Source organism: Mycobacteroides franklinii (assembly GCF_002013895.1).
Lineage (GTDB): Bacteria > Actinomycetota > Actinomycetes > Mycobacteriales > Mycobacteriaceae > Mycobacterium > Mycobacterium franklinii.
Genome location: NZ_MAFQ01000006.1, coordinates 1 through 230,686, shown reverse-complemented (window position 1 = coordinate 230,686; position 230,686 = coordinate 1). Strand labels below are relative to the sequence as shown.

Genomic DNA, 230,686 nt, shown 5'->3' with positions numbered 1-230,686 from the left:
CACCCTGAAAGCCTTTACGACGGGGCCGACCGCCACCGTCGGGGACCTGACGGTGGTCGGCGAGCGCGATCTGCACAAGGTCGAGATCACCACGGCTGCTTTGGTTCTGCTCATCCTCCTGATCGTCTATCGCAATCCGGTGACGATGATGCTTCCCCTCATCGTGGTGGGCGTCTCGCTGGGTATCGCGCAGGCCGCCGTCGGGGGATTGGCGCAGCTGGGTCTGAGCATCTCGAATCAGACACTGACGTTCATGACCGCGATGATGATGGGCGCGGGGGTGGACTATGCGGTCTTCCTCATCAGCCGATATCACGAATACCTCAAGCAGGGCATGGATTCAGACAGTGCGGTGGCCGCCGCACTGGAATCCATCGGCAAGGTGGTCGCGGCTTCGGCGGCGACGGTGGCGGTGACCTTCCTCGGCATGGGATTCACCAAGCTGGGCATTCTGTCCACCGTCGGCCCGGCCCTGAGCGTGTCCATCCTGATCGCGTTCGTGGCATCGGTGACCTTCCTGCCCGCGGTGTTGGTCCTGGTGGGGCGCCGAGGCTGGGTGAAGCCGCGAAAGGCCTACGCCAACAAGATCTGGCACCGGTCGGGCATCAACATCGTCAAACGGCCCGGTGCGCACCTGGCGGTCAGCTTGGTCATCCTGATCATCCTGGCCACCTGCGGTGCCATGGTGAAATTCGGATACGACGACCGCAAGAACCTGCCACCGTGGGCCGACAGCAACCAGGGCTACGCCGCGATCGAGAAGCACTTTCCGGTCAATTCGACACTGCCGCAGTACCTGTACATCAAGTCGTCGCATGATCTGCGTACGCCACGGGGGTTGGCCGACCTTGAGCAGATGGCTGCGCGGGTGAGTCAGGTACCCGGTGTCGACAAGGTGCGTGGCATCACGCGCCCCACGGGCGAACCGCTCGAGGAGGCCAAGCTGTCGTACCAGGCCGGTGAGGTCGGCGGGAAGCTGGGTGATGCCTCGAATCTGATCGACGCCAGGGCCGCGGACTTGAACAAACTCGCGGCGGGCGGACACACCTTGGCGGACAAGCTCGGTCAGGTCCGCGATTCGGTGAAGAACTCGTTGGGTACCGCGCGTGCACTGGTCGAGGTACTGGCCCAGCTGCGCGGCAGCGGCAGGACCGGCACCCTGGCCGACCTGGACTCCGTCGACAAGCTGGTCACCAGCATGCATTCCCTCGGCGATGCCATCGAGGCCAACGCCCAGAGCGCCAGTGAGGTGTACGGCTGGATCGAGCCCGTCGCGCGCGTGCTGGTGGGCAACCCGGCCTGCGAGATGGACCCCGGGTGCCGCTCCTCGCGAGACGAGATGAACAAGTTCCTGGAGACCAAACAAGATGGCACCAGGGACAAGATCGTCGAACTCGGCCGTGAGCTGAAGTCGGTCGACAACGACAAACAGATCAGCTCGACCATCTCCCGGCTGCGGACCGCCCTGAATTCCATTGACACGAATCTGCGCCGGTTGGGCCTGTCCGACTCCTACGGCATCCAGCAGAAGTTCGCCGAGGTCCTCACCGGGGTCAATTCGTTGGCCGACGGCAGCGCCCAGTTGGCCGAGGGCGTACAGATGCTGGTGGATCAGACCAAACAGATGGGCGGCCAGCTGGGCGATGCCTCGACGCTGCTGGTGGCCGCCAAGCGCGACGCGGCACCCGGATCGATGTCGGGCTTTTACATCCCGCAGCAGGTGCTTACCCAGGATTCCTTCAAAACCGCTGCCGCGGCCTTCGTTTCGGCCGACGGGCACGCGGTGCGCTACCTGGTGCAGAGCAACCTGAATCCGTTCAGTCCCGAGGCGATGGATCAGGTGCGTGCCATCCAGGACGCGGCCCGGAGCGCGCAACCCAACACCACGCTCTCGGATGCGGCCATCTCGATGGCCGGGCTATCGGCGATGTACAACGACATCAGGAACTACTACAACCACGACCTGCGCTTCATCATCGTGCTGACGGTGATCGTGGTGCTGCTCATTCTCGTCGCGCTGCTGCGGGCCATCGTGGCGCCGCTGTATCTCATTGGTTCGGTGATCATTTCGTACGCCTCGGCGGTCGGTATCGGGGTGATCGCGTTCCAATTCATCGGTGGTCAGCCGCTGAGCTGGAGTGTGCCCGGAATGGCCTTCATCGTGCTGGTCGCGGTGGGTGCCGACTACAACCTGCTGTTCATCTCGCGCATCCGCGACGAGTCGCCGGATGGCATTCGCTCAGGCGTCATCAAGACAGTCAAGTCCACCGGTGGCGTGATCACCTCTGCCGGAGTCATTTTCGCCGCGTCGATGTTCGGCCTGTTGATCGGCAATCTGCAGTCGATGGTCGAGGCGGGCTTCATCATCGGCATGGGCCTGTTGCTGGACACCTTCCTGGTGCGCACCATCACCATTCCCGCCCTGGTGGTGCTGTGCGGGCAGGCCAACTGGTGGCCCGCACAGATCGTGGAACCCTGGTTCCGCCAACGATTCTCGCGTTCGAAGACCGATGGCAACCAGGAGCCGGTGCCCGGCGACGCGGATGAAGCTAGCTGCGACGAGCCGTCTCTCGAAGAGGAGCCGACGGACGCTTCCCGCGAAGTCGTGCTCGTAGGCCGTCGATGATGACCTGCAAGCCGTCCTCGAAGTCGGCATCGAAGTCCGGATCATAGAGTTCGGCGAACGCCTCGGTGATCGTCGGGTATTTGTGCAGGTCGATCTTGGCGAGCAGATTCTCCTCGGTGTACGGGTTGGGCCCGGGATACTCCGAGCCGTCGCGGGCCTGCTGCTCGATGGTGAAAGCGATTGTGTAGTGATAAATCACGGGCGATAGCCGGGCGGCCTCACGTACGGTGAACCCGGCCGCGGTCATGGTGTCCAGGAGAGGTTCGAGCACCTCCCCGCCGTTGGCCACGAACGTGCCCGCCAGGATCCGGGCACCCTGGTGATATCGCAGCATCGCCTGCCGCATGGCGCGGGCTCCGTTGGCCAGGAAGACATCCCACGGTGCGGAGGTCTGGTCGAAGGCTTCGTGGGCATCGCGCATGATCTCCTCGCCCATGAGGTCGATGAGCTCGCGCCGGTTCTTCACGTGCCAGTAGAGAGCCGGGGCCTGCACGCCGAGCGAGGCGGCGAGCGCGCGCATGGTGAGTCCGTCACTGCCCTTCTGGTCCAACAGGGCCAGGCCGGCGCGTGCGATCGTCTCTCGATTCAAAATCACGTTGACACCTTAACAATATTAAAGCCATTATGTAACCAATATCGATAACGGTGTTAAGGAGTGTTATGACTGAGCATGCAGTTGTTATCGCGGGCGGCGGCCCGACCGGGCTCATGTTGGCCGGTGAGCTGGCGCTGGCCGGTATCGACGTCGCGGTCCTGGAGCGGCGCGGCAGTCACGAGGAAGTGGGATCTCGTGCGGCCGGGATGCACTCGCGCACCATCGAAGTCTTCGATCAGCGCGGGATCGCCGAGAGGTTCCTTGCGCAGGGGCAGACCATGCAGGGCACCCACTTCTCAGGCATTTTCATGAGCATCGAGGACTTCCCGACGCGTCATCCGTATGCGCTGGGCCTGCTCCAGCACTACACCGAGAAGACGTTGGCCGCCTGGATTGGCGAGCTCGGGGTCCCCATCTATTACGACGACGAGGTCGTTGGCTTCAGCCAGGATGACGGCGGCGTGGATATCGAGCGTGCCGGCGGCCGCATCATGCGCGGCCAGTACCTCGTCGGATGCGACGGCGGGCGCAGCACCATCCGTAAGACGGCGGGGATCGGCTTTCCCGGTCACGACCCGTCCTGCTCGGCGCTGTTGATCGACGCCGAAATCACCGAGCAGCCACTCGAGTTCGGCCTGCTACGCAAACCCGGACAGGCCTTCCTCGCGATTTTGCCCTTCGAGGAGGGATGGTGCCGCCTGGTCTTCAGCACCGACCTGGATCGGCTCGGTACCGAACCCACCCTGGACGAGGCGAAGGAAGCACTCATCGCCATCGCGGGAACAGACTTCGGGCTGCACAGTCCACGCTGGATGTCGCGCTTCTCCGATATGACGCGCCAGGCCGACAGGTACCGCGATCGGCGGGTGTTCCTCGCCGGGGATTCCGCGCATATCCACTTCCCGTTCGGTGGCCAGGGACTGAACACCGGCGTCCAGGACGCGGTGAATCTGGGGTGGAAGCTTGCCTCGGTCATCAAGGGGGAGGCCCCGGACTCGCTGTTGGATACCTATCAGGTGGAGCGTCATCCGGTGGCGGCGCGGGTACTGCACAACACCATGGCCCAAACACCGTTGTCCGACGCCGGTCCGCGGATAGACGCGCTGCGTGACATCATGGCCGATCTGCTGGCCATGGACGAGCCGCGCAAGCGCATCGCCGGCATGATGAGCGCCCTGGACATCCATTACGAACTGGGTGAGGGACATCCCTTGCTGGGACGCCGGATGCCCGACCTCGATGTGGTGACCGCTGACGGGCCGGTGCGGATCTACGAACACCTCCATGCCGCGCGCCCCGTGCTGTTCGACTTCGGGGATTCACAGAGTCTGAACGTCGACGGATGGACGGATCGGGTACACCTTGTCGACGCCAAATATTCAGGCACGTGGGAACTTCCGGTATTGGGCGAAGTGACAGCACCAGATGCGGTGCTGGTACGGCCCGATGGATATGTGGCCTGGGTGGGCGAGGGCTCCGATGCGGGGCTGCGGGACGCACTGACCCGATGGGTGGGATCACCCGCTCCGGCGTAATGTGGCCCAGGTGGCCGAGACACTGGAGTTCGGAGTCTTTATCCCGCAAGGCTGGCGCCTGGATTTGGTCGGCATCGCACCCAAGCGTCAATGGGAGGTGATGCGCGATCTCGTGCACTACGCGGAGAGTGGTCCCTGGGACTCGGTGTGGGTCTACGACCACTTTCACACCGTGCCCGTGCCCACCGATGAAGCGACCCATGAGGCGTGGACACTGATGTCGGCCTTCGCCGCCGTGACCTCACGGATCAAACTGGGGCAGATGTGTACGGCGATGGGATATCGAAACCCGGTGTACCTGGCCAAGATTGCCGCCACCGTGGATATCATTTCCGGCGGACGTACCCAGATGGGTATCGGCGGCGGCTGGTATGAGCATGAGTGGCGCGCATACGGCTACGGGTTCCCGGGTGCCGCGGAACGTCTGGGTAGGCTACGTGAGGGTGTGCGCATCATGCGTGACGCCTGGCGGGACGGACGGGTGAGCCTGGACGGCACCTACTATCAGGTGGACGATGCCATCGTGGCGCCTAAGCCCTTGCAGTCCAAGGGAATTCCACTGTGGATCGCCGGTGGCGGCGAGAAGGTGACCTTGCGGATCGCCGCGCGTTACGCGCAGTACACCAACTTCGGGCAGACTGCCGAGGAATTCGAGCACAAGTCGAAAGTGCTTGCGGCCCACTGCAAGGACATCGGCACAGATTTCGATGCGATTGTCCGCAGCGCCAACATCAATGTTGTGATCGGGGCCGACGATGCCGAGGTTGCCGATCGGCTGGCGGCCATCAAGGCGCGGCTGATCCCGGTCATCGGCGAGGACGTCGCCGAGGCCACGGTGGGGAATCTGGCGACGAGCGCCGGAACCCCGGCGCAGATTGCCGAGCGCCTGGCCGAGTTCCGCAAGCTGGGGCTGGGCTATGCGATCTGCAACTTCCCGGAGGCGGCCTACGACCGTTCCGGTATCGACTTGTTCACGCGCGAGGTCATTGGGGTCTAACCCCATTGTTTACGCCCTAACCGATACCGTAAGTTACGGGAATGCCTTCGCTTGACGCAGTCGATGAAGCCTTCCTGTCCAGCGCTCCCGTGCGGGCGAGTCACACCATCTCCGTGCCGGTGTCCGCCGACACGGTATGGCGTGAACTGACCAACGACACCACGTTGCGGTGGCTGGCACCGGGCATCAGAGTCGTGTGGGGTAGCCCCCGCACCGGGGTCGGCGCGGTCCGCAAGATCGGGCCCGCGGTGGGCCCCAAGGTGAATGAGCACTACTTCCTCTGGGAAGAAGGCAGGCGAAAGGCGTTCTACGTCACCAGCATGCCGGTGCCGGTGCCGGGCCTGCGAGCCTTCGCCGAGGATTATGTGGTGACCCCGACCGATCGTGGCGCCGACTTCACCTGGGCGTGGGCGATCGACGGTACGGGCCCCATCAGCAAGGCCACCCCGGCGGTCAGTGCGATCGTCGGTTTCTCGATGAAGCGTACCCAGGCTTACTTCGACAAGATCGCCGCGGCGGGCGCGTAGCCCGAGCGCCCGTACAGTGGGGCTGTGCGCGGTACGGCCCTTCTGCTGTCGTTGATTGTGCTGGCGGCTGGTTGTGCTCCGGCCCGCCAGGCGATAGACGCCGCCTCGACCAATCCGTGTGATGTGGGCCAGTACTGGACGCGTTACTACAACAACACCGATCATTCCGGCACCGCGGTGCTGGCCCGGTGCGAGTACTCGGTCGGAGGAAACTTCGCGGGCTCTCCCGCGCCGGGCGTGAAGACCGACGGATTCTCGATCGACTCCGTCGGCTCATTGCGGTTCCCAGTGACGGGCCAGTACAACATCGCCTCGATGAGCGGTGGTGTCGTGACGCGGGTATGGCTCGATGACGAGCAGATCTTCGATCACGCGGATACCCGCGACTGGGGCACCGACCTCGCCACCCGCACGGTCGAGGCCGGCGTACACACAGTGCGAGTCAGCTACTCCAGCACGAGCGGCCCTGCGGTAGAAGAGTTCTCGGTGTCCCAGGCCGCGCCCGGCCCGCCGTCGACCAACGGCAACTTCTTCGCGGCCAACTCATTCCTGAACCAGCCCATCGAGCCCAACCCGGCGGTTGACCCGCGCTCGCCGAATTGGATTGCGGCGCTGCAACATCACCCTGATGTCAAGGGAATCGACGTCAACGAGGACATCTGGACCTCGGCCGTGTATCACGCTCCCGCGGGCACTCCCACCCGAACCGTCGCCATTCGTAACAGCGGAAAGTCGATCGACGTTCCATACCTGCCGCACTACCTGCCCACCCAGGACTCCGACGCTCATATCGCGATCATTGACGACACCAACGGATGCGAATACGAGTTCCAGTCCTTCAAACCCGAATCCATGTCGGCGATCGCCCAGGCCACCTATCGGGTGGACACCGGATCGGGAGGGCACGTCAGCGGGCCCGCGCATTCGGGTGGCGAGCTGTCGTATCTGGCCGGGCTGATCACACCGGAGGATGTGCAGGCGGGTGTGATCAACCATGCGCTACGTTTCGCCATCCCGATCAATTCGCCCACCTATGTGTACCCAGGAACTCGCTCGGACGGCACGGTCCCCGGCGGGGTGCCGGAGGGCATCCGGATTCAGCTCGACCCCTCGCTCGATCTGCGCACGCTCAAGCTGAGCCCGTTTCAGCAGATGGTCGCGGCGGCGTTACAGAAGTACGGGGCGTTTGACGCCGACGTCGCCAAGACCTTCACGCTGACGGCGCGCAGCGTGATCGACGGCACCCGGTACTCGACGCACATCGACGATCTGCCGCGGGAACTGATCGGGCACCTGCGGTTCCTGACGCCGACGATCAGTTCTACCGATGTGCAGCTGGACACCGCCGCGGAAGGCGTCTGCAGGCAGCAGCACCGCTAGGGCGCTAACCGATCGTCGGTCCCAGCAGATCGTCCGCGTCGGTGATCCGGTAGCCATAGCCCTGTTCGGCCAGGAACCGCTGCCGGTGTGCGGCGTACTCGGCGTCGAGGGTGTCGCGGGAAACCACCGAATAGAAGTAGGCCTGCCCGCCGTCGGCCTTGGGGCGTAGCAGCCGCCCAAGGCGTTGCGCTTCCTCTTGGCGTGAGCCAAACGTGCCCGAAACCTGTACGGCCACTGATGCTTCCGGCAGATCAATGGAGAAGTTGGCTACCTTGGACACCACCAGTGTGCCGATCTCGCCTTTGCGGAACGCGTCGAAAAGAGCCTCGCGTTCGGCGTTCTTGGTGGAGCCCTGGATCACCGGGGCATCCAGCTGGGCTCCCAGTTCATCCAGCTGATCCAGGTATGCGCCGATCACCAACGTCGGCGCCCCGGGATGACGGGCCAAGATCGACTTCACCACGTTGATCTTCGTGTGGGCCGTGGAGCAGAGCTTGTAGCGCTCGTCGGCCTCTGCGGTCGCGTAGATCATCCGCTCGTTGTCGGTGAGCGTGACGCGCACCTCGATGCATTCGGCGGGTGCGATCCAGCCTTGTGCCTCAATGTCTTTCCATGGTGCGTCATAGCGCTTGGGGCCGATGAGGCTGAACACGTCGCCCTCACGGCCGTCCTCCCGGATAAGGGTGGCGGTAAGGCCGAGGCGGCGCCGCGACTGCAGGTCCGCGGTCATCCGGAATACCGGAGCGGGCAGCAGGTGCACCTCGTCGTAGACGATCAGGCCCCAGTCCCGGCTGTCGAACAGCTCCAGATGGCGGTACTCGCCCTTGGTGCGCCGGGTAATCACCTGATAGGTGGCGATGGTGACCGGACGAATCTCCTTGCGCTCGCCCGAGTATTCGCCGATCTCGTCCTCGGTCAACGACGTGCGCGCGATGAGCTCACGTTTCCACTGTCGTCCGGCGACGGTGTTGGTGACCAGGATGAGAGTGGTCGCCTGCGCCTTGGCCATCGCGGCGGCACCCACCAGCGTCTTGCCGGCGCCGCAGGGCAGCACCACCACACCGGAGCCGCCGGCCCAGAAGGAGTCAGCCGCCATCTGCTGATAGTCGCGCAGCTCCCAGCCGTCCTGCGCCAGGGTGATCGGGTGGGCCTCGCCGTCCACGTATCCCGCGAGATCCTCGGCGGGCCAGCCGATTTTGAGCAACATCTGCTTGATGCGGCCGCGCTCGCTGGGGTGCACCTGGATGGTGTCGTCATCGATGCGGGTGCCGAACATGGGGGCGATCTTCTTGTGCCGCAGCACCTCTTCGAGCACGGCGCGGTCCAGGCTCACCAGGGTGAGGCCGTGCGCCGGGTGCTTGATCAGCTGCAGGCGCCCGTAGCGGGCCATGGTGTCCACGATGTCCACCAGCAGCGGTTGCGGCACCGCGTAGCGGGAGAAGGTGACGAGTGCGTCGACAACTTGTTCGGCATCGTGTCCGGCGGCACGGGCGTTCCACAGCGCCAGCGGGGTGATGCGGTAGGTGTGCACATGCTCGGGTGCGCGTTCTAGCTCGGCGAACGGAGCGATAGCCTGGCGCGCCGCGTCTGCCTGGTCGTGGTCGACCTCCAGCAGCACGGTCTTATCGGACTGGACGATCAGCGGTCCATCGGTCATTCGGTCCAGGATAGTGACCCCCGGCGACATAGCGGATGTCGAGCGTCCTTGCTAGATTGCTGCGGTGACGACACCACAAGACCGCAGCACCCTGGCGGAGATTTGGCAGCGGCGGTTCGCGTTTTATGACCAGTACGCGGCGGCGCCGTCGAAGGCGGAGGCCAACGCATTCTTCCGGTCGGTGCCTTTCGGCGCTCGGATGCGGCTGACCAGCAACTTCTTGGCCTTCTTTTTCGGTCCGATCTACTTCTTCGTGAAGGGCATGTGGCGCAAGGGTCTGGTCCTGCTGGGGATAACCCTCAGTCTCGGTGTTGTCATGCAGCTCGTCGGAGCCTCGGACGGTGTAGTGCGCGGAGTCTCCATCGGATTTGCTGCCGCCTTCATGACCATCGCCAACCAGGCCTACTACCTGCACTGGGTTCGCGGCAGTGAGTCATGGAACCCATTCGAAGGTGTCCGCTGACGGGCTAACCGGCCCGCTTGCTCACCGGATCAGCCCGGGGGCGAGACAGCGGTGATGCGGTGAATCGCGAAATCCCGGATCCGCCCGGCAGCGGTGTCAAAGGCCGACAGCTGCCCGCCTCGCACGCTGATCGGATTGACCACCCGCGAGGATGCCACCCCGGCCGGGTCCACGTATCCGATCAACACGCTGGTCTGCGCCTTGGCGGACTGCTGCAGCAGCGCCACGGCGTGCGAGGGCTCGATGCGAATCCCATCGTGATCGCCCGCCGCGCGCAATGCCTTGACGACCGCCGCGGCGGCGGGCTCGCTGAGCACCGGCGGCGTCCAACCCATCCGATGTGGTTGCGGAGTCACCCGCGCCCGGTGTGCCCGCAGCTCCACGATTGTGCCGGTGGCATCCTCGGCGGCGGGGGCGAAGCCCGCCGAACGCAGCCTGGCCACCAGCTCGGCCAACGGGGCCAGCGAGACCGCCACGGTAGGGGCCAGTAGTCGCAGACTCAGATCCTCGGCCAGCGCCGACGCCATCACCTGCGCCAGCAGGGCCACGTCGTCACAGCGCAGGAACGAGGTCGCCACCCCGGCCCGAAGTTGCCCATGCCGGCGCGCGACGTCGTCGACGAGATACGTCAAAGACTGGGGGACAGGAGTTTTCGACCTGGATCCGAAGAAGCTGTGCAGGCCGGTGGCGGTGCGCCCGGAGTCCAGGGCCCGCCGGATGCTGGCCTCGCTGACCCGAAAGACACTGGCAGCCCCCGCCGACTCGAGCTGCGCCACCGCGGCCAGATCCAGTTCCACCTCACGCGTGAGCGGCCCGGGCGCGACGACGGTGAGATCGGCCTGCACCAGGAAATGGTCGATGGGAGCGGGCAGCGCCTTCTCCATCGCGGCCAGCGTCGCCGCCTCATCGCCCGTGCTGTCCAGGAAGGTGCGGATAGGCGTCGTCAGCGCACCACGTCCGATCACCCCCAACGTCGTCGCCTCGAACAGCAGTGCCGTCACCGGTTCGGTTCCCAGCCGGGCACCCCAACGCGGACGACGCCAGCGCATCATTCGGGACGCCTCCTCGGGCCGCAATCCCTGCCCGGGTTGCAGCGCACCGAGGACTTCCAGAAGCAGCTTTCGATCATGGGGAGCCGCCGTCGAACGCAGTGAATCTGAAAGGGCCGCAATCGGTTTGTCATCGCTGGTGCGCTTGCCGATGAGATCGGGGCGAGCCGCGAGCATCAGCCATGCCGACATCAACCGGAGCCAGCGGGCAGCGGTCGGCACCTCGGCGAACCGGTCGGCCTGCACGGTCGGTGCCCAATGCCAGCCTTCGGCATCGGTCTCGATATCGGGGTCACCGACAGCGATCAGCTCCGCGGCGGCCAGCACCTCCAGCAGCAGACCTATCCGGCTGTCATCGATGCCCGTCGCCTTCGCCAGCCGCTTGACCTCGCGCACGCCCAGGCCACCGCTGCGTAGCTGCGGCGCGGGGTTGACGCTCAGCTCTTCGAGCAGCAGGCCCACCTCGCGCAGCAGGTCCAGGGCCGCGCCGGCGGCGGCCGCGTCGGCCTCGGCCTGGGTGGCCGACGTCGTCTCCACGGCCGGAGGCTGCAGCCGATCGGGCTCCTCGCCGCGGAGAAGCTGTGCCACGAAGCGCGGCAGCAGCACCGTCTCGTCATCGACGCGCTGCAGTAGTCCGGCTGTCAGCAGCCGCTGCACCGGACGGTCCGGTGGGGCGTCCGGAGCGGCGTCCCGGGTGCGGCCGATGGGAGACCCGGTCAGGAGAGCCCCCAGCAGCTCCATGCCGCGTTCGTCGGTCGCCTCCAAGGCTGCGCGCGCCGCATCGTAGGAATCAGGTGTCTGCTCGCTGATCACCTGCCCGACCACCCACGGGAGGCCGAACCGGGTCTCGCCCGCCAGATGCAGCTCGCCTTCCCCCCACACCAGCGCCAGCTCGCGCAGCCGGTCCAGGGTGGCGCGAACCTGCAGCTCGGTGGCACGGCCGTCGACCTGAGCGAGCACATTCGCCAGGGACGTGCCGGTGACATCCGCACGCGCCACCAACAGCGCATCCAGCACCGCCAGGGCCAAAAAGTCCAGGTTGTCGGTGGCCGCACGCACCGACTGGCGCGACAGCGCCCGGCCCGCCAGAGCCGCCAGTGAACCCGGAGGGGGCGAGGCCAAATCGGGCCGCAGCCGAACCAGCTGTACCAACTGTTCATCTGGCAAGCGGCGTAACCACGCCGCCAAACCAGCCAACGCCGCATCGTCACTCATCGATCACCAGCGTAGAGGCGGGTTGGGTTCGCCGTCGGCCTCTCGGCCTGCCACAATGGCTGCGTGGCTGACAAAGAGCAATATGTCGACAACGGCTGGCCCGCGCACGTGGACGGCGAGCACGCCGTCTCCGAACTGGCGGCCGACCGCACCGGAGCGCTTTCACCCTTCGGCGACCTCGAGTTCCCCGTGGCGTCCGTGCCCTACGTTCACCCCGTCACCGTCATCAACAAGTAGAGCGGTGCCCGAGAGTCTTCGCGCAAGCGGCTCATCCGAGCCCGACGGTCTCTCGCATATCGACGAGCACGGTTCTGCGCACATGGTCGACGTGTCGGCCAAACAGGCCACCGCGCGCGAGGCCGTCGCAGCGGGACGCTTCGTCACCACCCCGGACGTGATCGAACTATTGACCGGGACCGCCGCAGGCACCCTGCCCAAGGGTGATGCCATTGCCACCGCCCGGCTGGCCGCCATCATGGCCGCCAAACGCACCAGCGAACTCATCCCGCTGTGCCATCAGGTACCGCTCACCGGCATCGACGTCGACTTCGATATCGCCGACAGCCACATCGACATCACCGCCGTCGCCCGCACCAATGACCGCACCGGGGTCGAGATGGAGGCGCTGACCGCGGTGACGGTCGCCGGGCTGACATTGCACGACATGGTCAAGGCCGTCGATCCCGCCTCGCGCATCGACGATGTCAGGGTGCTGCGCAAAGAGGGCGGCAAGACCGGAACATGGACCCGGCCCTGAGATCTGCGCGGGTGATCGTGGCGTCCACTCGGGCGGCCACCGGTCAATATCCCGACAAGACCGGGCCCGTCATCGCCGAATGGCTTGGTACACGCGGCTTCCGGGTGGAAGAACCGATCGTCGTGCCCGATGGTGACGCGGTGGGAGACGCGATACGTTCCGCGCTCGGGGTGTCGCTCGTCATCACCACCGGCGGCACCGGGCTCTCGCCCACCGATGCCACCCCCGAACAGACCGCCGCGCTACTGGACTATCAGATCCCCGGCTTGGCCGATGCCATCAGACGCTCCGGGCTGCCCGCCGTACCCACCAGCATCCTGTCCCGCGGCGTCTGCGGGGTCGCCGGAGGCACCCTGGTGGTCAACCTGCCCGGCTCCACCGGCGGGGTGCGCGACGGGCTCGAGGTGCTCGGCGGCGTGCTCGACCACGCCCTGGACCAGATAGGCGGGGGTGATCACGGATGAGCGCCAGCGTCACTCGTGCGCTGCTGACCGCGGAACCCATCTCGCTGATCGAGCACGAACGGCTCGTCGATCACGAATCCGCTGGGGCCACAGTCGGATTCGTGGGCAATGTGCGCGACCACGACGGCGGCAAGACGGTGCTGCGGCTGGAGTACTCGGCGCATCCGTCCGCAGCGCAGGTGCTCGCCGATGTCGTGGAAGGCATCGCGGCGCAGGCAGACGGTGTGCGCGCCGTCGCGGTGAGTCATCGCATCGGTGAATTGGCGGTCGGGGAGGCGGCCTTCGTGGTGGCGGTGAGCGCCGACCATCGTCGGCAGGCATTCACCACCTGTCAGCGCCTCGTCGACGACGTGAAGGCTGCGCTGCCGGTGTGGAAACACCAGTTCTTCGCCGATGGCAGCGACGAGTGGGTGGGCTCGGCCTGAAAAATCCGGGCTCCGATTGGGGTCTGATACCTAAAAACCCAGATCATCGGACTGTCACCGCGGTGGGTACATTAGCTTCGATAGTTCATGAGCATTCCTGTGCGCCGCCACGACGCAGCGCCCGCGCCGCGGACCTTCGCGCACCCGGGCATGCGCCCGGCGCGCCCGAGCGATGACCCCTTCCATGTTCCGCCGGACGGCTTCGAGGACACGACGCCGGGAACGGTCCTGCATGCCCGTCCCGTGGACATCGGATTCCTGGGGCGCTTGCGCCAGCGGGTGACGGCATGGCAGCTGCTGTACCGAACCACGGATCCGGATGGTGCCCCTGAAGTCTCGACCACCACCGTGCTGGTGCCGGCCGACCATGAGCCCCGGTCTCCCCGCCTGTTGGCATATCAGTGTGCGATCAACTCCAGTGAGCGATCTTGCTTTCCGTCGTACTGCCTGCTGCAGGGTGCGCGCGGCCCGTTCAGCAACCCGCAGCTCGAATTGCTGTTGATGGCGGCCGCGTTGCGTCAGGGATGGATCGTGAATGTCGCCGACCATGGAGGGCAGCCTGGGCGTTATGTCGTTGCGCGCCAACCCGGTTATCACGTACTCGACAGCCTGCGGGCCACCCTGCGATTTGGAGAACTACGACTACCGGCCAACACGCCCATCGGGCTGTGGGGCTATTCCGGTGGTGGGCTTGCCAGTTCGTGGACGGCGGAGATGGCGCCGAACTATGCCCCCGAACTCAACATTGTCGCGGCGGCACTGGGTTCACCGGCCTCGGACCCCAGCAAGATCTTGGAACGGGCCGACGGGGGACTGTTCGCCGGGCTGGGTATTGCCGCGATCTCTGCCCTGCGCGGAAGCTATCCCGCGCTGGATTCGGTTCTCACGGCGCACCTTACGCCGCAGGGCGAAAAGATCATGACCACCGTGCGTGGGCTATCGACGGGTCAGGCTGTCGGACGATACGCGATGCGCCGTCTCGATCGCTATGTGGACCGGCCCATCGCCGAACTCATGGCACTGCCCGGCCTCACCGCCATGAGTGAGGACCTGCGGTTGGGTAAGGTGGCGCCAACCTGCCCGGTCTACGTCTATACCGCGGTGCGCGACCAGCTCGTCGGCATCGACGAGGTGGACCGCCAGGTGAGCTTCTACGCGACGCACGGCACCGATGTCACATATCGGCGCGATCAGCTCAGTGAGCATCTCTCGCTGGTGGTGCTGGGGGCACCCGCGGCCCTGCGCTGGCTGGCGCAGCGCCTGGAAGGCATGGAACCCGAATCCGGTACGTGCACTGTGAGATCCATGCTGGCGTCCACTCCCGCGCTGTGGACCATCGCGCTGATGTCGGGGGCGGCGGCCCGCGTGCTCTCGGGCCGCCTGCTCTAAACCGCTACTACGCCCGTGCGGCGATCACCGTGTACACCGGGATGTGCAGCAGCGGATCGTTGACATCGCGCTCCAGCCGGTCCAGCACGGCCGGGTCGCCGCGATAGGAGCTGCGAATCGCGGCGAGGAATTCGTCCTTTGGTGCGTTCATCGTGGTCAGGTTGATCTGGCGCACCGACCATCCGTTGGTGTGTAGCGCCTGCTCGATCTCTTCGGCCCGCATCCCGTTCTGGAACGGTGTAGGCACGCCGTGCACCCCGCCCTGCGCGAAACACCAGATGTACCAACGTGCTCCGGACCGGGTGGCACGGTGCAGGGCACTCGCGTACTTCACGTGGCCCTCGTCGTCGAAGCAGTGGTAGACACCGCTGTCGATCACGGTGTCGAACTTTCCCTCCCAGCCATCAAGCTTGGTCGCATCGGCAACGTGGAAGTCGACGGCAACGCCGGCCGCGGCCGCCCGGCCCTTGGCCTGTTCGATCGCCGAGGGGGCAAAATCCAACCCAGTGACGTTAAATCCTTGCTGGGCAAGGTAGATGGCATTGTCCCCGAGGCCGCAGCCGATATCCAGGACGTCACCGCGGACCGCGCCGAGCAAGGCCAGCTCCTTGATGCGGGGTTTGGCGTCCTTGGAGTCCCACGGAACAGTGGGGCCGCCCTCGTGGAGGCTCTCCCGATAGAGATCTTCGAAGATGTTCTGTGTAGGTGCGCTCATGGCGTCTAGCCCCTTTCCGCGACGATGTTGAAGAACGGCATGTGGATCATGTCGTCGTCGAGCTGCTGAAGACGCTCGAAGGTCTGCTGTGCTTGTGCCGCCACCCCGGGCTGCGCAAAGCGCTCGCGCATGTCGGCGGGCATCTGCTCGGGATCGATACCGGCCAGCGCGGCGCCGACAAACGCTGCTCTGGAGCCGAGATATGTTGTCCTGCCGAAGTATTGGATGTTCCAATGAGCCTCGGCCAGTACGCTCCTGATCTCCTCGGGATCTTGTACGCCGAACGGCATCGTGATGCCGTTCACCGAGCCATCGCCGAAGCAGGCGATGAACCACCGCGCTCCCGGTCGGGTGGCGCGGTGCAGGGCGTTCGCGTACTGCTGATGCCCCTCGTGGTCAAAACAGTGATACACCGCGCTGTCGATCACGGTGTCGAACCTTGCGTCCCAGCCGTCGAGCTTGGTGGCGTCGGCAACCTCAAGGTTCACGCTGACGCCCGCCGCGGCGGCGCGTTGCTTCGCCTGGTGGATGGCCGAGGGGGAGAAGTCCAGTCCGGTGACCGACAGGCCTCGCTGCGTGAGATAGATCGAGTTTTCGCCGAGGCCGCAGCCGATATCCAAGATCTCACCGTGCAGCGCGCCGTAGGCGGCCAGCTCCTTGATGCGTGGTTGTGCGTCCTTGATATCCCACGGGACACCTGCGGTGGGGGCGCCCTCGAACATGGGTTTGCCGTTGTAGACCGCTTCGAATGTTTCTTGGCTTGGTACCTCTGGAGGCGTGGCCGATGCCGTCATGGTCACCAAGGTACGCCTCGAATCTGGCACGTCAACCCCCTTGACAAAGGCTCGGTTCGGTCACCGAAAGGATTACCCCACAACGACAATCGCCCCGGCCATGAGGGCCGGGGCGATTGACGAGATGCGTGTGTTAGCGCTGTGCCAGAGCGAGGATCGCGTCGCTGGCCTTGACATCCTGCGTCTGCATCGCGAAGACGATGTCCTTGAGGTAGGACACTCCGCGGCTGTCGCCGGGCGCCACGTCGGTGGTGCCGGGAGGCAGGTTGTTCGGGTCGGGCAGGTGCCGGACGACGCCCGCGATTGCCTCGGGGCTCGTCGGGATGCCGTTAGAGGCAACCGGACCGGCATCGAATGCTGCCTTGCCGGCGGCGAACCCGATGTCTGCTGTGTCCGGCACACCCGCGGGAAGCGGGATGTCGGCCGCAGCAGGCGCGGGCGCCGGGGCGGGCTCGGGGGCCGGGGCGGGCTCGGCGGGGGCCGGGCCGGACTGGAACTCGTACGGCAGCACCTGGTCGTCGGCGGCGGGGGCTTCGGGAGCCGGAGCCGCGTCGGGAGCCGGAGTCCCGTCGACGACGGGAGCCTCCGGTGCGGGAGCGGCGATCAGCTCGGGCGCGGGAGCCTCATCCGCCGGGGCGGGTTCGGGCTCGGGCGCCGGTGCGGGGCCGGACTGGAAGTCGACATCCTGGGCCTCGGGAGCCGGAGCCTCCGCGGGGGCGGGCGCTTCGTCGATGGCCGGAGCCTCGGGGGCCTCGGCGACGATCTGCTCATCGCCCTCGGCAGCGGGCTCGGGAGCCGGTGCGGGCTCGGCGGCCTGCGATTCGTGGTGCGAGGCCTGGGTGATGTTGGCCGCGGGAGCGGTGCGGGGGGTGGAACCGGAAAGGCCACGGCCGCAGACCGGCCAGGCGCCACGGCCCTGCCCTGCGAGCACCTTTTCGGCGACCGCGATCTGCTGGTCCTTGGTGGCCAGGTGAGCGGACGGGGCGTACTGACCGCCACCGCTGTTGATCCAGGTGCTGGGCGAGAACTGCAGTCCGCCCTGGTACCCGTTACCGGTGTTGATGGCCCAGTTGCCGCCCGACTCGCAGCGTGCGACCTGATCCCATTCGCCGTCGGTGGCTGCTGCAGCCGTCGCGGCCATCATCAGGCCTCCGCCGACAAGACCTGCGCCTGCTACCGCGACCTTGGCCGCCTTGGCGCCAGCCTTGCTGGGCTTACTGTGCCGTCCGCTCATATATCCGTCGTGTTCCTCTCTGTGACGCACCTGCGAGGTCAGCTGTCGGGTTCGAACGAGAGGTCGCTCGGCCCGGTTGCCCGGGCTTCACCCCAAGAACCATCAAGGTTCGTGCTGGAGATCGGGTGGATCTCCGGCGGATGGGTCCCCCGCCTCCGTCCCTTGGTTTACCGACGAGGTGCCATACCCGAGGGACGGAGCTCGGTGCGCGGGTATGGACTTCGGATGACGGTACGTGTCGATGCGCGTCCCGTCATGTTGGACATTTCACGGTGTTTCGTCCACAGCTGGGTGCGTTTATTCCCGGCGGGGGTGGGGTCTGTGCAGGTTATTGCGTGACTCCACCGCCCCGTGTCCACGCCGTGATCTTGCTGTGACCTTTTGAGATGTGTCGTAGATCACGAAATTATTCGACGATACTTATATACAACTCTCAGAGAAGCCTTAGAGCTTCCTTAAGAAGTGGATGGGCCAGCGGACTTCTATCCACCAGCGAACGGAGGAAGAACGTCCACGACAGAGCCGGATTCGGGCTGGTTGGAGCGGTCGCGCACCGCCACGCCGTCATAGAGAAAGGAACAACGCGCCAATACGCGTTCCAGTTCCGGCCCCTTCGCCGCCAAATGACGCGTCAAATCGTCGAATGATGCCCCTGGGGGGAGCTCGACGGACTCCTCCTGGAGCCCGGCCGCGGCCGCGGCGGCGGCGAAGTACCGAATACGGATACTCACCTAACCGCCGATCGCGCTCATGGGGCGGTCCGGTTGCAGGAAGGACGGGTCGTTGATGCCGTGGCCCGGCTTCTTGCCCCACATGGCCGCCCGCCATGCCGATGCCACGGTGGCGTCGTCGGCCCCCGAGCGCAGCAGACCCCGCAGATCGGTCTCGGTGGTGGCGAACAGGCAATTGCGCACCTGCCCGTCGGCCGTCAGCCGGGTGCGGTCGCAATCCCCACAGAACGGCCGGGACACCGACGCGATGATTCCGACCGTCGCGGGACCGCCGTTCACCAGCCAGCGTTGCGCTGGGGCGCTGCCTCGGGGTGCCGGGTCCTCGCTCAGTGAGAACTCCCGGCTGAGTGCCGCGTGGATCTCGTCGGCGGTCACCATGCGGTCCCTGTTCCAGTTGTGCCCGGCATCCAACGGCATCTGCTCGATGATGCGCAGCTCATACCCGTGGTCGAGGCTGAAATGAAGCAGTGCGACGGCATCCTCTTTGTATTGCTCGGGTGTCAGCACCGCGTTGATCTTGATGGGTGACAGTCCGACGGAACGTGCGGCATCCAGGCCCCTGAGAACATCGGATAGCCGATCACGGCGAGTGATCGCGGCGAAGCGATCCGTGTCCAACGTATCCAGTGACACGTTGATGCGGTTCAGCCCGGCGTCGCGCAGCGCGGCGGCCTTGCGGTCCAGACCGATGCCGTTGGTGGTGAGCGCGATGTCCGGCCGCGGTGACAGGGTCGCGACCTGGGCGACGAGCCACTCCAGGTCCTTGAAAATCAGCGGCTCCCCGCCGGTGAACCGGACGCTGTCGATCCCCAACTCGGTTACCGCGATACCGATGAGCCGGATGTATTCATCGGTGGTGAGCAGCGTCTCGCTGCGCAACCAGTCCAGTCCCTCCGCAGGCATGCAGTACGTGCAGCGCAGATTGCACCGGTCGGTCAAAGACACCCGTAAGTCGGTCGCGATGCGGCCGAATGAATCGATCAACGGGGTCATAAGTCCAGCGTAGCGACCACTTGCGCGAGCCGAGTAGGATGACCAGTCACCGCGTCCTATTTGGGGCGCGTTAATCATGTGAGGTGAGTGCAGTGCCAACCGGCAAGGTCAAGTGGTACGACGCCGAGAAGGGCTTCGGCTTCCTGTCGCAGGAGGACGGCGAGGACGTGTACGTCCGGTCCTCGGCGCTGCCTGCTGGCGTTGAGGGGCTCAAGGCCGGACAGAAGGTCGAGTTCGGCATGGCCGCCGGCCGTCGTGGGCCGCAGGCGCTGAGCGTCAAGTTGATCGACGCACCGCCGTCGGTGCAGAAGACGCGCCGCGAAAGCAGTGGGCCGGTCAATCACAAGCACACCACTGACGAACTGCACGGAATGATCGAGGACATGATCACTCTGCTGGAGGGCACAGTGCAGACCGAGCTGCGCAAGGGGCGCTACCCCGACCGCAAGATCGCCCGCAAGGTGTCCGAGGTTGTGCGCGCCGTCGCCAGCGAGTTGGACGCCTGACCTGACATCCGTCCGCGCCGAGGATGTGATGGCGGCGCTTGACGCTGCCGGTAATTCCGATCGCGCCGAGAAGTCGGCGCGGTTCTTCAAGACCGGGCCCGGCGAGTACGGCGAGGGCGACGTCTTTGTGGGCGTATCCGTACCCGATCAACGCACGCTCGCGCGGCAGTTCCGTGGCATCGGACGTGATGAGGTGGCACGGCTGCTCGCCAGCGATGTGCATGAGCACCGATTGACCGCGCTCGTCTTGGCGGTCTGGGAGTTCGCGCACGCCACCGGCGTCGAGCGCGACGCCTGGGTGGGCATGTATCTGGAGCAGGTTCGTGCCGGCCGGGTGAACAACTGGGACCTTGTCGATTCCTCGGCGGAACAGATTGTGGGCGAGTGGCTTGTCGGCCAAAGCTATTCGCCGCTACTGGAGCTGGCCGCCGACGATGATCTGTGGCGCAGGCGGGTGGGCATCATCGGTACGTTCGCGTTCATCAGGCGCGGAGATGCGGAGCCGCTCCTCGCCGTGGCCCCATTGGTGATCGAGGACCGTCGTGACCTCATTCAGAAGGCTTACGGCTGGATGCTCCGCGAGGCCGGAAAGCGCTGTGGCACCGAGGTTCTTCTCGGATATCTGGACGAGCATGCAGCGGCCATGGGCCGCACCGCACTCAGCTACGCCACCGAACATCTGGACGCCGAGGTGCGCGCGAAGTATCGCGCGCGGCGTTAGTCCTTCCAGACGGTCGCGACCGACCAGACGGCGTGGGTGACCTCCAACAGGTCACCCGTCTCGGTCTGAACCACCGTGGGGAGCTTGATCTCCAGCCCCAGTAGTCGCCGTCCGTCGCCGTCGACCGTGGGGATCGTCACGGCGGTCCGGTGGTCGCGGTACACGCTCGACTCGGCCCGCTTGTGGTCGGCATCGCCCGCCGGCGCGTAGATCCTGGACAGCATCCACGGCGCCTTGGCGATCCGGCCGTCAACCGAAAGCTGCACGGGCTCATGAGCATTGACGGCCAGTTCGACGGTATGCCCGAGTGGGTCGCACTGATCCAACTTGTTCTTGTCGCAGTACTGATAGGGCGCGGCGTGGATCGCGGTGCCATGGGTGAAAGCGCTGATCTCGGGCCGTTCATCCTTATAGCCGTGCAGCTGCCAGGCGATGAACCCGACCATGGCGGCAGCAGTCAGCACCAGGACAACGGCCAGCGCCGTCAGTTTCGCTTTCACGCGTGTACCTTGCCACCTTCTTGTTCGGCCATCACCGGGCGGTTACCGCCCAGGCCCGGAATCAAGGAGGCGCCGCGGAAGCTGGCCAGCGTCTGCGCCAGGCCGAGAATGAGCACCGCCGAGATCACCGTGAAACCCACCCACAGATCGGTGTAGATCATCACGCCGATCGCACCGCCGAGCACCCAGGACAGCTGCAGCAGGGCCTCGGACCGCCCGAACGCCGATGCGCGGGATTCCTCGGGCAGGTCGTCCTGCAACGACGCGTCCAGGGATGCCTTCGCGATGGCGCTGACTCCCGATGTCACGAGTGTCGCGAACACCACCACCGCCAGGACGCCGGCGATGGCCGCTGCTAGCGCCACCACCGTCACCGCGCTGGCGCAGCGCACCACGAGCAGGGCGGGACGGCCGAGCTTGAGCCGGGCGCTGGTGGCATTGCCGGCGAAGTTCCCGATACCCGCGGCGGCGCCGATCATGCCGAGCATGGCGAGCTGTTGGAATCCGTGTGCGTCATGGGATTTGGCGACGAACGCCGGGTACAGGGTGAGGAACCCCACCATCACCTTGATGGTGCCGTTGCCCCACAGGGCGGTGATGATGTTGCGGCCCAGCGGCTGACGGACCTTGTCCTGCTGCTTGTGGGAGCGCCGCAGCAGCACGGTGGGATGTTCGCCGTCGTCGCCGTGATAGCCAAAGGTGGTAGGCACCTCACCGGCGGTTACCTCGACCCACTTCGGGATGCGCATGGATGCCCAGGCGCCGACGGCCGCGGCCGCCATCACGACGAAAAGCGCTCCGGGTAAATGGAACAGCCGAGTGAATGCGAGCTCGAAGGCTCCGGCGATCGCGCCGCCCACGATCGTGCCGCCGACCAAGCCGAAGGTGGTGAGCCGCGAATTGACTCGAACAAGGTCGATGGTGGGTGGCAGCACACGCGGCGTGACGGCGCTACGCAACACGCCAAAGGACTTGGACAGCACCAGCATTGACAGCGCGCACGGATACAGAACCCAGGGTGGGAAGCCGCCGCTGGCGCCGTCATAGTTGGCGACCATGATGATGGCGAGCGCGATGCGCAGCCCGAACGAGGCCGCCAGCGCGGCCCGGCGCCCGTGTTGCAGGCGATCCAGTGCGGGGCCGATCAGTGGGGCGATGACGGCGAACGGCGCGATCGTGATCAGCAGATACAGCGCCACCTTGCTCTTGGATTCGGCGGTGGCAGCGGCGAAGAAGAGTGTGTTGGCCAGGGCCACCGCCATCGCGGCGTCCACCGCGAAGTTGGCCATGACCGGATAGGTGAGGGCGGTCAGGCCCGACTTGTCGGCACCGTCGGCCGTCGCGGCCTTGTGGAACAGCCCGTACATCCGGGAACCCATCTCGCGGCTGCGCATTGCGGCGACCCGGGTGACCGTCAGCTTCTGAGGGTTGTCCTGCTCGGGCGGGGGTTGTCGGCGTACTCGCTCACGACGTTCGTCGCCGAGCGGCGGCAGGTAGCGGTTCGATGAGCCCGTCGGATAGTTGGCCATACCCGGGTGGGAATTGGCGTCGCGCGAATCCTGGTTAGGGCGCCGAGATGGGGAGTCGCTACTGCCGTGGCGGTTCCCGAACCGCGCGTAGTCGTCCCGCACGCATCGATTGTCCCTCACGGTGAGAGGATGGTCAGCGATGGACATCACTATCTCCGGCCGCGACGCCCTGTACACCTGTATCGAGCAGGCACGTACGGCCATTGTCGAGTTCAGTGGGGAGACCGTGGGCAAGTACCTCGGGGCCTCCTCCGAGTACAGCGATCTACATGCGTTGACCCACCGTTTCGAGGCCGAGCTGCCTGGGTACCGCGGTTGGCACTGGGAGGTGGTGATGGCCGCACCGCCCGGCGCCACCGTCGCGACCGTCAGCGAAGTCGTGCTCGTGCCGGGCAGCGAGGCGCTGCGTGCCCCGAACTGGATTCCGTGGGACGAGCGAATCCGCCCGGGCGATTTGAGCCCCGGCGACCTGCTCGCGCCGCCGCCCAATGACCCCCGGCTGGTGCCTGGGTATACCGACAGCGGAGACGCGCAGGTCACCGAGACAGCTGGTGAGATCGGGCTGGGGCGTAAGCAGGTGCTGAGCCTGACCGGGCGCATCGATGCCGCACAGCGGTGGTTTGACGGCGACTGGGGGCCCGATACGGAGATGGCGCGTGCCACCCGCCGGGTGTGTCGGTCCTGCGGTTTCTACCTGCCGCTGGCCGGATCGCTGGGCGTCGCCTTCGGCGTGTGCGCGAACTCGATGTCGGCCGACGGACACGTCGTGCACATCGAGTACGGCTGCGGCGCTCATTCCGATACGCCACAGCCGGTCAACTCGGCCATGCCGTTGTACGAGCCCTTCGACGACGGCGTGCTGGATCTGGCTGACTGATCGCCATCGAGTGCGAGCCGCACGCGGAAATCTGCGAAGAAATCCGCGTCACGCTCGCACTCGGCGTAGGGCTTAGACGCCTTCCGCGGCGGCCTTGATCTTGGACAGTGAGGTCCGCATGCCTTCGAGCAGCACCTCGTCGAACACCTCGGTGCCGCCGAACATCAGGTTCTGCAGGTTGGTGGAGATGGCCGACCGCTTCTCGCCCAGCACACGGCGCTCGGTCACCCGGGTGCCGCCGGCGGCGGTGGGCTCCAGGTCGTAGCTCCACTCGCTCAGGTTGTCCTTGACGTGCCAGGCCAGGCGCCTGTTGGGCTCGACGGCGGTCAGCACGGCGCGGGTCGGCCACACCTTCCAGCCCTTGCGGTTGTAGTTGATGACGTTGGTGCCTGCCTGCACGGGGCCGCGCACGAACATCTTGCGGGTCTGCGGGCTCCATCGCGGCATGTTCTCGAGGTCGGAGATCAAACCCCACACCTTGTCCACGGGCGCATTGATCTCGACGGCAGTTTCCAGCAATGACGCGTTGGGCATGGGATGGCTCCTCTTTTTCCAGGGTGGTGTTGCGGGTTTCGGCTACAGGCCGGTTTGCGCGCCGCGTGAACCGCGCCGCGCCGCCCGTACCTGCAACAGGACGATGGTGGTGCCCAGCGCGCCAGTACCGAGTCCGGCGAGCGTGACGGGACGCCAGCTTTCGAACGCGGGGATGGTGAAGGCAAGAACGTTGGCAATCAGCCACAGCACGGTGCCTGCGACGACGACCGGCCACGGATTGAGCAATGCGGCCGGCAGCGGGGGAGGTTGGGGCGCGGGGGTGTCCACTAGATGCGGAGCATACGCGGGCGACGACACCGGGCGATGGCTTAGTCGGCTCAGTCGCTGTGAAAGCCCTGGACGTGCCGTAAGGTTTGGGCCGTGAGCGACCCCGACGCCCGGTTGGCCAGCGATCTGTCGCTTGTTGTGATCAGACTGGCCCGGCATCTGCGGTTTCGCCGTGCGGACTCCCCCGTCTCGTTGACGCAGCTGTCGGCGTTGGCCACATTGCTGAACGAGGGTGCGATGACCCCGGGTGCACTGGCCGCACGCGAGCGCGTGCAACCGCCGTCGATGACACGGGTGATTGCTTCGTTGGCCGAGCTCGGGCTGGTGGAGCGCTCGGCACATCCGACCGACGGACGCCAGGTGGTCGTCTCGTTGTCGGAGGCCGGAGCGGACATTGTGCAGGCCGATCGCAGCGCCCGCGAGGAATGGCTGCGCGAGCACCTGACGGATTTCACCCCGGATCAACGAGCGATCCTGCGGCAGGCAACCGACCTGTTGTCGGCACTGGTCAATGAAAACGGTTAGCTGACAACCTCGTTAGTCTCTAAAATAAACTCCCGTGGCTGACCGCGGCGGGATATTCGTATCGCTGCGCACACGTAACTATCGGTTGTGGATCAGCGGCCAGATGGTGTCGCTCGTCGGCACCTGGATGCAGCGGGTGGCGCAAGACTGGCTGGTGCTGGACCTCTCCCATGGCAATGCTTTCCTGCTCGGCGTGGTGATGGCCCTGCAATTCGGGCCGACGCTGCTGCTCTCGGTCTGGGGCGGGATGCTCGCTGACCGTTACGACAAGCGGCGGATGCTCATGGTCACCCAGGCGCTGATGGCGCTGTTCGCGTTGACCGTGGGGCTGCTACAGGTCACCGGACTGGTTCGGATCTGGCATGTGATGGTGGTGGCCTTTGCGATGGGATGTGCCGCGGCGATCGAAGCACCCACCCGCCAGTCCTTCACCATCGAGATGGTGGGCCCGGAACACCTACCCAACGCGGTCGGGCTCAATTCGATGGTGTTCAACCTCGCAGGCATCATCGGGCCGGCGATCTCCGGCGTGCTGATAGGTCTGGTCGGCACCGGTTGGGTCTTCCTGCTGAACTTCGTCAGCTTCATCGGTGTGGGAATCGCGCTGTGGCGCATGCGACCAGACGAGCTGCACCAGAGCGATCCTGTGCCTGCGGCGAAGGGGCAACTACGCCAGGGCTTCTCCTATGTGTGGCACCGGCGCGACCTGTTCATGATCATGCTGACGGTGTGCTTGGTCTCGACCTTCGGGCTGAACTTTTCGTTGACACTCGCGGTGCTGGCCCGGGAGACCTTCGGACGGGGCGCGGAGTCGTACGGGCTGCTGTCCACGGCCCTTGCCACCGGCACGCTGCTCGGTGCCACCCTCGCGGCCCGCCGCACCAAGAAGGTGCGTATGACGTTGTTCTACGGCGCGGCAATGGCTTTTGGAGTTTCCGAGGCGATTGTGAGTGTGATGCCCACCTATCTGTCGGTGGCGCTCGCCCTTGTCCCGGCGGGCCTGCTGGCGCTGACGTTCACCACGTCGGCGATGAATATCATTCAGTTGTCCGTGGATTCGCAGCTGCGGGGAAGGGTGATGGGCATCTATATGGTGGCGTTCCTGGGCGGGACTCCGCTGGGCAGTCCGCTGGTGGGTTGGTTGGCAGATCTTCACGGCGGCCGTATGCCGCTGTTGATCGGTGGGTTGGTGTCGTTGGCCGCGGGTCTGGCGTGCGCGGTGTATTTACGCCGGCATCCGTGTCCGGTTGTCGCCGAAGAGGTTCTGGAAGGCAGCGGTGTTGTCCCACCCGCTCCCGCCGCAACCCCGGTATGCGAACCGACCCCGCTGGGCAGGCGGGCCTAGATGTTGGTCATCGACGTCGACAACGCCGACGATCCGCGTTTGGACAGCTTCCGCGATCTCAACAGCGTGGACCGCCGGCCCGACCTGCCCAGTGGCAAGGGTCTGGTGATCGCCGAGGGTGTGTTGGTGGCGCAGCGCATGCTGGCCTCGCGCTTCCAGCCCTTCGCGCTCCTGGGTACCGATCGCCGCCTGGCCGAGTTGGCAGTCGATCTCAAACCGGTTGACGTTCCGTACTACCGGGCCAGCGCCGAAGTCATGGCGGAAGTCGTTGGCTTCCATCTCAATCGTGGGGTGCTCGCGGCGTCGCGTCGCCCCGAGGAGCTGTCGGCGGCCGAACTGATACAGAGCGCTCGCACCGTAGCGGTGCTCGAGGGCGTCAACGATCACGAGAATCTGGGTTCGATCTTCCGTAACGCTGCCGGAATGGGGGTCGATGCCGTCCTTTTCGGCAGCGGCTGCGCCGACCCCCTCTATCGCAGGGCGGTACGGGTGTCCATGGGGCATGCGTTGCTGGTGCCCTTCGCGCGTCTTCCGGAATGGCCGAAGTCGTTGTATAGGCTGCGGGACAACGGATTCCGGTTGCTGGCCATGACTCCAGCCGGAGACTCGCAGGCCCTGGCGGATGCGATCCCGTCATTGCGGGACGAGAAGGTGGCGCTGATGGTGGGCGCCGAGGGGCCGGGGCTGACCGATGTCGCGTTGCGTGCCAGCGATGTGCGCGTGCGCATCCCCATGGCCAATGGCACCGACTCGTTGAACGTCGCCACCGCCGCGGCGTTGGCGTTCTATGAGCGCGCTAGGCTCGCGCCATGACCGATTCCGACACCCCGTGGGTAGAGGGCATCGTCTCGTCGATGTGTGTGGCCGTCGTGGTCGCCGTGGGTGTGGTGGTGCTGAGTCTTGGCCTGGTCCATGTGCATCCGCTGTGGGCTATTCTGCTCAACGTCGTTGCCGTGGGCGGTCTTTCGCCAACATTATGGAGCTGGCGGGAGCGCCCGGTGTTGCGATGGTTTGTGCTGGGCATCGCGATCGGCGTGGCCGGCGGGTGGGTGGCCGCAGTGGTGACCGCGCTGATCACCTAGCGCGCGGCGCTGCTAGTTCTGACCACTGGAACGAACGCCCAGCAGCACGTCTTCCCACGTGGGTACGGCCGGCTTGTTCCGCCGTGTGCGGCGCGGCGCGGGAGCCGGCGGGTTGTCGGCGCTTTCCTCGACCACTACCTGCTCCGGCTCGGGTAGCGGCGCGGGGCGTTCGGTGAACAACTCGGGCGCGGGCTCCGGCAGCAGTGGAGCGACCGCCGCGACGGGGCGCAGGCTGCGGGTGAACGTCGGATCGATCAACTCTCGTGCGGAATCGTCGAGCGCCGTCACCGTGCCGCCATGGGCCCCCGGAGTAAACCGGAAGTGCGCCTTGTTGTCCGACCGGCCCGCACGCCATTGCAGCTGAACCGTCCAGCGGCCGTCCTCGACCTTCCAGGCGTCCCATTCGATGGCATCGGGGTCAAGTCCGCGTCCGAACATTGCGCCGGCGACGGTATCGGCCAGCGTGCTGACGGCGGGGCCGTCGTTGCGGACGGGGTGTGCCGCCGAGGCCATCTCGGCCGCGCGCTGGCGTTCCAGCAACACAGGATGGGCGAAACGTTCGATTCGCGAGACATCGGCTCCGGCGGCGGCAGCGACTTGTTGGACGGTGGCGCCGGCGCGGATGCGGGCCTGAATTTCCCGGGGTCGCAACGAGCTCTCCATTTCGATCTGGATCTGCCCCAGGCGAGACAGATCGCCCCGCGCGGCTGCACGGAGTTTGTCGTCGGCGTCGATCGCGAATCTGTCGGTGCCGTTGGCGTCCTGGCAGATCACCCGCTTGCCGTCGGCTGACAGGCCGATGACTTTCAGTTCGCGCATGTTGACCTCCTCGCCCTGGACTGGATAACCCAGTTCTTCGCGACCTTAGTGCAGGTAGAGGGCCGTTCCCTGGTGACACGCGGGGGTAGGTCCTACTTGCTTTTATGGGTAGTTCGCGCTATGTGACGTATGTGGCAGATGTTGTTTGCCGTCAGGGGCACGTGACGTCGACCTGGAACGGTTGGATCATGCCGCCCGTTCCCTGGTCGGCGCTTCCCCACACGGTGCCCTTGACGGTGTAGTGCTTACCGTCTTGGGTGAGGCTGGCCCTCTCGCCGTCTTTTTTGAGTAGTTCGTAGTACATGAATTTGCGGCCGTTGACCTCGCCCAGGTTGACGGTCTCGAGTACGGGTGGCTCTCCCGTGAGAGTCAGCCCGCGAGCATCGGGGTCCTTCACGACGCTGATGAAGGTTCTTTGCTCATACGTGTCGCATCTGACGGGTGCCCCGGCTACCACAGCCAGGGCACCGACCATCATCGTCGCGGTGCCGCCTTCCGGCTTGCTGGACTGTCCGGGCTTGGCAGGACTGGTGGCGGTATCGGTGATCTTCGTGATCCGCGTGCTTGTGGCGCAGCCGGACTGGGTGGCGGCCAACATGGCCACGCCGACGACGATGGCCCGCATTCGTTTCATGGTGTCCCCCTTGGTGTCCCGATACAGACTAGCCGGGCAACACGGCGGTGCTGCCCGGCTAGATCGTGAATGCTTGCGGCTATGGGCAGGTGACCTCGATTTCGAAGGGCTTGTTGGAAGGCTGCATCGGGTTGGCCATGTCCACGGCGATGGCGGTGCCTTCGATGTGGTACATCTTGCCGTCCTTGGTTGCCTTCGCGCTGGCGCCGGGAGTGCCCGCGGAGAATGCCAGGGACTGCCCGTTGAGGCTGCCCAGGCCCGCAGACTTCACTGTCGGAGAATCGCCGTCCGTCACCACCGCGCCAAAGCCCTGGGCTCCGCTGCCGATGACGATGTTGACATTGCCGTTGGAGGCCTGGCAGACGACCGCGCCCTCGATCTTCTGTTCCTTGCCGTCGATGACGACCTTCGCGGTGCTGTTGGTTGCTACCGCACCGGCGCCGTTGCTCACGGTGGTGCCCTTGGTCTCGGACTTATCCTTATCGCTCGAACAGCCGACCAGACCTGCGGCGATAATCGCCGCGCCGCCAATGGCGACCACAAGCCCACGCTTCATAGCGTTCTCCTTATATGTGATGGGGGTGGAGCCGAACAGGACAAAGTATGGGGCGGCACAGGGGTGCGGTACGCGGAACGCGGGTATACCTACGTACCCAGATTTGAGATATCGATGCCCGCCCACAGCAGGGCAATCAGTGTCACTGCCGCAGTGGTCAGTGCGATGGGCTTGCCGCCGCGGCGCCATTGCCCGCGTCCGAGTGAGAAGTGACGCACTGTGCTGATCACGACGATGCCGAGCACTATGGCGGTCGCGATCAAAGACGCTCCCATGGCCTGTGTGTTGATGAGGGTGTGTGTCATGAACACGGCGGCAGTTCCCGCGGCAGTCAATCCGGTGCGGCGCCAGGCCAGCGCGGTGCGTTCGACGGCGTGCGTCGCGCTGGCGGCGTTCATCGATAGAAGACCGCAACGGAGGCAAGGATGGCGATCAGGCCGACGCTGACGGCGACCAGTGGTACCAGCAGCGTGCCAGTCAGCGGTTGGGCGTGGTCCATCCTGTCCTTGACATCACGCCAGCGCACATAGGCGCCGATCGAGACCACCACCGCGAGAGCCAAGCACGAGGCCGCGAGCGCGTGCCGGACACCTGCGTGATGGAACGGCTGCACCAGGGTCTGTACCGCTACGCCACCGGCAAGCAGGCCTAGTGCCGTGCGGATCCATGACAGGAAGGTGCGCTCGTTGGCGAGCGTGAATCGGTAGTCGATCTCCTGATCCTCAGGGGGTTCCGTCACTCCGCCCAACTTACCGAGCGCGGCGCGGGCGCTGGGGCCGTTCGAAATCTGCCATATCTATCAAAATAGAAACGACAGTTATGAATTTAATAGTTATGATGGTCGCATGGAAATTTTGGCTTTGGGCGGCGCGGGTGCCATGGGCGCGGTAGCCGTACGCACCGCGCTCGACATACCGGGTGTTGAGAAGATTGTTGTTGCCGATCGGGACCTCGGTACGGCCCAGGATCTGGTGCGCAGGCTGAGCGGGGGACGCGTCGCACTCGGTGCGCTCGAGGTTGATGTCACGGACGAGGCGGCGTTGCGAGCGGCGCTGGAGCCGGTTGATCTTGTGCTGAATACCGTGGGGCCGTATTTCCGCTTCGGGTTGACGGTGCTGCGCGCCGCGATCGAGACCGATACGCACTATCTCGATATCTGCGATGACTGGGAACCGACGTTGCAGATGCTCCAACTCGATGAGGAGGCGCGTGAGCGCGAGGTATGTGCGGTGATCGGTATGGGCGCCAGCCCGGGCATCAGTAACCTGCTGGCCGCCGTCGCCGCGTCGGAACTCGATGCGGTCCACGACGTCTACACGGCGTGGCCGGTGGATGTGGGCGGCAGCGGTGAGGACACCGAAGGGAAGTCCCAACTGCTGGGCCCCGACGGCCGGCCCACCGCCGCGGCGGTGCATTGGATGGAGCAGGCCAGTGGCACGATCACCGGCGTGGGCGGCGGACGGCTCGTCGAGACGCGCCCGCTGAGTGCGGTGTCGTTGGAATTGCCTGCAGGGCAACGGGGCACCGCCTACTCGATAGGTCATCCGGAGCCGATCACGTTGCAGCGCACCCTGAAACCGAGTGGTAGTGCGTTGAATCTGATGGTCATCAAACCCTGGACGGTGGCATATCTCGACACGTTGCGCCGTGATATGGATGCGGGCCTGCTCACCAGGGAAGAGGCGGCGCAGGCCTTCGCGGTGCCCGGATTGCGGCGCACGGTGCGCTCGGGGTTCAAGGCGCTTCGTCTACGAGGGCCGGGTTCGCTTCCACCGTTCTTCGCTGCGGTCACGGGCGAGCGGCACGGAGATCTGCGTACCGTGCTCGCACGGATGAATCTCGATGGGCCGCAGTCACACCCGATCAGAAATGCGCTACGCGACATGGCGTGCATCACCGGCGTGCCGCTAGCACTGGGCATGGCACAGGTGATTGACGGGTCGGCGCGCCGCCCGGGAGTGCATCCCCCCGAGGCGGTCATCGAGCCCGGGCGCTTCTTCGCCGGCCTCGGGGTGGCACTGGGGTGCGCCGACGGGATCTCGCCGTACCTGGTTGAGCAGAAACTGCTGCCATGATTCGACCGCGGCGGTACCGAACGTAGGATGATTGAACACAATTCGCATGGTGACGCTTCGTGAGGTGAATGTTTTGGACATCCAACACATCCTGAACTCCGACGTCTCCACCCGGACCGTGGTCGAAAGCATGATTCGTGAAGACGCGACGATTGCCGCCGGCGAGCTCTACGACGTCGCCAACATCCTTGGTATGAGCGACCAGCAGGTCCGCCTGTGTGTCAAACGTCTTGTCGCAGAGGGTCGTTTCACCCAAGAAGGGCGGGGGCGCAAGGCAATCCTGCATGCCACCGGAGCGACGAGGAGCACCCTCGAACCGGATCTGGAATTCGTGCGCTACATGTACCAACAGGATCGCGGACTTGCCCCGTGGGATGACCGGTGGCACCTTGTCGCGTTCGCCGTACCCGAATCCGCTCGCCCGGCCCGCGACGCGATGCGTGAAGCGATCGTGCGGTTGGGCGGCGCGTCAATCCAGGGTGGTCTCTATGTGTGCGCCAACCCCTGGGAGTCCCGGATCGACGTGGCCGCGCACCAGTTCGGTGTGAGCGAACATGTCACGACGTTCACCACGACCGACCTCGCGCTCGGCGGCCAGTCCGGCGCGCGTGAACTGGCCCAGCGGCTGTGGCCGATCGATACGATCGCCGAGCGCCACCGCGGGCTACTGGCGGTGGCCGACGGGATCCTTCGCGCGCTACGCGGCGCATCGCGGACCGAACTACTGACCCTGGCCATCGCACTGGCGGCGGAGTTCACGCAGGCGGTCGAGTTCGACCCGTTACTGCCACCGCAGTTGCTCCCACAACCGTGGGCGGGTGCGGCCGCCCGGGCTGCGGTCGCCGCGTGCTGGGCTGAGCTTGCCAAAACTGAAGCTGACCAACCCATTCGGCTGTTCCGCTGGTACAGCGATGCCATTCGGCAGATCATCTGAAGGGATCGGTACGCAGCATCCGCGCCAGCGTCGCGCTGCCCAGCAAGGCGCCCAAAATTGTCAGCGCGAACCAGAACCATCCCCATGACGGTGGTAGCGGAAAGAGTGCAAACAGCGTCAACACGTACGCCCCGATGGTGAGGCGAAGGCGCAGAACGTCGTTGAAGCTCGCGAGCGTCACTGCGGCGCCGATACGGCGCGCGGTCAATAGGTTGGCGGCGAGCATGGCGAGCAGAAACATCAGGCCGAGTAACTGCGCCCACAGCGGCGGGCCGCCCGCCCAAGGAGTGGAGAAGGGCGCCGTTGCCGCCGCGAGAGTGACCGCACCGGCTGCTTCGCAGAACGCCAGTCGCCGTGTCATGCGCCGTTTGCTCATCGTGGTCAGCGCACTGGTTGTCCCGCAACGTAGTTTTGCAAGTTGTCCAAATAGCCTGGGGCATAGAGCGAACGCGGGCTGAACATCGCGATCAGTGTCGAGCGCCACGTCTGGTCGTTGTCGAGATCTGCCTTCACGATGCTGTGCGATGCGTGCGGGTACCGCTGCACCGTCAACTGCCGCGGCGCCAGTATCCGGCGGTAGACCCGCTCGGTCTCGTTGACGTCGACGTTGAGATCTTCATCGCCCAGCGCCAGCAGGACCGGCACCTTGACCTGAGGCAGGGCGTCGGTGACGTCCGACAGGTAGTTCTTGCGGACGAAGTTCCAGCGATCCGCAGACATAGGATCCGAATCCTTTTGGGCTGCAAGATACTGATCGTAGGTCCCGTTGTCGCGCAGCGGTTTCAACGTCGCGTTGTGATGGTCCAGGGCCACGGCGATCTCGGATTGCGAGGCGCCTCGGTGCCGCATCTCGGCCAGCATGTTGAATTCGCTCTGCCGCAGCCAATTCACCGCCGCACCGACGAGGATGACGAATTGCAGATCGGGCCGATGCGCCGCGACGTCGGGCACCACCCATCCTCCTTGGCTGATACCCCACATCCCGATGCGGCGAGGGTCGATATCGGTACGGGTGCGAGCCCAGTCGATTGCGGCCTCGGCTTCGGCGGCACGGTTGTGCATGCTTTGATCCAGCCAATTGCCCGCAGCACCTTCGATTCCGGGCTTGTTCCACGACAATGAGGCGTATCCGGCCTTCGCGAACGACTCCCAGATCGGTTTATAGAAGTCGTCTCTCGTTGCATTGGCGGGTCCGTCCCCGTGCACGAACACCACCAGACCGAAAGGGCCGTTGCCGTGTTTGGGCAGCGCCAGGGTGGCGTGGAGCGGTTGCACCGAGCCGGGGATCGTCAACCGTTCTTCTCTGATCGCGAAGTCATTGGCGTAGATGACCCAGCCGCCGGTGCCGAGGACCAGTGCGATCACACAGGCGGCGGCGATGAGCAGGGGCCGCTCGCTCCACCGCGGATAGAAACTATCGAACACAAAACGATCGTATCAGTAGTGATAGATACTGGGCCGGGTGCTGGGATTGCCGATTCTCAGGCGAGATCTGTGCTGGGCCGAAGGCCGCGTCAATCGCCGCCGCAAGGTGCGCGCCCCACCTCGGGATAACCGTTCACAGGAAACTCGCAGCGGCAACCCAGTGACAACAGAGTCGAAACAAGCATTGTGAGTGTCGTGACCAGTGTGATGCAGCCGATCGACACAGCGACGGCACCGACCGCAATCCGCGCGACGACCCTCGACATCGTGATTCCCGTGTACAACGAGGAGAACGACCTCGAGCCATGTGTGCGCCGGCTACACGCATTCCTGGCCAGCGAAGTTCCGTACTCATCGCGGATCACCATCGCCGACAACGCCAGCATCGACGGCACGCTGCAGATTGCACATCGGCTGTCCGAGGAGCTCGACGGGGTCGAGGTGCTGCACCTGGAGGAGAAGGGCCGGGGACGTGCATTGGCCGCGGCCTGGCTCTCCTCGGATGCCGAGGTGGTCGCCTACTGCGACGTGGATCTGTCCACCGACCTCAATGCGCTCATGCCGCTTGTCGCGCCGCTGATCTCCGGACATTCGGATGTCGCGTACGGCTCACGGCTCAATCGCAACTCCCGTGTGGTCCGCGGCCCCAAGCGTGAGTTCATCTCACGCACCTACAACCTGATCTTGCACGCCTCGCTGCAGGTCCGTTTCTCCGACGCTCAATGTGGGTTCAAGGCAATCCGCACCGACGTGGCGCGCCAACTGCTGCCGTTGGTCGAAGACAAGGAATGGTTCTTCGACACCGAGCTGCTGGTGCTCGCCGAACGGGTAGGCCTGCGTATCCACGAGGTGCCCGTCGATTGGGTCGATGACCCGGACAGCCGGGTCGACATCGTCGACACCGTCCGCAAGGATCTGCTGGGAATCTGGCGGTTGGGCCGCGCCCTCATGTTGGGCACCCTGCCGTTGGAGGAGCTCCGGCACAGTCTGGGCCGCGAACCGCTCGTGGAGGGCGTGCCGCCCGGTATGGTCGGCCAGCTGGTGCGGTTCGGGATCATCGGTGTGGCAAGCACATTGGCCTACGCGATCCTGTTCTTGGTGCTGCACGGCATGGTCGGTGACCAGGTGGCCAACTTCCTGTCGCTGCTCATCACCGCGGTGCTGAACACCTCCGCCAATCGCATCTTCACCTTCGGGGTGCGCGGGCGGCGCAATGTCGCCAAGCATCAGTTCCAGGGGCTTGTCATCTTCGGGATAGGGCTGGCGCTGACCAGCGGGTCCCTCGTCGCGATGCATCACCTGGTCCCGGACGCCTCCAAACACGTGTTGCTGATCGTGCTGACCATCGCCAACCTCGTTGCCACACTGGTCCGATTCGTCGGGCTGCGTTGGGTATTCCGAAACTCGCATAGCCGATGACCGCTTCGATGACGGCTCGCGGGTTCGCCCGCGAGCCGCTTTCGGTGACTCTGCTGTTGGTGGGCACGGCCATCGCATACCTGGTCAATCTCAGCTCCAACGGCTGGGCCAACTCGTTCTATTCGGCTGCGGTCCAGGCAGGTTCGGTGTCATGGAAGGCCGGATTCTTCGGATCCTCGGACGCCGCGAACTCGATCACCGTCGACAAGCCACCGGCCTCGCTGTGGCTCATGGAACTGTCGGTCCGTGTCTTCGGGCTGAGCAGCTGGAGCATCTTGGTGCCGCAGGTGCTGCTCGGTGTGGCATCCGTCGGCCTGCTCTATGTGATCATTCGCCGATACTTCGGGCACGGTGCCGGTCTGCTGGCCGGACTGGTACTCGCGGTGACGCCGGTGGCCGTGTTGATGTTCCGATTCAACAACCCGGATGCCCTGTTGGTGTTCCTGATGATCGCCGCCGTGTGGGCGATGATGCGCGCCATCGACGACGGACGCACCAGGTGGCTGCTGCTCATTGGCGTCTTTGTCGGTTTGGGGTTCCTGACCAAGCAGCTGCAGGTCCTACTGGTCATCCCGCCCATCGCGCTGACCTACCTGATCGCCGGCCCGGTCGGCGTTGGCAAGCGGTTGACGCAGCTCGCCGGATCGGCAGCGGCAGCAGTGGTTTCGGCGGGATGGTGGATCGCCGCGGTCGAGCTGTGGCCACCGGGTTCGCGCCCGTGGATCGGCGGATCGCCCGACAACTCGATTCTCGAGCTCACCCTGGGCTACAACGGACTGGGCCGCATCAACGGCAACGAGACGGGCAGCGCCTCGGGCCCGCGCGAGGGAATGTACGGTTTCGGCGGCCGCTTCGGCAGCGAGCCCGGAATCGGCAGGCTGTTCCAGCCCGCGCTCGGTGGCCAGATCGCCTGGTTGCTGCCCACAGCACTGTTCCTCGCTGTGTTAGGAATAGTGCTGTTACGTAAAAACTCTCGCACCGATGCGCGGCGTGCGGTGCTCACTGTCTTCGGGTTGTGGGTGCTCACCACCGGGGGCGTGTTCAGCTACATGCAGGGCATCTTCCACCCCTATTACTCAATGGCGTTGACGCCCGCCGTCGCCGCACTCGTCGGCGCGGGCTCGGCACTGGCTTGGAGTGAACGTGGAAAACCTTGGGTGCGCGCCTGCGTCGCGACCGCTCTGGTGCTCACCGTGGCGATGGCGTGGCTGTTGCTGGGGCGGTCGCCGGAGTTCCTGCCGTGGCTGCGCTGGTTGATCGTGGCCCTGGGTGTATTCGCGCTCATCGGACTGGTGCTCACGAGGTACCCCATTGCTGCTGTTGCCGCCGTGCTGGTCGTGGCACTGGCGGGACCGGTCGCATACTCCGTACAGACCATTGCCACCCCGCACAGCGGGGCGCTTCCCTCCGCCGGACCCGAGGTGAAGGGCGGCGGCTTCCCGGAGTTCCCGGATATGCCCGAGCGCAAGCATCGACCCGAATTCGAACCTGGGTCCAAGCGCGGTGGCAGTCTGCTGGACGGGAGTGACCCCGGCCCGAATATCGTTGCTGCCCTGCAGGACAACGCTGATCGCTACACCTGGGTGGCTGCGGCGATCGGCTCGAACCAAGCGTCGGGATATCAGCTGGCCACGCGTCGGCCGGTGATGCCCATCGGTGGGTTCAACGGAACCGACCCGTCACCGACATTGGCGCAATTCCAGCAGTACGTGGCGGACGGACAGATCCACTACTTCTTAGATGGGGAGCGCGGCGGCCATGCCGGCGAGGGGTTCGGCGCCCCGGGCAGCGAGACCTCGAAGTCCATTCAGGAGTGGGTGGAGCGCACCTTCACCAAGCAGACCGTCGACGATGTCGATGTCTACGACCTGACGGTGCGGTAGTCCCCCGTCGAGTGGGAACCTGACGCGGCGTTAGTGCCTTTTCCGGGCGAGGTTCCCACTCGAGCCGAGGAGCATTGAGTCAGAGGCGCTCGACGACCCAGTCGACGCACTGCGTCAGCTTGGAGATGTCCTCGGGGTCGATGGCCGCGAACATGGCCACCCGCAGCTGGTTGCGGCCCAGCTTGCGGTACGGCTCGGTGTCCACAACACCATTGGCGCGCAATACCTTCGCGACAGCGGCGGCGTCCACGTCGTCGTTGAAGTCGATGGTGCCCACCACCTGCGAACGCTGCGCCGGGTCCGCCACGAAGGGCGTCGTGTACGGGGTCGCTTCGGCCCAGGAGTACAGCCGTGATGCCGAGTCGGCGGTCCGCTTGGTGGCCCAGTCCAGGCCCCCATTGCTCAGCAGCCAGTCGATCTGATCGGCCAGCAGCAGCAACGTCCCGATGGCGGGGGTGTTGTACGTCTGGTTCTTGAGACTGTTCTCCACCGCGATGGGCAGCGACAGAATGTCGGGCACCCAGCGTCCACTGCCGCCGATCTCCGCCACTCGTTCCAGGGCAGCGGGGCTCATCACGGACAGCCACAGTCCGCCGTCGCCGGCGAAGTTCTTCTGTGGCGCGAAGTAGTACGCGTCCACCTCGGACAGATCCACCGGCAGGCCGCCCGCACCGGAGGTCGCGTCGATCAGCACCAGCGCGTTCTCCGAACCGGCGGGACGCTGCACCGGCACCATGACACCGGTCGACGTCTCGTTGTGGGCCCACGCGATCACATCGGCGGACGGGTCCGACACGGGGACGGGGGCGCTACCCGCATCTGCGACCACCGTGATGGGGTCACCGACGAACGGGTTCTTGGCCACGCAGGAGGCGAACTTGGCGCTGAACTCGCCGAAGGTCAGGTGCAGCGACTTCTCGCGGATGAGGCCGAACGCGGCCGCATCCCAGAACAGGGTCGAGCCGCCGTTGCCAAGGATCACCTCGTAGCCGTCGGGAGCGGAGAACAGCTCCTTGAGGCCCTCGCGAACGCGACCCACGAGGTTCTTGACCGGCGCTTGCCGGTGCGAGGTACCGAAGAGGGAAGCGCCGGCGGACACGAGTGATTGCAGCTGTTCGGGCCGCACTTTGGAGGGGCCACAGCCGAAACGTCCGTCGGCGGGGAGCAGGTCAGCGGGGATGGTCAATTCAGCCACGACTACCAGCCTAAACGGTGGCCCAATGAGACCTGCCTCACATAAAACAAAGCCCGCAGGTAACGTCACATGGGACGTTTCGTCCCAAACCTAGATAGGGCCTTCTCGCCCTGTTTACACTCGCCCAGAGCTTGTAGACTTCCAAGTAGCCCCGGAACGTAAAAGTTTGCAGGTCCGTTACCTAATCAAAGGAGATTGGCATGTCGCTCCGCGAGAAGTTGCGCGCAAAGAAGGAAGTGCGTGGCGATGCCAAGTACGTCCAGGTGCTGGAGACCCTGTCGCACGGATCGACGAACCGGAATTTCGACCCGTTCATCGATATCGACTGGGACGCGCCTGAATACGCCGTCATCCCCAATGACCCGCGCTGGGTGCTTCCGCACCGCACCGATCCCTTCGGCCGGCACCCCTGGTACCAGGCGCAGTCGCTGGAGAAGCAGATCGAGATCGGTATGTGGCGCCAGGCCAACGTCGCCAAGGTGGGCCTGCACTTCGAGAGCATCCTGATCCGCGGCCTGATCCAGTACGCCTTCAGCGTGCCCAACGGATCCCCGGAGTTCCGTTACCTGAACCACGAGTCCATCGAAGAGTGCAACCACACCCTGATGTTCCAGGAGATGGTGAACCGCCTCGGTGTCGACGTGCCCGGAATGCCGCGCCTGCTGCGCTGGCTGTCGCCGTTCGTCCCGCTGGCCGCCACGCCCTTCCCGGAGATGTTCTTCGTGGGCGTCCTTGCCGGCGAGGAGCCGATCGATCACACCCAGAAGAATGTGCTGCGCGAGGGTGACAACCTGCACCCGATCATGAAGCGCGTCATGGAGATCCACGTGGCCGAGGAAGCCCGGCACATCTCCTTCGCGCACGAGTACCTGCGCAAGCGTGTCCCGAGCATGCACTGGCTCAACCGCTTCGTGCTGTCCATCGCCACCCCCATCACCATGCGGGTGCTGATGGGCGCGATCATGACACCGCCGCGTAGCTTCGCCAAGAAGTTCGACATCCCGCAGGACGTGATGAAGGAGATCTTCTGGAAGAGTCCGGCCTCGCGCCAGACCATGAGCGAGGTCTTCTCCGACGTTCGGATGCTGTGCCGTGAGGTTGGCATGATGAACCCGGTCGCCAAGCTGGTGTGGAGACTGCTGCACATCGATGGCCGTGCAGCCCGCTACCGCAGCGAGCCGCAGCGCGGTCCGCTGGTGAACTACTCGGCCCCCGAAGCCGCGGTGTCTGATTCACACAGCGCTGTTCCCGCCTGATGCCACACGTCGTTACCCAGGCGTGCTGTAACGAGGGGTCGTGCGTTTACGCGTGCCCGGTCAACTGCATTCACCCCACGCCTGACGAACCCGATTTCCTCAAGGCGGAGATGCTGCACATCGACGCCTCCTCGTGCGTCGACTGTGGTGCTTGCGTCGCTGCCTGCCCGGTCGATGCCATCAAGCCGGACTCGGTCCTCAAGGAAGAGCAGTTGCCCTTCCTGCGGATCAACTCCGAGTTTTATCCGCGTGAAATCCCTCGCGCCAGTTTGGCTCCGGTCATTCAGGCGCCGCCGGTGCGTGAGACCGGCCGGGCGCTGAAGGTGGCGATCGTGGGCTCCGGTCCGGCTGCCATGTACGCCGCCGACGAGCTGCTGACCCAGCCGAACGTGAAGGTCAACATGTTCGAAAGACTGCCCGCCCCATACGGTTTGGTGCGTGCCGGGGTGGCCCCCGACCACCAGCAGACCAAGCGGGTGACCAAGCTCTTCGACACGATGGCCGCACAGCCCAATTTCGAGTTCTACTTGAACGTCGAGGTGGGCAAGGACATCAGCCACGAGGAACTACTGGCGCATCACCATGCGGTGATCTACTCCGTCGGCGCCTCCTCGGATCGTCGCCTGGACATCCCGGGGATCGAGCTGCCGGGAAGTGCCACCGCCACCCAGGTGGTCGCGTGGATCAACGCGCACCCCGACTACAGCGATTTCCGGGTCGACCTCGACCACGAACGCGCCGTCGTCATCGGCAACGGAAACGTGGCGCTCGACGTCGCGCGGGTACTCACCGGAAACACCGATCGTCTTGCGCGCACTGATATTTCGGATACCGCGTTGACTGCGCTGCGCAACAGCAAGTTGCGCGAGGTGGTCATCGTCGGCCGCCGCGGCCCCGAGCACTCGGCGTTCACCCTGCCCGAGCTCCTCGGGCTCGTCGGACTGCCCGACATGACGGTCGTCATCGACCAAGAGACGGCAGACCTCGTTGATCAAGCGCTGCAGACACATCTGGAACCGCTGACCCGGCAGAAGCTGGAGGTGCTCAGCACCTGCCCGCGTGAGGCGCGGGAACCGGGCGGTAAGACCATTCGGTTCGCCTACAACCGCACCCCGGCCAAGGTGTTGGGCGAGGGCCGCGTGGAAGGTGTCGAGTTCGAACACGGCGATGTGTCCGACACCATCAAGGCGGGGCTGTTTCTCACCTCGATCGGCTATCGCGGTGTCCCGATGCCGGACGTGCCGTTCGACAACGAGCGCGGGACCATCCCGAACGAGCAAGGACGCGTGACAGATTCATCCACCGGTAGGGCACACCCCGGCACCTACGTGGCTGGGTGGATCAAGCGCGGTCCGACCGGATTCATCGGAACCAACAAGTCGTGCTCTCAGCAGACCGTGACCTCGCTGGTCGAGGATTACAACAACGGGCTGCTCGCCGATCCGGCGCAACGATTGTCGGGCCTGGCCAGGCTGATCCAGCGACGTCAGCCGACGATCATCGATCACGAAGGCTGGCTGGCCATCGACCGCGCGGAAATCGCGCGCGGCAAGGGTGAGGGCCGTCCCCGTGACAAGTTTGTCTCGGTGCCCGAGATGCTGCGCGTCGCCGCGAATGCCCCGCAACCACCGTTGTGGCGCAAGGCGATTCGCGGGTCCGTGCTGGAAGACCTGCTCCGGTAGGGCTTACTCGCCGCCGCTGGCCACGTACTTCTTGAGCTCTTCGGGGTCGACCACCTTGACGGGCTGCCCCAAGGACCACTGGTGGCCGAACGGGTCTTTGATGACGCCGAAGCGGTCGCCCCAGAACTGGTCTTCGAGCGGCATCTCGATGGTCGCTCCGGCATCGACCGCGCGCTGGAACCAGTCATCGACGTTGGGCACCGTCAGATGGATGGTGACGGGGGTGCCGCCGAGGGCGGTGGGCGTGCTGGACTTGCCGTCGTTGTATTCGGGGAAGTCGTCGTTCATCATGATCGTCGTGCCGTTGATCTTGACGGCGGCATGCATCACCTTGCCGTCAGGAGTCTCCAGCAGGCCGAGTTCCTCGGCGCCAAAGGCGTTCTTGTAGAACTCGATGGCCGCGCGTGAGTCCTCGACGATGATGTACGGGGAAACGGAGGGTGCTACGGGAGGTACTTCGGAGGTCATATGACCCACCCAACCACCTCACGCAGGGTGACGCCAGGCGTTCGGGTACTTACGCGCCGACGCGAGCGTGCAGCAGACCATATCCGTCGACGGATTCGATGGTGCGCGGACCCGGGCCGACATACAGCGCGGCCGGACGCACCAGCTTGCCGAGTCGCTTCTGCTCCATGATGTGTGCGCTCCACCCCGCGGTGCGGGCGCAGGTGAACATCGCGGGCATCATCCGGGTCGGCACCTGGGCGAAGTCGAGAATGACGGCGGCCCAGAACTCGACATTGGTCTCGATGATGCGGTCGGGACGGCGTTCCCGCAGCTCGGCAAGGGCAGCCTGCTCGAGGGCGGCTGCTACCTCGTAGCGGGCGGCCCCGAGTCGTTTGGCGGTGCTGCGCAGCACGCGCGCACGCGGGTCCTCGGCACGGTACACCCGGTGTCCGAAGCCCATGAGCTTCTCGCGGCGGTCCAGGATGCCCTTGATGACACCACGGGGGTCACCTGTCTTCTCGGCTTGCTCGATCATCGGCAGCACGCGGGCGGGTGCGCCGCCGTGCAGTGGACCGCTCATCGCACCGACCGCGCCGGAGAGTGCGGCAGCCGCGTCGGCACCGGTGGACGCGATGACACGGGCGGTGAACGTCGAGGCATTCATGCCGTGCTCGGCGGCCGAAACCCAGTACGCATCGATGGCCTCGACATGCTTGGGATCGGGATCACCCTGCCAGCGGGTCATGAAACGCGATGTGACGGTTGAACATTCGTCGATAATCTGCTGCGGAACGGCGGGCTGGGAGTTGCCCCGCGCCGACTGCGCGACGTAGGAGAGCGCCATGACCGAGGCGCGCGCAAGCTGGTGTCGCGCGAGGGAGTCCTCGGTGTCCAGTAGCGGCTCAAAGCCCCAGATGGGTGCCAGCATGGCGAGCCCGGCCTGTACGTCCACGCGGACGTCCCCGGTGTGTACCGGGATGGGGAATGGCTCGGCCGGTGGGAGACCCTGGCCGAACTTGCCATCGACCAACAGTGCCCACACATCACCGAAGGTCACCCGCTGGGCGACCAGGTCCTTGATGTCGACACCGCGGTAGCGCAGTGAACCGCCGTCCTTGTCGGGCTCGGCTATTTCGGTGGCGAAGGCGGTCACGCCTTCCAGTCCAGGTGCGAAATCCGCTGGTAGCGGCGCTGCAACCGTCATGATTCTCGACTCCCTACCTGTGGGTAACAACTCGGTAAAGGCGATTCTTGCACTCGCAAATAAGGCCAGTTCTTAGTCAGGTCGGTGTCTCTTAGATGCGGCGATGGGGGTCGCCTGTAGCGTGATTTTCGTGACCGAATGGCTGCGCTCTGACTACCGCCCCGGAGAGAAGGACGGCAGTGGTGATCTGGACGCCGACTGGCTCGCCGACGGCTGGCTTCCCTTGTTGCACAAGTGGTTTGACCTCGCGGTGGCCTCTGGCATCCCCGAACCGAATGCGATGGTGCTCGCCACCGTCGACAACGGCCGGCCGGTAACGCGCACAGTGCTGTGCAAGGGGTTCGACCCGGCGGGTGTGACGTTCTTCTCAAACTACGACTCCGCCAAGGGGCGCCAGCTCGACGAGGCGCCGTACGCCAGCGTCACCTTCCCCTGGTACGCGCTGGGGCGCCAGGTGCATGTGCGCGGCCGGGTGACCAAAGTCGATCCGGCGCAGACCGCCGACTACTGGGCCAAGCGGCCGCGCGGTTCACAGCTGGGGGCGTGGGCCTCACAGCAGTCCGCGCCCATCGAGTCCCGAGCGGCGTTGTTGGCCCAGCTCGATGACATCACCCAGCGGTTCGCCGATCTGGATCAGATACCGGTGCCCCCGCAATGGGGCGGATACGTGATCGCCCCCGAGAATGTCGAGTTCTGGCAGGGCCGGGAGAACCGTGTGCACAACCGGATCGTCGTCGCTGACGGTCGGGTGCAGCGGTTGCAGCCCTGACAACCATGTGGATCACACTGCTCGTGATGGCCATCGCCGTCAGCTTCGAACCCTTCCGTCTGGGCATGACGGTGCTGATGCTGAATCGTCCGCGCCCCCTGCTGCAGCTGTTCGCGTTCCTATCCGGTGGGTTCGTGATGGGAATGGCCGTGGGTCTGGTGGTGCTGTTCGCCTTCCGGAACGTATCGACCGGGTCGGCTCATTTCACGTTGCCTCGGGTGCAGGTCGGCATCGGGGTGGCGGCGCTTCTGGTCGCCGCCTTGTTGGCCTCCCGGCTACGTGGACCGGCCCCCAACGCACAGCTGGACAAGGTCTCCGCACGCATTCAGGCGATCGCGACGGGTGGCTCGCTCTGGGTGGCAGCCGTCGCGGGACTGGGGATCGCGCTGCCGTCGGTGGACTTCCTGGCCGCACTGGCAGTGATCGTGGCCTCGGGTTCCCCGGCGGCCACGCAGGTCACCGCGCTGCTGATGTTCAACGTCATCGCTTTTGCGCTGGTGGAGATTCCCTTCCTCGCGCACGCCGTGGCGCCGGAGCGGACCGGCGAGGCGATGGAGAGGCTCAACAGCTGGATACAGTCCAACCGCCGCCGCAATATCGCGCTGGTGCTAGCCGTGGTCGGATGCGTGTTGCTCGCGGTCGGCCTGGCCGGTATCTGACACCCGAAGGTCAGGCAACACCCACCGGAGAGTCCGCATCCAATCGGGTGAACTCGTTCTGGACGTACTGCTCGACACACGAGCGCCGCCGGATCTTGCCGCTGGTCGTGGTGGGCAGCGACCCCGGTGGCACGAGAACGATATCCCCGACATTCACGCCGTGGGCGTTCGAAATCGCCGAGGTGATCTCGCTCTTGACGGCCTCGATATCGGAATCGCCGCGCGTCTTGAGCTCGATGATGGTGACCAGCTTTTCGGTGCTGTCGAACGGCACCGATATCGCGGCGACGCGGCCGCGGCTGATCTCCTGAACCGTTGCCTCGATGTCTTCAGGGTAGTAATTACGCCCGCGGATGATCAGCAGATCCTTGATGCGGCCGACGATGAACAGCTCACCCTCGGAGACGAAGCCGAGGTCACCGGTTCGCAGCCACGGGCCGTCCGGAGTACCGGACGACGGGTCGACGATCTTCGCCCCGAAGCAGCGCTGCTCCTCGGGGGACTTGCGCCAGTAGCCGGAGGCGACGTTTTCACCGTGCACCCAGATCTCGCCCACCACGTCCGGCAGGCACTCCCGGTGGGTGTCGCTGTCGATGATCCGAAGGATGGGGGATCGCGGCGCATGGTATTTGATCAGCGCCGTGCCGGCCCCGGCCGCGCAACGCCGCACGCGGCCCGCGGAGAGCTCCTCGACGTCGAAGTGGGCTGCGGGCTCCGATTCGCTCCAGGTCCCGGAGGCCACGAACACCGTCGCCTCCGCCAGCCCGTAGGAGGGACGCATCATGGAGTCCCGGAAATTGAAGTGGGCGAACCGATCGACGAAGCGTTGCAAGGTGGCCTGCTCGACCCGCTCGGCGCCGCTGATGATGCCGAGGACCCCACCAAGGTCAAGCCCTGCCAGGTCGGCGTCTGTTGTCTTGCGGGCCGCCATATCGAAGGCAAAGTTGGGCGCCGACGACCAGGCGTGTGGATTCGTGGCCAGCGCCCGTACCCAGCGGGACGGTTTTTCCAGGAAGGCCAGTGGGCTGGTCAAGTCGGCCCGATAGCCGCCCAGGATGGGGGCGCAGACACCCAGCACCAAGCCCATGTCGTGATAGAAGGGCAGCCAGGACACGATGGTGGCTGTCGACGGGATCGTGGAGCCGGTGTCCACGAAGAAGCTGCGCATCAACTGCTCGAAGTTCACCTGAAGGTTGCGGTGCGAGAGCATCACGCCGGTGGGTGTGCGGGTGGAACCCGAGCTGTACTGCAGGTACGCGATATTGGGCATATCGCCCGGTGCGATGCTGGGTCCGGCGTCGAGGTCGAGGCGTAGGGCGTCGATTTCGAGGATCTTCGGGGCGATGTCGAGGCGCGACTGGTCGACGTAGTCACCGACGTCTTCAGCGACTGCCGATGTGGTGAGCACCACGGACGGTGACGTGTCATCGAAGACGGCACTGACCCGGTCAAAGCTCGAACCGCGATGCGGTAGAGGCAGCGGCACCGCGATCAGCCCGGCCTGCATGGAGCCGAGGAACGCCAGGATGTATTCGAGGCTTTGTGGAGCCAGGATCAGTGCCCTGTCGCCGGGCGACGCGTGCTGGCTGAGCTCGCGGGCCACGTTGAAAGTGCGGCGCGACAGCTGCGACCAGGTCAGGCTCTCGGCGACACCAGCCGGGTTGTTGGTGTAGTCGGTGAACGTGAAGGCGATGTCGTCCGGGCGCAGGCTGGCACGGCCGTGCAGCATCGACAGGATGGATGACTGGGTTGAAGGTGTCATATTTTTGTCCAAGTCATGCGGTGCTTAATTGGGAGGGGTCTGGCGGGTGCCGTTGCCCAGAACGGCCAGAGCGCCGCTGGTTATCTGGGAAATCGGATCGGATCCGCCACCGAATGTCGCCTGCGAGGCGGGCGCCGTGACCTTCGCAGGGTCGAAGCCCTGCGTCGGGTCGACCGTGATCGGCGCCGTTGCCGGATCGTCGTTGCGCGAATAGCCGGCGTCCACGCGCGGCTGCAGGATCGCGTCCAGCCTGTTCAGTGTTTCCTCGGGCACCCCGAGATACTTGAAGCCCAGCACCAGGGGAAGGTGCTGCTCGGGGATGAAATAGGTCGTCGTCGACCCTCCCCGGGAGTTGAACTCTGTCCTGATGTTCCGCGCCGGAACCATTTTCGGGTTGGTGAAGGCAATCGCGGTGTGACCGGTGGCCAGACCCGCGATGGCGTTGGCGACCGCGAACAGGTTGTCCGGCCGGTCCGGCCAGTCGGCGATGCTGTCGTACGCGGAGATGAACTGGTCGGTGTGGTACTGGCTGTCCACCCGGGCCGGTACCGGATAGTCCATGAACGGCACCACGGAGCCGGGAGCGAAGTTCTGGGTCAAGAAGCTTTCGCTGAAGGGGCTCTTCGCGATCGGGTCACCGAACGTCGCGAAGGTCAGTGAATCCGGAGACGGTGCGGTGGGATCCGTCGCCAGCGCATTCTTGACCGCGTTGAGTACCAGCGCGCCCTCGGACAACCCCATCGCCGTGCCAGGACCGCCGGTACGCACGGCGTTTTCGAGATTGGGTTCCCCGATGTCGATCGACTCGCCGATGCTGGGACCGTCCAGACCCAAGCCGGGCAGGATTTTCTCACCGATCGGACCGATGCCGGGGAAGAAACGTTCCAGGGTGTGGCCCTGAACCTGTCCCGCGGGGTACCAGATATTGGCCCGCTTCATGTTGGGGAACCAGTCCTTGCCGGTCATCCGGATGTACTCGTCATACGGGATGCCGAGCACATGCGCACCGCCCAGGGCGTACGCGGTCCGGTCCGGCGACGATGGGGCGGCCAGGACCGTCCCATCCGGTGTGACCATCGGGATGGGCGGGCCGGGAACCTGCTGGTCGTCGGCCATCGCGGACGGGATGCCAAGACATCCTGTTACGCAGGCAACTACCAGTACTGCGGCGCCTGCGAGGAGGTCTTTCATCCGTGCTCCTGACTCAACTTCGTTTTCAGTCTCACATACATAACGGGTGCTTGCTAAACCGTCGGCGTGGCGGCCTGGGGTTTAGCCGACGCTTTCGGACGTGCGCTGACCTGCGACGGCCACCAGTTGGCCTTGCCTACCAGTGCCGCGATGGCCGGCACCGTGATGGTCCGGACCACGAAGGTGTCCAGCAGAATTCCCACGCCGATCACGAAGCCGCCCTGGACCACGATTCCAATGCTAGAGAAGAGCAAGCCGCCCACCGACGCAGCGAAGATCAGTCCGGCCGCCGTGATGACGCCGCCTGTCGAATTCAGGGCGCGGATGATGCCGTAGCGCACACTGCTCGCCGACTCGTCCCGCATTCGCGACACGAACAGCATGTTGTAGTCGGCGCCCACCGCGACCAGCACCACGAAGGCCAACGGCGGCACGGTCCAATGCAATGGCTCGCCGAGCAGGAACTGGAATGTCAGCACCCCGATGCCGATGGCCGCGAAGTACGACAGCACCACGGAACCGACGAGATACAGCGGAGCGACGATCGCGCGCAGCAACACCATCAATGTCAGTAGAACGACAATGAGCGTCGCCGCGATGATGAACTGGATGTCGTGCTGGTAGTAGTCACGCGTGTCGCGCAGCGCGGTGGGGAACCCGCCCATCGATATCGTGGCGTCGGCCAGTGTGGTGTTGGGCTGGGCGCCCTTGGCCACGTCACTGATCACGTTGACCTGGTCCATCGCCTCGGGGCTGAACGGGTTGAGCTTCGTCTGGACCAGGTATCGCACGGAGTGGCCGTCCGGTGAGATGAACGCGTGGGCTGCCCGTTGGAAGTCCGGATTATTCAGCACCTCGGCGGGAATGTTGAAGCCCGCCTGTGAGGGGTCCGCGGCGTTGGTCTTCATCGTCAACAGGAAGTTCGACGCTTGGTTGAGGCCGTTGACGATCACCTTGATCTGCCCGACGAGCTGATCCACGCCGCCGGCCACCTGCTGGCTGCCACCGGCCAGACGGTCGGCGCCCTGCCGTAACTGGTTGAGTCCTGCCTGTGGGCCACCCGGTTTGTCCAGGCCCATGGCATGAAGGCCGTTGACCACACTCAGCAGCGAGGCGTTCAGTTTGGTCACCGTCGTGGAGAGGGTCGCCTTGTTGCCTGAGGAGTTGCCGAGCTGACGCGCGAGCCGCTCGATCTCGTCGAGGCGACCGCTGTTGCGCTCGCCGACAAGACGTTCGAACTGGCCACGGGTGTTGCTGCACGAGGTGTCGGCGTCGCAGACCGGGTTGCCCTGGAGTGCTGCCAGCACCGGGTTGATCCAGCCGAACATGTCCTTCGCGGCGGAGAAGTTCCATCCCATGTCGTTGGCCAGTGCGTTGATCTCGTCGACGAGTTTGGCGGCGTTGTCCACGTTCCGCACCAGCTCGTCGCCGCCGGACTTGGTCTTCAGCGAGTTCGACGCCTCGAGCAGACTTTGCAGACCGGGGGTGATCTTGTTGAGCTGATTGCGCAGATCGGTAAGGCTGCCGGCCAGGGTGTTCGCACCGGACGTGAGTCGATTGAGGTCACTGCTGCGTTGGTTGATCTGGTTGGAGCCGTCGGCCAGCCTGGTGCCGACAAGTCCGGCCTGATACGTGGCCCGGAACTCGGGCGGTACCTCGCCGAGCGGGCGAGTGACCCCGCTGACCAGGCCCACGTCGGGCAGCTGAGCGATGCGCGAGGCCATCTGTTCCAGGTCGGCGAGGGCCTGCGGGGTGCGCAGGTCACGCGGCGACTGAATGAGGATGTATTCGGGTATCGATTGGCTGAGGGGGAAGTGGCGTTCCAGCGCGGCGTATCCGACCGAGCTCGGTGCCGAGGGCGAGACGGCCTTGCGGTCGTCGTAGTTGTAGCGCGCGAGCAGCGCGCAGCTGCCCAGCAGAGCCAACACCAGCACGCTGGCCACCAGATGCGGAATGGGCCGACGGACGATGCGGATACCCGACCGCCGCCAGAACTGGGCCGTCAGTTCGCGCCGCGGCTTGACCCAGCCGCGGGGTCCGGCGAGCACGAGGATTGCGGGCAGCAGAGTCAGGCCGGACAGGTATGCGACGCCGATGCCGATCGCCGACGAGATCCCGACGGTCTGGAAGACGCCCATCTTGGCGAAGCTCAAGAGTAGGAAGGTGATACCGACCGTGGTGGCGGATGCGGTGATCACCTTTCCGATCGACATCATCGCGGCCCTGACCGCCTGGTCATAGGTCTTACCCGACCGCAGATAGTCGTGATAGCGACTGATGAGGAAGACCGCGTAGTCCGTGCCGGCGCCGGCCAAGATCGCGCTCAGGAACACGATGGATTGGTTCGAGACGCCCGCGCCCGTCAGCTGCGAGTATGCCGCCACCACGGACTGCGCGATGACCAGCGAGGAGCCGATGGTCACCAGCGGAAGCATCATCGTCAGTGCGCTGCGATAGACCAGTAGCAGCACCGCGAGCACCAGGACGGCGATCGCGAGCTCGATCGGTAGGCGATCCTGCTGGCCGGCGACGGTGAGGTCGGCGACGGTGGCCGCGGGACCGGTGATGTGCACGGAGGTCGGACTGCCGTCGAGGCTGTGCTGAATGAGGCTCGTCACCCGGTTGTACGAGTCGAAGGCCTTGGGTGTGCCCAGCTCGCCCGCGAGGCCGACCGGCAGAACCCAGGTCTTGTTGTCCTGACTCGTCAGGAACTTTCGTAGCTCGGGCGTGCCGATGAAGTCCTGTACGGACACGACGCTGGTTAGGTCGTGCCGCAGCGCGTCGACCACCTTGCGGTAGGCCGCGGAGTCGTCGGGCCCCAGGCCGTTCTCGTTGATGAATACGACCAGCAGCAGGTCGTCGTTGCTCGATTCGTGGAACGCCTCGGTCATCTTCTTGGCCGTGACACTCGATGGTGCGTCGGCGGGCAAGATGGCCAGCGGATGCTTCTCCGCCATTTCGGTCAGTGAGGGGAAGGTCAGCGGCAGGGCTATCGCCAGCGCAACCCAAGCGCCGATCACCGCCCATGGCCATCGCACCACGAGATCGGCTAGCCGCCGCATATGTTCCTCACCATCACTCTGATGTCGCCAAGCTACGCGACGCGTCCCCAGTGGCCGGTGTCAGCGACGCGCACGCACACCGACTTCATTGCCTCCATGTAGCGCAGGGCTGACTTTTCGGCGATCGGATTGTCGGGATGCATGATCGCCATCGCCGTGCCCTCGCCGTACCGGAATATGTAGATGGTCAGCTGGTAGGAGAACCGGCCGTCCGGGTATATCCCGATGTTGTTGGCCAGGCCCAGCTCGCCCGCCGCGAGGATCGCGTTGAGCGGCGCGGCGCCACCGTGGAAGAAGTTCGACACCGGAAAGTTCGGCTGCGGCCATTTCAACCACGGCGCCAGTTCCAGCACCCGGTAGTACGGCACTCGGGCCATGTCCAGGCTGGAATCGAAAGCGGTCTGCGCTGCGTAGGCGGCGTCGTTGAATGAGGTTGCCGCGATCGGGACGGTGATCGGGATCAGCCCGGTAAACCAGCCTTGCGTCATGAAGTTGTCGCTAGCTGTGCGGGAATCTCTCGGGGTCAGCCCGTAATACGTGAGCGCCCCGGTGAATTCGTGCTCGACCAGACCCAGGCAGGCGAACAACCCGCCGACAAATCGTGCGCCGGCTGCCGAACAGGCGGAGTCGTAGCGATCCGTCTGCTCCGGGTCCAGCAGGAGCAATGAGGTCATGGTGCTGTTGGTGGACTCCGACGGGTTACCCAGCGGAAGCGGGAACTCGGGGAAGGTTCCGTTGTTGTTCTCGGCAAAGTCGACCCACGCCTGTACGCCCGGCGAGTCCAGGGTCAACGCCGACGTGAATTCCCTTTCGCGAGTACAGAAGTCATCGAAGCTGCCGGCATCGGGAAGCGTGAGGGGCTGGCCACCTCCGCTCAACGCGGAGTACATTCCGTTGGCTTCCATCATGGTGGTGCCGATCAACGTCGCGTCGCCGTGCACGTGATCCATGGCGGCGAAGAACGTGAAGTGGTTCTCGCTCTGGATGATTCCAAAGGTGAAGCACCCCCATTCCAGTGGACTCGGTATGTCGATGACATGACTACGTATCTCATCGACAGACATATGCCCTTGCGTTACAGGCGCGAATTCGATCTCACCGGGATCGCCGATGGAGTGCCTGATGAACTCTCCATCGTCGGTGCGCTCGAACCAGCTGCGGAAGGTGTCATGCCGGCGCAGATAGGTGTTCAGGGCATGGTCCATAGCGGCGATGTCACAATTCCCAGGAACGTCACAGCTGGCGATGATCTGGCGGGAAAAGTTCTGTCCGGCGGTGTTGCGTTCGTAGTAATTACGAAGATGCTGGGTCTGCATGTAGCTGACTGGCACCGAACTCACAGGAGCCTGCCGGGCTTTCTCGGCGGCTGTCGGGGTGGGGTGCCAGGAGGTGACCGAGCCCGGACTCAACGTCCATTCATCAAGTGCCCCAACCGTTATCGTGCCAATGCGCAAAACGCCGTCCCTCTCGCTCGGCCGGCCCCGCTCCGGCATGTCTCATCGCTGGCCCAACATACCCTCGGTTTGGCGGCATGGTCGCCAGTCAACCGAACCCCGGAAACCCCATGCGCCACATGGCATACCGGTAATAACTAGAACTGACTGTCCTAGGAACTATGAAATTTGGGAACAACAGTGCGCACGATACTTGTTCGGCTAGAGTCGCGTTCGCACCCGTCGATGTCCCGAGTCACATGCTCGCCCGAAGACGTCGAGGACCACTCTCTCACCCGCCGACGCAAGGAGGCCACAGCATGCAATCCGCTGATACACCGATCGAATCAACCCCACGCTTTGCCATCATCGGTTATGCGGCACGCTTTCCCGGGGCTGCGGACGCGGACGAATTTTGGGATGTGTTGCGAGAGGGCCGGGACGCGATATCCGAAGTGCCCGCCGACCGGTGGGATGCCGACGAATTCTTCGATCCGGAGCCGGGTGCTCCCGGCAAGGTCGTCACCCGGCGCGCCGGGTTCGTCGACGATGTGACGGGATTTGACGCGCCGTTCTTCGGTATGTCGACGCGTGAGGTCAGGCTGATGGATCCGCAGCACCGGCTTTTGCTGGAGACTGCGTGGCGCGCGGTGGAGCATTCCGGAATCGCCCCAACGGATTTGGCTGAGACTAATAGCGGTGTATTCGTCGGCCTGGCTACTCACGACTACCTTGGGATGGCGTCCGACGAGCTGACGTATCCCGAGATCGAGGCCTATATGGCCATCGGTACATCGAATGCCGCGGCGGCTGGCCGGATCAGCTACCGGCTGGGGCTGCAGGGTCCGTCGGTTGCCGTCGATACTGCGTGCAGCTCGTCGCTGGTAGCAATTCATCAAGCGTGCCAAGCACTTCAGCTCGGCGAGTGCGATCTTGCGCTGGCGGGTGGGGCGAATGTCCTGCTGACACCGGCGACGATGATCACCTTCTCGCACGCGCACATGCTCGCGCCCGACGGTAAGTGCAAGACCTTCGACGCGGCAGCCGATGGCTACGTGCGCGGCGAGGGTTCCGGCGTCATCGTCATCAAGCGACTTGAGGATGCCATCCGTGACGGCGATCGGATCCGCGCCGTTATTCGCGGCAGTGCGATTAACCAGGATGGCGCATCGGGCGGGTTGACGGTGCCCAACGGCATTGCTCAGCAGCGTGTTATCGCCGATGCGCTCAAGCGTGCGGGTGTCACACCAAGCGAGGTCGGATACCTGGAGGCGCACGGCACGGGGACATCGCTGGGCGACCCGATCGAAGCGCAGGCCGCCGGCGCTGCGTACGGCATCGGCCGCGAGGCGAACGATCCGCTGTTGATCGGTTCGGCGAAAACGAACATCGGGCATCTGGAGGCGGCCGCGGGTATCGCGGGTGTCATCAAGGTCATCCTGTCGCTCGAGAACGAGCTACTGCCGCAACACCGCAACTTCGAGAACCCGTCGCCGCACATCCCGTGGGACCGGCTGCCGGTGGAGATCGTCAAGGAGGCCACTCCCTGGGAACGCAACGGGCGGCCACGTATCGCGGGTGTCAGCTCGTTCGGATTCGCCGGCACCAACGCGCACGTCATCCTGGAAGAAGCTCCGGCCGCGACTCCGGAATCTGTCGATGCGCCCGCCGTCACCGGCGGTCGGAAATACAGCATCCTGCCGCTTTCGGCACGTACGCCCGCGGCGTTGGTGCAGATCGCTGATCGATACCGCAACTGGTTGAGCGAGCACCCCGAGGCCACGTTGGCCGATCTGTGCCTCACCGCCGGAGTGGGACGAGCGCATTTGGAGCACCGCGCCGCGTTGGTGGTGAATTCGCGCGAAGCCGCCGTCGAGTTGCTCGGTGCCGTCGCAGACGATCGCCCCGCGCCCGGGTTGGGGCGTGGAGAATCGCATGACACGCCGAAGACGGCCTGGCTGTTCACCGGTCAGGGTAGCCAGTACCCCGGCATGGCCCGAGAGTTGTACGACACCGAGCCCGTATTCGCTGAAACTGTGGATCGGTGCGCCGCTGCCGTGGCCGACGTTCTCGAAAAGCCTTTGCTGGATGTTATTTTCGATACGGATGGACCCGAGGCCGAGGAGACGTTGCGGCAGACGTCATACGCCCAGCCCGCCTTGTTCGCAGTGGAGATGGGTCTGGCCCGGCTCTGGCAGTCGTGGGGATTCGAGCCCGACGTGGTGCTGGGGCACAGCGTCGGCCAGTATTCGGCGGCCTGTGTTGCGGACGTGTTCAGTCTCGAGGACGGTGCGCGGCTGATCGCCGAGCGCGGCCGACTGTTCGGCAGCTTGCCTGCGGGTGGCCGGATGGCCGCGGTGTTCACCGACGCCGTACGCGCCGAGAGCCTGACGGACGAGTTTCCCAGTCTGTCGGTAGCTGCCTACAACGGTGCTAACACCGTATTGTCGGGTCCTGCACAGGATTTGGAGAAGGCGGTGGCGCGCCTGGTGGCCGACGGTATCCGCTGCGATTTTCTGGAGACCAGTCACGCGTTCCACTCGGCACTGCTGGACCCGATCCTGGACGAGTTCGAGTCCTACGCGAGTCAGTTCAATTACAAGACCCCGCAACGGATTCTGATCGACAATCGGACCGGCACCGCGCTGGGTAGAAGCGTGAAACTCGATGGCGCCTACTGGCGTCGCCACGCGCGTCAGCCGGTGGAATTCGCCAAGAGTGTGCGCACGCTCGCCGACATGAACTGCAAGGTGCTGCTCGAGATCGGCCCGCAGCCGGTGCTCACCGCAGCAGCCCTGCGCGCATGGCCGGACCCGGCCACCGCTCCGCGGGCGATCGCATCCCTGCGCCGGAACACCGCGGACCACCGGCAGATCACCGAGGCTGCCGCCGACGCGTACGTGTTGGGCTACCTGCCCAAATTCGGCGCCTTCCAGCATGGGCACGCACAAAAGCTCGACCTACCCACCTATCCGTTCGAGCATCGCCAGTACTGGTATCGCGACAATCGGGATAGCCCCAATCAGCAACAGAACACCAGTGGTCCGCGCACCCAAGCCGTCCGGCTGCTCGAGGACGGGAAGATCGAGGAACTCGCGAACCTACTCGGCGGAGCCGGTGGCGACCAGCAGACCCTGACTGTGCTGACAAAGCTTGCGGCACAACATAACCAGCAGCGAAACACCCAGTCCATCGCGGACGACCGCTACCAATTCCGCTGGGAGAAGTCGCCGACACCGCTGTCCGGTTCGGAAGCGGCCGGCAGCGTCACCTGGCTCCTGGTCGGCGATGCGGCGGGCGCGGCTCAGCGGTTGGCCGACGTGCTGAGCGCGCGCGGACAGCAGCACCAGACCCTCGCATTGCCGGTATCGGACGCCGACGAGGCGCAGCTGGTGGAGGCGCTGCGCGCGGCGGCATCGGGTGCCTCGGAGCAGGGGCAGACGCTACGCATTGTGCATGTCGCGGCCCTGGATGGCGGCAAGGCAAGTTCTTCGACGCAGTCCTTGCTGCGGATCCAGCACCAGATTCTGAACGGAACACGGCGGCTCTTCCGCGGCGCGGCTGCCGCGGAACTGCGCGCGCCCATCTGGGTGGTTACCCAGGGTGCGCAGCGCACCACCGACACGGACACCGTGGCTCCGGAGCAGACTGCGCTGTGGGGATTCGGTCGCGCTGCGGCACTGGAACTTCCGCAGGTATGGGGCGGACTCGCCGACCTGTCCGATGCCAGTGCCGACGAATGGTCGCAGTTCATCAGCCGGGTCTCCGTATCGGGCGACGCGGCCGCCAGGGAAGACCAGATCGCACTGCGCGGTCAAGGGGTCTACGTTCCCCGACTGGTTCGGCGGGAGGAAGCGCCAAGCGGCAAGCCGCTGGAAGTGCGCAGCGATGCAACATATTTGGTTACCGGCGGGCTGGGCTCTATCGGGCTTGAGATCGCCGGGTACCTGGCCGGTCGTGGTGCCAAGCATCTGGTGCTGACGAGCCGGCGCGAGCCCAGTGAGTCCGCGCAGCAGCGCATCGACGCCCTCGGCGCCCAGCACGGCTGCGATGTCCGGGTCGTCACCGCCGATGTCGCCGACGCGCACGATGTCGCACGTCTGTTGGCGGGTGTGCAGGCCGAGCTGCCGCCATTGGCGGGCATCGTTCACGCTGCGGGCGAGATCGGCACCACCCCGCTGAGCGACCTCGATGGTCCATCTCAGCAAGCCGAACTGGACCGCGTCTTCGCCGGTAAGGTTTGGGGCGCTTGGCATTTGAGTGAAGCCGCGGCTGGCCTGAAGCTTGACTTCTTCATCAACACCTCCTCCATCGCCTCGGTGTGGGGTGGTTACGGTCAGACCGCCTACAGCGCGGCGAATGCCTTCCTCGACGGGCTGGCCTGGCGTCTGCGCGAGCAGGGTATCGCCGGAACCAGCGTCAACTTCGGTCCCTGGTCGGCGGGCATGGCTGACGCGGAATCCCGTGCGCGACTGGAGCAGCGCGGGATTAAGACGTTGTCGCCTGCCGATGCACTGGCCGGTCTGGCCGACATCGTGGCGGCTTCTTCATCGAACGGTGGGGCACAGGGTGTCGTTGCGCGTATCGACTGGGCCCGCTTCCTGCCGCTCTACCAGCAGGCGGGGAGGCGAGCATTCCTGGCCGAGTTGGAGCGAGAGGTACCGTCGCATCTCGCTGCGTCGGCCACGGGTACGCAGTCGGGCACGACGCAGTTGGTCGAGCGACTCACGAACGCTCCCGTTCAGCAGCGCAAGAAGCTGCTGACCGACTACTTGCGTGACTCGGTCGCCGAGGTGACTCGCGTGGACGTGTCCGAGATCCGCGAGGACGCGGGATTCTTCGACCTCGGCATGGATTCGCTGATGGCCGTCGAACTGCGGCGTCGCATGGAACAGGGTGTGGGCAAGGAGATTCCGGTCACCCTGGTGATGGATCATCCCCGCATCTCCGATGTTGCCGACTATCTGCTCGGTGACGTGCTCGGCCTCAATGAGCAGGCCAAGTCGGCGCCGCAACGGACGGCAGCGACAACACGCACCGACGAGCCGATCGCGATCGTCGCGGTGTCCTGCCGGTTCCCCGGTGCACCCGATCCGGAGGCCTTCTGGGAGGTGCTGTCCGGCGGCGTCGATGTGATCAGGGAAGTCCCCGAGGACCGCTTCGATATCGACGAGTTCTACGACCCGGATCCGGAGGTCGCCGGTAAGACGTACACGCGTTTCGGCGGATTCCTCGACGGCATCGACGGATTCGATCCGGAGTTCTTCGGCATCTCCCCACGTGAAGCAGTCTGGATCGAGCCGCAGCAGCGACTGATGCTCGAAACCGTATGGGAGGGCCTGGAAAGAGCCGGATACGCGCCGGCCGCATTGCGCGGCAGCCGAACCGGCATCTTCGCCGGGGTGGGCGCCAACGAATACGCCCACCTGCTCTCGTCGGAATCGATCGACAAGATCGAGCCCTACTTCATCACCGGCAACGCACTCAACGCGATCTCCGGGCGCGTTGCCTTCGCGATGGGATTCGAGGGACCGGCGGTCGCGGTCGATACCGCGTGCAGCTCGGCGTTGGTTGCCGTGCATCAGGCCGTCCAGGCCCTGCATTCCGGTGATTGCGATTTGGCGCTGGCCGGCGGTGTGAACGTGCTGTTGAGTCCGGTGACGACCATCGCCGCTTCACGCGCCAGGATGTTGTCGCCCGTCGGGCGCTGCAAGACCTTTGACTCCTCCGCCGACGGCTACGTGCGTAGCGAAGGCTGCGGAATTCTGGTGCTCAAGCGATTGAGCGATGCCGAGCGCGATGGCGACCGGGTCCTCGCGGTGATTCCTGGCAGCGCGGTGAACCAGGACGGTGCGTCCAGTGGGTTGACCGTTCCCAATGGTGGTGCGCAGCAACGGCTCATCGGTACCGTGCTGGCGCGCGCCGGTCTGGTTGGCGGCGATGTCGACTACCTCGAGGCGCATGGAACAGGCACCCCGCTGGGTGATCCGATTGAGGTGCAGGCGGCCGCGGCAGCGTATGGCGGTTCGCGCGATGCGGACCGGCCGCTGCTGATGGGGTCGGTGAAATCCAATATCGGTCACACCGAATCGGCCTCCGGCGCAGCAGGCCTCATCAAGGTGGTGCTGTCACTGCAGAACGGGGTGCTGCCGCAGAGCCTGCACTTCGACAATCCGTCGCCGCACATCCCGTGGGAGTCGCTGCCCGTGCGGGTGGTGGACAAGGCGATTCCGTGGGAAGCGGCCGGCAGGCCGCGGCGCGCCGGGGTGAGTTCCTTCGGATTCACCGGTACCAACGCGCACGTACTTATCGAGGAGGCACCGCAGCCGCAGGCAGCGTTGCTCGAGGGTGACGCCGACACCACGGACGTGCCGGAATCTCAGGCCGCCCAGGTGGGCGTGCTCCCGCTGTCCGCACGGTCACCGGAGGCACTCCTGGCGGTGGCGCAGCGTTACGAGTCCTGGCTGACGGCCAATCCGGATGTCGACCTCGCCGATGTCTGCCTTACCGCCGGACGCGGTCGGTCGCACTTCGAACATCGCGCCGCGCTGGTCGTGGATTCGGTACAGGCCGCGCGTGAGGGGCTGGCAGAGCTGGTCCAGAACCGTCTGCGCCCGGGTGTCGTTCGTGGTGAGCACACGAACCACCCGACAACCGCATGGCTGTTCACCGGGCAAGGCAGTCAGTACCCCGGCATGGCGCGTGAGTTGTTCGACGCAGAACCGGTTTTCGCCGAGACCGTGACGCGGTGCGCGGAAGCAGTCAAGGACATCGTGGACCGTCCGCTGCTCGAGGTCATGTTCGCCACCGATCGCGAGACCGGCGGCGAAGCAGGGAAGGTGTTGCGGCACACGTCGTTCGCGCAGCCCGCGATCTTCGCCGTCGAGATGGGCCTGGCCCGGCTGTGGCAGTCATGGGGCATTGAGCCCGATGTGGTGCTGGGGCACAGCGTCGGCCAGTACGCGGCCGCATGCGTGGCCGGAGTGTTCAGCATCGAGGACGGCGCGCGACTGATGGCCGAGCGCGGCCGGTTGTTCGGCAGCCTGCCCGCGGGTGGGCGCATGGTGGCGGTGTTCAGCGACGCCAAGCACGTCGAGCAGGTCGCCGGCGAGTTCCCGCACGTGTCGGTCGGTGCCTACAACGGACCGAACACCGTGCTCTCGGGTCCGGGCGAGGACCTGGAGCAGGCGGTCGCCCGATTCCAGGAAGAGGGGATTCGCTGCACGTGGCTGGAGACCAGTCATGCCTTCCACTCGGAGTTGTTGGACCCGGTCCTCGACGAATTCGAGTCGTACGCGGGGCAGGTGCAGTTCGCCACCCCGACGCTGCCGCTGGTGTGCAACCGCACGGGTGCGGTGCTGACGGCGCAGACCCCGATCGACGCTCAGTACTGGCGTCGGCATTCCCGCCAGCCGGTGCAGTTCGCGGAAAGCGTGCGCACCGTCGCCGCGCTGGGATGCTCGGTGTTGATGGAGATCGGCCCGCAGCCGGTGCTGACCGGTGCCGCGGTGCAGGTCTGGCCGGAGCACCTGGCCGCTCCGCGGGCAATTGTGTCGCTGCGCAAGGGTGTTGACGACCGCCGTCAGATCGCCGAAGCGCTTGGGTCGGCATATGTCGGCGGCCATCGACCCAATTTCGCCGCGCTGCAACATCGGCCCCGCCGGACGTTGGAATTGCCGACCTATCCATTCCAGCGCCGCCGCTTCTGGCCGAAGTCGTCCGGTTCCGCCATCGAAGGCGGGGGCGGAGCATCTGCCGGCATCCTCGGCAGAGGCGAGGACCTCGCGTCCGGCGATTCCGTGTACATCAGCCGGTTGTCGGTCAGGTCGCAGCCGTGGCTGTCCGACCACGTCATCTACGGCACCGTCGTCGTCCCCGGCGCGACCTATGCCGCGATGGCCCTGGCCGCGGTCGGCACTCCGGCACGGGCCAAGGATGTGTTCTTCTACGAGCCGATCATCTTGCCGGAGAAGAGCTCTCGTGAGGTGCAGTTGACACTGCATCCGCTGGAGGATGGCAGCGGGTCCACATTCCAGGTGCACAGCCGTCCCTACGGTGAACGCGATGTCGACTGGTCGCTGAACGCCGAAGGCACCGTCGTCACCGGGATCAGTGAAGACGCAGAGCCGACGTCTGAGACTGCTGAGCCGGTAGAGCCGGTTGATGCGGCCATCGAGCGCATGGAACGCATGCGTCCGATGGAGCTCTTCGAGATCTTTGCCGATCTGGAATTGGCTTGGGGCCCAACCTGGTCTGGTTCTCTGAAGTCGTTGTGGCTCGGTGAGGGCGAGGCGATCGGCGATGTCCTCGTCGGCGAAGAGCTCGCCGAGCAGCTGGGTTCCGAGCCGATGCACCCGGTCCTGATGGACCTGTGCACCGGTGTCGCCTTCCCGGCATTCCCCGCCCTGCTCGCCGCCGAGCAGGGAGTCAACGATCTGTTCCTGCCGCTGCGGTACGGACAGGTGACGTTGAAGGAGAAGATGCCTCGGCGCTTCTACTGCCGGGCACGCTGGCACGAGAGCCCACTGGACAGCGAGACGCAGGTCTTCGATCTGGATTATCTGGATCGCGATGGCCGTCACCTGGGCGGGATTCGCGAGTTCACCGTCAAGCGTGCGCCGCGCGAGGCGCTGCTGCGCGGGCTCGGTGGCGATGCCACGCGTCTGCTGTACACCCTTGGCTGGCATGAGGTTCCGGTTCCGCCTTCTGTAGAAGGCATAGTCGAAGCCGAAAATGCAAGCGGCACCTGGCTGATCGCCGGGTTCGACGAGCTTGCCGCCAAGGTGCCGGGCTGCATCCCGTTTGACCGCACGACCGATTCGGAACTGCTCGGGCAGGTGCTGGAACAGGCCAAGGGGCGCGGTGTGCCGTTCTCCGGTGTCGTCTGGCGCGCGGCCGGACCGAGTGCGCAGGAGTCGACGGCCGATGCCGCCGCTCGCCTCGAAACGGAGATCGCCAACCTGCTCAGTGCCGTGCACACGGTGCAGAACGGTTCCCAAAACGGCGTGAAGCTCCCGGATGGTCTCTGGATCGTCACCGAGCGGGCCGTGGCCACCGAGTCCGGCGAGCCGGTCGATCCGGTGCAGGCGTCGCTGTGGGGATTCGGGCGCACCACGATCAACGAGGAACCGGCGCTGCGCGCCAGGCTCGTCGACGGTGACGGCTCACCCGAGGCCGTGCAGGCGCTGGTGAATCTGTTGGTCACTCCCGGACACGAGCCGGCGGAGCCGGAAATCGCTGTGCGGCAGGGCAAGCTGCTCGCTTCCCGATTGCTGCCGTGGTCGCGCACCGGGCATCTGACGGTGCCGCGCGGTAGCGATTACGTGCTGGCGCCCACCGAACGCGGTGCCATCGACAACCTGCGGATCACCGAAAAGGAAGTCCCGGCGCCGGACGAGGGCTACGTGCAGGTGCGGGTAGAGGCCGCGGGCCTCAACTTCCGTGACGTGCTCAACGTGCTGGGTCTGTACCCGGGTGACCCCGGACCTATCGGTGGTGACTTCGCCGGTATCGTCACGCAATTGGGCGAGGGTGCCACCGGAGTCGAAGTGGGCCAGCGGGTCTACGGCTCCATGCAGGGTGCCTTCGGCAGCCGGTTCAACGTGCCGGCCCAGTTCCTGGCACCGATTCCGGACGGGATCAGTGGGGTCGAGGCCGCCACGATTCCCGCCGCCGCACTGACGGTGCGGCTGTCATTCGACTGGGCGCAGCTCAAGCCGGGCGACAAGGTGCTGATCCACGCTGCCAGCGGTGGCGTCGGGCTGGCGGCCATCCAGATGGCCCAACAGTTCGGGGCCGAGGTGTTCGCCACGGCCAGCACCTTCAAGCGGGCGACCCTGCGCAAGCTCGGTGTCAAGTACGTCTACGATTCGCGCACAACCGATTTCGCCGATCAGATCCTGGCGGACACCGACGGTGCCGGTGTGGACGTGGTGCTCAACAGCCTGACCAGTGAGGGCTTCATCGAGGCGACGCTGCGAGCCACCGGCAAGAACGGCCGTTTCGCCGAGATCGCCAAGCGCGATATCTGGACTGCGGAGCAGATGGCGCAGGCTCGACCCGATATCGCCTACGAGATCGTCGCGTTGGACACGGTGATGTTCCAAGAGCCGGACCGCATCCGCACCTTGCTCACCGAGGTGTCGGAGGGGCTGGCCAAGGGGGAGTGGACACCACTGCCTGCCGAGATCTACCCGCTGACGGAGGCTAGAGCGGCGTTCCGGCGCATGCAGCAGGCCCGGCATATCGGCAAGATCGTCTGCCAGATGCCGAATCCGCTTGCACCGCGGCCGGATCGGACCTACCTGATCACCGGTGGTCTCGGTGCGATCGGTCTGCACACGGCGGGCTATCTGGCTCAGCTCGGTGCCGGTGACATCGTGTTGACCAGCAGGCGCGCGCCAGATACCGACGCGCAGCGGGTGATCGAGGAGATCACCGAGCGTTCCAAGACCCGCATCCACGTCTTCACCGCCGATGTCGGTGAGGAGTCCGAGGTTGCCACGCTGCTGGAGCGGATCCGCGCCGAGCTGCCACCGCTGGCCGGTGTCGCGCATTTGGCCGGTGTGCTCGATGATGCGCTACTGGGTCAGCAGAGCGTGGAGCGGTTCCGGACGACGTTGGCGCCCAAGGCCTTCGGTGCCGAGTATCTGGATCGGTTGACCAAGGGCGACGAGCTGGACTTCTTCATCGTCTCCTCCTCGGTGTCCAGTCTGTTCGGTTCACCCGGTCAGTCCAACTACGCGACCGCCAATGCACTGCTCGACGGCCTCATCGCGCAGCGACGGGCGCAAGGTCTGCCGGCCACGGGTATCAACTTCGGTCCCTGGGGTCAGGGCGGGATGGCCTCCTCGGAGGCGGCGACCGCGAACATCAGTGCGCAGGGTCTGATTCTGCTGGATCCGTCGGCGGCGCTCGCGGCACTTGCCGAGGTGATCGCGAACGGAACCGGTCAGGCCACCATCCTCAAGGCGAACTGGCAGCGGGCCGCCAAGGTGCTGGGCAGTTCTCGCCCGCCGATCCTGGACTTGGTGTTGCCGAGTGCCGTCGGCGAGGTGACCGGCGACAGCGAGCTGCTCAAGCAGCTGATGGAGATCCCGGTGCCGCAACGAGCCGGTTTCGTGACCGAGTTCCTTCAGCGTGAGGTGCAGAACTTCCTGCGCCTGGCGCAGCCGCCGGCCGCGACGAGTCGGTTCCTGGATCTGGGCACGGACTCGCTGATGGCGATCGAACTGCGCAACCGTCTGCACAGCCAGTTCGGCGGCAAGTTCACCATCAACGCGACGGCGGTTTTCGACTACCCGACCATCGGAGGGCTCGCCGAGTACCTCGTGGGTCAGCTGCCCGACGCGGAATCCGAGGCGGCGCCGCAGGAGGCACAACCCGCTGCGGAGTCCGCCGGGGCTGAGTCGGACGCGGCTGCGCCGGATGCCACACCCGAGCCATCTGACGCAGTATCCGAGGCGAAGGAGTGAACCGGCGGTGCCCCGGGTAAGTTAGCTACCCGGGGCACCGCGGGTGCCTGACAAGCCGGTAACGAGTGGAGCGGGTGCGGTCTGAGACGTTTTTTCGCAGACATCACGCCTCTTCGGAATGCTGATTTCCGCCGTCTCTGGCTGGCCGGAGTGGTCACGGTCATCGGTGCGGGGCTGACCCTTTTCGCGGTGCCCGTGCAGATCTACGCGCTCACCCAGAGCTCGGCATACGTCGGACTGACGGGTGTTTTCGGACTGGTGCCGTTGGTGATCTTCGGCCTGTGGGGCGGCGCGCTTGCCGACCGGATGGATCGGCGGACCCTGCTGATCATCACCGCGACCGGGCTGGGCGTCTCCTCGGTGCTGTTGTGGCTGCAGGCCGCGTTGTCGGTGAACAACGTGTGGGTGGTGTTGTGCCTGTTGTCGGTGCAGCAGGGGTTTTTCGCGGTCAATTCGCCGACCCGTGCCGCGGCGATTCCGCGCATGCTTCCGCTCGATCAGCTGCCGGCGGCGAATGCGCTCAATATGACGGTGCAGCAGTTCGGCTTCATCGCGGGGCCGCTGCTGGCGGGGGTGCTGCTCAAGTGGGTGGACCTGTCCACGCTGTACCTGATCGACGCGATCGCCTGCGTGGCGCCGATCTGGGCGACGATACGGCTGCACAAGATGCCGCCGACGGGTGTGTCAAAGGATCTGCGCGCCAACGCCTCCGGCCTTCAGGACGTGCTGGAGGGCTTCCGGTATCTGGCAGGGCACAAGATCGTGCTGATGTCGTTTGTGGTGGATCTCATCGCCATGATCTTCGGGATGCCACGCATCCTGTTCCCGCAGATCGCGCACGAGGGATTCGGCGATCCCCCCGACGGGGGCACCGTGATCGCGTTGTTGTCGGCGGCGATATCGGTGGGTGCGGTGATCGGCGGGGTGTTCTCCGGCTGGTTCCACCGGATCGATCGTCAGGGCTTCGCGGTGGTGATCAGCATCGTGGTGTGGGGGTTGGCGATGGTGGGTTTCGGCCTCACCGCGCACGCGCCGCTGCTGTGGCTGTCGTTGCTTTTCCTGGTGATCGGCGGCATCGCGGACATGGTCTCGGCGGCCTTCCGCACGACGATCCTGCAATCGGTAGCGACCGATGATGTGCGGGGCAGGCTTCAGGGTGTGTTCACGGTGGTGGTGGCCGGGGGACCGCGGGTGGCGGACTTTGCGCACGGCGCCGCCGCAGCTGCCGTGGGGACGACCGCGGCCGCTGCCGGTGGTGGCGCCCTCGTAGTGGTCGGGGTGATCGTCGCGGCGCTGCTGGTGCCGGTGTTCGTGCGGTTCCGGACTTCCGCTGAAGCGCAGCTCGACCCGCAATAGATTTACGGCATGGATACCCCGACGGTCGAGGACCTCCGACGGTTTCCGCGGGAACAGCAGCTTGCTGTCGGTCGCGGACTGCGTGAGCGCATGCCACGTCGCAGCCTCGCGGAAATTCCGGACGGGCCGCAGCGAGATCCGATCGCGGTGCTCGCCGCACAGAACCGATCCAGGATCGCCTCCCTGGTGCCGGTTCGGCGGCAACGCATGTCCGAGTCGCCGTTGGCGTTCTATCGCGGGGCCGCCGCGGTGATGGCGGCCGATCTGGCGCACACGGCGACCACCGGCGTCCACATCCAGATCTGCGGTGACGCACACATCTCCAACTTCGGGCTCTTCGCCGCTCGTGACCGCTTGCTGTTGTTCGACGTGAACGACTTCGACGAGACGGCTGTCGGTCCGTGGGAGTGGGATGTCAAACGTCTGGTGACCAGTGTGGCGATCCTCGGTGATGACCTCGGCATGCCGAAGGACGTGGTGCGTTCGGCGGCCGTCAAGACCGCGACGGCCTACCGCAATCGCATGAATGAGCTGGCGCAGCTTTCGACCCTCGAGCGCTTCTACCTCAAGACGACAGCCGACGAGGTGATGGAGCTGGCCGCGCGCCTGTCCAAGAGCGCGTCGCGGCTGGCCACCGAGACGGTGTCGAAGGCCACCAAGAACACATCGCGACGGGCGCTGAAGAAGCTGACCTTCACCACCGTCGACGGCCACCACCGGATCGTCGAGCAGGAAGACATCGCGGTGCACGTCCCGGAGGTGGGCCTGTCGGAGGCCGCCGCCATGGTCGGCGATTACTTCGGCTCGGTCCCCGAGGATGTGGTGTCGGTCCTGGCCTGCCATCAGTTCGAGGACGCCGTGGTGCGGGTGGTCGGCGTGGGAAGTGTGGGCACCCGTTGCTATCTGGCGTTGCTCACCGATGCCGACGGCGGTCCGCTGTTTCTGCAGCTCAAGGAGGCGTCTGCCTCGGTGGTCGAGGCGTACTTCCCGCAGGAGCTGAAGCTGGAGCCCGGGCGCCGGGTGGTGGCCGGTCAGCGCATCATGCAGGCCAGCGGTGATCCCTTTTTGGGCTACGTGTCCTCGCAGACGCGTGGCAGTTTTTACGTCCGACAGTTCCGTGACATGAAGGGCTCGGTGGATATCGGCAGCCTGACCGACCCTGACGACCTTCTGCTCTATGGGTCGTTGTGCGCGATCGCGCTGGCGCGCGCGCACGCTCAGTCGGGTGTGCCGGGAGTGGTGGCCGGGTACCTCGGCGCGGGATCGGATCCCAATGCCGCGGATACGGCGTTCGCGGATTTCGCCGAGGCCTACGCGCGGCGCAATCGCGTCGATCACGAGCGACTGCTCGCGGCCACGGATGAGGAGTGGCTGCCCAAATCCTGATGTCCTAATTTGTGGGATACCCGACCTGGACGCCATTGCCCAGCGGGCGAACACTGGGAGATGTGACGCGCTCGGTGGTGATCCTGGGATTTCCGGGAGTGCAGGCCCTCGATCTGGTGGGGCCTTACGAGGTGTTCGCGCAGGCGTCGGACTTCGTGACCGGGAAACCCGGTTACGAGATATCCCTGGTGTCGGCCGGGGGCACACCGGTCAGCACCGGCTCGGGCCTCGGATTGATCACCGGTCCATTGCCGGATGCCTCTGCGGGATGCGACACCTTGCTGCTACCCGGCGGCGGCGGGGTCGCGGCCGCGCGGCGAGACGCTGCTCTCGTGGCGTGGATTCGCGCCACCGCGCGGTCCGCGCGCCGGGTGGTGAGCGTATGCAACGGCGCGTTCCTGGCCGCCCAGGCCGGCTTGCTCGATGGATGCCGGGCGACCACACATTGGGCGATGGCTGAGACGCTCGCGACCGAGTTTCCCAGCATCACCGTGGATCCCGACCCGATTTTCCTGCGCAGCTCGGAGAAGGTGTGGACGGCGGCGGGTGTCACCGCGGGTATCGATCTGGCGCTGGCATTGGTCGAGGACGACTACGGCGCGGATGTGGCGCAGGCTGTGGCGCGCATGCTCGTCCTGTATCTGCGCCGTCCCGGTGGACAGTCGCAATTCGCGGCACCGGTGTGGATGCCGCGGGCCAAGCGGATGCCGATCCGGGACGTGCAGGAGGCCATCGAGGCGGCGCCCGGTGGGTCGCACCGAGTGCCCGAGCTGGCCCGGCTGGCCGCGATGAGCCCGCGGCATTTCACCCGGGTTTTCACCGCGGAGGTTGGCGAGGCGCCATCGGCTTATGTGGAGCGCGTCCGGTCCGAGGCCGCGCGCCGCCAGCTCGAGGAGACCGACGACACCATGGTGGTGATCGCGGACCGCTGCGGATTTGGATCGGCGGAATCCTTGCGCCGCAACTTCGTTCGACGCATGGGCGTATCGCCCGACCAGTATCGCAAGACCTTCCAACGAACCGAAAGGGTTTCCTTATGACTTCCCGCAAGACTTCCCGCATGACACAGATCGCGATCGTGCTGTACCCGGATTTCACCGCACTGGATTTCATCGGCCCGTATGAGGTCTTGCGTTTCATGCCCGGTGCCGAGGTGCGGTTCGTGTGGCACAAGCCGGGGCCCATCACCGCCGATTCGGGCGTGCTCGTCATCGGTGCCACGCATTCGTTCGACGAGACTCCCGCGCCCGATGTCGTCCTGGTGCCTGGAGGGCCGGGAACGACGATGGCCGCGCGCGATGAGGAACTGCTGGAGTGGTTGCGCCGGGTGCATCCCACGGCGACCTGGACCACCTCGGTGTGCAGCGGTTCGCTGGTGCTGGCGGCGGCGGGTCTGCTCGAGGGGCAACGGGCCACCTCGCACTGGTCGACATTGCCGGCGCTCAAGGCGTTCGGTGCGACTCCGGTCGGTGACGAGCGCATCGTGCGCACCGGTCATGCGGGCGTGGTCACCGCGGCCGGGGTGTCCGCGGGTATCGATCTGGGCCTGTGGCTGGCCGGGCAGATCGCGGGGGAGGAGGAGGCCAAAGCGATTCAGCTGAGTATCGAGTACGACCCGCAGCCGCCATTCGACTCGGGACACATGTCCAAAGCGAGCGCGGTGACCAAGGCCAGGGCGACAGCTTCCCTGGCCAAAGACACGTTCCGGCCGACGGTGATGGCCTCCGCGGCGCTGCTGGCCTGGGACCGTGCGCTCGACGCTGTGCGCACCAGGGGCGAGGGCCGGCGGCTGTTTGGTCTGCGTTCTCGACCCTGACCAGGCGCCGCATAGAGGGAGCGACTACCTTCTCTATGAACGTTCTCATGGAGCCGCTGAACCTCAGAAGGGATGCCTGTGGCCGACAACAACGATTTCGCTACTCTCCAGTACCCCGGAGGCGAAACCAAGCTGGACATCGTCCGCGCGACAGAAGGCTCTGATGGCTTCGCGCTGGGCAAGCTGCTGGCTGATACCGGTTACACCACCTTCGATGCAGGCTTCGTCAATACCGCCTCGACGAAGAGCGCCATCACCTACATCGACGGCGACGCCGGCATCCTGCGCTATCGCGGTTATCCGATCGAGCAGCTGGCCGACAAGTCCACCTTCATCGAGGTGAGCTACCTGCTCATCTACGGCGAGCTGCCCACACCGCAGCAGCTGGAGGACTTCACCACCAAGATCCAGCGCCACACGTTGCTGCACGAGGACCTGAAGCGATTCTTCGATGGTTTCCCGCGCAACGCGCACCCCATGCCGGTGCTGTCCAGTGCCGCGAACGCGCTCAGCGCCTACTACCAGGACTCGCTGGACCCGCATGACGACGCACAGGTCGAGCTGTCCACGATCCGCTTGCTGGCGAAGCTGCCGACGATTGCGGCCTACGCCTACAAGAAGTCGGTGGGGCAGCCGTTCCTGTACCCGGACAACACGCTGACGCTTGTTGAGAACTTCCTGCGGATGACCTTTGGTCTGCCCGCCGAGCCGTACGAGGTGGACCCGGAGATCGTGCGGGCGCTCGACATGCTGCTGATCCTGCATGCCGATCACGAGCAGAACTGCTCCACCTCGACGGTGCGGTTGGTCGGTTCCTCTGACGCCAACCTGTTCACCTCCGTGTCCGGCGGCATCAACGCACTGTGGGGCCCGCTGCACGGCGGCGCCAATCAGGCGGTGCTGGAGATGCTGGAGCGCATCCGCTCCGAGGGCGGCGACACCCACGACTTCGTTCGGCGGGTCAAGAACCGCGAAGACGGTGTCAAGCTCATGGGCTTCGGGCACCGCGTCTACAAGAACTACGACCCGCGTGCCCGGATCTGTAAGGAACAGGCCGACAAGATCCTCGGCAAGCTCGGCGGCGACGACCAGCTGCTCGAGATCGCCAAGGCGCTCGAGGAAGCCGCGCTCACCGACGATTACTTCGTCGAGCGCAAGCTGTACCCGAACGTCGACTTCTACACCGGTCTGATCTACCGGGCCATCGGCTTCCCGACACGCATGTTCACTGTGCTGTTCGCGTTGGGCCGCCTGCCCGGCTGGATCGCGCACTGGCGTGAAATGCATTCGGAGCCCGGCAAGATCGGCCGCCCGCGGCAGATCTACACCGGCTACGGCGAGCGTCAGTACCCCTGATCCCCTTGATCTCTGCCGACCGCACGTCGGCTGACATCTGACAGTGTGATGTAAATCAGTTTGCATCGCTAACAGTTGTAGTTTCACAATGGTTGTGTGGAAGCGACCGTCGGTGCATTGAGCGAGCGCCGCAAGATCGTGATCTTGGGGTCTTGCTGCCTGAGTCTGCTCATCGTGTCGATGGACTCCACCATCGTGAACGTGGCGCTGCCGACCATTCGGTCCGATTTCGGTGCCACCACTTCTCAGCTGCAATGGGTCATCGACATCTATACCCTTGGCCTGGCCTCGCTGCTGATGCTCTCGGGCGCTGCGGGGGATCGCCTCGGGCGCCGCAAGGTCTTCCACATCGGTCTTTCGATCTTCGCGATCGGCTCGCTGCTCTGCAGCCTGGCCCCCACTGTCGGGTTGCTCATCGCCGCGCGCCTGCTGCAGGCGGTGGGCGGCTCGATGCTGAACCCGGTTGCGCTATCGATCATTTCGCAGGTGTTTACCGGCCGCGTGGAACGCGCTAGGGCGCTTGGGTTTTGGGGCGCCGTCGTCGGGATATCGATGGCGTTGGGCCCGATAGTCGGTGGACTGCTGATCGAATGGGTGGGCTGGCGCGCCGTCTTCTGGATCAATCTGCCGGTATGTGTGCTCGCCTTCACGCTGACGGCGATCTTTGTGCCGGAGAGCAAGTCGGCCACCATGCGTGACATCGACCCGGTGGGGCAGGCGCTGGCGGTGCTCTTCCTGTTCGGCATCGTGTTCGCCCTCATCGAAGGACCGTCGCTGGGATGGGCGACGCCCCGCCTGCTCGCCGTCCTGGTTGTCGCACTGTCGGCATTCGCGGTGTTCCTCAGATACGAATCCCGGCGGCGACACCCCTTCATCGACCTGCGCTTCTTCCGGAGCATCCCGTTCGCTTCGGCCACTCTCACGGCGATATGTGCCTGCATGGCGTGGAGTGCTTTCCTGTTCACGATGTCGCTGTACCTGCAGGGGCAGCGACACTTCTCCGCGATGCACACGGGGTTGGTCTATCTCCCGATCGCCGTTGGGGCACTGGTGTTCTCACCCATCTCGGGCCGCCTGGTGGGCCGGTTCGGTGCGAGGCCCTCACTGTTGGTGGCGGGTACCTTGTTCTTCACCGCGTCGATGCTCCTGACCCGAGTCTCGGTGACCACGCCCATCTGGGAGCTCCTGCTGACGTTCGCTATTTTCGGCGCCGGGTTCGCCATGGTGAATGCGCCGATCACCAATGCCGCCGTCAGCGGTATGCCGCTGGACCGTGCGGGCGCGGCCTCCGCGGTCACGTCCACGAGCCGCCAGATCGGGGTGAGTATCGGTGTGGCGCTCTGCGGTTCGATCGGTGCACCTGCGCTGTGGTTCATGTGCGCCGGGCTGGGACTGCTCATCGCTACCCTGGGTATGGTGTCCACTTCGCCCGCCGCGGTACGGTCTGCCCAACGCCTCGCGCCGCTCATCGAGGGCACCCCAACGCGGGAGGTTTGTCGTGTCGGATAGACCGCTCGCGGACGAGGTGTGGCGCGCCATGGCCAGCCTGGTGCTCGACAATCGTGACAGCTGGCGACGGACGGTGGTCGAGGAGACCGGACTTCCCTTCAGTAGGGTGCGCATTCTGAGAAGGCTTGTCCGGCAGTCCATGACGATGAAGGGGATTGCCGAGGCCACATCGCTGGACGCCCCGGCGGCCACGGTGGCGGTGAGTGATCTGGAACAGCGCGGGTTGGTGGTGCGCCGCGTCGACCCGGACAACCGCCGGTGCAAGCGGGTGTCGTTGACCGACGAGGGCCGGCAGCTCATGGCTGTCATCGCCGACCTCGACGATCCGGCGCCGACCGCACTGACCATGCTCGACGAGACGGAGCTGCGGTCTCTGCACGTCATCCTGCAGAAGGTGACCGGCGCACGCCCCTGAAGGGCGGCTAGCGTGCCTCCAGCACCGCCATGGCGGCATGCAAGCCGCCCAGGCCGGATACCCCGCCGCCTCGGCGAGAACCTGATCCGCACAGCAGAATTCGATCGTGTGCGGTGGCCACGCCCCAGCGCTGTGCGGCAGTCTCCAACGGTTCGTCATCCTCGGCGAACGGCCATTGCAGCCCGCCGTGGAAGATATTGCCTGCGGTCATCCCGAGGGCATTTTCCAGGTCGATGGTGGTCTTGGTCTCTATACACGGCCGACCGTGCACGTCGGTGGCCACTACGTCGGTGATCGGCTCGGCCAGAACGGAATTCAGCGATCCGAGCACCGCATCCTGGAGCTGTTCGCCGGTGGCAGCGAGTCCGTGCGGCGTGTGCAAGCCGAAGACGGTCAACGTCTGAGCCCCGGACGCGCGCAGCTGCGGCGACAGGATGCTCGGGTCCGCCAAGGAATGACAGTAGATCTCGCAGGGCAGCGGATCAGGGATCTGCCCACTGAATGCCTGCCGGTAGGCATTTTCCAGCTGGGTGTACGTCTCGTTGATGTGGAAAGTGCCGCCGAAAGCCTGTTCGGGCGTGACATTTTCATCACGCAGCCGGGGCAGCCGCTTCAGTAGAAGGTTCACCTTGACCTGTGCGCCCGGCTGTCCTGCGGGTGGGGTTTCCCCAAGTAGGTTGGCCAACACGGCGGGGCTGACACCGCTGAGAACGCGGCCGCCCGCCACCGTGTGCTCCTCACCGCCGGTGCCATACCGCACCTCGCCGTCGGGGGAGATCGATAAAACTTCTGCCCCGGTGCGCAATTCGGCGCCGTGTCGTCGTGCGGACGCTTCTAGCGAGCCGGTCACGGCACCCATGCCGCCGATCGGGACATCCCAGGGATTCATTTGGTGATACAGGAAGCAGATGTTCTGTTGCAGCGACGGGTCGTCGGCGCTCGCGAAGGTTCCGATGAGCGCGTCGGTGAGCAGCACCCCGCGCTGCAGATCATCGGGAGTGGCGCTGCGGATCACCTCGCCGATCGGCGCTTCAACCAGCTGCTCCCAGGCGCCGGCGCGGATATCGCTGCGCCGCTGCAGCGGCTTCAGCATCGAATCCCACATCGGCCGGGTGACCGAATCGCACAGGGCCCCGAACTCGGCGAAATCATGTGTGCTGGCCAGAAATCCGCTCCGGCCGCCGTCGGCGGGATCCGGTGTGTAAGACGCGTACTTGCGCCGCGCCAGCCGAATGTCCAGGCCCAGGTCGTCGATGATCTGCCGGGGCATGAGGCTTACCAGATACGAGTATCTGGATAGTCGGGCGTCGACGCCCTCGAAGGCGGGCGCCGAGATCGCCGCACCGCCCAGCACGTCGAGCCGCTCCAACAACAGCACGCGTTGGCCGACGCGGGCCAGGTATGCGGCGGCGGTCAGCGCGTTGTGACCCCCGCCGACGATCACCGTGTCAAACCGATCAGATTGCGTGACGCCCATGGAAGGACTGTACGTCCTGTGCGTGATCAGTCGATGCCTTTCAGAACGTCGTCGAGCTCGGTGCAGAACCAGTCCACGTCTGACCGTGAGAACACCAGCGGGGGACGGACTTTCAGTACATTTCCATCCTGCCCGCAGACCGATATCAGCACCCGCCGGTTCCGCAGCTCGTTCACGATATGTAGCGCACCGGCTCGATCGGGGGTGCGGGCGGCCGGGTCGGCGACGACCTCCACCCCGGTATACAGTCCGGTACCCCGGATATCGCCGAGCCTGACGTGGCGTGAGGCCAAAGACCGTAACTCGGTGCGCAGCAGTGCGCCGACTTCCGCGGCATGCAACTGCAGCTTCTCATCCTCGATCACATCCAAGACGGCAGAGGCCGCAGCCATGGAGACGGGATTTCCTCCGAAGGTGTTGAAATACGGCACATCCTGCGAGAACGCGGTGAGGACCTCGGAGGTGGCCGCCAGCGCCGAAACCGGAATGCCGTTGGCCATCGGTTTACCCAAGGTGACCATGTCGGGCACCACGCCGTGGCGCAGGAATCCCCACATGGCATCGCCGGTGCGGCCAAAGCCGGGCTGCACCTCGTCGGCGATCAGTACCCCGCCTGCCTTGCGCACCACCTCGGCTGTCGGCTCCAGTACCGAAGCGTCGGGATAGATTCCGTCCGAGGAGAAGATCGTGTCGACCACCAGGCAGCTGAATCCGTAGCCCGCGGAGCACAGTTCATCAATGGCCCGCGATACTTCGGCGGCGAAGCGGTCCGCCAGCTGGCCCGGCGGAGTCCGATAACTGTCGGGGGCAGGCACGGTGCGCACGTGCGGGCCCAGCGAGTTCCCGCCGAGCGACGGGGAGATGGCGGTGACCGCGGCGGTGTTCCCGTGGTAGGCATCGCTGGTCACGATGATTCCCTTTTGCCCCGTGTACATCTGGGCCACGCGTAGCGCCAGGTCGTTGGCCTCGGAACCGGTGCACGCGTACATCACCTGGTCGATGGAGTCGGGCATGGTGGCAAGGAGACGTTCCGAGTAGCCGACAATGCCCTCGTGTAGATACCGGGTGTGCGTGTTGAGGGTGGACATCTGCCGGGTGACCGCGTCGACGACGTGGGGATGGCAGTGGCCCACGCTCGCCACGTTGTTGTAGGCGTCCAGATAGCGATTGCCTTCGGCATCGAACAGATAGCTGCCCTGCCCGCGCACCAGGTGTACGGGCCGCTCGTAGAACAGCCGATAGGAGGGGCCGAGTACCCGTTCCCGCGCCGTGATCAGTGTTTCGGTGGCCGGGTCATCGTGTTCTCCTGTGTAGCTGTTCGAATCCATGATGTTGGAAAAGCTCATCGTTCGTGTGCCTCCTCGAGCACGGTTCTGCCTAGGTCGTTGTAGCGATCGGGTGCGGTGTATTTGAGCGCGAGCGCCAGGGCGATACCCCCGATTCCGGCGGCTCCGACCACCCAGGGAATCGACGAGAAGATCCAGTCGCTGGCTGCGGTACCGGCAGCGAACGAGGCGTGCTTGGCCAGTAGGTAGACGACGTAGACCATGCCCAGTCCGCCCAGTAGCGGTGCCACCAGTGTGCGGAACCAGTGTGCGGTTTCGGGGTGATTGCGCTGCACGTGGAAATATGAGATCACCGCGAAAGCGGTGAGCGCCTGGACGATCAGGATCGCGGTCGTGCCCAGCAGCGCCATCAGTCCATACAGCCCGGTGTACGGATCGCGGTGGGTGAGCGCGAAGAAGAGCACAACCACGGTGGCGAATGCGGTTTGGACGAAGCCCGCCACATGTGGTGAGCCGTGGGCCGAATGGGTGGCTCCGATGGTCCGGCGCATCCCGGGTATCACGTTTTCGCGTCCGATGGCGTACAGGTAGCGCGCGGCGCAGTTGTGGAAGGCCATGCCGCAGGCGAACGATCCCGTCATCAGGAGCACCTTGAACAGGGTGACTGCCCATATCCCGAGGTGGCTACGGACCGGACCGAAGAAGATGTCACCGGCGGTCGACGAATCTTGTGCCAGCGCCACGGCATTGTCGGGTCCGGTACCCACGATGGCGAGCCAGGAGACAAGGACGTAGAAGAGGCCCACGCCGACAACTGAGGTCACGATCGCTATGGGGATGATCTTTTTGGGGTTCTTGGACTCCTCGGCGTACATGGCGCTGGATTCGAATCCGACCCAGGACCAGAATGCGAAGAAGAGTCCCACGCCGGCCGAACCCGCGACCGCAAGGGGACCCGCCGGGCCGTGCACCACTCCGCTGAGATCGTGAAAGCCGTTGAGCGGGTTGAGCGATCCCCAGGACCAGCCCTGCGGCCCGCCCCCGGTGAACAGCACCGAGAGCGCCAGTAGTGACAGCATCAGAATTTCGGTCACCAGGAAGACGCCCAGTACCCTCGCCGCCAGGTTGAGATCGAAGTAGGTGAGCACCGCGTTGGTGGCCAGCATGGCCAGCGCGAAGACGATCCATGGAACGTCCTGGTGGAAGAAATTGTGGAAGAGGTCGTTGGCGAAGAACGAGAAGATTCCCACCAGGGAGGCCTCGAAAACCATGTAGGCCAAGGTGATCAGGAATCCTGAGCCAAGACCGACGATGCGGCCCAGGCCGTGCGATATGTATCCGTAGAACGCGCCGGTGGCGACGATGTGTCTGGACATCGCCGCGTAGCCGATGGCGAAGAGTGTCAGCACGATCGTGGCCACCAGATACCCGGCGGGGGCGTACGCGCCGTTGCCAAATCCCACCGCCATGGGCACATTGCCGACCATCGCGGTGATCGGTGCGGCGGTGGCGACCGCCATGAACAGCACCCCGATGAGGCCGACGGCATTGGGTTTGAGCCGCTGCATGCTGCCCGGCTCGGATGCGGTGGTGATGGGTGGGTCGATGGTGTCGCTCACGGAAGATCCCTTCTCCGTATTTGGTCTGGTTTTGTCTGGTTCTCCGCGGCCGACGAAGCCTGGGGATCAGGTCGACGGTGCTGTTTTGGTGCGACGCGGTCATTTATACCTGGCCGTGTGCCCTGGTTGAAAGGGAATCAGGGAAATCGCCCCGATTGGTTTCGGTGATGTTTCGTTCTGGGTCGATTGCGGTTCGTTGACATTAAATGGTCCGATTTGGTCCGCTTGGCGGCTCGTTGTGGTGCACACTCGACCCATGCCGGGATTACCGTCGAACCACAGCGCGTTCGCGCAAGCCGCCCTCGCGAGTTATGGCCGCGATCCGGATACGTCGCTGCGGCTGTTGAGTCTTTCCGAGAACGCCACCTATCTGGTGGACGATCAGCGGCCCATGGTGCTGCGGGTGCACCGGCCCGGGTACCACTCGCTGCCCGCCATCCGCTCCGAGCTGGCGTGGATGCACGCGTTACGCACCGAGACTCCGGTCGTCACGCCGGAACTCGTGCGGGCGCGGGACGGATCGGATGTGATCCCCGTCCGCGTCGACGGGGCCACGTTGCATGTCGATGCCATGGGTTATGTCCCGGGTTGTACCGCCGAGGAAACTTCCGGCGTGGTCGGATACGGGAATCTCGGCCAACTGACCGCGCACATGCACGACCATGTCCAGCGCTGGCGTGTGCCGGCGGAGTTCACCCGGTTTCGTTGGGACCTGGACTCGATGTTCGGCCCGCAGGCGCGTTGGGGTGACTGGCGGCAGGCCCCCGGCATGACCGACAGGGACCGCATTGCCGTCGACGCCGCGGTGGGGGACATAACCCGACGGCTTGATGAATATGGTTACACCCCAGATCGATTCGGACTGATACACGCTGACATGCGACTGTCCAACTTGATGGTCGACCCGGGCCGTCCGGGATCGGACATCACGGTCATCGACTTCGACGACTGCGGGTGGTCCTGGTTTATGGCCGATCTCGGCGCCGTGGTGTCCTGGGTGGAAGACACCCCCGAGGCTGAGGCTGCCGTCGCGGATTGGCTCGACGGTTATCGACGAGTGCGCCGGCTGTCCGACGACCATCTGGGCATGATCCCGGTTTTTGTGATGTTGCGCCGCGTCATGCTCACCGCCTGGATTGCCTCGCATGCCGATGCCGATGCGGCGATGAGGGTCAGCGACGGGTTCGGTGCGCGCACCGCCCGCCTGGCGGAACGGTATCTCGGCGACCAAACATGGTTGCGGGAAGCAATTTTCGGACGTCGAGTCGGCTGAGCCGGCAGGAGAGGGAATGTGATGTTTGATCTGTCCACCAGGTCTGTGTTGGTGACCGGCGGGAGCAAGGGTATTGGCCGCGGTATCGCCACGGTGTTCGCGCGGGCCGGGGCAAATGTGGCGGTTTCCGCCCGGTCCTCCGATGAGATCAGCTCAGTGGCGGCGGAATTGGACCAGCTCGGCAGTGGCAACGTCATTGGTGTTCGGTTGGACGTGTCCGACCCGGGCTCGTGTGCGGATGCCGTGCGGATCGTCGTCGACGCGTTCGGCGGCCTGGATGTGCTGTGTGCCAATGCGGGAATTTTCCCGGAGGCGCGGTTGGACTCGATGACGCCCGAGCAGCTCTCCGAGGTGCTCGATATCAATGTCAAGGGCACCGTGTACTCGGTGCAGGCCTGCCTGGACCCGTTGACGGCCTCTGGTAGGGGCCGCGTAGTGCTCACCTCGTCCATCACCGGACCCGTCACGGGTTATCCGGGTTGGTCGCACTATGGCGCGTCGAAGGCAGCGCAGTTGGGTTTCATGCGGACTGCTGCTATCGAACTGGCGCCGCGGCGGGTGACGGTGAACGCGATCCTGCCCGGCAACATCCTCACCGAGGGGCTGGTGGATATGGGCGAGGAATACATCGCGGGGATGGCGCGCTCGATTCCGCTGGGCACGTTGGGCAGCCCCATTGATATCGGGCACCTGGCGGCGTTCCTGGCCAGCGATGAGGCCGCATACATCACCGGGCAGGCCATCGTGGTCGACGGCGGGCAGGTATTGCCCGAATCGCCGGAGGCGGTTAACCCGTAGGTGCGCTTGCGGCGATACTGAGCAGATGGAGGAGTCGGAGGGCGGCCCGGTAGCCGAGGATGTGCGGCGTCGAATCCTGTCCATGCTTGCCCAGGGCACGCTGCACCCGGGCTCGCGGTTGGGGTCCGAGCGCGAGATGGCCGAGCGGTTCGCGGTATCGCGTGCGACAGTGCGCAGTGCGTTGGTGCCATTGAGTCGGGCCGGCATCCTGGAGCGTCAAACCGGCCGTGGCGGGGGCACCTTCGTGCGGGCCGATGTGGTGCAACGCAATGTCGCCGAGCTGGTGGGACTGCCGACCAGGCTGCACATCGGTGGCCACACCAGCGACACTCGGGTGCTCAGTACCTCCCGGCGACCTGCCACCGCGGCCGAGGGGTCCGCTCTTGAAATCGGTGATGAGGCAGAAGTTTTCGACGTGCGGCGGCTTCGTTATGCCGACGGAGTACCGCTCTCGGTCGATACCGCGTGTTTTGCCGCCGAACTGGTGCCCGACTTGCTGGAGCAACCGCTCGGCGGATCCCTGTACGAACTGTGCCAGGTGCGCTACGGATTGACGGCGGACTCCTCGACCGAGACGATCGAAGTGGTGAGTGCCAATCCGCGCGAGGCCGAATGGCTCGACGTGCCTCATCGCAGGCCCCTGTTGGCGATCACCCGGGTAACCCGCAACACCGACGGCAGGCCTTTCGAATACAGCTATGACCTGTTCCGGGCTGATCGGGTACGCCTGACTGCCACCATGACATCGGCCGTGGCACAGGAAACCCGTGGTGTGGATGGCAAGGTCGAACGTGTGGTGAGCAGGCTGGCGGCTCACCGGCGGCCGGACGATACGCTGCTGGCATGACGAAACCAGAGATCGATTTCCAGCCCGGTCCAGCGCCCACCGAACTGGTCATCAAGGACATCACCGTCGGCGACGGTGCCGAGGCCACACCCGGATCGGTGGTCGACGTGCATTACGTCGGTGTCGAATTCGAGAGCGGCGAGGAATTCGACAGCTCGTGGAACCGCGGTGAGTCCATCGAGTTCCCGCTCCAGGCGCTCATCCAGGGTTGGCAGGACGGTATCCCCGGCATGAAGGTCGGCGGACGTCGTCAGCTCACAGTGCCGCCGGCTCAGGCCTACGGCGAGGCCGGTGCCGGACACCAGTTGTCGGGCAAGACGCTGGTGTTCGTGATCGACCTGCTGGGCGCTCGCTAGGAACTAATGCCCGGGGAGGCGCAGCACCAGTCTTGCGCCTCCCAATGGGCTGGACTCCAAAGCGGCAGTGCCACCGTGGAGTTCGGCCTGCTGTGCCACCAGCGCCAGCCCCAGGCCAGAGCCGGAGTGCGAGGCGGTGGAGCCGCGCGAGAAGCGCTCGAACACCTGGACACGCTCGGCCTCGGGGATGCCGCTGCCGTCGTCGTCGACCGCGATTTCCACCCCGTGCACGGTGCTGGTGGCCGAGAGCTGAATCTTGTTCGCGCCACCGTGTTTCACGGCGTTCTTGATCGCATTGTCGATCACCAGCCGTAGACCGGCGGGCAACCCGAGCATCAGGATCGTGGATGACGGCACCAGGGAAATCTCGAGATTCGGGTAACTGCGATCCGCGTCGTGGGCGGCGCGGTCCAGCAGTTCGGTGATATCGACGGGCACGTGGTCGTCCTCGGTGGTGAGCTGGCCCTGTGCCAGCCGTTCCAGCGCGGAAAGTGTTGCCTCGACCCGGCTTTGGGTGCGTATGGTCTCGTCGAGGATCTCGGTGCGTTGATCGGCGCTGAGATTGAGGGTGGACAGCACCTCGAGGTTGGTTCGCATCGCGGTGAGCGGGGTCCGCAGTTCGTGCGAGGCGACGGCCGCGAAATCACGTGCGGATTCCAGTGCGGCCTTGGTCTTTTCTTGCTCGGTGTTGATGCGTTCGAGCATTCCCTCGACGGCCTCGGAGATCTCGACCGCCTCACGCACACCGCGGACGTTCACGTCATCGGGGTTGGATTGCGCGTTGATCAGGCGGGCCTGCTGCGCCAGCAGCCGGAACGGGCTCACCACGATAAGCGAGATGACCCAGCCGACGATCACGGTGCCGACCAGCACGCCGCCGCAGATCGCCAAGATGCGCAGGTGATACCGGTCGATCTGCCGCTGCGTCTCCGCGACGGGGGCGCCGACGGCAACGGGGATGTTGCCCGGGGCGACGAATGACCGGACGCGGTACTCGACGCCGTTGATCTTGGTGTTGGCGTAACCGGTTTCCAGGAGTGGAAGCTCGGTATCGGTCGGGATGGATTTGGTGATTCCGGCGACGCGCGCGGTGAGCACCAGACCGTCGGGGCTGTCGAGCTTCTGATCGGAGCTGATCACCGAATTCAGCAGGTTCGAGACGGCACCGAGGCTGGACACCGAGTCGAGCCGCCGATCCAGCTGGCTGTACTGGTCTTCCTCGACGCCCAGCCACACCCAGGTGCCCAGCGTGACCACAAGCACCATCACGCCCAGCGCGGCGATGGCGACCAGGGTGCGCAGCGAGAAGATCCGCATGGGTTTCTCCAGCAGCCGGTAGGACAGATCGGTGATCCGTTGGCTGCGGTGCTTACTGGGGCGGCCCATGACTGGTTGGTTTTCGCGCAAGCTGCTCATCCGTCGTTACTGCGAACGCAGCACGAACCCGACACCGCGGACGGTATGCAGCAGGCGAGGCGCGCCACTGGTTTCCAGCTTGCGGCGCAGATAGCCGATGAACACGTCGACGACGTTGGTGTCGGCGGCGAAGTCGTAGCCCCACACCAGCTCGAGCAGCTGGGCGCGGGACAACACCGCGGTCTTGTGTTCGGCGAGCACGGCCAGCAGATCGAACTCGCGCTTGGTGAGATCGACCTCGACACCGTTGATGCGGGCACGCCTGCCCGGAATCTCAACCTCAAGCGGGCCGACGGTGATGGTTTCGGTGGATGAGGTGGCCACCGCGCCGCGGCGGCGCAGCAGCGCCTTCACCCGGGCTACCAGCTCGGCGAGCACGAACGGCTTGGTGAGGTAGTCGTCGGCGCCGGCCTCCAAACCGGCCACGCGATCGTCGACGGAGGTGCGCGCCGACAGCACGCAGACCGGCACGTCGTTGTCCATGGCCCGCAGCGCGGTCACCACACTGACACCGTCGAGTACGGGCATGTTGATATCGAGCACGATCGCGTCCGGACGATGTTCGGTGGCGCAGCGCAGCGCCTCGGCGCCGTCACTGGCGGTATTCACCTCGAAACCGGAGAGGCGCAAGCCGCGTTCCAGCGAGGCGAGCACGTCGGCGTCGTCGTCCACCACCAGTACGCGCGGGGAGCCTTGGCCATCAACCATGCCTGCCATCTTGCCCGATGAGTGTCCCCAGAGGTGGGATGCCGTCACAGCTTGGTGCGCCAGACGCGACTTCCTTGCGGCGAGGCTACGAAGCCTGTTTCCTCGCCGCCCCCGGCGCTGTAGCTGATGACACTCTTACAGGCGGTGAGCCCGTCCTGGCCCACCACGCAGCTGGTGGTGGTCTGCCTGCCGGTGGTGGTCAATGAGTGCATGGGCGGCAGTATCGGTGCGTTCTTGTTCACGTCAGGCGGCAGAAATCCCCAACGCTTGAAATCGGTGCCGGACACCACGTTGACCCCGGCGGGCACCGCGGGGAGGTTGCCGTAGCACCAGAATGCGGCGGTGCCGGTGATGTCGGGTTGCATTCGGCACAGCAGACCGTTGGGTGTGCGGAATTCGGTGACGGTGCCCTGCTTGTACGACGCGGGGGAGTCCGCCTGATAGGTAGACAGGTCTGGAAAATCGGGGGCGTCCGCAACCGCGGCGGGTGCCAGACACAGCGAACCGACAAGGGCCCCGGCCGCCGTCGTGAGATATCTGCGCATCCTCACAAGATCCCACTTCCATTGGGGGACAACACAAATCCGTACTGCCGGGCACCATCGTCGCTGCGATACCTGCAGGCTGTCATGCCGGCGCCGTCGACCGCGCAGGTGATGTTCAGTGCCGTGATGTAGTGCATGGGGGGTAGCAACACACCCGAAAGCTCACGTGAGCTGGCGTACGGCGCGCTGAACTCGACCACCGCATTCTTGGAGGATGTCGCGAAGTCCTCGGCGGGGATGGTTGCCGCCAGTACGTGGTCGACTCCCTCGGGTACCGCCGGAAGCGCCCCATGACACCCGAACTGCAACGGGCGGTAGTGCGGCTCGGTGATTTCGCAGTGCAGTCCGTCGGGGGTGTCGAAGACGTAGAGGCTGCCCACGGTCTGCTGCGCGTAATCGGGAGCGTTTACCTGGGTGTAGCTACCAAGGTCGGGGAAGCCGACGGGCGCCGCGGCAGCCGTTGGCGCCCACGAGGGCAACATTGCTACAAGAATCGCGGCGATCCGCAACGCGTGATGCTGCACCCGAACTCCTCACGGTTGACCGGCTTGGTCACAAACGTTAGCTGTACTGTGCGCGCTGGGCGGTCCGTACAATCAGATCTCATGTGGATGGGCAGAGTTATGGCAGGTTGCGTCGCGATATCGGCCGCAGTCATGGGTGGTCTCGCCGGTGCGACCGTGGCGCACGCCGATCCGGCCTTCCCCGATTTGAGCGGCTTCGCCGTGGTGCCGCCCGACGGATTTTTCGTCACCAACGAGAACTCTTCGGTCCGGTCGATCCACTTCTCCACCCCCGACGGAATCGGCTGCATGTTCCGCGCCTCCCCGAACATGACGCCCACCTCGCGTCAACGCCTCAGCTGCGATGGCGCGGTTCCCGGGATTCCCGGGGACGCCCCGAACGCCCCGAATGTGCCCGGTATCGGTGGAGCGAGCGCGAATGTGCCCGGACTGGGCGGCGTGAACATCCCTGGTGTTGGCACGTGTCCGATGGGCACCGTCGCGCAGAAGGGTGACGGCGCCTTCGAGATCAGCAAGGGCGCGTGGTCCTGTGGCACCAAACCCGAGGCACCGCAGCTCAACGTCGGACAGAAGCTCACGTACGGGAACGTCACGTGTGCCGTCGGCGCAGGCAGCGTCACCGCGTGCCAGGTGACGACGGGGGATCAGAAGCACGGCTTCGTGCTGCAGCCCTCGGGAAGCACGTCCTTCTAGGTAGCACTAGGAAGCACGCTCGTCCAGATAGTTCATCAGCTCGACGACGGCGGCACGGGATGCCCGGTTGGCGCCGATGGTGCTCGCCGATGAGCCGTATCCCAGCAGATGGATGGCGGGTTGCCCCGCGACCTGCGTGAGCAGCCTACCGGTCATGGTGATGCCGCCCCGATCGTTGCGCAGATGCAGCGGTGCCAGGTGATCCAGCGCGTGCCGAAACCCGGTGCACCACAGGATCACGTCGACATCCATGGAGCTGCCGTCGGGCCAGGCGACCCCGGTCGGGGTGATCCGGCTGAACATGGGGCGCCGCGCCAGCACCCCGTGCTGCGCGGCCGCGGCGATTTCCGGTGTCCACGGCAGCCCCGTCGCCGAGACCACCGACCGCTGAGGTTCACCCCGCCGCGATCGCTCATCGACGCCCGCCACCGCCGCCCGCAGCCGATCGACGGTGAGATCTGTGACGAACACCGGCTCGCGCCGAGTGACCCAGGAGGTCGTGACGGACGCGATTCCGGCGATCTCGATGAGCAGCTGCACGGCCGAGATCCCGCCACCCACCACGAGCACGTGCTGGCCGGCGAATTCCTCGGGTCGCTGGTAGTCGTGGGTGTGCAGTTGACGTCCCCGGAAGGTGCCGGCACCGGGCACGAACGGCACGAACGGCTTGTCCCAGGTGCCCGTCGCGTTGATCAGTCCGTCGACCGTGAACTCGCCCGCGGAGGTGTCGAGGGAAAACCCGCCCGTCGCGAGCCGCGCCGCCTGTACGTGCACGGGCCGGCGGACATCGAGGGCATAGCGCTGCTCGTACTCGCCGAAGTATTGGGGCATGGCGGTTGAGGCCTTGATGGTGCCCGTCTCGTCGAAGGGCAGCCCGGGCAGCTGATAGATGCGGTTGGTGTTGTCGAGGGTCAACGTTGGCCAGCGGAATTGCCATGCCCCGCCCGGGCGGGGGGAATGATCCAGGATGACGAATCCCTGGCCGGGCGTATCGGCGGGGTACCGCGGGCTCAGCGGCTCCAAACCGCGCCGCCGTAGGAAGTATCCCGCCGCGATCCCGGCCTGCCCGCCACCAATCACGGCGACGGTAGTCATGGGCGCCATATTAGGGTGGTTGCCATGATCGGTGTAACTAGCGACGGTCCCGTCACCACCATTGAGCTGCAGCGCCCAGAACGGCGTAATGCGGTGACCTACGAGTTGGCGCTCGCCTTCGCCGAGGAGGTCCGCAAGGCCGCCGAAACGGCGCGCGTCATCGTCGTCACCGGGCAGGGCACCTCGTTCTGCGCGGGTGCCGACCTGTCCAGTGGCGCTCCTGATCCCGATAAGTTCGCCGACGCCTGGCAGCACTCGATCAAGAGCATCGACGCCGCCGACATTCCGGTCATCGCCGCTGTCAACGGCCCCGCGATCGGTGCCGGTGTCATGTTGGCGATGGTGGCCGACCTGCGTGTGGTCTCCGAGACCGCGCGCTTCCAGTTCCCGGTCGCCAAATACGGTATCGCCCTGGATAACTGGAGTATCCGCCGGCTGTCCTCGTTGGTCGGCTACGGACGCGCACGTGGCATGCTGCTGGCTGCCGAGCCGCTCGACGCGCAGGCCGCCTTCCAAACCGGCATGGCCAACCGCATCGGAGAGCTTGCCGACGCGCAGGCGTGGGCGGCCGAGCTGGCCGGGTTCGCGCCGCTGGCACTCAAGCATGCCAAGCGGGTGCTCAACGACGACGGTGCGTTCGAGGACCAGCTGCCCGAGCACAAGGTGCTGTTCGACAAGGCGTGGAGCAGCCAAGACATCATCGAGGCTCAGGTCGCGCGAATTCAGAAGCGTCCCCCGAACTTCCAGGGAGCCTGAGCGTGCGGGCGCTCTGGGTTGGCGCCGGCGCAGCTCTTGCGTCGACGTGGTTCGGGCGCGCCCTGCGTGACGTCCCGCGAACGCTGGGCGCCAGCAAGGAGCGCATCGCCGAGGTTGCGCAGGGGTCACCGCAATACCGTGGTGGTTCCTTCCATAACGCCGAACCGGCACGGCAGTTTTCGCCTGATGCCGAGGCCACCACGGTGGTGTGGGATGTGATCACGCGGCGTAGCGCGGGTGCACCTAAAGGCCAAGTGCCGCTTGTGATCCCTGAACTTGGCGGTCCGCCTGCCGACTTGGCCGCCACCTGGTTCGGGCATTCCAGTGTGCTCGTGGAGGTCGACGGGTATCGGGTGCTCACCGATCCGGTGTGGAGCGACAGGTGCTCGCCCTCTCGAGTCGTCGGGCCGCATCGTCAGCATCCCGTCCCGGTGGAGCTGTCGGCATTACCGGCGCTGGACGCCGTGGTCATCAGTCACGACCATTACGACCATCTCGATATGGACTCCATTATCGCGCTGACCCGGAGCCAGAACGCGGTGTTCGTGGTGCCGCTCGGGGTAGGCGCGCACCTGCGCAGCTGGGGCGTCTCACCGGCGCGGGTCATCGAGCTCGACTGGGACCAGAGCCATCAGCTCGGAAAGCTCACGCTCACCTGCACGCAGGCCCGACATTTCTCCGGCAGGTCGCTGTCTCGCAACACCACGCTGTGGGCATCTTGGTCCATCGCCGGACCGAAACATAAGGTCTTTTTCGGTGGCGACACCGGATACACCAAGGCATTCAAGGTCATTGGCGACACTTACGGACCCTTTGATCTGACCCTGTTGCCGGTCGGTGCCTACAACACCTCGTGGGCCGATATCCACATGAACCCCGAAGAGGCGGTCCAGACCCACCAGGACTTGAACAGTCTGGCTTCCGATAAATCCGCCCCACTCCTGCCGATCCACTGGGCGACGTTCAACCTGGCCCTGCATCCGTGGGCCGAGCCGATCGAGCGGTTGCTCACCGCCGCTGACGAGCAGGGCGTCACCGTCGTGGCGCCCAAGCCCGGGCAACGGGCCGATATGCGGCAGCCCGTTGCCCCCGACGGCTGGTGGCGTTTTACCTAAGGCTTGTGTGCTTGGAGCAGGAACGCGGGCTGCTTGTTGCGGCCCTTCTCGTCCTTGTGGAACGCCGGCATCTCGAAGTTGGCGCCCGGTATCACTTCGGGGATGTTGGAGTGGATGAACGCGGGGCTCAGGTCGTCGATCACCCAGTAGGGCTCGACCGCCGCGCGCAACTCGTCTTCGGTAACGGCGTTGGGGCCGATCCCCGGCGGGAAGGCGCCGACCGCGAAGACCAACACGTAGTAGGACGCATCCGGGGCGGCCGCGCGTGAGATCGACCGCAGGTAGGCCTCGCGGGCCTCGACGGGGATCGAGTGGAACAACGTGCTGTCGACGATGGTGTTGAAGCGCCCGTCGTAGCCGGAGAAGTCGGTGATATCGGCGACCTCGAAGCTGGCGTTGGTCAGTCCACGCTCCGCTGCCGCGGCGCGGGCGGCCTCGATGGCGGTGGGGGACAGGTCGAGCCCGACGGTCGTGTGCCCCAGCGCCGCCAGCCGCAGCGAGGTTTCGGCGTGCCCGCAGCCGACGTCGAGAACCGTGCCATGGAACTTGTCGGCGTCGATCAGCGCGGCGAGTTCGGGCTGGGGCTCGCCGATGTTCCAGGGCGGTTCGCCCTGGAAGAGCTCGCCTTTGCCTTGATAGGTGGCGTCCCAATCCGGGAGTTCATGCGATGTCATACCAACTGACATTACCCGCGTTCAAAGGGAACGGGACGTGACCATCGGGTCAAATAATTGTGCGGAGTTGCCACTCGGTGGCCATGGCCGGCGGTCACCGGTCGCTACTGTGCAGGGGTGGCAACGATGGAGGAAGTGACGTCCGAGGGCCTGACAGCCGCCGAGGTCGCTGAGCGCGTAGCGCAGGGGAAGACCAATGACGTCCCGTCCCGCGCGGCACGCAGCGTGTCGGACATCGTGCGGGCCAACGTGTTCACCCGAATCAACGCGATTCTTGGGGTGCTGCTCATCATCGTGCTGTCGACCGGCTCGATCATCAACGGCGCATTTGGTCTGTTGATCGTCGCCAACAGCGCCGTCGGCATCATCCAGGAGCTCCGCGCCAAACAGACACTCGACAAGCTCGCGATTGTCGGTCAGACCCGGCCCCTGGTGCGGCGCGATGGTGTGGCGACGGCACTGGCCCCCAACGATGTGGTCCTCGACGACATCATCGAGCTCGGGCCGGGCGACCAGATTGTCGTGGACGGCGAGGTCATCGAGGAGGCCGCCCTCGAGATCGATGAGTCGCTGCTTACCGGTGAGGCCGACGCCATCGACAAGACCGTTGGTTCCCAGGTGCTTTCGGGCAGTTTCGTGGTATCCGGAAGTGGTGCGTACCGCGCCACCAAGGTGGGGCGGGAGGCCTATGCGGCCAAGCTCGCCGAGGAGGCCTCCAAGTTCACCCTGGTGCACTCGGAGCTGCGCAACGGCATCAACAGGATCCTGCAATTCATCACGTACCTGCTGCTGCCCGCGGGAGCGCTGATCATCTACACCCAGCTGTTCACCACCGACGACAGCTGGCAGGAGTCGGTGCTGCGCATGGTGGGCGCCCTGGTCCCGATGGTGCCCGAGGGCTTGGTGCTGATGACGTCAATCGCCTTTGCGGTCGGTGTGATTCGGCTCGGACGGCGCCAATGCCTGGTGCAGGAGCTGCCCGCGATCGAGGGGCTGGCCCGGGTCGACACGGTGTGCGCGGACAAGACCGGGACCCTCACCGAGAACGGGATGCGGCTCTCGGATGTGCGCATCGCCGGCGGCGGTGATGACGAGGACGCACTGGCGGTGCTGGCTCAGCTCGCGGCCGATGACCCGCGGCCCAATGCGAGCATCGCCGCCATCGCGGAGGCATATGACACCCCGCCGGGCTGGAAAACGACTGCGATCGCCCCATTTTCGTCGGCCAAGAAGTGGAGCGGCGCCTCGTACGGGGAACACGGTAACTGGGTGATCGGAGCGCCCGATGTGCTTCTGGACCCTGCCGACCCCATCGCCACCACCGCCGAGGAGATCGGGTCCCGGGGTCTGCGGGTACTGCTGCTGGCCGCGGCGGAGCTACCGGTTGACGAGGCCCACGCGCCCGGAGCCGTGACGCCGCGCGCATTGGTGGTGCTGGAGCAGAAGATTCGCCCCGATGCTCGCGAGACGCTGGATTACTTTGCTTCCCAGCATGTCTCGATCAAGGTGATCTCGGGTGACAACGCGGTGTCGGTGAGTGCGGTGGCCCAGACACTGGGGCTCTCCGGCGCCGCCGTGGACGCGCGCACCCTGCCCACCGATACCGACAAGCTGGCCGACACTTTGGCCGATGCGACCACCTTTGGCCGGGTGCGTCCCGACCAAAAGCGGGCGATGGTCAAGGCTCTGCAATCGCATGGCCACACCGTCGCGATGACCGGTGACGGCGTCAACGATGTGCTGGCGCTCAAGGACGCCGATATCGGTGTCGCGATGGGTGCGGGCAGCTCGGCCTCGCGGGCAGTGGCTCAGATTGTGTTGTTGGACAACAAGTTCGCCACACTGCCCTACGTTGTCGCCGAGGGGCGGCGCGTCATCGGAAACATCGAGCGGGTCTCCAACCTGTTTCTCACCAAGACGGTGTACTCGGTACTGCTGGCGCTGACGGTGGGGCTCGCAGGGCTGGGCTCGAAGATCTTCCACTACGGTGCGGTGCCGTTCCCGTTCCAGCCGATCCACGTCACCATCGCGGCGTGGTTCACCATCGGCATCCCGGCGTTCATCCTGTCGTTGGCGCCGAACAACGAACGTGCACAGACAGGATTCGTGCGCCGCGTGATGCTGTCCGCGATCCCGTCGGGTCTGACGGTGGGCATCGCGACCTTCCTGTCGTACCTGTTGGCGCGCCACATCCTGCACGTCACCGGCAATAGCACGCAGGCCTCCACCGCAGCGCTGCTCACCGAGCTGGTGGCGGCGGTGTGGGTGCTTGCGGTGGTGGCCCGTCCTTACCAGTGGTGGCGGGTGGTGTTGGTGGCGCTCTCGGGCCTGGGCTATGCGGTGATCTTCGCGATTCCGCTGGCACGGAAGGCCTTCATGCTCGACCCGAGCAATCTGGCGGTCACCGGTCCCGCACTGGGCATCGGTATCGCGGCGGCCGCGGTGATCGAGGCGTTGTGGTGGCTGCAGGGCAAGTGGTCTGGTCAGCCCCGCCACTTCTGGGCCACCGGAGACGACTGATTTCTAGAAGCTGAACCGCATGATCCTGCCGATGTCGCGCAGGGCGGGGATGTGGGAGATGACCCTCATCTGGATGCGGCCTGACAGTGGCAGGTGTTCCTCGCCTGCCACATCGGTACTGCGCAGGTCGTTGATGCAGCGCAGGCCGGGGTGTAGGGCCTCGATCTGGCCGGGGTCGTCGATACCCCAATGCAAGGTGGCCCCCGCGTTGCGTACGGCCGGCACCAGCTTCTGCAGCTTGATCCCGATGCTGCCGTAGCAGTCGAAGGCCAATTGCCCGCTGGGGAACCGACCGGTGATGCGCCGGATCAGAGATCGCCCCTCGGCCTCGGTCAGGTACATCGTCAAGCCCTCGAACACCGCCAGCGTGGGACGATCGGCCGGGATGGTTTCCAGCCATGCGTCGTCGGTGACCGAGCTGGCGATCATCCGATAATCGCCACCGCGATCGGGGAGCAGCGCGTGCCGCAGAGCGATCACATCGGGGTAGTCGACGTCGACCCAGCGCACCGTGTCGGGTGGGTTGATCCGGAAGACGCGGGTGTCCAGTCCGCAGGCCAGGTGCAGCACCGTCGCCTCGCGGTGAGCAGCGAGAAAATCCGAGGTCCAGTCGTCGAGTTGGCGGGCACGTAATGCCACACCGATCGCCTGGGTGCCTTTGATCTTGGTTTTGGAGAAGTCGTAGTCGATGCGGGCAACGGCCATGGCTGCGTAGTGGTCATGAAGAACCGAATTGGGGGATTTGGCGTCCTGCGCCCGGCCGTACAAGGTGGCCAGCATCGTCTCCGGGGCGCCGGTCAGCGTGATTTTCACTGGGTCCGTCACTCGATCCAACATACGCCGCCATCTCGTACTACAGTTGCGCCGTCCCACACGAAGGAGAACAAGCTCATGGCTGATTTCAAGGGCCTCATCGACAAGCTCAAGAGCCTGTTGGCGGGCAACAAAGACAAGGTCAACCAGGCCGTTGACAAGGTCGGCGACGCGATCGACTCCAAGACCGGCGGTAAGTACTCCGCAGTGGTCGACAAGGTTCAGGACGCCGCCAAGGGCGCGGTCGACAAGATCAACCCGGCCGAAGGCTCCGAATCCCCTAAGGACGGCGACGCTCAGTAACCGACTGGCGCCGCTGCTGGCGGCGCTGGTGTTGGTCACGGCGGGCTGTGCGCAGGTTGAGGCGGAAGGTGTTGCACCGCAGCCTCCTTCGCCACCGCCGGGTGAAGTGCTATCCGATGCGCCGCTGTCGCTGGCCCCGGATCTTGATGCCATCGCCGATGGTCATCTCATCCGCTACATGTCGACCTCGGGTGCCACCGGCACGCCCACCGAGGTGACCGGTGTCGTGTTCTCGCCGAAAGGTGAACCACCGCAGACGGGTTGGCCCATCGTCTCGGTGGGTCACGGCACCACGGGCCTGGACGACGCATGTGCGGTTTCCCGCGCGCCTGATCTGCGGGGCTACATCTGGTTGGTGCGCAACCTCACCAAGCGCGGCTGGGTGGTGGCCATCACGGACTATGAGGGGCTGGGTGTTCCGGGCCCACATCCATATCTGGAACCGAGGTCGGAGGGGTTCAACGTCATCGACGCGGCGCGTGCCGCGGTATCGCTGATTCCCGGGGCCTCTACGAAGTGGGCGGCCATCGGCGCCTCCCAGGGTGGTCAGGCAACCTGGGCCGCTGCCGAGCTCGCGGGTGATTACGCCTCCGAACTGGAGTTCGTCGGGGCGGCCAATCTGTCGCCGGCTGCCGATCTGACTGATATGGCGACTCATGTCGGCGATGGTCGATATGACTGGAGCCAGCTCTCGATGATGCCCACCCTGCTGACGGGGTTGTCGGTCACCGTCCCGGAGCTGAAACCGGAGAATTTTCTGCACGGTTCCTTCCAGGACAATCCGCACGACAAGGCGCTACTGCTGGGATGTCACAACGGGCTGGATCCCGCGCGAGCCGCGGCGATAGGTAGGTTGCGCGCCAAGGATTTTCATGGCACCGCCCCGGAAGACGCCATCATTTTCGCGGCCGCGTTGAGGCGGATCGCGCTGCCACTGGGCCCGGCCTCCGGACCGATGTTCGTGTACGCGGGTGGAGCCGACAGGCTCATCGACGCACGGTGGATCCATGCGGCGGTGCGACGGGCCTGCGCGTTGGGCGACACGGTTCAGGAGGTGGTGTCGCCGGGTAAGGGGCACGTGGACCCCGAGGGGGAGCGGCTCGGGGTGCAATGGATTGCCGACCGGTTTGCCGGGCTCCCGGCGCCCAGTAACTGCTAGCTGTCCGTTCGTTTCGCTCCGGTATCGTCTGCGCACGTGGCAGCCAAACTGAATTCCTCCATCGATGTGCCCCTCTCTCCCGAGGAGGCATGGAAGCACGCCTCGGATCTGCGGCGTTTCGATGAATGGCTGAGCGTTCACACGGCATGGCGCAGCGCGTTGCCCGAGACCCTGGAAAAGGGCACGGTGATCGACTCGATCGTGTGCGTGAAGGGCATGTACAACCGGGTCAAATGGACGTTGCAGAAGTACGACCCGCCGACCGGCCTCTTCTTGGATGGGCAGGGCAGGGGCGGTGTCAAGGTCAAGCTCAGGGTGACGATCACCCCCAAGGGGGCTGGTTCGGTCGTGGACTTCAGTCTGCACCTGGGCGGACCCGCGATGTTCGGTCCGATCGGCGCGGTGGTGGCCGCCGCACTGCGCAGCGATATCGATGCCTCACTGTCGAAATTCGTTCAAGTTTTTGCTTCTGTGTCCTAGCCGTCGTTTTTCGCGGTCTACCTGCGAAAATGTAAGCGACGGTTTGTGATTGGCTGAGTATCGAGTTCGTGTCGGTGGTTGGCAGGCTCCCGAATAAGGAGCAATATGGATATATGTCAATCACACGGAAGATCATCGGAACGGTGTTCGCTGCCGGTGCTGGCGCGGCTATTATCGCTGCCTCGCCTGCCACCGTGATGACCACCGGGGTGCCGACAACCACGTCCAACCAGGTCGTTCTTGCCGATCCCGGCGGCTCGGGCGGCGGTGACGCGGGTGGCGGCGGCGGTTGCTACAACGGCGTGTGCGGCGGATGGAATCCAGGCCAGGGTGGCTGGGGTCACGGCTGCTACAACGGCGTCTGCGGCGGCTGGGACGGCCAGCGCGGCTGGGGTAACTGAGCCGCTCAGAGCACGAATCAGTCCGCGAGCGGCGTGAGTGCCTGAGCCAGGGCGTCATAGGCGTCGCGGCGGGCTGATCCGCTGCCGAGTAGGTGGTCCGGCAGGATCACTTCATCGACGCCGTCCTGCGCCCATGGTGCGATCTGCTCCGCGATACGTTCCGCGGTGCCGTACAACACCGGAATCGGTGATGCTGCAGCAGTTTCCGCGGCGCGGGCCTCGGACTGCGGGCCATCGGTGACGATGATGCGGGCCTGGGTGGAACGCCAAATGGTCGCCGGATCGCGGCCGACTTTCTCCGCGGCGGCGTCCAGACGGGCGGCGACTTCGTGGAAGGTGCCGGGCGCGGACCACTGATTCCATTCCTGGGCATACCGGGCGGTCAGGCCGAGCATCCGCGGCTGAGTCGCGCCGATCAGGATGGGCAGCGGCTGCTGCAGCGGCTTGGGTTCGCAAATGCCCTCTGTCAGCTGGTAGTGCTCGCCGTCCACTGTGCTGACTTGTTCGTTGAGTAGCCCGGTAATCACCTGCAGCCCTTCGGCAAATCGATCGACTCGCGGTCCGGGCTTGCCGAGTTCGAGCCCGTAGCGCCGGTGCTCGTTCTCCTGCCAGCCTGCGCCCAGCCCGAGCGTGAAGCGACCCTGACTCACGTGGTCGACGGTGGCTGCCCAGTTGGCAAGCACCGCTGGATGCCGGAAGGTCATCGACAGCACCAAGGGGGCCAGCCGGATTCGTGAGGTAGCCGCGGCGAGCGCTGCGAAGATCGCGGTGGCCTCGTGGAAATCGGTGCGCTGCTCGGCAGTGTCGTCATGCGACATGAAGTGGTCGGCGGCGTAGAAGGCGCGCCAGGTCCCGTTGTCGGCGTATTGGGCGATATCGAGCAGATCTGCCCAGGACTGGTTGGTTTGTGCCCATATCGAGAAGCGCATGACTCCGATCCTAGGGTCAGCGCACATATCGCCGTTATGGCGTACTACCCTCGCAGTGGTGGAGGAGCAACCAAGGGGTAGGCGGGCAGAGGTAGTCGCTGCCGCCATTGAAGTGGCGGGCACCATGGGTGTTGGCGGTCTCACCTATCGCTCGGTAGATGCGGCCGCTAATGTACCGAGCGGGACGACCTCGAACCATTTCCGTACGCGTGATGCTCTGCTGCTGGGTGTCATTGTCGAGATCGAGAAGCTCCGCCGGGCCTTTTGGCGGGCACTTGTCACCGAGGTCAATCCGACCACTATCTCCGACCTTGTCGGTATTGGCGCCGCCTACGCCAACGGTGCTGTCGGGGTGATGAGCACCCGGGTGCGGGCGTACATGGCACTTCTGATGGAAGGCTGGAGCCATCCCGAATTGCGGGAGCCGTTGCAGCGGGGCAGGGATGCGCAGATTCCCCGCACACTGCAGCTGATGCGCAAGGTGAACCCGAAAACTCCCGAGCTACATGCGGAGATTTTCCAGGACTACCTCACCGGCATCATCTACCAGCAGCTCGCCAACCCGGCGTCAGACTTCAATCCGCGCCCGGGGGTCGAGGCGCTGATCACCGCGCTGCTACTGCCCCTGGAGCCGCGGGCAGCGCAGCAATAGGGTTCTCGCGCCAGTCGGTGTCGGTGACAATCCGCCGCGAAATACGTTCCAGCGCTGCCTGAATCTGTTCCCGATCTGCGCGGTCTTCGAAATCTGGTGTACGGGAAAGTCTTTCGATCAAATACTGGTTGATTGCTTCGCTGATCTTGTCGACTTCCTCTCGGCCCGTGTCGGTGAGCCAGATGTGGTCGTCGGTGCGCAACGCGTGACCGTTTTCGACGAGTTGGTTGAAGGCGGGGTCGATGACCTCTGCCGGTATGCGGTACCACTGTGCGATTCGGGACACCTCGGCTGAACCCGTAGCTCGTAGAAAACGGTTGGCTTGCACCAGGGCCCACAGCGGGGCGATGGGCATGGCGACACCTGCCTGCTCACGCAGCTTGTGCAGGCCCACGTGCGGGAATCCGCGCATGGCGTTGCTGATCGCGATTTCCAACAGCTTGTCCGGGGAGATGTTGTTGGGCATGCCGAAACCCTCGCCGAGGTCGGTGGCCAGTGATGAGTCCGTCCCGCGGAGGGGGACTTCCTTGAGGAACAGCGCGAGCACGAACCCGATGACGGCAACCGGTGCGGCACAAAGGAATACCATGTCCAATGAATCGGCATAGGCGTGGATGACGGGCAGTGCCGCCTCATGAGGCAGTGCGTGCAGCGCCTGCGGCGATTGAGTGGCCTCGGGCGAGGCGTTCACCGGGCTCAGTTCGCGCGCCAGGAAGTTCGAGAACAACGAGCCGAATATGGCCGCACCGAAGGAGCTGCCGATGGTGCGGAAGAACGTCACCCCGGATGTTGCGACTCCCAGATCGTCGAACCGGGCCGTGTTCTGCACGATGAGCGTGAGCACCTGCATCGAGGCGCCGATGCCCACGCCCAGGATGAGCAGGTACAGCGACTGCAGGATGAATGGCGTCGAGGCGTCCATCCTGGATAGCAAGACCAGCGCGATGGCCATGGTGGCGGTGCCGGCCACCGGGTAGCGCTTGTACTTGCCCGTGCGCCCCACCAGGGTGCCGGTAGCGGTGGACGTGATGAGCATGCCCGCCACCATGGGCAGCGTGCGCATGCCCGACACGGTGGCCGAGACGCCGTTGACGAACTGCATGAACGTCGGCAGATAGGTCATCACCCCGAGCATGGCGAAGCCGACGACGAAGCTCAGCACGCAGCAGATGGTGAAGACCGGGTCGCGGAACAGTCGCGGCGGCAGAATCGGTTCGGACGCTCGGGATTCCACCCAGACGAACAGGACGATGGCGGCGATCGAGCCGACGAACAGTCCGATGATCATCGGTGAGGACCACGGATAGGTGGTGCCGCCCCAGCTGGTCGCCAGCGTGAGTGCCGAGGCCCCCAACCCGATGAGGACGATGCCCCAGTAGTCGATGACGGGGCGTGCGGCTTTGGCCAGTGCCGGGATGGCTCCAGCAGCCACCGCGATCACCACCACCGAGATGGGCAGATTGATGTAGAAGGCCCAGCGCCAGCCCAGATGGTCGGTGAACAGTCCGCCCAGCAGCGGGCCGATCACGGTGGTCACTCCGAAGACCGCACCCAGCATGCCCTGATAGCGGCCGCGTTCGCGCATGGGGATGATCTCGCCGATGAGGGCCGTCGCCGTCACCATGAGCCCGCCGGAACCGAGGCCCTGGATCGCGCGCGCACCGACCAACATCGCCATCGATCCGGCCATGCCGCAGAGCAGCGATCCGGCAGCGAAGATGACGATGCAGGTCATGAAGATGGTTCGCCGTCCGAAGAGGTCACCGAACTTGCCCATCACCGCGGTGGCCACCGTGGAGGCCAGTAGGTAGCTGGTGACCACCCATGACTGGTGTCCGGCATCTCCGAGGTCGGCGACGACGGTCGGTAGGGCGGTGGCGACAATGGTGCTGTCCAGTGCGGCGAGCAACATTCCCAGCACCACGGCGACAAAGACGAGATTGCGGCGCTGGAGGCTGATCATGGAACTCGCAGCTTCCTGATCGACTGTCGTGGGCTCAGGTGACTGCTTGTGGCTTTCGGCTGGCATGACTTACCCATGCTAAAGGTATATGGATTCGCGCATCATGAACTCACGTTGCCGGCACACGAACGGACAGGAGCCCGATGACGAGCGAACGCCTTCCCACGGACCAATTTCCCGGATTTCTGGGGATCAAGTCCGTGTCGTATGCGGACGGCACGGTGACCGCTCAGCTCCCGATCCGTCCAGAGCACTTCGCCCCGAACGGGTTCGTGCATGCCGCCGCCGTCGTGGGGCTCGCGGACACGTTGTGCGGCTACGGGTGCTTGGCTTCCTTGCCGGAGGGGGCGACCGGATTCACCACCGTCGAGCTGAAGACGAACTTCCTGGGCGCCGCGCGCGACGGCACGCTCACCGGAACCGCGGTCGCGGTCCATCGCGGACGTTCCACGCAGCTGTGGGATGCGACGGTGACGTCCGATGACGGGCGCACTGTGGCGCTGTTCCGGTGCACCCAACTGGTGCTTTGGCCGCGGGGCTGATGGTCGGTGTTCCCGCTTCTGACCTGGGTGTAACGTACGTCACAGAGCTCACATCGATGATCGACAGGAGCAGGTAATGACGAAGCACGCGGCACCCGGAACTGAGGGCAGTGCAGTCACTTTCGCGCCCCGGTACGAGAACTTCATCGGCGGGGAATGGGTGGCCCCAGCGGAGGGGCAGTACTTCGACAACACCTCACCGATCGACGGCAAGGTGTTCACGCAGGTCGCTCGCGGTACGGCTCCGGACATCGAGAAGGCCCTGGATGCCGCACACGCCGCGGCCGAGGCATGGGGCAACACCTCACCGGCCGAACGGTCGAACACCCTGCTGAGGATTGCCGACCGGATCGAGCAGAACATCGAGCGGCTCGCGGTCGCCGAAACCTGGGATAACGGTAAGCCGATCCGGGAAAGCCTCAATGCGGATATCCCGCTGGCAATCGATCATTTCCGTTATTTCGCCGGGGTGCTCCGCGCCCAGGAAGGATCGATCTCCGAAATCGACCACGACACCGTCGCCTACCACTTCCACGAGCCGCTCGGCGTTGTGGGACAGATCATCCCGTGGAACTTTCCGCTGCTGATGGCCGTCTGGAAGCTGGCGCCGGCGCTGGCGGCGGGCAACTGTGTGGTGCTCAAGCCCGCCGAGCAGACACCCGCCTCGATCCTGGTGCTGATGGAACTGATCGCCGATCTGCTCCCGCCGGGAATCATCAATGTGGTCAATGGTTTTGGTGTGGAGGCGGGTAAGCCGTTGGCCTCCAGCCCGCGGATCGCCAAGATCGCGTTCACCGGTGAGACCACCACCGGACGCCTCATCATGCAGTACGCGACCGAGAACATCATTCCCGTCACCTTGGAACTCGGCGGTAAGAGCCCCAACATCTTCATGCCCGACGTGATGGCCGCCGACGACGCCTTTCTGGACAAGGCGCTTGAGGGTTTCACCATGTTCGCACTCAATCAGGGCGAGGTGTGCACCTGTCCCTCGCGTGCGCTGGTGCACTCGTCCATCTACGACGAGTTCGTCGCCCGTGCGATCGCGCGGGTGGAGGCCATCGTGGGCGGCGACCCGCTCGACGAGGACACCATGATCGGTGCGCAGGCGAGCAACGACCAATACGAAAAGATCCTGTCCTACATCGATATTGGTCGGCAAGAGGGTGCGCAGGTGCTCACCGGCGGAGACGCCCGGAAGGTCGCCGAGTATCCCAATGGTGCCTACATTCAGCCGACGGTGTTCGCGGGCGCCAACAACATGCGGATCTTCCAGGAGGAGATCTTCGGGCCGGTGTTGTCCGTGGCGAAGTTCGACTCATTGGACGAGGCGTTGAAGATCGCCAACGACACCCTGTACGGCCTTGGTGCCGGGGTGTGGTCGCGCGATATGACCAACGCCTATCGGCTTGGTCGCGGTATCAAGGCGGGGCGGGTATGGACCAACTGCTACCACCAGTACCCGGCGCACGCGGCGTTCGGCGGCTACAAGAAGTCCGGCATCGGGCGTGAAAACCACAAGATGATGCTCGATCACTACCAACAGACCAAGAACCTCTTGGTGAGTTACTCGCCCAATGCCGCGGGGTTCTTCTGATGCGGCTTCGCTCTAACAAGGCCAGACCCTGATCAATCGCGTGGAACTGACCCCGGCGGCCGCGGAGCTGTTGGCTTCGCTGGTGGGTAAACACGGTCCTGTGATGTTCCACCAGTCCGGCGGCTGCTGTGACGGCAGCGCGCCAATGTGTTACCCGCGCGGGGAGTTCCGGGTGGGCGCAGCCGATGTGCTGCTTGGCGAAGTTAGCGGGGACACTCCGTTCTGGATGAGCGCCGACCAGTTCGAGTACTGGTCACATACACATCTCACCATAGATGTGGTGCCTGGTCGTGGGTCCGGCTTTTCGCTGGAGGCGCCCGAGGGAGTGCGGTTTCTGATCCGGTCGCGGTTGTTCACCGATGACGAGGTGCTGGCGCTGGCAGATCGGCCGGTGCGGACCGGCGCCGACGGCTGAGCCCGCCGTGCGGCTTTCGTGTTGAGCCCGGGCAGGGGAGGTAGTAGTTTGCTCTTGTCGGAGTCGGTCTGGTTGGCCGTGGGGAGTGTTGTTGATGCACGTCGGTATTCGAGCTACCGCGGTTGCCGCGGTGTGCAGTCTTTGCGTAGGCGCAGGCGTGGACCTGCGATCCGCTCGGCCGGTCCTTCCCGTAACACCCACGGCCACAACACGTTCCGTGACGAACCGCGCGGTCTCTCTCACGGCGTTCTCTGATCTGCTGTCTGCGGCCACGCCGCAGAATGATGCTGCACCACAATCGAATTCGGCGGCTGGTGGGGTAGTGACCAGCAGTGACCTCATTGGCACCGTCGCCAAGCTCCTCGCGACACCAAATCTCACGTGGGCCGGCGTGGCTCCGGAGAGCAACCCTGTCGCCGCTGCTGCCGATCCTCCGGTAGACCAGCCCGTCGATCCTCCGGTAGACCAGCCCACAAGTCCGCCTGCTGCCGACGATCCGGCGCCACCTACCAATTTCCCGGGGCCACGTCCGACATTTGGCACTCCGTCCTACTTCGCGCAGTTGGCCTTTGCGGTGTTCCACGTTGTGGCATTGCCGATCACGGTGCCTGTGCAGTTCTTCCTCGGCAGCGCCGAGGGCGTGCCGACGGTGATTGCCGCGGCCATCAATGATCTGTCAGGCCTGTTGGGGCAGATACCAGGCCTGTCGCCGCAGCAACCCGCGGCATCGCAGCTGCAGGAGAAGGCTGCGGCGGCTTCCGCGGAGGTTTCTTCGCCGCTGCAGAAGTTGGCGGCAACGGAGACCGACCCGCCGACCACTCCCGAGCCGGATCCCCTGCCGACCAACTTCCCGGGGCCGCGGCCAGCGTTTGGCACTCCGTCCTACTTCGCGCAGTTGGCATTTGCGGTACTGCACGTGCTCGCCCTGCCGATCACGGTGCCGGTGCAAGCGATCATCGGTAAGGCCGAGGGTGTGCCGTCGGTGATCGTCGCGGCGCTCAATGACTTGTCGAGTCTGCTGGGACAGGTGCCGAAGCCGTCGGTACCCGCGCCCGACACCAAGACAACGCCGGAGGACTCCGCCTCACAGCAGGCCGATAAGGCTGCCACCAAGGTGGATTCCGCATCCGAGAAGTCTGCGGCCGTCAAGCCCGAAGCGGATGCGAAGAGCTCGAAGATCGAGCGCAACGAGCACGAGCGCAAGACGACGGACAAGGCGTCCGATAAGACCTCCGATACGCCCTCGGATAAGACTGCCGAGACACCCAAGACCGAGCATGAGACCAAGCCCGCCGAGGTGCCCGCCGAAGCGCCGAAGGCGGATCCGACGAAAGTTGTGGAACCGAAGGTAGATCCGGCGAAGGCTGTCGAGCCCAAGGTTGATCCGACCAAGGTCGCCGAGCCCAAGGTAGATCCGGCGAAGGCCGTCGAGGCCACAAAACCCGAGCCTGGGAAACTCGCCGATGCCAAACCGGAGACGAAACCGCAACCGGCTAAGCCGGAATCCGCGGGGCCGGTGAAGGTCACCCGCGACAGCCTGAAGTCGACGCCCGGTGAGACCGGTACTACCGGAGGCGCCAAGAAGACCGAAGGGTCCAAGGGAGCCGAGACGGACAGCAAGGCCCCCGCGACATCCACGGACACCAAGGTGCATGAAGGACTGAAGTCCTCCGCGGGCACCAAGACCGACAAGCCGGCGGACAAGCCATCGACAGAGAAGTCGTCGACCGACAAGGGCGCATCCTCATCGGAGGGGAGTTCGCATTCCTCCGAAGGGAAGTCACACACCTCCGAAGGAAAGTCGCACTCCGGCTCTAAGGACTGAGGCTCTAAGGACTGACGATGATGGTCAGGGTGTCGTCGTCGCGCTCGATATGAAGTCCCGCGCGACGGGCGACAGTGGCCACCGCCGCGGCATCGTTGGGTTCGGCCCGGCTTCCGGCGAGAATACGTGCCAGTTTTCCCTTGTGAGCCTTGTTGAAATGGGTGATTACTGTGCGACGACCACCGGGATGCTCGGTGAGGCAGTCCACGGTGACCGCGTGGGGTAACCGCCCCAATCCGGCATAGGAACCCGATCGCAGGTCGACCACCAGTTCGTCGGCCGCCAGCTCAGCGAGCGCAGGTTCCAGGACCGGCCTCCAGCGCGCGGCCAATGTCGGCTTTCCGGGCAGCTTGGATGACGCCGACAGTCGATAGGCGGGAACCGGGTCGTCGGCGCGCAACAGCCCGAACAGCGCGGAGCCCACGGCGAGGCGCTCGCGCGCACGGGTCGCGGAGGCGCCGCGCAGCGATGTCACATCCAGGGCGTCGTACAGCACACCCGTGTACCGCTGCAAGGCAGGCATGGTGGGGGAGACACGCAGTTCGGCGTTGCGCTGGATCTCGGCGTCCTGGGATGCCGAGATGCCCAGCGCCTTCCTGCACGCGCCGGGGTCGGCGGCGAGGGCGATGAGCTCGTCGACAAGTGCTTCGCGTACCGGGTTCAGCGACGGCGTGGCCAGCTCGTCCAGGCGCAGGGGTGCGCCATTCCCGCCTTCGTGTTTGGTCTCCGAGGGTGGCAGCAGCACGATCACGCCAGAGACCGTAGCGAACTGGCTTCCCGCTGGTCGCGGAGAGGTGGCCAAACCGCGCGCGATGAGTTTTCACGTCGTCGGCGGTCGGTACCTATGAATGCACCTTCCAGTTTCAAGGAGACCTCATGCCCACTCGTGAAGAAACCCCACTCGGAGCTCCGGCGTGGATCGACCTCGCCTCATCGGACCTTGAGAAGTCGAAGGCGTTCTATGGCGCGCTGTTCGGCTGGACCCTGCAGGAGGCCGGCCCCGAGTACGGCGGATATGTCAACGCGCATAAGGACGGTAAGGCCGTCGCGGGAATGATCGCCAACAACCCCGAATGGAATGCCCCCGACGCATGGACGACCTACTTCGCCACCGCCGACATCAACGTCACCCTGCAAAAGGCTGTGGACAACGCCGGCACCAACTGTCTACCCCCCATGGAAGTTCCGCAGCTCGGATACATGGGACTCTTCGGAGATCCCTCGGGCGCCGTAGTAGGGCTATGGCAACCGTTGGCCCACAAGGGTTTCCAACGTGTCGGGGAGGCTGGTGCACCGGTGTGGCATGAACTGAACACCCGTGAATACGACAAGGCCGTCGACTTCTACACCAAGGTGCTGGGGTGGAACACCAAGGTAGAAGGCGATTCCGCCAATTTTCGGTATGCGTGCGCTCAGCACGACGGTGAGCCCATCGCGGGTGTCAACGACGCGACGGTCGGTCAGTGGGCGCTCCCCGAGGGTGTGCCCGCGCATTGGGCCGTGTACTTCGGCACCAACGACACCGATGCCAGCGTCGCCAAGGTCACCGAGCTTGGCGGTGTGGTGCTGACCCCTGCGCAGGACACCCCATATGGCCGGATGGCGCTGGTGCAAGACACCACCGGCGGCACTTTCTGGCTGTGCTCTGTCTCCTGATTCCGGCTGGGGCATCCCGTCTTCGTTACAGATCCTCGAAGGTCGGGATGCCCCACTCCTCGTGCCCGCCCCCGTGCAAGAGGGTGGCGCGGGTAACCGATCGGGTACCGAACCTGTCGCGTAGCTCGTCCAGTGTGCTGTCGAGTACCAGCGCATGCTGTTCCGAATCCGCAAACGGCAGCTCTAATTGCGCTGCGCCGCAAGGGTCAAAATTGGAGACGGAGAACCCGATGAGGGTGATGCCCTGTTCGTCGATGAGCGGAGCGGCCTCCTCGACAAGCTGGCGGGCCACCGCCAGGAGACGTTCGGTGGACGTTGTGGGCCGAGACACGGTATGCGAGCGTGTCGCGCGGGTGTAGTCGTGAAACCGTAGCCGGAGAACCACTGTTCGGCAGCTACGGCCCGTGTCACGCATGCGGCGGGCGATACGTTCGATGAGTTGTGTTGCGATGACGTCGATCTCACCGGGGGTGCGGCGGTGACGGCCGAGAGCGCACTGGGCGCCGATGGAGCGCCGTCGCCGTCCCCCCTGAACCCGGCGTGGATCCACATTATGTGCAAGGCAATGTAATTGGTGGCCCATGGCGCGGCCCACCATCGACGCCAGGGTGGACTCGCCAAGATCAGCGACATCTGCGACGGTACGGATTCCGTACACCCGGAGTTTCTCGGCCGTAACGGTGCCGACACCCCACAGCGCCTGCACCGGCAGTGGGCGCAGGAACGACAGCTCCTCGTGTGGCTCCACCACCAGCAGTCCGTCGGGCTTGCCCTGGCGGCTTGCGACCTTGGCCAGGAATTTGGTGCGGGCGACGCCGACGGTGATCGGCAACCCGGTGCGTCGCCGTACCTCGATGCGCAATGTCGCCGCGATATCGCGCGGAGTTCCCGAAATTCGTTGCAGACCGGAGACGTCCAGGAATGCTTCGTCGATGGACAACGGTTCGACCAGGGGTGTGGTGTCCCGGAAGACCTCGAACACCGACTTGCTCGCGGCGCTGTAGGCGTCGAAACGCGGCGGCACCACGACGGCGTGTGGGCATAGCCGCAGTGCCTGCCTACCCCCCATGGCGGTACGCACCCCGAGATGCTTAGCTTCGTAGCTGGCGGCCAGTACGACGCCGCCTCCAACGATCACCGGGCGGCCGCGCAGCGCCGGTTCGTCGCGTTGCTCGACGGAGGCGTAGAACGAGTCCAGATCCGCGTGCAGGATGCTGGCTCTCCCGGTCATGAACAGATGCTCGCACCGGGGTCCGACAGTCATATCGGGTTGATTTACCCAACCCCCAGTTGATTCGAAGAATCGCAGGGCAATCCTTGGTGGACCCTGGGCGATATTTGATTTACGGCTAGGAAAACTATCGAATCCGTGGTCGGCGGCATGGTGCAGTGTGCCCTACGTTTATTCCGAGTTCTCCAGGTTCCTTCCAGCCTGTCCACATTCTTTGCCCAGAAGGGGTGGTTCACGTGCGCGTTCGTCTTCGTGCCACGGTTGCCGCGACGGTTTGCAGTGTCTGCATAGCCGCGACGGCTTCTGTTCCTACGATCCAAGCTCCGATCGCCAGTCCGGAGCAACACAAGACCGTGTCGACCCAGGCCTATGTCCTGACGTCGAACGACGGCACGCTGGCTCCGGCCAGCGTTGGCTCGCTGGCCACGTTGCCGGGCGTGGCAGGCCCGGCGGCAACGCCGTTGGCCGCCGCCGCTACGCCGGCGCCGAGTCTGTTCACGGCGATTCAGCCGGTTTTCACGGTGTTGGGTGGGGCGTTGACGCTGCCGTTCAACATTCCGTTCTGGTTCATCACGGGCCAGTTGAACGCCGCCGCGAACCAGACGGCCATCAACAACTTCGTGACGGCTATCGGTCAGCTGCCCGGTGTGCCGGCCGCGGTGCTGTCCTACCTGGCGGGTATTCCGTCGCAGACGCTGCCGACGATCCCGTCGATTCCGGGGTTGACGTCCGCAGCGGCCACTACGCCGACGGTGAAGACGGCCGCGTTGGCCACTCCTGCCGCGGCGACGCCGGCGCCGAGTTTGTTCACGGCGATTCAGCCGGTTTTCACGGTGTTGGGTGGGGCGTTGACGCTGCCGTTCAACATTCCGTTCTGGTTTGTCACGGGGCAGTTGAACGCTGCCGCGAACCAGGCGGCCATTAACAACTTCGTGACGGCTATCGGTCAGCTGCCCGGTGTGCCGGCCGCGGTGCTGTCGTATCTGCAGGGCATCACATCGCAGACGTTGCCGACGATCCCGTCGATTCCGGGGTTGACGTCCGCAGCGGCCACTACGCCGACGGTGAAGACGGCCGCGTTGGCCACTCCTGCGGCCGCAGCCGCTACGCCGCCGAGTTTGTTCACGGCGATTCAGCCGGTTTTCACGGTGTTGGGTGGGGCGTTGACGCTGCCGTTCAACGTTCCCTTCTGGTACGCGACAGGTCAGTTGAACTCTGCCGCGAACCAGGCGGCCATTAACAACTTCGTGACGGCTATCGGTCAGCTGCCCGGTGTGCCGGCCGCGGTGCTGTCGTATCTGCAGGGCATCACATCGCAGACAGCGCCGACCATCCCGACCATTCCGGGTCTCTCGTCCCTGGTTACGCCGTCGGCATCGTTGATCTCGCCAACGTCGAAGCTGACCGCCAACGCTGTGACGCTTCAGGCCGACGCCGCGAAGACTGAGGTCACCAAGGACGCCGCAAAGACCGGCACCGTCGAGGACGCGGCGAAAACTGCGACCCCCGCGGAGCAGGTCAAGGTGGCGACTCCGGCAGAACCCGCCAAGCCTGTCGAGGCGGCCACTCCGGCAGAGCCAGTCAAGGTGACGGCTCCGGCGGATCCCGCCAAGCCCGCAACCTCGGCCGATCCAGTCAAGGTGGCGACTCCGGCCGATCCGGCCAAGTCCGCGACCCCGGCAGAAGCTGCCAAGCCGGCGACTCCGGCCGAAGCCGCGACCCCGGCCGAGCCCGCGAAGGCTGCGACTCCCGCTGACGCGGCCAAGCCCGCAGACGCCGCGAAGCCGGCGGATGCTGCCAAGCCCGCAGAGCCGAAGGTGAACCTGCCGAAGGTCAAGCTGCCCACTCCGGTCACCAAGATCGGAGAGGTCAGCGGTGGGGTCACGCCGAAGGCCGATGACTCGGCGAAGGCGGACAAGAGCGAGAAGGCTGACGCCAAGGCTGCCACGCCGAAGAAGTCTGAAAATGAGTCTTCAACTGCGAAGAAGCCCGAAAGCGCCGCACCGTCCAACGCCAAGCCGGAGTCCGGATCGAGCTCGTCGTCGAGCGACTCGCACTCCGGTGCGTCGAACGGCTCATCCAGCGGTTCCTCCAGCGGTTCCTCCAGCGGTTCTTCGGGCGGTTCCTCGAGTGGTTCGTCGCACAGCGACTCGCACAAGGCATCGTGAATTAGTCCCCGGTAGCAAGCACAAAGGTCCCCGCGCCCGACACGGCGCGGGGACCTGCTTGTAAGCGGCACTGACATAAGTCAACATCATTGACATGGAAATCGACGGCACCGCGAGCTTGGGGTACTTGCTGACCCGTACCGCGACATCACTTCGGGGCAAGGTCGCGGCCCGCTTGGAGCCGAGCGGCCTCAGCCTGCCCGAGTACATCTGCATGCAGATCTTGCGTACCTACCCCGGCATGTCCAACTCCGAACTGGCCAGGCAAGCGATGGTTACCCGGCAGGCGATGAACGCGGTGCTGCACCGGCTGGAGGAAGAGGGCCTCATCAGCCGTCCGGAGAATGCGGACCACGGCCGGTCGCTGCCCGCCCGTCTGACCCGGCGCGGTAGCGCCCAGCTGGATAAGGCGGCAGAGGCGGTCACCGCGGGCGAGAACGAGGTCATGGAGAAATTGACGGCCGACGAGCGGCGCGCGTTGAAGGCCATGCTGGCCAAGTGTGTTCCGAGTCAACTGCCATGAGACGGGTCGGATGGCTGATCGCGTTCACCGGCTTGGTGATGGCGTTCAGCGTCTGGCTTCCGTGGCTGCGAACCTCGGCCAGCGGTGGGGGTAGGGCCAACGCGATCGGCGGTGCCACCGGATCGGTGGTTCTTCCGTCGGGATTCGGTGCGGGACAGATGATCTTGCTGGTTTCCGCACTGTTGGTGGTGGCCGGATGCATGGTGGGGCAGCACATCCTGCACCGCATCGCACCCGTCGCCGCCGGTGTGTCGGCGCTCGCGCTGATGGGGCTGGAACTGCTGTACTACCGCACCAACATCAAGCCACCGATCGTGACCGGGTACGGCTTCTGGGTCGCGATCTCGGCGTCGGCTATCGCCGTCGCGCTGGCCATCGTGGCGCTGTTGTCGCGACCCCAGTTCGGGGGTACTCGCCCACGAGGCTCATCCCAATCCGGCAAGTAGCAGCGGCACGATCGAGCTGTACATGCCGTTCTTGATGGTGCCCAGTGTGTCGCGGTTCTTACCTACCAGCGGCTCGACGAATCCCTTTGCGGTACCGAGCACCTCGGTCTCGGGCACGGCTGCCTCGACGATCAGCAGTCGGACGCAGTCGTCACCGCCGTAGCGCTGACCGCTCGGCATGGTGGCCGACGCGGCCTGCGGGGTCATCCGGCCCTGACACAAAGCGGCCATGCCCGGCGTGAAGGGCAGCCCGACGTTCACCTCGGGTAGGCAGAAGAACCCGCGGTCGGCACGCATCACCCGATAGTCGCAGCTGAGGGCGACCATGGCCCCGGCGCCGTAGGCGTGTCCATTGACGGCGGCCACGGTGGGCACCGGCAGCGTGAGCAGCCGCACGAAGATCTTCTGAACCTCGGTGATGTACCAGCCGAGCTTGTCGGGGTTGGCACCCAGATATTCGACGTCCAGCCCGTTGGAGAAGAACTTTCCGCTACCGGTCACGATGAGAGCGGTGGGTTCTTCGTCGGCCAGCACCTCATCGATCCGTGCGTTGACCTCGTCGATGAAGGGCAGGGTGAACCGGTTCTCGTCGGTACCGAGCGTAAGAGTGGCGATGGCGCCGTCGCGTGTGAGAACTGCAGACATGTTGTTACCTCAACTGTTCGAGAGCTGTCGCTACTTGCTCGGGGATGGGGACAGGTGTGCGGGCATCGGAGTCCACGTAGACATGGACGAATCGGCCCAGAGCGCGGGGGGTCTCCTCGACAACGCCGTCGACGACCTTGAATACCGCGAGTGTGTAGATGACGCTGCTGCGGCCGCGGTGCTTCAGGGCCAGGCCAATGGACAGCTCATCGGGAAAGGACACCTCTGCCAAGTACTTGCACGAGGTTTCGGCCACGACGCCGATGGCGGGCAGATCGCGAATATCGCATCCGGCGGCCTCCATCAGCCAGCCGTTGACGGCGGTATCGAACCAGGCGTAGTAGACGACGTTGTTGACGTGCCCATAGACATCGTTATCGGCCCAACGGGTTTGATGCCGACGGTGTACCGGGAAGTCGGCCTTGGTGGGGATGGCCGGCTGTTCGGGTTTGGTCACGCCGTCACCGTGCCCGGCCGCAGAATCTGGCGCACGGCGTGGCCGTCGGCGAGCGCATCGAGCGCGATGTTGATATCGCCCAGCGGCAGGTCATCAGACTTGAGCTTTTCCACCGGCAGCCGGCCCGCCCGCCACAAAGCCAGCATGGCCGGGATGTCCTGCTGCGGCTGTGCCGATCCCATGTACGAGCCCAGGATGCTGCGGCCCTCGGCGACAATATTCAATGCGGGCAGGGTGATTCGTGCGTCGGGGTGTGGCAGGCCCACCGAGACGGTGCCGCCGCCGCGGCCGGTGAGCGCGTACGCCTGCTCCAGTACGGCGGCCGAGCCGACCACTTCGAACACCCAGTCGTGACCGCCGGGGGCCTCGTCGGGTGCGCAGGCGCTGGTGGCGCCGAGTTCAAGGGCCAGTTCGCGTTTGGCGGGCACCGGGTCGATGGCCAGTACCTCACCCGCGCCGGCGGCGGCCGCCGACATCACGACGGCCAGCCCGACGCCACCCAATCCGAAGACCGCGACCGAGTCGCCCGGGCGCACGGAGGCGGTGTGGGTGACCGCTCCGAAACCGGTCAGCATGGCGCAGCCAAAGAGGGCCGCCGTGTCCAGGGGAACGTTTTTGTCGATGACGACCACCGAATTACGGTCCACCACAGCATGATCGGCGAAACCTGAGACGCCCAGGTGGTGACGTACCTCGGTGCCGTCCAGATCGTGCAGGCGGGTGCCGCCGCGGATCAGGTCGCCGAGACCGTTCGCCGCCGCGGCGTCCGGGCACAGCGCGGGCCGACCCGAGGAGCAGTATCGGCAGGCACCGCAGCTCGGCACATAGACCAGCACCACGTGATCGCCGGGGGAGACGTCGCGAACACCGGGGCCCACTGCGGCGATGACACCGGCCGCCTCGTGGCCGAGTGCCATGGGCACCGGGCGAATCCGGTTCCCATCGACCACCGACAGATCCGAGTGACACAGCCCCGCGGCCTCGATCCGGACCAGTACCTCGCCGGGGCCCGGCGGGTCGAGTTCCAGTTCAACGACTTTCAGCGGCTGAGTGTCTCGGTACGGCCTTTCGATCGGTGCTGCGTGCAGCACCGCACTACGAATTCGCACAGACCCCTCCGTAAATCGCATTGAGCCAGACGTGGAGCAGCGTATCGACCACCTTGTCGTCGTCGACCGCGGGCTGCTGCCCGGTGAAGGTGGCTCGCATCATCGCCTGGTTGATGAGGTTGAGTGCGATGGCGATATCGCGCGCGGCAATCGTCGTCGGCGCGGCGCCGCGGGTGCGTTCGGCCTCGATGCCCAGTGTCGTGTTGGAGACCCAGTTCTCTGTCACCTCGGACCAGCGTTGATCCAGCTCAGGGCTTGTTCCTTGCATGCTGGACAACGCGACGGTGAGGGCCCGGTGGGAGCCGAAGGCGTCAAAGTAGGCCTTGATCACGGCACGCCAGTACTCGGCCGGGCTTGTCATGGCGGCCGGGTTGATGCCGGCGACGTTGGCGTCGGCCTCTTCGATGATCCGCTCGGCCAACGTCAGCAGTACGGCCTCTTTGGAGGAGAAATAGAAGTAGAACGTGGGACGCGAGATGCCGGCTCCACGCGCCAGATCATCGACGGAGATATCCGTCAGTGGGCGTTGCCCGAGCAGTTCCTCGGTGTTGGTCAGGATGGCCTGTATCCGCTCGTCCCCGGAGGGACGCGTGGTTTTGCGGCCTCTCGTTGCCGGTTTTGTCACGTCTACCTGCGCATTCTATAAAGTTATCGACATACTGTTGACTTTCTCGACACTGCGTCGATAGCCTAGCTCTCATGACCGAACATGTCGACATTGTCATCGTGGGCGCCGGAATCTCGGGGATCGGCATGGCCTGCCATGTTGCCCGCGACCTGCCGGGCAAGGACGTCGTGGTGCTGGAGGCGCGCGAGCGTATCGGCGGTACCTGGGATCTGTTCCGTTACCCGGGCATCCGTTCCGACTCTGACATGTTCACCCTGGGCTTCAACTTCCGTCCGTGGACGAGCACCAAGGGCATCGCCGACGGAACCTCCATTCGCGAGTACGTCACCGACACCGCCCGCGAGTTCGGCGTGGACAAGAAGATCCGGTTCGGTCACAAGGTCGTCGGCGCCGAGTGGTCTTCCGAGCAGGGGCTCTGGACGGTTCGGGCAGAGCATGAGGGCGAGATCGTCGAGTTCACCACGCGGTTCTTCCTCGCGTGCACCGGCTACTACAACTACGACAAAGGCTTTACGCCGGAGTTCGAGGGTGTCGAGGACTTCACCGGCCAGGTGATCCATCCACAGCATTGGCCCGAGGACCTGGACTACGCCGGCAAGAAGGTCGTTGTGATCGGCAGTGGGGCGACAGCCATGACGCTGGTTCCCGCGATGGCCGGAACCGCGGGGCACGTCACCATGCTGCAGCGTTCTCCCACCTACGTGGTGTCGCTGCCCTCTACCGACGCGCTTGCCGTGGCGCTGCAGGGCAAGCTGCCCGCATCGATCGCGTACCCGATCGTGAAGTGGAAGAACCAGATGGTCAGCTTCATCAGCTACCAGACCAGCCGCCGCGACCCGGAGCGGATGAAGGGGATTCTGCGTGCGCTGTTGAAGCGTCAGCTGCCCGATTTCGACCTGGACAAGCACTTCACCCCGAAGTACAACCCGTGGGATCAGCGGTTGTGCGTCGTGCCGGATTCGGATCTGTTCCGCGCCCTACGCAAGGGCACTGCCTCCATAGCCACCGACCGCATCGCGCGGTTCACGCCCAAGGGCATCCTGCTGGAGTCGGGTGAGGAACTCGAGGCCGATATCATCGTGACCGCAACGGGTTTGAATGTTCAGCTGGCCGGTGGGCTCAAGCCTGTGGTGGACGGTGTGCAGGTGAACCCCGCGGATTCGGTGAGCTACAAGGGTTTGATGCTGACCGGTCTGCCGAACTTCATCTTCACCTTCGGGTACACCAACGCCTCATGGACCCTGCGTGCTGATCTGGTGTCGCAGTACGCCTGCCGCCTGCTCAAGTACATGGACAAAGAGGGCCAGACGGTCGTGTGGCCGGTCGAGCCCCCGACCAGCGAGCGACTGCCGTTCTTGGAGGACTTGGTCTCCGGGTATGTCACCCGCGCGGAGAGTGCGGTGCCGCACCAGGTGCCGCTGGCTCCATGGCGCTCGTACCAGAACTACTTCCGTGAGCTGCCCGTGCTCAAGTACGGGAAGGTCGCCGACAAGGGCGTGCGTTTCAGCCGCGGAGCGGCAGGGTCGGCGATACCCGGCCCGGTGACGTCTTCGCACGAAGCGCCCGTTGCAGTAGGCAGATAAATATCTGGAGAATGGCCGGGTGCACTCAGCACCCGGCCATTTTTCATTGGTGGACAAGGCTTTCAGGGATCTCGCGGATCTCACATCGCCGACTCGAGATCGTGCGCGCTGTAGTGATTGGAGAGTTCTGTGACGCAGCCGAACAGGCGTCAGATTATTGCTGGCGTGTCCGCTGCAGCGTTGGCGGTGGCCGCCGGCAGTATGGTCGCCTGCTCGTCCTCGGGCGATGTGCGTGAGTCCGGTGAGGGTGATCAGACGCCGTCGTTGCCGGCGGGCCTCAAAAATGACCTGATGAGACTGACCGAGTCGAAACATGTTCTGGGGTGCAGTGTTTCGGCAGTCACTCGTGAGCGCACGGTGTATGCCGATGGGTGGGGAGTGGCGAGAGCAGGGCAACCGATGACGGCACTGAGCACCATCAACATCGGGTCGGTAAGTAAGACGATTACGGCGACGGCCGTGCTGCAGTTGGTGGCGGCGGGGCGCATCGGCCTCGATACTGATGTGAATGATGTTCTGGCGGAGAGCAAAGCCTACGGCCCGAGGAGTGTGCGCAGCCCGTATTACCCGGATATCCCGATTACCATCCGGCACTTGCTGGCTCACCTGACGCCGCTGACCACCGGTCCGGAATTGGGTCCGTATGGATACGCTCCGCGCACTGGCCCCGCTCCAGATTCGGGTGAGCTAGGTCGATGGCTCCATGACTTTCTCACGCCGGCACCGCGTGGGTGGACGTACAACCGTGAAGAGAACTTCACGAAATCGAAGCCCGGACAGGTGCATATGTACTCCGACATCGGATTTGATGTGGCAGGTTTTCTCGTACATGCGGTGACGGGCCAGCCCTTCGCCGATTACTGCCGCGAGCATGTTTTACGGCCGGCAGGAATGGTCAATTCTGATTTCGACCGTGACCGCATCCCGGACGGGCGGCGGGCGTATCCACATGCCTGGTTTGAGAATGGCGTGAAGAAGGGCATGTGGCTCGACTACCGCAACCTGATACCTGCGGGAATCGCCGATGACTACACGGGTCATGCCGAATACTCGCCGTACGCAAGCTGTCTTACGCCCGATGGCGGTCTGCGATCCAACTCGCTTGACTTGGCGCGATGGGCCCGCCTGTGGCTGGGCGGCGGCGTGCTGGACGGTGTAGAGGTGCTTCCGCGCGTTCAGGCGTCGGCGGCATTGGCGGACCAGGTCTCTCCAGAAATCATGGCGTCGTCGGAGGCTCCGCTGCCGTTCATTTCTCAGGGGTACGCCTGGCACAGACTGCGTGGGGACGCTGATGGGCAGTGGCAACATGCCGGCAGCGAGGTGGGTACCGCTTCGTACGTCAAGATCGACACGGTACGTGGCGTGGGAGCGGCCATTGTGATGAACACCGAGGTGGCGATCGACGCTGATCCACGGCCCCAGATGCTGAAACAGCTGATGGATGCTGCTGCGTCGCACTGATTGCATTATGCAGGTAATTGCCTGCATAATGATGGCGTGTCCCCGTCCGATCCAGATCCTGCTCTTGAGGATGTCTTCAAGGCTCTCGCCGATTCCACTCGGCGTGCGCTGCTGGATCGGCTGCATGAACACAACGGTCAGACCCTGAGCCAGTTATGCGACGGCGTCGGAATGGCGCGACAGTCGGTGACTCAACACCTGGGTGTACTCGAATCTGCCAACCTGATCAGCACCGTGCGGCGCGGCCGGGAGAAGCTGCACTATCTCAATCCGGTTCCGCTGCATGAGATTCAGGAACGGTGGATCGACAAGTTCGAGCGCCCGCGGCTGCGGGCGCTCAGTGCGATCAAGCGGCGAGCTGAGGAGTCAAACATGTCTCAACCAACTTTCGTCTACACCACCTACATCAACAGCACTCCGGAGAAGGTCTGGCAGGCCATCACGGATCCCGAGCTCAGTGGCCAGTATTGGGGACATGCGAATGTTTCTGACTGGCAACAGGGTTCACGTTGGGAGCATCGGCGAGTGGATGGCTCCGGCATCGCCGATGTGGTGGGCACGGTGGTGGAGGCAGATCCGCCACGCAAACTGGTGACAACGTGGGCCGACCCGGCGGGCGGTGCCGACGGCGCGATCTCCACCGTCACCTTCCTGATTCAGCCGTACCAGGACATCGTGCGGCTGACCGTCACGCATGCCGATCTCGCGAGCCCCACCGAGTACGCGCAGGCCAGCGGGGGATGGGCGGCGGTACTGTCAAACCTCAAGTCCTTCTTAGAGACTGGCGCCCCGCTGCCCACGGAGCCGTGGGCCCAGCCCAGCTGATCTCTACCCGCCCACCGAGATCGGTCCGGTCGCATCTTCGGTCCCGGAGGGTTTCGCCCCAAACGGTCTCGGCATGGGGCGAGTGCGGATGTTGATGGGCCACCAGAACCAGCGGCCCAGCATGGTGGCTATCGCCGGTGTGAGGAACGATCGCACCACCAGGGTGTCGAAGAGCAGCCCCAGGCCGATGGTGGTACCGATCTGGCCGAGAACACGCAGATCGCTGAAGACGAAGGAGGACATCGTCACCGCGAACACCAGTCCGGCGGCAGTGACGACCCCACCGGTGCCGGCGATGGCTCGGATGATGCCCGTCTTCAGTCCGGCGCTGGTTTCTTCCTTGAATCGGGAGATCAATAGCAGGTTGTAGTCGGCCCCGACCGCCAGCAGGATGATCACCGCCAGCGGGAAGATGACCCAATACAGCGGAATTCCGAAGATGTACTGCCACACCACCACTGACATCCCGAATGATGCCGCCAGTGACAGTGCCACCGTCCCCACGATCACCAGCGCGGCGACCAGACTGCGCGTCAGGAACATCATGATGAGCAGGATGAGGCCCAGTGAGGCCAGCGCGGCCATCAGCAGGTCGTATTTCTGCCCGTCGGCAATGTCCTTGTATGCCGAGGCCGTTCCGGCCACGTAGATCTTGGCGTCGGCCAGCGGAGTGGCCTTGACGGCATCGAAGGCCGCTTCCTTGATCGCGTCGATGTGCGCGATTCCTTCGGAGGTCTGCGGATCTCCCTGGTGGGTGATGATCATCCGCGCGGCCTTGCCGTCCGGGGACATGAAGAGCTTCATGCCGCGTTTGAACGCGGGATTGTCGAACGCCTCCGGAGGCAGATAGAAGGAGTCATCGTTCTTGGCGTCATCGAAGGCCTTGCCCAATTCCGTTGCGGTGCGGGTGGACTCTTCGTTCTGGGTATTGGTGCCGTTGTTGATCGCGTAGTTGGACAGGGTCAGGTCGCGGTTCTTCTCCTGGATGGAGATCTGCGGCGGTATCAGGTCCACAAGTTTGGGCTGTAACGCGTCGAGCTTGTTGAGGCTTCCGGTGACGGTTTGGAGTGCATCGACGAGTTCGTCGATACCGTCCAGGGCGTCGAAGACGGATCGCAGCGCCGCGCAGAAGGGGATGTCGAAGCAGTGCGGTTCCCAGTAGAAGTAGTTGCGTATGGGCCGGAACTGATCGTCGAAATTGGCGATCTTGTCTCGCAGGTCCTGCGCTACCGCCACGGTCTGCTGGAACCCCTCGGTTTGTTCGTGCGTGATGGCCGCGCTTTGTTTCTGCAGTGCGAGTTGCTGTTTCAGCACACCGATGGTCTGCGTCATCTGATCGGCCTGTTGTGTGAGATACAGGGCCTGGTTCTGCTGCTGAGAGAGGTTCATCAACTGGCTGGCGCTTGATGCGCTTATTTGAAATGGAATGGAAGAGTGGGTTATTGGTGTACCGAGGGGTCGGGTGATCGATTGGACCAGAGCCACGCCGCGGGCGTGGAGAACGGACTTGGCCACGCGTTCCAGCAGGACCATGCCCGCGGGATTGCGCATGTCGAAATCGGCTTCGATCATGAGAAGTTCGGGGTTCAGCCGAGCGACGGAGAAATGACGTTCGGCCGCGGCATATCCCACGTTGGACGGAACCGAGCTCGGCATGTAGATGCGGCCGTCGTAGGTGGTCTTGTACCCCGGTAGGGCGAGCAGTCCGACGAGCGTCGCGATGCACGAGACGACGAGAATCGGCCCGGGCCAGCGCACAATCGCCGTGCCGATCCGGCGCCATCCACGAGTCCGCATGGCGCGCTTGGGCTCCATCAGGCCGAAGTGTCCGGCGATCACCAGTACGGCGGGGGCCAGGGTCAGCGCCGCGGTCAGCGTCACCAGCACCCCGAGAGCAGCAGGTACACCAAGGGTTTGGAAGTAGGGCAGTCGCGTGAACGATAGGCAGAACAATGCGCCCGCGACGGTCAGACCCGAGCCGATGATGACGTGAGCGGTCGACTTGTACATCGTCTGGTAAGCGGCCAGACGATCCTCACCGGCCGCACGAGCCTCCTGATAGCGGCCGACGAAAAATATCGCGTAGTCAGTACCTGCCGCGATGGCGAGCATGGTCAAGAGATTCGTCGCATAGGTGGACAGACCTATCAAGCCCGTATGGCCCAGTGCCGCAACGATTCCACGCGCGGCAGAGAGCTCCACCATGACCGTGACCAGCACCAATAGTGTGGTGCCGAGTGAGCGGTAGACGATCAGCAGCATGATTGCGATCACCGCGAAGGTGATGATGGTGACCTGGGCGGCGCCCGCGTTGCCTACCTCGAACTGATCGGTGATGGTGGGGGCCTCACCGGATACGTAGGCCTTGATCCCGTCGGGAGCGGGTGTGTCGGCGATGATGCGGCGCACGGCGTCGACGGACTCGTTGGATAGCGCCTCGCCCTGGTTTCCGGCGACATAGACCTGCACGTATGCGGCCTTGCCGTCCTTGCTTTGTGAACCGCCCGCCGTGATCGGATCGCCCCAGTAGTCGGCGACGTGCTGCACGTGTTCACGGTCATCGTTCAGCCGCTGCACCAAGGTGTTGTAGAACTGATGGGCCTCGGCGCCAAGGGGTTTGTCGCCTTCCAGCACCACCATCGCCGAGCTGTCGGAGTCGAACTCGTTGAACACCTTGCCGATATGTCTCATCGCCAATGTCGAGGGTGCGTCGGCGGCGTTCAGCGGCGCCGATCTTTCCTCACCAACCACTTCCAGCTGGGGGACGGTCGCATTGGTGACCGCCGCGATCGCTACCCATAACAAGACGATCGGTATGGCGAGCCGGCGGATGATCGTGGCCGCTCGCGAATCCTGGGTGTGATCGGCACTCATGCGGACTTGTCCAGGCAGGTGGTGTAGCCGTTCACGATGGTGACGGTCCTTTCGTCCTTGACGATGCCGTCGACGGTGATGCGGCAGCCGGTTGTGTCGCCGGTGCCTTGCGCGCGCAGATCGGCGAAGAGTGTGGGGTCGTTGGTAACCAGCTCGTGTGACCACGGCAGCGGGGCGTTGTCGACGCGGTGGGGTTGCGCCATCTCGTCGAGGAAGTTGATGGTCGCGGTGCTCCCGTTCGTGCCAAAGACTTCAAGGAGAACGCGTTTGGGGTTGTAGTTGGTGTTCTCCATGGCTTCGTTGCCGGGGCGGGACAGCTCGATATTCGAACCGAAGACACCGTGTAGCCGCGTAACCCCGAACGCCACCACCGCCACCACGACCGCGGCGACGACGAGCGTCCACCACCGTTTCAGGAGATTCCAGAACCAGCCTTGCACCTGCGCCCACGCCCTCTCGATAGTCCGCGGCACGACTCCTGCAGAACGGTACGGTACCGTACTCTGATGAGTAGTGCAGTGTCAACGGGGTTGACTAAGGGCGGCAAGGGGCAACGGGCGTCTCAGTGGACTCCGCGTGAGGCCGAGTTGCTGGCGGTCACTTTGCGTCTGCTGCAGGAGCACGGATACGACCGCCTGTCGGTCGACCAAGTCGCCGCGGAGTCGAAGGCGAGTAAGGCCACGATCTATCGGCGGTGGCCATCGAAGGCGGAGCTGGTGTTGGCGGCGTTCATCGAGGGAATGCGCGCGCAGTTGGTTCGACCGAACACCGGCTCACTCCGTGAAGACTTGATGCAAATCGGGACCAACGCGCTGGCAGATGTGCGGCGCAATACGCCCATCATGCGCGGTCTGCTGAACGAGATCGAGCGAAGTCCCGCCTTGACCAAGGCATTTCGGACAAAGTTTGTTGATCAGCGCAAGTCGTTGATTGACGACGTGCTTGCCGCTGCTGTCGAGCGAGGAGAGATCGATGCGGCTGCCATCAACGAGGAACTCTGGGATCTGTTGCCCGGGTACCTCGTGTTCCGCTCGTTACTGCCAGTGAGGTCGCCGACAGCCGAAACCGTCCGGACGCTCGTGAACGAAGTCATCATGCCCAGCCTGACCCGGGAGCTCTAGAGTTCCGATATCGCGTTGTGGTGGGGGTGTCCATTCGGTGGTGCCGTCTTTGCGTTTTCGGGTGGTCCAGCCGTGGCCTAGGAGGCGGTGGTGTGGTCGGCAGGCGAAGGTGAGGTTGTCGATGTCGGTGGGTCCGCCCTGGGCCCATTCGGTGAGGTGGTGGACCTCGCAGAGATATCCGGGCACCGAACATCCGGGGTGGGTGCAGCCACGATCGCGGGCGTGCAACACGATCCGCTGATCCGGTGAAGCGATCCGTTTGGCGCGACCGAGATACAGGGGGCGGCCGTTGTCGTCGAAGATCGACAGGTAGTGGTGAGCATGCGATGCCGCACGAATGAAGTCCGGCATGGGCAGGCGGGTGTCGGCACCGGTGACGGCGATACCGGCTGCTGATTCCAGTTCTTTGAGTGTGGTGGTGACGATGACGGTGACCGGTAGGCCGTGGTGTGAACCCAGGTTCCCGGAGGCCAATGTTGAGCGCAGGCACGCGCGCAGTGCGTCGTGGTTGCGTTGCGCCGAGGTGCGGGTGTCGTGTTCGGCAGCTTCCGGTGACGGCTCACCATCCACGAGCGGTGTTTGATCGGCCGGGTTGCACATGCCCGGTGCGGCCAGTTTCGTAAACACCGCATCCAGATACGCCCGGGTCTCCGGATCCAACAAACCCGAAATCGGGGACATGCCGTCAAAGCCTTGTTGCCCGATGCTCACCCCGCGGCGTCGCGCCCGATCCACATCGCAGAATTCCCTGTCCGGATTCAGCAGAGCCATCATGCGGTCGGCGCCGGTGCGCAACTGTTCGGGCCGAAACTGGGAAGCCATGACGGCGAGTTGTTGTTCGGCAGCCTCGCGGGTCGGGGCATCGACCACCACCGGCAACCGGTCAAAGAACTGCCGAATGATCCGCACGTGTTCCTCGCCGATATCGCCGCGCCCCAACGCCTCGGCAGTCCGGGGCAGTACAGGCGCCAACACCTCACCGGTCAACGCGCGCCGCGGCGCCAACTGCTGCGCATCGGCGACCCGGCGCCGCGCCGCACCCTTACCGATATGCAGCCGCCGCGACAACACATCCGCAAACAACGTGCCCCCAAGCTCCACCGGAGACGCCTCACCCGTCACCATGGGAACCAAACACACACCGCGGCCAGACAATCGGCGCTGCACAACCTCCAGGCGCGCCAACACCGTCAACGCCTCAGCGGCCGTGAGCGCATCGACCGAATCAGCGCAGAAGGCATCAACCGCCGCCTCCAACACCTCAATCGAACTCATGTTCGAATAATAACGACACTCACCGACAACTAGCTGGGTGATGTTGCTCCAGAAACCCTTGTGACAGAAGAGATTTATGAGACGGGCGCTGCGCCCGGAACTGGCGGCCGGTGTCTACCTGTAGGTTGAACTCGTGGACGCGACGATTTACCACAACCCCAGATGCACAAAGTCCCGTCAGGCGTTGACACGTCTTGAAGAAGCGGGTGCCAACGTCACTGTCGTGAAATACCTCGATGACGTGCCCACCAAGGTCCAGCTGAAAAAGCTGATCAAGGACGCGGGCCTAACGGTGCGGGAGGCGGTGCGCACTGGTGAGGCCGAGTACAAGGATTTGAGCCTCGCCGACGCATCCGATGACGCCTTACTCGAGGCAATGGTCGCGCACCCTCGTTTGATTCAGCGTCCATTTGTGGTGACCGCCAAGGGCACTCGAATGGCGCGCCCGACCGAAGCGGTCGACGAGATCCTCTAGCCCGGTCCGGCCAGGACGGCTTGCGCGATCTTGCGGAACGCCGCGACAAGACGCCCTCGATCGTCAGCACGTGTGGCCAAGACCACGTGACTCGGCTCTATCCCGTCAAGTGGGATGGCCACGATATCGGGGCGAATCGTGTTGCCGTGCACGCCCGCCGACAAGGAAATGGCCTGGCCCGACGCAATGACCTCGAACTTGTCCTCCAGGGCGTCGATGACGGGTCCATCGGGTGCGAGACTGCCGTCGGGTCGCGGCTCCACGCGCCAGTAGGCACTCCATGACGGGTCGGCGTCGCGTATCCGTGGCATCGGTTCGTTGGCGATATCGGCCAAGATCAATGAGTCGCGTTGGGCCAGAGGATGATCCGACGGCAGAAGTACGACCCGTGGCTCGTCGTACAAGATCGTGACATGCAACTGGTCGGTGGGAAACGGTAGCCGTGCCACCACGGCGTCGACTCGATGGTCCAGCAGCGCCGTCCGTGCTTCGTCCCATTTCAGATGTGTCGCACGGACTTCGGCATCTGGATGCTTCTGGCGCATCTGCAGCACGGCGGGTGTCACGATGAGCCCCATCGAATATCCGACGGTGAGGTGGCTGGGCTGTGCGGCAGCCCGTGCATGCGCAGCGGCCTGATCTGCTGATCGAAGCAGTGCCTTCGCCTTGGGCAGGAACGCCTCTCCGGCTTCGGTCAGTTTGGTGCCCTGTGGGGTGCGATCGAGCAGCCGAACACCGAGCTGTTGTTCCAGCCTGCTGACCTGCCGGCTCAACGATGGCTGCGCGACGCGCAGCTCGGTGGCGGCCCGGCCGAAGTGCCGGTGCTCGGCCACCGCGGTGAAATACCGGACCAGACGCAGATCCAGGTCTAGCGGGGCGGTGTCTGCCATGCCCAGATGGTATGCCTATCGGAAGTGCCGAAACTGAAAATCACCACAGTGAAATGCAGTGATGCCTGATTGGTATTGCTTGATGAGTAATCGGTCTTGGACGTGAGGTTGCGGCGTGCGCAGGCTTGGAGAGCATCCACTACCGAGATTTTCAGGAGTACATCATGCGCGTATTCGTCACCGGCGCCAGCGGCTTTGTCGGTTCGGCCGTCGTTCGTGAACTCATCGATTCCGGCCATCAGGTGACCGGTCTGGCCCGCTCCGACTCGTCGGCCGCCAAACTCGCTGCTGCCGGAGCGCAGGTGCATCGCGGTTCCCTCGGCGATCTCGACAGCCTCCGGGCCGGTGCTGCCGCTGCCGACGGCGTTGCGCACCTGGCCTTCGTGCACGACTTCGAGAACTACGTCGAGGCGGCCAACATTGATAGGACTGCCATCGCAGCGATCGGCGAGGTGCTTGCGGGGACCGAGCGGCCGTTCGTCGTCACCTCTGGCCTGGCAGGGTTTGGGTTGGGCCGTCCGCTGACGGAGGAAGACGCCGCGGCGCGGGAATCCCCGCGAGTATCCGAGGAGGCGCTGGTCCTTGCCGACCGCGGCGTGCGGGTCTCGGCCGTGCGACTGGCGCCTTCGGTGCACGGGGAGGGGGACCACGGGTTCGTGCCACGTCTCATCGAAGTCGCCCGCACCAAGGGTATTTCGGCGTATCCCGGCGACGGGTCCAACAGGTGGCCCGCCGTGCATCGCCTGGATGCCGCTCAGCTGTTCCGCCTTGCCCTGGAAAACGCCCCGGCGGGTGCGCGGTTGCACGGCGTCGCCGAGGGCGGCATCCCGGTGCGCGATATTGCCGAAGTCATCGGGCGCCACCTGGGGCTGCCGGTCGAATCTGTGCCCGTCGAGCAGGCATTTGACCATTTCGGTTGGCTGGGTGGGTTTTTCGCCTTGGATCTGCCGGCGTCAAGCGCGCTCACCCAAGAACGCCTGGACTGGCATCCGGTGCACCCCGGGCTCATCGCAGACCTGGAGAAGGGGCATTACTTCGATGAGTGATGCCATCAGGTCGGCGCGCCGAGCGCTGGGATCTGTCGGTGCGTTCCTGCCCGCGCCGTTCACCAGCATGCCGTCCGCAGGTGAGCAGCGAGCGGCGGCGGTGCGGATGGAAGCCGCCGGTTATCGCACGGTATGGGTCAACGAACCTGTGGGCGGCAAGGACGCATTGGTGCAGGCAGGCATTCTGCTCGCCGCCACCGAGCACCTGACGATTGCCACGGGGATCGCCAATGTCTGGGCGCGTGCGGCGGTGACCGCGCACGGTGGTGCCGCGATGCTCACGCAGGCCTACCCTAATCGGTTCGTGCTCGGCCTTGGCCCGGGCTACCCGGCACAAGCGGAACTGGTTGGGCGCCAGTTCGATAGTGCGATCGGCGTGATGCGGGACTATCTCGCTCGCATGGACGAGCCGAATCCGATACCTGCCGTCGACGTGAGGTATCCCCGGATCATTGCGGCCAATGGCCCAAAGATGATCGCGCTGGCTCGTGATGCCGCTGATGGGGCGATGCCTGCGGGGCGGCCTCCGGAATTCACTGCACAGACGAGGCGGGCACTGGGTCCCGACAAGCTGCTGGTGGTGGGGATGGACGTGATCGCAGCTGAGGATGGTGCTGATACCAAAAACCTTGCCCGCAAGACGGTGTCGATCAGGCTGGAGTTGCCGGGTGTTCGGGACGGGTTGAAACGTCTGGGATATACCGATGAAGATCTCTCGGGCATGGGCGACCGATTGGTTAGTGACCTTGTCGGCTATGGATCGCCTGCGGACGTCGCGGCGCTTGTGGACAGGCATCTTCGGGCGGGCGCCGATCACGTGGTGTTGATGCCGGGTGATACCGGGCTGGACATGGGTGTTCGTCATTTTGAGCGGCTCGCACCCGCGGTACTGTCCTGATTCCGAGCACATCTGGCACGTAGCGGCCGGTTCCGCGGGCTCCAGGTTGGCACGATAGGGCTCGTGGTGCCCCGCCTGCCCACCAGCGCGGCGGCGGCCACTCCGGCGGCGACACCGATCACCGTGTCAAGGCCGCGGTACAGAATGAGCGTGAACGGGTCTGTGGGGTCGGCCAATTCGGTCATCAGCATGACCAGCGGCGTGAAGAAGCCGACGGCCAGCGCGTAGTGACGGGCCATGAACAGTTCGGTGGGGAACAGTAGCGCTATCACCAGTGTGCCGATGGCTACTGACGGAAGCCCCAGTGCCAGAAGAACTCCGGTGAGTATCAGGCCCGCCAGGGTGCCCGCGGTCCGATGTCCGGCCCGCGCCAGCACCCGCGCGATATCGCGATCCGACGGCCGTCCGCTGTCGATGGCCCCCAGCGGCACCGCTGCGGCGGCCATCGCCCAGTTGGCATGATCGAATCCGAGGAGCAGCCCCGCTCCGCCGGCCGCGGATACCGCGAGCGCGTATCGCAACGCATGTGTGCCCGCATCAGGCGGGAGGCGGCTCCGCCGTTCGGCCGGCATCTCGCTGGGCGATCCGATGAGACCAATCAACACCGATAGCAATGCCGTTCCCGCGCACAGCCCGATGGCACTCTGCGGGGTCACCAGCCCAGCCGGAACGGTGGCGGTAGCACCGATCGCGAAGAGGAAGAAGAACGGTCCGGCGGGTCGCAGGCGCAACGCATCGGCGACCACCGACCCGGCCGTGGCGAATGCCACCTCAACGGTGACCAACATCCAGGTACGAGCGTGCAGTGACGAAAGCATCACTCCGAGGGCGACTCCCGCGCAGAGCAGGATGCCCGCCTGGACCTGGTGACGGGTGCGGCGCCAACGGGATTCACCGCGGCCATAGACGCCGGTGAATGAGCCGAAGACGATGTACACCAGCAGCTCGGGCCGGCCCACGGCAAGCAGAAGCGCACCGGGCAGCGCCAGACCCGCCGCCACGCGGAGCGCATGCCAGTGGTCCTGTCGGTCCGGCCGGGCACCCGCCCGCGTCCTCGCGGATGCGTCCACGGGTGTTCTCCCAACCTCTGCTGGCGATGATTCGTCCCAGTGTGTGGGCCCGGCGGCGTGGCTGTCCAAGAGACATTGCCGCTGAGTCGATAGGCGGCGCCGATCGCTAGTGGTAGAACGAGTTATGCAGTTCCGACAGCTTGAGTACTTCGTGGCGCTCGCGCGGGAACGTCACTTCGCGCGAGCGGCATCTGCGTGCTACGTCTCGCAACCCGCGCTGTCGGAGGCGATCCGCAAGCTCGAACACGAGCTGGGTGTTCCGTTGGTACTGCGCGGCTCGAACTTTGAGGGCCTGACTCCGGAGGGGGACCGGCTGGTTCTCTGGGCGAGAAGGATTCTCGCGGATCGTGACGCATTGGAGCATGAGGTGACCGCGCTGCGCAGTGGCCTCACCGGTGAATTGCGGCTCGGTGTGGTGCCCGGTGCGGCCACGCGAGTCGCACTGATGGCCGACGCATTTTGCGCCGAGCACCCGTTGGTGCGCGTGCGGATCGAGTCCAGCCTGCGGTCCGCGGAGATCCTGGACCGTATCCGCCGGTTCGAGCTGGACGCGGGTGTGGTCTACGACGACGGGTTGCAGACCGACGGGCTGGAGCTGACCCGCCTGTACGGGGAACGCTATGTACTGGTGGCGGGGGAGGGGTTGTTGCGTGATGCTCCGGACCCTATCGACTGGTCGGAGGCCTTGAGTCTTCCGATGTGCTTGCTGCACAAGGGTATGCGTGACCGCGACCGCATCGACGAGGCGGCCGCCGAGCATGGGCTGACAGTCTCGCCGCGTCTGGAGGCCGATTCGGTGGCGACGCTGCTGGCCCTCGTCGGTACGGGCCGCTGGGCGGCGATTGTCGCGAGGACCTGGTTCGCCACCGCGGCGCCGCCTGCCGGTACCCGAACCGTGGAGCTGCAGGCGCCGACGCTCGGCTCGCCGGTGGCCCTGGTACGTGCCGCGGGTGAGCCCGCATCACTGCTGGCCCGTGCGCTGGCACAGACGGTAGCACCGCTCGACCAGCCCTGATCGGCCGCGCCTATCGGGCGGTCGGAACTTGGTCTTGGACACGCCACCACCTCGCGCCGGAAACTGAGAATGCGTCGACAAGGCGCATCGGATGGCTGAAAAGTCATTTGTATCAACAGAACTGGCGGCCAGAACGACCGCCGCAGAGGAGTGGTCATGGCAAAGATCTTGTGTGTGCTCTACCCCGACCCGGTGACGGGCTATCCGCCCGTCTACGCCCGGGACTCGATCCCCGTTATCGGCGACTACCCGGACGGACAGACCCTGCCGACTCCGTCAGCCATCGACTTCACCTCCGGAGAGCTGCTGGGCTGCGTATCCGGTGAGCTCGGACTGCGCCGCTACGTGGAGGCGCAGGGCCATGAGTTGGTGGTCACCTCCGATAAGGACGGACCTGACTCGGTGTTCGAGAAGGAACTGCCGGACACCGATGTCGTTATCTCCCAGCCTTTCTGGCCCGCGTATCTCAGTGCGGAGCGAATTGCCAAGGCGCCGAAGCTCAAGCTGGCGTTGACGGCAGGCATCGGCTCGGACCATGTCGACCTGGATGCCGCCATCAAGGCCGGGATCACCGTCGCCGAGGTGACCTATTGCAACAGCATCAGTGTCGCCGAGCATGCCGTCATGCAGATTCTGGCCTTGGTGCGTAACTACCTGCCCGCGCATCAGTGGGTGGTCGACGGTGGCTGGAACATCGCCGACAGCGTCGAGCGTGCCTATGACCTCGAGGGATTCGATGTCGGCATCATCGCGGCCGGTCGCATCGGGCAGGCGGTGATGCGCAGGCTCAAGCCATTTGGCGTGCGGCTGCACTACTTTGACACCCGCCGGTTGCCCACCGAAGTGGAGCAGGAGCTGGGCCTGACCTATCACCCCGACGTGCACTCACTGGTCAGCTCTGTCGACATCGTCGACATCCACGCCCCGCTGCATCCGCAGACCTACCATCTGTTCGATGCGAACCTGATCAATTCCATGCGTCGCGGCTCGTACATCGTGAACACCGCGCGTGCCGAGATCACGGTCCGCGACGCGGTGGTCGACGCCCTGCGCAGTGGTCAGCTCGCCGGCTACGCCGGTGATGTCTGGTACCCGCAGCCGCCGGCGCCGGATCACCCGTGGCGCACCATGCCCAACGAGGCGATGACTCCGCACGTTTCCGGCACCACGCTGTCCGCGCAGGCCCGGTATGCGGCCGGTACCCGGGAAATTCTCGAAGACTTCTTCGAGCGGCGGCCCATCCGGGATGAGTACCTGATCGTCGAGGGAGGGCAGCTGGCGGGCACGGGCGCCAAGTCCTACACCTCCGACGGCTCGGCCAGCCCCGGCGCAGGCACTTAGGACCTTAGGGTCGTCGGCATTACGTCGGTTGAGCAATTGGCATGGATCGTGGGGGTCCTGGCACTGATTGGCAGTGTCAGGACCGCCCCAGGCTGGCAGCATCGCCTTCATGAGCCACAACGCAGCATTGCGCAAAGCAGCAGCAGGGTTTTATGCAGGTATCGGAATCTTCGCCCTCGTCAAACCCGCCCTGGTGCCGCGGATGTTTGGCGGCACCGCACCGACCAGTGAGTCCCGCACCGAGATTCGCGCCGTGTACGGCGGTATCCCGTTGGCCTTCGCCCTGGCCCTGGCGCAGGCAGGGGGCGACAGCGCGCGATCCGCCGGGCTGCGTGCCTCCGTCCGGTACGCCAGCTACGGCATGGGGCTGACGCGGTTGCTGTCGGGCGGGCTTGAACGACGGGTGCGGCCCTGGCCCACAGGGTTTTTCGCGGCGCTGGAGCTGGCCGCGGGCGCGGCACTTTACGAATCTGGTACCCGCGTAAACGGGCAACTGACTCGCGAGTAAGCTCGCCGCCATGTCCAATGGTCTTCGCGCAGGCGACTCATCCGCGACCCCACCTGCCAAGCGTCGCGCCGTCATCGTCGCGGGCGCGCGCACCCCGTTCGTTCGTGCCTTCGGCGACTTCACCCGCATCGACACCATCGCGCTCGCCGATGAAGCGGTGCGCGGTCTACTCGACAACACCAAGCTCTCCTCTACCGAGATCGAGGCCATCGTGTGGGGCGGGGTGATCCTGCCCGCGGGCGCGCCGAACGTCGCACGTGAGATCGCGCTGGACCTGAAGCTCGGCCACGGTGTCGAGGGGCACACCGTCACCCGCGCGTGCGCCTCTGGTCTGCAGGCCATCACCACGGCGGCCGCCGCAATCGAACGCGGCGAGTATGACGTCATGATCGCCGGCGGCTCCGACTCCACCTCCAATGCCGGGGTCAACCTGCCGCAGAAGCTCATTCACGCCGCGGCCCCGTTGGCCCTGGGTAAGCCCAAGCCGAAGGATTACCTCGACGCCGCGCTGAGCCTGGCACCGTTCACCGGACTGCTGCCGCGCCGCCCCAAGATCGAGGAGCGCACCACCGGTGAGGTGATGGGGGAATCGGCCGACAAGATGGCCAAGATTCACGGCATCACCCGTGAGGCGCAGGACGAGTTCGCCGTCCGTTCGCACCATCGCGCGGCCGCGGCCATCAAGTCGGGACGTTTCGACCGGGAAGTGGTGCCGGTCAACGGTGTTACGCGCGACGGCCTGGTCCGCGAGAACACCAGCGTCGAGAAGCTTGCGAAGCTCGCTCCCGTCTTCAACCGCGACGGCACCGTCACCGCGGGCAACGCCAGCCCGCTTACCGACGGGGCGGCCGCCGTACTGCTGATGAGTGAAGAGAAGGCGCGGGCACTCGGCCTGAAGCCGTTGGCCGCGTTCCGCTCGTGGAGCTACGTGAGCGTCGATCCGGCCGACGAGGTTTTGATCGGGCCGGCGATCTCGATGCCCCGCGCGCTGGAGAAGGCCGGACTTTCGCTCGCAGACGTCGATTACATCGACATTCATGAAGCCTTTGCCGCACAGACCCTTTCGGTGCTGGAGGCGCTGGGCTCCAAGAAGTGGGCGGCCGACCGGCTCGGGCGCTCCGAGGCGGTGGGCACACCCGATATCGACAAGGTCAACGTGCATGGCGGTTCGGTGTCGATCGGTCACCCATTCGGTGCCACCGGTGCTCGCATGGTCACCACCATGGCCAACGAGCTGGCGCTCACGGGAAAAAGCACCGCGCTGCTGGGGATCTGCGCGGCCGGCGGGCATGGGGCCAGCGCCGTGCTGGAGCGCGTGGACTAGCCAAACGAAAAATGCCCGCCTACAAGTGTTGTCGCTCGTAGGCGGGCATTTTTCGTTGCGTTTCTAGCCGCCGTATCCGGGACGCAGGATCGAGGCGACGGCGCCGATCGGGATATGCGCCTCCACGGTGCCGCCATCCATTGACCACACCTGTGCTCCGGGGGAATAGTCGATCGGATAGTCATGTGCCACGGGGTAATCCGGCATGTAGATGACCAGCTCGTCCGGCGTGAGCGCCCACGCCTTGTACCCGCCGGAGTACACCTTGTCGGGTGTCCAGCGCTCCGGGACGAACGGATAGGTTCCGGGGCTGTGGGCCCAGGCGGCACGGTCGAAACCTTCCAGCAGGTAAGGCTCGGCCAGCGGTGTGATGGCATCCAGCCCCAGACCGGGCTTCAAGATGTCCACCAGCTGCAGCCGCTTACCGCTGGACATGTCCCAGGTGAAGGTTCGGTACGCATTGTTGGTCTGCGGTCCGTTGGCGTGGTAATCCTCGTGGAACACCACGGACATGGCACTGCCGTGATGGAACACCTGGAAGTTCTCTTCGCCATAGCTGTCCTGAATCATGTCAGCGCCCTTGGCTTTCCAGTTGTTGTACAGGTTCCGCAGATAGTCTCGGATGGTCGGGCCTGTAGTCCCGTTGTCGACCAGATCGCCGGGGATGGCGACCTTGATATCGCGATCTGCCTTGCGCGGCGACGAGATCACCGTGTGGCAGTACAGCCCGTCGAAATTGCCGCCGAGGTCGCCGCAGAAGGACTGCGCCGACGCCGCCGCAGAAGGTGCGCTGCTGATGGCTAACGCAGCCACCGCCGCCCCGGCAACCCCTCGGGCTACTCGCCTGGCGAAGAGCTTAGAAATCCGCATGATTACCTTTCCGGCGGTTTACAGGTACTCCAGCTTGCTCGCTAGCCAACGGCCATCGATCTTTTCCATGGTGATCTTCATCCGGCTCTTGTCGACACGCGGATCGGGCCGCTGGGTGTTGGTGATGCTCTGATCCACCATCATCAGCAGCACCACCTTGTCCGTGGACTTGAACTGGATCGCCGAGTTCACCACCTTGCCATGCGAGGAAGCTTTGTTATCGAGCAGCAATTGCCGCAGCTGCACGCTGGCCGGAGTGAAATCCTTCTTCAGATCGCCGGTCGCTCCGTTGAGAATCTTTCGGAAGCTCTCGTCGATATCGTTGCTGTCGATGCTCGTGAGGGTCTCGGTGTACGGGATGGCGACAGACAGAGCCTGTTCGCCCGCCGCATCGATCTGATGCTGTTGCCAGACCTTCCAACCGAAGATGCCCGAGAACACGAGCGCGCCGACCAGGACCGCCGCGATGGCGCCGAAGGCGGCGTAGCGAATCCACGACGGCCGTTCGGCGGAGTCCTTGTCGTCCTCATCGCCGGGCGCTGCCGAATCAGACTCAGCATCGGCATCAGCGCTCGATTCGGTGTCCTCGCCGGCCTCCGAATCGGTCTCCGCAGCAGAGTCGACGGCCTCTTTTTCGTCGGCAGTGTCCGTGTCGGCGTCGTTCGTGGAGTCGACGTCTTCTTTGGTCATGGTGACCACGGTAGTAGCTCCTTGAATCTGATTCGCAGGTCAGGCATCAATGTGGGGGTTCGATCGGCAATGTCGGTCCACCATATGGGGTCGGTATCTGGAATCGCCCCTTCGGTGTCGGATCGGCCTTTTTACCCATATCGGCTCCCATGGGCGGCCCGGCGGTGTCGTCCCCTGCTGGTCGCGGCGCATTCTTGGCACCGCGAATCAGGACTGCCGGGTCCTCGTCCGCACAGTAGTTCGCGTACAGGAACGGCTCGGGGTAGTCGGCAGCCGATAGTGGCAACCGTGGCGTCGGGTAGTCGCACACGTAGCGCGGGTACAGATCCGCGGTGGCCCAGATACCGCCGTCATGCATGATGCTCATCAGAGCGTCGAACACCGAAGCCCGATAGTTGGGGAACAGGGCATTGAGGGCGGGAACGCGCAGGTAGAGCAGTTTGGAAGCGGTCGCCAGACTCGCCAGCAGCGTCACCATGGTGTCCGAGTTATCCGCGAACAGATTGTCCACGGCATGGAATGTCTTGGGCGTCTGGTCGACGAGGGTGCGATAGCCGTTCTGCATCTTCTCGACAGCCCGTAGTGTGCGGCCCAACTCATTGGCGGTGGCCTTGATGCCGGAGTTCTTGTCGGCGGCCAGGGTCAGCACCACGCGACTGGTCTTGAGCAAGCTGGTGGTCTCCGGTAGCACCGAGTCCAGGGTGCTCAGCAGGAACGTGCCACCGTCGATGATCTCGGTGAGCTTGCGCGGCCCCTCCTTGCTCAGGCTCAGTTCCTTCTTGATGAGCTCGAGCTTCTTCGGGTCCACCTGCGCCAGCAGACCATCCGCATCGGCCAACAGCTTGGCCAGCGTGACCGGAACCTGCACACCTTGAGAGATGACGGCGCCGTCCTTGAGGAACGGGCCTTGATCCGAGACACCTTCGAAGTTGATGTACTGCTCGCCGGCGGGCGAGAGACCGGTGACGCGTACCTTCGCCGAGACCGGGATCTTGTACTTGGACTGAATCTCGGCGACCGCATCCACGCCCTGCTGGGTGATGTCCAGCGACTGCACGGTGCCGATCTTGACGCCGCGCAGCGCGACATCCTGATTGGGCAGCAGACCACCGGATTCCGGGAGCTGCACCTTGACGCGATAGGTGCCGGAGAACGGGCTGACGCGCAAGGCGCCGACCGTCAGATAGCCGATCGCGACCAGCAGCACGGTTGCCAGCGCGATGCCGGAGAGCACCATCTTGTTGCGATGCGCGGCGCGAACGCTGCCGACGAGGCCGTTGGCGATGGCGTTGATCACTGGCCCATCACCTCCGGTCCGGGGGCGGGCCCCGGCGCCGGTGCCGGGGCAGGTGTCGATGTCGGGGCGGGAACCGCACCGGGGGCAGGAGCCGACGCGGGGACGGCCTGCCCGGGGGGCGGCGGCACCGGCGGTGGGCCGGGAACGCGCTCGATCACACCGGGTTCGGTCGGGCTCGGCCGCATCGGGACGTCATCGCCGTACACGCCCTTGCCCACGACACGTTCTTGCAGGCGCCACAGCGTGTACTTGAACGAGCCGACCAGCTGGGCCCAGTTGTAGCGCTTGGGCCCGTGTGAGCCGACATCGCCCTTGAACCCGGCATCCGGGATTGAACCCAGCACCAGCCGGTCGATGCTGACGCGCACCGAAATCGCGTTGCTCGGTGTGGATTTGACGAGTGTGGTGATCTGCCGGTTCAGATTGTTGATATCGACCGTCGGGTCCTGCGCGATGTCGTTCCACGCCTTGGCAACCGTGTTCGCATCCTTGATGAGGCTGTGCCCGCTGGTGTCGGTGCCCGCTATCGACGGGAACTTCTGCAACTGCTTGGTGGTGGCGCCGATCTGGAGAACCAGCTGCGAAAGCTGCGCGGTGTTGGCGGCAAGCGCCTCGGTGGCCGGGTCGGCCTCCTTCACGATGTCCGTCAGCGCCTGGTTCTTGGTGTCGAGCTGATCGGCCAGGCGAGAGGTCTGCGTGAGAGCCTCCGAGATTTGCGCCGATCGCGTATTCAATGTTCCCAGTAGCCGATTGGAGTCCTTGATCAGATCACCGAACGCCTGGCCCTGATCGCCGGTTGCCTTACCGAAACCGTTGATGACGTTGGTCAGGTTGCGCACCGCTCCTCCGTTGGAGACGATCGCGGCCGAGCTGAGCACGGATTCCACGGTCGCCGCGGCCATCGTCGAATCCAGGCCGATGGTGTCGCCCTCCCTGAGGATGGGCGAATCCGACGTCGCGCCCGCCGGGGGACGAATCGACACGAAGACGTCGCCGAGTGGTGTCGCGGAACGCAGTTCGGCTGTGCTGCCCTTGGGAAGCCGGACTCCGTCCAGAATGCGCAGCGTGGTGATGGCGGTGTAGTTGCTCACCCGCATGTCGTCGACCTGGCCGATATCGGCACCGGCCAGCTTCACCTTGGCGTTGTTCGGGAGGTTCAGGATGTTCTCGAACAGTGCCGTCAGGTGATAGCCACCGGTTCCGACACCCGGGGCAGGCAGCGGTAGGTCGCCCAGACCGTTGGTTGAACACCCGGACAGAGCGGTGCCCGTTACCAGCGCCGCCATGCCCAGTGCTGCCATTCGCTTACGTGTAGCCATCACTTTTGCCCCATCGCCGCGAGCCCGTCGAGCACGTAGGTCAGGCCGAAGTCGGGACCGTAGTCCTGCAATGTGCCTGTGCTGCATCCCAGTTGGCGCAGGCCCATCATGTTGCAGATCTCCTTGGCGGTCTGACTCTCGAAGAGCAGCTTGTCGGTGAGGAACCGGGCGCGTAGCGACCCGTTGTCCTGATCGATGATGTTGTAGAGGTTCTCCACGGCCAGCGGCGCGATGTCGATGGTTTCGGAGAGTTCACGCTGGTTGTCCGCGACGGTCTTCAACGCGGTGTTGCCGTTGAGGATCGCGGCCTTGATGTGATCGCGGTTGGCGTCCAGGATATCGCCGGCCTGCCGCACCAGATCGTTGAGCTTGCGCCCGGTGTTGCCCGTGCCGAGCGCTTCGTCGTCGATGACGCTGCTGAGTTGGTGGATGGTCGTGGAGAACTCGCGCAGCTTCCCGTCGTTGGCGGCCGCGGCGTCGAACAGCGAGCTGACGTTCTTGATGATGGTGGTCATCTGCTCGCGGGTGGTGACGCCGCCTTCTGAGCTGAGTCGCAGTGCCTTTGACAACTCGTCAAGCCCCGACTTGATCTTGTCGCCGTTACCGTCCGCGACTCCGGCGGCCGCGTTGATGATGTCGCTGACGGGACCCTGTCCGTTGCCGTCGCCCTTGAGCGATACCGACAACTTGTCGAGCATGCCGAGCACGCGGTCGAACTCGACCGGCGTCTTCGTCTTGTCCAGGCCGATGGTGTCGCCGTCCTGGAGCGTGGGCCCACCGCGATAGGGAGGCGTCAGCTCGACTTGGCGGTCGGTCAGGATCGAGGTGGACAGCGTGACGGCCTGTACGTCGACCGGCACCTTGACGTCCTTGTCGACCGTGAACTGGACATCGACATATCCCGATTGCGGCGTGATCTTGGTGATCTTGCCGACCGGCATGCCCAGTACCGCAACAACATTCGACTCGTAAAGCCCGGAGGCGTTGTCGAACTGGGCGGTCAGCGTGATGTGGTCCAACTGCGACTTCACGTAGTACGCTCCCGCGCCCACAATCGCCGCGGCCACGACCGCGATGGCGGCGATGACGGCGACTGCCTTGCCTTTTCCGGCGCCCTTGCTGTTCATCACTTGCAGTCCTTGAAGTACTGGATCATGCCGAATTGCTTGGCACGCCCGCTGATTGCGCACATCCAGGAGTCGACGGCGAGGCCGTTGGGCGCGTTGAACTCGATGGCGTTGCCGGTGCCGGTGGCGTTGGTGACGCCGCGCAGCGCTACCGGAGCGACCTGCAGGATGTTGCGCAACAGGTCGTCGTGCTGACCGAGCATGTCGGTAAGCTGATGCAGCGTCTTGAGCATGTCGTCAAGCTGTGGCCGGTCCTTGATGACGATCTTGCTGAGCTGCTGGACCAAGTTGGTCAGCGACTGCATCATCGCGTGGAATGTGCCACGGCGCACCACGAACTCACCGATCAGGCTCTGCCCCTGGTTGATCAAGGTTCCGATGCCCTGTTGCTGGCGGTGCAGCGTGTTGGTCACCTTCTCGCTGCTCTTCAGCAGCGTGCCGAGCTGATCGCGCCGCTCGGCGATGATCTGCGAAAGGGTCTGAATGTTCTGCATGGCCTGCGGAACCACCTCGGGCAGCCCGTCGAGCTGCTTGCCCAGAATGCTCAACGACTGCGCCACCTTGTCGAAATCGACCTGATCGAAGGTGTTCGTCACATCCTTGAGGGTCGCCTGCAGGTCGTAGGGGACCTCCGTGTGGGCCAGGTCAATGGTCTTGTTGGGCAACGATCCCGGGCCCTCCGGGCGCAGGTCCAGGTACCGGGAACCCAGGATGGTGGTCACCCGGATAGCGGCCTTGGAGTCCTTGCCGAGTTTCACGTCATCGCTGACGGACAGCTTGGCCTCGACGTGATCGCCAACCAGCTTCATGCTGCTGACGGTCCCCATCGGAATACCCGCCACTGTGATGGGCTGACCCGCGCGCAGCGACGCCGCCTGCGCGAATTCGGCGGTGTACGTGGTGTAGCCGAAACCGATGGCCTTCACCAACAGCATCCCGCCCACCAAGGCGCCGATCACCGCAATAGCGATGAACCCAAGCCAGGTCTTGTTGTAGGTCTCGACCGGCCGGTTCTTGATCCGTTGCCATCTCGATTGCTCAGCCATCAGCCAGATTCCTGCATCGTGGGGTGTGCTGGGTGACGTTGCCAGGGGTCGCCGCGTTGACGATGATCGGCACCACGTCGTTGAGGCCCGGCATGAAGCCGGTGATGTTCAGATCGCAGATGTAGGCGTTGCCGTAGGCGCCATCACCGGTGATGCGGGCCAGGCTCTTGAGGAGCAGCGGCAGGTTTCCACCGAGGAACGCCAGCTTCGGTTCGATCTGGACCATGTGCTTGGCGAAGCCCGGTTGGCGAGTGATGAGCTCATCAAGGGACGGATAGACCTCGTCGGTGATCTTCGATACGCGGCGCAGGGTCTGCGCCAGCGAGCCCACCGACTCGACCAGTTCCGGTCGCCGAGAATCGAAGTCCGACACCACTTTCCGGGTGTTGGTGATGGCCTTGTCGAGGCTGTCGTTCTGCTGGGCCAGGTTGCCTGTCACGGTGCTCAGGCTGGTGATCACGTTTCCCAGCACCTGGTCGCGGCCCGCAAAAGTCTTTGTCAGCGTTGACGTTTGGTCGACCAGTGCGGTGATCGAGGCTTGATCGCCCTGCAGGGACTGAATAACACCCTTGGTGAGGTTGTCGGCCTGCTCAGGAGAAAGCGTGCTGAACAGCGGCTCGTAGCCGTTGAGCAGCGTTGTCACGTCGAAGGACGGATCGGTGCGCTCCAGCGGAATCGTCGATCCGGCGGGAAGCACGTTGGTGTCACCCGTCTTACCCAGCGACAGGCCCAAGTACCGCTGGCCCACGATGTTTTGGTACGTCACCGATGCGAGGGTGTTGCCGAAGAGCTTCTGGTCGTTCTGGACGACGAAGTTCACCTTGGCCTGGTTGTTGTTGACCAGCTCGATCTTCTCGACGCGGCCGACGCGCACACCGGCCATGCGAACGTCGTCGCCGTCGCGCAAGCCGTAGACGTCGGTGAAAATCGCCGAGTAGGACGTGGTGCCGCCCGAGACATCACGGCGCAGTGTGGCGTACACCAGCCACGTCAACGCCAGCGCGAGCACCATAAAGGCGGTCAGCGCGATCAACGGACCACGGAACTTCATTGGGATCCTTCCTTCGCGAGCGAGACCGTGGTGCCTCGCACAACCGGGCCGAGCAGCAGCTGCGTGGAGGAGCTGGCCGGCTTATCGGTAATGACACTGAGCTGGGCGCGTTCGGTCAGGCTGCCGACCGGGCCTACCGTCCCGCCGAACGATGCCGGTGCAATCGGTGCACCGCCGCCGTCACGTGCACCCGGCGCAACGGGTGCGGCAGGGAGCGGTGGTGGCGGAGATGGCGGCGGCTCCAGCAGGTCGGGGTCCGCGGTGCCAGGAACGCGAGGTGACGGATTTGGCTGCCACGGCGGCAGCGGTGGGTTCGGGTCCGTCAGATTCGGTCCACCCGGGGGCACGACATAGGGGGGACCGACCGCGATCAGGTTCCCGTCGGGGCCGACCACGGTTCCGCGTGGCGGCTGCAGGTCCGGCGGCACCTTGTAGTTCTGCGGCAGCAGTGTTTCGGGCAGGTCGGGCCGCACTACGAGTTCGGGCGCGGTGAAGCAGCTGGGCCCCTTGAGGTCGCCGTACCGGGGGCAGTCCGCCCGCGTGTAGGTGGAGCCGGGCGTCAGCGACAGGCTCACGCGCATGTTGCCGGTGTCGACATCGGACTTCCATGGCTCGTCGAACCATTTCTGGCTCATCTGGGTCAGCTTCTGGAAGATCATCTGGAACTTGGGTGCGTTGTTCGCGAAGGTGCCGATGACGGGCGTGATGTCGGTAGTGATGCCGATCAGCTGATCGGTGTGGTTGTCGAAGGCTTGCCGGGTGGTACCCACCGTGGTGAGACCGCCGTTGATCAGGCTGGTCAGCTGCTCGCGCTTCTCGACGAAGGTCTGCATCGGTATGACGGCCTGGTGCAGCGAGTCGATCAGCTCGGGGGCGGTCTGCTTGAGGCCCTCGGTGGCGTCGAGCAGAGCCTTGACCGTGGAGGGACCGGTATCGGTCACCACGATGTCGTTGAGCTGGGCGATCAGACGGTTCAACTGTGCGCCGCCGGTGAGCAGCTTGACCCGCCGGTTGTCGGTGGCGGCGCCCAGGGCCGCCAGGATGCCGGTGGAATGGTCATCGCGGCCACGGCCGGTCGCGGTGAGCACATCACGCAGCTTGCTCACCGTCGTCTGGAACAGCACAGTCGGCAGCTGGGTGTCCTCGGCGATATGCGCGCCCGGGCGAATGGGAGCGCCTGGGCCGCGATCCACCAACTGCACCGAAGAGACGGCGAATACGTTGCTGGGGACCACGCGTGCGGTGGCGGTGCCGGGAATGGATTTCGCGTACTGCGGCTTGAGGTTGATGTGCACGAAGTTGGGCTGACCGTTGGAGGCGGGCGTAACGCCGTCCACCTCACCGACGAGAACGCCGTGGTACTTCACATCGGATTTCTGCGGCAGTCCGTCGCCGACGTTGTTCAGGTCGGCAACCACCCGGATGAAGTCGTTGAGACGGCCCGTGGACTTCAACAACATGAGTCCGGTGATCAGGGAGGCCACCACGATCATGATGACGCCGGTGCCCAGAAGAAGTTTCTCGGATGGTCCGCGGCCGTCTGTCTCAAAGGAATTCGCCGCCATTTAGCCGCCCAACCTCGCTCCTGCGTCGACGCTCCACAGCGCCATGGTGAGCAGCATGTTGACGATGATGACCAGGGTGATGGCGGCGCGCATCGCGTGCCCGGCAGCAACGCCCACACCTTCGGGACCACCACTGGCGTAGAAGCCGTAGTAGCACTGGATGGTGGAGGCAAGCCAGACGAAGATGACGGCCTTGATGACGGAGTAGAAGATGTCGATACCGCTGACGCCGATACCGAAGTAGTGCAGGTATGAGCCGATGGATCCGCCGCTCATGATGCCCACCATGATCTGGCAGGAAAGGTAGCTGACAGCCAGGCAGGCGACGTAGAGCGGAATGGTGACGACGGTGGCCGCCATCAGTCGGGTGGTCACCAGGTAGGGGATGGGACGAATCGCGATGGAGTCCATGGCGTCGATCTCTTCGGAGATGCGCATGGCGCCGAGCTGGGCGGTGAAGCGGCAGCCGGCCTGGGTGGCGAACGCGATCGCGGCCATGATCGGGGCCAGCTCGCGGGTGTTCACCAGTGAGGAGATGTGATGCCGGTCGCCGGGCCGAGTCCCAGCAGGTCCAGGAAGTTGTAACCCTCGATGGCCACCAATCCACCGGCGATGATGCCGAGGACGATCATGACGCCGGCGGTGCCGCCGCCGACCACCAGGGAACCGTTGCCCCAGGCGATATCGGACAGGTGCCGCAGGAACTCTTTCCAATAATGGCGGAACACGATGGGGACGCCGGCGATGGCGCGGAAGAAGAAGGCGACCATGTGGCCCAGCCGGGTGATCGGCTTCTGGGCCCTGTTGTAGATGCCGACGAACGGTCGCGCAATCGGGGGTACATAAGTTGATGCGGTCATGTCACAGCCCCGTCCGCGGGAACATCATGATGTAGAGCTGACTGATGGCGAGGTTCACCGTCATCAGCAGCAGGATCGATTCGACGACGGCCGCGTTCACCGAGTTGGCGACGCCGATAGGGCCGCCCTTGGTGGACAAGCCCTTCTGGCAGGCGACCACCGCCACGATCGCGCCGTAGATGACAGCCTTGATGAGAGCCAGGATCATGTCGCCGGGGGTCGCGAAGGCGGAGAAGGTAGTGACGAAGCTGCCGGGGGCACCGTTCTGCCAATACACATTGAAGAGGTATGCGCCGAGGAAGCCGACGAAGCAGACGACGCCGGTGAGTGCGATACCGATCATGATGGCGGCGGCGAAGCGGGGGACGACGAGCCGCCGGATCACCGAGACACCCATGACCTCCATGGCATCGGTCTCTTCACGCATGGTCCGTGAGCCGAGGTCGGCCGTGATGGCCGAACCCACCGCCGCGGACATCAGTAGGGCGGCCACGAGGGAGGCGGCCTGCCGGATGATCGCGATGCCGCTGGCGGCGCCGGCCAATGAGGTCGCACCGACCTGGCCCGCGAGCAGTGCGAACTGGATGGAGAGTGTGACACCGATGGGCAGGGTCACCAGGATGACGGGGATGACGGCGGTGCCGGCCTGGAAGGCGCCCTGCCTGACGAACTCCTGCCACTGGAACTGTCCGGTGAACAGATCGACGAAGAACCATTGGATGGTGCGAACCCCGAGCATGAACTGCTCGCCCACGGTCTTGAGGGATTCAAGAGGGTGGCGTTTGATGTACCCAGTCGTCCAGTTCTGGATCGCCGCGACGCCATCAGTGGTGGCGCGGCGCTCGTCTTGTGTAGTCATCGCAGGTGACCCACACAGACGCAGCTCGAAGGGGTTGCGGCTACGGCGATCAATACAGCTCCCTGTGTGACCTGGAACACAAATCCCAGCAATCTACGAGTACGTCTCGGCCATCATGGGCTATTCGGTTCCTGGATGCATGCGAAACGCCAAAATGGATTCACCTGTGAACGTAAATTGACGGTCGTCTACTGGGCTTGTAGTACCCCACTGTCCTGGTGGTTCGGGTGTTTGCCTCGGCCGTCAGGTTGCTCGACGTAAACGCTTGTTGACGCTTGTAGCAAACTTTCATCAACCACTTTGCGTGAGTATGCCCGCTGCTCAGGCTGGATGTAGCGACCGAGGCAAGTTTGGGCACGCAGTGTTACCAAACAAATCGCAGCTAGACACGATTTTCAAATGATGACTATGAGCTGGGTCACACGCTTACAGTGCTGCTCAAGTTTCTGGATTCCCTCAAAGGAGAGGTTGCGGTCTTGTCCAAGCGTCATCGAAAGTCATCCAAAAAGGTCGTCGTCCAACGCACTGTGACTGCAGCTGGGGCAGTCGCCGCGACCGCCAGCTTGGCTTTTATCGGCCCGACCGCGCAAGCCGCTGCGGCGGCGCCGGACTACAAGGGCGCGGCCACCGACTATAAGAACGCGCTCAATAACTACTTATCCGGAACCAATGCGATCGGCGCGGCCGCCGGTGGCGTCTGGAATCCCATCGGCCAAGGCTCCGGGGGGCTGCTGCCGACGTTTGGGACGGGCCTGACTCACTCGAATTTGACCGCGATCGCCGATCTTCCCGGTGTTCTACGGAATCTCGCGAGCACGCCGTTGCCGACGGCGGTGCCGGGGGTCATTCCGGCGATCAAGATCCCGGGGCAGGGGTTTGTGAACCTTCCGCTGCCCACCACTATTCCGGGCGCGAACCTGCTCAATGGTCTTGCCAACGCTCTGGACGGTGTGTTCAACAACCCGATCATCGGACCCATCGTCGACAAGCTCCCGCCCTTGAGCGACATCGTGGACGGGCTGATCGCGGAACAGGACAAGTTCACGGCCGGCTACAACTGGCCACTGCTACAGGCCAGTGGTCTGACGACCATCACGAACACCTTTGTGCAGACGCCCAGTGGGCTCAATATCAAGATCCCGGCCGCGCTGGACCCCTTGGGCATCCTGCCTGATTCCGTCCGGATCTTGCCCGACGGCACCTTGCCCAACGTCACGGCCTGGGTCCCGATGGGGGCCGGGAACTACACGTTCCCGTTGGGAATGGAGACGGGGTGGTGGGCCACTGCGCCCACCCTGGTCGTCGACGGCGGCGCCGTGAACGTTCCGCAGACCGTGCTGTCCATCCCGATGTGGGCCAACGGCATCACGGCGCCCCTGGGGCTTGGTCAGGCCGGTCAGTTCAGCGCACATGTGTTGATCCCTACGCAGAACGGTATCTATTCACCGATAGGCACCACGCTGTCGAACTTCTCGATTCCAGGGCTCGGTCTCGGCATGACGAATCTCAACGTGACGACCGGAAACTACCTCGGTACCAACGGATTCAATGTCAACAACGGGCAGAACGTGATGGTGTTGCAGACCCCGTTCAGCGGGGCGCTCCCGGTGCCGCTCGTCTATTCCTTGGGCGGATTCAACTTCGGGACCGAGGGCGCGGGCTTCACGTTGCCATCCCTTTTCGGCGTAGGTCTCATGCCGACCTTCCAGATCGGAACGGCGCCGGGAGCCAACACATCTCTCGGCATCATCCCGCCGAACCTGATTCCGACGGGCGCTATCGTGCCCACTCAGCTGATCACCGTCTCCGGCCTGATCAGCACCGCACTCGGGATCCCCGACCCCACAGTGGAACTGGCCAAGGCGCTCACCCCGTTGTACAAGGGTCTGGTCACTCCCGCCCTGACACCGATTTCCGACCTGCTCACCCAGCAATACGGAAACCTGTTCAACGGGGCGGCGTCGAATACCTTGCAAGCCTCCAAGTTCTACAAGGACGTGATGACGCAGCTTGGCAGCCTGGTCGGTTCCGCGCCCGCGCCGGCCTCATCCCCGGCACCGAATGCCTTGGTAGCGGCGGACGCACCCGCAGCGGCGGCCAAACAGATCGAGTCTCCCGCGCCTGCGGCGAAGGACTCAGGCAGCCCCGCGGCACCCGAGGTCAAGCAGCTTGAGGCCGCGAAGCTGGATCTCACGTCCAACCTCGTCACGGCCAGGGAAAAGGCCGTCGAGAAGGCCACGCCTGCAGCACTTTCCGTATCGGTGCCCGCGGCTGCGGAATCGGCGACGGCGCCGGCCGGCGAGCCCGCGACTCAACCCGCTTCCGGTCCCGTGAAGGACGTCGTCAAGGAAGATCCCAAGACCGACGCGAAGGCTGACGCCAAGACCGACACCAAAGAGAATGACAAGCCGACCAAGCCCGTGGTGAAGGAGAAGCTGCAGGACAAGGTCGACAGGGCCAACCAGTCACTCAAGAAGCAGGTCACCGACACCATCAAGAACACCGGCGGTGTTGTCACGTCGACTGTCACCAACACGGCCGAATCCGTCACCTCAACGCAGACCGACGGTGTTAAATCGCCGGCGGCCACTGATACGGCCAAGGATGCCAAGACCAAGCAGGACAATGACTCCGGTAAACATCACGACGATGGCTCGGCCGGTGCCTCGAACAAGGTGAAGGTCAAGGTCAATACACCCAGCGAGTCGGGCGGTAAGCACCGTGCGGCCGAGGCATCCGGTGGTGGCTCGGAAGGCTCGGGCTCGCACGCCGGGTCCGGTGCGAGCGGAGGAAAACACTCGGCCGGCGACTAGGTGCGCACCGCTCCCAGTACGGTATCGGCGATCCGAGAACGGAACGCCTCGGGCGAAAATTCGCATGCGTGCGCCCGGATGGCGCTGGTGTCGTAGTCGGCCGGGTTGAGCTCGCGCATCAGCGCGGCCAACTGCTCCACGACGGCGTCATCCGGGCCCGCCTGCATGTGCTCACCGGTAACTCCCGGATCTACCGTATCCAGGGCACCGCCCTCGCCCAGTGCCAGAACCGGTGTCCCGCAAGCCATTGCCTCGACGGGGACAATCCCGAAGTCCTCCACGCCCGGCATCAGCAGGGCGCGACACCGTCGGTACATATCGAGGAGTACCTCGTCGGACGCGGCGCCCAGGAACGTGGTCTCCGGTCCCGCGATGTCCTCGAGGTGATCGCGGAATCGTCCTTCTCCCAACACCACCAGGCGGCAGTTGGCCCGTTGGGCGGCCCGGATCGCCAGGTCCGCGCGCTTGTACGGGACCAGCCTGCCCGCGCACAGGTAGAAGTCCTCGCGCGGGATAGAGGGATCGGGGGAGAAGCGGTCGATGCGAACGGGTGGGCTGATCACCGTCGATGGCAGCCCCCACCAATCGCGAATCCTCTCGGCCACGGCGTGCGAGTTGGCGATGACGTGCGACAGGTGCGGCGCCGCGCGCAATTCTCCGCGGCGCGCGATCTTTCCCAATGCGGACAGGGCGATTCGGCCCGCTCGACTTGCCATCTCGTGGTTGCGGAAGGTGCGATCCCATGCCCAGCGGGCCGGGCTGTGTACGTATGCGACGACGGGAGCTTCGGTGGCCAACGCCGCCTGGGTCGCGAACGAGTGATGACTGATCAGCACCGCGTCAACGTCGTTGCCGAGCGGGAGTTTCCGCAGGGCGCTGGGCACCAGGGGTAGCAGTGGTGCATGCGATCTGCGCCCGGTGAGGGCGTATGCCTCGTCCAGCCAGGTCCCGGAGATGGGTTCGTGCAGTCCGTCTTCGGTCCGCCCCGCTGCCTGCAGCACCTGCTGGCGGCAACGTGGCTCGGTGATGGGCGCGTAGACCCTGGCCTCCGGCCACGTCTTCATGAACTCGGCGACCACCAGTTCGGAGCCACCGAACTCGGTGAAGCGTTCGTGGACAATCGCGATACGCGAGGCGTTCAATGTGCGCTCCTCAGCATCCGGGGGTCAGGAAGGCCTTCACGTAGCTGCCCGACTGGCGGATGAACATCCACGTCCAGAAGGCAACGCCGGAAGGCGCGGGACTGGCGACCATGGTGAGTTCCCCGTCGAAGCATTTTCCGACGATGTACCGGGACCGCGAAACATGCGGTGTGAAGGTGATGACGATGATGTGGTGCCAGCCGAGTTCCTGTGCCTTGGCGCGTATCTCTTGCGCCTCACCCTGGGTGGTCCAGGGGTCCGGGATAAAGCAGCTGACCGTGAATGTGAAATGCCCCTTGCAGTACTTGTCCATGTTGCGGTCGTTCGCGCCGGTCGACTGTGAGATCAACAGATACGGCGCGTACCCGCGCTTGGCCAGGTCCAATCCGACATCGAAACGCTCGTAGGGAGTGCCGCCCAGTACAACGATGGCATCGGCCGGGCGTAGCGGATCGGTCTGCGGATGCATGTACACCCGCCATCCGACGGTTATGAAACCCGCCAGCAGCACGGTAACGGTGATACAGGCCAGGAGGATTCGCCGGCGTCGCCGTGGTGCGCGATCCGGTGTGGGTGCCTCGATATCGTCGACCGGTGTCTCCTTCGCATCACTGAAGTTCATCGATGATCTCCCTGGCCCGGTCGACGTATCGGTGCGATTCCCGTGTCACCCGTATATGGCCCGCCTCGGCGATCTTGGCCGCCTGTGCGGGATGGCACGCACACCAATCCAGAATCTCGCGAAGCTCGGCCTCGTCGGAGAAGAGCAGGCATTCTGTCCCCTCATGGAGAAGCTCACCGTGTTCATCGGTGCGTTCGCCGACGAACAGCCCTCCGCACGCGGGTATTTCGAAGGTCCGACAGGTGTGGGTATCCCGGTTGTCGGAGTTGAGTAGGACCAGGTTCGCGGTCACCGATGCGACGGTGGTGGCGAAATGGTCGCCGTATACGGCGCCACCGATCGTGGCGCCGGTGGTCCGCAGCGCGGGCATGCGTCGCCAACCCGGACCGCGCACCAACAGGTTCTCTCCGTGCTCGCTACCGAGCCGGGTGATCAAGGCCGATCGGTCCGGGCGCCGGGCTCCGATGAATCCCACCAGGTATTGCTGCGCAACTCGTTTGGCGCACGGGCGATGCCACGCCGGGTCATAGGCGCTCAGTACGAACTTCACCCGGCGTGCGCCACGGTTCAGCAGCTCGGGCACATTGTGGCGTTTGGTGGTGACCACCAGGTCCCACCCGCTCTCGTGGGCCAGGTACTCGGGTGTGGTGTTGTACGGGTTCCCGACATCATCCGGGCTGTAGTGCACGCGGACCGCTGCCGGTACCTGGAGCAGGCGAGCCTGGTCCAGGTGGATCGACTTGAACCCAAACAGCATGTCGGGGGCAAAGTCTCGTGCGATGCGTTCGATCTGTGCATGCGCCGAGTCCTGCAGCCAGGGTGCGCGCCGGCGCATTCCCTTCGAGTACAACCATGCCGGTGACAACCTGGTGGGCAAGGTGACTCGGGTGGTGTCGACGACGACGACCTCATGACCGGCCTGCCGGAATCCGTCGGCCATCGACCGTGCGTTGCTGCCTACCCAGTCGTCTCCCACAAAAAGGATCTTCATCGCGGAACCCCTTCGTGCGCGGTATCGGCCTCCGGCACCTCACCCTGCTCGCGTCCGGACAAGTGCCGTACCCGTGCCAAATACCACAGCGCCACACAGAATTCGGCCGCAATGACTCCGCCGATCAGGGCCCACACCGAATGGGTCCACGAGGCGGTGATCAACCCTGCCACCGATGCCGTGGTGCCCACCACCGAGGCGATGAGAACGCCATGCGTGTCCTGGCGCACGGGGAGGAGCGCGGTACTGATGTAGGAGCTGATCGTGCTCGCCGGCAGGATGAGAAGTTCGGCACGCAGGAGGCCGACGGCTCCGAGGAACTCGCTGCCGAAGATGATGTGCACGATGGGCGCGGCCAGCACCCATAACAGCGCTGCGGCAAGGACGGCCACCGCGACGGCGCCCCGTAATCCTTGAAAACCACTGCGCCAGAAGTGCTCATGGCCGCTGCGCTTCGCCATTCGGGGCAGCAGCACCAATCCGATCATGTCCAGTAGTGACTGCATCGCTCTGACCAGACGGTCGCTCGCCGAGAACAGACCCAGCGATACGGCGTCGAGCATGGCGGAGTAGATGGCCGGCGCCCCTTGGCCGTACCCGGTAGTGAGGAGCCGGGACGTCACAATCGGCCAGCTGGTGCGCAGGATCTGGCCGGGTGCGTACGGACGACACAGTGGCCCGTATGTTCGCAGGCTGTCCCACCAGGTTCCCGCCACCGTCAAGATCGAAGAGCCCAGTAGACACAGGATTGCCGTGGATGCGTGGGGCGAGTGTGGGAGCAGCACGATGAGCAGAACCAGATAGGTGATGCGTCCCGAACCCTGATATACCGCCGAGGCGACAAACCGGCCCTGCCCGATCAGGAGCCAGTCATCGGACGTGGCCCAAAGCCCACCGGCGAAGAGCCCCAACAGAATCATGTGAACGTACGGAGGCATCCCGGCGACCCAGCCGATACCGAATGCGGCACCGAGCACTCCGAGAGTCATCAGCCTCAGGGTCAGGTAGTCGGTGCGCACCTGCTGAAATTCGGCAGGTGTGTTGCGTAGCTCGGGCACCCGCGCGGCGAGAAATGGCGTCATGCCCAGATCGACGACGATGGAGCCGAAGAAGTACGCGGCCATTCCGACCGCCAACAACCCCATTCCCGCCGGGCCCAGTACCCGCGCGAGCAGCGGCACCGTCGCGAAGGTGACCAGGTACTGCCCGTACTTTCCGAAGACGACTGCCCCGAAATCTCTGGCCAACCGCATTGCCCGGGGCAGCGTCGCGCTACTTCGAGGTTCCTTAGACACTGCGCTCCGCCAGCGATGTGGTGGAGCGCCGGGCCAGGACATCGGAAAGGAACGACGCCACGGTCAGCGCCGAGTCGGCGATATCGAAGCGGCGCGCCCGTATCTGTCCTGCTTGTGCCAAGCGGATTCGAAGATCCCGGTCTGCGATGAGACGATCGAGGGCATCGGTCAGTTGGTCGGTGTCACCGGCATCGACCAGCAGCCCATGCACACCGGATTCGATGGTCTCGGCGGGGCCGCCGGGCCGGGTCGCGATGACGGCGCAGCCCGCACGCAGCCCTTCCACGACGACCTGGCCGAAGGGTTCGGCGATCACGGAGCAGTGCACGAGGATGTCGGAGATGGACAGGATATCCGTGGGGTCGTCGAGATGTCCGGTGAAGGTCACGGGCAGCTGCAGCTCGCTCGCCAGGTCTTCCAGTTCGGTTCGGAACGGCTCCTCGCCGAAGAATGTGCCACCGACCAGATACGTGCGCTGGGGCCGGACCTTGGTGTTGGCCAGGGCGCGAAGGAACACGTCCTGTCCCTTCCACGGTGTGAGCCTGCCGACGACGGCGATGACGGTCTCCGTGGCGGGCCGCTGCGGCGCATGCTGCGTATCGGGGGTCTGTTGGAAATCGAGTCCCGGGTAGGCGACCACGCCCGGTAGGCGGCCAGGTCGAAGCGAGCTCTCGGTGGACCTGCTGTTGGCGATGTATCCGTCGGCGACGAACTTGCCGAGCGTACGGAGAAGGAATGCCAGTGTGGCACCGAAGTATTCGGCCGATATCCGGTCGTGCACATGCCAAATCACGGGGATTCGGGCACGTTTTGCTGCGACGGCGGACATGATGAGCGCCTTTGTGCTGCCCGCGACGAGTACATCGGCTCCGTGCTCGCGTACCGCGGCGCCGAGGGCCCACCCGACGCGAATCAGCGCGAGAGCGCCGACCAGCCGGCGCAACCATCCGGAGCTTCGGATGGTGACGCTCCTGCTATCGAAGCTGTTGGCCAACAACGACGTTGGTATGCCCTGGGACTTCATGGCGCCGACCATCGGACCGTCTTCGGTGTAGATTACCGACGGTTCGAGCGTGCGGCCGGTGGGCGCGGTACGCAGCGCGGACACCAGTCGCAAGGTGGCCAGCTCCGCACCGGAGGGCGCCGCGGTATGGGCAACGAACATTGCCTGGATCATGCGCTCAGCTCCGAGTACACGGCGTGGTGACGCTGCGCGGCCGCGGCCCAGGAGAACGATTCGGCATGTTGGCGGCATCGCTGCGGATCGGGGAGCGCGCCGTCAAGTGCCGAGATGAGTCGTGCGGCAAGCGCTTCGGCATTATCGGCGGGCACAATCAGGGAGGAGTCCAGGCCGCGCACCGCATCGGGGAGCCCCCCACAGTCGGTGACGACGGCAGGTCGGCCGGTGGCCAGGGATTCGAGTGCGATCAATCCGAAGCCTTCAAGAGCCACCGACGGCACCACGGTGAAATCCGCGAGTGTGTAGAGCTGGGTGAGGGTCAGGTCGTCGACACGTCCGGCGAACTGGATGCTGTCGTCCAAACCGGCTGCCGACACCTGGGCCCTCAGATCTGTCTCGGCGGTGCCGGTGCCGACGATCATCAGGCAGGCATCCGGATGTGCGGAAACGACCGACGGCCACGACTCGATGAGACGGTGAATGCCCATGCGGTGTTCGAGCCTGCGTACGCACAGCACCGTTCGTCTCCCGGTGGGGGCGTCCAACCGCGGAAGTAGGCCGAATCTGACTAGGTCGACGCCGGGCGGGATGACCTCGATGCGGTCGGCGGAGATGCGGTAGTCCTCGATCAAGACGTCTCGGAACCGATCCGATAGCACGATCATCCGCTCGGCCCCGGCGTACCGAAGACGCTCGACGACGTACTTGGCGCGTGAGCGCAGGGCTCCGGCTCCGGCGAATCTGCTCTCGGCCGCCCACGGTCCGTGGAAGTGCACGACCAACCGGTTGCGGGTGCGCCAGCCGGCGGCCGATGGTCCGTACAGGCAGAAGTGCCGGTCGAGGATGGCGGGTCGCTGTAGGCCCGATCGGTCGTTGAATGCGGTGAGGACTCGCGACCGGGTCGATCCACCGGGGGAGCCCCAGGACCATCCCCCGTCGGACGGGACCCCGAATGCCGCGGCCGATAGTTCGATGTCGTCCCGGTGCCGCAACGCCGCGAACAGATCAGTGAAGTACCTGTTCAGGCCTCCGGGCAGCGAAGAGAACCACTCTGCCCCTGTCATATGCACTCTGATGGGTGCCATGTCAGGCTCCCGCCCTGTTGCTGACGTCTTTTGCTGATAGCGGCATGTGGTGCACCGTCCCGACGTTGAGCGTCAACCCCCGTCGCGGCTCCGTTCGCCGCGCTGTGGTTTCTGCTCTGGGGTCTTGGCCCCGCGTCTGATGTTTGTCCATTGTTCAACCCACCCCGCCCGGATGAGCGGCCGAGGGCTTGGTGTCGGCCGGTGTGTACTCATATGCGCCATAGCGGGTCGTATTCCATATTACGAGTAGCGCAATGCTACTCACGGGCGAAATACGGGGCGTAATTCTGTTTTATGCACGCCAGATCATGCCGCCCGCAAGCCGACCCGTACTCAGAGTGCAGCACCTAGCGGGCATCCGCAACCGGAGCAGGTGTGGTCCTGGCTATGAACAAACCGGTTTCCGCTGACACAGCTTTTGCCCGCAACGACGACCATGATCCACCTGCAACGACGCTATGGATGACCGCCGTGGGTGGATCATGGTTTGCCACCGATCGAGCTCAGCTGGTAATGTTACCTTAATGTTATTAGCCAGTGAGCGATACGTGATTGGCTCGGTTATTAGCAAACCGCTGCGGGAACCGATGTTTATTAGATGATTCTTATTTACCTCCAATGAAATTTTCATCGTTCCCCCGAATGGACGTGATCCCCATCACGTGGCAATATTTGAATCCCTATGGAAACGTAAGCACGTAAATAGGTCGGGTTCTATTGCCGAAATCGTCCATACGAATCACCGATATGAACGAACAGGTGAAGTGCACTCATGGTTATTAAGAGCGTGGTTAGCGACGGAATTCAACGGAGAGTAGAAAAGCGCCCAGGTGGGCTCTTCTACTTGCATCGACGGTGGGCGCCTGCGGCTGATTTGGTGGCCATCGGCCTCACGTCGCTGGTGTCCTACCAGCTTGCGCATCATCTGCTGTCCGGGCGCCAGGATCTCGGTCGTTGGTACATGGCGACTGATCTGATTATTGCCGTCGTGTGGTTTGCGGCGTTGTCGCTGCACACCGTGGGGCCGGGCAAGGCGTTACGGGCGGTGCTCCAGGAATGGCAGACGGTTGTGGGCGTCACGTTCCAGCTCTTCACCATCGTTCTACTCACCTACCTGATTTCGCGCATCGAGCTGATCGACATCCGGCACCTCGTCATCGAGATACCGCTCGGACTGCTCGGCATCATCGCTGCCCGGCACGTGCTACGCCGTCTATGGGGCTCGGAGGCTCGCACCTCGGTGCTGTTGGCCGGTGATCACGACGCCGTTCGGGAGATGGTCACCGCGTTCCGTCGTCACAGGGACAGCGGGTTCGAGGTTGTCGGCGCATGCACGCCGGCGGTCGACGCACGGCTGGGCGCAACGGCGATCGAGGTGGGGAATCATCACGTTCCCGTCGTCGGCGATGACCGGAACGTGATCGAAGCAGCGCAGCGCACCTCGGCGCAGATCGTCGCCGTCGCGATGACTGACGACCTTGGGCGGAAGGAACTTGCCGTTCTCGCCTCCGATCTCGGAGCTCTGGGAATCGAGCTCGCCGTCTCCCCGGGACACGTGGACGAGAACGTTGTCGCCACTGCGGATCGGGGCCTGGAGCGGGTTCACATGCTGGAGATGCTGGCCCCGGGATACCGGCGTGCGCGGTCCATGTCGAAGGAAGCCTTCGACATGGTGTTCGCCACTGTTGCCATCCTGGCTGTAGCACCGGTGATGATCGCGATTGCCGCAGCCATCAAACTCACCAGCACGGGCCCGGTGTTCTACGTGTCCGAGCGAATTGGGTTGGACGGTGTGCCTTTTCGGATGATCAAGTTCCGCAGCATGTTCACGGGCGCTGATCTTCAGACCGCGGGAATGATCGACTCGGCCGGGAGCACGCCCGTCTTCTTCAAGGCGAAAGACGACCCACGGATCACCCCGGTGGGGGCGTTCCTGCGGAAGTACAGCCTCGATGAGCTACCTCAGTTCTTCAACGTGCTGTTCGGTGACATGAGTGTCGTCGGGCCGCGGCCTCAGGTGCAGCGCGAGGTCGACGCCTACGACGACACCATGCGGCGGCGTCTTCTGGTGAAGCCGGGTGTCACCGGCCAATGGCAGGTCAGCGGACGCAACGATTTGTCGGTCGACGAGTCCATTCGGCACGACATCTCCTACGTCGACAACTGGTCGATGGGGCTTGATATCCGCATCATTTCGCGGACCGTGGGTGCGGTGGTACGTAGCGAGGGAGCGTACTGACGTTCGGCCGGTGTCAGATCAGGCCGTGGACCCGCGTGGTGTACGGGCGCGTTTGACTTCATAAAGCTTGAAATCGGCTTGCCGGGTGAGGGATTCGAAGCTGAAATCCACCGCGTCGGTGGATGACCAGGCGATGCCCACGCTGAGCGCGACGCCGGGCGCGTTTGCGTCCAGCGGCGCATTGCGAATCCGCGCGTTGACCTCGGAGATATCGTCGGGGTTGTCCACGAACGCGACGACCATGAACTCGTCACCGCCGATGCGCGCGGCGATGTCGTCGCGGTGGGTGTGGGCGAACAGATTGTCCGCGATGGCTTGTAGCGTCCTATCGCCGGCTTCATGGCCGTAGGCGTCATTGAGTTCTTTGAATCTGTCGACATCGGCGACCATCACGACAACGGTCGTGGGATTCGCCCGCTTGTTGAGCAGGTACTCGAAGATGGCTTGCACGCCCCTGCGGTTCAGCAGACCGGTGAGCGGATCTCGGTTGGCGGCAGAAACGGCGGCTCGAATCGAGCGTCTGCCTCCTTCGATCACCGCCTGGATGAAGATCGGCAGCATCACCACAGTGGTGAACACCGGTGCGTTGTAGAGGAATTGATCGAGGAAGGTCGCCGCGCCGGTGTGCACGTTCCACAGCGTGATCGAGCTGAGCACAGCCAAAGCGAAGATGCAGTGCACGGCCAGCACGCGCCAGCCCAGCAGGAATGCGGCGAACACGCCGATCATGCTCATGTAGAGGACCGGCGCGAGCCGCATCATCGGGCCGGCATACGACCAGCCGGAGACCGCGAATGAGAGGTCTGCCCAGATGACGAAGAGAATCGCCCAGCGTCTGCTCGGCCACGGTCGGACCATCCAACACGCGCCTATGAGGAATGAGACCGCGATGAGCGATTGGTGGATTGTGCGTCCGGCGCCCTGCGGACCCAGCGGATGCATGTTGACGATCGTTCCCAGGGGAAGAATTGACATGCACAGCAACCCGATGGTGATCTTCAAATGCCGCAGGTTTTGGGGGCCGAGTGCGCCGGTGACGAACCGATACTCCTGGTCCGGGGTCCGTCGGCGTCGTCGCCTGAGTCGTCGGTTGCTGGACACGGGCTGAGTATGGGACATCACCGGGTGCGTGTTTCTGGGTTCTAGAGGCTTGGAGTCTTCCGGATTTGGAAACAGTCCTGCCGGCGGCCTGCACGTTAAATGTGCCCTCGGCAGGATTCGAACCTGCGACACCGGCTTTAGGAGAGCCGTGCTCTATCCCCTGAGCTACGAGGGCGGGGGACCGGTCAGTTTAATGGCCTGAAATCCGGTCAGATATCGAGGTGACACTCTACTCGGTCTGTGTGCATGGGCGACATCGCCCGGGGGTCGGGGAATGGCCAGTCTTGAGGGGCTTCTTAATGCCTGGCCAGCAACTGGCGCGCACAGTTGCACGCCAGCTGGACAGTGTTTCGGTTGGCTCGTGAGAATCGCGGGCGGCCCAGCAGTTAGGTCAAGAAGCTGTGTTCGACCCAGATCGCTTGAGTGGGCTCAATGTTTGAGGTTGTCTAGTCGCTGGATTGCGGTTTTTGTCGGCGTATGGCGCTGCATGCCAGGATGTTCCGGGCGAGCATGAAGCCGGTCATGAAGAGGTGCTGCCGGTCTGCGGTGTGGGCGATCAATCTTCAACTTGCGAAGCAATCGATCGTTCTGGCCAGTTTTGTCGACCTTCGTGCAGATTAGAGACGTGGGGCGTTGATTCTGGGTGCTCAGTGAATTGTGCGGCCCAATCTGGATCATTGAGTACCGCGCCCTCTGCTTCCAGCCATGCTGGGTCGTGACCTTCTATGCTGGCGCCGGTTAGATTGGTGTTATCCAAAGAAGCGCCCCTAAGGAGCGCTCCGCGCAGGTCTGCACCGGCCAGATTAGCGTTGTCGAGGACGACCTCGAGCAGGGTGGCCCAGCGAAGGTCCGCGCCGCGTAGATCGGCCATTTCAAACGTGGATCGTCGTGCATAAACGTGTGCGAGATCGGCTTTGATGAGAACCGATTTGGAGAAATTGGCCAGTTCCAGATCCGCCTGCCGGAGGATCACTTCTGCCAGGTTGGCTCTAGAGAAGTTGACCCCGGACAGCTGCGCACGCGTGAGGTCTACTTTCGCAAGATAGACGCGGTAGAGGTGAGTGTCGATCCAGTGGTCCCATTGTGGGCGGCCGCTAGGCGACGTCCATTTCGGGGGTGCGGGGAAGGTCAGGTCAGGGGAGCGTTGGCGCGCAAGGGAAGTCGGCCACCAAGGCAGAAAACGGCCGATCCATACTGGAAGTCGTCTGAGGAGAGCACGCGCAGGCTGCCCCTCGTCCGGCACAGGGGCAGGGATATCGAATTCCTCCGACCTTTCAAGCCGATCTGTCCACCACGTTGAACGCTCTGCCAGCTCCAGCACAATGGTTTTGCGGACCTCTGTCTCGGCGGCATCGTAGCTGAGATCGTCGGGCCTGACCCGCAGGTAGGACCGCAACAGATCGGCGACCATTTGCCCTTCACGGTTTTTGCTCTGGGTGATCCAGTCATCGGCCAGTGCCAGCAATGCGAACACGCCCGCGAGCCGTATTGCGGCCGAAGTATCTGCTCCTAATTGTGTTGCGGCAGTGGTGTACCGCTCGTGCTGGTTATCTTGGCGGTTAGCTGCGTGTTGGGTCGTAAAATGTTCGCCGGTTTGGCGACGGACTAGAGCGGAGCTGACGAACGTGATGATGGCGGCGACTGCCACCGTCAGACCCGCGAACAGTGTGGCCACGGGCTGTGTTAGCCAGTCCATATATGTCTCCGTTCCTGCCAGGGCCGCTCTCGTGCCAGTACTTGCAGAAGCAACCTTATTTCGTGGGCAATGTGCAGCAGCTCTCTTGCTTCAAGTATGGGGCTCTGCATCAGCGTTCAGCGGATGCCAGAGGGTGCACGCTTGGTGCTGGAGTCAGCCCCGGCGTGCTGGCTTAAGCGGGTCTGCCTGGATGAGCCAGTTGATGTCGGCGCCTGAGTCGGCAAGCTCTTGGATGAACGTTTGGTCGGGTCGTTCTGAACAGAATCGTAGTTGGAGGCCTCCGGTTATGCGATTGTCCTTGTGCACGAGTTCAATCCAACAACCGTTGGGGATTCCAGCGCCGCGGCCGCAGTTGCACCAGCGGGAGACTTCCTTCAATGGAAGCCCAAAGGCCGATTCGGTGAGCAGGCTCAGGAAGATGTCGTGGTCGACGTCTATGTCGGCGTGGCGGTTCATCTCGATTTTCCATTTACCGTCTGCGGTCCAACCTCTGACCACGTACGCCCTTCCGATTAGGTGGAACAGCCCGACTCGGCGCAGTAACCCGGATCCGAGCCACGGCATCATTTTTCGGTGCGTGCCTATGGAAGCTCGCTCATGGGATGTGAGGTGACCGCTGTACCACAGCGGGGTGCTTTCGTTTGTGGCGCTGACGGTGTCATGCCAGCGGGCAAGCCATCGTCGCCAGCCTGTTCGGGTGAACAGCGTTATGCGTGCGTTGGTGCCGGCTAGTCCTATCGTCAGTGCGCGGCCTGACACTGCGAAGATACGCAGCCCCGGCACGCCATATACCTCTCCGTCGGCGTAGCGTATGGGAAACAAGTTGTGGGCTGTAGAGGTGAACAAGGGATCGTCGTTGGCTCCCGATTTTGGTGTATCGACGTGTACCGCAAGTCGGCACTGGGGCAAGGCCCGGACGTGTGAAACACCCAGCGGGTGTGGATGAAATGATGGGAAACTCATCAATCGGTGCAGTACGAGAGATTCCAATAAGGCTTGGTCCGGGCCGGCGTCGGGAATAAATGGATGTGATCCCTGGGCCGTTGGATTTCTCCAAGAGCGGTGAGATTCTCCTGTGTACAGTTCCCGGGTCAGCCGAGCGGTGAAAAAATCCTTCATGACAACCCCTTTCGCGCGTCTTGCCACCTAAGACGTCTCAAGGTCATGTCGGATACATCGATACAGCGGACAACTGGATGATGGAGATACAGATCTCTCCTTGATTCCCCTACGGTGCTGACTTGGGTGGCGCAGCACCGAGAATCGGCCACCATCTGGCCATGCGGTCGAGCATGCCTGTAGTCCACCGCGATTGCAAGCCCCGGCATTGATACGGGCCGTCGCTGGGCCGGCTTGCTCTTAGGTATGGGTCTGTATGTGCTATCCCGATCTGGGGGCGACCGGCTTGTCGGTCGCGATCTTTACGCTCGCCCAATGCGCTTAAAATCTCATGCACCGCTACGCGGTATTCAAATTGCCACTGTTTTCCCGCGCTTCGGCAAAGAGCGCGTCGTGACGAGCCACAACGCTAAACGACCAAGTCGAAGCAGTCGGAGTAACTGGGCCTTGGCCTGTGGCAGGGAAGGCATGACCAGGAGATGCCGGCTCTTGAGCTCTTGTGTCAATGGTAATGACCGCGAGGTATTTCACCGCCTTGCTCCTGGAGATGTTGGGCTGAGGCTCCCGGAAACCAGTGCCGCCGACGAGCGTGGAGGCACAGTTTCGGCAGAGGGGGGAACTGGTCTTCACCGCGGGGCATGTCGGAAGTTGGTCGAGGTATGACGCGCTGGATAGCGTTAGTCGAAACTGCTCCTGCCGGCCGGTGGTGGCCATGGGACAAAAAGAGTGAGGTTAGATTGTCTCCCCCAGTGGCTGTTCCAGTCTCGGCGGCCGTGGGTGACAAGGTGGTGCTTTGGCGCGGCCAGTTCGGCGGGGGAGTTGTCGCGATTGGATCAATCATTGACGAGTTGCCGGTGGAGAGCCGTCGAGGGGCGCTGCGGCGGATTCTGGAGGGAAATCAGGGCGCTGGCGAACATGTATACCGACGGTGCGCGCTCAGATACGACTTCTACGGTTTGAGTACACCCTTGACGACAGCATATTTGCGGTCCAGTGGCCTACAGATGCTGATTGCCCAGGTCCCCGGCGGAGGCGAAATTGACGGCGAAGAATCAGGTGCGGTCGAGCTCGACATGGACGACTCGTTATGGGCTCGGCTGACCGAGCTGGCTGAAGGAGCGCCCGAGCCAACGGAATGGCCTACCGCCTGGCACATCAATCCTGGCGAGATCGTGCGGTCCCGCAGGGAACTGCACGCGGTATACGGCGGTAACACCCGGGCGCGGATTGCACCCAGCGGTAAGACCCCTAACGTCATGATGTTCGTCGATCCAGATTCGGCTCCTATCAGGGAGGCAAGTGCGCAGATAAGCCGAGAAGCTGGAACGATACATGTGTTGGGCAATGCGGAGTACGACAGCCGACTTACTGGCGAGAACCTCATCGCGCTTGGCCATGTCAACAGGGGGCTGGCGTTGCGAGTCTTTGAGCTGCAGCACCAAGGATATCGGTATCTTGGGGAATTCACTGCCGCGCAGAAGGATCCCGTGCAGCGGTGGGTTGTCAGTCAAAGGGACTCCAGGTATGCCGGCACTTTGAACGCCACCACTCCCGTTCTGCGGCTGCAACCAATTGCAGGTCGAGCGCTCTCCGGCGCGGAGGACTCCAAATCGGCTCCGACCATCCGGTTGTCGCTTAAACACACTGTGACTGTTGCTCGGACTGAGAACGAACCCAAACCTGATGATGGGGGACCTGGCATCGATGATGAGACCGCCATGATCCACAGATTGCATGCATTTCTGAAGCGCGACACCGACGCTGTTAGCGCCGTGTCCGCTCTGGGTGACGCACAGAGCATGGCTGCTCTCATTCAACTGGCGCGGCGACAACGAGATCTGGCCGAGCTACGGTCGATTATCGACTCGCCCGACAGTCTTGAGGCCGATTTGCAGAAGCTGGTGCAGGGTATGCCCTGGCTGTTCGGCGGGGAGTTCCTTTCCCGGAGCGCCCGGCGAAACCTGACGACTCGGGACCAACTCGACATGTCGCTCATCCGCCCGGACGGGTCGATACATGGAGTCGAACTTAAGAAAGCTAACATCGAGAACCTCATCCGTCGGCGCGGCTCCTACTTCGTTGTCGGTGCGCAGGTGAATTATGCTGTGGGACAGGCATTCAACTATCTAGCCAGCCTTGATGAGCAACGTGACCGCATACTGAGTGATTTCAACATCGACTGTCGGCGAGCATCGATAACCGTCGTTGTAGGTCATTCGTCTTTCGTTTCGGCAGACTGCGATCGCAAACAGATACTCGAAACGATCCGTACTTACAACAGCCATCTGACGCGAGTATCGGTCGTCATGTACGACTCGCTCATCGATAACGCTGAACGCGCTTTGGCGTTGGGACAAGATTGCCAATATGGGTAGATTCGAGTGGCTATAGTCTTGCGATCTGGCCGGTTCTGGGCCATGCTTGACTGCGAGGCTGGAAATGGCGGCCGATTCCTGGTGTTGAGCCACCTAAGTCAATACCACAGGGGAATCAAGAAGACCTGAGTCTTCCCATTAACAGTTCGATCGTATCGGTTGCCCGACATCACTTGACGGCATCTTAGGTGGCAAGATGCTTGAAAGAGGTTGTCATGAATGGCTTTTCCAATACTCCGCGAGATCGTGGGATGTACACGGGCGAGTCGTCCCGCTACTTACGTAATCCGAATTCTCCCCGTTCAGGCGCGTCTATCCCTGCGGCGAGCCCCGATCAAGAGCTGCTGGAAGCCCTTGTAATGCAAGGCATCTTGGCTGGTCAAGGCTTTCTCGCACACCCACTGGGTGTCTCTCACGTACGGATCCTGCCGGCAGGCCGGCTGGCGGTACACCTTGATCCGCCCGAACGGGCCAAGCGCGTCAACCCCGTCGATGAACAAATGGCCCTGAACCTTTTCCCCCGCCGAGATCGAAACGAACTGGTGGGCGGAGTGCCGGGTCTACGGGTCGTTGCGATGCAACATACCGCCATGACAATTGGGTTAGCCGGCACCAGCGCGCGCCTAACTCTAGTTGCACACTCTGGGTGGACGAGATGGCTCGCACGCATGAAACAGGAGGCGGTTGCACTAAGAACACATCCACTGTGGGAAGAGCGCGAAATGACTGTCGCGGAACAGGACTGGATCCAACCGTGGACACGGCGATCGGCGTGGATCGGCTCGGGGCTGCTACGCAGAATCGGGCTACTTCATAGTGTCGCAAACACCTACTGGGTCAAAGGCCGGCCGATGGGCGACCTTTGGAAGATCGAAATGTTCACCCACCCAGGCGTCAATCTGAATCACGAAGACCTGGTGAACCGGCTTACCGATCCGCAACTCGGACTGCCATTGAAGCAGAAATACTGCTCATGCAGCTGCAGCCACAACCTACGATACTCACCGGGATGCACGGTGGAGCTAGCTCATCGCGTAGATCCCCGCGCCGGAGGACTCCAGTTACGGCTCTACGTGTCGCCACTGGGTAGAGACTGGGGGCCACGCCTAGCTGACGCGGGTGCGCGGTCTTCATGGTTGGAACGAATTGGCCTACGGTGAAAGTCGATTGCCCCACGTCCGATGCATCTGATCGGTGACGATGTAGTTCCCAGCGAAGGAAGCTGATTGGACGAGCTGCAGACATCACGATCGGGGATCAGGGTTTCTGCGGATTTCGGTGCCAGATTCCATTGGTTTGCGACCGCGGCAGGATGTTTCGATCTGCATGTGGGGAAGTAGATGGTGGTGCGCGGCGCCGGGCAGGTGCATATCGTCTAACGGATGTTTGGCGTTTGGGTTGTGGAACACGTCCATTCCTTCGATCCATGTCTCGGGGTTGCCTTCGGCGATTACTTCTTCGAACGGGATGGGTGTCGAGGAATCAGGATTGGGGTCCCAGAGGGTTCCGCTTCGTACCAAGGTGATGCCGTCGACACCAAACCCTGCGCCGACGCCCATGCGGTTGAACTTGTTCAATGTGCCTGCGTTGTTGAACAGTACGGCGCTGATGTTCTCGGCGTCTGGAAGTGAGAAGAAACCTGACGGTACGACCTTGTCTTCCCACCTGTGGTCTTCGATGGGGCTTGATTCGATAATCAACCGGTTGGCGCTGTCGCGCCGTGGTGTTTGTGTGATGCCGTACAAGTACATTGGCAATGCCGGGAAGCTATACCGCATCGACAACGGGGCGTGGAAATCCTGGATCGCGAGCGCCAGTGGTTTCCCGGCCGCCGCGGGTTTGGTCCAATATTTTTTCGCGAGCTTGCTAGTGAGCGGGCCCGCGTATCTGATGGGGAGATAGTGCCTGACGTAGGAGGCCGGGTCCTCACAGATGTGGAGTGTAGTGAGAGGGTCGGGTTTCCCTGCTGCACGCACCGTCGGGTTGATTGTTGTTGCTTCTAGAGCGAATTCCCCACGGATCCCTCTGGCGAGTAGATCGGGTGCAGGCTTGGGGCGTTCGACCTGACACCCGGCTTCAGACAGGGCGGCGAACAGGTACAGCTCCCAGAGTCTCGCGTCGAAGCCAGTGGTCTGGAACTGCTCGACAAAGTTACCGTCGGCATCGTCGTACGAGCGCATCATTTGCCCGATGATTGCTCGGGCCGCGGCGAAGTCGTCACCTGACGCCAGCCGCTGGAAGCGCAGATTCAGCTTCTCATCAGGGACCCGGGGAGCGAAGAAATCAATGGCGTCGCCAGACTCGTCGCCCTGGATTCGCAACACGTCAAGTGCGGGCAACATCTGCTGGACACGTCCGGTGAGGTTGGCGGTCGCCAGCTCCGCTTTTTCGTAAGGGCCGTCCTCGCCGATCGAACGAAAGCGCCCTAAGGCGTCGCGTGCGAAGATCGTCGTCAAAAAATCACCGTCTACATCAACCACAACCGTCGCGAGCACACAACCGTCGGCGGACTCGAACCACGCCAGCTCCTGAAACAAAAGTGGTGCCGCAGGATGTCGGCAGTAGGAAGCGAACGCGTTCCAGCGTTGGCGAGTGATTCGGCGCATGTGACTTGGCCCCCGTTTGATGATCTCTCAGATCTGAGCTATCTGGCAGGAGACTATCTCGTGTAATGCGGGGGTTGCGGGTTCAAGTCCCGCAGGCGGCTCTCTTTCCCTCGCTGGGTGGCTCTAACCAACTCAACGATTGCCCAGGGCCGGGGTTCGGACGATCGGTTAGGTATCGTCTAACGCGTGTCCTAGCGGCCGGCCGCTTTGGCAGCAGACTCGATCCAGGCACCCATGTTTGAATGCCCGCCATCCGTGTTCCAGCGATGGAGCGGGTATTTCGCAGGCAGAGGATTCTCTCCCGCGTCATCGGTATCGCCGTTGCGGTCCCCAATTTTCTCGATGCGTACGCCAAGAAGTCCGTTACCGCGGGCCATGCTGCGCTGGATTTCATAGTTCACGTACGGGCGGGAAGCGGTGTACTGGCCTACGAGGACGACGGTCACGCTGGTGTTGATCAGTGCTGAGTCGATCATCGCTTTGATCGCTGCGTCGCCCTTCTTCTTCGCTTCCTCCCATAGGGACGCGTCGAAGTATCCAGCTGCTTCTCGGCTTTGTGTAACCCAGCTGTTGCGGACAACGTTGGCCCGCCAGATGTCACGCTCGTAATGGAAGCTGAAAAACACCCGTCGAGCCGCGCTGCTCACCTCTCATTTGTTGGGTAACCAGAAACTACGTTGACCTCGCAACGTCTCGTACTAGCTCGCGAGCGATCGCTGGATAGACGTTTCCGCTCGCCAGGAGTTCATGCAACGAGGATTGTGCGCTAGCTGATTCGGCCAGCCACCGTGCTTCACCTCCTGGAAAGCCGAATGCGTACATAGGGCGCTTAGATCGCAGTTCGGCGAACAATGCATACTCCGTAGGGATGCCTTTCATGCCACCGACGAATACGGCTGCGGCAGGCCGCGTCTCGTTGAGCATCTGGCGGCGCATAATGTCCAGGCTTACGGGTGCATGCGCTGGGTCAGCGGCTTCGTCTTTGGCCGCTGGCGTCCGAATAATCGTGCCGATTCCGTCGGCCTCGAAGCGTCGGGTTGCCTCGGGAAGGATGTCATCGAACACCGCAGACTGATAGACAACAACCTGGGGCGTATCACTTGATTCAAGTTCCGCTGCGACATACAGGAGCAGTGGCGCGATCGTCGGATGAGCTGCGGTGACTAGGGACCCCCCGGCGCTCAGCACTGCGCGAGCGACAGCCACAACAGCATCGGTGATTTCCAGGGCATCAAAGGCGCCGTCCCACCGAGCAGGATCAGGGATGCTTGCCGAGAGAAAGACTGGCTTGTCTGCAAGTGGTTGCGCGCTCACCATTGCGCCCCAATTGCGTTGTCTGGGACAAGGTCGAGGCCTCTGCCGTCGGTAATCCACTTCAGATGCCCACAGGCCGGCTCTCGCAACTGGCGGGCGGCATGAACCAACAGTGCGTTAGCGTTAGCGTCGATAGCGGAACGCGTTTCGTCCAGGCGCTGGAGGTCTTGAGCGCTTGGAAGTCTCGGCGTTACACTAACAATTGATCGTCCTTTCGCTGCCGAGACGTCAAGAGACCAGTCTTTCAAGGGAATACATGACGCTCCGGCGGCGCGTGCTGCGTCTTCGACATTACATACGAGCATTCGCCTTCTCCTGGCTATACCGTGAGCATGTGCTTTCTCGACCTCGCGGATGATTCTGTCCAGTCCGTCTGGTTTAAGAATTTCGTAGCCGTGGTCGTCTGTTGTGACCTCGTCGGGCGCAAGCTGTATTCGCGGAATCCCAGCGCTCCCAGGGATATTCTTAGGTTCTCCTGGCCATTGAAGGATCAATGTGCCCATAGTGTGGCTGAGGGCATAGTCGACCTCGTCGAAGACCCACTCAGAGAGGTGAGCGAGCGGGGTTTCAAGTATCAGGAGGAATGCGTAGCTTTCGAGGGCGTCAGCGATGTGTGCTTGAACGTCGGCACCCTTGGGTATTGCAAACCGGTCGATGAAGGGTACGAATCGGTGACGGGTTAGCGCATCGTGAAGTTGCTCTGCTGCACCGAGGCCGTCTTCGCGTTTGTGGCTGAGAAAGACTCGACGATCTCGATCCTCAATGCCGAGTTCTTCAAGAAGTAGCTGAGCCAGGCGGTGCTCTGGTTCGTTACCGGACCATTCAAATCCGTTGAACCGTGAGAGTTCGTCGGGTACGAGTGATTGGAACTGCCCTAGGTTGTCCACCACTGGGATCGTGACGCGACCTTTCGAGGTCGCTTCTTTGGTCGCGGCAGCAAGTTTTGGACTACTTGCTGCCGCGGGGCCGATCAATGCGACAGCAACCGACGGCGCGAGGGGAGTAGGTGTTGATTCGGTGACGTCGACTACTACAGACCTGTGCATGCCGATCGCATGTAACTCGCTAGCGACAGCCGATCGGAGCTCGGTAAGCCAGTCGTCGCGGTCGACGTGCAGCACCTGGATCTCGTAAGTCACAGACAATGCGCGATCCTTCCTTGGTTTCCCAACGGCCGTACCACCGCACTAACGTTCCTTAAGGGCATGAGTTCGTTGTCCGGAGCGCTCGGCTGTTGTCCACGAGATAGCTCTTTGAATTGCGATCGCCGAACGAACTTTCGATGTGTCCTCGTATGGTTGTGGCCGAGTCTGGGTACATCATGTAGCGGACGTAGGATGCAGCCTGGTTGCCTTCAACCCAGTTGTCTTTCACCCGAGCCGGGAGTGTGGCGCTGTTATTTCTCGATGGCAAGGGATACACAAGCAAACCACTACGCTTGTTGATCGGATCGTTGCGGAGTGAGGAAGAGATTTCCCAATCGACAAAACGTCGGCCCCAAGTGCACTGGCCGAGGAGCACGATTGTGACCGTTGAATCGGACAAGTAAAGCTCGCGTATGCGCCGCTTAATGTAGTCATCGTCGTCACTGTCGATGAAATCGTCTTCGACCGTCACACCCACTGACCTCGGTATGAATTCTGAACCAAAGTCATCCAGGAACTGTTCAACCTCGGGCAGATCGTCAACATGGTACGAGACGAAACACTTGTGACGACTCGGATCCTTCTTGCGCGCCGAGGCTAGTTCAGCCGTGTGCTGAACACGGAGCATGCGCTCCTTGGCTGACGCTCGATACCCACCCGGCATTGACAACTCCCCCACCTCTCCTGTTTGGCACGCCAACGTCACGTTGTTCGGTTGCCTCGCAGCAATGTTCGACAAAGTCGACCGACTGTCCGCCTCTTGGGCCTACAACCAAGCATTCTGCACCACAGCGCTGGTGGTTGCACCAAGTTCGCACCGCATTATCCGCCGCCGGATGGATCTCCCAGCTTCACCCGCGCCGCCCGTTGATGCGCGCCACGTTCTTGGGTGCGGGGTTTTGCAGGTTGATCGCCTCGTGAACGAGTCGCGAGTTGGTTGCCTCCAAAGTGGAGATGCGTTCCCGAAGTTCTTTGTTTTCGTCGAGTGCCGCCACCAGCCGAGTTCTACCCGTCCTACTTCGAGAAGGTGAATGGCTCGTTCAGCGGCGACATCCTGGGAGTATGTCGTCCGATAAGCGCAGCGCTACGGGTCGTCGGCGCCTGGCCATCGCCAGAGGGACAGCTTGAGCGATTGATCCAGGCACTGGAGTCGGCAGCTGAAGATCAGGATCGCGATCCCGATGAGCGAGGCAAGCTATGAAACGCTGCTACCTGGTTGGGGTCGTTCGCTTCTCAGGTCGCCATCGGCGCCCTGGGTGGCGTCGGCGGAAATCTCCTGAGCTGAACACTTCTTAGTGAGCTTTCTTACAGCATTGAACCTATGGAAATCGGGGCGGAGTTGATTTACCGGGCTGCGGGGCAACCGGCGCCTGACCCCGTCGCGCTGGCGAGTGCATCGGCCCCCACGTGGGGATACGACGACTCTGGGGATGCCGAAAGTGTGGCGGGCGTAGTGCCCGACGACTTCGTTCCTCCTCCGCCCGACGTTCCCGTCGACCCCGACGCCGACTGGCGACAACCGTTTGACCCTCCGCTGACGCCGAACCTGGAAGACCTCGGCTACTACGACTCCTCCTGGGGACAGCTCTACGGCTACGACCCCGGCAACTGGTACAACTTCGACCTTGGCGGCTTCAATATCTATGGTTTCGACTTCCTCGGCTATGACCGCTGGGGTTACGACCACTGGGGCTACAACTGGAGCGGTCGCAACTGGGCCGGCTACGACCGTGACGGTTGGGATCGTGACGGCCGCAACGAATGGGGGCAGCGCCGCGGCTGGCCGGGCGACCCACGCAATCAAGATTGGTACAACGACCATCATCGGTACGAGCAGTATTACCAGTGGAAGTTCCAGAACGACGATCCGGTGTACCAACGCACCCAGTGGAACCAGGCGCACGGAGTCAACCCAGACCAGTATCGAGACTGGAACATGAACCGGGATTGGCATAATCCGCGCAACCGCGACTGGGCGCCCTCGGCCACCACGGTGATCAACGACGTCAATGCGAGGGTATCCGCCCCGGTAGTGAACCCGAAAACATCACTGGCACAATTCATCTCCAACGATAAGGCCGCGAGCTCCTCCGGGGCCACTGATGAAGGACCTTGCGAGCAAGTCCACTCGGAACTTCACCAAGGAACTGACCGCCCAGACCACCACTCCTATCAAGGCGCTAACCTCGACGCGGGGGCAGCAATCGGCTGCGCTTACGAACCGCCAAAATGGCTTTGCACCACCGGCTTTGGCGGCAGCAGCACCTGCTGACCCTCCGTCCAAGGTGTCGCCGAGTTTCATCGTGCCCAAAGTTGCGCCTGTGCCCGCAGTCGACAAGCCCGGACAAAAGCCGGGGTTGGTGCCGCGCAACGTCGGGCCGGGAGTAAACCTGAACCCATCCCCGGGCAAGGGGGTGATCCCACCCGGTTCCTTGGCGCCGGAGGACAAACCGCGGCCAGCCGCTCCGCCTAATTCCGTGGTAGATCCTCCGGCTCGGCAGGATGCGCCGCCCCGGCGTGCCGTGCCGGCACCACCTGCGCAGGATGCTCAGCCTCCTAAGGTTCCAGCGCACGAGGCACCGGCACCGCAGGCGCCGGCTCAACAGAAGTCGCCGGTACACGAGGCTCCGCAACAACGGGCCGCTCCGGCACCACGGCCAGCTCCTGAACCGCGACCTGCACCCGAATCACGGCCCGCTCCTGAATCGCGACCTGCACCCGAATCACGGCCCGCTCCTGAATCGCGACCTGAGCCGGCACCACGGCCAGCTCCTGAACCGCGGCCTGCGCCGGCCCCGAACTTCTCGGCTCCGGGCGGCGGAAACAGTCGCTGGCCTTAAGGGTCCGCGTGGCAAGTCCCTCCTGCCTGAGTCCGATGCTTTCCCATCTGAGATCGGGGAGAGGGGCGACGAGAGCTTGCGATGATCAAAGGTGCTGAATAGATCTGTGAGGCCTGGCTAATCGATTGATTCTTCGGCCGCGGCCCTCTTGGAGACCTCGATGTGGTAACCGTGGAGCACGGTGATGATCATCGAAATCGACACCACGCCTTCGGCAATGAAGAATGCCGCGAAATCGATCAGCGAGCCGATCGGTGGATCGCCGGGCACCGCATTGCGCAGCGGGATGAGTGCGAAAAGCAATGTACCGAGGAAACCAAGCCCGGACCAGAACAACCCGAGCTTGCCACTGCCGACGTACCAGGCGGCGATGAGGGCCGCGACAGTCAGACACCACATGAACGCCATGATGAAGACCGCGAACACGAGGGTGCTCGTCGAGCGCGCGACCGTGGCGGTAGAGACGAACACTGATTGGGGCGGGGTGATGGTCTTGGTCTCGCCATTTTGATGATGAACCTGAATCGATTCTTCCTGCTTCGGGGCTACCTTGAAGAAGGCGTCGATGTTGTTGAACACGACACGGACGGGAACCTCACGCCGAGTGGGGCCGTCACCGATGTGTACACGGAAGACGAAGTTCGACGTGTAACTGTCAAAGGGATAGTCGGTGAACATGCCGTCGCGCAAGGCAAATTGGACCGACACATACTCAGGACGTTCGTTCGCCTTGGCCACCACTGTCGGGTTCGTGACAGCGTTACTGACTAAGGTTGCGTCTTCCTTCAGGTTGTGGTGCTCGTCCACCAATGCTCCCTCGCCGCGCACCTCCAGCTGCGCGCTGATCCGTGCTGTGGCCGGATCCACCTTCTGGATCAGCACGGAGATGTTGACGCGGTCCGGATTGCTTGTCTCCCCAAGAACAGTCGCGCGGTCGCCCCGGTCACGTTCCCACCAATACAACGAAACGCTCATGCACGTAACTACCACCACGAGTATCCCCAAACCAACCAGTCTGGGCACGCTCGGCAGGCGCAACGAACCGATCGTAGGCGTCGACATATGGCACCTTTCCGCAGGTATCTCATCCGTTGATGGCACGGGCGTCGCCTAGGAAGCCCCGCCGGAGCTACTTCGACAGCGTTGTCGGCTGTGCTCCGAAATCGGCTGCGACGAAGAGTGTGCAGCTCGCCGCTCGATGTTAGCGCCGGATCCGACATCGCCTGCGCCGCACGCTGTCCGGGGATGTCGGATCAAGCCGTACTGTGTCGGACCCGGAGAAGCACTGCGCCTTCGGGACTTGATCAGGCGCAGTGCGTGTCCGGTACTGGTGTCGGCGCGCTATAGGCAACGCCACGGGTGGAGCAGGTCGCGGACCGGGCCACCACAGGGGCCCCAGCCGCCGTCGCGCCATCCCGGACCACGCCAACCGGGGCCACCCCAGCCGCCGCCATGGCCGCCCCAGCCGCCGTGACCCCAGCGGGTGGGTACGGCAGTGAACTCGTCAGAGATCGGCACCCTATCGTTGCCTAGGGCAGTGACAGCAGTTGCACTGGAAATGGATTGTGTTTCTTGACTATTGGTCGCCGCGGAGGCGACTCCGGGAAATGCCAGTGTGCCGGCACAAGCGGCGGCCACGGCCGCCAACACAACTCGACCGCGCACTGATTGTGGCTTCGTCATCGACGGTCCTCTCTCAGTAAGTTTTACTACCTAAAGATATGACCGGAATGATGGGGTTTCCTGGGTGATTCCCTGCGCGGTAGCTGTGAATGCCGATACCACAAGGGATTTAGCGGGTACGGCGAGTATCCAGCTCGGAGCATCGAGAGGGTGAGCTAGCGCGAAATGCGAGCGCTCGAAGCTGGGAAAAATTCAGGAAACTACTGGCGGGGACTGTGGTCGACGGCGCTGTGGTCGACGGCGCTGTGGGTGTGGACCTAGCTCACCCTCTCGATGCGGTGATTGGTGCTCATCGGCCCCGTAAGGGAGCCGGTGCGGCATCCATTAACGGTGGCACTATGCAATAGTTGTACTATGCCATTCTGGTTGTGGAACTGCTTCTGGACTCATGGCGCACGATGCGCGGACGTGAGCCATGCGGGTAACTGGGCGCGACCATCGGAACCAATAGTGACGTTGCGGTACTCGAACCCGTCGGGGAGGAGGCGTGGCACATTGACCCAGGCGCGCGCTCGTCGCACCTCGTCGACGACCAGATGTGCCCCGATGATCTCGCGCAGTTCGTCTTCGGTGAAGGCGCGCGGTCCGAAACCGATTTCCGGAGGAAATGCTTCAGTTGCGAAGACGAGCGCAAAGAATTTTCCTCCCGGTGCCAGTGCGCGTGTCGCGGTTCGAATATAACCATCGCGCGACTCTCGCGGCAGACTGTGAAAGACAAGCCCGTCGATGACGGTATTGAAATAGTTGGAGTATCCGGTGTCGGCGGTGAGGTCGGCCGTCGCGAATTCAACATCCAATTCGAGTTTTTCCGCAGTTTTTTTCGCTTTGTCGATTGCGCTGGCGGATAGATCGAGACCCACCACCTCGTAGCCCAAACTGGCTAGGGCCAATGCGGTGACCCCCACGCCGCAGCCGGAATCAAGAATCGGCCCGTCGAACCTTCCTTGGCGTTGTAGAGCTGCAAACTCTGGCTGCATCTCCCCGATGTTCCAGCCCGGATCCCCGGGAGCGTACGAAGCCTCACCGCGGTACAACTCGTCCCAATCCACTGCGTTTACGTTGAAAGTTGGCATAAAACAAAGTTTAGGTAGTCCATCTAGTGCTAGGCAACGGAGATGCTTTTAATCGGCATAATTTTAATGTGTTTCTCAGGCGATTATCTGCGCCACCTTGAGGAGATCTGAAGAGAAGCTGTCAATACCCTGAATTTACATCGCAAATTCGCATACATTCAGAGGTTTTGGTGCATAAATTAGTTGCGGATTTTCATTTATGTAACGACATCGGAACGGTCGATATCGTGGCTGTGGTACGAATGAGGTCCTTGCGTGACGGGGCGCACCTGGCATGAGGATTTCGGTGCATTTTCGGCCGCGGTCCACGTGGCGCGGGCAGGATCTGGGCTTCGGTCGGCCTGGGGAGGGCGCACTGCTCGCACGGGCGTTCCTTTTATTTGCGAACAAGATAGGCGTGGGTCACAAGGCCTGTTGCTAACGGTTCTCTTCGTCGGCACGTAACTCCGCCTGCGTTCCACGGTGACTGTGCAGGCCGTGGTCGCTACCTGCGCGGCGCGCGCAAATCATAGCGCTATGCAACAGTTGCTAGGAGGTAGGGTAATGCCCGCTGTGGTCGCCGTAGATTCGGAAGGGAAGTCAGTGTGACCGTTGACGACGTCGATCGTGATGAATCGCTTGATGCGCTCGCGGATTCACTGCTGGTGGCTTCGCGGTTGCTCTTGGCGGTCTCCGCGCGGTCGATCGCCCAGGTTGACGAGACCATCACGTTTCCTCAGTTCCGCACGCTGGTGATCTTGTTCAACGAGGGGCCAGTCAACTTGGCAACGCTGGCGCAGTTACTGGGGGTACAACCGTCGACCACTGGGCGGATGGTGGATCGATTGGTGGGCGCGGGCTTGATCAATCGTCATCCACATCCGCGGTCACGCCGGGAATTGGTGGCCGAACTGACCGCTCATGGTGAGGGCGTGGTGCGGGAGGTCATGGCCCAGCGCCGCGCCGAGATCGCCCGGATCGCCGCTCGGATGCCGGCACGGGAACGTCGTGGCCTGGTACGCGCCTTGGACGCGTTCACCACGGCCGGCGGCGAGTCCGCCGGGCCCGCAGACCTGTAGGAACCCGATGCGTCATTACTGTGGGCAGCTGTCGTTGATTCACGGGTGGCTGCCGATCGTCGTCCAGCTCGGCACGGCAGCGGTGCTGTTCTATGCGGTGCGTGGGCCGCGCCGGCGGATCCGCATCCTTCCTGGACTGGCCCTCGGCGCGGTACTGACATGCGCCGCGTATTGGTATCTGGACTCGCTCGGTGTCGCGGGCGATCCGGCACCGCCCTGGTTGTGGCTGTGGATCGCGGGTATCGGGCTGGCCGCCGGGCTGACGTTGGTGGACTGGCGTAGCGCTCGATGGCGGCGGCGAGTGTTGAACGTCGTCGCGGTGCCACTGTGTGTGGTGTGTGCCGGACTGTCCATGAATGCGTGGATCGGTTACCTGCCCACGGCGCATTCGGCCTGGGCGCGGCTCACGCAGGCTCCGGTACCTGGGCAGGTCGATCGCGGCACCATCCTGGCCATGCAGATCGCCGGTGTGCAGCCGCCCGCGGGTGTCATTACGCCGGTGGCGATTCCGGCCGATGCGTCAGGTTTCCGGCACCGGACCGAACTGGTGTATCTGCCGCCCGCATGGTTTGGCCGCAACCCCGCGCCGCGGCTTCCCGCTGTGTTGATGATCGGATCGGCACTGAACACCCCGGCGGACTGGGTGTGGGCCGGTCATGCCGCACAGGCCGCCGACGACTTCGCCGCACAACACGACGGGTTCGCGCCGGTACTGGTATTCGCCGATGCCACAGGGGCATTCAATAATGACACCGAATGCGTCAATGGTAAACGCGGGAATGCCGCTGATCATCTCGTCAAAGATGTTGTGCCGTACATGGTGTCCAACTTCCGGGTGAGCGATGACAGGAGCCACTGGGGTGTCGCGGGCTGGTCGATGGGAGGTACCTGCGCCCTGGACTTGACGGTCGTGCACCCAGAGACCTTCAGCGCCTTCGTTGACATTGCCGGAGATGCCAGCCCCAATACCGGCGATCGAACACACACGATTGCCACCTTGTTCGGTGGTGACGCAGACGCGTGGTCGCGATTTGATCCGGCGACGGTGATCAGCCACCACGGTCGGTACGGCTCGGTCGCCGGATGGTTCGACATCCCCGGCGGCAGGGGGCACCGGCTGCTGACGGCCGCCGGGATCGGGTCGGTGAGCGACAGTCCGCACGACGGTCTTGCGAACCCCGAAGGGCAGGATGTCGCGGCCAATTCGCTCTGTGGGCTGGCCAGTGCACACGGTATTCGTTGCGCGGTTTCGTCGCAGCCCGGGCGACATGACTGGCCGTTCGCCGCGCAGGCGTTCGATGCCGCATTGCCCTGGTTGGCAGGCCGTCTTGGTGTGCCCCAGACACCACGGATTCCATTGCCCGGCTTGACGGCGGAGCTGAGCACGCCCGCAGCGACCGCCGTCCGGGCAGCGGGTAGGTAGTGGTGCCCGATCACCCAAACGGGCAGGTACCGGTGGGCCGCTCCGGAGCGGCAAAGCTGTCGAGACGATAGCCGTGATAGAAGTTGGCCAGGCGCTCGTTGCGTCGCGTCAACGAGCGGGCAAGTTTGTCGTACTTGCGTTGCGCGGTGCGTGAGCCGTCGAGCCCCGAGCGGGCCTCGGTGAGGCGAATGTTGTTATACAGCATGGGTTCTACGAGTATTCGTTCCGGCGCGACGCGCCATACCAACTGCAGTAGCCGGGTATACAACGCGAACTCCAGCTGGTGCCGGGGCTTGAGCTCGAACCCGATCATCTCGCGTATCTCCGGGTGCATCGCCTTGGCTGAGCAGACCTGAATCACCCGGCCGGCGATCGGGCGAATCGCCAGCCAAAGGGGCAACAGGGCCGGGCGAACCGCGGCGGGCAGCAGCAGTGTGGGCAGTGGCAGCCGCATCAAACCGGCGAACTGGTCACGTAGAAAACCATTGGACTGCAACCTGTTTTCCACCATGTCGTCGTAGTAGTCGACGAATGCGGAATATGTCGGCGGGAATTTCCCTTTGGCGCTAGGCAATTCGAGGTCACTGAGCAGGTACCGCTGATACTGATATGCGGCCTCCTTCTCGATCGGGGTCAAGGTGTATCCCGTGCAGTGCGGAAAGGACTCCATAGTGGCGTTGATGGCGCTGGCGGCGATCCATATCCAGAGCTCGGGATCCAATGCGCTGTAACGAATTCCCTCATATTCGCCGACTCCGGTACCCCGCACCGCGCGGTGTTGCTCTTTGAGCCACCGCGCGGTGTCGGCTCGTTGCTCGCGGTCGCCGGCGAAGACTGATATCGCGCTTAGCGCGCTTCGGATGCCGCGGTCAGTGAAGTTCTCCCGAAACCGCCCCGACCGGTCCACGGAAGCGGCCACCGGCACCAAGGCCACCTCGTCGAACAACACTCCGCCGAAGACGCCGACGAGGGGGCTGCCCAGGTGCTTGCGGAACTCGGCCATGACGCGCGGGCGGGCCCCGTCTACGCGTAGGAGGGCAAGGCCGTCCTCCTGGGGATCTGTATCCAGTTCACCGTCGTGTTCGGTGTCGAGCGGCAGTACATGCGTCATTGCATCCTCCGTCAATGTTAGGAACTGAGCTTGAATCTAACATTGCAACATCGGGTTGGGAAGTACCGCTGCGTGAGAGACTGAGCTGTGTCTGCAGATCCGGATCCGACCGGCGAGCGCATCCTCGATGCCGCGCTGCAGGCCATGCTCAGCTTCGGTATTCGTCGGGCGACGGTCGACGAGATCGCACGGCGCGCGGGTGTATCGCATATGACGGTGTATCGCCGCTGGTCCAACAAGACGGAACTTGTCCTCGCCGTCCTCATGCGTGAGGCGCAGACGATGTTCTCTGCCATCGACCGGGAAATCTCCGCGCTGGACAGCCCCGAGGACAAGCTCGTGGCGGGCTTCACCGGGATTTATTGGTATGTGCACACGCATCCCCTGATGCAGCGCGCGGTGGAGACGGATCCAGAGTCGGTGCTACCGATCATGACGACCGGAGCGGGCCCCGCCTTGGATATGGCGACAACGTATCTGGCGGGTCACGTGAGTCGCAGCGCCGGTGATCTTGTTGATGACTCGTACGGGGTTGCCGAAGTGTTTGTGCGCCTGACACATTCGCTGATCCTTGCGCCTAGCCCGCGGCGAGAGCTCGCCACCAGGGAAGATGCCGAGCAGTACGCTCGCCGGTACATCTTGCCCATCGCGCGGGCCCTGGTCCCGGAGCCCAGCACGGCGGTCCGTTAGCGGCACGCCGGTCACTATGCGTGCTTTTGGCCGGTGGGCGACCAGGCCAAGTAATCTTGTGCATTGACCATGGTCGGGGAGATACGACTAGACATTGGGGGTAGTGGATGGATCCGGATATCGGAGCGGGCTCGCCGGCGTCCGAGGACTCGTCTGACGCCGCGGATACCGCGCCGCTACCAGTTCTCAATGCGCTTCCCGGCATGTTGTCCGAACCCGGTCCGTTCGCTCCGTCGGAGCAGGACTTCGGCCAGCCTCCGTTCCTTGAGCAGCAGGCAACTCCCGATCTGTACGCGGGCAGCCACGGGGTACCGCCGTCCGCGCCGTATATGCAGTGGCCCAGCCACGATCTCTTCGGTGATGCCGCGCCGATCTCGCAGCCGGTGAAGTCGCCGCCCACGGTCGACTTCTCATCGTGGGAAGACAAGCCCGAAAGAAGCAAGCGGCCGTTGATGATTGGCGGTGCTGTACTTGCCGCAGTGGTAGTCGTCGGCGGCGTTGTCGCAGTCTTTGCGAGCCGGGGCGGAGACGACACTCCCGCGGAGCCCACAGCGGCCCCGCCGACGACCACGGTGTCCAGCAGGGACGCCGATGCGGAGACCCGCTTGCTTTCCATGCTCCCGACGGGATACGCGGCCGCCGCGTGCAAGGCCGTTGAACCCGCCAATGAGGCAGTCGCGCAAATAAAATGCGGACGAAGCGAAGACCCGGACGGCCCCCTAGAGGCGAGCTACTCACTGGTCAAAGACAAGTCCGCGCTCGCCGCCGGATTGAGCCGCCTGACGAAACGTAATGCGGTGGTGGTGTGCCCCGGCCGGATCCAGTCGCCGGGACCGTGGCGTCGCAACGCCACGCCTGATCAGGTCAGCGGCACGGTGTTCTGTGGCTCCAACCAGGGCCACCCGGTGGTCGCGTGGACCGACGAGGACCGACTTCTACTCAGCGAGACGCGCTCGGGTGCGAGCGGTCCGACTCTGGACCAGCTGTACGCCTGGTGGTCGTCGCACTCATAACAAAAACCGCCGGCCGCGCAAGGCGGCCGGCGGTCAATGCCGAAAAACGACTATCTAGCCCTCGGTGGGAACGGGAGTTCCCTGGCTGCCTGCTGCGCGCTGTCCGTGCGGGATGCTGTCGGACGCGGGCACGGCGGGCACGCCGGGTACAGCCGCCACCGGCGGGGTGACGGTCTGCGGGGCGGCACCCTCGACAGCGGGAACTCCCGGCGCCGGCGATGCGGGAGCCGGGGATGCGGGCGCGGGCGTTGCGGGGGCCGGCGAAGCGGGCACCGCGGTGTTGTTCAGCGGCGTACCCTCGGCGCCCGGTACCGGGGTGGCCGGTGTCGGGGTCGCGGTCACCGGTGCCACCGTCGGGGTCGGAGTCGTCGCGGGCTGCTGCTCGTCCACCGGGGTGCCCTGGCTGCCTGCGGGCAGCGGGGTGCCCTGGCTGCGGGCGGGAACGGCGGCCGGCGTCGGGGTGGCGGTGGGTGCGGTGCTGGTGGCCGGCGCGGGGTTGGTGCCGTGCGACTGGCTGGAACCACCCGACCGCTGCGCGGGAGCGGCGGCCGGAGCGGCCTTCCAGGTGAGCAGATCCTCGTCGCCGGAGGTGTAGGTCACCGTCTCCGGGTTGGCGCCGGTCACGTCGAAGTAGATCTTGCCGGTGGTCTTCTCACCTTGCGAGAGGGTGCCCGGGTTGACGCCCTGCTCGGTGGCGACGCCGTACAGCACGCGGTAGGTCTCGCCGTCCTTGGCCTTGGCGTTGAAGTTGGCGACGATCGGGATGACGCTGCCCTGAACGGCTTCGTCGGTGGCGGTGGCTTCCCACAGCGTGCCCTTGGGCTGGTACGGCAGCTGGTCAGCGCTAACCTTGAGGTCGCTGATGGTCCACGCCTGCACGACATCGCCGTTGGTCAAGCGACCCTGCTGGCCGAGTGTGGTGTCGGCGCCGGCGGTGGGCATGAGGGCCAGTCCCGCGGCGGCCGCGGCGGCCACCACCGCGGCGGTGATAGGCACATTGATCTTCACGATGTGGTTCTCCTTGACGTCCGAATTGCTCCCCCCAGCGGGGACGGTCTGTCGGTAAAAATAACAGGTCTGGGTGCACCATCGTCGCCCGAAGTACACGATTGCCATACGGTTAAGACCATGACGGTTGATTCCACCGGTCACCAGGGGGCCGCGCCGGAGCCAGACGATTGGCCACCCGACGCACGCATGTTCACCATCCGTGCTGCGGCGGACGATGCCGCGGCTAGCTTGGCTGCCGAACTGCCCATTACCGCAACAGAACTCGGCATGTTGGACGGTGATGCCAACCATCCGGTGCAATTCTGCAGTGTGCTGTTGGAACCCCCGGTCAAACACCGATTCGACGCCGCTGATGCCGCCCGATATGAACGTGAGTACTGCGATCGGGACGATGACGGTGAGTTTTTCATGGTGCATGTCGCGCTGCTGGGTCCCCGGCGCCCCGGGGTGTCCCTTGCGCCCGGTGCCCGTGACGTCCTCGTCGACGTCGCCTATGTCGTCGATCTGTCGCTCGAAGAGGACGGAGTGCTCAACCCGGCCAAGGTCGACTGGGCGGGTGGGGCAATCGTCGATGTTGCGGGGCAGGCAGCTGTCGAGCAAGTAGCCCCGGGGCCGGTGGATCAGCCGGCAGCTGCAGAGCCCGCGCCTCCCGCCGTCCCGTCTGCGGCAGCACCGGCGCCGGAGCCAGGGAGCCCGGGCAGCTCGGAGTGGATCCGTGAGCAGGTCGATGTGCGCATCGCGGTGCTGAGCCGGCTCGCGGGGGAAGTGGCAATCTCAGAGGTACCCGTACCGACCGAGCTGGCCAAGGGCGAGCGGCACTCCAACACCGCTCCGCAGTATGTACTCGACGGAGCACAGTTCTGGTACCACACACGTGATCCGAAAAAGGGTTTCATGTGGAAGACCACGACCAATCCGAACGAGCTCATTTACTGGTGCATCGACGACGTGGCCAGGGGATTGGCGTGGCGGTGGACGCAGCAGGCGGCCACTTATAAGACGATGCCCCCGGCGATGGCGCAACGCACGTTGTGGGCGCCGTACTGGCAGCTGCTGATGAATGCGCTCGACACCAAATGGGGTGCCATCACGGGCCGTAACATCCGCGGGCTGCTGTGAGCGATCACCAGCGGTAGTCGAGAAACTTCCCGTCGAAGGTCAGGACCACGCGGTCGCCGTCGGGGTCCGGGCGGCGCGTGACATCGATCTTGAAGTTGATCGCGCTCATGATGCCGTCGCCGAACTCCTCATGGATGGCTTCCTTGATCGCGGGCCCGTAGACGCTCAATGCCTCGTAAAGCCGGTAGATCGTCGGGTCAGCGGGTGCGCCGCCGTCCAGTGTGCCGCGGTACGGCTGCGCGCGTAGTGCGCTGGTGACTTGCGGCCCCAGATCGAGAAGCGCGGCGACCTTTGCGGCTTTGGCCTCGGGCACCGGATGTTGGCCCAACAGTGCGGCGATGGTCCAAATCAGCGGTGAATCAATCGCTTCCGCGATGTCCTGCCACGTCAGGTTCTTCTCGACGCGGCGCGCGGTGATCAGTTCGGCGGCTTCTTCCTTGGTCATGACGTCAGACAAACAGACGCCTACCTTGGCCGCAAATCAAGCGCTAACTAGCGCTGCCACAAGCCCTTCTGTGCATCGCGCTGGTAATAGTTCATCGAGTTCTCACCACTGGCTGTCCAGAGCATGGCCACGGTGACGAGGACTATCGCGATGAGTACGCCTGAGTCTGTCCACATGATGACCTCCTTGGTATATCGATCGGTCTACTAGCATTGCAGCACGTAGACCGATCGGTGTACAGAGGTATGTGTCGGACGTCACAAAGGGTGCGGTCCGTTACTCCGTGTCCAGTGCTCCGGCGGCCAGCGCGGCGGCGTTTACCCTGGTCAACACCTTGTGGAGGCTCTCGAGTTCGGCGAGGCTCACGCCCAGACGTTCCACCACTGCGGCGGGGACCTTGAGCGCCTTTCGGCGCAGTGCGGCGCCCTGTTTGGTCAGGGTGACATGCGTGGTGCGCTCGTCGGCGGTGCTGCGTGGGCGAGTGATGAGCCCCAGCATCTCGAGTCGCTTGAGCATGGGCGAGATGGTTGCCGAGTCGGTTTGCAGTAGCGCAGCTATTTGCTTGACGGACAAGGCTTCTCGGTATTCCTCGCTGCCGCTCTTGGCGTGATCCCAGAGCGCGAGCATCACGAGATACTGCGGGTGGGTGATCCCGAGGGGTGCGAGCAGCGGTCGGTACACCGCCAGTACCGCGCGATTGGTCACGGCCAGCGCGAAGCACACCTGCCGTTCCAGGGCCAACGGGTCCACCTCGGGCGAGACTGCGGTCATTCTCACTGTCCTTGCTATTAGTTAGTGCACTAATTATTAGTCTACAATCTAGTTATGGCCGCCGACCGTCCGAATCTCCTCCAGTACGTCGCCTACTGCTACGGGCGGCGTCTTCCTGATTCGATGAAGGACTGGGTCGCCAAGGATTTGGCGGGCAAGGGGGCTGTGCGGCGGCACATCCTGCGCTGCGCGATTCCGCCGTTGTTCATCCTCGCGCCGTTCTGGCTACTGCCGGCCTCGCTCTATGTGCACATGGAAATGACCGTGCCCATCTACGTGTGGGTGCTGATCATGGCCCATGCCCTCAACAAGGTGTGGCGGCGTCACCGGCTCGTGCAACATGATCTGGATCCTGGCCTGGTGGATGTGCTCAAGCGTCAGAAGGACGCGTGGATCCACGAGGACTACGCGCGGAGGTTCGGGCCGCGCAGCGGTGACGGCCATTCCAGCAGTGGCCCCATCTAACGGCGCGGTACTTCGAAGATGCTGGTGCGCTGAGTAATTGCTCTGGTGATCAAAAGTCGCCGACTACCGCCGCCTCGGAGTTCATCCGGGCGGTGAGAGTCGGCGACGCTGGGCTGTTAGTCCCAGTGCTTCCAGTGGCCCTTACCGCGCCAGCCGTTGTTGCCATGCCAGCCCCGGTCCCAATCACGGTCCCAGCCGGAGTCGGCGCACACGGTAACTCGGGGGTAGGTATCTACCGAGCCGCAAATGTCGGGATCGGCCTTTGCCGGGGTTGCGGAGGCGATACCGCCCATGAACAAACCGCTAGCAACGACTCCCATTGCCAGCCCAAATCGACTGGCCGAGGGCAGGATTCGTTTCATGATTCACAGCCTACTCCCAGGTGAATTTAGTTCGCAAGGGTAAGGACAATCAGAACCACGTTCAGTGCCGAAATCAGCGCGGCGATGATCCAGCCCAGCAACGCCGTTATCCGATGGTTGACGTCGGTACCCATCAGTTGACGGTCGCTGGTCAATCGGATCAGCGGTATGAGGGCGAACGGGATGCCGAAGGAGAGCACTACCTGCGACATCACGAGGGCCCAGGTGGGGTCGATGCCGGCCGCGAGGATTGCCAGCGCGGGCAGCAGCGTGATCAGCCGTCGCGTGATGATCGGGACAGACCGGCGCAGCAGTCCTTGCATGATCATCGCGCCGGCGTAGGCGCCGACCGAGGACGATGCGAGTCCGGATGCCAGCAGGCCGATCGCGAACAACAGCGCCACGGTGGGCCCGAGGCTGTCGCGGACCGCGGCGTGAGCACCCTCGATAGTGTCGACACCATCGCGCCCCCGCAGATTTGTGGCGGCCACCAGCAGCATTGCCATGTTGACGGCTCCGGCGAACACCATCGCCAGGCTCACGTCCCAGCGGGTGATGCGCAGGAGCCTGCGGCGTGGTTCGCCCTCTTCCGGTCGCCCGTGCCGGTCCAGGGCCAGGCCCGAATGCAGATATACGGCGTGCGGCATGACGGTGGCGCCCAGCATTGCCGTCGCCAATAACAGGCTCTCGGTGCCCTGGAAGCGTGGGATGAGGCCGCCGACGGTATTGGCCAGCGGCGGAGGTTCCACTACGACACTGGCCAGGAAGCCGATCGCGATGATGGCCAGCAGGCCGGAGATCACATACTCGAAGGAGCGCTGGCCACGGCGATCCTGCACGGTCAGTAGCACCATCGAGACGATTCCGGTGATGACACCGCCGAGGAGCAGCGGCAAGTTGAACAGAAGGTTCAGTGCGATGGCGCCGCCGACGACTTCGGCCAGATCCGTTGCAATGGCGACCAATTCGGCCTGTAGCCAAAATGCCAGCCGGGCCGGGCGTGACATACGACCGCCGATCGCCTCTGGTAGCGATTGCCCGGTGACGAGGCCTAGTTTCGCCGAGAGGTACTGCACGATTCCGGCCATCGCGTTGGCGGTGATGATGACCCACACCAGCAGGAAGCCGTACTTGGCGCCGGCGCTGACGTTCGAGGCGACGTTTCCGGGGTCGACATAGGCGATGGCTGCGACGAAGGCGGGCCCGAGGAGGTAGAGCCCGCGTGATGATCGCGCCTGCTTCTGCCGCTCCAGCACGCAGACCTCCTATTTCAAGCACTCCGAATAGAAAAGTTAGAGTACCCGAAACTTTAGGGCGAGGCGAGGCCGACCGTAGGCGGCGGCATTCGGCGACTAGTTGGTGCTGGCCTTCTCCGCCTGGCGTTTCTTGACGCTAGCCTCGAGTTTGGCCAGCAGATCCGACACATCGGTGGCGTCGAGCTCGGTGGGTGCCTCTTCCTTGGTGAACGCCTCGTCCCCTTCGAGCTTGGCCTCCACCATCTCCAGCAGCTGCGATTGATAGGTGTCGTTGTATCGACTCGGATCGAAATCGTCGGCCATCGACTCCACGACTTGTCCGGCCATCGACAGTTCCGCCGGTTTGATCTTCACTTCCTGATCAAGCACCGGGAAGTCGGGTTCACGAATCTCGTCGGGCCACAGCAGGGTGTGGATGATCATCACCTGGCGCGAGCCAAAGTCCTTGACCCGCAGTGCCGCGAGCCGTGTCTTGTTGCGCAACGCGAAATGCACGATCGCCACCCGATCGGTCTGTGCGAGTGTTTGTGCCAGCAGCACATACGATTTCGAGGACTTACTGTCAGGCTCCAGGTAGTAGCTCTTGTCGTACATCAGCGGGTCGAGCTCGGCGGCAGGAATGAATTCCAACACCTCGATCTCACGGCTGGACTCAGCGGGCAGGCTCGCCAGATCCTCGTCGGTGATGACGACGGTGCGGCCGTCCTCGGCCTCGTAGGCCTTGTTGATATCCCGGAATTCGACGACCTCCCCGCATTCCTCGCAGGTGCGTTTGTAGCGGATCCGGCCGTTGTCCTTGTTATGGACCTGATGGAACTTGAGGTCGTGGTCCTCGGTCGCGCTGTATACCTTGACAGGGACGTTCACCAGCCCGAAGGCGAGGGAGCCCTTCCAGATGGAACGCATATCCCCAGTATGGCCCACCGGAGCCGCGGAGTCGGCGACATCCGGCTCGGGGTCGACTGCGGTTGTCCGCTTGTCCAATGCGGAAAAAGTGCTGTACCCGGCTACGGGGACCGCTCCGGCCACTACCAAAGCGGACGTCTTCGGCTACTACACCGCAATCGCGCCGTACATGTTGCCGCATGTCGCGGGCCGGCCGGTCACCCGCAAGCGGTGGCCCAATGGCGTTGACCAGCCGTCCTTCTTCGAGAAGGACCTGGCTTCGTCGGCTCCGGACTGGCTCCCGCGGCGGCGCATCGAGCACAAGTCCCGCTATGTCACCTACCCGCTGATCGACACGTCTGTTGCGCTGGCATGGATCGCGCAGCAGGCGGCACTTGAGGTGCATGTGCCGCAGTGGCGATTCGTGGGCGACGAGCCGCTTGCGCGAAGAGCAGATGGTGGCGAAAACCCCGGCCCGGCAACTCGATTGGTTTTCGACCTGGATCCCGGTGAGGGTGTGACCATGCCGCAACTGGCTCGGGTCGCCCGGGCCGTGCGCGATGTGCTCGCCGATATCGGTCTGACGACGTTTCCCTTGACCAGCGGGAGCAAGGGCCTGCACCTGTATGTGCCGCTGGGGCAACCGGTCAGCTCATCCGGTGCGGTGGCGGTGGCGAAGAAGGTCGCTGTTCAGCTGGAGCAGGCGATGCCGGATTTGGTGACCGCGACGATGACCCGACAGTTGCGCGCGGGCAAGGTGTTCGTGGACTGGAGTCAGAACAGCGGCTCCAAGACGACGGTAGCCCCGTACTCGCTACGTGGCCGTGAAACGCCGACCGTTGCCGCGCCGCGTACCTGGGAGGAGCTTGATGATCCCGGGCTGCGTCAGCTGCGGTACACCGAGGTGCTGGCGCGGGCCGAGCGTGACGGCGATCTGCTGGCAGGTCTCGACGACGTGGCGATCATCGAGGACAGGTTGTCCACATACCGCAGCATGCGCGATCCCGCACGTACCCCGGAACCCGTGCCTGCCGTCAAACCGGAAGCCGGGCAAAATAATTCGTTCGTGATCCAGGAGCATCACGCCACCGCGCTGCACTATGACTTCCGGCTGGAGCGTGATGGTGTGCTGGTCTCATGGGCGGTGCCCAAGAATCTGCCGATGGAACCGTCGGTCAATCACCTTGCGGTGCACACCGAGGATCACCCGCTGGAATACGGGGGCTTCGAAGGCGTCATCCCGAAGGGTGAGTACGGGGCCGGGGAGGTGACCATCTGGGACTCGGGCACCTACGACACCGAGAAGTTCATCGATCCGCGTGACGATTCTGGAGCCGAAGGCGAGCAAAAAGGGGAGGTCATCGTCACTCTGCACGGCGGGCGAATCACGGGACGGTACGCGCTGATTCGAACCAATGGCAAGCAATGGCTGGCGCACCGGATGAAGGATCAGCGATCTCCCGTAGCCGAGCGCCAGATGCCCGCCGGCCTCGCGCCGATGCTGCCGACCACCGGCTCGGTGGCGGGCCTGGATGCCGATGAATGGGCGTTCGAAGGTAAGTGGGACGGCTACCGGCTCATCCTGGAGTGCGACCACGGGCAGCTGAGAGCACTGGCGCGCAGCGGGCGCGACGTGACCGCCGAATTCCCGGCCTTGCAGCGACTTGCCCACGAACTGGCCGAACACCGCGTGGTGCTCGACGGCGAGGTGGTGGTGCTGGATCCGCAGGGCCTGCCCAGCTTTTCGCTGCTGCAGAACAGGACACCGAGCGCCGATATCCGATTCTGGGCATTCGATCTGTTATACCTGGACGGAAAATCATTGCTGCGCACTAAGTATCGTGACCGACGCCGCCTGCTCGAGGTACTGGGATCCGGCACCGAATCGATGACCGTCCCGGACCAGCTGAGCGGCGATGGGGTGGCGGCCCTTGCGCATTCGCACGATCAAGGCTGGGAAGGGGTCGTCGCGAAGAGGAGGGATTCCCCATATATTCCGGGCCGAACGCAGTCCTGGATCAAGGCAAAGAACTGGAGCGGTCAAGAGGTCGTCATCGGCGGCTGGCGTAAGGGCCAGGGTGGGCGTAGCAGTGGAATCGGGGCCCTGCTCATGGGAATACCGGACGAGAGTGGGCTGCGTTACGCGGGCCGGGTGGGTACCGGGTTCACCGAGAAGGAGCTGGCCTCGCTCAAGGAGCGACTGGAACCCCTGCACCGCGAGGAATCACCTTTTAGTGCACCGTTGTCCGCGGTCGAGGCCAGGGACGTGCAGTTTGTCGAGCCGGTTCTGGTCGGCGAGGTCCGCTACGGTGACCGCACACCTGGTGGAATTCTGAAGCACTCCAGCTGGCGCGGTCTGCGCCCCGACAAGTCAGTTCGCGACGTCGAGCTCGAGCTCGATCTCGGGTAGCGGGTACGGCGGCGCACCGACACCCGCGACCGAAAAGTGGCCCCACGGGGTCTGCTCGGTGATGCGCCCCTGTGCGCTGGTATCGCCCACGGCAATGGTGACCTGGGTGCCGCCCTTGAGCTCCCCGCCCTCCGGCTTGGCGTAAATCGTTCCCTGCCAGTGGAACTTGCCGTCCAGCGGGTTGAAGAAACCGATGAGACGTATCCGGGACTCGACGGAGAACTCGCCCGCGGTGATGACGGCGGTGCCGTCGAAGACGTCGTCGTCTTCTGCGTTGTTCCTGCCGGGCTCGCTCACGCGACGAATCCTGTCCTGCGCCACATGCGGCGGGACAGCCGGCCCATGAGACCGGTGTCTTCCAGGAATTTGTACAGCGGCGCGAAACCGGTCTGCGAGGCTTCCTGGAAGGCCGGATTGCTGCGGGCCAGCCGCGTGGTCGCGCGGCCGGGAAGCCCGACCGCTTCGTACATCTTCTTGTTGGTCAGGAGGTACCGGAAGATGGGTCCACCCAGGCCGTTGGTGAGGCGCAGGATGACCTTGACGCGTCTGGGGGTGCGGTCCAGCCGCTGCCGAATACCGTCACGTGCGAACTGAATGTGCCGGGCTTCTTCGGTGACATGAATCCGCATGAGCCGCTGCACAAGTGGCTGTAGTTCCGGGTCGTCCATGATCTCGCGCTGCAGTGCGTCGAAGATCTCCTCGCCGATGAGCGCGGCCACCCACAGCACAGGGCCCTTGAGTGCCAGCGGCAGCAGATTGGCCATCGCGCGTTGGTGCCAGGGCATCCGGTACGCGGGCAGGCCCGTCTTCTCGATGGCCTTGGCGAACATCGTCATGTGCCGTGTCTCATCACCGATTTCGGCGAGTGAGTACAACGTCTCGCTGCTGATGGGATTGGCGTGCATCATCACCCGCAACAGGCCCTGGTTGAGCATGTTCTCGAACCAGATACCGGTGGAGAGCAGGTTGACCATCTCGTGCCGCGACAGCTCGATCTGTTCGGCGCGCGACATGTTGTTCCACACGTCGGTGCCGTATAGCGAGATGACCTTGGGTGGTAGGTAGTACTTGTCCGGATCCAACGGCGCGTCCCAGTCCAGATCCACGATCGGCTGGTAGGAGCGCCGCACCGTGCCCTTGAGGAGTCGGTCGGAGTATTCCTCCCGATTTGGGGTGCGAGCGGGGCCGTTGTTCAGGGTAGCCGTCACCGTCGACAGTCCTTTCCGTTAAGATGTTAAACGTAAACGTTGCAGGTTGAGGCGTCAAGTGAGACGCGAAGTGCCACGTAATTTCGTGGCGAATGAAAGTGGGCACCGATGAAAGTGAGCCGGTCAAGCCACCGCGGCCGTACCCGCGACCACGGCGAGATTCGCCGCCGCATCCTCGATGCCGCTGAAGAGTGCTTGCTGGAGCACGGCTATGAGGCGCGGTTGCATGCGCTGATCGCGAAGAAGGCCGGCCTGTCCCGGCCCACCGTCTACAAACATGTGGGTGACCAGGCGGCGATCATCGAGGCACTGTTCCACCGCGAGTTTCTCCGATTCGGGGAGATGCTGGAGCCTGTCTTCGCGGCCGCCAAGAACCCCCGCGCCGGGTTCATCGACGCCATTGTGCGCATCGTGCAGCACGGCCGTCACCACCCGTTGCTGCAAAAGGGCCTGAAGGAGAACCCCGAGCAGGTGCTGCCGTATCTGACGGTGAAGGCCCGCCCGTTCATCGACCAGACGACGATCTTGCTGGCGCCGTACTTCCGCCAACTGCTCACCGAGGCGCAGCTGGCCACCATCAACGTCAAGGCCGCCGCCGAATGGAGCTTCCGGATCGCCGCCTCGCTGTTGGTGACTCCCGGTGTCGTGGAGACTCAGACCGACGAGCAATTGGGCGACTTCATCGGCAACCTGCTCACCGTCTCGGCGATCACCGAGGAGATCTCCGCGGTGCTGACTTCCGATTCGGCTGCTTCGTAAGTCGCGATGCGACGGATTCGCGTCATCGGTATCGGTGCCGGCCATCCCGAGTACCTGACCGTGCAGGCCATCGCGGCGCTCAATGAGGTCGACGCGTTCTTCGTCGCCGATAAGGGCGACACGAAGGACGATCTGGTCGAGCTGCGCCGGCACATCTGCGAGCGGTACATCACCGAACCCGACTACCGCTTTGTCGAACTACCCGATCCGGTGCGGGGGAAGGGCGAGTACCGCGGCGCGGTGAAGCAGTGGCATGCCGAACGGGCGGCATTGTGGGGCAAAGCAATTGCCTCCGAGCTGCCCGACGGCGGCACTGGCGCTTTCCTTGCGTGGGGGGACCCGTCCCTCTACGACAGCACACTGCGCATCCTGGATGCGATCCTCGCCGAGGATCCCCACGCATTCGAATACGACGTGCTGCCGGGTATCACCGCGATCTCCGCGCTGACCGCCCGGCACCGGATTGTGCTGAACGGTATCGGGGAGCCGGTGCTCATCACGACGGGCCGGCGGCTGTTGGCGGAGTGGCCCCGGGCCGGGACGGTCGTGGTGATGCTCGACGGCGATTGCGCGTTTCGGCAGCTGGATCCGTCGACCCAGATTTGGTGGGGCGCGTATCTGGGCACCGAACACGAACTGCTGGTATCGGGCACCGTAGGGGAGGTGGGCGACAGGATCGCCGAGGTACGTGCCTCGGCGCGTGCCGAGCACGGCTGGATCATGGATACCTACCTGCTGCGGAGTGTCGGCGCGTAGAGGCAGACTGAGCCCATGCCCGAACTACCGGAAGTCGAGGCGCTCGCCGATCACCTGCGCCGCCACGCCGTGGGGTCGGCCGTCGGCAGAGTCGATGTCGCGGCGTTTTCCGTGCTCAAGACTTTCGATCCGCCGATCACCGCCCTGCACGGTCGGACGGTGACGGGGGCGACGCGCTGGGGCAAGTACCTGGGCCTGCAAGCGGGGGACCTTTATCTCATCGCGCATCTCTCGCGCGCCGGGTGGTTGCGCTGGTCGGACAAGTTGGCCGCGGCACCGCTCAAACCGGGCAAGGGGCCCATCGCACTGCGGGTGCATCTCGGAACGCCCGGCGACGCTGCAGGATTCGATCTCACCGAGGCAGGCACCCAGAAACGGTTGGCCGTGTGGGTGGTGACGGACCCGGCGTCCGTGCCACAGATCGCGTCCCTGGGACCCGATGCCCTATCGCTGACGGCCGCCGGGCTATCTGAGATCTTGTCCGGAACCACGGCCCGGCTCAAGAACGTGATCACGGATCAACGGGTGATTGCCGGAATCGGCAACGCCTACAGCGACGAGATTCTGCATGTGGCCAAGCTGTCTCCCTTCGCCAGCGGAAAGACGCTTTCCGAGGGCCAGCGGGCCGCGCTGTACGAGGCCATGCAGTTGGTTCTCGCCGACGCGGTCGAGCGCAGCGTGGGGCAGCAGGCGGCAACTCTCAAGGGGGAGAAGCGATCCGGATTGCGGGTGCATGCCCGCACCGGGATGCCCTGCCCGGTGTGCGGTGATGTGGTGCGGGAGGTGTCGTTCGCCGACAAATCGTTCCAGTACTGCCCGACGTGCCAGACCGGCGGCAAGGTGCTGGCCGACCGTCGGCTCTCGCGGCTCCTCAAATAAAGTGACCACGTGACGCGACAGAAGATCCTCATCACCGGGGCGAGCTCCGGCCTGGGCGCTGAGATGGCCCGTCAGTTCGCCGCGAAGGGACGTGACCTGGCGCTGTGTGCCCGGCGCACCGAGGCGCTGGAAGAGATCAAGGCCGAGCTGCTGGCAGCCAACCCCGGAATCAAGGTCGCCGTGCGGCCCCTGGACGTCACCAACCACGAGTCCGTGCCGGTGGTCTTTGGTGAGCTGCGTGACGAGCTCGGTGGCCTGGATCGCGTGGTCGTGAACGCGGGTATCGCCAAGGGCTGGCATCTGGGCGGCGGTAAGTCCTGGGCCAACATCCAGACCATCGAAACCAACCTCATCGGTGCCCTGGTGCAGATCGAGGCTGCGCTGGCGCTGTTCAAAGAGCAGGGCTACGGGCACCTAGTGCTCATCTCCTCGGTGACGGCGGCCAAGGGACTGCCCGGCACCAAGGCCGCCTATGCGGCCAGCAAGGCTGGACTTTCCTCGTTGGGTGAGTCGCTGCGCGCCGAATACGCCCGCGGCCCAATCAAAGTCAGCACCATCGAGCCCGGCTACATCCAGACCGATCTGAGCGCCAAGTCGCCGACCACCCCGATGATGGTGGACACATTGACCGGAGTGACGGCAATGGTGGATGCCATCGAGAAGGAACCCGGGCGGGCGGCGGTGCCGCGTTGGCCGTGGGAACCGGTGATGGCGGTCATGCGGCTGTTGCCGCCTCGACTGGCCGGACGCCTCGCCTAGTCGGCCACGGGTTTCCCGTATGGGACTTTGTGCCCACGTGGGATGCTGCATATATGGGCGAGGAAAAGAAACACAACGCTTCCGTCACGGTGGACTATGCCGCCGAACTCGATGAACTCGCGAGTCTGCGCGGTGGGATCAAACGCAATAAAGAGGCCAAGGACGCCTGGAAACAGGGCTATCCCTACGACGAGAAACTCACCCGCAAGGAATACGACAAGGCCAAGCGCAAGCTGCAGATCGAGCTCCTCAAGCTGCAGCTGTGGGTCAAGGAGAACGGCGAGAAGATCTGCATCGTCTTCGAAGGCCGCGACGCCGCCGGTAAGGGTGGATCCATCAAGAGATTCACCGAACATCTCAATCCCCGTGGTGCCCGCGTGGTGGCGCTGGAGAAGCCGACACCGGTGGAACAGAGTCAGTGGTATTTCCAGCGATACACGGCCCACCTACCCAGTGGTGGTGAGATCGTCTTGATGGACCGCTCCTGGTACAACCGCGCGGGTGTGGAGCGTGTGATGGGCTACTGCACACCAGCACAATGTGCCGAATTCTTGCGTGAGGCTCCGGAATACGAACGCATGCTGGTGAATTCGGGGACGCACCTGATCAAGTTGTGGTTCTCGGTGAGCCGCAAGGAGCAGCTGGCCCGGTTCGCGGCCCGGCGTACCGATCCTGTTCGGCACTGGAAACTCTCGCCCACCGACCTCGCGTCTCTCGATAAGTGGGACGCCTATACCGAAGCCAAAGAGGCCATGTTCTTCTACACCGACACCGACTTTGCACCGTGGACGGTGGTCAAGAGCAACGACAAGAAGCGCGCCCGGTTGGAGGCAATGCGCCACGTGCTTTCGCAGTTCGATTACGACAACAAAGACTCGGCGATTGTGGGCAGTCCGGACCCACTGATTGTCGGACCTGCCTCGGCAGTCTTTGAAGAGGGAGAGAAGGCGGGTTCGCGCTAGGAGCGCGGAGGTCGAGACACCGGCGAAGATCGCCGCATTGCGTAACGGGAGCCTCGGCTCGGCCGGTCAGCGGTGGAACCGAGGATGGGCCCTGCCCGCCATGAGCGGAAGATCCAGGTACGACCTGAGTCCCGGCTCGGCCTCGCAGACATAGGGCACAGAGTTGACGCAATGGGCCGCCGTGGCGACAACGCCCTCGTTGGCGACGAGTCCGGCCTGAACGCTGTGGGGATGAAAGCCGGTAATGGTGCACGACGACGAGGGCGTGCCCCGCACCTCGACCTCGTAGCGCGGACCGCTCGGGCCGAAGGACCAGACGGGGTCCAAGTGCTCCTCACCCATCAACCAGTTCACCGCGATCCGCGCGACGGCTTCGTCGCCGACGAATGCTTCCCAGGAGAACTGTTGACCGGCCACCGATCCGGGCCGGATGGTGCCGATCGGAGATTCGATGTCCGCGGTGGCAACGGCGACCTTGAGGTCCGGCCGGATCTCGACGTCCGCGAAGCACATGCCGTCCAGGATCATCCGCAGCGACTGTTTGAATCCGCCGCCCAACAGTTTGGGCATCGGCCCGCTCACGGCTTCCTCCGGTGTGCCGCCGAACTTCATGATGTGCCGGATGACGTCCGGCGCGCCATAGGTGCGGATGTCCGAGTATTCCTCGGCCCGCACGTAGGTGACGGCGGAGGTCATGGACGAGAAGATCAGCGGATACAGGTCGGTGATGCCACCGGGGTCAATTCCCGTGCCGTGCAAGGTCACCCCGGCCTGACGGGCACCGGCGTCCAGGTCGCGGCCGGAACTATCGGGGTAGAACCAGCCGACCGGGGTGACGACGTTCTTCTTCGAGGCGAGCAATGCCGCCACCTCCGACGGGTTGGGAAGTAGCGGGCTGTAAATCACGCAGTCGGCATCCAGAGAGACGATGTCGTCGAGACTGTTGGTGGTGATCACCCCGATGGGGGACTGCCCGATGAGCTCGCCAACATCGACGCCGGTCTTCTGCGGTGAGTGCACCCAGCATCCGACCAGCTGTAGTTCCGGGTGCGCGAGCACCGCGCTGATCGCCGCCCTGCCGACTTCCCCCGTCGCCCACTGGACTACCCGATAGACCATGTCATTGTCTCCTTGCAGCCGGTAACCTCAGACCTGCATAACACCAAACAAGTGCTTGGTCCAGATCTTGAGAGGTGGGAATCTCGGTGATTAGACACGGATTTCGGTTTGGGACGAATCTGATCTCCCATGGAGACCCGGCCCAGATTCGCGATCAGGTGCGACGGGCCGAGGATTGCGGTGTTGACGTCGTCGTGGTTCCCGACCACCTCGGAGTCGGTGCACCCTTCCCGGTAATGCTTGCCGCTGCGAGTGTTTCGACGAACATCCGGGTTGGTAGCTTCGTGTTGACCACCGGTTTCTATTCTCCGCGTCTACTTGCGCGCGACATCGCCACCTGTGACCGGCTTACCGACGGTCGCATTGAGATCGGGCTGGGGGCCGGCTACGTCCAGCAGGAGTACGAGGCCGCAGGAGCGCCCTTTCTGAGCCCTGCCGGACGGGTGCAGCAGCTCGCCGACGCGGTCGATGCGCTGCGGGGCCTGCTCTCAAGCCCGGATCATTGGCCGCGACCAGTTCAGTCGCCCGTACCGATCATGATCGCGGGCAAGGGCGACAAGATCCTGAAACTTGCAGCACAGCAGGCTGATATCGTCGCGATCTCTGATGCTGGGACGCGCACCGACCTCGCCGAGCGTGCCGCATACGTTCGCAATGCCGCTGCTCAGCGTGCCGACAAGCCGGAGTTGAACTTAGGGATCTTCGATATTGCGATTGACCGCGCGCCGGATCTGGGGCTGATGCGTGTATACCGACCGGGTGATTCCGACGAAGAGCTACTGGCATCGCCAACTCTGCTGCACGGATCACACAGTGAGCTGGTTGAGCAAATCATCTCTCTGCGCGAAGAACTCGGTATCTCCTATCTGACATACATGGGGGCAGATCCGCACGGACTCAGTGATTTTCACTCATTGATCGCTGCGCTGAAGTAAGGACCTTCGCATCTATCCTCCGATGCCGCGGCAGATGATCATCGGGGTCATGACTCCCGATTCGGAACCCGTGACCCTGCTCGAAAAATACGAAAGCTGGACGCTGCTGGCCAGTGCCAAATTGGGGCGACTGGTGGTGGTGATCGACGGCAGGCCGGAGATCTTTCCTATCAACTTCGTGACCCAGCGCGGCACCGTACTGTTCCGAACAGCAGAGGGCACCAAACTCTTTGGTGCGGTGGTGAGCGACCAGGTGTTGTTCGAGGCGGACGATCACAACGATATCGGCGGCTGGAGCGTGGTCGTGCGCGGCGCCGCACAGATACTCAGCACTTCGGTTGAGATCGACGAGGCCGACGGGGCCGGCCTGTATCCATGGATACCCACCCTGAAACTGCACTATGTGCGCATCATCCCGGCGCAGATCACCGGCCGCCGTTTCGTGTTCGGGCGTGAGCCGGACGGAGGCCACGTTCCGGGCTAGTGCCCGACGTGCGCCTCGGCGCGCATGCGTTCGACCATGTGTGGGTAGTGCAGCTCGAACGCCGGGCGCTCCGAACGGATCCGGGGCAGCTCGGTGAAATTGTGCCGCGGCGGCGGGCAGCTGGTGGCCCACTCCAGGGAGTTGCCGTAGCCCCACGGGTCATCGACCGTGACGACCTCGCCGTAGCGGTAGCTCTTGAAGATGTTCCACACGAACGGCAGCATCGACGAACCGAGAACGAATGCGCCGATCGTTGACACGATGTTCAAACCCGTGAAGCCATCGGTGGGTAGGTAGTCGGCGTACCGGCGCGGCATGCCCTCATTACCCAGCCAGTGCTGCACCAGGAACGTGGTGTGGAAGCCGATGAACGTCAACCAGAAGTGGAACTTGCCGAGGCGCTCGTCGAGCAGCCGGCCCGTCATTTTCGGGAACCAGAAATACACGCCCGCGAAGCTGGCGAACACGATGGTTCCGAACAGCGTGTAGTGGAAGTGCGCCACCACGAAGTACGAGTCGGTGACGTGGAAATCAATGGGGGGAGCGGCGAGGAGGACACCGGTCAGACCGCCGAAGAGGAAGGTGACCAGGAAGCCGATCGAGAACAGCATGGGTGTCTCGAAGGTCAACTGCCCCTTCCACATTGTGCCGATCCAGTTGAAGAATTTAATACCGGTCGGAACCGCGATCAGGAATGTCATGAAGGAGAAGAACGGCAGCAGCACGGCGCCGGTGGCGTACATGTGGTGCGCCCACACCGCGATCGACAACGCTCCGATACCCAGGGTCGCGAAGACCAATGTGGTGTAACCGAAGATCGGCTTGCGGCTGAACACCGGGAAGATCTCAGAAACCACTCCGAAGAACGGCAACGCCAACACATAGACCTCGGGGTGTCCGAAGAACCAGAACAGGTGCTGCCACAGCAGAACTCCGCCGTTGGCGGGATCGAAGATGTGTGCGCCCAAGTGCCGGTCGGCCGCCAGACCGATGGCTGCCGCCGCCAGCAGCGGGAACACCAGCAGTACCAGCACGCTGACCACCAGAATGTTCCAGGTGAAGATCGGCATCCGGAACATGACCATGCCCGGCGCACGCATGCACACGATGGTGGTGATCATGTTGACCGCGCCAAGGATGGTGCCCAATCCGCCGACCGCGACGCCCAGTATCCAGAGGTCGGCACCGGCACCCGGTGAGTGGATGGCATCGGAGAGCGGGGTGTAGGCGGTCCAGCCGAAGTCGGCGGCACCGCCGGGGGTGATGAACCCGGCCAGCGCGATGAGCGCACCAAACAGGAAGAGCCAGAACGATAGCGCGTTGAGCCGTGGGAACGCCACGTCGGGGGCGCCGATCTGCAGTGGCAGCACCACATTGGCGAAGCCGAACACGATGGGCGTCGCGTAGAAGAGCAGCATCGCTGTGCCGTGCATGGTGAACAGCTGGTTGTACTGCTCATTGGAGAGAAATGCCAGTCCCGGTGTGGTGAGCTCGGCACGGATGAGCAGCGCCATCAATCCGCCCACCATGAAGAAGGCAAAACACGTGACGAGATACATGACGCCGATCAGCTTGTGATCGGTGGTGGTAATAAGGCGGTAGATAAGAGAGCCTTTAGGCCCTACCCGCGGGGGAAAGGGTCGGCTCGCCGCCAATTTGAGGGATATAGCCACAGGAAACCTCCATACGAAACAGTGCGATTCGCCTGTGTACGTGAGGCATTCCTGCGGACATCATGCCATAGTCATCCTGCCTCGCGCGCCCGCTGTAGATCGGCGATCGAGGACCAGTCCAGGTCGGCGTGCCCGCTCGCGAGTGCCTCATCGAGAACCGATCGCAGTACCTCGCCAAACGGCAGCCGCAGCCCGGTGTCTGCCGCCACGTCGAGTGCCAGTCCAACGTCCTTGCGGCCCAGGGTGGTTGTGAATCCAGCCGGTTCGTAGGTTGAGGTAGCAATGAGCTTGCCGTAGCTGCTGTACGCCGGGCCCTGGAACAGCGTGCTGGTCAACAGCTCCACCAACAGCGCGGAATCCACACCGGATCGCTCCGCCATGCTGACGGCTTCACTCAACGATTGGATGGCCGATGCGATGAGGAAATTCCCGATGATCTTGACGACATTGGCTTGCCGCGGCACATCGCCCAATCGCCAGGTGCGTGCCCCGATGACGTCCAAGAATGGTTGTGCCCTGTCTATTTGGTCGGACGCACCCGCCGCCAGCACCTGCAACTGCCCGGCTTGGGCGACGGGGACCCGGCCGAACACCGGCGCCGCGACATATCCCACCCCGTGCTCACCATGCAGTGCGGTGGCACGGTCGGCCAGCTGGGTGCTGACGGTCGCGAGGTTGACGTGCAGCGCTCCCCGTCCAGCGGCAAGGACCTCTGGGGTGAGGAAGGTGTCGGATACGGCGTGATCATCGGCCAGCACCGAGAACACCACACCGGACTCGAAGGCCTGTGCCGCAGATTCGAGTGGTCGTGCACCGACCGCGGCGAGCTCTTCGACGGGTCCTGGCGAGCGATTCCATACGGAAACCTCGTGCCCTGACCGGACAAGATTGTCTGCCATGGCCTTTCCCATGGCCCCTAGTCCGACGACGGCAATTGTGCTCATTGGTGTGCTCCTGTTTCGGTGGGCCAGTTGGCGAAAATCTCGGTGTAGTCGTGACTCATCAGTTCGATGACCGTGCCCCACGGGTCGGTCAGATAGGACATGGTCCATGGTCTACCCGCGACGACGGGTCGTGGGGCGGTGATGATCCGGCCGCCGGCCGCCGAGACGGCGCGCGTCTGCCCCTCGACGTCGGAGACGGTCAGGCACAGATGCCACGTGCCGCGCCGGGTGTACTCGACGGGTAGCAGCGGTGGCGGGTCCGTCGCCGGATCGATGAATTCGAAGAGCTCTACACCCACACCATTGTTTGTCTGCAGGCCGGCTATCCGGGCCTGGCCGAACCTGGTGTCCAGTCCCGGCGGGAGCTCTCCGGTCGGCCCGGGTTCGAGTGTGCGCGGACCCATGATGCATTCGAAGCCGAATATCTTGCGGTACCAGTCAATTGCCGCTGCGATATCGGGAACGGTGATCCCGATGTGGTTGACAGACATCTCGCCTCCAGTGAACCGGTTAAGACGGTTCTACCGTAGAACATGTTCCGAGATCTGTCGAACCGGTTAAACTGGTTCGTATGGCGAGCACGGCTGGGGATGCGCGGACGGTTTTTCGGCTGGACAATGCGGTACTGGCATTCCGCTTTACCGCCACCGTCTTCGATCGTGCGGGGGCGGCTACCGAACGGCTGACCGACCCGGGACGGTTGAGGTTATGGCTGCGAGCCAACGAGTTGGACTTCTCGGACGTGCCCTTGACCGACGCCGACCTGGCCGCCGCCAAGGAGCTGCGCGAGAGCATCCACCGCGCGGGCGCCGCGGTGGCAGCGGGTGGGCGGATGGCTGCATCAGCCGTGCGGATGTTGAATACGTTCTCCCGGAACGGCAATCCGCACAGGGTGCTCGAGGGCGCAGATGTGCAATGGCGCGGCGTGGGCATCGCGGACGCCCTGTCCGTCATCGCCGCCAGTGCCATCGAGACACTGGGCGGCCCCGATCGCGATCGGGTCAAGGCGTGCTCGGACGACCACTGTCACGGTCTCTATGTCGACACCAGCCGGGCCAACAATCGGCGCTGGTGCAACATGAACACCTGCGGGAACAGGGCCAAGAAGGCCGCCATTGCTACACGCCGCTAATGGGCGTGCAAGAGGCCCCACGCGGGGAGGGGATCGGGGAAGTCACGCCACACCTCCGGACCGGCGGCGAGCTCGTCGTCGGTGAGGACCGCGGCCTCCAGGAGATGCTGCACGCGGGGCCGGTCCAGCCGCACGCCGATGAAGACGACCTCCTGCCCCGGGGCGATCTCGGTGCTGCGCCAGAACTGGGCGGGTTCAATCGTCAGGTTCGGTCCGGCCTGCGACCAGATCGCGGCGATATCGGGGCGGCTGGCAATCCAGCAAAATCCCTTGCTGCGCAACAGTCCTTGTAGGTTCTCCAGCGCCGTATTGAGGCGTTGCGGATGGAAGGGGCGATCCGAACGGAAGGTCATGCTGCTGATGCCGTATTCCTCGGTTTCGGGGGTGTGCCCGTCGGCGATCTCCTCATCCCAGCCCGGTGCCTGGGCGGCCAGCTCGGGATCGAACAATCCGGTCTGCAGCACCAGATCCAGGTCGACGACGCCGCCGGTGGACCGCACCATCGTCGCCGTGGGATTGAGGCGGCGCAGCAGGGTTTCCACCATGCCGAGGGTTCGTTCGCTCACCAGATCCACCTTGTTGAGGATCAGCACGTCGGCGAATTCGACCTGATCGGTGAGCAGATCGGCGATGGAACGCCCGTCGCCGTCTGCGGCGGCCATCTCGCGGTCGGCCAGCGCCTCGCCGCGTGCCAGCTCCGGCAGGAAGGTGGAGGCGTCGACGACGGTCACCATGGTGTCGAGCCGGGCGACCTGGCCCAGGCTGGTGCCGTCCTCGAACTCCCAGGTGAACGAGGCGGCCACCGGCATGGGCTCGGAGATTCCGGTCGACTCGATGACTAGCTGGTCAAATCGATTCTGCCGGGCCAGGTTTCCGACGGCTTCGATCAGGTCCTCGCGCAGCGTGCAACAGATGCAGCCGTTGGTGAGCTCGACGAGCCGCTCCTCGGTGCGGTTCAGGTGTCCGGTGCCCGCAACGAGGGCGGCGTCGATGTTCACCTCGCTCATGTCGTTGACGATCACCGCGACGCGGCGTCCCTCGGTATTGGCCAGGATGTGGTTGAGCAGAGTGGTTTTTCCCGCGCCGAGGAATCCGGAGAGCACGGTTACGGGAAGGAGCTGGGCTGTAGTCACTCCTTAATGATAACCATTATCATTAAGGAGTGGACGCCAGGATCCCCTTCAGCGTCTCGCGGCCCTCGGCATCGAGCGGGAGCAGTGGCCGTCGGGGATCGCCCACGGCGCGTCCCTGTAGTTCCAGGCCCGCCTTCACGGTCGTGGGCAGTCCGCCCGCGACGATGAACTGCAGCAATGGCTTGAGTGCTGCGTAGATGGACGCGGCATCGTCGTGGCGTCCCGTGCGCACCGCCTCGTACAGGTCCAGGCACGGTTGCGGCGCTAGACACGGTGCGGCAGTGCACCACCCGGATGCGCCGACGTGGAGTGCTTCGAGGACAAGCGGGTTGCTGCCGTTGTAGAACGGCAGTTGCTCCTCGCTGAGGCGTTTGATGTCGAGCATCCGGCGCACGTCACCCGTCGACTCCTTGACCATGGTGACGTTGTCGATATCGCGGAACATCGACACCAGGAGTTCGGGTCGCATATCCACGCCGCTGGTCGCGGGGTTGTTGTAGGCCATGACCGGAATGTCGATCGCCGCGGCGACCGAGGCGTAGTGCTGTGCGATCTCGCGGTCGCTGAGCTTCCAGTACGAGATGGGCAGCACCATCACCGCGTCGGCACCGGCCTGCTGGGCGTGGCGTGCTCGCCGAATGGTGTTGGCGGTAGTCAAATCCGAGGCTCCGACGATGATGGGCACGCGTTTGTTCACGGCGGCGACTGTGGTGTCGACGACGGCGTCGAATTCGCGTTCCTCGAGATATGCGGACTCGCCGGTGCTGCCCAGCGGTGCGATGGCGTGGGCCCCGTCATCCGCGAGCCGGGATACGAGCTCGGCAAGCCGATCGACGTCCACGGTGTCATCGGGGAGGAATGGGGTGACTGGGTAGGCGATGATTCCGTGGAACTGGGGAGCTGATGTCATGCGATTTTCCTCAGGGTCTCGGGGTGATTGGCGAGTGCGGTGCGGGCGTAATAGGCGAAGTTGGCGATACTGCGCTTGGGGGTGAGGGTCCAGTCATGGGCCTCGCGGGCCAGCCGATCGGGCAGAGGGGCAATGGTTCCCGCCGCCATCGCGGCCAGTTGCAACTTGGCGCCCCGCTCGATCAATACCGCCAGTGAGCACGATTCCTCGACGGAGGCGCCGGCGACGACGTGGCCGTGGTGGGCGAGCAGTATTGCCTTCTTGTCTCCCAGTGCGGCCGAGATGATCTCGCCCTCTTCGTTTCCGACGGGAACGCCCGGCCAGTCCGGCAGGAACGCACAGTCGTCATACAAGGGTGCGATGTCCATCTGAGAAACAATCAGGGGCGTCTCCAGCATGGACAGCGCCGCGACATGGAACGGATGGGTGTGCACGATGCACTGCACGTCGGGGCGAGCCCGGTAGATCCAGCTGTGGAAACGATTGGCGGGGTTGGCCATTCCAGAGCCGTCGAGAACGTTGAGGTCCTCGTCGACGAGAAGCAGATTCTCCTCGGTGATCTCGTCGAACCCGAGTCCGAGGCGTTGGGTGTAGAAGGTGCCGGGTTTCTCGGCCCTCGCGGTGATCTGTCCGGCGAGGCCGGAGTCGTGCCCTCGGTCGAACAGTGCGCGGCAGGTGATCGCGACCTTCTGGCGGGTGGACCACTGCGAGTCGGAGAAGTGAGTCTCCATGCTGCGCTCGGCGCGATCCATCAGCTCGGACTTGGTGTCATGAAGTGTGCTGGCCATTTCCGTGCTCCTTTCTGATCTTGAGGTGTTCGATCACCACCATAGGACACAAGGTGTCATATGGTCAACAAAGTTGCCTAGTTGTTCGGGGGACACCGCGTGTCACACTGGCCGGATGACATCGCTGGTTCGCGCGCTGCGCCGGGAACGCGGCCTCACCCTCGAGGAGCTGGGCGGCCGCACGGGTCTGACCAAGAGCTACCTCTCGAAGGTCGAGCGCGAGCACAGCACGCCGTCGGTGTCGGTGGCGATGCGCATTGCCCAGGCCCTCGACGTCGATGTCAGTCGGTTGTTCACCAACGACGCCCACGAGTCGCGGGTGGTGGTGGATCGTGGCGCGGATGACTGGGACGACAGCAAGTTTCATGCGCTGAGTACCGAGATGCTCGGCAAGATCATGACGCCATTCCTGGCGAGCCCGTCGATGGAATTTGCGGAACACAAGTCTTCCCACCAGGGACAGGAATTTGTGTTCGTGCACCGCGGATCGATCGAGTTGCAGTGTGAGGACGTCAGTTATGTCCTCGAGGAGGGGGACAGCGCCTACCTCGATGCCACCCGTACCCATCGGATCCGGCGGATATCCGAGACCCAGGCTCTCGTGGTGATCGTCGCGGCCACCTAGCGACTCTCGGCAGCTAGGTGGCTACGTGGCGCGGAAGTTCATCGCGGCGCCGTTCATGCAGTAGCGCAACCCCGTGGGCTTGGGGCCGTCGTCGAACACGTGGCCCAGATGTCCCGCGCAGCGGCGGCAGAGCACTTCGGTGCGACTCATCCCCGCGCTGTTGTCTGGTCTTTCCGACACGGCGTTCGGCAGCGGCTGCCAAAAGCTCGGCCATCCCGTGCCGCTGTCGAACTTGGTCGCTGACGAGAATAGGTCCAAACTGCAACCGGCACAGCTGAAGACGCCGGCCCGATGCTCGTTGTTGAGGGGGCTGCTGTACGGGGTCTCGGTGCCGGCCTGCCGCAGGATCTGGTACTGGCTGGGGGTCAGCAGCTGGCGCCACTCGGCATCGGTGTGTGAGGTCGCCGGATTCGGTGCTGGCGGGGTCGTCGGATCGGCTGCCGCGGTAGCGAGCGCACTCCAGCTGGTCAGAGCGCACAGTGCCGCCACACCGGCGAGCAGCTGCCGTCGGGTGAGGGCCGGATCAGCGGTCGAAGGCAACCAGCGCCGCATAGATCCAGAGTAGGCCGCCCGCGACCCGCTCGAAAGGCCTCGCGGTTACTTGGTTCTTCCGCGCGCTGCGCGGTAGTTGCGCACCAGGGTGTCGGTAGAGCTGTCAGTCTGCTGTGCCGGGGATGCCTCCTCGGTGATCACGGGCAGCAAGGCGATGGCCTGCTTCTTGCCCAGCTCGACTCCCCACTGGTCAAAGGAGTCGATACCCCAGACGGTGCCCGCGGTGAACACCTCGTGCTCGTAGAGCGCGATCAGCTGCCCGACCGTGGAAGGGGTCAGCTTGCTGGCGAGAATCGTTGTGCTGGGCCGGTTTCCGGGCATGACCTTGTGCGGAACCACATTGGGCGCGGTGCCCTCCGGAAGTTCCAGGGCAATCTCCTCGGCAGTCTTTCCGAAGGCGAGCACCTGCGTCTGCGCGAAGAAGTTACTCATCAGCAGGTCGTGCATGCTGCCGGTGCCGTCGGCGGTAGGTAGATCGTCGGTGGGCTCGCTAAAGCCGATGAAGTCTGCCGGGATCAACCGCGTGCCCTGGTGCAGTAGCTGGTAGAAGGCATGCTGTCCATTGGTTCCCGGTTCGCCCCAGTAGATGTCACCGGTATCGACCGCCACGGGTGCGCCGTCGGCCTTGACCGACTTGCCGTTGGATTCCATGGTCAGCTGCTGCAGATACGCCGCGAACCTGGCCAGGTCATTGGAGTAGGGGAGCACTCCACGTGATTGTGCGCCAAAGAAATTCGAGTACCACAGGCCGATGAGGCCGAGTAGCGCGGGTGCGTTCTCTGCCAGCGGTGCGGTGCGGAAATGCTCGTCCACAACGTGGAACCCGGCCAGGAACTCACCGAACGCCTCCCGTCCGATGACTGCCATCACCGACAGGCCAATCGCCGAGTCCACCGAGTAACGGCCGCCGACCCAGTCCCAGAAACCGAACATGTTGGCGGTGTCGATCCCGAACTCCGACACCAGCTTCGCGTTGGTGGAGACGGCGACGAAGTGCTTGGACACCGCGTCCTGCCCGGCGGAGTCGCCCAGTCCGTCAATCAGCCAGCGTCGTGCGGCCGTGGCATTGGTGAGCGTCTCCAGCGTCGAGAACGTCTTGGAGGCAACAATGAAAAGTGTTGTCGCCGGGTCAAGGTCGGCGAGCGTGGCCACCAGGTCGGCGGGGTCGACGTTGGAGACGAATCGCGCCGAGATTCCGGCGTCGGCGTAGTGGCGCAGCGCCTGGTACACCATCACCGGTCCCAGGTCCGAACCGCCGATCCCGATGTTGACCACGGTGGTGATGCGCTTGCCGGTGGCTCCGGTCCACTCGCCGTTGCGCAGCCGGTCGGTGAAGTCGCCCATGGCGTCGAGCACCTGGTGCACATCGGCGACCACGTCCTGCCCGTCAACCACCAGCTGCGCGCCGCGGGGCAGGCGCAGTGCGGTGTGCAGCACCGCGCGGTCCTCGGAGGTGTTGATATGTGCCCCGGCGAACATCGCATCGCGGCGCCCCTCGAGATCGGCCGCCTTGGCCAAATCGACTAGCAGCGAAAGGGTTTCGCGGGTCAGTCGATGCTTGCTGTAATCGATGTACAAGTCGCCGACCGTGACGGTCAGCTCGCTGCCGCGCGTGGGGTCGTCGGCAAAAAACTCTCGAAGGTGGGTGGAGGCGATCTGCTTGTGATGAGTTTCCAGTGCCTGCCACGCCGCTGAGAGTGTCATGCGACCGAGCCTAGTAGGGGCGATCGCGTGGTGCAGTGCTGCCTATTGATTGGCGCAAGTTACCCATCGGTTACTGATGCGCGCGAACCCGGCGATACCCGACTTTGTCTGGGTCTTACCCCCGGCGGTTGCGGTGATGGTCACTCGTGACGAGGCGGTATCGCCGTTGATGACCGTCTTCTCGACCTTGTCCACGGTGATCTTCAGGTCATCGGACTGGCCCTCGAGGTCCTCGTCGGTGATCTTCACGCAGGACAGCGCGTTGAGCACGTCGAGGTTCTTGGCGCCGAGTGCGGCATAGAACGCCTTGAGCACGTTCGTCAGCTCGTACTGCTCATCCTTGGTTGCCTCGCGCGGCACCGAGGAGGTGGTGGGACCGGGCACGGAGATGCTGGTCGTGGTCGCCGTGGTGGTGGCGCTCCCGCTGGTCGTGGTCGTGGCGGTGCTGCCGGTGCTGCCGGTGGTACTGCTTGTCGTCCGGGCCCGCGATTTTGTGGTGGTAGTCGTGCTGGCGGTGGTCACCTCGGGGTTCACCAGCGGGACACCCAGCTTCACGGTCGGGCGTGCCTGTGGCACCTCGTCGATGGTCCGATTGTTCTCGACCCAGAGGCCGGCGGCGACGGCCGTCACCGCCGCAAGGCAGACGGCCAGCACGCCGATGACGATTGTGGTGGCGTGCCGGGCGACAAACCTGCGGGTGGGCGTGCATTCGGCCGCAACGGCGGCCTCCAGCTCGTAATCCACCGATTCGTCATCGGCCTTGGCCGGTTTATCCGTGGAGTTGTCCGCACCCTTGTCTTGGTCGCTCAACGAATCCCTCCCTCATCGCCGATCCCTGCCGGGACTCGGCCGGATCAGTGTCCCAATCTGCCGCGCCCCAGGCGCAGCAGCAACATGGCGAGAGTATGGCCTTCCTGGCCGAGCTCACTGAAGCGTTCGAGCACTTTCATCTCGCGGCTGTGGACCAGGCGCGGTCCGCCCGAGGCCATCCGTGCCTTGCCGATCTCGCGAGAGACCTCGGTGCGGCGCTTGATGGCGGCCAGGATCTCCGCGTCGAGGCGGTCGATCTCCTTGCGTAGCTCGTCGATATCGGGAGCGACATCGGCGGCCTTCGCAGCGTCGTTCTGGCTGGCCTTCTCGGTCATGTGGGTAGTCATTTCTTTCTCAACACTTTCTCTTGGAGCGGTCGCCCCGCATGCCACCCCGGAATTCGGCCTCACAAGAGATGAGCCCCGAAGTCCGGTAGCGGACTGCGGGGCTCGTGAATCGGCTAGACCACGGGCACCGGAGTCCGGTACCCGTAAAAAAATCGCTGCTGGTGGTCAAGCACACCGAAGAGTGTAGCCGACATGCGACGAATACTGACGTGAAGAGCATCAAGCCGAGGTTGTCCCTCGTCAGCGGTAAGTTAAATCGGTCATGGCGAAATCTGATTCTCTTCGCGCAAGCGGCTCATCGGCACTTCCCGAACCCGCGCTCTTTGATGTGCCCGGCGACTCGAGTTCCTCCAGCGACGTGTTGCTCGACGGCTTGAACCCGCAGCAGCGGGCCGCCGTCGCCCACCAGGGGTCACCGCTGCTCATCGTTGCCGGTGCCGGATCCGGGAAGACGGCGGTGTTGACCCGCCGCATCGCCTACCTGCTGGCCGAGCGGGACGTCAGCCCGGGCCAGATCTTGGCCATCACCTTCACCAACAAGGCGGCGGCCGAGATGCGCGAGCGCGTCGGGCAGATCGTGGCCAACCGGGTGCAGTCCATGTGGGTGTCGACGTTCCACTCCAGCTGCGTGCGCATCCTGCGTAACCAGGCCTCGCTGCTGCCCGGGCTGAACTCCAACTTCTCGATCTACGACTCCGATGATTCCCGGCGGCTGCTGCAGATGATCGGCCGCGATATGAGCCTGGACATCAAGCGCTACTCGCCACGGCTGCTGGCCACCGCGATCTCCAACCTGAAGAACGAGCTGATCTCTCCCGAGCAGGCCGTGGCCAACCTGACCGCTGACGGTACGGAAGGAGATCTGCGCGGGGAGCTTCCGCAGATCGTGGCCGATGTGTACGGCGAGTACCAGCGGCGCTTGCGCGCGGCTAATGCCTTGGACTTCGACGACCTGATCGGCGAGACCGTGGCGGTGCTGCAGCAGTTCCCGCAGATCGCGCAGTTCTACCGTCGCAAGTTCCGGCACATCTTGGTCGACGAGTACCAGGACACCAACCACGCCCAATATGTGTTGGTCCGCGAGTTGGCGGGTGCGCATGTGGACCGCACGGTCGATCCAGACGGTCCCGAACCCGCGGAGCTGTGCGTGGTGGGTGACGCCGACCAATCCATCTACGCGTTCCGCGGCGCCACCATCCGCAATATCGAGGAGTTCGAGCGCGACTATCCGAACGCGAAAACCATTTTGCTGGAGCAGAATTACCGGTCCACGCAGAATATTCTGAGTGCCGCCAACTCGGTGATCGCCAAGAATGCGAACCGCCGGGAAAAGCGGCTGTGGACCGATTCCGGCGAGGGCGAGCTGATCGTCGGCTATGTCGCGGACAACGAACACGACGAGGCATCCTTCATCGCGCGGGAGATCGACGGGCTCTTCGATCGCGGGGACGCCAACTACGGGGACGTCGCGGTGTTCTACCGCACCAACAACAACTCCCGGTCGTTGGAAGAAATCTTCATCCGAACCGGCATCCCCTATAAAGTTGTTGGGGGAGTGCGGTTTTACGAGCGCAAGGAAATTCGCGACATCGTCGCCTACCTGCGGGTGCTGACGAACCCGGGCGATGCGGTGAGCCTGCGACGCATTCTCAATACCCCTCGCCGGGGGATCGGTGACCGGGCCGAGGCATGTGTGGCCGTGCACGCCGAGTCCAAGGGCATCGGTTTCGGGGAGGCGCTCGCGGATGCCGCCGCGGGCAAGGTCGCCATGCTGAACTCTCGCTCCGAGAAGGCAATTGCCGCATTCATGGAGTTGCTCGACCAGATCCGTGTCACGCTGCGTACCGACCCGGGAGCGCTACCCGATATCGGTGACGTGGTGGATGCCGTGCTGAACCACACCGGGTATCGATACGAGCTGGAGAACAGCAGCGATCCACAGGAGCTGGCGCGGCTCGATAACCTCAATGAATTAGTCAGCGTCGCACATGAATTCAGTGCCGACGCGGTCAACGCACAGGTGGCCGGCGAAGATCTTCCGGTCGACGATGAGGATGTCGGCGCACCTCCGGGCAGCCTGGAGGCTTTCCTGGAGCGGGTGTCGCTCGTTGCCGATGCCGATGAGCTGCCCGAGTCCTCCGCCGGTGTGGTCACGATGATGACGCTGCATACCGCCAAGGGTCTGGAGTTCCCGGTGGTGTTCGTGACGGGATGGGAAGACGGCATGTTCCCGCATATGCGAGCGCTGGGCGATCCGGTGGAGCTGGCCGAGGAACGGCGGTTGGCGTACGTCGGGATCACCCGGGCACGTCAGCGGCTGTACCTGAGCCGGGCCAAGGTGCGTTCGTCGTGGGGCCAGCCCATGATGAACCCGGAATCACGCTTCCTGCAAGAGATTCCGCAAGAGCTCATCGATTGGCGCCGCACCGACCCGTTGCCGGGCCGGATCGCGACCGGTGCCGGAAGCTACGGCGGCGGGGGCTACGGGTCCAGCGGATCACGCGGGGGATTTGGCGGTGGTGCCGCTGTGCCGTCTGCGAAGAAGCGCACCAAACCACTGCTGGTGTTGGAGCCCGGTGATCGGGTGAGCCACGACAAGTACGGGCTGGGCAAGGTCATGGAGGTGACTGGTGTCGGCGAGAGCGCCACGTCGCTCATCGACTTTGGCAGTGACGGACGGGTGAAGTTGATGCACAACTTTGCGCCCGTGCAAAAGCTCTAAAATTCAAGTAGTCCGAGCTGAGCTCCGTGCGAGGCCAACCAGGCGCGTGCGTCAGTGGGCTTGCCGTCACGGCTGACCTGGAAGTACAGCCCATCGGCATGGCGGTTTTCGCCAAAGGTGGCGATCTGCTCTCCCGCTTTCACCGGCTGAGACGGAGAGACCACCCAGGTATCTACATGCCAATACTGGGTGACCACGCCGTCCGGGTGCTGGATTGCGACTACAGTGTCGTTGCTGGCCAGTGTGCCAGCTCTTGTGACTAGCCCGTCAGCGGCGGCTAAAACCGGTGTGCCGACGGCATTTTCGATGCGAACGCCCATCTTGACGCCCCCCAATGGGCGACGGTGGCATCGTCTGTCACTTTTCCGGCAGCGGGAACAACAGCTGCATACTCCGACAAATCGGGCTCTGCTTGTGCAGTCGCCGATGTTATGAGAACCCAGACGACTAATGCGGCAGCGAGAAATGCGCTTTTGCGCATCTAGGACCGATATCAGTCGCCGAAACGGGTGAAGGTGAGGCCCTTGTTGGCCAGCCAGCCCTGCGGGTCGATGCGCTGCGAACCGCCCAGCAGCACTTCGAAATGCAGGTGCGGACCGGTGGAGTTACCGCGGTTGCCGATGGTGGCGATGCGGTCACCGGCCATCACACGCTGACCCACCGAAACTTCCCACGTGTTGATGTGGCCATACAGGGTCACGGTGCCGTCCGAGTGACGGATCTTGACCCATGCGCCGTAACCGGCGGTTGGGCCCGTGGCGATGACGACGCCGTCGGCGGCGGCCACGATCGGAGTGCCAATGCTGTTGGCGATGTCGATGCCGCCGTGCAGGGCGCCCCACCGGTAGCCGAAGCCGGAGGTGAAGGTGCCGTTGGTGGGCATCACGAAGCGCGGAGCCAACAGACGTTTTTCGCGGTCGGCGCGCTCGGTCGCGAATGCGGTGGCCTTCGCCAGCTGCTCATCGGTGACCGAGGTATCGGTCGCCAGTGGGGCGGACACCAATTGCGGGCCGTGGGTGGCCATCACCGCTGCGGAGTTACCCAGTGCGAGGCTGTGGTGATCGGCAGCCGTCGCGGCATCGTGCTCGCTCAACGCGCTGTATCCGGCTGCTGCGGCAGCACCAGCGGCCATGGCGGCCAGGGCCAGGCGCGTCTTGCCTACCTGGCCGATCTCGCGGCGGCGGTGTACGCCTCCGCTGCTGATCCGGGGCAGCTTGTCGGTGGGGGTGTCACGAGGGTCTCTGGTGCGTGCAGCAGAGGCGGCGAACCAGTCCGCGGTGGCCTCGATGGAGGCGCGGATCCGGTCTGCTTCGTCGGTGTCTTCTACCCAGTCCTGCTCGATCTGGTCGAGAGCGCTCTGGTGCTCGGTCTCGGGGCCCTCTTCCGGGGCGTCCTCGTAGACGTCGTAATCCTCAAGTTCGGGGCGGTCCAGCGCGTCACCCAGGCCGAACTCGTCGATCGGCACGATGTTGGTGATCTCGTTCTCGCTTAGTTCCGCGCCCCGACCACCACGCGTGCGTATCGCTCGATGCTGTGTCAAAACCCTGCCAGTCTTCCGTTCGACGTCACGACCTGACGTGACCAAAACGTGATCTAACCCAAGAGAAGGTAACGGTTGGGCGATGGGAGTCGCAACTCAATGCGTGGATACGCATATAAATGTGACTTGCATCACGAAGTCGCTGATAGGGCTCCCAAGTCCGGGCGTCGTTGCCGAATCTCGCCGGGGCTACCTCATCACAGATCACAGCCGTATGGCGAGTCCTCGTGACCGAACTGAAACCGGTTGCAGACGTGTTCGAGTCCCACCGGCGGATGTCCAGCCGGTGAATTTTGCGACTGATCAGGTGGTGAAATCGGCCACTTACTCAGAAGTAGTGAGGGGCCTCGCTATGGCCTTGGCTACAGTCCCTAGTGCAATAGTGCCGACCCGACGTTCGATGAGGAAGATGGGCTAGCTAGATGGATCTTTTCGAGTACCAGGCCAAGGAGCTGTTCGCTAAGCACAACGTGCCGACGACGCCGGGCCGGGTTACCACCACCGCCGAGGACGCGAAGGCGATTGCCGAGGAAATCGGCAAGCCGGTGATGATCAAGGCGCAGGTCAAGGTCGGTGGACGTGGCAAGGCCGGTGGTGTGAAGTACGCCGCCACCCCCGATGACGCATTTACTCACGCACAGAACATCCTGGGCCTGGACATCAAGGGCCACATCGTCAAGAAGATCCTCGTCGCCGAGGCCAGCGATATCGCTGAGGAGTACTACATCTCCTTCCTGCTGGACCGCGCCAACCGCACCTACCTGGCCATGTGCTCGGTCGAGGGCGGCGTGGAGATCGAGGTAACGGCCGAGGAGAACCCGGACGCGCTGGCCAAGGTGCCCGTCGACGCCGTCAAGGGTGTCGACCTGGCCCTGGCTCGTGAGATCGCCGAGAAGGGCAAGCTGCCCGCCGAGGTCCTGGACTCTGCCGCTGTCACCATCCAGAAGCTGTGGGAGGTGTTCGTCGGTGAGGACGCCACCCTGGTTGAGGTCAACCCGCTGGTGCGGACCCCTGACAACCAGATCCTGGCCCTCGACGGCAAGGTGACCCTGGACGGCAACGCCGACTTCCGTCAGCCCGGCCACGCCGAGTTCGAGGACAAAGACGCGACCGATCCGCTCGAGCTCAAGGCCAAGGAGCACGACCTCAACTACGTCAAGCTCGACGGTCAGGTCGGCATCATCGGTAACGGCGCGGGCCTGGTGATGTCCACCCTGGACGTCGTCGCGTACGCCGGCGAGAACCACAACGGCGTGAAGCCCGCCAACTTCCTGGACATCGGTGGTGGCGCCTCGGCCGAGGTGATGGCCGCCGGCCTCGACGTGATCTTGGGTGACTCACAGGTCAAGAGCGTCTTCGTGAACGTGTTCGGTGGCATCACCGCGTGCGACGCAGTGGCCAACGGCATCGTCGGCGCCCTGAAGACCCTCGGTGACACGGCCAGCAAGCCGCTGGTGGTTCGTCTCGACGGCAACAAGGTCGACGAGGGACGAGCGATCCTGGCTGAGTTCAACCATCCGCTGGTCATCCAGGCCGAGACCATGGACGCCGGCGCCGACAAGGCCGCCGAGCTGGCGAGCAAGTAGAGAAGGAATCACTGACTCATGTCCATTTTCCTGAACAAAGAATCCAAGGTCATCGTCCAGGGCATCACCGGCGGTGAGGGCACCAAGCACACCGCGCTGATGCTCAAGGCCGGTACTCAGGTCGTCGGCGGCGTCAACGCGCGCAAGGCCGGAACCACCGTGTCGCACAAGGACTCCGAGGGCAACGACGTCGAGCTGCCGGTATTCGGCAGTGTCGCCGAGGCCATCAAGGAGACCGGCGCCGACGTGTCGATCGCCTTCGTGCCGCCCGCCTTCTCCAAGGACGCGATCATCGAGGCCATCGACGCCGAGATCCCGTTGCTGGTTGTCATCACCGAGGGAATCCCGGTGCAGGACAGCGCGTATGCCTGGGCCTACAACGTCGAGAAGGGCAACAAGACCCGCATCATCGGACCGAACTGCCCCGGCATCATCACCCCCGGTGAAGCCCTGGTGGGTATTACGCCCAACAACATCACCGGCACCGGTCCGGTCGGCTTGGTGTCCAAGTCCGGCACCCTGACCTACCAGATGATGTACGAGCTGCGCGATTTCGGTTTCTCGACCGCCATCGGCATCGGCGGCGACCCGGTCATCGGCACCACCCACATCGACGCCATCGAGGCGTTCGAGAAGGACCCGGAGACCAAGATCATCGTCATGATCGGTGAGATCGGTGGTGACGCCGAGGAGCGTGCCGCTGACTACATCAAGGCGAACGTGTCCAAGCCCGTCGTCGGCTACGTCGCGGGCTTCACCGCCCCCGAGGGCAAGACCATGGGCCACGCCGGTGCCATCGTGTCCGGCAGCTCGGGTACCGCCCAGGCCAAGAAGGAGGCCCTCGAGGCCGCCGGCGTGAAGGTCGGCAAGACGCCGTCCGAGACCGCCAAGCTGGCACGCGAGATCCTGCAGAGCCTGTAGCAGTTTTTTCTGCGCAAGGGCCCTGACCGGTTTTCCGGTTGGGGCCCTTGTCGTTTCGCAGTTCGCCGCGTGTGAAGTTATCGCGGAAATGAAGTCGAAATTCCGTCGTAGCTTCACGCTCGGCGCGTGGCCCTGGTCGGCTAGCCGAACCTGCTGCGGTTCGCCTCAAACGCTGCGAGCAGTTCGTCGAAACCAATCTTGAGCGAATTCGCCGATATCGCGATGGGGCTGCCCGCCATGCGCATGTTGCCGCGGTTGAGAAGTCGTGTAACCGGGCCACCCCGTGCGATGTAGCGCTCGGGGTCCTTCACGGCGACCATCAGGATCCGCTGCCTCTCGCGATCCGCCGGATAGCGCATGCGATGCGTCCACAAAATCTACTGGCAGTCGATATCCGCTTTCTCTCACTGAGAATGCGTGACCTATGCATGAACAATCGGATGATGGGGTTTGCGAACCGCTTTCGGGCGGCTACCTTCTCGATTCGTGGATCTCTCGTTCGACACGTCCGGGCTGGTGCCGAGCGAGGACGGCTGGTACGACCCGGCGACCGGTGATCAGTTCTGGGTTTCGCATTCTCGTGGTGCTTACCTGGCGGTGCCGCTGGACGACGTGGGCGCGGTGCGTCGCGAGCTCGTAGAGACCGTGCTCCACAGGCGCGCCGGCGTTGTCGAGGCGTTCATCGTCGGCGTCGACTCGTTACCCGGTCTGCTGTATGTGGTCAAGGTGCCCAAAGCCGATGCCCCGCAGGGGCTCACCTTCATGGCCTCGATCGTCGTGCCGCGCGCGAACTCCTACGCGATGGTCTGCGGGGCCTTCGCCGAGGGGCCAGTCACCGGGGCCCGAGAGGCGATCGTGCTGCAGGAGCTACTGGCGGCCGGTGAGCCGTCGTCGCGGATGTGGCCTCCGCACCCCTACGCGCCCGACCTCGAACCGGGCATTCCCTACAACATCGCCGATGAAATACGCTGGGATGAACGCTTTTCCGACCATCCGCTGACACGGCTGCGCCGGTGGGTGGCCGGGGTGACACCGACCATCAGGGTGGGGCAGAAGTTCGCCGCGCTGCCGCCGTTCTCGGAGCGTTAGGCGAACGCGGCGAGTTTTCCGGACAGCCGTTCGATGTACGCCCGCACCTCTTCTTCGGAGCGGTCCGGCATCCCGAAGATTGCCTCGGTGACACCCAGCTCGCGCCAGGTGGCCAGCTGCTCGGGGTCGGGCTTGCCCGCCAGCACATAGATCAGCGGGTCGCCGTCGCGCCCGGCCGTCTTCCATTCTTCCTTGAGCGCCACAATCTTTCCGGTGATGTCCTCATCGCGTGGGGTGGACATCCAGCCGTCGGCGTTCTTGGCGATCCATCTGAAGTTCTTCTCGGTGCCGCCCGCGCCCACGATTACCGGGACGTGCTTCTGCACCGTCTTGGGCCACGCCCAGCTGGGGCCGAAGTTGACGAATTCACCCGAGTAGCTGGCCTCTTCGTTTTCCCAGAGCTGGCGCATCGCCTCGATGTACTCGCGCAGCATGGTGCGACGGCGGCCCGCGGGAACGTTGTGGTCGGCCAGTTCGTCGGTGTTCCAGCCGTACCCGACGCCCACGGTGACCCGCCCACCGCTCATATGGTCAAGGGTGGCAATCGATTTGGCCAGAGTGATGGGATCGTGCTCGACGGGGATCGCGACCGCGGTGGCCAGGCGGATCTTGGAGGTCACTGCGCACGCGGCACCCAGCGAGACCCAGGGATCCAGGGTGCGCATGTAGCGGTCGTCGGGCAGCTCGGCTCCGCCGGTGCCGGGGTGGGCGGCCTCGCGCTTGATCGGGATATGTGTGTGTTCGGGAACGTAGAAGGTGCTGAACCCGCCGTCCTCGGCGGCCTTGGCGGCGATGGCCGGCGAGATGCCGCGGTCACTGGTGAACAGAACGAGCCCGTAGTCCATTCACCAATTAGAACGTGTTCCAGTTTTGTTGTCGAGGGTGGGGCCAAATCTCGCGGAAACGGATCACGGTGAGTCAGACGGATGACCGTCCCGTGGGTTCGCTGTTTGCATACCCCTATGACGACCGAACGGATCGCCGACCACGTCAAATTCGCCTACTGGGTCCCCAACGTCAGCGGCGGGCTGGTTACCAGCACCATCGAGCAGCGCACGGACTGGGGCTACGACTACAACGTCACCCTGGCGCGCACGGCCGAGAACAACGGCTTCGAATACGCGCTTACCCAGGTGCGCTACGAGGCGAGTTACGGTGCCGAATACCAGCACGAATCCACCAGCTTTTCGCTGGCTTTGTTACTGGCCACCGAGCGGCTCAAGGTGATCGCCGCCGTCCATCCCGGGCTGTGGCAGCCGGGTGTGCTCGCCAAGCTGGGTGCCACCGCCGACCATCTCTCGGGCGGCCGCTTCGCCGTCAACGTGGTCTCCGGATGGTTCAAGGACGAATTCACACACCTGGGCGAACCCTGGCTGGAGCATGACGAGCGGTACCGGCGCAGCGCCGAATTCCTCCAGGTGCTGCGCAAGATCTGGACCGAGGATGACGTCGATTTCCGGGGTGACTTCTACCGCATCCACGACTTCACGTTGAAACCGAAGCCGATTCACACGCCCGAGTTGTTTCAGGGCGGCAACTCCACAGCGGCCCGGCGCAACGGAGGCCTCTACTCCGACTGGTACTTCTCCAACGGTAAGGACTTCACCGGTATCACCGACCAGATCGTGGAGGTCCGGGATCATGCGCGGACCGTGGACCGCGAGGTCAGCATCGGGCTCAACGGTTTCATCATCGCCAGGGACACCGAGGCTGAAGCACGTGAGGTGCTGCGGGAAATCGTCGCGAAGGCCAATCGTCCCGCCGTCGAAGGCTTCCGCTCGGCGGTGCAGCAGGCGGGTTCGGCTACCGGCGACAAGAAGGGAATGTGGGCCGATTCGTCGTTCGAAGACCTTGTCCAATACAACGACGGATTCCGCACTCAGCTCATCGGTACTCCCGAGCAGATCGCCGAGCGGATCGCCGCGTACCGGCGCAGGGGAGTGGACCTGATCCTGGGCGGCTTCCTGCACTTCCAGGAGGAGGTCGAATACTTCGGTGCGAAGGTGCTGCCACTGGTCCGCGAGATTGAGGCCGCCGACTCTCAGGAAACGCTCAGCGAATACCGAGTGCCGGTTTTGAGCTAACCGATGCTGCCGCTGCCGCCTCTGGCCTGGCCGCGGCTTGTCTTCGGCTTGTCTCCGCCCCTGCGGGGATGGACGTGCAGTAGCGTGGAGGCGATCTACCCCGAGACCACGACCGAAACCGTGACGTAGGAGATGTAATGACGTATTCGACCGGTGGGCCCGGATACCAGCCCGCGCAGCCGTCCAACCCGTACGGCACCCCGTCTTTTGCGGCCGAGCCCAACACCGGCGCGCTGGGGGTTTACCTGCCCGGTGGTGTCCTGGTGCTGAGCCTGATCGGCTTCATCGCCGGCTTTGGGCCGTTCTACACCGGAAAGGCCAGCTCCGGAACGTCGGGCAGCTTCGGCGGGTTCGACCTTCTGGCCCTGTCTCCGGTCTTCGGCTTCGCTCAGTTCGCCCTGCTGATCGCCGGTCTGACCGCGGGTGTCTCGCTGCTGTCCGGCAAGGACGACAAGCAGGCGCCTGTCGCGATCCTGTCGATCGTCGGATTCCTCTTTGTGCTCGGCGGACTGTTCGGCAACCCGTTCGCGGCTGCCGTCGGTGAGGTCGGCATCGGGTGGGGCCTGATCACGCTCGCCGTGGTGTCCGGCCTGCAGGCCGCGGTGTCGGTGTACTCCTTGCTCAGCGAGGTCGGCGTCATCAAGGCCAAGGCTGTTTCGCCGGCGACCAACCCGTTTGGCAACCAGTACCAGCCGCAGCAGAGCTACTACACCCCGGCACAGCAGCAGCCGCAGCAGCCCAAGCAAGGCCAGCCGCAGGGCTACGGTCAGGCGCAGGCATACGGCCAGCAGCCCGGCTACGGACAGCAGCCGGCCGCCCAGGGCTACGGTCAGAGCGGCGCTCAGGCAGCTCCCGGCTACGGCCAGCAGCAGGCGGCTCCCGCCGCCCCGCCGTCGTACGGCGGCTACGGCCAGCAGCAGCCGCCGCAGTCAGCGCCCCCGACCCCGCCGCAGGGATTCAGCAGCACGGGCTTCACGCCTCCGTCCGCACAGCCGGCCCAGCAGGCCGCCTCTTCGCAGCCGACCCAGCAGTACCCCACCTTCGGTGGAACCAGCGGTCAGGCTGCCGGTGGTGAGCAGCAGGGCGGCACGGGTGCCGGCGGCGGTTCCGCTCCTGCCAGCGGTGACGACCTGTTCGGCACCTCGCGTCCCTCTAACTAGACGGTGTTTACTGCCGTGATCGGCGCGTGAATCAAACCTCGCGCGCCAATCCCGCACAGGCTCGCGCACTGCTGACGGTTGCCTTCGGCCCGTCAGCAGTTGCGTTGGTCATCATTGCGGCAATCGTCTTGGTGCAGTTGGTGATCGCCAACAGCGATATGACCGGGACGTTCGGTGCGGTGGCCAGCATGTGGCTGGGCACGCACCTGGTACCGATCTCCATCGGTGGGCGAGTCATCGAGGTGCTGCCGTTATTGCCGACCGCGGCGATGGTGTGGGGCGTCGCCCGGACCGTGGCCTCGACCATCGCCCCGACCGCGTCCTGGTACGTGATTCGGTGGGTGATCGCCTCGGCGCTCGCCGGACCCCTGCTCATGACGGCGATATCGCTGGCGATCATCCACGACGCGTCGACGGTGCTGACGCAGCTGCAATCGCCGAACGCCTTGCGCGCCTTCGGCTCCGTCCTCGGCGTGCACTCGGCGGGGGCCATTGCCGGCGTCGTGACGCGAGTCGGCAGGCGGCTTGCGCTCGTGCTACAGCTGCCGGCCTGGCCGATCGAGGCCGCCCGCGGCGCAGTCGCGGGTGTGCTTGCGCTGTTCGGGCTGTCGGCGGCCGTTACGGCCGGGTCACTGGTGGTGCATTGGGCGACGATGGATCAGCTGTACTCGGTCACCAACGATTTCGTGGGCCAGCTGAGCCTGACGCTGCTGGCGATCCTCTACGCGCCCAACGTGATTCTCGGGTCCTGTGCGCTGGCGGTCGGATCCAGCGCACACGTGGGCACCGCGACCTTCAGCGCGTTCGCGGTGTTCGGCGGCCAGCTGCCGGCGGTACCGATCCTGGCAGCGGTCCCCACGCCACCGCTTGGTCCGGCCTGGGTGGCGCTGATGATCATCGGTGCGGTATCCGGGGTGGCCGTCGGCCAACAGTGCGCACGCCGCCCCGCGCCGTGGCCCACCGCGATCCACAAGGTGGTGACGGCGGCGCTGCTCGCGGCAACCTTCCTGGCGATTCTCGGAAAGCTCGCCGGCGGACAGTTGGGGAACTTCGGGCGACTGGGGATCGACCAGGGCACGTTCGGCCCCGGAGTGTTTTTCTGGTTCTTGGTCATCGGCCTGTTGACGGTGTTCATGCTGGGCGGGGCGACCCGGTTGCCCGCCAGGGCGCGGCTCGCACCAGAACCCGAACCCGACTCGGAGCCCGAACCGGCAATGGAACCAGAACCAGAACCGGAGACGGAACCGGAACCGGAACCGGAGATTGATGCGGAGCCGGAATTGGATTCCGAGCCCGAGCCCGAGCCCGAATCGGAGACGACGGGCGACTCCGAGATCGAGCCCAGCGACCCTCCGGAAACAGCCAAGTGACCAGCCCGGCTACGCTCAGCGGCGTGTCGGAACCCGATCCTCTTCGCGCGAGTGGCTCATCGACGCCCGGTCAGTCGGTCGAGATCGCGCCATCTGCCCCTGCGCGGGTCGTGGTTCTGGCTTCCGGTACCGGCACCCTGCTGCGTTCGCTTCTTGACGCGGCCGCGGGCGATTTCCCCGCGCGGATTGTCGCGGTGGGCACCGACCGGGAATGCGCCGCCCTCGACATCGCCACCGGCGCCGAGCTCCCCAGCTACACGGCGCGACTTGCAGATTACGAGTCTCGCGAACAATGGGACGCCGCGATCACCGAGGCGACCGCTGTGCACCGGCCGGACCTCGTGGTGTCCGCCGGATTCATGAAAATACTTGGACCACGGTTTCTTTCGCAGTTCCTGGGCCGGGTGATCAATACCCACCCCGCGCTGCTGCCATCTTTTCCCGGCGCGCACGCCGTGCCGGAGGCATTGGCTCACGGGGTCAAGGTCACCGGTTGCACCGTGCATCTGGTCGATGCCGGGATGGACACCGGGCCGATTCTCGCTCAGCAGCCCGTCCCCGTGCACGAGGATGATGACGAGGCGAGCCTGCATGAACGCATCAAGGTGGTGGAACGGGCGCTGCTGGTAGATGTGCTGGCCGCGGTCGCCACCAGAGGTTTGACATGGAACGGAAGAAGGGCCTCCATCAAGTGAGTACGCAGCGTCCCGTACGTCGGGCATTGATCAGCGTCTACGACAAGACCGGACTGGAAGAGCTCGCCAGCGGGCTCCACGCCGCGGGTGTGGAACTGGTATCCACCGGATCCACTGCGAAAACTATTGCAGCTGCCTCAATTCCGGTGACGCCGGTGGAAGAGGTCACCGGGTTTCCGGAGGTGCTGGACGGTCGGGTAAAGACCTTGCACCCACACGTGCACGCCGGCGTGCTGGCCGATACCCGCCGCGAGGAGCACCTCACCCAACTTGAGGAGTTGGGTGTCAAGGGCTTCGAACTGGTGGTGGTCAACCTCTACCCGTTCGCCGCGACGGTGGCTTCGGGTGCCTCCGAGGACGAATGCGTCGAGCAGATCGACATCGGCGGACCCTCTATGGTGCGCGCCGCGGCCAAGAACCATCCGAGTGTGGCCGTTGTCGTCGACCCTGCGTCATACGGTGAGGTGCTTACCGCCGTCGGCGCCGGGGGATTCACCTTGGAGGCACGGAAAGTGCTGGCAGCCAAGGCATTCCGGCACACCGCCGAATATGACGTGGCCGTCGCCGGTTGGTTGTCCGGTGTCGCGGAACCCGAGGATGCGGCGCTGCCCTCGTGGATCGGCGGGACGTGGAATCGTTCGGCGGTGCTGCGCTACGGCGAGAACCCGCACCAGCAGGCGGCGCTGTATGTGGGTGCCGCGGGGCATGGCCTGGCGCAGGCCGAGCAGTTGCACGGAAAAGAGATGTCGTACAACAACTACACGGATGCCGACGCCGCGTGGCGCGCCGCGTGGGATCAGGAAAAGGCATGCGCGGCCATCATCAAGCACGCCAACCCGTGCGGTATCGCGGTATCGGATCTCTCGATTGCCGACGCGCACCTCAAGGCCCACGAGTGTGATCCGTTGAGTGCGTTCGGCGGTGTGATCGCCGTCAACCGCGAGGTGAGCGTGGAGATGGCCGAGCGGGTCGCCGACATCTTCACCGAGGTGATCGTCGCCCCGGGATATGCGGACGGTGCCGTCGAGGTGCTCAGCCGCAAGAAGAACGTGCGTCTGCTGCGGGCGGCCGAGCCGCAATCCGGATGCACCGAGTGGCGTCAGATCAGCGGTGGCCTGCTGGTGCAGGAGCGCGATGCGCTCCACGCAGAGGGCGACAATCCGGCCAACTGGACGCTGGTGGCGGGTGCCGCTGCCGATGCGGATACCTTGGCGGACTTGGTGTTTGCATGGAAGGTGGGACGGGCGGTCAAGTCCAACGCGATCGTCATCGCCACCGGCGGCGCCACCATCGGCGTGGGCATGGGGCAGGTCAACCGGGTCGATGCGGCACGGCTGGCGGTGTCTCGCGGCGGGGATCGGGTTACCGGTGCGGTAGCGGCCTCGGATGCGTTCTTCCCGTTCCCCGACGGCCTGGAGGTGCTGACGCAGGCCGGGGTGCGCGCGATTGTTCACCCGGGCGGTTCGATGCGCGACGAGTTGGTGACCGATGCCGCCAAGGCCGCGGGAATCACGTTGTACACCACCGGAGCACGCCACTTTGCCCACTAGAGCGCAATAAATAGGGGAGCCAATGGTTCAGCCCAGTTTGGATTGGCCGGGCGAGCCACTGCGCTCGCTGGTGTGGACGCTGCAGGCCTGGGTGATCACCATGGTGGTCTTCCTTGTGGTGGCCTTCGTCATCGCCCGCTTCACCCAATGGGGACAACAGTTCTGGCGGGTCAACGTGCCCTTCTTCTGGGGGCGCGAGACCTGGCGCACCTGGGCGCTGTTGGCGTTCATGATGTGGCACACCGTGTACATGGCGCGCGTGACGGTCATCTTCACGTACCAGTACAAGGACCTGATGAATGCGCTGCAGGTTGGTTCGGAGGCGCTGGTCACGCATGATTCCGCGCTGCTGGCCGATGCGCGTCACGCCTTCTTCACCTCGTTCGCGATCAGCGGGGTGCTGGTAGTCCTGACCGTGACGTACACGGTGGTGGATCTGTTCCTACGGCGAGTCTTCGCCATCAGATGGCGGGTATGGCTCAACACGCGTCTCGTCGACGACTGGATGAGCAAGGATGCCTTCTACCGCAATCGATTTCTCGATACCCCGGTGGAGAACCCGGACCAACGTATCCAGATCGATATCGAGACGCACACCACGAAGTCGGTGGACCTGACGCTCGGTGCGGTAAACAAGACGCTGCTGATCGTCATGTTCACCGGGGTGTTGTGGCAGCTGTCCGGGCCGCTGCTGCTGGGAGACTTCGAGATTCCACGGGCCATGGTGTTCATCGCGTTCGTCTTCTCGATCGCGGTGACCGTGATCGCGTTCTGGATCGGGCGCCCGCTGGTCCGGTTGAACTTCTTGAACGAGCGATTCAGCGCGAGTTTTCGCTATGCGTTGGTGCGGCTGCGCGATAGTGCCGAGCGGGTGGCGTTCTACCGCGGTGGCGAGCGCGAACGCCGGCTGCTGCATTCGCGTTTCAACGAGATCATCGCGAACATGTGGCGCATTGTCTTCGCGCAGCTGCGGCTCAACGGGTGGAACCGGGGCGTCGGCGATGTGACCACCGGGATGATTCCCTACGCGGTGCAAGCGCCTCGATTCTTCGCCGGGCAGATCAAGGTCGGCGATCTGTTGCAGACGGTGGCGGCGTTCGGAAATGTTTGTGGCGCAATGTCCTTCTTCAGGGATGCCTATGACGAGTTCACCGTGTATCGGGCCGCGCTGTTGCGTATCGACCAGATGCTGGACAGCGACCATCGCGCACGGGAGTTGCCGCGCATCGACGTGGCCGATGCAGACGACGGCCTGACTCTCTCCGACGTACAGGTTCTGGACCTGCAGGGGCGCGACATGATCGCCGACCTGAATCTGACGCTGACCGCGGGCGGCAGCGTTGTGGTGAAGGGCCCGTCGGGATGCGGGAAGACCACCCTGCTACGCAGCCTGGCGCAGTTGTGGCCGCAGACCTCGGGGTTGGTGGCCCGGCCCGACGGGTGGGCCACCCTGTTCTTGCCCCAGCTGCCCTATCTACCGTTGGGCAACCTGCGCGAGACTGTCGTCTATCCGCTGCCGGTGGAGGAAGTTTCGGATGACGAGCTGAAGCAGGCGCTGCGGGACGTAGCCCTGGGGCATCTCACCGAACGGCTGGATGAGGAGGCCGATTGGGCCGCCGTGCTCTCACCGGGGGAGCAGCAGCGGGTGTCCTTCGTGCGGGTGCTGTTGGTGCGGCCGAAGGTGGTGTTCCTCGACGAGTCCACCTCGGCTCTGGACGAGGGGCTCGAGGACGCGATGTACGCGCTGGTGCGCGAACGGCTACCCGAATGTGTCGTGGTCAGCGTCGGCCATCGGTCGACGATCGACCACCACCACCAGTCACGGTTGGAGTTGACCGGGAACGGCGACTGGGAGCTCGTCGCGCTTCCCGGTTAACAAGGGCAGATACTGCGGGAACTTTTGGCTACGCCCGTGCGACTGATCTAGTGACGGCGCCCGCGGGCTGGGCGTGTGTCAGCCGCGGTGGCTCCACGCGACGGATGTCCCCGCGGTGTTCTGTTCAGTTGGCAGTAAACCGTCACACGAAAGGAACCGCCATGCGCGACATCGCTGTAGAGATCGTTGTTGAGGACGATGAAATCGTCACTGCGACGGAAATGGTTGCCAGCCACTAAGAGTGGATGCCGAGGGCGGGTGGTCGACCCATTGGCCGCCCGCCCCTCGTCGCAAGCATGGAGGCGAAATAGTGTTCGTCCAGGACCCGCGTTGGCGTCAGTTCGTCGCTGACCATGCCCCTCGTTACGAGGAAACGGTCTTCCTGCCCGCGCTGGTTGCGGCTCCCCGGGGAATCACCGAACGAATCACGGCGGCAGTGGCTACAGCGACCACCAGCGGCGCAAAAGGATTGCGGCTACGCGGATTCCGGGGTAGCGAGTTCGATTTCAGGCTTACCGAGAACCTCTCGCGTACCCCGCCGCGAGACGATCAGTCATTGACCGAGTGGCTCGCCGACTCCGCTGACAGCCGTCCCGCGTGCGTCGCCATCAACGATGTCTCCTCGTGGGACCTGGGCCTTGCCGCACTCGCGCGGTCCGTGGTGCGCAGCCTCACGCCCGACCGAGATCTGGTGTCCGGCGCGGATATCTACACCTTTATCGCCGATGTGGAGTGGACGCCGTTCGGAATACACAAGGACGACGAGCCGTCACTGATCTTCCATCTGGGCCCCGGCCACAAGGAACTCTGGGTATGGCCCGCGGATGGCATCGACCCACACCAGTTGTTCGAGAACCCGTCGCTGGGCAAGGTGTCATTCGACTTCGATCGCCTCCTGCCCGGAGCCAGCCACTACGTCTTGCGTCCGGGTGACTTCGTGTGCATTCCGCGAGGGCGCTACCACCTGTTCCGCAACACGGGCCCCTCGGTGTTCCTGGGGGTCACGCTCTTTCCGCCCGATATCCGAAAATCATTCGCGGACTTGCTGATCGACCATTTCGGTGCCCGGCTCGACGCGGCGGGCGAGCCAGCTAGCTTCGACGATGTGCAGCGGCTGGTGCTGGAGACCCTCCAGATCCCCGAGGCGCTATCGGAATTACCGGCGACCATGGCACTCGCGGCGGCCAAACAGCGCACCGCTGGGTATCTGCGCGCGCCGAAGGTGGCAGCGTTGAGAACCGGCGACGCTCCCGTTGATGCCGCGTACGGCTGGGCCTACCCGGGCGTGGTGGAGTGTGTCGTCGGCACGGACCGAACCCACCTCGTGGCCCGTGGCCGGGATATCGCCTTCGGCGGCGTCGTGAATCTTGATGAACTTCTAGCATTCACCGGCGAGTTCACCCTGAACGATCTTGACGCCGTTCTTGCGGCCGAACTGGATGTCGATCGCCGGCGCCAGGTGGTGAACGCGCTGTGGCGGTTCGGCGCTCTCGATCTTGTTAGCGCTCTTCCAGCGACTCGCGCCGCTTGCGCCGCTTCCGCTTGACGTTCACGCCACCCCATAGCGAGAAGCCCTTGACGGTCACGTGCGGGGCGCCCTGCACACCAACGCCGCTCGCCGAGTGATCAAAGCCGCCCATCACCGCGATGCCCGTGACGTCCACGTTGAGCTCCGGCGGCAGCAGGATCGTCTGCCCGCCCATGATGGAGAAGGAGCGGATCTCCACCTCGTTGGAGGTGAAATCGGCGTAGCGCAGATCCAGCACACCGCCACCCCACAGCGCGAAGGAGGTGAGCTTGCCGGGAACATTCCACCGGCCGCGCCGTTCGAATCCGCTCATGATGGCCATCAGCACCGTCGAGGGCGCTGGCTTGCTGCCTTGACCCCGAACTGGGGAAGTGGCGACGGCGGGAAGGTCCGCGCTGAGCTGATCAAGCTCACCATAGGTGTTTGCCGAGTACACCTTGGCGAGCCGCTCCTCAAACTCCGAGAGTTCTAGCCGACCCTGCGCGGCAGCGTCGGATAACAGCTGCGCCACACGCATGCGATCGGCGTCTGCGGCCCGCATCGATGCGGTCACCCGCTCAGGGAGGTTGCTCATCACCGCCGAGCCTACGACGAACGGCGCATAAAGGCACGCCGTTCAATCGTGTTGCTCAGCGCACTACATCCGTAGTGACGTCTGGTTCACACCTGCCAGGCAGGAGGCCGCTTCTGCAGGAACGCCAACATGCCCTCCTGCGCCTCGGCAGATACGAACAAACGAGCCGAGGTTTCCGTCAACTCGACTGCACGAGCGTCGAAATCCGCGAGGATCGGCGCGGTCGTCAGTCTCTTGGACTCGGCCAGCCCCTGCGGCGAGCCGAGCGCGATGTCATCCACCAACGACGTGACCGCTGCCTCGACAGCTTCGGCGCTGTCGACGGACTTTGTCACCAAACCGATCTCCGCGGCCACCCGCGCGTCGAACTTCTCGCCGGTGACGAAGTAGCGTCCGGCCGCGCGGCCGGTGAGCCGGGGCAGCAGCGTCAGCGAGATGATCGACGGCGCTACCCCAATGCGTGCCTCGGTGAGGGCGAAGGTGCTGTCCGGTCCCGCCACCGCGATATCCGCGGCGCCCACCAGGCCGAAGCCGCCGGCCCGCACATGGCCGTTGACGGCGATGATGACGGGCAGAGACAGCTCCAGGATGTCGCGCAGCAGCGCGGTGAGTTGCCCGGCCCGATCCTTGGCGATGTCCTGCGGATCGGCCGAACCTTCCGATGCCTCAGAGAGATCGGCGCCGGCGCAGAACGTGTTGCCGGTATGGGTGAGCACCACGGTCCGCACGGTCTGATCGGCGGCGGCGCGCTGCAATCCCTCCCGCAACTGCCGTACCAGCCCGCTGGACAACGCATTACGGTTATGCGGCGAGTCGAGCGTCAGGCGGGCGGCGCGGCCCTCTACCTCGTACTGGACCAGGGTCTCGGATTCTTTCGCCATTCGGCGGACCTTTCCTTTGTGTGGATCAGTACGAATGTGTGGATCAGTACGAACGAGGCAGGCCGAGGGATGTCTGCGCGACGAAGTTGAGGATCATCTCCCGGCTCACCGGGGCGATACGCCCGAAACGGGACAGATTCAGCAGCGGGGCCACCCCGTACTCGGTCGTCAAACCGTTGCCACCTAGGGATTGCACGGCACGGTCCGCGGCGCGGCAGGCCACATCGGCGGCGGCGTACTTGGCCATGTTGGCGGCCTCCGCGGCACCCCAGTCGTCGCCACAGTCGTACAGCGTGGCGGCCTTCTGCATCATGAGCTTGGCCAGCTCCAGCTCGACCTTGATCTCGGCCAGCGGGTGCGCGATGGCCTGGTGTGCACCGATGGGTGTCTTCCACACCTGGCGGGTCTTCACGTACTCGGTAGCCTTGCCGAGTGCCAGCCGGGTCAGGCCAACGCCACTGGCAGCACCCATGATTCGTTCCGGGTTCAGGCCGGCGAACAGCTGCATGAGCGCGGCGTCCTCGGATCCGACGAGGGCGTTGGCGGGCACGCGCACATCATCAAGGAACACCTGGAACTGCTGTTCGGCCAGTGTCAGCTGCATGTCGATGGGGGTGTACTCGAAGCCCTTGGTGTCGGTGGGCACCACGAAGAGCGCGGGCTTGAGCTTGCCGGTCTTCGCCTCCTCGGTGCGGGCCACCACGAGGACGGCCTTGGCCTCGTTGACGCCGGAGATGAAGACCTTGCGCCCGTTGAGGATCCAGTCGCCGCCATCGCGCTTGGCGGTGGTGACGATGTTGTGCGAATTGGATCCGGCATCGGGCTCGGTGATGGCGAAGGCCATGGTGAAGGTGCCGTCGGCCATGGCCGGGAGCCAGTTCTTCTTCTGCTCATCGGTGCCGTATCGGGCGATGATGGTGGCATTGATGGCGGGGGATACGACCATCATCAGCAGCGCACATCCTGCCGCCGAGAGTTCCTCGAACACCAGCGACAGCTCGTACATGCCGGCACCGCCGCCGCCGTACTCCTCGGGGATATTGACGCCCAGGAAGCCGAGCTTGCCTGCCTCGTTCCACAATTCGGTGAGGGGAGTGTGGGTCTTCGCCTTCTCCAGGTAGTACTCGTGGCCGTAGCTGGAGGCCAGTGAAGCCACCGCTTGCCGCAGGGCCTTGCGCTCATCGGATTCGACGTAGGGGTTGAGAGGGGTCATGTTGGCTCTCCTTCTGTGTTGGCATCAGCGGTCAGCTGGGCAAGTACGGTGCCGAGCTCTACTTGTTGTCCGGGTTCGACATTGAGGATCTCGATGACGCCGTCGGCGGGGGCAGCGATGGTGTGCTCCATCTTCATGGCCTCCAGCCAGACGATGGGCGTCCCCGCGGTCACGGTGTCACCCACGGCGGCGCCGAGACGCAGCACGACACCGGGCATCGGTGCGATGAGTGAGCCTGCCGCCACTTCGGTGCTGGGGTCGGTAAACCGGGGCACCACAGTCAGTGCCACCGGACCGAGCGGCGAGTCGATGTCGACGGAATCTCCGTAGTTCGCGATATCGAACCCTCGGCGGACACCGTCGATCACGAGTGCCACGTGTTCCGGTGTTGCCGAGACCAGTTCGATAGCGGGCCACGCAGTGTCGGCTGTGCTGTCGAGTTCCAGGCCGGTGCGGGTCAGCCGGTACCGGACGCCGATGGTGCTCTCGCCCGCGGTGAACTCCTTGCTCTGGAATCCCGACGACGGGCCCCGCAGGTTGCGCCAGCCACTCGGAACCGCGGCGCAGGCCACCGCCGAAGCGCGGTTCGCGGCGGCATCGGCCAGGGCGGCGGCGAGGGCCGAATACTGGTGCGCCGCTTCGTCAGCCAGAGGTTTGGCCAGCGTGTCCAGGCCGTGTTTGTCCAGGAACGAGGTATCGGTATCGCCATCCAGGAACGCCGGATGGCGCAATACGTTGACCAGCAGGTCGCGGTTGGTGGTCAGCCCATGAATGCGGGCGCGTTCCAGCGTCGACGCCAACAACCGCGCGGCCTCGGTGCGGGTCGGTGCGACCGTGATCACCTTGGCGAGCATCGGGTCGTAATGCACCGACACCACGCTGCCGTCGACGATGGTCGAGTCCAGGCGGATCCCGTTACGCCCGGGGTGCCCGGGGACGTGGAATTCCGCGGCGGACCCCGGTATGTCGAAGCGCCGCACGGTGCCACTTTGCGGCTGCCACCCGGCCGCGGGGTTCTCCGCGTACAGGCGCGCCTCGATCGAATGGCCCTGGATGGCAGGCGGTTCGGCGGGCAACCTGGCGCCGTCTGCCACCTGGATCTGCAAAGCCACCAAGTCCAGACCGGTGGTGCACTCGGTGACGGGATGCTCCACTTGCAGACGGGTATTCATCTCAAGGAAGAAGAATTCACCGTCCTCGGTGGCCAGGAACTCCATGGTTCCGGCGCCGGCATATCCGATGGCCGTCGCGGCGGTGCGGGACGCCTCGTAGAGCCGCTCGCGCATGCCGTCGACCCGGTTCACCAGTGGCGAGGGTGCCTCTTCGATGACCTTCTGATGACGGCGCTGGATGGAACATTCACGCTCACCCACGGCCCACACGGTGCCATGGGTGTCGGCCATCACCTGTACTTCGATGTGCCGGCCGGTACCCAGGTAGCGCTCACAAAAGACGGTCGGATCACCGAATGCCGACTGCGCTTCCCGTTGTGCGGCAGCGATTTCCGCAGGGAGTTTGTCGAGCTCGGAAACAATCCGCATGCCACGCCCGCCGCCACCGGCGGAGGCCTTGACCAGTACCGGGAGCTCAGCGGCGGTGACGGTCTCCGGGTCCAGTTGGCCCAGCACCGGTACACCGGCGGAATCCATCAGTTTCTTGGACTCGATCTTGGAGCCCATCGATTCGATGGCGGCGACCGGCGGGCCTATCCACGTGAGGCCGGCGTCAGCCACGGCCCGCGCGAAATCGGCATTCTCGGAGAGGAATCCGTAACCGGGGTGGATGGCGTCGGCGCCGGTGGCCTTGGCCGCGGCGATGATGAGCTCGCCGCGCAGGTAGGTCTCGGCACTGGAGGTTCCGGGGAGATGAACCGCGGCATCGGCCTCGGACACGTGCGGACTGTCGGCATCGGCGTCCGAGTAGACGGCAACCGTGCCGAGCCCCAGCTTGCGGCAGGTGGCGAAGACGCGACGAGCGATCTCGCCGCGGTTGGCAACGAGAACGGAGGTGATTGAAGGCGTGGAAAGTTCCGGCATCGTTTTCAACCTCTCACATCCGGAAGACGCCGAAGTTCGACGTCCCCTCGATCGGCCCATTGGCAATGGCGGACAAGCACATACCGAGTACCGCACGGGTATCACGAGGATCGATGACCCCGTCGTCGTACAAGCGGCCGGACATGAACATGGGGAGCGACTCGGCTTCGATCTGTGCCTCGATCGCGGCCCGCATGGCGGCATCTGCGTCCTCGTTGACCGCCTGACCTCGTGCCGCCGCGGCAGCACGGCTCACGATGGAGATGACACCGGCCAACTGGGTGCCGCCCATCACCGCCGACTTGGCGCTGGGCCACGCGAAGAGGAATCGTGGGTCATAGGCGCGGCCGCACATGCCGTAGTGGCCAGCACCGTAGGAAGCCCCGACGATCAGCGACAGATGCGGCACCGTCGAGTTGGACACCGCATTGATCATCATCGAGCCGTGCTTGATCATGCCGCCCTCTTCGTACTCCTTGCCCACCATGTATCCGGTGGTGTTGTGCACGAAGAGAAGTGGCGTGTTGGTCTGGTTGGCCAGCTGGATGAACTGGGTTGCCTTCTGAGCTTCCTCGCTGAACAGCACGCCCCGCGCGTTGGCGAGGATGCCGATGGGGTAGCCGTGCAGACGTGCCCATCCGGTGACCAGTGATGACCCGTACTGTTCCTTGAACTCGTCGAATTCGGAACCGTCGACGACGCGTGCGATCACCTCGCGCGGATCGAACGGGATACGCAGATCTCCCGGCACGATGCCGAGCAGCTCATCCTGGTCGGCAAGCGGTTCGATCACCGCGGCCGGTTTAGGTCCCTTTTTGACCCAATTGAGGCGCGAAACGATCTGGCGCCCGAGGCGTACCGCGTCCTGCTCGTCGACCGCCAGATAGTCGCCCAAACCGGAAACCCGGGAGTGCATTTCGGCACCGCCCAGGGATTCGTCGTCGGACTCCTCACCGGTGGCCATCTTGACCAGCGGGGGACCGGCGAGGAAGACCTTGGAGCGCTCCTTGATCATCACCACGTGATCCGACATGCCGGGGATGTAGGCGCCGCCGGCCGTGGAGTTTCCGAACACCAGGGCGATCGTTGGTATGCCCGCGGCCGAAAGCCGCGTGAGGTCGCGGAACATTTGTCCGCCCGGTACGAACACTTCCTTCTGTGTGGGGAGGTCCGCGCCGCCTGATTCCACCAGTGAGATCACGGGCAAGCGATTCTTGAAGGCAATATCGTTGGCCCGCAGAACTTTACGCAATGTCCAAGGGTTGCTGGTGCCGCCCTTGACGGTGGGGTCGTTGGCTACGATCATGCATTCGACGCCCTCGACCACGCCGATACCGGTGACCAGCGAGGCGCCGACGGTGAAATCGCTGCCCCAGGCTGCGAGCGGGCATAGCTCCAGGAACGGCGAGTCGGGGTCGATCAAGAGCTCGATGCGCTCGCGTGCCAGCAGCTTGCCGCGTTCGTGGTGGCGGGCAACGTATTTCTCGCCGCCGCCGGCGAGGGCCTTGGCGGTTTCGGCATTGACCTCGGCCAGCTTGGTCGCCATGGCTTCGGCCGCGGCCTGGTACTCGGGCGAGTTGGTGTTGACGGCGCTGCGCAGGATGGTCACGACTGGTACCCCAGAAGCTTGGCGGCCAGCGAGGTGAGGATTTCAGTGGTGCCGCCACCGATCCCGATGATGCGCATATCGCGGTACTGCCGCTCGATCTCGCTCTCGGTCATGTACCCCATGCCTCCGAATAACTGGACACCCTGATTGGCCACCCATTCGCCGGCCTCGACTGCGGTGTTCTTGGCGAAGCACACCTCGGCGATCAGGTTGGTCTCACCCGCGATGGCCCGGTCGACCAGTGCGTGTGTGTACACGCGTGCGACGTCGACCCGGCGCGCCATCTCGGCCAGGGTGTTCTGCACCGACTGACGGGAAATGAGTGGCCGCCCGAATGTCTCCCGATTCCGGCACCATTCCACGGTCAGGTCCAGGCAGCGCTGCGCGCTCGAATATGCCTGGGCGGCAAGGCCGATGCGCTCCGATACGAAGGCTCCGGCGATCTGTGCGAATCCGGTGTTCTCGCCACCCACCAGGTTCTCGGCGGGCACGCGCGCATCGGTGAAGGACAGCTCGGCGGTATCCGAGGAGCGCCAGCCCATCTTGTCGAGCTTGCGGGCCACCTCGAATCCTGGTGTGTCCTTGTCGATCAGCAGCAGCGAGACGCCGGCCGCGCCCGACCCGCCGGTGCGGACCGCGGTGACCACATAGTCGGCGCGCACACCGGAAGTGATGAAGGTCTTGGCGCCGTTGACGATGTAGTGGTCGCCGTCCCGCTTGGCCGACGTCGTCAGGTGCCCGACATCGGACCCGCCGCCCGGCTCGGTGATGGCCAGTGAGCCGATCAGGTCGCCGGCCAGCGTCGGCTTCACGTAAGTGTCGATGAGCCGCTGGTCGCCGGAAGCGATTATGTGTGGCGTGGAGATGCCGCAAGTGAACAAGGAGGCGAACACGCCGCCGGGCACACCGGCGTAGTGCAGCTCCTCGCACACGATGACTGGATCGATGGCGTCGCCGCCACCGCCGCCTACTTCCTCGGGTGCGCCGGGTCCGAGCAGACCCAGATCGCCCGCCTTGCGGTGCAATTCGCGGGGGAGCAGTCCCTCCCGCTCCCACTCGTTGGCATTCGGCAGGATCTCGCGCTCGGCGAAGTCACGTACCGTCTCCCGAAGTGCCTTGCGCTCGGGCGTGTTCCAGGAACTCATTGCGCTCACTTGCTCGCTTTCAGGAGTGATTCGGGGATGTCGATCTCGCGGGCACGCAGCCATTCGCCAATGCCCTTGGCCTGTGGGTCGAATCGGGCCTGATAAGCCACGCCCTTGCCCAGGATGTCTTGGATGACGAAGTTCACGGCCCGCAGCTTGGGCAGCAGGTAGCGGGCCACCTCCAGCTGCTCGGTTTCCGGCAGCAACTCGCGTAGTGCATCGACAGTCAAAGCGTGTGCAAGCCAGCGGTATTCATCGTCGGTGCGCACCCAGACGCCGACATTGGCGCTGCCGCCCTTGTCGCCGCTGCGCGCGCCGGCGACAGTTCCCAGCGGAACCCGTCGCACTGGTCCGGCAGGTAGCGGTTCGGGCAGGGCCGCCGCGGGGGCGTCGGCCAGCGGCTGTGTCCGCGACGCCTGAGCGATATCGATCCGCGAGCCGTCGGCCAGTACCGCCACATGCGGAACCTTTTCCGCGGGGACGTATCCGGGCGTGAACACGCCGTACGGCTCGCCGTCCTTGGGAGGTGTGGTGACGTGGAAACCGGGGTAGCTCGCCAGCGCCAGCTCCACCGCCGCGTTGGAGAACTGCCGGCCCACCTTGTTCGGATCGGCATCGCGCACCATGACGTGCAGCAGCGCGCTGGCGGCCTGCTCGGTGTCGGCATTCGGGTGATCGGTGCGTCCCAGCGTCCACTGGATGTCCTGTGGAGGGGACGACAGCGCGGACTCGAGCTGCTTGCGGGTCAGATCCGCCTTGGCGTCGATGTCCAATCCGGTCAGTACGAAGGTCATCTGGTTGCGGAAGCCGCCGATGGCATTGAGCGACACCTTCAGATCCGGTGGCGGTGCCTCGCCCGTCGCGCCCGAGACGCGCACACGATCCGGACCGTCAGCGTCGAGCTGCAGGGTATCCAGGCGGGCGGTGACATCCGGGTTCGCGTACCGGCCCCCGGTGATCTCATAGAGCAGCTGCGCGGTGACGGTGCCCACGCTGACCGCGCCGGCCGTGCCCTCGTGCTTGGTGATCACGGACGATCCGTCCTCATATACCTCGGCCAGCGGGAAGCCCGCGTGCGAGAGGTCGGGGATTTCGGTGAAGAAGGCGTAATTGCCTCCGGTGGCCTGAGTGCCGCATTCGATGATGTGCCCGGCGGCGACCGCGCCGGCCAGCTTGTCGTAGTCGTCGCGGCGCCAGCCGAAGTGCGCGGCGGCAGGGCCGACGATCACCGAGGCGTCGGTGACCCGACCGGTGACCACGACGTCGGCTCCGGAGTTGAGGCATTCCACGATGCCCCAGGCGCCGAGGTAGGCGTTGGCGGTCAGGGGCGATCCGAGCCCGAGCTCGGCGGCGCGGGCCAGGAGGTCATCGCCCTCGACATGCGCGACGTTGGTCTGGATGCCCAGCTTGTCGGAGAGGGCCCGGATCGCGTCCGCCAGACCGGCGGGGTTGAGCCCGCCGGCGTTGGCGACGATGCGCACACCCTTGTCCTGGGCCAGCCCCAGGCACTGCTCGAGCTGACGCAGGAAGGTCTTGGCGTAGCCGCGCTCGGGGGCCTTGGCGCGGTCGCGGCCGAGGATGAGCATGGTCAGCTCGGCGAGATAATCGCCGGTCAGATAGTCGAGCTCACCGCCGGTGAGCATCTCGTGCATGGCCGATATCCGGTCTCCGTAGAAGCCTGAACAGTTCCCAATTCGTACCGGCGCAGTAGTCACGATTCCTGATCCTCTTCGCGCTTGCGGCTCATCGGAAGTCCTCTCGAGGTCGGCGTCGACTGCTCGTGCGCTGCCAAATTACCTCACCCGCCAAAACGTCAATCTAGCGGTCCAACCAAGTGGTTGGCCGAGCTGCGGCGGTTGCCTCGACACGCCGTCTTATGGTGAGAAAATGCGATACGAATCCGCCATCACGCGGCGTGTCGGCGCGGAGCGGTGGGGGCAAATTTGCAGCTCATGTCCGCTACCGGCTATCGTGTGCTGATTGTCGCTCGCTGCGCCCAACATGCTGGCGCGGCGCGGGCGAATGACACAGAAACCTGAGAATTAAGGAGAGGGCGCGACCATGGCCGTCCCCAAGCGGAGAATGTCCCGCTCCAATACCCGTAGCCGGCGCGCGCAGTGGAAGGCCACCGCCACTGAGCTGGTCAACGTCACTGTCGGCGGACAGAACCACAAGGTTCCCCGTCGTCTGCTCAAGGCTGCCCGCCTCGGGCTCATCGATCTCGACCGTCGCTGAACACTGAGAGAGCCGATTCTCAGGCTTCCTCAGTAATATCTCAGCCGCACGGTTAACACTGGTCCCTGTGCGAATTCTTGTAGTCGATGACGACCGGGCTGTGCGCGAGTCGTTGCGACGATCTCTTTCCTTCAATGGGTACTCGGTGGATCTCGCCGAGGACGGTGTCGATGCGCTCAACTCCATAGCCAACGATCGTCCTGACGCGTTGGTGCTCGACGTGATGATGCCCAAGCTCGACGGCCTTGAAGTGTGCCGTCGCTTGCGCAGCACGGGGGACGACCTGCCCATCCTGGTCCTCACCGCCCGCGATTCGGTCTCGGAACGCGTGGCCGGACTCGATGCGGGCGCCGACGACTACCTCCCCAAGCCCTTCGCGCTGGAGGAGCTTCTGGCCCGGATGCGCGCGCTGCTGCGCCGCACCACCGTCGACGAGTCGGCCGACGCTGCGACGCTCAGCTTCGGTGACCTCACTCTGGACCCCATCACCCGCGAGGTGCACCGCGGCACCCGGTCGATCAGCCTGACCCGCACGGAATTCGCGCTGCTGGAAATGCTGATGGCCAACCCACGACGGGTACTTACGCGCAGCCGCATCCTCGAAGAGGTGTGGGGGTTCGACTTCCCAACGTCGGGTAACGCCCTTGAGGTATACGTCGGCTACCTGCGACGCAAGACCGAGGCCGAGGGAGAGCTCAGGCTCATCCACACCGTCCGCGGTGTTGGCTACGTGCTGCGGGAGACCCCTCCGTAATCCTTATGGCGACACTACGAATGCCGAGGCGGATGCGGGGCTCCAGCACGGCAATATTTTCTCCGCTGCGGGCAACCAGCTCATCGGTATCGTTGCGCTGGCGCGTGATGCTGCTCGCCATGTCCATGGTGGCGATGGTCGTGGTGCTCATGGCCGTTGCGTCATACCTGCTGGTATCCACCGCGTTGTACCGCGATGTCGACAAGCAGCTCAACGATCGCGCCAACCTGCTGATCGGCAGCGGCTTGCTGTCGGTGGATCCACGCCGCGCCATCGAAGGCACCGCGTATTCGGCCGATGTCAACGCCAAGCTGATCTTCCCGGGGCTCATCACGTTCTCGGCGACACAGCAGGGGCAGACCATCCCCTATGGCGCGCCGGAGCAGGCGGTAACCCGCGGCGAGCTGGAGCAGTCGATGCGCACCGTGAATCACCAACGCGTGCTTGCCCTTCGGTTGGACAACGGCAGCACGCTGATCATGGCCAAATCACTCGACCCCACCGATACGGTGCTGCGGCGGCTGGGGTGGGTACTGCTGATCGTCGGTGGCGTGGGCGTCGCGGTGGCAGCCGCGGCCGGAGCCATGGTGGCCGGTACCGGGTTGCGTCCCGTGGCCAGGCTTACCGATGCCGCCGAGCGGGTGGCCAGAACCGATGACCTGCGCCCCATCGCGGTCACCGGCAGCGACGAGTTGGCCCGACTCACCATCAGTTTCAACACGATGCTGCGCGCCCTGGCGGAATCGCGCGATCGCCAGGCGCGTCTGGTGACCGACGCGGGCCACGAGCTGCGCACCCCGCTCACGTCGTTGCGCACCAATACCGAGCTCCTGATGGCCGCCATGCAGCCGGGTGCCCCGCGTCTGCCCGACGAAGAGATGGAGGCGCTGCAGCGCGATGTGATCGCCCAAATCGAGGAGTTGTCCACGCTGGTGGGCGATTTGGTTGATCTAGCGCGCGGCGACGGCGCCGATATCGTGCATGAGCCGGTCGATATGGTCGAGGTGGTGGAGGGCACGCTCGAACGAGTTCGCCGCCGCCGCAACGATATTGAATTCGACGTCATCCTGCAGCCCTGGCAGGTGTACGGCGACGCGGCGGGATTGTCGCGAGCGGTTCTCAACCTGCTGGACAACGCGGCCAAGTGGAGCCCATCGGGTACCGCGGTATCGGTGCGGCTGGCCCAGGTTGACGCCGCCCATGCCGAGCTCGTCATCTCTGATCGCGGCCCGGGAATCCCGCCTGCCGAACGAGACCTGGTCTTTGAGCGGTTCTACCGGGCCACCCCGGCACGGGGAATGCCGGGATCCGGTTTGGGGTTGGCCATCGTCAAGCAGGTAGTGCTGAAACATGGTGGCGCCATTAAGGTCGAGGAGACTGATCCCGGTGCAGTGATCGACGGTGAACCGGCTCCCGGAACCTCCATGCACGTGCTTCTGCCGGGCCGACCCGGACCCATCGGAGCGCCACACATGGGCGATACGGCCGGTCGCCGGAAGTCTGTGCCGAACGCGAGGGAGATCTCAGTGGATTCTCAGTCCGTTCCGGCAGCGTGGCACTCAAGCTAGACGATCCCGAACGCCTATGAAGGACTGGTGAGGAAGCAGCTATGACTAACGACCCCCATGGCAGCTGGGCATACCGGCCGTCCGGCCCTTACTCGGGGCAACAACATGGGCATCAGGCGCCGACCCATCACGCGCAGTCCGGCCATCATTACCCGGGGCAGGCATACGGCTACACCTCGCAGCAGCCGAGTCAGCAGCGTCCGGATCAGCAGCCGCAGCATCAGTCGCAGCCCAAAGGGCGAAGCGGCGGAGGACTTGTGGTCGGTGCCGTCGTTCTGGCGCTGGTCTCCGGTGGTCTGGGTGGCACGGTGGGCGCCGTCGTCGCCGACCGCCAGCACAAGTCGCCCGCCGTCACCAGCAGCAGCGGGCTGACCCCGATCGCGCCGGGGCGCGCGCCCTCCGCTCAGCCGGTCGCCGCGTTACCCGCGGGATCGGTGGAACAGGTTGCGGCCAAGGTGCTTCCGAGCGTCGTCAAGCTCGAGACAATCATGGGCCGTTCCAGCGAAGAGGGTTCCGGGGTGGTCCTATCCGCTGACGGATTGGTGCTCACCAATGCTCACGTCGTGCAAGCGGCGGGCGATCCCGGAGCCAAGACCACGGCCACCATCCAGGGCGGAAAGACCTCGCCGTTCACAGTGGTGGGAATCGACCCCGCCACCGATATCGCCGTGGTCCGGGTCACCGGAGCCTCGGGCCTGACGCCCGTCGCGATCGGTTCATCCGCGAATCTCGTTGTAGGCCAGTCGGTTGTCGCGATCGGATCCCCGTTGGGCCTCGACGGCACGGTCACCACGGGCATCGTCAGCTCGCTGAACCGTCCGGTGTTCACGGCGGGGCAGGCCGGTAATCAGGACACCGTGCTGGATGCCATTCAGACCGACGCCGCCATCAACCCGGGTAACTCCGGTGGCGCGCTGGTCAACCTGAACGGCGAACTGGTCGGCATCAACTCCGCGATCGCGACCATGGGTGGCGACTCCAGCGGCGAGACGCAGGGCGGATCGATCGGCCTCGGCTTTGCGATTCCGGTCGACCAGGCCAAGCGCATCGCCGATCAGCTGATCTCGAACGGCCACGCCACCCACGCCTCGCTGGGCGTCCGGGTAGGCAATGACAAGGAGACGCAGGGCGCCAGGATCGTGGAAGTGGTCGCCGGTGGCGCCGCCGAGAAGGCCGGCATACCCAATGGTGCTGTCGTCACCAAGGTGGACAACCGGCCGGTGAACAGCGCCGATGGACTTGTGGCGGCGGTGCGGTCCAAGGCGCCCGGTGACAAGGTCACGCTCACGTACACCGACGGCAACGGCGGACCGGAGAAGACCGCGGACGTGACACTGGGTGAGGTCGCCCGATGACTCAGGTGTCCCTGCGAGCGGTTACCGTTGCTTCCATGACAGAGCTTGAGGTGGGACCGGTGGGGCGATCTCTGGTCGTCATCGTCAACGACAGAACAGCGCATGGTGATCAGGACACCAGCGGTCCGCTCGTCACCGAGTTGCTCTCGGAGGCCGGATTCGTGGTTGACGGTGTGGTGGTTGTCGAGGGTGACCTCTCGGAGATTCAGAACGCGGTGAACACCGCGGTGATCGGTGGTGTGGACCTGGTGGTGACTGTCGGTGGCACCGGCGTGACGCCCCGTGATGTCGCCCCCGAGGCGACACAGCCGCTGCTTGACCGTGAGTTACTCGGCATCGCGGAGGCCATCAGGTCGTCCGGCCTCGCAGCGGGCGTCGCCGAGGCGGGCCTGTCGCGCGGTGTCGCGGGCATTTCGGGTAGCACCCTGGTGGTCAATGTGGCCGGCACCCGCGCCGCGGTGCGCGATGGGATGGCAACGGTGACGCCGATGGCAATTCAGATCATCGAGCAACTATCCAGCCTGGAGATCTGAGCGGGTGTCCAGCCCGGACACTCCGGATTGTGACCTTCGTCACAAAAATGGCGGAGAAGGAACAAGCGTCAGCAATGCGGACATCGACCGGATCTTCGGTCAGACCATGCCGTCGCTGGGCCCAGATGAACGCGACGTGAACGATTCCCGTGGCACACGCGAGGGCGATCGGTGGTTGTGCGATAACGTTCCACCCCACCATGGCTAGGGTATTTCGGCATATCTGACGTGTAAACCAAGCAGGTCGCAAGGTCTGGATACCCGTCCGGGGTGCCGGTTCTCCTGGGGCTCTCCATTGTTTTCCAGCAAAGCGTTCGGTCGCTTGATCGTTAACCTTGCCGATGCCTTGGGTTTGGCTAACTTCAGGCTCACTGGCCTACCTGGAGGCGGGTGATGTCGGCGATATCAGAATGATCCTTCAGATTGCCGCGCCGTCACCGTGCCGATATCGTCCTTCTGTCCGTCGCTTAGGAAATTCTCATGTTCGCCATGAGGGGACTGATAGGAACAGAATGAAGCTGTTGAGCAAGGTATCGGGCTGGGCCCGCCGCGGTGTGTTGGCGGTCGGCGCGCTGCTCATGACTCTTGTTGCTCTCATTGCGACGACGGCGACGGCGCATGCAGGTCTGGACGATGAA

Annotated in this window: 212 protein-coding genes, 1 tRNA gene, 2 pseudogenes and 1 riboswitch (1 of these 216 cut by a window edge); of the genes and pseudogenes, 105 read left to right on the top strand and 110 right to left on the bottom strand. The window is 64.2% G+C overall.

Going from position 1 to position 230,686, the window contains the following annotated elements; genetic code table 11:
* A protein-coding gene (locus tag B4393_RS10910; protein ID WP_078334168.1) for an MMPL/RND family transporter crosses the window boundary here: on the top strand, positions 1-2,626 show its 3' portion. The gene continues 503 nt to the left of window position 1, outside the view; the window shows 2,626 of its 3,129 coding nt (coding positions 504-3,129); its start codon lies beyond the left edge, outside the window; the stop codon is at positions 2,624-2,626.
* Here the strand turns inward: B4393_RS10910 and B4393_RS10905 are convergent.
* Positions 2,550-3,221: a TetR/AcrR family transcriptional regulator C-terminal domain-containing protein gene (locus B4393_RS10905; RefSeq protein ID WP_078334167.1), complete on the bottom strand. Its 672-nt coding sequence runs from the start codon at positions 3,219-3,221 to the stop codon at positions 2,550-2,552. The genes B4393_RS10910 and B4393_RS10905 overlap by 77 nt on opposite strands.
* A 65-nt stretch (positions 3,222-3,286) precedes the next feature.
* Here B4393_RS10905 and B4393_RS10900 point away from each other — a divergent pair, with 65 nt between their 5' ends.
* The 4 genes from B4393_RS10900 to B4393_RS10885 are packed head-to-tail and all read left to right on the top strand — an operon-like array spanning position 3,287 to position 7,660.
* Positions 3,287-4,756 carry an FAD-dependent monooxygenase gene (locus B4393_RS10900; protein WP_078334166.1) on the top strand — a complete coding sequence of 490 codons (1,470 nt, stop codon included), beginning with the start codon at positions 3,287-3,289 and terminating at the stop codon, positions 4,754-4,756.
* Between the two features lies 1 nt (position 4,757).
* Positions 4,758-5,753, top strand: coding sequence for an LLM class F420-dependent oxidoreductase (locus tag B4393_RS10895; RefSeq protein ID WP_078334165.1), 996 nt, complete (start codon positions 4,758-4,760; stop codon positions 5,751-5,753).
* A gap of 41 nt (positions 5,754-5,794) precedes the next feature.
* The gene (locus B4393_RS10890) at positions 5,795-6,280 is read left to right on the top strand and encodes an SRPBCC family protein (RefSeq protein ID WP_070936614.1); all 486 of its coding nucleotides are present in this window, start codon (positions 5,795-5,797) and stop codon (positions 6,278-6,280) included.
* Positions 6,281-6,304: 24 nt separating this feature from the next.
* Positions 6,305-7,660 carry a PA14 domain-containing protein gene (locus B4393_RS10885; protein ID WP_070936613.1) on the top strand — a complete coding sequence of 452 codons (1,356 nt, stop codon included), beginning with the start codon at positions 6,305-6,307 and terminating at the stop codon, positions 7,658-7,660.
* Positions 7,661-7,664: 4 nt separating this feature from the next.
* Here the strand turns inward: B4393_RS10885 and B4393_RS10880 are convergent, their stop codons facing one another.
* Positions 7,665-9,317: a DNA repair helicase XPB gene (locus B4393_RS10880; protein ID WP_078334432.1), complete on the bottom strand. Its 1,653-nt coding sequence runs from the start codon at positions 9,315-9,317 to the stop codon at positions 7,665-7,667.
* A 64-nt stretch (positions 9,318-9,381) separates the two neighbouring features.
* Between B4393_RS10880 and B4393_RS10875 the strand changes: the two genes are divergently transcribed.
* On the top strand, positions 9,382-9,780 hold the full coding sequence (locus B4393_RS10875) for a DUF2628 domain-containing protein (RefSeq protein WP_078334164.1): 399 nt from the start codon (positions 9,382-9,384) through the stop codon (positions 9,778-9,780).
* Positions 9,781-9,809: 29 nt separating this feature from the next.
* Here the strand turns inward: B4393_RS10875 and B4393_RS10870 are convergent, their stop codons facing one another.
* Complete coding sequence (locus B4393_RS10870; protein WP_078334163.1) at positions 9,810-12,044, bottom strand: helicase-associated domain-containing protein; 2,235 nt, start codon at positions 12,042-12,044, stop codon at positions 9,810-9,812.
* 63 nt (positions 12,045-12,107) lie between these two features.
* Between B4393_RS10870 and B4393_RS27180 the strand changes: the two genes are divergently transcribed.
* The 5 genes from B4393_RS27180 (at position 12,108) to B4393_RS10850 (ending at position 15,079) form a co-directional block, all read left to right on the top strand.
* A complete protein-coding gene (locus tag B4393_RS27180; RefSeq protein WP_052511072.1) occupies positions 12,108-12,281 on the top strand; it encodes a hypothetical protein in 174 nt (57 codons plus the stop codon).
* Positions 12,282-12,285: 4 nt separating this feature from the next.
* The gene (gene moaC / locus B4393_RS10865; protein WP_109558665.1) at positions 12,286-12,801 is read left to right on the top strand and encodes a cyclic pyranopterin monophosphate synthase MoaC; all 516 of its coding nucleotides are present in this window, start codon (positions 12,286-12,288) and stop codon (positions 12,799-12,801) included.
* Positions 12,786-13,265, top strand: coding sequence for a MogA/MoaB family molybdenum cofactor biosynthesis protein (locus tag B4393_RS10860; RefSeq protein ID WP_078334162.1), 480 nt, complete (start codon positions 12,786-12,788; stop codon positions 13,263-13,265). Before moaC ends, B4393_RS10860 begins: the two co-directional genes overlap by 16 nt.
* On the top strand, positions 13,262-13,690 hold the full coding sequence (locus B4393_RS10855; protein WP_078334161.1) for a molybdenum cofactor biosynthesis protein MoaE: 429 nt from the start codon (positions 13,262-13,264) through the stop codon (positions 13,688-13,690). The genes B4393_RS10860 and B4393_RS10855 overlap by 4 nt, the downstream gene beginning before the upstream one ends.
* Before the next feature lie 87 nt (positions 13,691-13,777).
* Positions 13,778-15,079 carry a lipase family protein gene (locus B4393_RS10850; RefSeq protein ID WP_078334160.1) on the top strand — a complete coding sequence of 434 codons (1,302 nt, stop codon included), beginning with the start codon at positions 13,778-13,780 and terminating at the stop codon, positions 15,077-15,079.
* Between the two features lie 7 nt (positions 15,080-15,086).
* On the opposite strand, the gene B4393_RS10845 is transcribed toward B4393_RS10850, so the two are convergent.
* From B4393_RS10845 to moaA, 5 genes are all read right to left on the bottom strand, one after another.
* Entirely contained in the window at positions 15,087-15,794 is a 708-nt protein-coding gene (locus tag B4393_RS10845) for a class I SAM-dependent methyltransferase (protein WP_078334159.1), read from the bottom strand.
* A gap of 5 nt (positions 15,795-15,799) precedes the next feature.
* Positions 15,800-16,594, bottom strand: a complete 795-nt coding sequence (locus tag B4393_RS10840; protein ID WP_078334158.1) for a class I SAM-dependent methyltransferase — start codon at positions 16,592-16,594, stop codon at positions 15,800-15,802.
* A gap of 127 nt (positions 16,595-16,721) precedes the next feature.
* Entirely contained in the window at positions 16,722-17,822 is a 1,101-nt protein-coding gene (locus tag B4393_RS10835; protein ID WP_078334430.1) for a transglycosylase family protein, read from the bottom strand.
* Positions 17,823-17,834: 12 nt separating this feature from the next.
* Positions 17,835-18,013, bottom strand: a riboswitch (cyclic di-AMP (ydaO/yuaA leader).
* Between the two features lie 291 nt (positions 18,014-18,304).
* Positions 18,305-18,553, bottom strand: a complete 249-nt coding sequence (locus B4393_RS10825) for a MoaD/ThiS family protein (protein ID WP_078334157.1) — start codon at positions 18,551-18,553, stop codon at positions 18,305-18,307.
* The gene (gene moaA / locus B4393_RS10820; protein WP_078334156.1) at positions 18,554-19,546 is read right to left on the bottom strand and encodes a GTP 3',8-cyclase MoaA; all 993 of its coding nucleotides are present in this window, start codon (positions 19,544-19,546) and stop codon (positions 18,554-18,556) included.
* 92 nt (positions 19,547-19,638) lie between these two features.
* Here moaA and B4393_RS10815 point away from each other — a divergent pair, with 92 nt between their 5' ends.
* Both B4393_RS10815 and B4393_RS10810 read left to right on the top strand, forming a co-directional pair.
* Complete coding sequence (locus B4393_RS10815) at positions 19,639-20,052, top strand: cold-shock protein (protein WP_070936601.1); 414 nt, start codon at positions 19,639-19,641, stop codon at positions 20,050-20,052.
* 28 nt (positions 20,053-20,080) lie between these two features.
* Positions 20,081-20,773: a DNA alkylation repair protein gene (locus B4393_RS10810; RefSeq protein WP_078282603.1), complete on the top strand. Its 693-nt coding sequence runs from the start codon at positions 20,081-20,083 to the stop codon at positions 20,771-20,773.
* Here the strand turns inward: B4393_RS10810 and B4393_RS10805 are convergent.
* Entirely contained in the window at positions 20,770-21,273 is a 504-nt protein-coding gene (locus tag B4393_RS10805; RefSeq protein ID WP_078282604.1) for a DUF2771 domain-containing protein, read from the bottom strand. The genes B4393_RS10810 and B4393_RS10805 overlap by 4 nt on opposite strands.
* Positions 21,270-22,802 (bottom strand): MFS transporter, encoded by a 1,533-nt coding sequence (locus B4393_RS10800; RefSeq protein ID WP_078334155.1) that lies wholly within the window; start codon positions 22,800-22,802, stop codon positions 21,270-21,272. The genes B4393_RS10805 and B4393_RS10800 overlap by 4 nt, the downstream gene beginning before the upstream one ends.
* Before the next feature lie 139 nt (positions 22,803-22,941).
* On the opposite strand from B4393_RS10800, the gene B4393_RS10795 reads away from it, so the two are divergent.
* Complete coding sequence (locus B4393_RS10795; protein ID WP_078334154.1) at positions 22,942-23,679, top strand: DUF3027 domain-containing protein; 738 nt, start codon at positions 22,942-22,944, stop codon at positions 23,677-23,679.
* 72 nt (positions 23,680-23,751) lie between these two features.
* On the opposite strand, the gene B4393_RS10790 is transcribed toward B4393_RS10795, so the two are convergent.
* Both B4393_RS10790 and B4393_RS10785 read right to left on the bottom strand, forming a co-directional pair.
* Positions 23,752-24,213, bottom strand: coding sequence for an SRPBCC family protein (locus tag B4393_RS10790; protein ID WP_078334153.1), 462 nt, complete (start codon positions 24,211-24,213; stop codon positions 23,752-23,754).
* Between the two features lie 42 nt (positions 24,214-24,255).
* Positions 24,256-24,501 (bottom strand): DUF2530 domain-containing protein, encoded by a 246-nt coding sequence (locus tag B4393_RS10785; protein WP_078334152.1) that lies wholly within the window; start codon positions 24,499-24,501, stop codon positions 24,256-24,258.
* Between the two features lie 93 nt (positions 24,502-24,594).
* Between B4393_RS10785 and B4393_RS10780 the strand changes: the two genes are divergently transcribed.
* From B4393_RS10780 to B4393_RS10765, 4 genes are read left to right on the top strand one after another with little or no spacing between them, the layout of a single operon-like run.
* A complete protein-coding gene (locus tag B4393_RS10780) occupies positions 24,595-25,026 on the top strand; it encodes an Rv0880 family HTH-type transcriptional regulator (protein ID WP_070936594.1) in 432 nt (143 codons plus the stop codon).
* Positions 25,027-25,060: 34 nt separating this feature from the next.
* On the top strand, positions 25,061-26,371 hold the full coding sequence (locus B4393_RS10775; protein WP_078334151.1) for an MFS transporter: 1,311 nt from the start codon (positions 25,061-25,063) through the stop codon (positions 26,369-26,371).
* The gene (locus tag B4393_RS10770; protein ID WP_078334150.1) at positions 26,372-27,184 is read left to right on the top strand and encodes a TrmH family RNA methyltransferase; all 813 of its coding nucleotides are present in this window, start codon (positions 26,372-26,374) and stop codon (positions 27,182-27,184) included.
* Entirely contained in the window at positions 27,181-27,453 is a 273-nt protein-coding gene (locus B4393_RS10765; RefSeq protein ID WP_070936591.1) for a DUF2537 domain-containing protein, read from the top strand. Before B4393_RS10770 ends, B4393_RS10765 begins: the two co-directional genes overlap by 4 nt.
* 12 nt (positions 27,454-27,465) lie before the next feature.
* Here B4393_RS10765 and sepH read toward each other — a convergent pair whose 3' ends face one another.
* From sepH to B4393_RS10740, 5 genes are all read right to left on the bottom strand, one after another.
* Positions 27,466-28,272, bottom strand: coding sequence for a septation protein SepH (gene sepH, locus B4393_RS10760; RefSeq protein ID WP_078334149.1), 807 nt, complete (start codon positions 28,270-28,272; stop codon positions 27,466-27,468).
* A 151-nt stretch (positions 28,273-28,423) separates the two neighbouring features.
* Positions 28,424-28,906, bottom strand: a complete 483-nt coding sequence (locus tag B4393_RS10755; protein WP_078334148.1) for a lipoprotein LpqH — start codon at positions 28,904-28,906, stop codon at positions 28,424-28,426.
* A 79-nt stretch (positions 28,907-28,985) separates the two neighbouring features.
* Entirely contained in the window at positions 28,986-29,462 is a 477-nt protein-coding gene (locus B4393_RS10750; RefSeq protein ID WP_078334147.1) for a lipoprotein LpqH, read from the bottom strand.
* Positions 29,463-29,551: 89 nt separating this feature from the next.
* On the bottom strand, positions 29,552-29,860 hold the full coding sequence (locus tag B4393_RS10745) for a DUF202 domain-containing protein (RefSeq protein ID WP_078334146.1): 309 nt from the start codon (positions 29,858-29,860) through the stop codon (positions 29,552-29,554).
* The gene (locus B4393_RS10740) at positions 29,857-30,201 is read right to left on the bottom strand and encodes a YidH family protein (RefSeq protein WP_070936586.1); all 345 of its coding nucleotides are present in this window, start codon (positions 30,199-30,201) and stop codon (positions 29,857-29,859) included. Before B4393_RS10740 ends, B4393_RS10745 begins: the two co-directional genes overlap by 4 nt.
* A gap of 106 nt (positions 30,202-30,307) precedes the next feature.
* Here B4393_RS10740 and B4393_RS10735 point away from each other — a divergent pair, with 106 nt between their 5' ends.
* Both B4393_RS10735 and B4393_RS10730 read left to right on the top strand, forming a co-directional pair.
* Positions 30,308-31,537, top strand: coding sequence for a saccharopine dehydrogenase family protein (locus tag B4393_RS10735; RefSeq protein WP_078334145.1), 1,230 nt, complete (start codon positions 30,308-30,310; stop codon positions 31,535-31,537).
* Positions 31,538-31,610: 73 nt separating this feature from the next.
* On the top strand, positions 31,611-32,471 hold the full coding sequence (locus B4393_RS10730; protein WP_078334429.1) for a PaaX family transcriptional regulator C-terminal domain-containing protein: 861 nt from the start codon (positions 31,611-31,613) through the stop codon (positions 32,469-32,471).
* Here B4393_RS10730 and B4393_RS10725 read toward each other — a convergent pair.
* Together B4393_RS10725 and B4393_RS10720 are read right to left on the bottom strand one after the other, a co-directional pair.
* Positions 32,464-32,847, bottom strand: a complete 384-nt coding sequence (locus B4393_RS10725; protein WP_078334144.1) for a hypothetical protein — start codon at positions 32,845-32,847, stop codon at positions 32,464-32,466. The genes B4393_RS10730 and B4393_RS10725 overlap by 8 nt on opposite strands.
* A 5-nt stretch (positions 32,848-32,852) precedes the next feature.
* Entirely contained in the window at positions 32,853-33,857 is a 1,005-nt protein-coding gene (locus tag B4393_RS10720; RefSeq protein WP_078334428.1) for an alpha/beta hydrolase family protein, read from the bottom strand.
* Between the two features lie 234 nt (positions 33,858-34,091).
* On the opposite strand from B4393_RS10720, the gene B4393_RS10715 reads away from it, so the two are divergent.
* The gene (locus tag B4393_RS10715) at positions 34,092-35,315 is read left to right on the top strand and encodes a bifunctional glycosyltransferase family 2/GtrA family protein (protein ID WP_078334427.1); all 1,224 of its coding nucleotides are present in this window, start codon (positions 34,092-34,094) and stop codon (positions 35,313-35,315) included.
* Positions 35,312-37,198 carry a glycosyltransferase family 39 protein gene (locus B4393_RS10710; RefSeq protein WP_078334143.1) on the top strand — a complete coding sequence of 629 codons (1,887 nt, stop codon included), beginning with the start codon at positions 35,312-35,314 and terminating at the stop codon, positions 37,196-37,198. The genes B4393_RS10715 and B4393_RS10710 overlap by 4 nt, the downstream gene beginning before the upstream one ends.
* Positions 37,199-37,277: 79 nt before the next feature.
* Here the strand turns inward: B4393_RS10710 and serC are convergent, their stop codons facing one another.
* Positions 37,278-38,393 (bottom strand): phosphoserine transaminase, encoded by a 1,116-nt coding sequence (serC, locus tag B4393_RS10705; protein ID WP_078334142.1) that lies wholly within the window; start codon positions 38,391-38,393, stop codon positions 37,278-37,280.
* 200 nt (positions 38,394-38,593) lie between these two features.
* Here serC and B4393_RS10700 point away from each other — a divergent pair, with 200 nt between their 5' ends.
* Together B4393_RS10700 and B4393_RS10695 are read left to right on the top strand one after the other, a co-directional pair.
* Complete coding sequence (locus tag B4393_RS10700; RefSeq protein WP_078334141.1) at positions 38,594-39,649, top strand: AurF N-oxygenase family protein; 1,056 nt, start codon at positions 38,594-38,596, stop codon at positions 39,647-39,649.
* Positions 39,649-41,331, top strand: coding sequence for an FAD-dependent oxidoreductase (locus tag B4393_RS10695; RefSeq protein ID WP_078334140.1), 1,683 nt, complete (start codon positions 39,649-39,651; stop codon positions 41,329-41,331). The genes B4393_RS10700 and B4393_RS10695 overlap by 1 nt, the downstream gene beginning before the upstream one ends.
* A 3-nt stretch (positions 41,332-41,334) precedes the next feature.
* Here the strand turns inward: B4393_RS10695 and B4393_RS10690 are convergent, their stop codons facing one another.
* Positions 41,335-41,799, bottom strand: a complete 465-nt coding sequence (locus B4393_RS10690; protein WP_078334139.1) for a VOC family protein — start codon at positions 41,797-41,799, stop codon at positions 41,335-41,337.
* Positions 41,800-41,848: 49 nt separating this feature from the next.
* Positions 41,849-42,985, bottom strand: coding sequence for a citrate synthase 2 (locus B4393_RS10685; RefSeq protein WP_078334138.1), 1,137 nt, complete (start codon positions 42,983-42,985; stop codon positions 41,849-41,851).
* 121 nt (positions 42,986-43,106) lie between these two features.
* On the opposite strand from B4393_RS10685, the gene pdxH reads away from it, so the two are divergent.
* Both pdxH and B4393_RS10675 read left to right on the top strand, forming a co-directional pair.
* Positions 43,107-43,754, top strand: a complete 648-nt coding sequence (pdxH, locus tag B4393_RS10680; protein ID WP_070936901.1) for a pyridoxamine 5'-phosphate oxidase — start codon at positions 43,107-43,109, stop codon at positions 43,752-43,754.
* Between the two features lie 5 nt (positions 43,755-43,759).
* Entirely contained in the window at positions 43,760-44,413 is a 654-nt protein-coding gene (locus B4393_RS10675) for a GAP family protein (protein WP_070936577.1), read from the top strand.
* Positions 44,414-44,423: 10 nt separating this feature from the next.
* Here the strand turns inward: B4393_RS10675 and B4393_RS10670 are convergent, their stop codons facing one another.
* The 4 genes from B4393_RS10670 to B4393_RS10655 are packed head-to-tail and all read right to left on the bottom strand — an operon-like array spanning position 44,424 to position 51,882.
* Entirely contained in the window at positions 44,424-46,175 is a 1,752-nt protein-coding gene (locus B4393_RS10670) for an AMP-binding protein (protein ID WP_078334137.1), read from the bottom strand.
* A gap of 24 nt (positions 46,176-46,199) precedes the next feature.
* Positions 46,200-47,366 carry an acyltransferase PE gene (gene pe / locus B4393_RS10665; protein ID WP_070936575.1) on the bottom strand — a complete coding sequence of 389 codons (1,167 nt, stop codon included), beginning with the start codon at positions 47,364-47,366 and terminating at the stop codon, positions 46,200-46,202.
* A gap of 53 nt (positions 47,367-47,419) precedes the next feature.
* On the bottom strand, positions 47,420-50,428 hold the full coding sequence (locus tag B4393_RS10660; RefSeq protein WP_078334136.1) for an MMPL/RND family transporter: 3,009 nt from the start codon (positions 50,426-50,428) through the stop codon (positions 47,420-47,422).
* A 32-nt stretch (positions 50,429-50,460) separates the two neighbouring features.
* Positions 50,461-51,882 carry a condensation domain-containing protein gene (locus B4393_RS10655; RefSeq protein ID WP_078334426.1) on the bottom strand — a complete coding sequence of 474 codons (1,422 nt, stop codon included), beginning with the start codon at positions 51,880-51,882 and terminating at the stop codon, positions 50,461-50,463.
* A gap of 299 nt (positions 51,883-52,181) precedes the next feature.
* On the opposite strand from B4393_RS10655, the gene B4393_RS10650 reads away from it, so the two are divergent.
* The 8 genes from B4393_RS10650 to B4393_RS10615 all read left to right on the top strand — a co-directional run bounded on the left by B4393_RS10650 (position 52,182) and on the right by B4393_RS10615 (position 71,173).
* The gene (locus B4393_RS10650) at positions 52,182-63,335 is read left to right on the top strand and encodes a type I polyketide synthase (protein WP_078334135.1); all 11,154 of its coding nucleotides are present in this window, start codon (positions 52,182-52,184) and stop codon (positions 63,333-63,335) included.
* A gap of 102 nt (positions 63,336-63,437) precedes the next feature.
* Positions 63,438-64,691: an MFS transporter gene (locus B4393_RS10645; RefSeq protein WP_109558321.1), complete on the top strand. Its 1,254-nt coding sequence runs from the start codon at positions 63,438-63,440 to the stop codon at positions 64,689-64,691.
* Between the two features lie 9 nt (positions 64,692-64,700).
* Positions 64,701-66,077, top strand: coding sequence for a DUF2252 domain-containing protein (locus B4393_RS10640; protein ID WP_078334133.1), 1,377 nt, complete (start codon positions 64,701-64,703; stop codon positions 66,075-66,077).
* 62 nt (positions 66,078-66,139) lie between these two features.
* Positions 66,140-67,117, top strand: a complete 978-nt coding sequence (locus B4393_RS10635) for a GlxA family transcriptional regulator (protein ID WP_078334132.1) — start codon at positions 66,140-66,142, stop codon at positions 67,115-67,117.
* Positions 67,118-67,137: 20 nt separating this feature from the next.
* Positions 67,138-67,893 carry a DJ-1/PfpI family protein gene (locus B4393_RS10630; RefSeq protein WP_078334131.1) on the top strand — a complete coding sequence of 252 codons (756 nt, stop codon included), beginning with the start codon at positions 67,138-67,140 and terminating at the stop codon, positions 67,891-67,893.
* Positions 67,894-67,971: 78 nt separating this feature from the next.
* The gene (locus tag B4393_RS10625) at positions 67,972-69,249 is read left to right on the top strand and encodes a citrate synthase (RefSeq protein WP_070936900.1); all 1,278 of its coding nucleotides are present in this window, start codon (positions 67,972-67,974) and stop codon (positions 69,247-69,249) included.
* 96 nt (positions 69,250-69,345) lie between these two features.
* Positions 69,346-70,758 (top strand): DHA2 family efflux MFS transporter permease subunit, encoded by a 1,413-nt coding sequence (locus B4393_RS10620; protein ID WP_078334130.1) that lies wholly within the window; start codon positions 69,346-69,348, stop codon positions 70,756-70,758.
* Positions 70,759-70,786: 28 nt separating this feature from the next.
* The gene (locus B4393_RS10615) at positions 70,787-71,173 is read left to right on the top strand and encodes a MarR family winged helix-turn-helix transcriptional regulator (protein ID WP_078334425.1); all 387 of its coding nucleotides are present in this window, start codon (positions 70,787-70,789) and stop codon (positions 71,171-71,173) included.
* A 7-nt stretch (positions 71,174-71,180) separates the two neighbouring features.
* Here B4393_RS10615 and B4393_RS10610 read toward each other — a convergent pair whose 3' ends face one another.
* The 3 genes from B4393_RS10610 to B4393_RS10600 are packed head-to-tail and all read right to left on the bottom strand — an operon-like array spanning position 71,181 to position 75,555.
* Positions 71,181-72,650 (bottom strand): phytoene desaturase family protein, encoded by a 1,470-nt coding sequence (locus tag B4393_RS10610; protein WP_078334129.1) that lies wholly within the window; start codon positions 72,648-72,650, stop codon positions 71,181-71,183.
* A 26-nt stretch (positions 72,651-72,676) separates the two neighbouring features.
* Complete coding sequence (locus tag B4393_RS10605; RefSeq protein ID WP_078334128.1) at positions 72,677-73,996, bottom strand: aspartate aminotransferase family protein; 1,320 nt, start codon at positions 73,994-73,996, stop codon at positions 72,677-72,679.
* Entirely contained in the window at positions 73,993-75,555 is a 1,563-nt protein-coding gene (locus tag B4393_RS10600) for an APC family permease (RefSeq protein ID WP_078334127.1), read from the bottom strand. The genes B4393_RS10605 and B4393_RS10600 overlap by 4 nt, the downstream gene beginning before the upstream one ends.
* A 256-nt stretch (positions 75,556-75,811) precedes the next feature.
* Between B4393_RS10600 and B4393_RS10595 the strand changes: the two genes are divergently transcribed.
* Genes B4393_RS10595 through B4393_RS10580 form a run of 4 tightly spaced genes read left to right on the top strand, consistent with a single transcriptional unit; the run spans position 75,812 to position 78,829 of the window.
* Positions 75,812-76,828: a phosphotransferase enzyme family protein gene (locus tag B4393_RS10595; protein WP_078334126.1), complete on the top strand. Its 1,017-nt coding sequence runs from the start codon at positions 75,812-75,814 to the stop codon at positions 76,826-76,828.
* A 21-nt stretch (positions 76,829-76,849) separates the two neighbouring features.
* Positions 76,850-77,626, top strand: a complete 777-nt coding sequence (gene fabG / locus B4393_RS10590; protein ID WP_078334125.1) for a 3-oxoacyl-ACP reductase FabG — start codon at positions 76,850-76,852, stop codon at positions 77,624-77,626.
* A gap of 25 nt (positions 77,627-77,651) precedes the next feature.
* Complete coding sequence (locus B4393_RS10585) at positions 77,652-78,473, top strand: GntR family transcriptional regulator (protein ID WP_078334124.1); 822 nt, start codon at positions 77,652-77,654, stop codon at positions 78,471-78,473.
* Positions 78,470-78,829 (top strand): FKBP-type peptidyl-prolyl cis-trans isomerase, encoded by a 360-nt coding sequence (locus B4393_RS10580; protein ID WP_070936560.1) that lies wholly within the window; start codon positions 78,470-78,472, stop codon positions 78,827-78,829. Before B4393_RS10585 ends, B4393_RS10580 begins: the two co-directional genes overlap by 4 nt.
* A gap of 3 nt (positions 78,830-78,832) precedes the next feature.
* Here the strand turns inward: B4393_RS10580 and B4393_RS10575 are convergent, their stop codons facing one another.
* The 4 genes from B4393_RS10575 to B4393_RS10560 form a co-directional block, all read right to left on the bottom strand.
* Complete coding sequence (locus B4393_RS10575; protein ID WP_078334424.1) at positions 78,833-80,146, bottom strand: sensor histidine kinase; 1,314 nt, start codon at positions 80,144-80,146, stop codon at positions 78,833-78,835.
* Positions 80,147-80,251: 105 nt separating this feature from the next.
* Positions 80,252-80,962 carry a response regulator transcription factor gene (locus B4393_RS10570; RefSeq protein ID WP_070936559.1) on the bottom strand — a complete coding sequence of 237 codons (711 nt, stop codon included), beginning with the start codon at positions 80,960-80,962 and terminating at the stop codon, positions 80,252-80,254.
* 35 nt (positions 80,963-80,997) lie between these two features.
* The gene (locus B4393_RS10565; protein ID WP_078334123.1) at positions 80,998-81,498 is read right to left on the bottom strand and encodes a hypothetical protein; all 501 of its coding nucleotides are present in this window, start codon (positions 81,496-81,498) and stop codon (positions 80,998-81,000) included.
* A 2-nt stretch (positions 81,499-81,500) separates the two neighbouring features.
* The gene (locus tag B4393_RS10560) at positions 81,501-82,022 is read right to left on the bottom strand and encodes a hypothetical protein (RefSeq protein ID WP_078334122.1); all 522 of its coding nucleotides are present in this window, start codon (positions 82,020-82,022) and stop codon (positions 81,501-81,503) included.
* A 132-nt stretch (positions 82,023-82,154) separates the two neighbouring features.
* Here B4393_RS10560 and B4393_RS10555 point away from each other — a divergent pair, with 132 nt between their 5' ends.
* Positions 82,155-82,715: a hypothetical protein gene (locus tag B4393_RS10555; RefSeq protein WP_413816146.1), complete on the top strand. Its 561-nt coding sequence runs from the start codon at positions 82,155-82,157 to the stop codon at positions 82,713-82,715.
* A 6-nt stretch (positions 82,716-82,721) separates the two neighbouring features.
* On the opposite strand, the gene B4393_RS10550 is transcribed toward B4393_RS10555, so the two are convergent.
* Positions 82,722-83,819: an NAD(P)-binding domain-containing protein gene (locus B4393_RS10550; protein ID WP_078334121.1), complete on the bottom strand. Its 1,098-nt coding sequence runs from the start codon at positions 83,817-83,819 to the stop codon at positions 82,722-82,724.
* A gap of 15 nt (positions 83,820-83,834) precedes the next feature.
* Between B4393_RS10550 and B4393_RS10545 the strand changes: the two genes are divergently transcribed.
* Together B4393_RS10545 and B4393_RS10540 are read left to right on the top strand one after the other, a co-directional pair.
* On the top strand, positions 83,835-84,566 hold the full coding sequence (locus tag B4393_RS10545) for an enoyl-CoA hydratase (RefSeq protein WP_078312714.1): 732 nt from the start codon (positions 83,835-83,837) through the stop codon (positions 84,564-84,566).
* Between the two features lie 2 nt (positions 84,567-84,568).
* Positions 84,569-85,681: an MBL fold metallo-hydrolase gene (locus tag B4393_RS10540; RefSeq protein ID WP_078334120.1), complete on the top strand. Its 1,113-nt coding sequence runs from the start codon at positions 84,569-84,571 to the stop codon at positions 85,679-85,681.
* Here B4393_RS10540 and B4393_RS10535 read toward each other — a convergent pair.
* Positions 85,678-86,355, bottom strand: a complete 678-nt coding sequence (locus B4393_RS10535; RefSeq protein ID WP_078282641.1) for a class I SAM-dependent methyltransferase — start codon at positions 86,353-86,355, stop codon at positions 85,678-85,680. The genes B4393_RS10540 and B4393_RS10535 overlap by 4 nt on opposite strands.
* A gap of 126 nt (positions 86,356-86,481) precedes the next feature.
* Between B4393_RS10535 and B4393_RS10530 the strand changes: the two genes are divergently transcribed.
* Entirely contained in the window at positions 86,482-88,875 is a 2,394-nt protein-coding gene (locus B4393_RS10530; protein WP_078334119.1) for a cation-translocating P-type ATPase, read from the top strand.
* A gap of 3 nt (positions 88,876-88,878) precedes the next feature.
* Here B4393_RS10530 and B4393_RS10525 read toward each other — a convergent pair whose 3' ends face one another.
* Complete coding sequence (locus tag B4393_RS10525; RefSeq protein ID WP_078334118.1) at positions 88,879-89,712, bottom strand: class I SAM-dependent methyltransferase; 834 nt, start codon at positions 89,710-89,712, stop codon at positions 88,879-88,881.
* 54 nt (positions 89,713-89,766) lie between these two features.
* Between B4393_RS10525 and B4393_RS10520 the strand changes: the two genes are divergently transcribed.
* The 4 genes from B4393_RS10520 (at position 89,767) to B4393_RS10505 (ending at position 92,031) form a co-directional block, all read left to right on the top strand.
* Positions 89,767-89,991: an antitoxin gene (locus B4393_RS10520; RefSeq protein WP_070936552.1), complete on the top strand. Its 225-nt coding sequence runs from the start codon at positions 89,767-89,769 to the stop codon at positions 89,989-89,991.
* A gap of 25 nt (positions 89,992-90,016) precedes the next feature.
* Positions 90,017-91,150, top strand: coding sequence for a lipase family protein (locus tag B4393_RS10515; RefSeq protein WP_078334423.1), 1,134 nt, complete (start codon positions 90,017-90,019; stop codon positions 91,148-91,150).
* Positions 91,151-91,186: 36 nt separating this feature from the next.
* Complete coding sequence (locus B4393_RS10510; protein WP_078334117.1) at positions 91,187-91,630, top strand: type II toxin-antitoxin system Rv0910 family toxin; 444 nt, start codon at positions 91,187-91,189, stop codon at positions 91,628-91,630.
* A gap of 113 nt (positions 91,631-91,743) precedes the next feature.
* Positions 91,744-92,031 carry a hypothetical protein gene (locus B4393_RS10505; RefSeq protein WP_070936550.1) on the top strand — a complete coding sequence of 96 codons (288 nt, stop codon included), beginning with the start codon at positions 91,744-91,746 and terminating at the stop codon, positions 92,029-92,031.
* Between the two features lie 17 nt (positions 92,032-92,048).
* Here B4393_RS10505 and B4393_RS10500 read toward each other — a convergent pair whose 3' ends face one another.
* The gene (locus tag B4393_RS10500) at positions 92,049-92,960 is read right to left on the bottom strand and encodes an LLM class flavin-dependent oxidoreductase (protein WP_078334116.1); all 912 of its coding nucleotides are present in this window, start codon (positions 92,958-92,960) and stop codon (positions 92,049-92,051) included.
* 124 nt (positions 92,961-93,084) lie between these two features.
* On the opposite strand from B4393_RS10500, the gene B4393_RS10495 reads away from it, so the two are divergent.
* Positions 93,085-93,612, top strand: a complete 528-nt coding sequence (locus tag B4393_RS10495) for a TetR/AcrR family transcriptional regulator (protein ID WP_078334422.1) — start codon at positions 93,085-93,087, stop codon at positions 93,610-93,612.
* On the opposite strand, the gene B4393_RS10490 is transcribed toward B4393_RS10495, so the two are convergent.
* Complete coding sequence (locus B4393_RS10490) at positions 93,566-95,575, bottom strand: MDR family MFS transporter (protein WP_078334115.1); 2,010 nt, start codon at positions 95,573-95,575, stop codon at positions 93,566-93,568. The two genes, B4393_RS10495 and B4393_RS10490, sit on opposite strands and share 47 nt — an antisense overlap.
* 143 nt (positions 95,576-95,718) lie before the next feature.
* On the opposite strand from B4393_RS10490, the gene B4393_RS10485 reads away from it, so the two are divergent.
* The 4 genes from B4393_RS10485 (at position 95,719) to B4393_RS10470 (ending at position 99,954) form a co-directional block, all read left to right on the top strand.
* Positions 95,719-96,117 (top strand): PaaI family thioesterase, encoded by a 399-nt coding sequence (locus B4393_RS10485; protein ID WP_078334114.1) that lies wholly within the window; start codon positions 95,719-95,721, stop codon positions 96,115-96,117.
* Between the two features lie 76 nt (positions 96,118-96,193).
* Positions 96,194-97,714 carry an aldehyde dehydrogenase gene (gene adh / locus B4393_RS10480; protein WP_078334113.1) on the top strand — a complete coding sequence of 507 codons (1,521 nt, stop codon included), beginning with the start codon at positions 96,194-96,196 and terminating at the stop codon, positions 97,712-97,714.
* A gap of 28 nt (positions 97,715-97,742) precedes the next feature.
* On the top strand, positions 97,743-98,129 hold the full coding sequence (locus tag B4393_RS10475) for a DUF779 domain-containing protein (RefSeq protein WP_078334112.1): 387 nt from the start codon (positions 97,743-97,745) through the stop codon (positions 98,127-98,129).
* Between the two features lie 94 nt (positions 98,130-98,223).
* The gene (locus B4393_RS10470; protein ID WP_078334421.1) at positions 98,224-99,954 is read left to right on the top strand and encodes a hypothetical protein; all 1,731 of its coding nucleotides are present in this window, start codon (positions 98,224-98,226) and stop codon (positions 99,952-99,954) included.
* A gap of 4 nt (positions 99,955-99,958) precedes the next feature.
* Here the strand turns inward: B4393_RS10470 and yaaA are convergent, their stop codons facing one another.
* The gene (yaaA, locus tag B4393_RS10465) at positions 99,959-100,705 is read right to left on the bottom strand and encodes a peroxide stress protein YaaA (protein ID WP_078334111.1); all 747 of its coding nucleotides are present in this window, start codon (positions 100,703-100,705) and stop codon (positions 99,959-99,961) included.
* A 125-nt stretch (positions 100,706-100,830) separates the two neighbouring features.
* Between yaaA and B4393_RS10460 the strand changes: the two genes are divergently transcribed.
* Positions 100,831-101,610: a VOC family protein gene (locus B4393_RS10460; RefSeq protein WP_078334110.1), complete on the top strand. Its 780-nt coding sequence runs from the start codon at positions 100,831-100,833 to the stop codon at positions 101,608-101,610.
* A gap of 25 nt (positions 101,611-101,635) precedes the next feature.
* Here B4393_RS10460 and dinB read toward each other — a convergent pair whose 3' ends face one another.
* Complete coding sequence (dinB, locus tag B4393_RS10455) at positions 101,636-102,841, bottom strand: DNA polymerase IV (RefSeq protein ID WP_078334420.1); 1,206 nt, start codon at positions 102,839-102,841, stop codon at positions 101,636-101,638.
* Positions 102,842-103,194: 353 nt separating this feature from the next.
* On the opposite strand from dinB, the gene B4393_RS10450 reads away from it, so the two are divergent.
* The 3 genes from B4393_RS10450 (at position 103,195) to B4393_RS10440 (ending at position 105,978) form a co-directional block, all read left to right on the top strand.
* Entirely contained in the window at positions 103,195-105,009 is a 1,815-nt protein-coding gene (locus B4393_RS10450) for a hypothetical protein (protein ID WP_078334109.1), read from the top strand.
* Between the two features lie 94 nt (positions 105,010-105,103).
* Positions 105,104-105,532, top strand: coding sequence for a MarR family winged helix-turn-helix transcriptional regulator (locus B4393_RS10445; protein ID WP_078334108.1), 429 nt, complete (start codon positions 105,104-105,106; stop codon positions 105,530-105,532).
* On the top strand, positions 105,529-105,978 hold the full coding sequence (locus B4393_RS10440) for a hypothetical protein (protein ID WP_078334107.1): 450 nt from the start codon (positions 105,529-105,531) through the stop codon (positions 105,976-105,978). The genes B4393_RS10445 and B4393_RS10440 overlap by 4 nt, the downstream gene beginning before the upstream one ends.
* Here the strand turns inward: B4393_RS10440 and B4393_RS10435 are convergent.
* The 4 genes from B4393_RS10435 to B4393_RS10420 are packed head-to-tail and all read right to left on the bottom strand — an operon-like array spanning position 105,958 to position 108,814.
* Positions 105,958-106,623 carry an enoyl-CoA hydratase/isomerase family protein gene (locus B4393_RS10435; RefSeq protein WP_078334106.1) on the bottom strand — a complete coding sequence of 222 codons (666 nt, stop codon included), beginning with the start codon at positions 106,621-106,623 and terminating at the stop codon, positions 105,958-105,960. The genes B4393_RS10440 and B4393_RS10435 overlap by 21 nt on opposite strands.
* 4 nt (positions 106,624-106,627) lie before the next feature.
* The gene (locus B4393_RS10430; RefSeq protein ID WP_078334105.1) at positions 106,628-107,080 is read right to left on the bottom strand and encodes an acyl-CoA thioesterase; all 453 of its coding nucleotides are present in this window, start codon (positions 107,078-107,080) and stop codon (positions 106,628-106,630) included.
* Complete coding sequence (locus B4393_RS10425; protein WP_078282656.1) at positions 107,077-108,189, bottom strand: alcohol dehydrogenase catalytic domain-containing protein; 1,113 nt, start codon at positions 108,187-108,189, stop codon at positions 107,077-107,079. Before B4393_RS10425 ends, B4393_RS10430 begins: the two co-directional genes overlap by 4 nt.
* Positions 108,176-108,814 (bottom strand): TetR/AcrR family transcriptional regulator, encoded by a 639-nt coding sequence (locus B4393_RS10420; protein ID WP_078334104.1) that lies wholly within the window; start codon positions 108,812-108,814, stop codon positions 108,176-108,178. Before B4393_RS10420 ends, B4393_RS10425 begins: the two co-directional genes overlap by 14 nt.
* Positions 108,815-108,888: 74 nt before the next feature.
* On the opposite strand from B4393_RS10420, the gene B4393_RS10415 reads away from it, so the two are divergent.
* The 3 genes from B4393_RS10415 (at position 108,889) to B4393_RS10405 (ending at position 112,686) form a co-directional block, all read left to right on the top strand.
* The gene (locus B4393_RS10415; protein ID WP_078334103.1) at positions 108,889-110,400 is read left to right on the top strand and encodes a flavin-containing monooxygenase; all 1,512 of its coding nucleotides are present in this window, start codon (positions 108,889-108,891) and stop codon (positions 110,398-110,400) included.
* A gap of 165 nt (positions 110,401-110,565) precedes the next feature.
* Positions 110,566-111,861 carry a serine hydrolase domain-containing protein gene (locus B4393_RS10410; RefSeq protein WP_078334102.1) on the top strand — a complete coding sequence of 432 codons (1,296 nt, stop codon included), beginning with the start codon at positions 110,566-110,568 and terminating at the stop codon, positions 111,859-111,861.
* A gap of 36 nt (positions 111,862-111,897) precedes the next feature.
* Positions 111,898-112,686 (top strand): ArsR/SmtB family transcription factor, encoded by a 789-nt coding sequence (locus tag B4393_RS10405; protein WP_078334101.1) that lies wholly within the window; start codon positions 111,898-111,900, stop codon positions 112,684-112,686.
* A 3-nt stretch (positions 112,687-112,689) separates the two neighbouring features.
* On the opposite strand, the gene B4393_RS10400 is transcribed toward B4393_RS10405, so the two are convergent.
* Positions 112,690-115,560, bottom strand: coding sequence for an MMPL/RND family transporter (locus B4393_RS10400; protein WP_078334100.1), 2,871 nt, complete (start codon positions 115,558-115,560; stop codon positions 112,690-112,692).
* Entirely contained in the window at positions 115,557-116,000 is a 444-nt protein-coding gene (locus B4393_RS10395; RefSeq protein ID WP_070936522.1) for an MmpS family transport accessory protein, read from the bottom strand. Before B4393_RS10395 ends, B4393_RS10400 begins: the two co-directional genes overlap by 4 nt.
* Positions 116,001-116,066: 66 nt before the next feature.
* Here B4393_RS10395 and B4393_RS10390 point away from each other — a divergent pair, with 66 nt between their 5' ends.
* Positions 116,067-116,681 (top strand): TetR/AcrR family transcriptional regulator, encoded by a 615-nt coding sequence (locus B4393_RS10390; protein ID WP_078334099.1) that lies wholly within the window; start codon positions 116,067-116,069, stop codon positions 116,679-116,681.
* Here the strand turns inward: B4393_RS10390 and B4393_RS10385 are convergent.
* Positions 116,595-117,956, bottom strand: a complete 1,362-nt coding sequence (locus B4393_RS10385) for an HNH endonuclease signature motif containing protein (RefSeq protein WP_078334098.1) — start codon at positions 117,954-117,956, stop codon at positions 116,595-116,597. The two genes, B4393_RS10390 and B4393_RS10385, sit on opposite strands and share 87 nt — an antisense overlap.
* Before the next feature lie 133 nt (positions 117,957-118,089).
* Here B4393_RS10385 and arsC point away from each other — a divergent pair, with 133 nt between their 5' ends.
* Positions 118,090-118,431, top strand: a complete 342-nt coding sequence (gene arsC, locus B4393_RS10380; RefSeq protein ID WP_078334097.1) for an arsenate reductase (glutaredoxin) — start codon at positions 118,090-118,092, stop codon at positions 118,429-118,431.
* Here arsC and B4393_RS10375 read toward each other — a convergent pair.
* A complete protein-coding gene (locus B4393_RS10375; protein WP_078334096.1) occupies positions 118,428-119,321 on the bottom strand; it encodes a LysR family transcriptional regulator in 894 nt (297 codons plus the stop codon). The genes arsC and B4393_RS10375 overlap by 4 nt on opposite strands.
* A gap of 164 nt (positions 119,322-119,485) precedes the next feature.
* On the opposite strand from B4393_RS10375, the gene B4393_RS10370 reads away from it, so the two are divergent.
* Together B4393_RS10370 and B4393_RS10365 are read left to right on the top strand one after the other, a co-directional pair.
* The gene (locus tag B4393_RS10370) at positions 119,486-120,367 is read left to right on the top strand and encodes an SDR family oxidoreductase (RefSeq protein ID WP_078334419.1); all 882 of its coding nucleotides are present in this window, start codon (positions 119,486-119,488) and stop codon (positions 120,365-120,367) included.
* Positions 120,360-121,265 carry a TIGR03620 family F420-dependent LLM class oxidoreductase gene (locus B4393_RS10365; RefSeq protein WP_078334095.1) on the top strand — a complete coding sequence of 302 codons (906 nt, stop codon included), beginning with the start codon at positions 120,360-120,362 and terminating at the stop codon, positions 121,263-121,265. Before B4393_RS10370 ends, B4393_RS10365 begins: the two co-directional genes overlap by 8 nt.
* On the opposite strand, the gene B4393_RS10360 is transcribed toward B4393_RS10365, so the two are convergent.
* Positions 121,229-122,335 carry an FUSC family protein gene (locus B4393_RS10360; protein ID WP_078334094.1) on the bottom strand — a complete coding sequence of 369 codons (1,107 nt, stop codon included), beginning with the start codon at positions 122,333-122,335 and terminating at the stop codon, positions 121,229-121,231. The two genes, B4393_RS10365 and B4393_RS10360, sit on opposite strands and share 37 nt — an antisense overlap.
* A 124-nt stretch (positions 122,336-122,459) precedes the next feature.
* On the opposite strand from B4393_RS10360, the gene B4393_RS10355 reads away from it, so the two are divergent.
* The 4 genes from B4393_RS10355 (at position 122,460) to B4393_RS10340 (ending at position 126,523) form a co-directional block, all read left to right on the top strand.
* Entirely contained in the window at positions 122,460-123,350 is an 891-nt protein-coding gene (locus B4393_RS10355; protein ID WP_078334093.1) for a LysR family transcriptional regulator, read from the top strand.
* Positions 123,351-123,506: 156 nt separating this feature from the next.
* Positions 123,507-124,691, top strand: a complete 1,185-nt coding sequence (locus B4393_RS10350) for an NAD-dependent formate dehydrogenase (RefSeq protein WP_078334418.1) — start codon at positions 123,507-123,509, stop codon at positions 124,689-124,691.
* A gap of 109 nt (positions 124,692-124,800) precedes the next feature.
* Complete coding sequence (locus tag B4393_RS10345) at positions 124,801-125,199, top strand: DUF4345 family protein (RefSeq protein ID WP_078334092.1); 399 nt, start codon at positions 124,801-124,803, stop codon at positions 125,197-125,199.
* 10 nt (positions 125,200-125,209) lie between these two features.
* Positions 125,210-126,523, top strand: a complete 1,314-nt coding sequence (locus B4393_RS10340) for an acetyl-CoA C-acyltransferase (protein WP_078334091.1) — start codon at positions 125,210-125,212, stop codon at positions 126,521-126,523.
* A 63-nt stretch (positions 126,524-126,586) separates the two neighbouring features.
* Here the strand turns inward: B4393_RS10340 and B4393_RS10335 are convergent, their stop codons facing one another.
* The 10 genes and pseudogenes from B4393_RS10335 to B4393_RS10290 all read right to left on the bottom strand — a co-directional run bounded on the left by B4393_RS10335 (position 126,587) and on the right by B4393_RS10290 (position 137,207).
* Positions 126,587-127,393 carry a DUF3298 domain-containing protein gene (locus tag B4393_RS10335; RefSeq protein WP_109551701.1) on the bottom strand — a complete coding sequence of 269 codons (807 nt, stop codon included), beginning with the start codon at positions 127,391-127,393 and terminating at the stop codon, positions 126,587-126,589.
* 18 nt (positions 127,394-127,411) lie between these two features.
* Positions 127,412-128,092, bottom strand: coding sequence for a tetratricopeptide repeat protein (locus B4393_RS10330; protein WP_078334090.1), 681 nt, complete (start codon positions 128,090-128,092; stop codon positions 127,412-127,414).
* A 37-nt stretch (positions 128,093-128,129) separates the two neighbouring features.
* Positions 128,130-129,380: an MlaD family protein gene (locus B4393_RS10325; RefSeq protein ID WP_078334089.1), complete on the bottom strand. Its 1,251-nt coding sequence runs from the start codon at positions 129,378-129,380 to the stop codon at positions 128,130-128,132.
* Positions 129,377-130,699: an MlaD family protein gene (locus B4393_RS10320; protein ID WP_078334088.1), complete on the bottom strand. Its 1,323-nt coding sequence runs from the start codon at positions 130,697-130,699 to the stop codon at positions 129,377-129,379. The genes B4393_RS10325 and B4393_RS10320 overlap by 4 nt, the downstream gene beginning before the upstream one ends.
* Complete coding sequence (locus B4393_RS10315) at positions 130,699-131,826, bottom strand: MCE family protein (RefSeq protein ID WP_078334087.1); 1,128 nt, start codon at positions 131,824-131,826, stop codon at positions 130,699-130,701. The genes B4393_RS10320 and B4393_RS10315 overlap by 1 nt, the downstream gene beginning before the upstream one ends.
* Positions 131,826-132,872, bottom strand: a complete 1,047-nt coding sequence (locus tag B4393_RS10310) for an MCE family protein (protein ID WP_078282673.1) — start codon at positions 132,870-132,872, stop codon at positions 131,826-131,828. The genes B4393_RS10315 and B4393_RS10310 overlap by 1 nt, the downstream gene beginning before the upstream one ends.
* Entirely contained in the window at positions 132,865-133,923 is a 1,059-nt protein-coding gene (locus B4393_RS10305; protein WP_078334086.1) for an MlaD family protein, read from the bottom strand. The genes B4393_RS10310 and B4393_RS10305 overlap by 8 nt, the downstream gene beginning before the upstream one ends.
* Positions 133,920-135,488: an MlaD family protein gene (locus B4393_RS10300; RefSeq protein ID WP_078334085.1), complete on the bottom strand. Its 1,569-nt coding sequence runs from the start codon at positions 135,486-135,488 to the stop codon at positions 133,920-133,922. The genes B4393_RS10305 and B4393_RS10300 overlap by 4 nt, the downstream gene beginning before the upstream one ends.
* A pseudogene (locus B4393_RS10295) lies at positions 135,489-136,348 on the bottom strand (MlaE family ABC transporter permease).
* A 1-nt stretch (position 136,349) separates the two neighbouring features.
* A complete protein-coding gene (locus B4393_RS10290) occupies positions 136,350-137,207 on the bottom strand; it encodes an MlaE family ABC transporter permease (RefSeq protein ID WP_070936503.1) in 858 nt (285 codons plus the stop codon).
* Positions 137,208-137,638: 431 nt separating this feature from the next.
* Between B4393_RS10290 and B4393_RS10285 the strand changes: the two genes are divergently transcribed.
* Positions 137,639-140,020 (top strand): hypothetical protein, encoded by a 2,382-nt coding sequence (locus B4393_RS10285; RefSeq protein ID WP_078334084.1) that lies wholly within the window; start codon positions 137,639-137,641, stop codon positions 140,018-140,020.
* Here B4393_RS10285 and B4393_RS10280 read toward each other — a convergent pair.
* From B4393_RS10280 to B4393_RS10255, 6 genes are read right to left on the bottom strand one after another with little or no spacing between them, the layout of a single operon-like run.
* A complete protein-coding gene (locus B4393_RS10280) occupies positions 140,017-141,162 on the bottom strand; it encodes a glycosyltransferase (RefSeq protein ID WP_078334083.1) in 1,146 nt (381 codons plus the stop codon). The two genes, B4393_RS10285 and B4393_RS10280, sit on opposite strands and share 4 nt — an antisense overlap.
* Before the next feature lie 10 nt (positions 141,163-141,172).
* A complete protein-coding gene (locus B4393_RS10275) occupies positions 141,173-141,784 on the bottom strand; it encodes a YdcF family protein (protein WP_070936500.1) in 612 nt (203 codons plus the stop codon).
* Positions 141,771-142,775, bottom strand: a complete 1,005-nt coding sequence (locus tag B4393_RS10270) for a CgeB family protein (protein ID WP_078334082.1) — start codon at positions 142,773-142,775, stop codon at positions 141,771-141,773. The genes B4393_RS10275 and B4393_RS10270 overlap by 14 nt, the downstream gene beginning before the upstream one ends.
* A complete protein-coding gene (locus B4393_RS10265; protein ID WP_078334081.1) occupies positions 142,772-144,070 on the bottom strand; it encodes a lipopolysaccharide biosynthesis protein in 1,299 nt (432 codons plus the stop codon). Before B4393_RS10265 ends, B4393_RS10270 begins: the two co-directional genes overlap by 4 nt.
* A complete protein-coding gene (locus tag B4393_RS10260) occupies positions 144,063-145,247 on the bottom strand; it encodes a glycosyltransferase family 4 protein (RefSeq protein ID WP_078334080.1) in 1,185 nt (394 codons plus the stop codon). The genes B4393_RS10265 and B4393_RS10260 overlap by 8 nt, the downstream gene beginning before the upstream one ends.
* On the bottom strand, positions 145,244-146,314 hold the full coding sequence (locus tag B4393_RS10255; protein ID WP_078334417.1) for a glycosyltransferase family 4 protein: 1,071 nt from the start codon (positions 146,312-146,314) through the stop codon (positions 145,244-145,246). Before B4393_RS10255 ends, B4393_RS10260 begins: the two co-directional genes overlap by 4 nt.
* Positions 146,315-147,107: 793 nt before the next feature.
* Between B4393_RS10255 and B4393_RS10250 the strand changes: the two genes are divergently transcribed.
* Positions 147,108-148,574 (top strand): sugar transferase, encoded by a 1,467-nt coding sequence (locus B4393_RS10250; RefSeq protein WP_078334079.1) that lies wholly within the window; start codon positions 147,108-147,110, stop codon positions 148,572-148,574.
* Positions 148,575-148,592: 18 nt separating this feature from the next.
* Here B4393_RS10250 and B4393_RS10245 read toward each other — a convergent pair whose 3' ends face one another.
* The 4 genes from B4393_RS10245 to B4393_RS27455 form a co-directional block, all read right to left on the bottom strand.
* Positions 148,593-149,675 (bottom strand): GGDEF domain-containing protein, encoded by a 1,083-nt coding sequence (locus B4393_RS10245; protein WP_236743152.1) that lies wholly within the window; start codon positions 149,673-149,675, stop codon positions 148,593-148,595.
* 102 nt (positions 149,676-149,777) lie between these two features.
* Positions 149,778-149,850, bottom strand: a tRNA-Arg gene (locus B4393_RS10240).
* 381 nt (positions 149,851-150,231) lie between these two features.
* Positions 150,232-151,371, bottom strand: coding sequence for a pentapeptide repeat-containing protein (locus B4393_RS10235; protein ID WP_078334077.1), 1,140 nt, complete (start codon positions 151,369-151,371; stop codon positions 150,232-150,234).
* A 153-nt stretch (positions 151,372-151,524) separates the two neighbouring features.
* Entirely contained in the window at positions 151,525-152,490 is a 966-nt protein-coding gene (locus B4393_RS27455; protein WP_133052534.1) for a hypothetical protein, read from the bottom strand.
* Positions 152,491-153,263: 773 nt separating this feature from the next.
* Between B4393_RS27455 and B4393_RS10225 the strand changes: the two genes are divergently transcribed.
* Entirely contained in the window at positions 153,264-154,865 is a 1,602-nt protein-coding gene (locus B4393_RS10225; RefSeq protein WP_157901273.1) for a Shedu immune nuclease family protein, read from the top strand.
* A gap of 1,244 nt (positions 154,866-156,109) precedes the next feature.
* Here B4393_RS10225 and B4393_RS10215 read toward each other — a convergent pair.
* The 6 genes from B4393_RS10215 to B4393_RS27450 all read right to left on the bottom strand — a co-directional run bounded on the left by B4393_RS10215 (position 156,110) and on the right by B4393_RS27450 (position 160,925).
* On the bottom strand, positions 156,110-157,471 hold the full coding sequence (locus B4393_RS10215) for a hypothetical protein (protein WP_133052535.1): 1,362 nt from the start codon (positions 157,469-157,471) through the stop codon (positions 156,110-156,112).
* A 191-nt stretch (positions 157,472-157,662) separates the two neighbouring features.
* Entirely contained in the window at positions 157,663-158,118 is a 456-nt protein-coding gene (locus B4393_RS10210; protein WP_078334072.1) for a TIR domain-containing protein, read from the bottom strand.
* A gap of 25 nt (positions 158,119-158,143) precedes the next feature.
* Positions 158,144-158,785 carry an SLOG domain-containing protein gene (locus B4393_RS10205; RefSeq protein ID WP_133285898.1) on the bottom strand — a complete coding sequence of 214 codons (642 nt, stop codon included), beginning with the start codon at positions 158,783-158,785 and terminating at the stop codon, positions 158,144-158,146.
* Positions 158,782-159,924: a toll/interleukin-1 receptor domain-containing protein gene (locus tag B4393_RS10200; protein WP_078334070.1), complete on the bottom strand. Its 1,143-nt coding sequence runs from the start codon at positions 159,922-159,924 to the stop codon at positions 158,782-158,784. Before B4393_RS10200 ends, B4393_RS10205 begins: the two co-directional genes overlap by 4 nt.
* Positions 159,925-159,982: 58 nt before the next feature.
* Positions 159,983-160,558 carry a TIR domain-containing protein gene (locus tag B4393_RS10195; RefSeq protein ID WP_157901272.1) on the bottom strand — a complete coding sequence of 192 codons (576 nt, stop codon included), beginning with the start codon at positions 160,556-160,558 and terminating at the stop codon, positions 159,983-159,985.
* Between the two features lie 223 nt (positions 160,559-160,781).
* Positions 160,782-160,925, bottom strand: coding sequence for a hypothetical protein (locus B4393_RS27450; RefSeq protein WP_157901271.1), 144 nt, complete (start codon positions 160,923-160,925; stop codon positions 160,782-160,784).
* Here B4393_RS27450 and B4393_RS10190 point away from each other — a divergent pair.
* Positions 160,916-161,131, top strand: coding sequence for a hypothetical protein (locus tag B4393_RS10190; protein ID WP_078334068.1), 216 nt, complete (start codon positions 160,916-160,918; stop codon positions 161,129-161,131). The genes B4393_RS27450 and B4393_RS10190 overlap by 10 nt on opposite strands.
* A 120-nt stretch (positions 161,132-161,251) precedes the next feature.
* Positions 161,252-162,202, top strand: coding sequence for a hypothetical protein (locus B4393_RS10185; RefSeq protein ID WP_078334067.1), 951 nt, complete (start codon positions 161,252-161,254; stop codon positions 162,200-162,202).
* Positions 162,203-162,486: 284 nt separating this feature from the next.
* Here the strand turns inward: B4393_RS10185 and B4393_RS10180 are convergent, their stop codons facing one another.
* The 3 genes from B4393_RS10180 to B4393_RS10165 all read right to left on the bottom strand — a co-directional run bounded on the left by B4393_RS10180 (position 162,487) and on the right by B4393_RS10165 (position 165,526).
* Complete coding sequence (locus tag B4393_RS10180) at positions 162,487-162,693, bottom strand: hypothetical protein (RefSeq protein ID WP_078334066.1); 207 nt, start codon at positions 162,691-162,693, stop codon at positions 162,487-162,489.
* 194 nt (positions 162,694-162,887) lie between these two features.
* Positions 162,888-163,745: a DUF4436 family protein gene (locus tag B4393_RS10175; RefSeq protein WP_070936486.1), complete on the bottom strand. Its 858-nt coding sequence runs from the start codon at positions 163,743-163,745 to the stop codon at positions 162,888-162,890.
* Positions 163,746-164,839: 1,094 nt separating this feature from the next.
* A complete protein-coding gene (locus tag B4393_RS10165; RefSeq protein ID WP_078334064.1) occupies positions 164,840-165,526 on the bottom strand; it encodes a class I SAM-dependent methyltransferase in 687 nt (228 codons plus the stop codon).
* Positions 165,527-166,110: 584 nt separating this feature from the next.
* Here B4393_RS10165 and B4393_RS10160 point away from each other — a divergent pair.
* Positions 166,111-166,584 carry a MarR family winged helix-turn-helix transcriptional regulator gene (locus tag B4393_RS10160; RefSeq protein ID WP_070936484.1) on the top strand — a complete coding sequence of 158 codons (474 nt, stop codon included), beginning with the start codon at positions 166,111-166,113 and terminating at the stop codon, positions 166,582-166,584.
* Positions 166,585-166,591: 7 nt separating this feature from the next.
* Entirely contained in the window at positions 166,592-168,007 is a 1,416-nt protein-coding gene (locus B4393_RS10155; RefSeq protein ID WP_078334063.1) for an alpha/beta hydrolase, read from the top strand.
* 10 nt (positions 168,008-168,017) lie between these two features.
* Here the strand turns inward: B4393_RS10155 and B4393_RS10150 are convergent, their stop codons facing one another.
* Complete coding sequence (locus B4393_RS10150; RefSeq protein ID WP_078334062.1) at positions 168,018-169,118, bottom strand: oxygenase MpaB family protein; 1,101 nt, start codon at positions 169,116-169,118, stop codon at positions 168,018-168,020.
* Positions 169,119-169,205: 87 nt separating this feature from the next.
* On the opposite strand from B4393_RS10150, the gene B4393_RS10145 reads away from it, so the two are divergent.
* Both B4393_RS10145 and B4393_RS10140 read left to right on the top strand, forming a co-directional pair.
* Entirely contained in the window at positions 169,206-169,808 is a 603-nt protein-coding gene (locus B4393_RS10145; RefSeq protein ID WP_078334061.1) for a TetR/AcrR family transcriptional regulator, read from the top strand.
* 107 nt (positions 169,809-169,915) lie between these two features.
* On the top strand, positions 169,916-170,821 hold the full coding sequence (locus B4393_RS10140; RefSeq protein WP_078334060.1) for a hypothetical protein: 906 nt from the start codon (positions 169,916-169,918) through the stop codon (positions 170,819-170,821).
* 54 nt (positions 170,822-170,875) lie between these two features.
* On the opposite strand, the gene B4393_RS10135 is transcribed toward B4393_RS10140, so the two are convergent.
* Complete coding sequence (locus B4393_RS10135) at positions 170,876-171,829, bottom strand: MPT63 family protein (protein ID WP_078334415.1); 954 nt, start codon at positions 171,827-171,829, stop codon at positions 170,876-170,878.
* 120 nt (positions 171,830-171,949) lie between these two features.
* On the opposite strand from B4393_RS10135, the gene B4393_RS10130 reads away from it, so the two are divergent.
* Positions 171,950-172,951 carry an immunity 63 family protein gene (locus B4393_RS10130; protein WP_078334059.1) on the top strand — a complete coding sequence of 334 codons (1,002 nt, stop codon included), beginning with the start codon at positions 171,950-171,952 and terminating at the stop codon, positions 172,949-172,951.
* A 4-nt stretch (positions 172,952-172,955) separates the two neighbouring features.
* On the opposite strand, the gene cynS is transcribed toward B4393_RS10130, so the two are convergent.
* The 3 genes from cynS to B4393_RS10120 all read right to left on the bottom strand — a co-directional run bounded on the left by cynS (position 172,956) and on the right by B4393_RS10120 (position 174,167).
* On the bottom strand, positions 172,956-173,396 hold the full coding sequence (gene cynS, locus B4393_RS10125) for a cyanase (RefSeq protein WP_078334058.1): 441 nt from the start codon (positions 173,394-173,396) through the stop codon (positions 172,956-172,958).
* Between the two features lie 47 nt (positions 173,397-173,443).
* Positions 173,444-173,572, bottom strand: coding sequence for a hypothetical protein (locus B4393_RS28285; RefSeq protein ID WP_269085930.1), 129 nt, complete (start codon positions 173,570-173,572; stop codon positions 173,444-173,446).
* A gap of 100 nt (positions 173,573-173,672) precedes the next feature.
* Positions 173,673-174,167, bottom strand: coding sequence for a MarR family winged helix-turn-helix transcriptional regulator (locus B4393_RS10120; RefSeq protein WP_078334057.1), 495 nt, complete (start codon positions 174,165-174,167; stop codon positions 173,673-173,675).
* A gap of 54 nt (positions 174,168-174,221) precedes the next feature.
* On the opposite strand from B4393_RS10120, the gene B4393_RS10115 reads away from it, so the two are divergent.
* Positions 174,222-174,632: a DUF5313 domain-containing protein gene (locus B4393_RS10115; protein ID WP_078334056.1), complete on the top strand. Its 411-nt coding sequence runs from the start codon at positions 174,222-174,224 to the stop codon at positions 174,630-174,632.
* 116 nt (positions 174,633-174,748) lie between these two features.
* Here the strand turns inward: B4393_RS10115 and B4393_RS10110 are convergent, their stop codons facing one another.
* The 3 genes from B4393_RS10110 to ku form a co-directional block, all read right to left on the bottom strand.
* On the bottom strand, positions 174,749-174,931 hold the full coding sequence (locus B4393_RS10110) for a hypothetical protein (RefSeq protein WP_078334414.1): 183 nt from the start codon (positions 174,929-174,931) through the stop codon (positions 174,749-174,751).
* 89 nt (positions 174,932-175,020) lie between these two features.
* Positions 175,021-176,250 carry an Nramp family divalent metal transporter gene (locus tag B4393_RS10105; RefSeq protein WP_078334055.1) on the bottom strand — a complete coding sequence of 410 codons (1,230 nt, stop codon included), beginning with the start codon at positions 176,248-176,250 and terminating at the stop codon, positions 175,021-175,023.
* Between the two features lie 96 nt (positions 176,251-176,346).
* Positions 176,347-177,156, bottom strand: a complete 810-nt coding sequence (ku, locus tag B4393_RS10100; RefSeq protein ID WP_078334413.1) for a non-homologous end joining protein Ku — start codon at positions 177,154-177,156, stop codon at positions 176,347-176,349.
* Between ku and B4393_RS10095 the strand changes: the two genes are divergently transcribed.
* Complete coding sequence (locus tag B4393_RS10095) at positions 177,146-179,545, top strand: ATP-dependent DNA ligase (RefSeq protein ID WP_078334054.1); 2,400 nt, start codon at positions 177,146-177,148, stop codon at positions 179,543-179,545. The two genes, ku and B4393_RS10095, sit on opposite strands and share 11 nt — an antisense overlap.
* On the opposite strand, the gene B4393_RS10090 is transcribed toward B4393_RS10095, so the two are convergent.
* Both B4393_RS10090 and B4393_RS10085 read right to left on the bottom strand, forming a co-directional pair.
* Entirely contained in the window at positions 179,507-179,842 is a 336-nt protein-coding gene (locus B4393_RS10090; RefSeq protein ID WP_078334053.1) for a DUF4873 domain-containing protein, read from the bottom strand. The genes B4393_RS10095 and B4393_RS10090 overlap by 39 nt on opposite strands.
* A complete protein-coding gene (locus B4393_RS10085) occupies positions 179,839-180,753 on the bottom strand; it encodes an AurF N-oxygenase family protein (RefSeq protein WP_078334052.1) in 915 nt (304 codons plus the stop codon). Before B4393_RS10085 ends, B4393_RS10090 begins: the two co-directional genes overlap by 4 nt.
* A gap of 108 nt (positions 180,754-180,861) precedes the next feature.
* On the opposite strand from B4393_RS10085, the gene B4393_RS10080 reads away from it, so the two are divergent.
* From B4393_RS10080 to ppk2, 5 genes are read left to right on the top strand one after another with little or no spacing between them, the layout of a single operon-like run.
* Positions 180,862-181,512 (top strand): TetR/AcrR family transcriptional regulator, encoded by a 651-nt coding sequence (locus B4393_RS10080; protein ID WP_078334051.1) that lies wholly within the window; start codon positions 180,862-180,864, stop codon positions 181,510-181,512.
* Between the two features lie 6 nt (positions 181,513-181,518).
* Positions 181,519-182,268 carry a precorrin-6A synthase (deacetylating) gene (cobF, locus tag B4393_RS10075; protein WP_070936470.1) on the top strand — a complete coding sequence of 250 codons (750 nt, stop codon included), beginning with the start codon at positions 181,519-181,521 and terminating at the stop codon, positions 182,266-182,268.
* A gap of 15 nt (positions 182,269-182,283) precedes the next feature.
* Positions 182,284-183,147 (top strand): Fpg/Nei family DNA glycosylase, encoded by an 864-nt coding sequence (locus tag B4393_RS10070; protein WP_078334050.1) that lies wholly within the window; start codon positions 182,284-182,286, stop codon positions 183,145-183,147.
* A gap of 9 nt (positions 183,148-183,156) precedes the next feature.
* Positions 183,157-183,906 (top strand): SDR family oxidoreductase, encoded by a 750-nt coding sequence (locus B4393_RS10065; protein WP_078334049.1) that lies wholly within the window; start codon positions 183,157-183,159, stop codon positions 183,904-183,906.
* A gap of 53 nt (positions 183,907-183,959) precedes the next feature.
* Positions 183,960-184,868, top strand: coding sequence for a polyphosphate kinase 2 (gene ppk2, locus B4393_RS10060; protein ID WP_078334048.1), 909 nt, complete (start codon positions 183,960-183,962; stop codon positions 184,866-184,868).
* 66 nt (positions 184,869-184,934) lie between these two features.
* Here ppk2 and B4393_RS10055 read toward each other — a convergent pair whose 3' ends face one another.
* Positions 184,935-185,987, bottom strand: a complete 1,053-nt coding sequence (locus tag B4393_RS10055) for an NAD(P)H-dependent amine dehydrogenase family protein (protein ID WP_078334047.1) — start codon at positions 185,985-185,987, stop codon at positions 184,935-184,937.
* Positions 185,988-186,073: 86 nt separating this feature from the next.
* Between B4393_RS10055 and B4393_RS10050 the strand changes: the two genes are divergently transcribed.
* Both B4393_RS10050 and B4393_RS10045 read left to right on the top strand, forming a co-directional pair.
* On the top strand, positions 186,074-186,922 hold the full coding sequence (locus tag B4393_RS10050; protein WP_236743151.1) for a TIGR03621 family F420-dependent LLM class oxidoreductase: 849 nt from the start codon (positions 186,074-186,076) through the stop codon (positions 186,920-186,922).
* A 49-nt stretch (positions 186,923-186,971) separates the two neighbouring features.
* Positions 186,972-187,406, top strand: a complete 435-nt coding sequence (locus tag B4393_RS10045; protein WP_078334411.1) for a pyridoxamine 5'-phosphate oxidase family protein — start codon at positions 186,972-186,974, stop codon at positions 187,404-187,406.
* On the opposite strand, the gene ctaD is transcribed toward B4393_RS10045, so the two are convergent.
* From ctaD to B4393_RS10030, 3 genes are all read right to left on the bottom strand, one after another.
* The gene (gene ctaD, locus B4393_RS10040) at positions 187,403-189,079 is read right to left on the bottom strand and encodes an aa3-type cytochrome oxidase subunit I (RefSeq protein ID WP_078334046.1); all 1,677 of its coding nucleotides are present in this window, start codon (positions 189,077-189,079) and stop codon (positions 187,403-187,405) included. The two genes, B4393_RS10045 and ctaD, sit on opposite strands and share 4 nt — an antisense overlap.
* A gap of 71 nt (positions 189,080-189,150) precedes the next feature.
* The gene (locus tag B4393_RS10035) at positions 189,151-190,023 is read right to left on the bottom strand and encodes an NAD(P)-dependent oxidoreductase (RefSeq protein WP_078334045.1); all 873 of its coding nucleotides are present in this window, start codon (positions 190,021-190,023) and stop codon (positions 189,151-189,153) included.
* Complete coding sequence (locus B4393_RS10030; RefSeq protein ID WP_078334044.1) at positions 190,020-190,514, bottom strand: VOC family protein; 495 nt, start codon at positions 190,512-190,514, stop codon at positions 190,020-190,022. The genes B4393_RS10035 and B4393_RS10030 overlap by 4 nt, the downstream gene beginning before the upstream one ends.
* Positions 190,515-190,594: 80 nt before the next feature.
* Between B4393_RS10030 and B4393_RS10025 the strand changes: the two genes are divergently transcribed.
* Entirely contained in the window at positions 190,595-191,155 is a 561-nt protein-coding gene (locus B4393_RS10025) for a CGNR zinc finger domain-containing protein (protein WP_078334043.1), read from the top strand.
* Here the strand turns inward: B4393_RS10025 and B4393_RS10020 are convergent.
* Genes B4393_RS10020 through B4393_RS10010 form a run of 3 tightly spaced genes read right to left on the bottom strand, consistent with a single transcriptional unit; the run spans position 191,152 to position 193,986 of the window.
* Positions 191,152-192,288: a GTP-binding protein gene (locus B4393_RS10020; RefSeq protein ID WP_078334042.1), complete on the bottom strand. Its 1,137-nt coding sequence runs from the start codon at positions 192,286-192,288 to the stop codon at positions 191,152-191,154. The genes B4393_RS10025 and B4393_RS10020 overlap by 4 nt on opposite strands.
* Positions 192,289-192,310: 22 nt before the next feature.
* Positions 192,311-193,198, bottom strand: coding sequence for a dihydrodipicolinate synthase family protein (locus B4393_RS10015; protein ID WP_078334041.1), 888 nt, complete (start codon positions 193,196-193,198; stop codon positions 192,311-192,313).
* Positions 193,195-193,986, bottom strand: coding sequence for an aldolase (locus B4393_RS10010; RefSeq protein WP_078334040.1), 792 nt, complete (start codon positions 193,984-193,986; stop codon positions 193,195-193,197). The genes B4393_RS10015 and B4393_RS10010 overlap by 4 nt, the downstream gene beginning before the upstream one ends.
* Positions 193,987-194,101: 115 nt before the next feature.
* Here B4393_RS10010 and B4393_RS10005 point away from each other — a divergent pair, with 115 nt between their 5' ends.
* Positions 194,102-194,611, top strand: a complete 510-nt coding sequence (locus B4393_RS10005; RefSeq protein WP_078279252.1) for a helix-turn-helix domain-containing protein — start codon at positions 194,102-194,104, stop codon at positions 194,609-194,611.
* A gap of 21 nt (positions 194,612-194,632) precedes the next feature.
* On the opposite strand, the gene msrB is transcribed toward B4393_RS10005, so the two are convergent.
* From msrB to B4393_RS09985, 4 genes are read right to left on the bottom strand one after another with little or no spacing between them, the layout of a single operon-like run.
* Positions 194,633-195,163 (bottom strand): peptide-methionine (R)-S-oxide reductase MsrB, encoded by a 531-nt coding sequence (gene msrB, locus B4393_RS10000; RefSeq protein WP_078334039.1) that lies wholly within the window; start codon positions 195,161-195,163, stop codon positions 194,633-194,635.
* A 45-nt stretch (positions 195,164-195,208) separates the two neighbouring features.
* Positions 195,209-196,867 (bottom strand): glucose-6-phosphate isomerase, encoded by a 1,659-nt coding sequence (pgi, locus tag B4393_RS09995; RefSeq protein ID WP_078334038.1) that lies wholly within the window; start codon positions 196,865-196,867, stop codon positions 195,209-195,211.
* A gap of 42 nt (positions 196,868-196,909) precedes the next feature.
* Positions 196,910-197,677, bottom strand: coding sequence for a hypothetical protein (locus B4393_RS09990; RefSeq protein WP_078334037.1), 768 nt, complete (start codon positions 197,675-197,677; stop codon positions 196,910-196,912).
* Positions 197,678-197,721: 44 nt separating this feature from the next.
* Positions 197,722-198,012 carry a chorismate mutase gene (locus B4393_RS09985; RefSeq protein ID WP_109558328.1) on the bottom strand — a complete coding sequence of 97 codons (291 nt, stop codon included), beginning with the start codon at positions 198,010-198,012 and terminating at the stop codon, positions 197,722-197,724.
* A 373-nt stretch (positions 198,013-198,385) separates the two neighbouring features.
* On the opposite strand from B4393_RS09985, the gene pcrA reads away from it, so the two are divergent.
* Entirely contained in the window at positions 198,386-200,746 is a 2,361-nt protein-coding gene (pcrA, locus tag B4393_RS09980) for a DNA helicase PcrA (RefSeq protein ID WP_078334410.1), read from the top strand.
* Here pcrA and B4393_RS09975 read toward each other — a convergent pair.
* Both B4393_RS09975 and B4393_RS09970 read right to left on the bottom strand, forming a co-directional pair.
* Positions 200,743-201,066 carry a M23 family metallopeptidase gene (locus tag B4393_RS09975; RefSeq protein WP_078334035.1) on the bottom strand — a complete coding sequence of 108 codons (324 nt, stop codon included), beginning with the start codon at positions 201,064-201,066 and terminating at the stop codon, positions 200,743-200,745. The two genes, pcrA and B4393_RS09975, sit on opposite strands and share 4 nt — an antisense overlap.
* A 173-nt stretch (positions 201,067-201,239) precedes the next feature.
* On the bottom strand, positions 201,240-202,286 hold the full coding sequence (locus B4393_RS09970; protein WP_078334034.1) for a M23 family metallopeptidase: 1,047 nt from the start codon (positions 202,284-202,286) through the stop codon (positions 201,240-201,242).
* Positions 202,287-202,708: 422 nt separating this feature from the next.
* Between B4393_RS09970 and sucC the strand changes: the two genes are divergently transcribed.
* Entirely contained in the window at positions 202,709-203,872 is a 1,164-nt protein-coding gene (gene sucC, locus B4393_RS09965) for an ADP-forming succinate--CoA ligase subunit beta (RefSeq protein WP_070936439.1), read from the top strand.
* A gap of 18 nt (positions 203,873-203,890) precedes the next feature.
* A complete protein-coding gene (gene sucD, locus B4393_RS09960) occupies positions 203,891-204,793 on the top strand; it encodes a succinate--CoA ligase subunit alpha (protein WP_078279240.1) in 903 nt (300 codons plus the stop codon).
* Positions 204,794-204,933: 140 nt separating this feature from the next.
* Here the strand turns inward: sucD and B4393_RS09955 are convergent, their stop codons facing one another.
* Positions 204,934-205,152 (bottom strand): STM3941 family protein, encoded by a 219-nt coding sequence (locus B4393_RS09955; RefSeq protein ID WP_078334033.1) that lies wholly within the window; start codon positions 205,150-205,152, stop codon positions 204,934-204,936.
* A gap of 127 nt (positions 205,153-205,279) precedes the next feature.
* Between B4393_RS09955 and B4393_RS09950 the strand changes: the two genes are divergently transcribed.
* The gene (locus tag B4393_RS09950) at positions 205,280-205,882 is read left to right on the top strand and encodes a hypothetical protein (protein ID WP_078334032.1); all 603 of its coding nucleotides are present in this window, start codon (positions 205,280-205,282) and stop codon (positions 205,880-205,882) included.
* Here the strand turns inward: B4393_RS09950 and B4393_RS09945 are convergent.
* Positions 205,879-206,727 carry an LLM class F420-dependent oxidoreductase gene (locus B4393_RS09945; protein WP_070936431.1) on the bottom strand — a complete coding sequence of 283 codons (849 nt, stop codon included), beginning with the start codon at positions 206,725-206,727 and terminating at the stop codon, positions 205,879-205,881. The two genes, B4393_RS09950 and B4393_RS09945, sit on opposite strands and share 4 nt — an antisense overlap.
* Positions 206,728-206,844: 117 nt before the next feature.
* Between B4393_RS09945 and sfnG the strand changes: the two genes are divergently transcribed.
* The 7 genes from sfnG to B4393_RS09910 all read left to right on the top strand — a co-directional run bounded on the left by sfnG (position 206,845) and on the right by B4393_RS09910 (position 216,163).
* On the top strand, positions 206,845-207,966 hold the full coding sequence (gene sfnG / locus B4393_RS09940) for a dimethylsulfone monooxygenase SfnG (protein ID WP_078334031.1): 1,122 nt from the start codon (positions 206,845-206,847) through the stop codon (positions 207,964-207,966).
* A 137-nt stretch (positions 207,967-208,103) separates the two neighbouring features.
* The gene (locus B4393_RS09935; RefSeq protein ID WP_078334030.1) at positions 208,104-209,126 is read left to right on the top strand and encodes a DUF5336 domain-containing protein; all 1,023 of its coding nucleotides are present in this window, start codon (positions 208,104-208,106) and stop codon (positions 209,124-209,126) included.
* Between the two features lie 26 nt (positions 209,127-209,152).
* On the top strand, positions 209,153-210,496 hold the full coding sequence (locus B4393_RS09930; RefSeq protein ID WP_078334029.1) for a cell division protein PerM: 1,344 nt from the start codon (positions 209,153-209,155) through the stop codon (positions 210,494-210,496).
* On the top strand, positions 210,493-211,191 hold the full coding sequence (gene purN / locus B4393_RS09925) for a phosphoribosylglycinamide formyltransferase (RefSeq protein ID WP_078334028.1): 699 nt from the start codon (positions 210,493-210,495) through the stop codon (positions 211,189-211,191). The genes B4393_RS09930 and purN overlap by 4 nt, the downstream gene beginning before the upstream one ends.
* Positions 211,161-212,741 carry a bifunctional phosphoribosylaminoimidazolecarboxamide formyltransferase/IMP cyclohydrolase gene (gene purH, locus B4393_RS09920; protein ID WP_109558330.1) on the top strand — a complete coding sequence of 527 codons (1,581 nt, stop codon included), beginning with the start codon at positions 211,161-211,163 and terminating at the stop codon, positions 212,739-212,741. Before purN ends, purH begins: the two co-directional genes overlap by 31 nt.
* Positions 212,742-212,763: 22 nt before the next feature.
* On the top strand, positions 212,764-214,617 hold the full coding sequence (locus B4393_RS09915) for an ABC transporter ATP-binding protein/permease (RefSeq protein ID WP_078334026.1): 1,854 nt from the start codon (positions 212,764-212,766) through the stop codon (positions 214,615-214,617).
* Between the two features lie 310 nt (positions 214,618-214,927).
* Positions 214,928-216,163: a hypothetical protein gene (locus B4393_RS09910; RefSeq protein WP_078334409.1), complete on the top strand. Its 1,236-nt coding sequence runs from the start codon at positions 214,928-214,930 to the stop codon at positions 216,161-216,163.
* Here the strand turns inward: B4393_RS09910 and B4393_RS09905 are convergent.
* The 7 genes from B4393_RS09905 to B4393_RS09875 all read right to left on the bottom strand — a co-directional run bounded on the left by B4393_RS09905 (position 216,117) and on the right by B4393_RS09875 (position 225,318).
* Complete coding sequence (locus B4393_RS09905; protein WP_078334025.1) at positions 216,117-216,719, bottom strand: DUF1707 SHOCT-like domain-containing protein; 603 nt, start codon at positions 216,717-216,719, stop codon at positions 216,117-216,119. The genes B4393_RS09910 and B4393_RS09905 overlap by 47 nt on opposite strands.
* 86 nt (positions 216,720-216,805) lie before the next feature.
* Positions 216,806-217,600, bottom strand: coding sequence for an enoyl-CoA hydratase family protein (locus tag B4393_RS09900; protein WP_078334024.1), 795 nt, complete (start codon positions 217,598-217,600; stop codon positions 216,806-216,808).
* Between the two features lie 43 nt (positions 217,601-217,643).
* Positions 217,644-218,813, bottom strand: coding sequence for an acyl-CoA dehydrogenase family protein (locus B4393_RS09895; protein WP_078334023.1), 1,170 nt, complete (start codon positions 218,811-218,813; stop codon positions 217,644-217,646).
* Positions 218,810-220,849, bottom strand: a complete 2,040-nt coding sequence (locus tag B4393_RS09890; RefSeq protein ID WP_078334022.1) for an ATP-binding protein — start codon at positions 220,847-220,849, stop codon at positions 218,810-218,812. The genes B4393_RS09895 and B4393_RS09890 overlap by 4 nt, the downstream gene beginning before the upstream one ends.
* A 13-nt stretch (positions 220,850-220,862) precedes the next feature.
* Complete coding sequence (locus B4393_RS09885) at positions 220,863-222,458, bottom strand: acyl-CoA carboxylase subunit beta (protein WP_078334021.1); 1,596 nt, start codon at positions 222,456-222,458, stop codon at positions 220,863-220,865.
* Positions 222,455-223,603 carry an acyl-CoA dehydrogenase family protein gene (locus tag B4393_RS09880; protein WP_078334408.1) on the bottom strand — a complete coding sequence of 383 codons (1,149 nt, stop codon included), beginning with the start codon at positions 223,601-223,603 and terminating at the stop codon, positions 222,455-222,457. The genes B4393_RS09885 and B4393_RS09880 overlap by 4 nt, the downstream gene beginning before the upstream one ends.
* A 5-nt stretch (positions 223,604-223,608) precedes the next feature.
* Entirely contained in the window at positions 223,609-225,318 is a 1,710-nt protein-coding gene (locus B4393_RS09875; RefSeq protein WP_078334020.1) for an acyclic terpene utilization AtuA family protein, read from the bottom strand.
* 346 nt (positions 225,319-225,664) lie between these two features.
* On the opposite strand from B4393_RS09875, the gene rpmF reads away from it, so the two are divergent.
* From rpmF to B4393_RS09840, 7 genes and pseudogenes are all read left to right on the top strand, one after another.
* Positions 225,665-225,838, top strand: a complete 174-nt coding sequence (gene rpmF, locus B4393_RS09870) for a 50S ribosomal protein L32 (RefSeq protein WP_070936410.1) — start codon at positions 225,665-225,667, stop codon at positions 225,836-225,838.
* Positions 225,839-225,905: 67 nt separating this feature from the next.
* A complete protein-coding gene (locus B4393_RS09865; RefSeq protein WP_070936408.1) occupies positions 225,906-226,592 on the top strand; it encodes a response regulator transcription factor in 687 nt (228 codons plus the stop codon).
* Positions 226,593-226,624: 32 nt separating this feature from the next.
* The gene (locus tag B4393_RS09860) at positions 226,625-228,160 is read left to right on the top strand and encodes a HAMP domain-containing sensor histidine kinase (RefSeq protein WP_078334019.1); all 1,536 of its coding nucleotides are present in this window, start codon (positions 226,625-226,627) and stop codon (positions 228,158-228,160) included.
* Positions 228,161-228,201: 41 nt separating this feature from the next.
* Positions 228,202-229,515, top strand: a complete 1,314-nt coding sequence (locus B4393_RS09855) for a trypsin-like peptidase domain-containing protein (RefSeq protein WP_078334018.1) — start codon at positions 228,202-228,204, stop codon at positions 229,513-229,515.
* A gap of 35 nt (positions 229,516-229,550) precedes the next feature.
* Positions 229,551-230,048 carry a MogA/MoaB family molybdenum cofactor biosynthesis protein gene (locus tag B4393_RS09850; RefSeq protein ID WP_070936404.1) on the top strand — a complete coding sequence of 166 codons (498 nt, stop codon included), beginning with the start codon at positions 229,551-229,553 and terminating at the stop codon, positions 230,046-230,048.
* A gap of 4 nt (positions 230,049-230,052) precedes the next feature.
* The gene (locus B4393_RS28060; protein ID WP_078334017.1) at positions 230,053-230,256 is read left to right on the top strand and encodes a hypothetical protein; all 204 of its coding nucleotides are present in this window, start codon (positions 230,053-230,055) and stop codon (positions 230,254-230,256) included.
* A gap of 304 nt (positions 230,257-230,560) precedes the next feature.
* Positions 230,561-230,686 (top strand): annotated as a pseudogene (locus tag B4393_RS09840) (MspA family porin); the annotation flags it as partial.

What these genes read in the sequence shown, in the direction of transcription:
- B4393_RS10900 (WP_078334166.1), top strand. Translation starts at nt 3,287, where the DNA reads ATGACTGAGCATGCAGTTGTTATCGCGGGCGGCGGCCCGACCGGGCTC.
- B4393_RS10890 (WP_070936614.1), top strand. Translation starts at nt 5,795, where the DNA reads ATGCCTTCGCTTGACGCAGTCGATGAAGCCTTCCTGTCCAGCGCTCCC.
- B4393_RS10880 (WP_078334432.1), bottom strand. Translation starts at nt 9,317, where the DNA reads ATGACCGATGGACCGCTGATCGTCCAGTCCGATAAGACCGTGCTGCTG.
- B4393_RS10870 (WP_078334163.1), bottom strand. Translation starts at nt 12,044, where the DNA reads ATGAGTGACGATGCGGCGTTGGCTGGTTTGGCGGCGTGGTTACGCCGC.
- B4393_RS10860 (WP_078334162.1), top strand. Translation starts at nt 12,786, where the DNA reads ATGGACCCGGCCCTGAGATCTGCGCGGGTGATCGTGGCGTCCACTCGG.
- B4393_RS10855 (WP_078334161.1), top strand. Translation starts at nt 13,262, where the DNA reads ATGAGCGCCAGCGTCACTCGTGCGCTGCTGACCGCGGAACCCATCTCG.
- B4393_RS10850 (WP_078334160.1), top strand. Translation starts at nt 13,778, where the DNA reads ATGAGCATTCCTGTGCGCCGCCACGACGCAGCGCCCGCGCCGCGGACC.
- B4393_RS10845 (WP_078334159.1), bottom strand. Translation starts at nt 15,794, where the DNA reads ATGAGCGCACCTACACAGAACATCTTCGAAGATCTCTATCGGGAGAGC.
- B4393_RS10835 (WP_078334430.1), bottom strand. Translation starts at nt 17,822, where the DNA reads ATGAGCGGACGGCACAGTAAGCCCAGCAAGGCTGGCGCCAAGGCGGCC.
- moaA (WP_078334156.1), bottom strand. Translation starts at nt 19,546, where the DNA reads ATGACCCCGTTGATCGATTCATTCGGCCGCATCGCGACCGACTTACGG.
- B4393_RS10810 (WP_078282603.1), top strand. Translation starts at nt 20,081, where the DNA reads ATGGCGGCGCTTGACGCTGCCGGTAATTCCGATCGCGCCGAGAAGTCG.
- B4393_RS10800 (WP_078334155.1), bottom strand. Translation starts at nt 22,802, where the DNA reads ATGGCCAACTATCCGACGGGCTCATCGAACCGCTACCTGCCGCCGCTC.
- B4393_RS10795 (WP_078334154.1), top strand. Translation starts at nt 22,942, where the DNA reads ATGGACATCACTATCTCCGGCCGCGACGCCCTGTACACCTGTATCGAG.
- B4393_RS10790 (WP_078334153.1), bottom strand. Translation starts at nt 24,213, where the DNA reads ATGCCCAACGCGTCATTGCTGGAAACTGCCGTCGAGATCAATGCGCCC.
- B4393_RS10770 (WP_078334150.1), top strand. Translation starts at nt 26,372, where the DNA reads ATGTTGGTCATCGACGTCGACAACGCCGACGATCCGCGTTTGGACAGC.
- B4393_RS10765 (WP_070936591.1), top strand. Translation starts at nt 27,181, where the DNA reads ATGACCGATTCCGACACCCCGTGGGTAGAGGGCATCGTCTCGTCGATG.
- sepH (WP_078334149.1), bottom strand. Translation starts at nt 28,272, where the DNA reads ATGCGCGAACTGAAAGTCATCGGCCTGTCAGCCGACGGCAAGCGGGTG.
- B4393_RS10755 (WP_078334148.1), bottom strand. Translation starts at nt 28,906, where the DNA reads ATGAAACGAATGCGGGCCATCGTCGTCGGCGTGGCCATGTTGGCCGCC.
- B4393_RS10750 (WP_078334147.1), bottom strand. Translation starts at nt 29,462, where the DNA reads ATGAAGCGTGGGCTTGTGGTCGCCATTGGCGGCGCGGCGATTATCGCC.
- B4393_RS10745 (WP_078334146.1), bottom strand. Translation starts at nt 29,860, where the DNA reads ATGAACGCCGCCAGCGCGACGCACGCCGTCGAACGCACCGCGCTGGCC.
- B4393_RS10735 (WP_078334145.1), top strand. Translation starts at nt 30,308, where the DNA reads ATGGAAATTTTGGCTTTGGGCGGCGCGGGTGCCATGGGCGCGGTAGCC.
- B4393_RS10725 (WP_078334144.1), bottom strand. Translation starts at nt 32,847, where the DNA reads ATGAGCAAACGGCGCATGACACGGCGACTGGCGTTCTGCGAAGCAGCC.
- B4393_RS10710 (WP_078334143.1), top strand. Translation starts at nt 35,312, where the DNA reads ATGACCGCTTCGATGACGGCTCGCGGGTTCGCCCGCGAGCCGCTTTCG.
- B4393_RS10700 (WP_078334141.1), top strand. Translation starts at nt 38,594, where the DNA reads ATGTCGCTCCGCGAGAAGTTGCGCGCAAAGAAGGAAGTGCGTGGCGAT.
- B4393_RS10695 (WP_078334140.1), top strand. Translation starts at nt 39,649, where the DNA reads ATGCCACACGTCGTTACCCAGGCGTGCTGTAACGAGGGGTCGTGCGTT.
- B4393_RS10690 (WP_078334139.1), bottom strand. Translation starts at nt 41,799, where the DNA reads ATGACCTCCGAAGTACCTCCCGTAGCACCCTCCGTTTCCCCGTACATC.
- B4393_RS10685 (WP_078334138.1), bottom strand. Translation starts at nt 42,985, where the DNA reads ATGACGGTTGCAGCGCCGCTACCAGCGGATTTCGCACCTGGACTGGAA.
- B4393_RS10675 (WP_070936577.1), top strand. Translation starts at nt 43,760, where the DNA reads ATGTGGATCACACTGCTCGTGATGGCCATCGCCGTCAGCTTCGAACCC.
- B4393_RS10670 (WP_078334137.1), bottom strand. Translation starts at nt 46,175, where the DNA reads ATGACACCTTCAACCCAGTCATCCATCCTGTCGATGCTGCACGGCCGT.
- pe (WP_070936575.1), bottom strand. Translation starts at nt 47,366, where the DNA reads ATGAAAGACCTCCTCGCAGGCGCCGCAGTACTGGTAGTTGCCTGCGTA.
- B4393_RS10660 (WP_078334136.1), bottom strand. Translation starts at nt 50,428, where the DNA reads ATGCGGCGGCTAGCCGATCTCGTGGTGCGATGGCCATGGGCGGTGATC.
- B4393_RS10650 (WP_078334135.1), top strand. Translation starts at nt 52,182, where the DNA reads ATGCAATCCGCTGATACACCGATCGAATCAACCCCACGCTTTGCCATC.
- B4393_RS10640 (WP_078334133.1), top strand. Translation starts at nt 64,701, where the DNA reads ATGGATACCCCGACGGTCGAGGACCTCCGACGGTTTCCGCGGGAACAG.
- B4393_RS10630 (WP_078334131.1), top strand. Translation starts at nt 67,138, where the DNA reads ATGACACAGATCGCGATCGTGCTGTACCCGGATTTCACCGCACTGGAT.
- B4393_RS10615 (WP_078334425.1), top strand. Translation starts at nt 70,787, where the DNA reads ATGGCCAGCCTGGTGCTCGACAATCGTGACAGCTGGCGACGGACGGTG.
- B4393_RS10610 (WP_078334129.1), bottom strand. Translation starts at nt 72,650, where the DNA reads ATGGGCGTCACGCAATCTGATCGGTTTGACACGGTGATCGTCGGCGGG.
- B4393_RS10605 (WP_078334128.1), bottom strand. Translation starts at nt 73,996, where the DNA reads ATGAGCTTTTCCAACATCATGGATTCGAACAGCTACACAGGAGAACAC.
- B4393_RS10595 (WP_078334126.1), top strand. Translation starts at nt 75,812, where the DNA reads ATGCCGGGATTACCGTCGAACCACAGCGCGTTCGCGCAAGCCGCCCTC.
- fabG (WP_078334125.1), top strand. Translation starts at nt 76,850, where the DNA reads ATGTTTGATCTGTCCACCAGGTCTGTGTTGGTGACCGGCGGGAGCAAG.
- B4393_RS10585 (WP_078334124.1), top strand. Translation starts at nt 77,652, where the DNA reads ATGGAGGAGTCGGAGGGCGGCCCGGTAGCCGAGGATGTGCGGCGTCGA.
- B4393_RS10580 (WP_070936560.1), top strand. Translation starts at nt 78,470, where the DNA reads ATGACGAAACCAGAGATCGATTTCCAGCCCGGTCCAGCGCCCACCGAA.
- B4393_RS10575 (WP_078334424.1), bottom strand. Translation starts at nt 80,146, where the DNA reads ATGCGGATCTTCTCGCTGCGCACCCTGGTCGCCATCGCCGCGCTGGGC.
- B4393_RS10570 (WP_070936559.1), bottom strand. Translation starts at nt 80,962, where the DNA reads ATGGCAGGCATGGTTGATGGCCAAGGCTCCCCGCGCGTACTGGTGGTG.
- B4393_RS10565 (WP_078334123.1), bottom strand. Translation starts at nt 81,498, where the DNA reads ATGCGCAGATATCTCACGACGGCGGCCGGGGCCCTTGTCGGTTCGCTG.
- B4393_RS10555 (WP_413816146.1), top strand. Translation starts at nt 82,155, where the DNA reads ATGGGTGGTCTCGCCGGTGCGACCGTGGCGCACGCCGATCCGGCCTTC.
- B4393_RS10550 (WP_078334121.1), bottom strand. Translation starts at nt 83,819, where the DNA reads ATGGCGCCCATGACTACCGTCGCCGTGATTGGTGGCGGGCAGGCCGGG.
- B4393_RS10545 (WP_078312714.1), top strand. Translation starts at nt 83,835, where the DNA reads ATGATCGGTGTAACTAGCGACGGTCCCGTCACCACCATTGAGCTGCAG.
- B4393_RS10535 (WP_078282641.1), bottom strand. Translation starts at nt 86,355, where the DNA reads ATGACATCGCATGAACTCCCGGATTGGGACGCCACCTATCAAGGCAAA.
- B4393_RS10530 (WP_078334119.1), top strand. Translation starts at nt 86,482, where the DNA reads ATGGAGGAAGTGACGTCCGAGGGCCTGACAGCCGCCGAGGTCGCTGAG.
- B4393_RS10525 (WP_078334118.1), bottom strand. Translation starts at nt 89,712, where the DNA reads ATGTTGGATCGAGTGACGGACCCAGTGAAAATCACGCTGACCGGCGCC.
- B4393_RS10520 (WP_070936552.1), top strand. Translation starts at nt 89,767, where the DNA reads ATGGCTGATTTCAAGGGCCTCATCGACAAGCTCAAGAGCCTGTTGGCG.
- B4393_RS10505 (WP_070936550.1), top strand. Translation starts at nt 91,744, where the DNA reads ATGTCAATCACACGGAAGATCATCGGAACGGTGTTCGCTGCCGGTGCT.
- B4393_RS10500 (WP_078334116.1), bottom strand. Translation starts at nt 92,960, where the DNA reads ATGCGCTTCTCGATATGGGCACAAACCAACCAGTCCTGGGCAGATCTG.
- B4393_RS10495 (WP_078334422.1), top strand. Translation starts at nt 93,085, where the DNA reads ATGGGTGTTGGCGGTCTCACCTATCGCTCGGTAGATGCGGCCGCTAAT.
- B4393_RS10490 (WP_078334115.1), bottom strand. Translation starts at nt 95,575, where the DNA reads ATGATCAGCCTCCAGCGCCGCAATCTCGTCTTTGTCGCCGTGGTGCTG.
- B4393_RS10485 (WP_078334114.1), top strand. Translation starts at nt 95,719, where the DNA reads ATGACGAGCGAACGCCTTCCCACGGACCAATTTCCCGGATTTCTGGGG.
- adh (WP_078334113.1), top strand. Translation starts at nt 96,194, where the DNA reads ATGACGAAGCACGCGGCACCCGGAACTGAGGGCAGTGCAGTCACTTTC.
- B4393_RS10470 (WP_078334421.1), top strand. Translation starts at nt 98,224, where the DNA reads ATGCACGTCGGTATTCGAGCTACCGCGGTTGCCGCGGTGTGCAGTCTT.
- B4393_RS10460 (WP_078334110.1), top strand. Translation starts at nt 100,831, where the DNA reads ATGCCCACTCGTGAAGAAACCCCACTCGGAGCTCCGGCGTGGATCGAC.
- dinB (WP_078334420.1), bottom strand. Translation starts at nt 102,841, where the DNA reads ATGACCGGGAGAGCCAGCATCCTGCACGCGGATCTGGACTCGTTCTAC.
- B4393_RS10445 (WP_078334108.1), top strand. Translation starts at nt 105,104, where the DNA reads ATGGAAATCGACGGCACCGCGAGCTTGGGGTACTTGCTGACCCGTACC.
- B4393_RS10440 (WP_078334107.1), top strand. Translation starts at nt 105,529, where the DNA reads ATGAGACGGGTCGGATGGCTGATCGCGTTCACCGGCTTGGTGATGGCG.
- B4393_RS10435 (WP_078334106.1), bottom strand. Translation starts at nt 106,623, where the DNA reads ATGTCTGCAGTTCTCACACGCGACGGCGCCATCGCCACTCTTACGCTC.
- B4393_RS10415 (WP_078334103.1), top strand. Translation starts at nt 108,889, where the DNA reads ATGACCGAACATGTCGACATTGTCATCGTGGGCGCCGGAATCTCGGGG.
- B4393_RS10400 (WP_078334100.1), bottom strand. Translation starts at nt 115,560, where the DNA reads ATGAGTGCCGATCACACCCAGGATTCGCGAGCGGCCACGATCATCCGC.
- B4393_RS10390 (WP_078334099.1), top strand. Translation starts at nt 116,067, where the DNA reads ATGAGTAGTGCAGTGTCAACGGGGTTGACTAAGGGCGGCAAGGGGCAA.
- B4393_RS10385 (WP_078334098.1), bottom strand. Translation starts at nt 117,956, where the DNA reads ATGAGTTCGATTGAGGTGTTGGAGGCGGCGGTTGATGCCTTCTGCGCT.
- B4393_RS10375 (WP_078334096.1), bottom strand. Translation starts at nt 119,321, where the DNA reads ATGGCAGACACCGCCCCGCTAGACCTGGATCTGCGTCTGGTCCGGTAT.
- B4393_RS10370 (WP_078334419.1), top strand. Translation starts at nt 119,486, where the DNA reads ATGCGCGTATTCGTCACCGGCGCCAGCGGCTTTGTCGGTTCGGCCGTC.
- B4393_RS10365 (WP_078334095.1), top strand. Translation starts at nt 120,360, where the DNA reads ATGAGTGATGCCATCAGGTCGGCGCGCCGAGCGCTGGGATCTGTCGGT.
- B4393_RS10355 (WP_078334093.1), top strand. Translation starts at nt 122,460, where the DNA reads ATGCAGTTCCGACAGCTTGAGTACTTCGTGGCGCTCGCGCGGGAACGT.
- B4393_RS10350 (WP_078334418.1), top strand. Translation starts at nt 123,507, where the DNA reads ATGGCAAAGATCTTGTGTGTGCTCTACCCCGACCCGGTGACGGGCTAT.
- B4393_RS10345 (WP_078334092.1), top strand. Translation starts at nt 124,801, where the DNA reads ATGAGCCACAACGCAGCATTGCGCAAAGCAGCAGCAGGGTTTTATGCA.
- B4393_RS10340 (WP_078334091.1), top strand. Translation starts at nt 125,210, where the DNA reads ATGTCCAATGGTCTTCGCGCAGGCGACTCATCCGCGACCCCACCTGCC.
- B4393_RS10335 (WP_109551701.1), bottom strand. Translation starts at nt 127,393, where the DNA reads ATGCGGATTTCTAAGCTCTTCGCCAGGCGAGTAGCCCGAGGGGTTGCC.
- B4393_RS10320 (WP_078334088.1), bottom strand. Translation starts at nt 130,699, where the DNA reads ATGGCTACACGTAAGCGAATGGCAGCACTGGGCATGGCGGCGCTGGTA.
- B4393_RS10315 (WP_078334087.1), bottom strand. Translation starts at nt 131,826, where the DNA reads ATGAACAGCAAGGGCGCCGGAAAAGGCAAGGCAGTCGCCGTCATCGCC.
- B4393_RS10310 (WP_078282673.1), bottom strand. Translation starts at nt 132,872, where the DNA reads ATGGCTGAGCAATCGAGATGGCAACGGATCAAGAACCGGCCGGTCGAG.
- B4393_RS10305 (WP_078334086.1), bottom strand. Translation starts at nt 133,923, where the DNA reads ATGAAGTTCCGTGGTCCGTTGATCGCGCTGACCGCCTTTATGGTGCTC.
- B4393_RS10300 (WP_078334085.1), bottom strand. Translation starts at nt 135,488, where the DNA reads ATGGCGGCGAATTCCTTTGAGACAGACGGCCGCGGACCATCCGAGAAA.
- B4393_RS10290 (WP_070936503.1), bottom strand. Translation starts at nt 137,207, where the DNA reads ATGACTACACAAGACGAGCGCCGCGCCACCACTGATGGCGTCGCGGCG.
- B4393_RS10275 (WP_070936500.1), bottom strand. Translation starts at nt 141,784, where the DNA reads ATGAACTTCAGTGATGCGAAGGAGACACCGGTCGACGATATCGAGGCA.
- B4393_RS10270 (WP_078334082.1), bottom strand. Translation starts at nt 142,775, where the DNA reads ATGAAGATCCTTTTTGTGGGAGACGACTGGGTAGGCAGCAACGCACGG.
- B4393_RS10260 (WP_078334080.1), bottom strand. Translation starts at nt 145,247, where the DNA reads ATGATCCAGGCAATGTTCGTTGCCCATACCGCGGCGCCCTCCGGTGCG.
- B4393_RS10255 (WP_078334417.1), bottom strand. Translation starts at nt 146,314, where the DNA reads ATGACAGGGGCAGAGTGGTTCTCTTCGCTGCCCGGAGGCCTGAACAGG.
- B4393_RS10250 (WP_078334079.1), top strand. Translation starts at nt 147,108, where the DNA reads ATGGTTATTAAGAGCGTGGTTAGCGACGGAATTCAACGGAGAGTAGAA.
- B4393_RS10235 (WP_078334077.1), bottom strand. Translation starts at nt 151,371, where the DNA reads ATGGACTGGCTAACACAGCCCGTGGCCACACTGTTCGCGGGTCTGACG.
- B4393_RS27455 (WP_133052534.1), bottom strand. Translation starts at nt 152,490, where the DNA reads ATGAAGGATTTTTTCACCGCTCGGCTGACCCGGGAACTGTACACAGGA.
- B4393_RS10215 (WP_133052535.1), bottom strand. Translation starts at nt 157,471, where the DNA reads ATGCGCCGAATCACTCGCCAACGCTGGAACGCGTTCGCTTCCTACTGC.
- B4393_RS10195 (WP_157901272.1), bottom strand. Translation starts at nt 160,558, where the DNA reads ATGCTCCGTGTTCAGCACACGGCTGAACTAGCCTCGGCGCGCAAGAAG.
- B4393_RS10185 (WP_078334067.1), top strand. Translation starts at nt 161,252, where the DNA reads ATGGAAATCGGGGCGGAGTTGATTTACCGGGCTGCGGGGCAACCGGCG.
- B4393_RS10175 (WP_070936486.1), bottom strand. Translation starts at nt 163,745, where the DNA reads ATGAGCGTTTCGTTGTATTGGTGGGAACGTGACCGGGGCGACCGCGCG.
- B4393_RS10165 (WP_078334064.1), bottom strand. Translation starts at nt 165,526, where the DNA reads ATGCCAACTTTCAACGTAAACGCAGTGGATTGGGACGAGTTGTACCGC.
- B4393_RS10155 (WP_078334063.1), top strand. Translation starts at nt 166,592, where the DNA reads ATGCGTCATTACTGTGGGCAGCTGTCGTTGATTCACGGGTGGCTGCCG.
- B4393_RS10150 (WP_078334062.1), bottom strand. Translation starts at nt 169,118, where the DNA reads ATGACGCATGTACTGCCGCTCGACACCGAACACGACGGTGAACTGGAT.
- B4393_RS10140 (WP_078334060.1), top strand. Translation starts at nt 169,916, where the DNA reads ATGGATCCGGATATCGGAGCGGGCTCGCCGGCGTCCGAGGACTCGTCT.
- B4393_RS10130 (WP_078334059.1), top strand. Translation starts at nt 171,950, where the DNA reads ATGACGGTTGATTCCACCGGTCACCAGGGGGCCGCGCCGGAGCCAGAC.
- cynS (WP_078334058.1), bottom strand. Translation starts at nt 173,396, where the DNA reads ATGACCAAGGAAGAAGCCGCCGAACTGATCACCGCGCGCCGCGTCGAG.
- B4393_RS28285 (WP_269085930.1), bottom strand. Translation starts at nt 173,572, where the DNA reads ATGTGGACAGACTCAGGCGTACTCATCGCGATAGTCCTCGTCACCGTG.
- B4393_RS10120 (WP_078334057.1), bottom strand. Translation starts at nt 174,167, where the DNA reads ATGACCGCAGTCTCGCCCGAGGTGGACCCGTTGGCCCTGGAACGGCAG.
- B4393_RS10115 (WP_078334056.1), top strand. Translation starts at nt 174,222, where the DNA reads ATGGCCGCCGACCGTCCGAATCTCCTCCAGTACGTCGCCTACTGCTAC.
- B4393_RS10095 (WP_078334054.1), top strand. Translation starts at nt 177,146, where the DNA reads ATGGAACGCATATCCCCAGTATGGCCCACCGGAGCCGCGGAGTCGGCG.
- ku (WP_078334413.1), bottom strand. Translation starts at nt 177,156, where the DNA reads ATGCGTTCCATCTGGAAGGGCTCCCTCGCCTTCGGGCTGGTGAACGTC.
- B4393_RS10080 (WP_078334051.1), top strand. Translation starts at nt 180,862, where the DNA reads ATGAAAGTGAGCCGGTCAAGCCACCGCGGCCGTACCCGCGACCACGGC.
- cobF (WP_070936470.1), top strand. Translation starts at nt 181,519, where the DNA reads ATGCGACGGATTCGCGTCATCGGTATCGGTGCCGGCCATCCCGAGTAC.
- B4393_RS10070 (WP_078334050.1), top strand. Translation starts at nt 182,284, where the DNA reads ATGCCCGAACTACCGGAAGTCGAGGCGCTCGCCGATCACCTGCGCCGC.
- ppk2 (WP_078334048.1), top strand. Translation starts at nt 183,960, where the DNA reads ATGGGCGAGGAAAAGAAACACAACGCTTCCGTCACGGTGGACTATGCC.
- B4393_RS10055 (WP_078334047.1), bottom strand. Translation starts at nt 185,987, where the DNA reads ATGGTCTATCGGGTAGTCCAGTGGGCGACGGGGGAAGTCGGCAGGGCG.
- B4393_RS10045 (WP_078334411.1), top strand. Translation starts at nt 186,972, where the DNA reads ATGACTCCCGATTCGGAACCCGTGACCCTGCTCGAAAAATACGAAAGC.
- B4393_RS10035 (WP_078334045.1), bottom strand. Translation starts at nt 190,023, where the DNA reads ATGAGCACAATTGCCGTCGTCGGACTAGGGGCCATGGGAAAGGCCATG.
- B4393_RS10030 (WP_078334044.1), bottom strand. Translation starts at nt 190,514, where the DNA reads ATGTCTGTCAACCACATCGGGATCACCGTTCCCGATATCGCAGCGGCA.
- B4393_RS10025 (WP_078334043.1), top strand. Translation starts at nt 190,595, where the DNA reads ATGGCGAGCACGGCTGGGGATGCGCGGACGGTTTTTCGGCTGGACAAT.
- B4393_RS10015 (WP_078334041.1), bottom strand. Translation starts at nt 193,198, where the DNA reads ATGACATCAGCTCCCCAGTTCCACGGAATCATCGCCTACCCAGTCACC.
- B4393_RS10010 (WP_078334040.1), bottom strand. Translation starts at nt 193,986, where the DNA reads ATGGCCAGCACACTTCATGACACCAAGTCCGAGCTGATGGATCGCGCC.
- B4393_RS10005 (WP_078279252.1), top strand. Translation starts at nt 194,102, where the DNA reads ATGACATCGCTGGTTCGCGCGCTGCGCCGGGAACGCGGCCTCACCCTC.
- msrB (WP_078334039.1), bottom strand. Translation starts at nt 195,163, where the DNA reads ATGCGGCGCTGGTTGCCTTCGACCGCTGATCCGGCCCTCACCCGACGG.
- pgi (WP_078334038.1), bottom strand. Translation starts at nt 196,867, where the DNA reads ATGACACTCTCAGCGGCGTGGCAGGCACTGGAAACTCATCACAAGCAG.
- B4393_RS09985 (WP_109558328.1), bottom strand. Translation starts at nt 198,012, where the DNA reads ATGACCGAGAAGGCCAGCCAGAACGACGCTGCGAAGGCCGCCGATGTC.
- B4393_RS09975 (WP_078334035.1), bottom strand. Translation starts at nt 201,066, where the DNA reads ATGGGCGTTCGCATCGAAAATGCCGTCGGCACACCGGTTTTAGCCGCC.
- sucC (WP_070936439.1), top strand. Translation starts at nt 202,709, where the DNA reads ATGGATCTTTTCGAGTACCAGGCCAAGGAGCTGTTCGCTAAGCACAAC.
- sucD (WP_078279240.1), top strand. Translation starts at nt 203,891, where the DNA reads ATGTCCATTTTCCTGAACAAAGAATCCAAGGTCATCGTCCAGGGCATC.
- B4393_RS09955 (WP_078334033.1), bottom strand. Translation starts at nt 205,152, where the DNA reads ATGCGCTATCCGGCGGATCGCGAGAGGCAGCGGATCCTGATGGTCGCC.
- B4393_RS09945 (WP_070936431.1), bottom strand. Translation starts at nt 206,727, where the DNA reads ATGGACTACGGGCTCGTTCTGTTCACCAGTGACCGCGGCATCTCGCCG.
- sfnG (WP_078334031.1), top strand. Translation starts at nt 206,845, where the DNA reads ATGACGACCGAACGGATCGCCGACCACGTCAAATTCGCCTACTGGGTC.
- B4393_RS09935 (WP_078334030.1), top strand. Translation starts at nt 208,104, where the DNA reads ATGACGTATTCGACCGGTGGGCCCGGATACCAGCCCGCGCAGCCGTCC.
- purH (WP_109558330.1), top strand. Translation starts at nt 211,161, where the DNA reads ATGGAACGGAAGAAGGGCCTCCATCAAGTGAGTACGCAGCGTCCCGTA.
- B4393_RS09915 (WP_078334026.1), top strand. Translation starts at nt 212,764, where the DNA reads ATGGTTCAGCCCAGTTTGGATTGGCCGGGCGAGCCACTGCGCTCGCTG.
- B4393_RS09905 (WP_078334025.1), bottom strand. Translation starts at nt 216,719, where the DNA reads ATGAGCAACCTCCCTGAGCGGGTGACCGCATCGATGCGGGCCGCAGAC.
- B4393_RS09900 (WP_078334024.1), bottom strand. Translation starts at nt 217,600, where the DNA reads ATGGCGAAAGAATCCGAGACCCTGGTCCAGTACGAGGTAGAGGGCCGC.
- B4393_RS09895 (WP_078334023.1), bottom strand. Translation starts at nt 218,813, where the DNA reads ATGACCCCTCTCAACCCCTACGTCGAATCCGATGAGCGCAAGGCCCTG.
- B4393_RS09890 (WP_078334022.1), bottom strand. Translation starts at nt 220,849, where the DNA reads ATGCCGGAACTTTCCACGCCTTCAATCACCTCCGTTCTCGTTGCCAAC.
- B4393_RS09880 (WP_078334408.1), bottom strand. Translation starts at nt 223,603, where the DNA reads ATGAGTTCCTGGAACACGCCCGAGCGCAAGGCACTTCGGGAGACGGTA.
- rpmF (WP_070936410.1), top strand. Translation starts at nt 225,665, where the DNA reads ATGGCCGTCCCCAAGCGGAGAATGTCCCGCTCCAATACCCGTAGCCGG.
- B4393_RS09860 (WP_078334019.1), top strand. Translation starts at nt 226,625, where the DNA reads ATGCGGGGCTCCAGCACGGCAATATTTTCTCCGCTGCGGGCAACCAGC.
- B4393_RS09855 (WP_078334018.1), top strand. Translation starts at nt 228,202, where the DNA reads ATGACTAACGACCCCCATGGCAGCTGGGCATACCGGCCGTCCGGCCCT.
- B4393_RS09850 (WP_070936404.1), top strand. Translation starts at nt 229,551, where the DNA reads ATGACAGAGCTTGAGGTGGGACCGGTGGGGCGATCTCTGGTCGTCATC.